The sequence below is a fragment of the Eikenella corrodens genome (assembly GCF_900187105.1).
GTDB classification, from domain to species: domain Bacteria; phylum Pseudomonadota; class Gammaproteobacteria; order Burkholderiales; family Neisseriaceae; genus Eikenella; species Eikenella corrodens.
This window is the reverse complement of sequence record NZ_LT906482.1, coordinates 1,349,745-1,574,239: the sequence shown is the minus strand read 5'-3', so window position 1 is coordinate 1,574,239 and position 224,495 is coordinate 1,349,745. Positions and strand designations below refer to the sequence as shown.

Sequence of the window (224,495 nt, the reverse complement as noted above, 5' to 3'; positions counted from 1 at the left end):
TCTGCAACACCACGCCCCAAAACGGCGCATGTTGTTTGCGATGGTCGGTATCGGAAACGGCATAGTGGTTGGCGCCTTCCAGCCGTTCGTGCAGCTCGGTGGTGGCCTTATACAGCAGGAACAGGCCGCCCACAAACATGATGATGTCTTTACCGGCCACTTCCAGCCGCCCCAGGGCAAACAGCGGGGTGGTAAGCTGCATGATACGGCCCATAAAGGCGAGCATGAGCAGCCGGATGAGCACGGCCAAAGTCAGGCCGGTGATGCGGGCGCGGTCGCGCTGGGCAGGGCGCACTTTGCCGGCCAAAATGGCCACGAACACCAAGTTGTCGATGCCGAGCACAACTTCGAGAATAATCAGCGTAGCGAAGCCCAGCCAGGTTACCGGGTCGGCCAGCCAAGAGAAATCCATGAATTCGAATCCTTGATTGCAAGTAATAACAACAATCAAAGGCTACCTGAAAACGCTATGAGCAGCTTTCAGGTAGCCTTTAAATACATGCCGTGCACACACTTATCCGCCGAGGCAGGCTCGGGCTCTGGAGAGGCGGGGGAATCAGTGTGCATATCGGCTTGGGAAGAATAATGAGGCGGTAAGTTTAGCAGATTGCAGCGGCTTGCTGAAGAATTATGGCTTCAGTCACGCACAAAACGGTATGGCTGCTACACCACCGGCCGCTGGCGGTAAAACAGCAGCCCAGGCAGCGCCAACCCGAAGGCCAGTGCGCCGATAACGAAGCCGGATTTCACAAAATAATCCACCGCCTGCCCCAAAAGCTGCTCGGAGAAGCCCTTATGGTTCATTTGCACCAGCGCAATCATCGCTTTATAAACATACACGCCCGGAATCATCGGAATGATGGCGGCCACGGTAAACACTTTCGGGTGCGCCCGGTAGCGTTGCGACAAATACACGCCGATAAAGCCCACCAGCGAAGCCGCACACAGCGTGGCCAGGCCTTGCGACAGGCCGAACTGCATCATGAGCGTGCGCGAACCATGTCCCAACGCGCCCAGATAAGCGCAGTATTTCAACGCATTGCGCGGCACATTAAACAAAATCGCAAAGCCCACGGCGGGGATGGCGGCAAAAAACATATCATCTAGCAAATTCAGCAGCATGGTTTAATCCCAAGCGGAAACATTCAACAGGCTCAAGGCCAACACGATGCCCAAACAGGTGCTGAAGGTGAGCAGCGTGGCCACTGCCCAACGGCTCATGCCCATGTTCACATGGCCTTTGAGCATATCGGCCAGCGAGTTAATCAGCGGTACCCCCGGCACCAAGAGCAACACGCTGGCTGCCGTAGCGATTTCCGGGTGTGCGCCCCAGCCGAACTTCAGCGCCGTGCCCGACACCATCGAAGCCACAAACGCGGTTACCGCAAACACCACCGCCGGATTGTAGTGCCGTGCCGACAGCGACTGGCGCACCCACATGCCGCAGGCCGAAGCGATAAACGTGATGAAGCAAATCAGCGGGTCGCCGCCCGAAAGGTGGGCAAAGCTCGCGCAAGAGAGCCCCACCATAAACACCACAAAATAGCGGTTGTATTTTTCCGGCTTCACAGCATCCAACCGCTCGCGCACTTCCTGCACGCTATACAGCCCGTCTTCCGCATCCAGCACGATATGCTGCACCGCCGTGATCACCGACATATTGATCCCCTTGTCGAAATTCTTGCGCGTGGTGGTGATGCACTGGTTGCCGCGGCGCGTGGTGATTACAATCGCATTCGGCGTGAGCGCACACTCCACGCTGTCCATACCCAGCGCACGACCCAGCCGCACGGCGATTTGGTCGATCAGCGTGCTTTCCGCGCCATATTGCAACAGCAACAGCGCGGCATGGATACACAGGCGGGTAATTTCCTGCTGCTGTGCGTAATCATCGGAAACGAAGGGTGGGGAGATGGGGGGGGGAGTCGTCATCTGAATAAACCGGTTGGCGAAAACGGAAGGAGACGGCTTGCGGAAAACGGCTGGAAATGCTGCGGGCAGCAAGCCATTTGCTTGGATTGATGATGAATGCAAATTATACCGCAAGCCCCGTTGGGCAGCCACTGATCGCCGAAGGCCACATCTCCTGCTGCCTCGGATTAGCTTGCTAAAAACCACCTCGATTAAACATGCAATATAGCCGGCAAAAAGGCTACCTGAAATCCTTCACTTCGCAGAAACGCTGCGGTGTTGTGTTTTCAGGTAGCCTTTCATTGTGCCGGATTCAGCCTACTCACTATCTGCTGCGGCTAGATGTTCTCCATAGCTGCAAGATAGCCTGTTTCTGCTCGGGTGGAATAGCTGTATCCTGCACCAACACCGTCTCCCTTCCCTGCAAATCTCGGATGGTGATGCGGTATTGTTGGTGCGTGGTGCCTGCTTGATAGAGCCACGGCGCCTGTTGCGGTGTCAGTTTGCGGGCGGCGGTTTGGCCGATCCAATCGAAAGTGCCGTCGCCGTTGTTGTAGAGGTAGGAGCGTGTGCCGTCGGCATGCCGCTGCCAGGCTTTGGTAGCGGTTGTGGGGTGGCGGCTATCATCAAACACCACCCCGAGTTCGCCGCCGCGGGTACGCTCGATTTTTACCGAAGCCACGCGCGGCGCATTCTTCAGGCGGATGCCGAAACCATAGCGGTAACTTGAATTGGCGGCGCTCCTGCCCACTTCGGCCTGCACCCCGCCCGCCGCTTCCATTTTGTAATCTGCCGTCTGCTGCCCACGCGGCATACCGCCCACAGTCGAACACGCGCCCAGCAGAGCTGCGGCGACAAAAGGCAATAAATATTTGGCTGCTTTCATTTAAACCTCCTCCTGTCGATAAGTATGGCCATTCTATCAGCAAGCACCGATTTCCACGATATAATCCCCTCCCCAACCACCCTGCCCCCACACCGCCATGAACGACCACCAACTGCTGCGCTACAGCCGCCACATCCTGCTCGACGAAATCGGCACCGAAGGCCAGCAAAAGCTGCTGGATGCCTGCGTGTTGGTGCTCGGCTGCGGCGGGCTGGGCAGCGCCGCCCTGCCCTATCTGGCCGCTGCCGGCGTGGGGCGGCTGATTATTGCCGACCACGACCGCATCGACGAAACCAACCTCCAGCGCCAAACCGCCTACCGCGAAGCCGACATCGGCCGCCTCAAAACCGAAGCCATGGCAGGCTACCTGAAACAGCTCAACCCCGCCTGCCAAATCGAAACCCACGGCAAACTGGATGAAGCCGCCCTGCTGCGCCTGCTGCCCCAATGCCAGGCCACGCTCGATTGCAGCGACAACTTCTCCGCCCGCCAAGCCCTCAACGCCGCCGCCTGCGCCACCCGCACCCCGCTGGTTTCCGGCGCCGCCACCCGCTTCGACGGCCAAATCGCCACCTACCGCCCCGACCTGCCCGGCCAGCCCTGCTATGCCTGCCTGTTCGACCGCGAACAAGACAACGACGGCGCCTGCGCCCTGTTCGGCGTATTCGCCCCGCTGGTGGGCATCATCGGCACCACCCAAGCCGCCGAAGCCCTGAAAATCCTGCTCGGCCTGCCTGCCGAAAACGGCGTTTTGCGCTGCTACAACGCACTCAGCGGCCAATGGCAGCATTTCGCCATCCCCAAAAACCCCGCCTGCAAAGTGTGCGGCGGGCATAAAAAGGCTGAAGAGGCTACCTGAAAACATCCGTAGCGGGTTAGCCGCGAGCATCGTATACAAATAACCGGAAACGTTACATTGCGGCTTTCAACCCAACCCAAGCTAGACACCAAAAAGGCTACCTGAAACATTTTTCAGGTAGCCTTTACCGATTACAGATTACTGATAACTCACTGTAGGCCGAATACCGGAATCCAACACCAGCCAGCCATTGGCAACAGCAAACGCCGCCGATCTTCCATATTTCAGTTTCAGGTAGCCTCATTCTCATCCAAAGGCTACCTGAAACCGCCAACCGCATCACTCCTCTTCCTTATCCAAGCCCAATTCGCGGGCATACACGGCGGCGCGTACGCGGTTGTCGATGTTGAGTTTGCGGAAGATATTCTGCATATGCGCCTTCACCGTGTTTTCGGATAAAAACATCCGCCGGGCAATCATTTTGTTGCTGATGCCGCCGGCCACATAGCGCAACACATCACGCTCGCGCTGGGTGAGGGAATCGAGGATGGCAGAATGTTCTGGCGGAATGCTCTGGCCGGCGTTGTTCATTTCGGGCGACACAGTTTGCTGCCCGGCCACGGCTTGGCGGATGGCTTCCACCAGGAAATCGGTGTCGGCATTTTTCAAAATATAGCCGCGCGCGCCCAGCTCGAGGCATTTTTTCAAGTTGTCGGCATCTTCGGAAATGGTGAGCATCAACACCGGCAGCCCGGGCTGGAAATCCAGCATTTGAGCCAGGGCTTCGGGGCCGTTCATCACCGGCATTTCCACGTCGAGCAGCACCAAATCGGGGCGGTGGAAGCGGGCAAGCTTCACGCCCTCGAGGCCGTCGGTGGCTTCGGCAACGATTTCAAAACCGTATTCCTGCGCGAGCAGAAAACTGAGCCCGCGCCTGAACAGGGGGTGGTCGTCTACCAGGAGGATGCGGATGTTGGATTCAGTCATGGGGCTACCTGAAAATAGTGGGTATAGTGGATTACTAGCTGAAATTGCCGGGAATATGCAGGCGCACTTCGGTGCCGCTGCCGGGCCGGGAGCGGATGCTGATTTCCGCCCCGATTTTTTCCGCGCGCTCGTGCATCACGCTCAGGCCGATATGTTGGCCGGGCTCGGCTTCGGCGCGGCTTTCCGGGTCGAAGCCCTGCCCGTCGTCGCGCACGATTATGGTGAAGCCGTCGCCGTTTTCCAGCAGCACTTCGGCCTGCTGCGCGTCGGCGTGTTTGCGGATGTTGGACAGGGCTTCCTGCAAAATAAACAGCGCCTGCGTTTGCTGCTCGCTGTTGAGCAGGCAGTCGCCGCCGCTAATGTGCAGCACCACGGGAATGCCAGCTTGCTTGCGGCTGCGCTCGATTACGCTGCGCACGGTTTCGGCGAAGTTGCCGTATTGCGGTTTGGCGCGGAAATGGTCGAGCAGTTCGCGCACGTCTTCGTAGCAATATTGGATGCCGTCGCGAATCATCTCGATATTGTCGCGCACGGATTTGTCATCCGGCAGCAGTTTGTTTTTACTGAGCATCTGAAAGCGCATATTGATGAACGACAGCGACTGCGCCAGGCTGTCGTGCAGGCTGCGGGCAATGCGGCTGCGCTCTTCGAGTACGGCGTTTTGCTGTTTGAGCAGGGTCATGGCGGCGTTTTCGCGAGCGATGCCCAGCTGGGTGCACAATAAGCGCATCAGACCGGTGTTTTGCGCGGAAAGCAGCGGTACGGTCGGCTTAGACAGCGCCAGCCAGCCTTGGAACCCGCCCAAGGCATAAATGGGCACCAGCGCCACCAAAGCGCCCTCTTCGCCCTGCATCCACACCATATTGCCGGCTTCGCTTTCCTGTTCGGCAGTATGGGTGTGCGGCAGGCGTTCGGCCAAACCCTCCAGCAGGCCGATGTCGCAGGCGGTGGTAAAGCCTTTTTCCGCCAGCCAGAAAATGCCGCCGCCCCCGCTGTGGGAAAGGCGCAGCATCCGCTCCAGAAAGGCTTGTTCCACTTCGCTGCCGAAGCTTTGCTTGTGCAGGTAGGAGGTAACGTAATACAGCATTTCCCACTCGCTTTTCTGGCGCGAGAGGGCGGCGGTTTTTTCGGCTACTTTGTCTTCCAGGTGGGCATACATTTCCTGCAGGTTGTCGGCCATGCGGTTGAAGCCGTCGGCCACGGCTTCGAATTCGTCGCCGGAATTCGAACCGGCGATGCGCGTGCCCAAGCGGCCGTGGGTGATTTGGTTCATGGCTTGGTACAGCGTGCCGAGCGGGCGCAACACCACTTGCCGCAACAGGCGGAAACTGACGGCGGCGGAAAGCAGGATCAGCAGCATCAGCCCGATACGCCCGCTTCGCAGCCAGCCGATGCTGCGGGTGTTTTGCTCTTCCAGCAGCCGGGCATAGGTGTCGATGCCGGTGTGCAGGCGTTCGGCCTGCTCCAGTAGGGCGGCAGTATCCGGTTTCGCGGCAGTTTGCAAGAAGGCTTCGGTATCGCGGCGCACCTGTTCGAGCTGGTGTGAGGCCGGCTCGTCCCACCAGGTGCAGCACACGGCATGCTGGCGGCTGTTCAGCCCTTTGAGCGTGTCTGCCACCTGCTGCACGGGCAGCGGCGCGCCGGGATTTTGAACGGCAGCCATGGTAAGGCGGTGAACTTGGTCGTTCAGCCGTCCTGTCTGGCGGATAGCGCCCGCCCGCTCTTCCAGCCGCCAGGTGGCCACCACCGTCATCGACACAAACAGCAGCAAACCGCCCGCCCATAGCAAAATCGCTGTGAGTAGCCGTGCCGACAGGCTGCGCCGCAATGCATTCTGCGGCGGCAGGCTACCTGAAAACAGCGGCGTTTCGCTGGAAACGATATGTTTGTGCATAGCGGGCAATCGGATGAATCAATATTGAGCGGTATTATAGTCGCTTTCCGAAAGAGGCTACCTGAAAACAGCGCGCCAAAACCGTTTCGCTATATTTCGCTATATAATGCCGCTTTCCTTTTTCCGCACCGTCATGAACTACGCCGCCCAGCTGGCCGCCCTCGCGGCCGCCCAAACCGAAACCATCGCCCGCCACCGTTTAGACAACGGCGAAACCGTGTGGCTGCGCAAAGCCGCCCCGCGCCAAGCCGCCTGGCGTTACAGCCTGCTCAACGGCCTAGCCAAAGTGTGCCGCTTGGGCGTGCTCACCCCGGTGCCCAATCCCGGCGGCGAGGCCGGCATCGCCATTGAAGCCGACCGCCTGCGCGAGCTGGCCGAAGCCGGTATTACCGCGCCCAAGTTATTGGCCGTGCAGGACAATGCCCTATTGATGAGCCATGTGGGCGAGCAAACCCTGCTCATCGCCATCGAAAAGCAAACCGAAGCCGGCAGCCTCGAAGGCTGGCTGCAAGGTCTGCATGCCATCGAAGTCGTACACCGGCAAAACCAATTCCTCAGCCAAGCCTTCGCCCGCAATATGGTGCTGACCGAAACCGGCGGCATCGGCTTTATCGACTTCGAAGACAACCCCGCCACCGTGCTCAGCCTGCAGCAGTGCCAAGGCCGCGACTGGCTGTGCTACCTGCAATCCACCGCCGACATCCTCCTGCGCGGCGGACTGCTCGATCAGGCAGCCGAACATTGCAAAGCCTGCCTGCAAAGGCAAAATCCCGCTATAATCCGCACCTTGCGCCGCAGCGTGCGCCCCATTTTGTGGATGCGCAGTATCCAATCCGAACGCTGGGGCTGCGACACCCTGCGCCTGGCCGCCCTGGCCGATTTGTTTTACCGCATGGGCGAAATCTAAAGCAGATTTTCAGGTAGCCTTTAATCGGCAATAAGAAGGCTACCTGAAAGCCGCACTATTTTTCAGGTAGCCTTAAAGCTTACGTTTCACACCCCAACCATCATGCAAACATCCCGCCTCCCCCTTATCGCCGCCGCCCTGTTGGTTTCCGCCCACAGCGCCGCCCAAACCCAAGCCCCCGCCGGCGCCCTGGCCTGCACCCAAATCAGCGACCCTGCCGCCCGCCTCGCCTGCTACGACCGCAGCATGGGCACACAACTGCCGCCCACCCAACCCTTATCTACCCCCGCCAACAGCAAGGCTGCCATCGATATCCAACAAAGCATCGAGCAAAGCCAGGCCGAGAGCACGCCCAAAGTGGTGCTCACCGAAGCCCCTGCCGCCCCCACCCAGCCGCAAGCCTTCAGCCCGCTCAGCCTCGCCTACGATTTAGACGTCAACCACGAATCCGGCATCTTCAGCGTGCGTGCGCATCTCCCCATCTACCTTCTGCCCGGCTGGTACAACAGCTCACCCAACCGCAACCCCTCCTCTCCCGAGCACACTTCCGCCATCCCCGAGCAGCAGCGCCAAAACCATGTGGAAACCAAAATGCAGGTTTCCTTCAAAACCAAGCTGCTGCAAGACCTGTTCGGCACCAATGCCGACCTTTGGTTCGGCTACACCCAAGTTTCACACTGGCAAGTATATAAAGGCTCCATGTCCTCTCCCTTCCGCAACACCGACTACGAGCCCGAAATCTTCCTCACCCAGCCGGTGAAAACCGACCTGCCCGGCGGCGGTAGCCTGCGGATGCTCGGCATCGGCGCCGCACACCAATCCAACGGCCAAAGCGACCCCCTCTCCCGCTCTTGGAACCGCATCTATGCCATGGCCGGCATGGAATGGGGCAAACTTACCGTGGTACCGCGCCTGTGGTGGCGTATCCCCGAAAAAAACAGCGACGACGACAACTCCGACATCAACCGCTACATGGGCTACGGCGATCTGCAAATGTACTACCGCTTCAACGACCGCCAAAGCCTCGGTGCCCTCGCCCGCTACAACCCCGCCAGCGGCAAAGGCGGGCTGCAGCTAAACTACACCTTCCCCATCGCCGGCCGGCTCAAAGGCTATGTACAGGCCTTCCACGGCTACGGCGAAAGCCTGCTCGACTACAACCACAAACACAACAGCATCGGCTTGGGCGTACTGCTAAACAATTGGGACGGTTTCTGAACTGCACACTAGTTTTTCAGGTAGCCTTTTTATTCAAACAGGCTACCTGAAAATTTAATGAATGATTTAGCGCATAAACCGCCATAAAATACCGACACCCCCTCTCAAATCCGTACCTAGTCTGAATTCCGAGCAAATCAGTATATTTAATTTTCGCTGTAGTTTCATGCCGCTAGCATTTTACATTCACACTTGCTTACAATCAGGAAAAAGCAGGTTAAATCATAGTATTAGCCTTGCCTATTAGGCGGCCCTATAATTCGTTCCGTTGAGTGGTCATGGATGACTGCTTAACAAGTTTCTCCTCTATTTCTCCTTTGTAGATTTGGCGCATATTAGATATGCGCCGCTTTTTTTGCCCGCGTTTGCCGCATAAATATTCCCACTGCTTGGCACATTCAAATCTGAATCAGCCAAACAAATCATTATAGTGGATTAAATTTAAACCAGTACAAGGCGGCGAGCCGCAGACAGTACACATAGTACGGCAAGGCGAGCCAACGCTGTACTGGTTTAAATTTAATTCACTATATTTCAAATAAGCACTAGCCAGCCACATACTGGCACCATAGCCCAGCGCCCAAAATCCCTCTATACTGCCGCCCGTTTTCCACTCGGAGCAGCCCATGTCCGCCACCGTGTTTTATCTCTTTCTCGGTTTCACCGCCTTTTCCACCCTGCTGCAACTGCTGCTCTCTTTGCGCCAGAGCCGCGCCGTGCTGCTGCACCGAGACCGCGTGCCGCGCGATTTTAAAGCTGTGGTTTCGCTGGAAGAACACCAGAAAGCCGCCGACTACGCGCTGGCCAAACAGCGGTTTTCGCGTTGGCATATTCTGTATGAAACCTTGCTGCTGCTGATGTTTACCCTCGGCGGCGGGCTGAACCTGCTGGCAGAGACGGCCAACCGCCTTGCCGCCTCGCCGTTAACCCAAGGCGTACTGTTGGTAGTGCTGTTTTCGCTGGCCAGCAGCCTGCTGTCCCTACCCTTCGCGCTCTACCGCAGCTTCCGGCTGGAAGCCGCTTTCGGCTTCAACAACATGACCTTAGGCACTTTTTTTGCCGACCAAATCAAAGGCCTGCTGCTGGGCGCAGCCATCGGCATTCCGCTGTTGTATGCGGTGATTTATCTGATGGGCGCGGCCGGAAATGCGTGGTGGCTGTGGGTGTGGCTGTTGTGGCTCGGTTTCTCGCTGCTGATGCTGTGGGCGTTTCCCAAATGGATTGCCCCGCTGTTCAACCGCTTCGAACCGCTGGCCGATGAAAACTTGCAACAGCGCATCACCAATCTGCTCACGCGCACCGGTTTTGCCAGCAACGGCATTTTCGTGATGGATGGCAGCAAACGCAGCGGCCACGCCAATGCCTATTTCACCGGCCTCGGCCAAAACAAACGCATCGTGTTTTTCGACACCCTGCTCAAAGGCATGCAGCCGCAGGAGGTTGAAGCCGTGTTGGCGCACGAACTGGGGCATTTCAAACACCGCCATATCGTGAAGCAAATCGCCGTGCGTTTCCTGCTCGCACTCTTGGTGCTGTTTGCGCTCGGGCAAATCATCCACTTTGCCGCCGTGTATCACAGTTTGGGCGTGGCCTATCCCAGCCACGCCATGGCGCTGCTGTTGATGATGCTGGTGCTTCCCGTGCTCTCCTTCCCCTTCGCCCCGTTGGGCAGCTTTTCCTCACGCCGCAACGAATTTGAAGCCGACCGTTTCGCCGCCGCGCACACCCATGCCGAAGACCTGATTTCCGCGCTGATCAAACTCTACCGCAGCAATGCCGCCAGCCTGGTAAATGATCGCTGGTATGCCCGCTGGTACGACAGCCATCCCAACGCCCGCGAACGCATCGCTGCCCTGCGGCAGGGCGGGCAGACTGGCTGAAAGCCTAGGCTGCCATAACAAAATAAAGGCTACCTGAAAACGCTGCCTTCACTCAGCAAAAGTTTCAGGTAGCCTTGCCGTATCGGCCTATCAACCCAGGCAACCAGCTGCCTATGCAAACACCCTATCCGTTTTTAATAATTCAGCATCATCTCCGCACCATTCAAACCGGATTACTGCAAACAAAGGCTACCTGATAATCAGGTAGCCTTTGTCATTCCCATCTCACAAGCGTACAATTCACATATTTTTACAGAAGTGCACGAAATCAAACATGATTGCTTGGATGGAAGCCCGCCGCGCCGGTTTGCTTGGCCGCGCCCATTGGGCGAACAATATTGTGGCAGGCATTATTGTGGGCGTGGTAGCGCTGCCGCTTTCCATGGCCTTTGCCATCGCCACCGGCGTGAAACCCGAACAGGGGATTTATACCGCCATCGTGGCCAGCGTGATTGTGGCCGTGGCCGGCGGCTCACGCGTGCAGATTGCCGGCCCCACCGGCGCATTTATCGCCATTCTCTCCGGCATCACCGCTAAATTCGGCTTCGACGGCCTGCAAATTGCCACCCTCCTTGCCGGCATCATACTGTTGTTTATGGGCTTATTCCGCTTCGGCGGCATGATCCGCTTTATCTCCATGCCGGTGATTATGGGTTTTACTGCCGGCATCGGCGTGGTGATTTTTGTGGGGCAGTGGGCGGCATTTTTCGGCCTGCCCAAAGCGGGCGGTGAGCATTTCCACCAACAGCTGTGGTCGCTGCTGCAAAGTCTGCCTCATCTCCACCCCACCACCACCGCACTGGGGCTGTTTTCGCTTGCGCTGCTGTTGTTGATGCCCAAAGTGCCGCTGCTGCGCCGCCTGCCTTCGCCAATGTGGGTGCTGCTGTGCGCCACCGTGCTGCAAAGCCTGTTCCACTTTGAAGGCGTGGCCACCGTCGGCTCGGCCTACGGCGCCATTCCGCGCGCCCTGCCACATTTTTCCCTGCCCAATTTTGCAACAGCCGAAACTGCCAAACTGATTCTGCCTGCCTTCACCATCGCCATGCTCGGCGCGATTGAATCGCTGCTCTCCGCCGTGGTGGCCGACGGCATGGCCGGCACGCACCACAGCGCCAATCAGGAACTGGTAGGCCAAGGGCTGGCCAACATCATCACGCCGTTTTTCGGTGGGTTCGCCGCCACCGGCGCCATCGCCCGCACCGCCACCAACATCCGCCAGGGCGGTAACAGCCCGCTGGCCGGCATCATCCACGCCCTCACTTTGGCACTGATTCTGCTCGTGGCCGCGCCGCTGGCCGCCGATATTCCCTTGGCCGCGCTGGCTGCCATCCTGTTTCAGGTAGCCTGGAACATGAGCGAGCCCAAACGCTGCCTGCACATCCTGCGCCGCGCCCAGCGTGCTGCCTATATTCTGTTTTTCATCACCTTTTCCCTCACCATTTTGGTAGATTTGGTGGTGGCGGTGAACATCGGCGTGATTTTGTCCACCCTGCACTTTATCGGCCAGATGGCCAAAGCGGTGGAAGTGCGCAAGGAAGAACACAGCCGCGATGCCGCCGCCCTGCCGGATAACGTGCTGATGTTTATCGTGAACGGCCCCTTCTTCTTCGGCGCGATGGAAAAATTCGAAACTACGCTGGCCGATATCAACACCCAGCCGCGCGCCGTGGTGTTGCGGATGCGCTGGGTGCCCTATATCGACATCACCGGCATCCTCACCCTAGAACGCGTTATCAGCGGCCTGCAAAAACGCGGTATCCGCGTTATCGTTACCGGCGCCAATGAGCAAGTACGCGCCAGCCTGGAGCGCAGCGGCATCGTTACCCTGCTCGGCAAAGGCAACTTCATCCGCGAATTTGACGACGCTGCCGCCATGCTGCGTGCGGGAAGTAAGGCTGGAGCGGCAAGTTGATGGAATACCAAACAAGCTAGCTGAAAAGCAAAAATTGCTGCTACATTTTCAGCTAGCCTGCCGCACCCCTGTAAGGCTACCTGAAAATAAAGCAACTCCATCATGTTAGCGGCAAAGTCTCAAACCAAATTTGTTCAAATAAAGGCTACCTGAAACTCAAACCCAGTTTTCAGGTAGCCTACCCTTTAGCATCCTCCCATTTTCCTCCTGCCTCACACCCTCGCTAAAAAGGCTACCTGCAACCCGTTTTACCACATAAATTCCTCAGCCAAATACTGCCTGCGCCATCAAGTTATGATACACTTGCGCCTTTCGTTTACGGCCGGTGCGGAAAAACACGCCGGCCAAGTGCAAACTTTTCCGAGCAGGCATCCGCCTATCGGCTTGATTAACACCAAAACAAGGTCTTACGAATGAGCGTAACTATTGAAAAACTGGAAGGTCTCGAACGCAGCCTGCAACTGGAACTGCCCTGGGCAGACATCGAAGCAGCCGTACAAAAACGCCTGCAAGCCACTCAAAAACGTGCCCGTGTAGACGGCTTCCGCCCCGGCAAAGCCCCGCTGCGCATGATTGAATCCATGTATGGCGCGGGCATCCGCGATGAGGTTTTAAACGACAGCCTGCGTCACAAATTCGGCGAAATCGTGGATTCCGAAGACATCCGCCTCGCCGGCCTGCTCGCTTTTGATGCCGTTGAAGCGCAAGACGACGAAAAAGTATTCAAAGTAAACGCCCGTTTCGAAGTGTTCCCCGAAATCACCGTGGGCAGCCTGGCCGACCAGGAAATCGAAAAAGTGGTATGCGAAGTGGGCGAAGCGGAAGTGGAAAAAACCATCGACATCCTGCGTCGTCAGCGTACCCGCTTCAACCGCGTGGAGCGCGAAGCCAAAGACGGCGACCGCGTAATCATCGACTTTGCCGGCACCATCGACGGCATCCCCTTCGAAGGAGGCTCCGCACAAAACTACCCCTTCATTCTCGGCCAAGGCCAGATGCTGCCCGAATTTGAATCCGGCATCCAAGGCATGAAAGAAGGCGAAACCAAAGACGTGAGCGTAAGCTTCCCTGCCGACTACCACGGCAAAGAAGTGGCCGGCAAAACCGCCGTATTTGCCATCACCCTGCGCAACGTAGCCGAAGCTGTGCTGCCGGAAGTGGACGAACAATTCGCCAAAGCTTTGGGCATCCAAGACGGCGACGTAGCCAAAATGCGCGAAGAAGTGAAGAAAAACATCGAACGCGAAGTAAACCGCCGCATAGAAGCGCAAACCAAAGACAACGTAATGAAAGCCCTGCTGGACGTTACCCCCATCGAGTTGCCGAAAACCTTGGTGCGCGAAGAAACTGCCCGTATGGTTGCAAATGCCCGCCAAAACCTGGTGAACCAAGGTATGAAGCCGGAAGATGTAGATTTGGCCGACAGCCTGTTTACCGAACAAGCCGAACGCCGCGTGGCACTGGGCTTGATTTTGGCCGAATTGGTAGGCAAGCACAACCTGCAGCCGACCGACGACCAAGTTAAAGCCGTGGTGCAAACCTTCTCCGAAAGCTACGAAGATCCGCAGGAAGTAATGGATTGGTACTTCGCCGACCGCAGCCGCTTGGAAGGCCCGATTTCTATGGCCGTAGAAGCCAATGTGGTGGATTATGTGTTGGGTCAGGCCAAGGTAAACGAGAAAAAACTGAGCTTCGACGAAGTGATGGGCCAGCAGTAATTCAGGCTACCTGAAACTCGTTGCAAACAAAGCACCAAGGCCGTATCCGCCGAGGTGCTTTTTGCCCAAATTATCCCTTATAAACGCGAGGAAACCCATGAATCCCACAATCGAAAACAACTATCTGGTACCCACCGTTATCGAACAGAGCGGCCGGGGCGAGCGCGCCTTCGATATTTACTCCCGCCTGCTCAAAGAGCGGATTATCTTCCTGGTGGGTCCGGTAAACGACCAAACTGCCAACCTGGTGGTGGCACAGCTGCTGTTTTTGGAAAGCGAAAACCCCGATAAAGATATTTTCCTCTACATCAACAGCCCCGGCGGCTCAGTTTCTGCCGGCATGTCGATCTACGACACCATGAACTTCATCAAGCCCGACGTATCCACCCTGTGCCTCGGCCAAGCCGCCAGCATGGGTGCATTCCTGCTTTCCGCCGGTGCCGAAGGCAAACGCTTCGCCCTGCCCAACAGTCGTGTGATGATTCACCAGCCGCTCATCAGCGGCGGCTTGGGTGGTCAGGCTTCCGACATCGAAATCCATGCCAAAGAGCTGCTCAAACTGAAAGTCAAACTCAACCAGCTCTTGGCCGAACATTGCGGCCGCACGCTGGACGAACTCGAACGCGACACCGACCGCGACAACTTCATGTCGGCCGAAGAAGCCCAAGCCTACGGCCTCATCGACCAAGTATTGTCCAGCCGCAGCGACATCAAATAAAGTTCCGGCTCAATCCATCCTCAAGCCAAATTGACTTTCCGCTACAAGGCATTAAGCCGCAAGCAATACAGAAGTACGAGTTGGCTTGCTATAAAAGGCTACCTGAAAACAAACTGAGTGAACTTTCAGGTAGCCTTTTTGCCGCCCGCATACAGCGCATTCATTGTGGCAATACAAACTCATGCCATAGCAGTTTGCCGACAATTTCACTATAATCAGTAAGCACCCACAACGTGCCGGTATCACTCCCACCCCTCCGCGGGAAACCCATCTCAACAGGAGTTCTGCCATGATTTCCATCCGCCAGCAAAACTACGGCCTCAACGTTGCCCTCTACAACGAATTCACCCTTGAAGACTTCAAAACCCTCGAAGCCGCCATCCTCGAGTGCCTCAAACGCGTGCACCGCCCCGACATCCTCCTAGACCTATCCCTGTTGCGCGACTACACCATCGACATGGCTGCCGAACAACTGCGCTTCCTCAACAACCACGACAACGACTTCGGCCGCATCGCCATCGTTACCAACGACCTCTGGATACGCCTCTCCACCCATATTTCCAGCCTACTCACTCGCCAGCATCCCAAATATTTCAACGATGCCGCCGAAGCCCAGAAATGGCTACTTGCCGACGGCAGCCGCTAACACCATGAGCCAGCCACAAACCCCGCTGCGCGCCCTCCTGCTGCACGGCATCCATATGCACGCCTGGGTGATGCTCCCGCTTGCCTGGCAACTGCGCCGCCATAATATCCACAGCCGCTGCTTCGGCTACTACAGCATCGCCCAAACCCTGCCCCAACACAGCCGCCGTCTCGCCGAAGCCGTCCGCCGCCACTACCAACAACACCAAGAACCGCTGCACTTCATCTGCCACAGCCTCGGCGGCCTCGTGTTACGCCGTTTCGCCGCCGACTACCCCGAACTGGTACGCGGCCGCAGCGTTACTCTCGCCACCCCGCATCTCGGCAGCGAAACCGCCAACCGGCTGCACCGTTACGCCCCTGCACTTATCGGTGGTGCCTACCAGAACGGCCTAGACGGCAATCTCCCGCCCTGGCCGCCCCAGCTCGAACTCGGCTGCATCGCCGGCAACCACCATCTAGGCGTCGGCCAAATCGTCGGCTTGCAAGGCGAAGGCGACGGCACCGTCCTCCTCTCCGAAACCCGCCCCGCCAACTGCCGCGACTACCTCGTCCTCCCCGTCAACCACTCCGCCATGCTCACCGACCCCGCCGTTGCCCGGCAAACTGCCCACTTCCTGCGCCACGGCCGGTTTGAACATAGTGCCGAGGAACACAACAATACTTGAACCACCACCAGCCACACCACACAACCTAATCAGGCTACCTGAAAAACCAAAACCCGCTGTTCTCTTATCCAGAACAACGGGTTTCTACTTTTCAGGTAGCCTTTTCAGCCAACCACTAGCACAAGGTTATTGTGCTTTCCAACGAGCTTGTGATTCGCGGATAACGGCTTTGGCTTCTTCAATGTCGCCCCAGTGGCCAACTTTGGTGCTGCCGGGTTTTTTCAGGTCTTTGTAGTGGTTGAAGTGGAATTCGATTTGCTTGATCAGCTGCGGCGGCAAATCGGCCAAGGTCTTGATGGCATTGCCGTTGTGGCGGTCGTCGGCAGGCACTACCACTACTTTGTCGTCCACTTCGCCGTCATCTACAAATTTCATCACACCAATCACTCTAGCTTCCATGTAGATGCCGGTGGGCAGCGGCAGATCGGTAATAATCAGGGCGTCGAGTTCGTCGCCGTCTTCATCGAGGGTTTGCGGGATGAAGCCGTAGTTGGTGGGTTTAGCGAAAATCTGCGGCTCGATACGGTCGAGTTTCATTGCGCCGATTTTGCGGTCCCATTCGATTTTCTGGTTGGAACCTTGCGGAATTTCCACCACTACATTGATGATGCCGCCGTCTACATCGCCGGCGTCGAGAATTTTATTGAAGTCTGCCATGTTTTTTCCTTCTGTGCTTGAACGGTTTGAAAGGTCTGATTATAGCGGCCATCGCTGGCATAATCTATATATAGCCGTTCTAAACGGGCAATAATCCCACCTTAGCCTGCTTCGCTGTAACACATGCACCATTCAGGCAAAGGCTACCTGAAAGCAAAACTTCAACGAATCAAAATGTAGCGCGAGTTTCTGCGCCGCTCAAATTTTTCAGGTAGCCTTTGGGCTGGGTATAAACTTCATTGCCGAATGCTTTGCCGCCTACTGATTGCCGCCATTCAAATGCCTTTTGCGTCGTAGGTTTGCCCGATTTAACCGCCGCAATGCTGGCATAAGAAGGAGTGCTGCTTTACAATTCGCTCATTCGGCCTGCAAGCAGCTACTACAAAGGATTTCACGATGGCAAAAAAATATTTCGGCACGGACGGTGTGCGCGGCGAAGTGGGCAAATTTCCGATTACGCCCGATTTCGTATTGAAGCTGGCCTATGCCGCCGGCCAAGTGCTGACCCAGCACGACGATGAAATCAAACCCACCGTGCTCATCGGCAAAGACACCCGCATCTCCGGCTATATGCTGGAAACCGCGCTGGTAGCCGGTTTCACCGCTGCCGGCGTGAATGTTATCCAAACCGGCCCGCTGCCCACCCCCGGCGTGGCCTATCTGACCCGCGCGCTGCGCCTCTCTGCCGGCGTGATGATTTCCGCCTCCCACAACCACTATGCCGATAACGGCATCAAATTCTTCACTGAAGACGGCATGAAGCTGTCTGATGAAATCGAGCAGGAAATCGAGCAGCAGCTGGAGCAGGAAATGCACACCGTTTCCTCCGACCACCTCGGCCGTGCCAAACGTGTGAGCGGTGCAGACGACCGCTACATCGAATTTTGCAAATCCACCTTCCCTGCCAATATGGATTTACGCGGGCTGAAGCTGGTGGTGGACACCGCCAACGGCGCCGGTTATCACGTGGCGCCCAAAGTGTTCCACGAGCTGGGGGCAGACGTGATCGAAATCGGCAATCAACCCAACGGTTTTAATATCAACCATAAATGCGGCGCCACCTACACCAAAACCCTGCAAGCCGCCGTGCTGCAAAACGAAGCCGACTACGGCATTGCGCTCGATGGCGACGGCGACCGCCTGATGATGGTGGACAAACAAGGCAAAGTGTACGACGGCGATTCGCTGATTTATGTGATTGCCCGCGCCCGCCATAAAGCCGGTTCGCTGGTTGGCGGCGTAGTCGGCACGGTGATGACCAATATGGCGATGGAGTTGGCCTTGGCGCAGCTCAAGATCGAATTCTGCCGCGCCAAAGTGGGCGACCGCTATGTGCTGGAACAGCTGCACCAACACGGCTGGCAGCTGGGCGGCGAAGCCAGCGGCCACATTCTCTGCCTCGACAAACACAACACCGGCGACGGTACCATTGCCGCACTGCAAGTGCTGGCCGCGCTGCAAACGCTGGATCAGGATTTGGCCGCCGCTGTAGATTGGCTACCCTTCCCGCAAACCATGATTAACGTGCGCATCAGCAAAGGGCAGGATTGGCAAACTGCCTCCGCCGCCGAGCTGCAGGCCGTGGAAGCCGAATTGGCCGGGCACGGCCGCGTGGTATTGCGCGCCTCCGGCACCGAGCCCGTGGTGCGCGTGATGGTGGAAGCACGCGACACCAAGCTTGCGCAACGCTGCGCCGAACGCATTGCCGACAGCATCCGTCAAAAATAACAGCAACTCACAGGAACACCCACAACCATGCTGGACATTCTAGAAGCCCTGTTCACCCAATACGGCTATGCCGCCGTATTCGTGGTGTTGGTTGCCTGCGGTTTCGGCATTCCCATTCCCGAAGACATCACCCTGATTGCCGGCGGCGTGATTTCCGGCCTCGGCCACAGCAACGCGCACATCATGGTGGTGGTGGGCATGATCGGCGTGCTCACCGGCGACGGCATGATGTTCCTGCTCGGCCACTTCTACGGCGACCGCATCCTCAAAGCCCGCTTCGTCAAACGCCTGATGCCGCCGCAACGTTACCTGCAAGTGCAGGAAAAGTTTGACAAACACGGCAGCTGGGTATTATTCGTGGCCCGTTTCCTGCCCGGCCTGCGCACCCCCATTTTCATCACCGCCGGGATGAGCGGCCGAATCTCGTTTTGGCGCTGGCTGATTATGGACGGCCTCGCCTCCCTGATTTCCGTGCCCGCCTGGGTGTATCTCGGCCACTACGGCGCCGCGAACAAAGACTGGCTGCTCATGAAAGCCCACCAGTTCCAGCACATCCTTTATGTGCTTATCGGCATCGGCGCACTGGTGCTGTTCTCCTTCTGGCAGCGCAAACGCCGCCGCAGCCAATTTTTCCACGCCAAACTGCAGGAAATGCGCCAAAAACGGCAGGCCGAACGCAGCAAACAGCAAAATCAATCTGCCGAATAAGGCTGCACCGCAATCTTGTTTTCAGGTAGCCTTTTATTCATAGAGGCTACCTGAAAACATATAAACCATTAGACTTCTGCCCGCCACCAGCCTACCCCTCAAGGCTACCTGAAACATGAAACTCACCCGCCGCCAACTGCTCGGCAGTGCCGCCGCCCTCACCGCCGCAGCCGCCGCCTCCCGCCTAGGCCATCAATACCTCCACCGCCTGCCTCCCGTGCGCATTCACCGCATCGGCCTGCCTTTCGGCCACGAGCTGCGCAACGGCCAAGTTTCCCTTACTCCCCAATCCGAACACCGCTGCCACACCCTCATCCTCGGCAGCGGCGCTGCCGCCCTCTCCGCCGCCTGGCACCTGGCCAAACACGGCCAACGCAACTTTCTTCTCGCCGAAGGCATCGAGCGCAATGGCAACAATGCCGCCTATGTTTCAGGTAGCCTCTCCGCCCCCTCCGGCGCACACTATTTAGCCCTGCCCTCACAGGAAAGCGTGTATGTGCGCCAACTCTTATCCGACCTCGGCATCCTGCTCGACGGCATCGACCGGCCCGAGCCCCTGTATCGCGAAACCGATTTGGTTTATGCCCCCGCCGAGCGCCTGTATTACCAAAACCGCTGGCAAGATTCCCTGCTGCCGCAAGAAGATGCCGACAGCCGCCGCTTCCACGCCCTCATCGAAACCCTGCGCCGCGCCCACGGCCGCGACGGGCGCAAAATCTTCGCCATCCCCATTGCCCATTCCTCCGCCGACGAAGAATGGCGCCGCCTCGACCAAACCACCTTCGCCGCCTGGCTCGAAAAAGAAAACTACCGCTCCCCCAGCCTGCTCTGGTATCTCGACTACTGCTGCCGCGACGACTACGGCCAAGGCATCGCCCAAGTATCCGCCTTCGCCGGCCTGCACTACTTCGCCGCCCGCGGCCACACCAACGAAGCCGTGCTCACCTGGCCCGAAGGCCTCGCCCACCTTTCCGAAGCCATCCGCCGCCATATCCGCCTGCAAAATATCGACAGGCTACCTGAAACCACCGAACTCACCTTTGCCCAGCCCACCGCCATCAACGCCTCCGCCCTGCAAATTAGCGAAACCGATGAAGACGTCGCCGTTATCCTGCGCCACAACCAAAGCGGCCACACCGCCCTCATCCGCGCCCAAAACGTTATCTGCGCCATGCCTCTGATGATGGCCGCCCGCATCATCGCCCAGCCCCAACACTACGGCTTCTCGCTCAACCTGCCTGCCTACGCCCCCTGGCTGGTGAGCAATTTCGTGCTCAACGGCTTCCCCCGCGAAGCACAGCGCAGCGAATTGGCGTGGGACAACGTAGTGCACGGCACGCAAGGCCTCGGCTACGTTGTATCCACCAACCAGCTCATCCGCACCGCCAAACCCGAACACACCATCTTTACAGCCTACACCGCCCTCAACCACGACAGCCCGCAAAACATCCGCCGCTGGCTGCTTAAAGCGGGCGAAGAAGAGCTGCTCGCCCACGCCGCCCAAGACCTCATCCAAGCCTACGGCCCAAGCTTCTGGCACCAGGTCGCCTCCGTAGACATCAGCATCCGCGGCCACGGCATGAGCTCCCCCGCCCCCGGCTACCTCACCCAACCAACCCTACTCCAACTGCGCCAGCACCACTCCCGCCTCACCTTCGCCCACAGCGACCTGAGCAGCTACTCCGTGATGGAGGAAGCCGTTTACTGGGGCGTGGAAGCCGCTAAGAAAATCCTGCATCCCTCAGCCCGAACATAACCAAAGGCTAACTGAACCCCGTTTGACGGTTTCAGCTAGCCTTTTCGATATGCTCACAAACAGATATAACAACTGCCCCTACAACATTTCAGGTAGCCTGTAACGCGAGAGGCTACCTGAAACATAAGATGGTGAAACTAAACGGCAGTATTGCCCTATCAGCGTTTGATTGAATGCTTGAAGCAGGCTTGCATAGAAAAGGCTACCTGAAAACAAAACTGAAGTTTTCAGGTAGCCTTCTTTTTTACGGCCAATCTACCCACGCGCCTGCCGGATAAAGTCTGCCATCAAGTCGCGGCTCTTGATGCCGGGTGCCTGCTCCACCCCGCTGGACACATCCACCCAAGCCGCACCGGTTTGCCGCACGGCAGCGGCTACATTGCCCGGGTTCAGCCCGCCCGACAAAATCCACGGCAGCGGCATGGTTGCGGGCAACAAGCGCCAATCGAACACCTGCCCCGTGCCGCCGTATTGGCCTTCAATATGCGCATCCAGCAACAGGGCGGCGGCATCGGCATAGCGCTCGGCCGCCTCGGCAATATCCTGCGCCGACTGCACCCGCACGGCTTTCCAATAGGGCTTGCCAAACTGGCGGCAAAATTCGGGCGCTTCGTCGCCGTGGAACTGCAAAACATCAATCGGCACTGCGCCCAGAATCCGGCGAATCTGCTCGGCCGATTCGTTCACAAACAGCGCCACTTTAGCCACCTCCGGCGGCAGTGTGGCAACAATTTCAGCGGCCTGCGCAGCATCTACGCAACGTTTGCTTTTGGCATAAAACACCAAGCCGACCGCATCCGCACCCAATTCGGCAGCGGCCTGCGCGTCTCGCGGCCGGGTGAGGCCGCAGATTTTGATTTTAGGCATCGGATTTCCTTTCAGCTATAGGTGGGCAATATTTTTCAGGTAGCCTCTTATCAGGAATCAACTCAATAATTTTATTGAGACTTATATTTTTCAGGTAGCCTTGGCATTTTGCAGCACCGCCAGCAATTTGGCCTCATCCAAATGCCAATGGCAGATTTCCTCGCCTTCATGCAGCAACACCGGAACAAGCTCGTTATACCGCGCTTCCAGCTCCGGATCTTCATCTACATCAAATATCTGCAGTTCAAAACCATACTCTGCCTGATACGGCTGCAGGGCGGCACGCATCTGGTGGCACAGGCTGCAATACTCACGAAACATTAAAGTTAAAACCATCTGATTCTCCTCACCAATCGGGAAACAGCCAAGCGGGCGGCGGCGGCGTGGTCACGCCGAATTGCGATGGGTAGTCGATGCCGGTGAGATACAACCCGTCTGGCATAAAAGTGGGCGGTGCGAGCTTGCGGCTGCGGGCGGCCAGCAGCCCGGCAAAACCGTCCACACTCAACTTACCGCAGCCCACATACACCAGTGCGCCCATCAGGTTGCGCACCATGTGGTGCAAAAACGCGTTGCCGTGAAAATCCACCGCCATCAATTCCGGCGTACCGCACAAAGCCACACGATACAAGGTTTTCACCGGCGATTTGGCCTGGCATTCCGCGGCGCGGAAGCTGGAAAAATCGTGCTCGCCCACCAAGAGCGCGGCAGCTTGGCGCATGGCGGCCATATCCAAGGCATAATGCGTCCACCCGGCACGCCCCACCAGCAGCGGCGAACGCACCGGCGCCGACTGCAACAGATAACGATAACGCCGCCCGCAAGCATCAAAACGGGCATGAAACTCCGGCGCCACATCCTGCACCCGCCACACGGCCACGCCCTCGGGCAATAGCGCGTTCACGCCGCGCACCCAGGCCTGATCCGGCCGCCGCGCGGCAGAATCGAAATGCACCACCTGCGCGGTGGCGTGCACGCCGGTATCGGTGCGCCCGGCCGTTACCACGCTGATGCGTTCCTGCGCCAATTCGCTCAAAGCAGCTTCCAAGGCACTTTGCACGGTGGCAATGCCGTCTGCCTGCTTCTGCCAGCCGAAAAAACGGCTGCCGTCATAACTGACGAATAAGGCACGGCGTTTGATGGGAGATGGATTCATGTTTTTTCAAATTAATTGGTTTTATAGTGGCTTAAAACCTAAGAATGAGCCAAGGTAGCGAGCCGCAGATCGTAACGATAGTGCAGCAAAGCAAGCCAAGGCAGCAGCATTCTTAATTGTAGTTCACTATAGCTTCGTTGCAGCCATGTTTTCAGGTAACCTGCATATTGGGAAAGGCTACCTGAAAATCAGATACCGGTATAACTGGGCTAGTCAGCATGCTTACGCCAGCGGAGTGTTTGTGTACGGCAGTTTTACGCCTGCCATCTGACTGATCACTGTGAGCCGAAGCCAGCCTACTCTTTTCAGGTAGCCACGATATTGCTTGAGAAGGCTACCTGAAAACGGAAATAACGTTGGCAAACAACTGCCCGTATAGAAAAACCCGGGCGGAACTGCCCGGGTTGCTGTGGCTAGTTGGATTACTGGCCGATGTCGTTCAACAATTGCTGTGCCTCAGCCTGAATGCTGCTGCCTTCTGATTCGTTAATCAGTTCCATCAGGGTCTGACGGGCAGTGTTAGCATCGTCGATTTCCAGATACATTTTAGCCAGTTCCAATTTGGCTTCCAGCGCCTCTTTCGGCAGCGGACCAGCGCTAACCGGCTCAGTATAGGCCGAAGCAGGCTGGCTAACTTCCACCGGCGCGGCTTGAGCCGGGGCAGCCGGTGTGCTGTCAAAGTCCAAATCAAAATCCATCACATTGGATGCGGCAGCAGTGGCAGCGGCTTCTTCAGCTACGCTGCTTACGCTTTCAGTCTCCAAGCTCGGAGCTTCGAAGGCAATGGTGTTGTCCATTTCCGGCACTGCCGGCTGGGCAGGCTCGGCCACTTCAACGGCAGCCGGGGCTTCTGCTTGGAAGGTTTGGGCAACCGGAGTTTCATCCAATACCCAATCTAACTCTTCCGGAGCAACCGGCGCGGCCTGAGGCTCAAGCGCGGGCTGGGCAGGGGCTTGAGCCGGAGCAGCCGGCTCTTCAACAGCAAAGTCCAGCCATTCGTCATCCGAAGCAACAGGTTCGGCAGCAGCAGGAGCAGCCGGGGCAACTGGTGCGGCGGCGGGCTGTTCGGATTCTTCCAACCAGCTCCAATCATCGGCTGCAGCCTGCTGGGCGGCAGCTTCCGTGCTGGGAGTGCTGCCCAGCTGCTGCTGTTCGTCCAAGTGGCTCAAATCCAAGCCCAAATCCTGTTCGCTCACCGCTGCAGGTTGTGCTGCGGCAGGAGCAGCCGGCTGGCTAACCGGTGCAGCGGCAGCGGGAGCAGCCGGAGTGGCGGAAAGGCTATCGGAATGGTCGGTTACGCTTTCAAAATAGAGACCATCATCGTCGTCATCCGCATGATCATCACCACGGGCGGGAGCAGCGGTCTTACGGCGGCGGTTCATCAAGAGATAAGCCAAACCACCCAAGGCCAGCAGGCCACCACCACCGTAGAGGGCCATCTGAGTGATGTCCATGCCCTCTTCTTCCATCGGCGGAGTTTCTACCACTGGCGGGGCAACCTCAACCGGAGGTGTTTCTACCACCGGCTCAGACACCATCATATCGGAAGCCTGCTCCGGCAAGCTGGCACCCATATCGGGCAGCGCGGCAGAAGCCGGCGTTTCAGGAGCCACGTCGCTAACCATAGGCGGAACGGCAGGCTGCTCTTGAGGCGGCTGCTGAACCGGTGGTTGGGCTGGCTGTTGTGGCTGAGGTTGCACCTGATCAACAGGCGGTGCGGGGGGAGCAGGAGGCGTAACCAGCGGGGTCGGTTGGGTTTCCACTGTTGGCTGTTGGCGTGCCGGAACTGTATCGGCTGCCGGGCGCTCTTCCTGTGCACGGGTGCTTACGCGGCGCGGCGGATTGTGTGCCAAGCGGCGCAGGGTATCGCCATCAGGGATGGTAAGGGTGGCGCCACGATACATTAAATCAGGGTTACCATTGCGGAAAGCACGCGGGTTGGCAGCCACCAAAGCATTGATGGTTTGACGCAAAGTCATGCCCGAGGGTTTAACACGCTGTGCAATATCCACCAGCAATTCGCCGTCTTTAATCTGATAGCTTTCTCCAGTAATCTGCACCGGTGCTTCGCGGCGATCAGTAGCGCGGCGGTGCCGTCTAGATTCAGCAGAATGGCGACGACTCGGTTCAGCCTCAACACGGCGCTCACGGCGCGAACGGGAGCTGTCGGGAGCAGACTGATAATCACGGGGATCCAACATGGCGGTATATTGGTGGTTTTGATTGCCCACACCCAGCCAGAATGTCATCACTGGCTCTTTAATCGGCGCATTAGAACGCAAGTGGATAACGGCACGGTCGCCGCTACGGCGAGATACCGTGGCTTGCAGATTAGCACCGTTGACGGTGGGCTTGGCTGAAGCCAAAGCGCGCGCTTCATCGCCTGTTACCACCACCGTGGCGGAAAACGGCTCGTTCAAGCGCGACTGAACCTGCAAACCGCCCAAAGCGGCATGAGCACCGACAGAGGCTACCAAACCCAGGGAAGCCGCGATCAGCTTCATTTTATACTGCTTACAAAACATCAAATCCCCCTTACAACCTAAAGTCATGCACAGCTAACCTTCTGAACCAACAGAAAAATACAGAGCCAAGTAAGCAAAATTTCAGCCTGAAAGCGGCAGTTGTGCAACGGATTAAAATCTCTAAACCTAGGTATCATATCGTTTATTTCCTATTTATGCCAAGCCATTTCTGCTATTTAACCCGATTTTCTATACAGGAATGAAACATTTTTAATTATTTAATAGACTCCCTGCATTTATATTCCGATGCGTTTACACTGTTGCCAACACATACTCACCATCATCAGCTTTGCGATATTTAAGTGCAGAATTTCCATATTTGCTTTAAGATAAAGGCCTAATCTCGCACTTGCAAATTGCCAGATTACAGAATGATGCAAGGTGTGAGCAGCCAGGCAAATTTGACCACAGATTATGTGGCAGCAAATGCCTTTGCCTAATTTCCAAAATTTAATTTATCAAGAGAAACCGAATTATGTTGTTCATGCTGATGGCCTCCGATGTGGCCGATTCAACTGAAGCCAGATTAGCTGCCCGCAGCGCCCATTTGGCCAGACTAGAAAAACTGGCTGAGGCCGGCCGGCTGGTTTTGGCCGGCCCCTGCCCCTTGCCCGAGGGCGAAACCGGCTTTTCAGGTAGCCTCATCGTAGCCGACTTTGCCTCTTTAGACGAAGCTGAAGAATGGGCAGGGCAAGACCCCTATGTAGAAGCCGGCGTATATGCCGAAATCCTCATTCGCCCGTTTAAGAAAGTGCTGCCTGCATGAGCGCGCAAACCATTCGCCAGCGTTTGGAAGACGCCTTTTCTCCTAGCTTGCTTGAACTAACCGATGAGAGCCATTTGCACATCGGCCATGCCGGCAACCAAGGTGGCGGACATTACCGGGTCCATATCGTCAGCACCCAATTTGCTGGCATGAACCGCGTTGTCCGCCAGCGTACCATCCAACAGGCATTGCACGATTTATATCCCTCCCAAATCCACGCACTGAGCATCCGTGCGCAAACACCGGAAGAATACGAACCGTAAAATCCTTTATAATCCGGCTATAACCATTTTGAACTTGAGGACGACAACATGAAACGAACTTCGCTCGCACTACTGCTGACCACGGCCTTAGCTGCTGCTCCGCTGGCCGCGCAAACTGTTGTAACCGTAAACAATACCCGCATCGATAGCTCCGCAATCGACCAGCAGGTGAAGATTATTAACGAACAGAGCAACGGCCAGGTAACCGACTCCCCAGAGCTGCGCGAAAACATCGCCCGCCGCCTCGTTACCCGCGAACTGATGATTCAAGAATCACGCCGCCTGCGCCTAAACGAAAGCCCCGAATTCAAACAAATCATCGAGCGTGCCCGCACCGATGCCCGCACCAGTGGCGAAGACCGCAAACCCACCTTCCGCCAAGATTGGGAAACCTTTGAAGGCAACGTAACCGCCCAAGCCCTAGTGGCGCACATCCTGCGTTCCAACCCTGTAACCGAAGCCCAAGTGCAGCAGGCTTATCAGGAAATCACCAACCGCTATCGCGGCACACAAGAAGTCAAACTCGGCGAAATCATCCTCAACAACCGCGATAACGCCCAAAAAGCCGTGGCCGACCTCCGACGCGGCCGCCGCTTTACCGATGTGGCCCGCCAATACACCATCGACACACCAAGCCGTGCCAATGGCGGCATCAGCCCCACTTTCACCCCGCTGAAAGATTTAGAAGAAGGCGCGCCTATGGTGTATAACGCCGTAAAATCACTCGGTCAGGGCAAATTCACCGAAACCCCGGTGGAAAGCAACGGCATTTTCGCCATCTTCTATATGGAAGCCAAACGCCCCGTTCGCGTGCCGCCGTTTGCCCAACTGAAACCACAAATCCAGCAAGATTTGCAAAACTTGCTGATCGAGCAGGAAATTGCCCGTCTCTATCAACAGGCTAATATCCGCTAAGCTTATTCAGCACAGCAAAGGCTACCTGAAACTTCAAGTAGCCTTTTGTTATGCCTGCTTATGGCAGCTGGAAAAAATCGGCAGCGGCATGGCAATACCGCCGTTTTATTTTCAGGTAGCCTTTCAATCCGCCCCACCCTCAAATTGCCTGCCTCATCGGCAACGCACGATACACCAGCAAAGTCAGCATCAAACACAAACACAGCGGCAGCCACAACGCGGGTGACTGGCGCGACAATTCCAGCATAAACACCAACGCAGTAATCGGCATTTTCTGTGCTACACCCAAAAATACTGTTGCCCCCACAAACGCTGCTGCACCCATATCGACCCCAGGCAGCCAAACATTCCAAACGCAGGCCGCTAAAAATGCAATCAGCCCACCCAACATCATTGAAGGCGTAATCCGCCCACCGTAAGCCCCGGCCAGCGTGGCCAACAACAGCGCCGCCCACTTCGCCGCCAGCAGGCCAAAAGCCTGCCGCCAGCCCAAAGTAGCCTGAAAACTCAACTGATTACCAGCCTTACCGTTGCCCATAATTTCTGGAAAATACCAAGCCATTAGCCCGATCAGCGCAAATGACAGCAAAGCCACCCACACCATCGCCGGTTTGCGCCGTGGAATTTCAGGTAGCCTGTCCATACTCCGTTCAAATGCCCACACACCCAGCGCCAGCAAAGGCGCAGCCGCCAGTGCCCACGCATTAAACCACTCATCCGGCAAAGGGAAATTCAGCAACGGATACTGAATCACATCGCCCAACGCCGCACGCACCACCAACACCGCCGTGCCGCAAGCCAACAGCGCCGCCAGCAGCCGCTCGCGCGACCACGATAACAACAAGGTTTCCAAAGCAAACACCGCCGCCGCCAACGGCACGTTGTACACCGCCGCCAAACCTGCACCCGAAGCACAGGCCAGCAAGATTTTACGCTCTTCCTCATCAAAACCCCGCGATGCCGCCCAGCGCTCCGCCAACGCCGCACTGATTTCACGCGGCGCCACTTCACGCCCCAGCGGTGAGCCCAAGCCCACGGTAACAATCTGCAGCAGCGCATGAATCAGCGTGGCTGCCAAAGGCATTCTCTGCCCGTTCGCCACCGCCGTTTTAATCGATACCAAAGGCGAGGCCAGCCTATGCAGCATCACCCAGCCCACCCCCACCAAGCCGCCGCACAACAGCAGCACCGTCAAGCGCCGCAGCGGCGAGCTCTCCTCCACCATCACGCGATACGACAACTCTATATTCAGTGGATACCCAAACGCCAAATGCTGTACCGTGTGCAGCAGCAACGTCAGCACAATGCCGGTAATACCGGCCGCCGCGCCGATAAGCAGCAGGGAGAAGATTAACTTGGGAGACAAGATTTTCATATGGCAGATTTTGAGAAGCGCAAACGGTAATAAACGGCTTTAGGCTACCTGAAACTTGCCGAGCTGTTTATGCAGATGGTTTTCAGGTAGCCTGTATAGCGGATTGCCAGCAAATTGGCCTGTTTTGCAGCAATGTATATACGGCTGCTCTGCTTGCAAAATCCTGCTATAAAACGGCTTCAGGCTACCTGAAAATCTCTGCATCGTTTGGCAGACGGTTTTCAGGTAGCCTGTATGAGGTATGGAAATCTTAGGCCTTATGTTGCCGCATACTCAGCGGCAGGGGTTTGGAAGATTGGATACACAAAGCCGGCGCATGCTGCAATGCACCCATAGCGGTGCGAATGATCTGCGGTGCGGTTTTGCCGATACTGAATTGCTCGGGCATATTCATCCAAATACTCATCAGCCCGCTGATCACCGACATCATGAATATCACGGCCAAATTAATATTCAAATCTTCCGGCAGCTTTTTCTGTTGCAGGCTCAGGGTCAGCACATCGGTGAGCTGGCGCTGCCACATATCCTGATAGCTGCGCATAATTTTTACTACAGAATGGTTCTGCTCAGTATATTCGCACTTCAAGTGAATGATATTGCAAAATTTCCTTATTGTTTCATCGGTTTCCAGTTTTTGAAACAGATTAATGGTAGCGACTTCAAAACTTTCCCAAATATCTGCTGATTGGTTTTCTATATCGTGCGCCAGCTCGCTCGATATTTCGGCAAATACTTGTTGAAACAACCCTTCAAACAAATCTTCTTTATTTTTGAAATGCCAATACAGCGCACCACGTGTTACACCGGCAGTTTGAGCAATTTCGTTTAGGGATGAACGGCTAACTCCTCTTGTATAGAATGTATCCAGGGCTGCCTTAAGTAGGTAGTTGCGTGTTTTCTGCGCTTCGACTTTTGTTTTTCTCATCATTATTTCCAGATCATTAACTGGTTTATTTATTAATTAATTCTGTCATGCCTAGAGCAGGCTTTCAAGCTCACTTGCAGCCTGCCCACGCAATAATGTTGCTTTTTAGCATATTAGCATTTCTCCACCTAAACGGCTATAGACAACATACAGCAATGTATGTAAGATTCTGTTTTATTCTCTGCGGCTGCTTTTGCCTTTCCGGGCCCTAAGCAGCCATAATTCATTAACTAAACATCAACTTAATCTAAGGCCATCATAATGACACTTTTCAGCATATCAGGGAAAACAAGCTTTCGGCTGAGCGCAATCGCCGTGGCTTCCGTATTGGCGCTGTCTGCCTGCAGTAAAGGCGAACAGCAGCAGCAACAAGGGGCGCCAGAACTAGTGGTAAGCGTGCTTACCGTAAAGGCAGAAGACACCACAATCAGTACTGAGCTGCCCGGCCGCTTGGAATCTTTCCGTTCTGCTGAAGTGCGCCCGCAGGTGAGCGGCATCATCAAACGCCGCCTGTTCCAAGAAGGTAGTTATGTACAGGCCGGCCAGGCGCTGTATCAACTGGACGACGCCAGCTACTCAGCTGGCCTTGCCAGCGCACGCGCCCAGCTAGCTGCCGCCGAAGCCGCTCAGGCTAAAGCCAATGCCGATTTGGCACGCTACCAACCCTTGGTGGCCGCCGATGCCATCAGCAAACAGGAATACGATGCTGCTGTGGCCGCACAACGCTCTGCCGTGGCTAATGTGAACGCTGCCCGTGCCGCCATCCGCTCGGCACAGGTAAATGTAAACCACGCCCGCATCACCGCGCCGATTTCCGGCTATATCGGCCGTTCCAACGTATCTGAAGGGGCATTGCTCACTGCAGGTGGTGCAACCGTGTTGGCCACTATTCAGCAAACTAATCCGATGTATGTGAACGTTACCCAGTCTGCGCTGGATGTGATGAAGCTGCGCCGCCAGATTGCCGAAGGCCAGATGAGCGCAGTAAACGGCGCGGTGGAAGTAACCATTATTCTGGAAGACGGCAGCGAATACCCGCAAAAAGGCCGCCTGCTGTTTACCGACCCGACCGTGAACGAAACCACCGGCCAGGTTTCCCTGCGCGTGGAAGTGCCGAACGACGACAACATCCTGCTGCCCGGCCTGTATGTGCGCGTTCGCCTGCCGCAGGCACAGGCCAACCGCGCCTACCTCATTCCGCAGCGCGCCGTTACCCGCGGTGCGAAAGATACCGTAGTTATCGTAGCGCCCGACGGCTCGATGCGCCCGCAGGAAGTAACCATTGCCGGCCAAAGCGGCAACAACTGGATTATTACCAGCGGGCTGAAAGACGGCGACAAAGTAGCCATGGACGGCACCATGATTGCCGGCATGATGGGGGCACAAAAAGTGAAAACCCAAGAATGGCAGGCTTCGCAGCCGCAGCAATCCGCTGCGCCTGCCGCTCCGGCCAAGCCGAACAGCGCTTCTGCTCCAGCCCAACCCAGCGCAGCAGCTTCCGCTCCAGCCGCCCAATCTGCTTCCCAAGCCAAATAAAGGGGCGTGTGTAAATGGCTAAATTCTTTATTGACCGACCCGTGTTCGCATGGGTTATTTCCATCTTCATTATTTTGGCGGGCGTGCTGGCCATCCAAAAACTGCCGGTATCGCAATATCCGTCTGTTGCCGCGCCTACGTTCAACCTCACCGCCACCTACCCCGGCGCTTCCGCCCAGGTGATGGAAGACAGCGTGTTGGCGGTGATCGAACGCAACATGAACGGCGTGGAAGGCTTGGATTATATGTCCACTTCCGCTAACTCTAGCGGTTCAGGCAGCGTTACCCTCACCTTCACCACCGACACCGATGAAGACGTGGCACAGCTGGAAGTGAACAACAAGCTGAACGAAGTATTGTCCAGCCTGCCCGCTACCGTGCAACAATACGGCGTGAACGTATCCAAATCCCGCTCCAACTTCCTGATGGTGGTGGCACTCTCTTCGCAAACCCAAGATTTGGAAGAAATGGCCGACTATGCCAAACGCAACATCGTGCCCGAATTGCAGCGTGTTGAAGGCGTGGGTGCAGTACGTCTGTTTGCGGCCGAGCGCGCCATGCGTATTTGGGTAGACCCGCAGAAACTGCAAAACTTCAACCTCTCTTTTGCCGACGTTTCCGCCGCCATCAGCGCACAAAACGTGCAAATTTCCGTCGGCTCGCTCGGTTCGCTGCCATCCGTGCAGGGGCAAACCATTTCCGCCACCATCACCGCCAACGGCCAGCTCAGTACACCGGAAGAGTTCGGCAACATCATCCTGCGCAGCACCACAGACGGTGCCAACGTTTATCTGCGCGATGTGGCCAAAATCGAGCTGGGTTCAGAAGACTACTCTGCCAGCACCCGACTCAACGGCAAGCCGACTGTTGGTATGGCCGTGATGCTGTCCAACAGCGGTAACGCCACTGCCACTGCCACGCTGGTAAAAGAACGTATGGCCAAATTGGAGCAGTATTTCCCCGGTGATGTTACCTGGAGCGCCCCGTACGATACGTCCACCTTTGTGGAAATCTCCATCGAACAAGTGGTGCACACCTTGGTGGAAGCCATGGTATTGGTGTTCATTGTGATGTTTGTGTTCCTGCAAAACATCCGCTACACCTTGATTCCCACCATCGTAGTGCCGATTTCGCTCTTGGGCGGTTTTGCCGGCATTTATTATTTCGGCATGTCGATCAACGTGCTGACTATGTTTGCCATGGTGCTGGTAATCGGTATTGTGGTGGACGATGCCATTGTGGTGGTGGAAAACGTGGAACGCATCATGTCGGAAGAAGGCCTGCCGCCGCGCGAAGCTACACATAAAGCCATGGGGCAGATTTCCGGCGCCGTAGTCGGCATTACCGCCGTATTGATTTCCGTGTTCGTACCGCTGGCCATGTTCAGCGGTGCCACCGGCAAAATCTACCAGCAATTCGCCATCACCATGGTGCTCTCCATCGCCTTCTCCGCTTTCCTCGCCCTGTCGCTCACGCCGGCCTTGTGCGCTTCATTGCTCAAACCGATTGAGAAAGGACACCACGAGGAAAAAACCGGCTTCTTCGGCTGGTTCAACCGCAAATTTACCGCCGGCAACAAGCGCTACGAAGGCTGGGTGGCCGTTATACTGCACCGTGCAGGCCGGATGCTGATTGTGTACTTGGCTCTGGTGGCTGCCGCCGGCCTGCTCTACACCCGTATCCCGTCTTCCTTCCTGCCGTCGGAAGACCAAGGCAACCTGATGGTCAGCATCCAGCTGCCGGCCGGTGCCACCAAAGAGCGTACTGACCAAACCCTGCTGGCCGTGGAGCAGATTGCCAAAGGCACGCCTGGCGTGAAAGATGTATTCACCGTATCCGGCTTCAGCTTTTCAGGTAGCGGCCAGAACATGGCCATGGGCTTTGTGATTTTGAAAAACTGGGACGAACGTAAAGGCCCGGGCGAAGACGCGGCCAGTATTTCTCAAAAACTGACCGGTACCTTCATGGCCAGCGGCATGATCCGCGATGGTTTCGCCATCGCCGTGAATCCGCCTCCCATCCGCGAGCTGGGTAACGGCGGCTTAGAGTTCTACCTGCAAGACCGTAACAACCACGGCCACCAAGCCTTGGTGGAAGCACGCAACAAGCTGATTGCTGAAATGCGCAAAAACCCGATGTTCGGCGACACCCGTGCCGCCGGCTTGGAAGACGCACCGCAGCTCAAGCTCACCATCGACCGTGCCGCCGCTGCCGCACAAGGCATCAGCATGGCTTCTATCCGCAGCACCTTGGGTACGGCTCTGGGCGGAGCATATGTAAACGACTTCCCCAATAACGGCCGCCTGCAAAAAGTGTATGTGCAAGCCGTGCCCCAGGCCCGTATGCAGGCCGAGCAAATTCTGGCTATGACCGTGCCTAACGGCCAAGGCGTGGCCGTACCGCTTTCCACTGTGGTTAGCGCCTCATGGGAAGCCGGCATGGAGCAGAGCACCCGCTTCAACGGCTATCCCGCCATGTCGATTAGCGGCGCGGTCAAACCCGGCTTCGCCAGCGGTGACGCTATGGCCGAGGTAGAACGCATCGTGTCGCAGATGGACGGCTACAGCGTGGAATGGGCAGGTGAATCGCGCCAACAGGCCAGCGGCTCTTCCCAGCGCACCATGCTCTACGGCTTCGTATTGCTGGCCACCTTCCTCGTGCTGGCCGCCCTGTATGAAAGCTGGTCGATTCCCGCTGCCGTGCTGCTGGTTGCTCCCTTGGGCTTCCTCGGCGTGGTGCTGGGCGTGTTCGGCCGCAACCTATTCAACGGCGTATTCCACATCCGAGAGGTGTTCTTTAACGACATCTACTTCATGGTCGGCATGATTACCGTGGTCGGCTTGAGCGCGAAAAACGCGATTCTGATTATCGAATTTGCCAAAGATCTACAAGCGCAGGGCAAGAGCGCGATGGAATCGGCCTTGGCCGCCGCTCACCTGCGCTTCCGCCCGATTCTGATGACTTCTTTCGCCTTCATCTTGGGCGTGGTACCGCTGTATATCGCCTCCGGCGCCAGCTCCGCCAGCCAACGCGCCATCGGTACCACTGTATTCTGGGGGATGTCTGTCGGCACGCTGCTGTCGGTGTTCCTGGTGCCGCTGTTCTACGTGTTGGTACGCAAGCTGTTTAAACCGTCCCAACACGAAACCGAAATGGCCGCCGCCCACACCAACATCAGCCCCGAGCAGGCCGAACTCTATGTTTCCGCCGCCGAACAAGGGCTGAGCGAAGAAGAGAAACGCGACCTGCATAACGACCAGTAAAACATTTTCAGGTAGCCTCTGCCGCATTGGAGGCTACCTGAAAACCATAAGGACAAAGCACATGAGAACAACCGTTTTAAAACCGATTGCCGGCAGCCTCGCCTTCAGCCTGCTGCTCTCCGCCTGCACCCTTGCGCCGCGCTATCAGCAGCCTGAAGTAAACGTGCCCGCCAGCTTCCGCTACGACACCGCCGCCGGCCAAAGCAGCCGTGCCGCCGACACCGGCTGGGAAGACTACTTTGCCGACCCGCGCCTCAAATCCCTGATTACCCTGGCACTGCAGAACAACCCCGACCTGCGCATGGCCGCCCTGAATGCCGAAGCTGTACGCGCCCAATACGCCATCACCCGCGCCGCCTCCCTGCCCGGCATCAACGCCAGCGGCACCGGCCAACGTGCCCGCGTGGCGCAGGATTTGAGCGCCACCGGCCGCTCCTACATTGCCGAATCCTACAGCGTCGGCCTCGGCATCGCCTCCTACGAGCTCGACCTGTTCGGCAAAGCCCGCAGCAACAACCAAGCCGCACTGCAAGGCTATTTCAGCAGCACTGCCGCCCGCGATTCCGCCCACCTCGCGCTGGTTTCTGCCGTGGCCAAAGCCTATTTCAACGAACGCTACGCTGAAGAATCCATGAAGCTCGCCCAGCGGGTGCTGCAAACCCGCGAGCAGACCTACCGGCTTAACCAAATCCAGCACAATGCCGGCGTAATTTCTGCCGTCAACCTGCGCGAAATGGAAGCCCTGATTGAATCAGCCAAAGCCGACTACGCCGCCGCCCTGCGCGCCCGCGAGCAGGCACACAACGCCCTGGCCGTGCTGATTAACCAGCCCGTGCCCAATAATCTGCCCGCCGGCCTGCCACTGAACAAGCAATTCCGCATCACCCAGCTGCCCGCCGGCCTTTCCTCCGACCTGCTGCAAAACCGCCCCGATATCCGCGCTGCCGAACACAACCTGCGCCAGGCCAATGCCAATATCGGCGCCGCCCGTGCCGCCTTTTTCCCCAGCATCAGCATCACCAGCAGCATCGGCACCGGCAGCACCGAAATGAATCGCCTGTTCGACGGCATAAACCGTACCTGGGTATTCTCCCCCACCATCAAAGTACCCATTTTCAACTGGGGCAGCCTGCGCGCCAGCCTAGACGTGGCCAAACTGCGCCAGCAATCGGCCGTGGCCGCGTATGAAAAAGCCGTGCAGTCCGCCTTCCAAGACGTATCTAACGCCCTAGTGGCGCGCGAAACCCTGCAGCAGCAATACAATGCCCGTGTGCAAACCCAAAAAGCCTACAACGACCGCCTGCGCCTGATTAACCTGCGCTACCGCCACGGCGTGTCCAGCTCGCTGGAAGTGCTCGATGCCGAACGCAGCAGCTACTCCGCCGATGCCGCCGTGCTCGCCACCCAGCTTTCCATGCTGGAAAACCTGGCCGACCTCTATAAAGCCCTCGGCGGCGGCCTCAAGCAGCACACTGAAGCCGCACCAGCCTCAGCAGCAACGCCGACCCAATCCACCGCAGAAGCCGCTTCTGCCCCTGCCACAGCCAACGGCAAATAATCTGGCTGCCCGCATTACGTTTTCAGGTATAGTGAATTAACAAAAATCAGAACAAGGCGACGAGCCGCAGACAGTACAGATAGTACGGCAAGGCGAGACAACGCTGTACTGGTTTAAATTTAATTCACTATAGCCTGCCCTGCCGACCCTTCCGTACCTATCATGGAAAGGTCGGCAGTTTTTTATCCGGATTCACGCCGCAACTGAGGCTACCTGAAAACTTGAGGCTACCTGAAACCGGCACCTTGGCCATAGCCAAAACCATGATTTTCCCTACCAAGTCGAATACAGTACAAACAGCACCAAAAGGCTGGTTCACGCGGTAGAAGGTGAAATGCGCTTTGGCTATAATCATGCCCACTTTTCAGGTAGCCCCAATCCACACCATGCCTTCTCCCACCACCCTTTCCGCCCTGCTCTTCCAAATGCAAAACCGGCTCGGTATGTATATCAACCCGCCCACGCTTCCCAGCCTGATGAACTTCATCAGCGGCTACACCATGGCCACCCGCTGCCACCATATCGACGAACCCGACATTCTTCGCCCCTTCCACGATTTCGTTGCCCAACAACTGGGCTATGCCGAATCCACCGCCGGCTTTGCCAACATGATCCTGGCCTACATCTGCGGCTTCAGCCCTACCGATATCGATTGGCCAAATTTCCTATTCCAGCCGATTTCCGCACAGCAGCACGCCCAAGCAATAGAACTGTTTTACCAGCTGCTGACAGCCCACCAACCATCCCGTTGAGCCATCTGCCAAAGGCTGTATCGGCAAAGGCTACCTGAAACCGCATGGCTAAGCGTAACAGCCTCAAACCGCCAAATCTCATCACAGCCGAATGTTCATTTTCAGGTAGCCTCAAGCCGATTCAAAACCAGGCTACCTGAAAACACCAATTAACCCTGCCCCTGCCCTTGTGAAAACCCGCCCCGCCCCTATTTGCCCGTATCATCCCCATCATCAAAAGGACAACCCGTGAATCCCCTGCTCCAACTTGGCGAAGAGCCGCGTTTCGACCAAATCCAAACTGCCCACATCCGCCCTGCCCTCGAATCCGCCCTCGCCGAAGCCCGTGCCGGCATTGCCGCCGTTAAGGCTCAAAGCGAAGCCACTTGGGGCAACACCGTGGAAAAGCTTACCGACATCACCGAGCGCGTCGGTCGTATCTGGGGCGTGGTATCGCACCTCAACTCCGTGGCCGATACCCCCGAACTGCGCGCCGTGTATAACGAGCTGATGCCGGAAATTACCGTATTCTTTACCGAAATCGGCCAAGACATCGAGCTCTACCAACGCTTCAAAACCATCAAAAGCTCCCCCGAATTTGCCGCCTTAAGCCCGGCGCAGCAAACCAAGCTCAACCACGACCTGCGCGATTTCGTGCTCAGCGGTGCCGAGCTGCCGCCCGAAAAGCAGGCCGAATTCGCCGCCCTGCAAACCGAAGGCGCCCAGCTGGCCGCCAAGTTCTCGCAAAACGTGCTCGATGCCACCGATGCCTTCGCCCTCTATTTCGACAATGCCGAGCCGCTCTCCGGGCTACCTGAAGACGCCATGGCCATGTTTGCCGCCGCCGCACAGGCCGAAGGCAAAAGCGGCTACAAAATCGGCCTGCAAATGCCGCACTACCTCGCCGTGATGCAATACGCCGACAACCGCGAACTGCGCGAAGAGGTATACCGCGCCTACGTTACCCGCGCCAGCGAGCTTTCCAACGAAGGCCGGTTCGACAACAGCCCCAACATCACCCGCCGCCTCGAAATCACCCTGCAGGAAGCCAAACTGCTGGGCTACGCCAACTTCGCCGAGCTCTCGCTGGCCACCAAAATGGCCGACTCACCCGCGCAAGTGCTGGATTTCCTACGCGATTTGGCCAAACGTGCCAAACCCTTCGCCGAGCAGGACTTTGCCGCCGTGCAGGCCTTCGCCCGCGACACCCTCGCCATCAAAAACCCGCAGCCCTGGGATTTGGCCTACACCTCCGAAAAACTGCGCCAGGCCAAATATTCGTTTAGCGAAACCGAAGTGAAAAAATACTTCCCCGTGGGCAAAGTGCTCCTTGGCCTGTTCGCCCAAATCAAACGGCTCTACGGCGTGGATTTCACTGAAAAAACCGTGCCTGTATGGCATCCCGACGTGCGCTATTTCGAGCTCTCGCAGAACGGCACGCATATCGGCGGTGTGTATATGGATTTGTATGCCCGCGAAGGCAAACGCGGCGGCGCATGGATGAACGACTATAAAGGCCGCCGCCGCCTGCCCAACGGCCAGCTGCAAAGCCCCACGGCCTATCTGGTGTGCAACTTCACCCCGCCCGCAGCCGGCAAAGAAGCCCGCCTCTCCCACGACGAAATCCTCACCCTTTTCCACGAAACCGGCCACGGCCTGCACCACCTGCTTACTCAAGTGGACGAGCTAGGCGTGAGCGGCATCAACGGCGTGGAATGGGATGCTGTGGAGCTGCCCAGTCAGTTTATGGAAAACTTCGTGTGGGAATACGATGTACTGCGCGGCATGTCCGAACACGAAGACAACGGCGCACCGCTGCCGCAGGAATTATTCGACAAAATGCTCGCCGCCAAAAACTTCCAACGCGGCATGTTCCTCGTGCGCCAGATGGAATTCGCCTTGTTCGACATGCTGATTTACAGCGAAACCGATCCCGCCCGTCTTTCCGGCTGGGCTCAAGTGTTGGACAACGTGCGCCGCGAAGTGGCTGTGGTGCAGCCGCCTGCCTACAACCGTTTCGCCAACAGCTTCGGCCACATCTTCGCCGGCGGCTACTCGGCCGGCTACTACAGCTACGCCTGGGCCGAAGTGCTCAGCGCCGATGCCTACGCCGCATTTGAAGAAAGAGGCGATGTGGCCGAATGCGGCCGCCGCTTCTGGCAGGAAATCCTCGCCGTGGGCGGCTCGCGCAGCGCCGCCGAATCCTTCCAAGCCTTCCGCGGCCGCGCCCCCAGCATCGACGCCCTACTCCGCCACAGCGGCTTTGATTTAAACGCCGCCTAAACTGCAGGATAGAGAAAAGGCTACCTGAAAATTTTAGCGTTGCAGAAACTGCGCCTCGCTTCGTTTTCAGGTAGCCTTTTTAATTTAACTCAATAAATAATCAATAATTTTCTGCAATTAAAATCTTTTACTTCTGGCACTCAATGCATCGCTTGCATATTGTCTACTTGATAACACAATAACACTTTGGCAGAAGGAATATTGGTCAACCACTCAGTCTATTCAATCTCGATTTTGTTTGCTCATACTTCCACTTGCGGTTTTGTACGAAAATGAAATCACCCGGTTAATCACAGGCAAACTATTGATTGCATGATGGTGTACTTGGGCAAACCACATACAGGTTGTTTTTTACTGATTGAAGCCATGATAAAAGCCCTCTCGGATAAATTAAAGAAGGCTTTTGCAGTATAAGCGAGATGTTGAGGAGTTTTATTTAACTGCCCAATACAACCTCTGATCTAAATCCCATGCGATTGTGGCTAAAACTGAACAAAAAACGAACTACTGGGGATGAACCACAAAGATAAATTAACAGAATAGCAAACATACTAACCTATTAATTTTATAGATAAAATTAAACCCCTACGATCTTCTAGTAAGGGTTTATTAAGAATGTGGCACGCCCAGGGGGAATCGAACCCCCGTTACCGCCGTGAAAGGGCGATGTCCTAACCGCTAGACGATGGGCGCGGATAAATTATGGCGCACCCGGAGCGATTCGAACGCCCGACCCTCTGGTTCGTAGCCAGATACTCTATCCAACTGAGCTACGGGTGCGCTGTGAAGTTTTGAATTATAGTTAGGCTTAATTTTTAAGTCAAGCTATTTCGCCGAAAATATTCTCTATTTATGCATAATATTAGCTAGCTATTTCATTCGTCAGTGAAAATAAATACGCTGAGAGCTATTTATCAACAGCTTTAAATTGTGTGGCTTCATTTTCAGATAGCCTTTCCCAGTTTGCAGGCTACCTATAACTTGGCAAATTCCAGCAAACCCGCTATAACCCAGCCTCATCACTATCTATTCCAAGCTCTGTCCATATGTCCGAAACCACCTCCCTCCAGCTAGCCAAACAGCTTATCGCCCAAGCCTCCGTTACTCCAGATGACCACGGCTGCCAAGAGATCATTGCCGAACGCCTGCGTGCTATTGGCTTTGCTATCGAACCCATGCCCTTTGGTCGTACACAAAACCTGTGGGCACGGCACGGCAACAGTACGCCTCTCGTGTGTTTTGCCGGACATACCGACGTTGTTCCGCCTGGCCCAGCTGAAGCATGGACATCTCCGCCGTTTCAGCCCACCGAACGCAACGGCAAACTCTACGGACGCGGCACAGCCGACATGAAAACCAGCATTGCCTGTTTCATTACTGCCTGCGAATGCTTTATTGCACAGCATCCACAATTTTCAGGTAGCCTCGCCCTGCTGATTACTTCAGACGAAGAGGGCGACGGCAAAGACGGTACCGTGCGCGTGATTGAAACCCTACGCCAACGCGGTGAGTATATCGACTACTGCATCGTTGGCGAGCCTACCGCCGAGCACACCCTCGGCGATACCATCAAAAACGGCCGGCGTGGCTCACTTTCAGGTAGCCTCACCATCCACGGCAAACAAGGTCACATCGCCTATCCCCACCTCGCCGCCAACCCCATCCACCTTGCCGCCCCCGCCCTGGCCGAGCTCACCGCCGAGCATTGGGACAACGGCAACGCCTACTTCCCACCCACCGGCTTCCAAATCTCCAATATCCACGCCGGCACCGGCGCTACCAACGTCATCCCCGGCGAGCTATCCGTCCAGTTCAACTTCCGTTTCTCCACAGAAACAGATGCTGAAAGCCTGCAACGCCGGGTAAAAGCCATATTAGATAAGCATCATCTGCACTACAGCCTCCAATGGCAGCTCTCCGGCCAACCCTTCATTACCGAAGCCGGCCGCCTCACCCAAGCTGCCCAAGCTGCCATTGCTGAAGAGTGCGGCATCCAAGCTGTGCTCTCCACCAGCGGCGGCACATCGGACGGCCGCTTTATTAAAGCCATTGCCAACGAACTTATCGAGCTCGGCCCAGTGAATGAGAGCATCCACCAAATCGACGAGCACATCGAGCTTGCCGCTATCCCCCGGCTTTCTGCCATTTACGAAAATATCTTGCACCGATTGCTACTCGATTAAACCTGTTGGATATTGCAGCCCAAATGCCACAACATTTCAGGTAGCCTACTGTCCATAGGCTACCTGAGAATTTATTGGCTAATACATGCCATCCTACTAACGGCTAGCCTAGCCATATCAATAGCTCAAAGCAAATGGAACAAATATGCCTGCAGATATTACAACTGCATCACCATGATCCTTAATAGCCCTACCCTCCTTCAAGCTGGAAACTTAAAAATAGCAATACTCCAGCATCGCCACATAACAACAAAAAGGCTACCTGAAAACTTTCAGGTAGCCTTTTAATCATGCCCAAACGCTTACAGGGAAATGCGGCGGAAGTCTTTGAGCAGGTTGGCCAAGAACACGGTGAATCGCATGCCGGCTGCGCCGTCGATCACGCGGTGGTCGAACGACAGGGAGAGCGGGCACATCAGGCGGGCTTCGAAATCGGAGCCGTTCCATACCGGTTTCATCTGTGATTTGCACACGCCCAAGATGGCTACTTCGGGGGCATTCACAATCGGGGTGAAGCCAGTGCCGCCGATGCCGCCCAAGCTGGAAATGGTGAAGCAGGCGCCCTGCATTTCCTGCGGTTTGAGCTTGCCTTCGCGGGCTTTTTTGCTCAATTCGCCCAGCTCGATACTGATTTCTTTAAGGCCTTTTTTGTCCACATCTTTAATCACAGGCACCACCAAGCCGTTGGGGGTGTCGGCGGCAAAGCCGATGTGGAAGTATTTTTTCAACACCAGGTTGTCGCCGTCGAGCGAGGAGTTGAACTCGGGGAAGGCTTTGAGCGCGGCCACGCTGGCTTTGATGATGAAGGCCAGGGGCGAGAGTTTCACGCCTTCGCGCTCCCACTCTTTGTTGAGCTGTTTGCGGAAGCTTTCCAGCTCGGTCATGTCGGCTTCGTCGTGTACGGTAACGTGCGGAATCATTACCCAGTTGCGCGACAGGTTTTGACCGGAAATCTTCTTGATGCGGCTGAGCTCTTTCACTTCGACTTCGCCGAATTTGGCGAAATCCACTTTCGGCCACGGCAGCAAATCCAAGCCGCCGCCCAAAGAAGCACCGGCAGCTGCAGGCTTGCCTGCACCGCCCTGCATGGCGGCTTTAACGAAGGCTTTGATATCGTCTTTGGTGATGCGGCCTTTGTTGCCGCTGCCTTTCACCAGGCTCAAATCCACACCCAGTTCGCGCGCCAGTTTGCGGGCGGAGGGGCCGGCGTGGGCTTTGGCGAAACCGGCTTCGTTCACGGGTGCGCTGCCATAGGCGGCAGTGGCCGGAGCGGCAGGTGCAGCGGGGGCGGGGGCCGGGGCGGCAGCAGGCGCGGGTGCGGCTTTTGGCGCTTCGGCTGCAGCGGGCGCGGCAGCGGCAGGTGCACCAGAGGCGGCCACATCGATGATGATGTTGCCTTCAGACACTTTGTCACCCACTTTGATGTGTACGGCGGTAACGGTGCCGGCAGCGGTGCTGGGCACGTCCATGGTGGCTTTGTCGGTTTCCAGAGTGATCAGGGTATCGTCCACCGCCACGGTATCGCCCACTTTCACTTCCACGGCAATCACATCCACATCGGTGTGGCCTCCGATATCGGGCACGGCTACCTGAACATTGGCGGCAGCAGCCGGAGCAACGGCGGGCGCAGCAGGTGCGGGAGCGGCTTCGGCTTTGGGCGCCGCAGCCGGAGCGGCAGCGGCGCCAGCACCGGCGGCTTCCACCAGCACAATCACATCGCCTTCAGACACCTTGTCGCCCACTTTTACCTTCACTTCTTTCACCACGCCAGCGGCATCGGCCGGTACGTCCATGGTGGCTTTATCGGTTTCCAGGGTAATCAGGGTGTCGTCCAGCGCGATGGTGTCGCCGGCTTTGACTTCCACAGCAATAATATCTACATTTTCGTGTCCGCCGATATCGGGGACTTTGATTTCTACAATACTCATGAGAGTTCCTTTGGTATTCGGTTGGATATGGTCTGAACAGATTCAGACACCGTTAACTTAACGCCTTCTTCGGCAGCTTACCGCGTCTTGCAATTCCACCGGCTTCAACTCGCCTTGGGTGCCGACTTCATACACGGCCACGGCACAGCGCCGCCCGGACAGGCCGATCACTTCGTAATCGTGCCCGGCTTGGGGCACGAATGAAGCCATGCGGGTGTTGCACGAGCCTTCGTGTTGGATGACGGTTTCGGTAGCGCCTTCCATCGCATTCCGCAAGCCGATATAGGCAGCCTGTACGTTCACAGCTTTGCCGGCCGGCACGGCATACTCGCGGAAAAATGCCCGCGAGAGGATACCGTTCATTTGTCCGATGTTTTTGCTGTGTTCGGTTTCGGCTATGCCCAAACTGCGGCTTCTGGCCGTACCGGCAAACGAGCCGAACGCATCGCCCAAACTGCCGCCCACGTTCACTTTATGGCCGCGGCGGGCTCGCCGATCTTCGGCTTCGCAGTCGATGCCGCTCACCATAATGGTGGGTTTTTGGTTTTGGCCGTAAAGGCGCACGCGTGCTTGGGTGCTGCTGTCGTAGCTGGTGCTTTCTTCCTGCACCACCGGCGCATTGGAAGCGCAAGCAGCCAGCAAGGCGACGGAGCATACAACGAATAAGGGTTTCATATTTTTCCTTTTCTGTTTTTCAGGTAGCCTCTACCGCGGGGGCAAGGCTACCTGAAAACTTCAGGCCGGGATTAGCGTTTCCAGCTGGGTGCAACTTCGGTTTGAACGCCGTATTTCTCGATGGCTTTCTGCACCACGTCTTTGCCCACTTTGCCTTGTTTGGCCAAAGCGTCCAGCGCAGCCACGGCCACATGATAGCGGTCTACTTCGAAGAAGCTGCGCAGGTTGGCGCGGCTGTCGGAGCGGCCGAAACCGTCGGTACCGAGCACTACATAATCGCCGTTTTCTTTGGGGATGTAGGCGCGGATGCGATCGGCAAAGCTGCGGATGTAGTCAGTAGCAGCGACAACCGGGCCGGCATGGCCTTGCAGCTGCTGGCTCACGAAGGGCAGTTTCTGCTCGGCAGCCGGATGCAGGCGGTTCCAACGGTCAGTTTCGATGGCTTCGCGGTGCAGCAGGTTGAACGAGGGGCAAGACCAGATGTCGGCTTCCACACCGAAATCGTTTTTCAGCAAATCGGCAGCGTGGATCACTTCCTGCAGGATGGTGCCGGAGCCCATCAGCTGAACGCGTTTGTCGCCTTTGCCGCCTTCGCGGAACAGATACATACCTTTGAGGATTTCCTGCTCGATGCCTTTGCGTTGCGGCATGGCGGGGTGGGCGTAGTTTTCGTTCATCAGGGTGATGTAGAAGAATACGTCTTCGTTATCCACGTACATGCGTTGCAGACCGTTGTGTACGATTACGGCCACTTCGTATTGGAAGGTCGGGTCGTAGCTGACGCAGTTCGGAATCAGGTCGGCTTGCAGCTGGCTGTGGCCGTCTTCGTGTTGCAGGCCTTCGCCATTGAGAGTGGTGCGGCCTGCGGTGCCGCCCAAGAGGAAGCCGCGTGCGTGCATGTCGCCGGCAGCCCAAGCCAAATCGCCGATGCGTTGGAAACCGAACATGGAGTAGTAGATGTAGAACGGAATCATGGCGTAACGGTTGTTGGCATAGCTGGTGGAAGCAGCAATCCAGTCGGCCATAGCACCCGGCTCGTTGATGCCTTCCTGCAGAATTTGGCCATCCACGCTCTCTTTGTAGAACATCAGCTGGTCTTTATCCTGCGGGGTGTACTGCTGACCTTTCGGGTTCCAAATGCCGTATTGGCGGAACATACCTTCCATACCGAAGGTGCGGCTCTCATCGGGCACAATCGGCACGATGCGGCGGCCGATTTGCTTGTCTTTCAGCAAGGCAGCCAAGATACGTACAAAAGCCATGGTGGTGGAGAATTCGCGATCGCCGCTGGATTGCAGCTGGGCGTCGAAGGTTTCCAGAGCCGGAATCGGCAAGGCTTCGTTGTTCGGATTACGTGCCGGCAAGTAACCGCCCAAGGCGTTGCGACGTTCACGCAGATATTGCATTTCCGGGCTGTCTTCAGCAAAGCGGAAGTAGGGCAAGTCGCCACTGTCGATTTGCTCGTCGGTTACCTGAATACCGAAGCGGTCGCGGAACTGTTTGAGCGATTTCACGTCCATTTTCTTGGCTTGGTGGGCAACGTTTTGACCTTCGCCGGATGCACCCATGCCGTAGCCTTTGATGGTTTTGGCCAAAATCACAGTGGGGCGGCCGCCGGCGTTGTTCACGGCTTCGTGGTAAGCGGCGTAAACTTTGTACGGGTCGTGGCCGCCACGGTTCAAGGCCCAGATTTCGTCGTCAGACATATCGGCCACGAGGGCTTTCAATTCGGGCGTGTTGAAGAAGTGTTCGCGAACGTATGCACCGTCTTTGGACTTGAAGGTTTGGTAGTCGCCGTCCAGGCATTCTTCCATGCGCTGTTTCAGGGCGTGGTTGGTGTCGCGTGCCAAGAGGCCGTCCCAACGGCGACCCCAAATCACTTTCAACACATTCCAGCCTGCGCCGCGGAAGTTGCCTTCCAATTCTTGGATGATTTTGCCGTTGCCGCGCACCGGGCCGTCCAAACGCTGCAGGTTGCAGTTAATAACGAAAATCAGGTTGTCCAAGCCTTCGCGGGCGGCCAAAGCGATAGCACCTTGGCTTTCCGGCTCGTCCATCTCGCCGTCGCCGCAGAAGCACCATACTTTGCGGCCCTTGGTTTTGGCCAGGCCTCGAGACTCCAAGTATTTCAGGAAGCGGGCTTGGTAAATCGCCATCAACGGGCCCAAGCCCATGGATACAGTGGGGAACTGCCAGAAATCAGGCATCAGGTGCGGGTGCGGATAAGACGGCAGGCCGTTACCGCCCACTTCTTGGCGGAAGTTGTTCAGCTGATCTTCGCTCAGGCGGCCTTCCACGAAGGCGCGGGAATAAATGCCGGGAGCAGAGTGGCCTTGAACATAAATCAAATCGCCTTCTTCACCGGCAGCTTCGTCTTTGGCACGCCAGAAGTGGTTGAAGCCCACGTCATACAAAGTAGCGGAAGACTGGAAGGAAGCGATGTGGCCGCCCAATTCCAAATCTTTTTTGCCGGCACGCAGCACCATGGCGGCAGCATTCCAGCGGATGGCGGCGCGGATGCGGTGTTCCAGCTCTTGATTGCCGGGTGATTTCTGCTCCTTGCCGACCGGGATGGTGTTCAGATACGCGGTGGTGGCGCTAAACGGCAGGTGCACGCCGCGACGGCGGGTGTAGCGCACCAAGTTTTCCAACAGAAAATGCGCCCGCTCCGAGCCTTCGTTTTCTAGCACGGAACTGAGCGCATCCAACCACTCCTGGGTTTCAATCGGGTCGATATCATGTTTTTCGGCAGACATAAATCCTTATCCTCTTTACTTGGGTTAATCAAAGAGCTTCGCTTTTTCGTTTGGCAACACAGCAAAAATCGGCCATAAAAGCATATGCTTAAACAGCCGAACCGGGAAACTGTTGTTTTCCGAAAATTTCCACCGCGCCGACAATGCTGCAACACTCTGTATTTCCGTGGAATATTAACAGTCTTGCGCCTGATTGGCAACGTTTTTATTCAGACTTTTAAAGCCTTTATTCTTCAAGGCACAAACCCTGTTCCAGCACCCCGCTGCCTAAAAAATCATCCGAAAACAACCTGGGATAGCTTATCCATAAAACAACAAAACAGAAACGCCTACCCCGTGCGCCGTTTGCGCAATAAAATGATCACCGCCCCATCGTTCGCACCATGCGGCTCGGCATAAGCCAGCACTTCCGGATGTGCCATCAGCCAGCGGCGCACCAAGCTTTTCAACACCGGCACAAAGCCGTGCGAACCCAGCCCGCTGCCGTGCACTATTTCCGCGCACACCCCACGGCGCAACACTTCCTCAATAAACTCGCTCAACTCCCGCTGCGCCTCCTCACGCGTGCAACCGTGCAAATCCAAATGCCCAACGCACGGCCAATGCCCGGCCACCAGGCGGCGGATATCATCCTGCCCGCGGCCATTTTTGCAAAACGAACGTGGCGGCTCGTGCTCGCTGTCGGCACTCACGTAGAAATACTCCTCCTCATCCCATTCCATCTCATCAAACCGCCGTTTCAAAGGCTTATTGTCTTTCGGCGCAGCCACCCGATTACTGTTTTTCAGCGGCGTAACCTTGCCCACCGCCGCCGCAAAATCCGGCTCGTCCCGACGCTGCCGCTTAGCCTGCGCCGCAGCCTCTTCCTGCCGCCGCTTCGCCTCCTTGCCCAATTGCTGCAACAGCTTTTGCGTATCCTGTTTATCCATTATCCGGCTCCATATCTAATTTCATCTTTTTATCCGGCTATTTTATAACCGAAGCAGCACAAGCGAATACCTCCACACGATTTTCAGGTAGCCTGATTGCAAATAGGCTACCTGAAAGCCAGTTTCGCCACACCCTCCCCGCAGCCGCCCGCATACTTGCGGTATAATCCGGCACAACCATTTCCCTGCCACCCCAAGAGGAGCTTCACCATGCAGCACACTTGCGATATCGTCGTTATCGGCGCCGGCCCGGCCGGTCTCAGCTTCGCCGCCGCAGCCGCCCCCAGCGGCCTGAACATCCTGCTCATCGAACAAAGCAGCCAGGAAACCCTGGCCAACCCGCCCTACGACGGCCGCGAAATCGCCCTCACCCACCCCTCGCGCGGCATCATGGAAAAACTCGGCCTGTGGCAACATATCCCCGCCGAAGGCATCTACCCGCTCAAAGCCGCCAAAGTGATCAACGGCAGTTCCCCCTACACCCTCAACTTCCCCCCGCCCACCGACGGCAAAGGCCAGCTCGGCTTCCTCGTATCCAACCACGATATCCGCCGCGCTGCCTACCAAGCCGCCAGCCAGCATGAAAACGTCCATTTCCTCACCGGCCATAAAGTGCAGGAAGCCGTAAACGGTGAAGAGGGCGTGAGCATCCTGCTCGACAACGGCGACACCGTATCCGCCCGCCTACTCATCGCCGCTGACAGCCGCTTCTCGCAAACCCGCCGCCAGGCCGGCATTTCCGCCGACATGCACGACTTCGGCCGCACCGTGCTCGTGGCCCGTTTCTCACACACCACCTCCAACGAAAACACCGCTTACGAATGCTTCAGCTACGGCCGCACCATCGCCCTGCTGCCGCTGGGCGAACACATGACCAACTGCGTCATCACCATCGACAACCGCCGCCTGCATGAAATCACCGAACTCAGCCCCGAAGCGCTGGCCGCCGACCTTGAGCAACACCTGCAAGGCCAGCTCGGCAAGATGACCCCCGCCGGCAGCATCCACACATATCCCTTGGTTGGCGTACATGCCCGCCGCTTCTCCGCCCGCCGCACCGCCCTCATCGGCGACGCCGCCGTGGGTATGCACCCCGTTACCGCCCACGGCTTCAACCTCGGCCTCGCCAGCGCCGACATCCTGGCCGGCCTCATCGTGCAGGCTGCCGCTTCCGGCCAAGACATCGCCGATACCAAGCTTTTGGAAAAATACGAAGCCAAACACATCCTGCACACCCGCGCGCTGTATCACGGCACGAACTTCGTGGTGAAACTCTTCACCAACGAAACCCCGCCCGCCAAATTGCTGCGCAATACCGTACTGCGCCTGAGCAACCACCTGCCGCCGGTGAAAAAACTGATTACCAAACAGCTCACCGGTTAGGTTGCAGCCGCTTCAGCGCCGCGAACGTATTTTCAGGTAGCCTGTTCCCGCAACAGGCTACCTGAAAACATATGCGGCACTACCCTATTCTTAACCCCTATCCAAGTTGCTGCAAAACCACGTTTCTCCCATTTTTTGCTGCACCCTCTTGCCAAATGCGCACAACATCGGCATAATTCGCCGCTTCTTGCCGGTGTAGCTCAGTTGGTAGAGCACCTGACTTGTAATCAGGGGGTCGCGAGTTCGATTCCTGCCGCCGGCACCAAAATCCTAATCGCAAATCAGCTAGTTATGCTGGTTTGCGATTTTTCTTGTCTGTATGCTCTCTGGCACTTTGGACAAACTTTGGACTAACTCAATTTCAGGTAGCCTGCTTTACTTACCACTATGCGCACACCCTTCAAGCTCAATGCCTCCCTGTGGGAGCTGCCATCTGCCCACGCCGGCGATATATCCAGCCAATATATCGACACTGCCCTACGGCAACATCCGTGCATCCACTTATCAGACTACGCCATGGCGCCGAATGCGGATATGTGGGCAATCACGTTTCAAGGCAACGACTTCATCGTAGCCAACGACTTGGCCGACGGCTTGAGCATCCGCTTTTCCGATTTGGCACAAACCGATTGGGCAGAAGAGCTGCTGGCCATCATTGAACCCTCAAAGGCTACCTGAAACACCACAGCCAAACAAAACAGGCACAACCGCAAAGTTGTGCCTGTTTGCTTATCCGCCACTCCGATTAACGGGCAGGAGAACAATCTTTATACAGCATCTGGCCGTTGGGCGCGCTCACGATGATGTCTTGGCTGCGGTAGTTGGCCGAATCCATGGCATTGGTGGTCAGGCGGTAGCCGTTGGCGCTGAATACGGTGTCCACATTGTCGGAAGCCGACAGGTTGTACGGCAGGCGCAGATTGCGGTTATTCACGCGCAGTTCGGCGCTGGTGGGCACACCGGCAGAGTTGAAGTGGTAATTCACATTCAAGCGGCGGCCTTGCTGGCACACATAGGCCACGCTGCCGCTACGGGCTGCAGCGGGCGGAGCTTGGCGGGCCGGCTCGTTTTGGCGCGGATTACAGTCTTTATACAGGAATTCGCTACGCGGCGAGAGGATGCTGATGCCTTCTTCGCTACGGTAGTTGCGGGCGGTAAGCACCGGGCCGGTCAGGTTGTAGCCGGCACGGTCTTTAAACGCAGTGCCCGTGCTGTCGGAGCGGCGCGCATCGAAAGCCATATTGCGGTTGCTGCCGTTGAGGCGCGCGCGGGCAGACACCGGTTTGCCGCGGCTGTTGAACTGATAGCTCACATCCACCTGTTTGCCTTGTTGGCAGACATAAGACACGGTGCCGCCGGCAGCGAATGCCGGGGCAGCGATGCCCACAGCCAAAGCAGCTAATGCTGTTGATTGCCAAAATTTCATTTTCAAACTCCCTTCATGTTGGAATGTAGTTGGAATGTAATTGGCGTTCTCTAGGCGGATTGGCCTTTTGCACGGCCAAAACCCAATGCAGAACAACGAGTGCATTGTAACAGACCGTTTTCTTAAGCTACGGTTAGCCCTAGGTTAAAGTTTGTAGCGGCTGTATGGGCAAATCATGTTTCAGGCAGCCTGAAATCAAAGCAAAGGCTACCTGAAAACAGCCTTATCCAGCCGCCATTTTATTTTCAGGTAGCCTCAACAAAACAGGCGCGGTTCGGCACACCGCGCCTGTTGCTTTATCCAAGCTCAATCCACGTTCACCATCACCAGCTGCATCCGGCAAGCACTCACGGCGCTCAGCGCATGGCGTTCGTTCGGGGCGAGATACACCACATCGCCTGCATGCAGAATTTCGTGGCGTGCGCCGATGGAAAAATCCATCTCGCCTTCCAGCAGGGTAACCACCACGGCCTTGGTGGAGGTGTGCTCGGTTAGCACTTGGCCGGCATCCAGCGTAAAAGCCACCACGCGCAGCAAGTCGTTGTTCAGCACGGTGCGCGAAGTGGTGGCCTGCTCGCTCACGGGCAGCGCCTGGTTCAGGCCGAGTTTGAATAGGGATTCGGATACAGGGGTTACAGCAGTTGCAGACATCAGATTGCTCCTTATTTGTTAACAGGTGGGAGAAAAATCCGGCCGGCAGGGTTTGATTGGATATTTTATTATTGTTTGAAATGGTTAGCCGCCTAATGCAGGCTAGCTGGCGGCAAACTTAATAAGTTGAAACCATCATAACATATTTTCAGGTAGCCTTCCCGCTGCCCGGTAGGCTACCTGAAACCCCCCAAATAGTTTACACTTCGTCATTGATATCCATTCCCGCCCGCATGACGAAAGGCCTAGCTTCATGAAACTGTTTTCGCTCATCATCAAACTGCTGCTTTTGGCGGTTTTTATCGTTTTAGCCGCATTCAACACCCATCTCGTCAGCTTCAGCTACCTGCCCGGCAGCGAAATCAGCCTGCCGCTGATTCTGCTGCTCTTGGCGTTTTTCGTTATCGGCGCAGTGTTCGGCGTGTTTTCCATGTTTGGCCGCCTGCTCTCCTTGCGTCATGAAAACAACCGCCTGCGCAACGAAGTGCGCAAAAACGCCCGGATCGCGCAGGAGCAGCTGCAAACACCCGCGCCCGCCGATGCCGCCCAGCCTGTGCCCGACACCGCCCCGGTGAAGGAATAGGCGTATGGACGGCAATATTTGGTGGTGGCTCACCCCGATTATCCTGCTGCCCGTCTTCTTTGCCATGGGCTGGTTTGCCGCCCGGGTAGACATGAAAGCCGTGCTTAAGCAGGCCAAATCCGTGCCCACCGCGTTTTACGCCAGCCTAGATGCCTTGGTAGACCGCAACCTCGGCAGCGCCGCCCGCCACCTGGCCGACATGACCGACCTGCTGCCCGCCGGCGACAACACCTACGAGCTGCACCTCACCCTAGGCAAACTCTACCGCCAGCGCGGCGAAAACGATAAAGCCATCCGCCTGCACCAAGCCCTGCTCGAGGCGCCAGAAACCGTGGGCGAAAAGCGCAACCAAGTGCTGTTTGAGCTTGGGCAAGACTACCAAAGCGCCGGCCTGGTAGACCGCGCCGAGCAGATTTTCCTCGGCCTGCAACAAGGCAATATGGCCGCCCAAGCCCGCCAAGTGCTGCTGAATATCTACCAGCAAGACCGCGATTGGGCCAAAGCCATCGACACCGCCCAGCTGCTCAGCCACGACGAACAAACCTACCGCTTCGAAATCGCCCAATTCCACTGCGAGCTGGCACAAGCCGCCCTGTTTAAATCCGACTTCGAGCAAGCCCGTACCAATATTGCCAAAGCATTGGACGCCAACCGCAAATGTGCCCGCGCCAACATGATTCTCGGCGATTTGGAGCAAAAGCTGGGCAACTACCCCGCCGCCGTGGCCGCCTACACCGCCATCGAAAAACAAAACCATGCTTACTTGAGCATGGTGGGCGAAAAACTGTATGACGCATACGATGCCCAAGGCGAAGCCGCCGCCGGCCTCGCCGTACTCACAGGCTACCTGAAAACCTTCCCCCAGCTTGATTTAATCAATGTGGTATACGAAAAATCGCTGCTGCTCTACGGCGAAGAAAAAGCGGCCGAAACCGCCGTTGAACTCGTGCGCCAAAAGCCCGACCTCGGCGGCGTATACCGCCTGCTCGGCCTGCGCCTGAACAACCTCGACCCCGCCTGGAAGAGCGATGCCGACATGATGCGCGGCGTAATCGGGCGCACCCTGCAGAAAAACGTGATGTACCGCTGCCGCCACTGCCACTTCAAATCGCAAGTGTTCTTCTGGCACTGCCCCGCCTGCAACAAATGGGAGACCTTTACACCCAACAAAATTGAAGTTTAGCTTCACCGAAATTTAGTTTCACCGTAGTACCGTAGTTTAGTTCCATCGTAGTTTAGTTCTAAAGGAGAAATAAAATGTCCAATAATATGATGACCATCAACCAAATGTACCGCATGCTCCACGTGTGGACACACCGCATCCGCCACAGCGACCGTTTTATCGAACGTTACAGCGGTGCCCAACGCGCCCTACTCGCCTACCTCAGCCTCGACCTTCTGATGGAAGACGACGGCTTCGTGCTGCTGATTGCCGATGGCCGGGGCGAACATGCCCTCTCCCACGAAACCGCTGAATACCTGCGCCAATGGGGCGTTTGCGATACTCCCAACATCATCGACCGCGCCCGTGCCCTTTACCAACAGCACGGTGCCGCCATCCAAGCCGCCGCCCAAAATGGCAGCAGCATTGAAGAGTTGCGCGCGCAATTCCCCCAGTTCGACGAGCTCGATGCCGACTACTGCCTGGTATCGGAAGACGACTTCTGCACCGTCTGCCCCTATATCCGCCGCCACCCAGTAGAATTCGCCGAGCTCACTGCCGCAGCTGGAGAAAGCGGCAGCCCCATGCCCCCGCTTGATGCTTAATTTTAAAGGCTACCTGAAACCTATTTCTTAGCAACACGGCTTTCAGGTAGCCTTTTTCTATTTCAACCCCATCCGCTCCTATTTCTATGAATCCCCTTATCCTCGACTCCGCTCCGCCCGCCCGCCGCACCCCCGTTATCGTCGCCCTCGACTTTGCCAACGAAGCCGACACCCTCGCCTTCGTGCGCCGCTTAAGCCCCGATTTGTGCCGCCTCAAAATCGGTAAAGAGCTGTTTACCGCCACCGGCCGGCGTCTGGCCGAAGCCCTAATCAACCAAGGCTTCCAACTCTTCCTCGACCTCAAATACCACGACATCCCCAACACCGTGGCCGCCGCCTGCCGCGTGGCCGCCGACATGGGCGTGTGGATGGTGGATATGCACACCGCCGGCGGCCGCCGCATGATGGAAGCCGCCGCCGAAGCCGTGGCCAACCACCGCCAACGCCCCCTGCTCATCGGCGTAACTGTGCTCACCAGCATGGAACAGGCCGACCTCAACGAACTCGGCCTCAATGCCCCCATTGCCGATTGGGCATCCCGCTGGGCCGCCCTGGCGCAGCAATCCGGCCTCGACGGCGTGGTCTGCTCCCCGCACGAAGCCGCCACCCTGCGCCGGCAGCGCGGCAGCGAATTTGTGCTGGTTACGCCCGGCATCCGCCCCAACCCAGGCGGCAACCAAGACGACCAGCGCCGCATCATGACCCCCACCCAAGCCCTCGAGGCCGGCAGCAGCTATCTCGTGATGGGCCGACCCATCACCCAAGCGCCCGACCCCGCCGCCGTGCTGGCCGAAATCAACCGCCTGGCCAACCCTGCCGACTAAACAGCTAATCGCAATCAGGCTACCTGAAAGCAGAGGCTACCTAAAAATGAAGCCCAAAGAAGCCGGGATTTAACAAACCCGCTTCGTTCGTTTGAACTGCGTTGAAGCTTCGTTTTCAGGTAGCCTTTATAGTGGATTAAAATAAGAATGGGACAAGGCGGCGAGCCGCAGACAGTATGAGCAATACGGCAAGGCGAGCCAACGCCGTAGCATTCTTATTTTAATCCACTATATTCATTTTGCCGCCAACCATCCCCTTTCCGGCCACTTACCGCCAACTGACAAGCCCGCCGTTTTCTTGTACAATCCGCCCCTTATTTCGTCAAAATCCGTAAACAATTCTGCAACTGAGCTAAGATTTCTATGAGCAGCGAAACCGGCCTTATTCAACTGTTTTCCCAACATTTTCCGATTATCTACGAATATCGCCAAATGTTCTTCTTCGGCGTGCTGGCCACCATCGGCATCGCCGCTGCCGCCACCTTTTTCGGCATGATTCTGGGTTTGTGCAATGCCCTGATCCGCGTGATTCGAATCGAAAAAGGCAACATTGTTACCAAAGGCCTGTTGTGGCTGCTGCAACAATGCTCGCGCCTCTACGTTACTCTATTCCGCGGCACACCGATGCTGGTGCAGATTTTCATTTGGCACAACGTGTGGTCTCCCCTTTTGGTGCACCAGCAAAACGGCCTCTTGATCAGCGGCGATTTGGCTGTTTACCTGCGCCAAAACTATGCCCCGTTGGTGGCTGGTGTCTTGGCACTCTCCTTCAACTCCGGCGCCTACATCACCGAAGTGTTCCGCTCCGGCATCAAATCCATCGACCGCGGCCAAATGGAAGCTGCCCGCTCGCTCGGTTTGAGCTACGGCCAAGCCATGCGCTACATCATCCTTCCGCAAACCCTGCGCCGCATGCTCGGCCCATTGGGCAACGAGTTCATCACCCTGCTTAAAGACAGCTCGCTTTTGGCCACCATCGCCGTAGCCGAGCTCACCTATGTCGCCAAGAGCGCGGCCGGCCGCTATTATGTGTATGAAGAGCCATATTACTTCATCGCCTTGGTTTACCTGATGCTTACCATGGCACTGGCCTGGTTCTTCGCCCGCCTGGAGAAAAAATACAATACCGACGGCAACCGCTAGCCACCTGTTTCCAGCAAACAAAAGGCTACCTGATTGTTCAGGTAGCCTTTTTATCAATCCGCAACGCTTACTCTGCAGATATAGTGGATTAAATTTAAATCAGGACAAGGAGGCGAGCCGCAGACAGTACAAATAGTACGGCAAGGCGAGCCAACGCTGTACTGGTTTAAATTTAATTCACTATAAAAACCGATCTACTCCATTTTCGCACCATACCAACTTCTGCTCCTGAGCAGCGGCCAGCAGGCGGTCGTTTTCCGGCAGGGCGGCGCGTTCGGCTTCGGGGTGGTAGAGGTGATAGGCCACGGCGGCGAATTTCAGGTTGGCACGTTGGCCGCCGTTGTTGAAAAAGCGGGCGACAAATTCGCTGTCTTCGCGCCCCCAGCCGACAAAATCGCTGTTGAAGCCATTGATTTTCAGCGCATCTTCGCGGAAGAAAGCCATATTGCAGCCGCGGATGCCGTGAAAATCATCGCGGGTTTCGCGGCGCAGGATGCGCTGGGAAAACCACGGCAGGCGGCAGGCGGAGAAGCGTTTTTCAAAACGTTTTTCCAAGCCCTTTTCATACCATTTGAGCACGCGGTAGCTTGAAGGGTTGGCCAGCAGCTCGTTGGTTTTCTCCGGCGTGAGGATCACGCGGCTGCCCTGCACAAACAGGCCTTTTTTCGCAGCGTGTTTGTGGTCGGCGATAAATTCGGGATGCAGCACCATATCGCCGTCGATAATCACGATATAGTCGCTGCCCGCCTGCGCCAAGGCGCGGTTGCGCGATTCAGCCAGGCGGAAGCCGTCGTCGGGCTGCCAGGCGTGCAACAGCGGCACCGGGAACTGCGCCCGATAGCGTTCGACCACGGCACGGGTATCGTCGCGCGAGCCGTCGTCGGCCACAATCACTTCCTGCGGCAGCACGCGCTGCGCCAGCACCGAGCGCAACACGGCTTCCAGTGCGTCGGGGCGGTTATAGGTGGTGATGATGAGCGACACGGTAAGCCGCTGGTTGGCCTCGTGCAGCTTGATGTATTTGTAGTAGGCGCCGCTGGCGTTGGCAAAGGCAATCGTCCAGCCGTCGCCGCCGTCGAACATGCCGCGTTTCAAAATATAGTTTTTGAAAAACGCTGCCGCGCCGTGCCCCACCGCGCTGATCACGGAAGCTCGCCGTTTGAATTGCTGCTGTGCGGCAAACAAATCGGTGTAGTGCTGCATTTTGCTGATGAGGGCGGCGGCGCCGTCGAACGAGTAATGCAGGAGCGGATGTTTTTCAGGTAGCCTCACCACGCTGCTGCCGGCCGGTTCGATTAGGGATTCATGCACTTGGTTGTCGTTGAAGCGCACGGTTTGGCGGTGGTAGAGGCGTTTCACCCAATCCGGATACCAGCCGCAGCTTTTGATGGGGCGGCCGCGATAGTGGTTCAGGCGCGGCAGGGCGTAGATTTTGCCGCTGTCGCCCCAATCCAGCGCGCGGATTGCTTCCACTTGCTCGGGCGGCAGGATTTCGTCACTGTCGATATTGAGCACCCAATCGTTGCGCGCCAAACCGGCGGCCAGGTTTTTCATCGGGCCGAAGCCGATAAATTCGTGATGGTGCACGGCCACATTGGGGAAGCGGCGGGCAATGTCGAGCGTGCGGTCGGTGGAGCCGTTGTCGAGCACGATGATTTCGTCAAATGCGGCCAGTGCGGTCAGGCAGGCTTCCAAGTGCCGCTCGGCGTTTTTCACCAGCATGGTGATGCTCACGGGGATGGGGGTCATAAGGCCTCTTCTATTGAATACGATTGGATGGCAAAGGCTACCTGAAAGCGAAGCCTTAACGCCGTTAAAACAAACGAAGTGAGTTTCTGCGAAGCTAAAACGAGCAAATCGGGTTTCGCCAAAAACAAGGCGTTCAAAAGCAGCCGAGCCAAGGTTTCAGGTAGCCTCTACCGCCGTTTGCGGGCAGGCGCAGGCGTTTGGCCGGCGGCATACACCACAAATACGGTCGGCTGCTTGTTCAGGTCGGGCAGTTGCGGCTGTTTGCGCCATTCACCCGCCGTCATGCTGATGATGCGCTGTTCCGGCAGGGTGAGGTTGCTGGCGGCGCACAGCAGGGTATCGGCTTGCAGCGTGGCCACGGCATCGGCCAGCAGGGCGTTGTTGCGATACGGGGTTTCGATAAAGATTTGGCTTTCGTTGCGGTGCTGCGAATCCTGCTCGATGGTTTTCAGGTAGCCTACCCGCCCGGCAGAATCGGCAGGCAGATAGCCGCGGAAGGCAAATTGCTGGCCGTTGGCACCGGAGGCCATCAGGGCCAGCATCAGGCTGGACGGCCCCACCAGCGGCCACACGGCAAATCCGGCGCGATGCGCCAGCGCCACCAGCGCCGCGCCGGGGTCGGCCACCGCAGGGCAGCCGGCTTCGCTGAGCAAACCCATGCTGCGGCCTTGGCGCAGCGGTTGCAGCAAATCGGGCAATTCGGCGGGCTCGGTGTGCTTGTTTAACGTGCGCAGGCTCAGCTCTTGCAGTGGGGCGTTCAAGCCGAAATGGCGCAGGCAGGCGCGGGCGGTTTTCTCGCCTTCAACCACGAAATCGGTGAGCCCGGCCAGCAGTTTTTGCTCGTGCGGCAGCAGGCAGGGGGTATCCGGGCTGCCTAGCGGGGTGGGGATAAGGAATAAAGTGGGTTGCATGGTTTTGTTGCTGGCTCAAGAAAGGCTACCTGAAAGCGAGGCTGCAATAAATTGGCGAAACTCACTGCGTTCGTTTTAACTGTGTTGAAGCTTCGTTTTCAGGTAGCCTGTACCATATCAAAGCGTTTCACGATAGGCCGCCAAATCGGCGGCGGTTTTGGTGGGGATAAATTGGGTGATTTGGTATTCGGCCAGTTTGGCTTGGTAAAACGGGTCTTCGGCAATCACGGCCTCGGCCTGCGCCCGGCTATCGGCACGCATGATAATCACGCCGCCGGTGCGCGGTTCTTTGCGGCCGGAAAGCAAAAACGTGCCGGCGGCATAGTGGCGGTCGAGATAGTCGATGTGGGCGGGCAAATAAGCCTCAATCTCGGATAATGGTTTGATATAGTTTAGGGAAACGATATACATAACTGCCTCCTTGAGTCGTTAAAATATTTTAATGAGGCTACCTGAAATTTCAGGTAGCCTCAAGCTCACAAAACTGCCACCCCTTCGGCCTGCAAAAAATCAATCAGCCGGAAAATCGGCAGGCCGATGAGGGCATTGGGATCGCTGCTGTCGATGCGTTCAATCAGCACCCCGCCCAAACCTTCGCTTTTCGCGCCGCCGGCGCAATAAACTGCATCCGGTTCGCGCTCCAGATAACGGGCGATTTGCTGCGCGGTAAGCGGGCGCATCTTTACCGCGGTGGTATCCACATGGCGGTGCAGGCTACCTGAAAACGTATTGAGCACACACAATGCGCTGTAAAAATGCAACTCTTGGCCAGCGGTTTCAGCCAGCATTTGTTGTGCTTTCGCCACGTCCATCGGCTTGCCCAACTGCCGCCCGTTGCAGCAGGCCACTTGGTCGGCTCCAATAATCAAATGCCGCGGGAAATGCACAGCCAGTGCGCGGGCTTTGGCCTCGGCCAAACGTTGGGCAGTTTGGCAGGGCGTCTCACCAAGCAACGGCGTTTCATCGCAATCAGGTGCGGCGGTGTCAAATTGCAGGCCGAGCTTGGCCAGCTGCTGCCGTCGGAACAGCGAAGAAGAAGCAAGGACAATCGGCGGAGTTGTGTTCATAAACCGTATTAAAATATTGACGTTTCAGGCGGCTGATTATATCATGACACGTTTATGTCAGACCCTATTTTGATTGATCCGAAAGCGCTGGCCGAACAGGCGCAGCATCTGGCCGGCCAAATCCGGCTGAGCGAGATGGATGAGCGCGTGAGCCGGCACGAGTTTTTGGCCGAACGGCAAACTCAGGTGTCTTTTGCCTTACAGGGCGGCTGCGACAAACGGCAGCGCCTGTATTTGGACTTGTCGGTTTCAGCGCAATTGTCGCTGGTTTGCCAACGCTGCATGCAGCCGCTGCCCTTTGCTTTAAACGAACAGGCGCATATCGTTTTGTTCGATAGCGAAGAAGCGCTGGATGAAGCCATGGTGGCCGAAGAAGAGCTCGAAGGCATGCTGCCGGAGGCACAGTTGGATGTCGGCACGCTGGTAGAAGAGCAGATTTTGATGGCGCTGCCGTATGCCCCCTGCCACGAAAGCTGCCATTCTGATAAGCTCGATGCTGTCAATCAAGATCGCCCCAATCCGTTTGCTGCTTTGGCGGCGTTGAAAAGTGGTCGTTAATTATTTTATTCAGGTTTATCCTCAGGAGTTTGCAACATGGCTGTTCAACAAAACAAAAAATCCCCCTCCCGCCGCGGCATGCACCGCGCCCACGACGCGCTGACCGCCCCCGCTCTGTCTGTAGACAGCGCCACCGGTGAAGTACACCGCCCGCACCACATTTCTGCCAACGGCATGTACCGTGGCCGTAAAGTGGTGAAGGCCAAAGACGAGTAAATCAGCCATAGGCCGATTCCAAGCCAGCAGATTGCCCTTAGCAATTACTGGCTTTTTTGCATTGCAAACATAGGGCAGCAAAGCAAGCTGAGTTTTCGGGCAGCCTGAAACGGTTCCAGCCTTGCCGATTAGTTGCCCTCCATTCAGCAGCTGTTTACAATCTGCCGTTACGCAGACGCCTCAACAACGACAACCCCTGCTGCGCCGACCCAACAAAGGATTGAAAATGTCGGAAAAAATTTGGTATACCTACGACGAAATTCATCAGGCCATCCGCCAATTGGCACAAAAAATCCAAGCATCCGGCACCCGCTACGATGCGATGATCGCCATCGGCGGCGGCGGTTTTATCCCCGCACGGATACTGCGCAGCTTCCTCAATATTCCAATCTACGCCATCACCACCGCCTATTACTGCAACGACCAGGGCCACACCACTCGTGATTCCGTGCAGAAAGTCCAATGGCTCGACCCCATGCCGGAAAGCCTGAAAGGCAAACACGTTTTGGTGGTGGACGAAGTGGACGACAGCCGCGTTACCCTGCAATTCTGCCTCGAGCAGCTGCAACAAGAAGACTTTGCCTCGATGGGGGTGGCTGTATTGCACGAAAAAATCAAAGCAAAAAAAGGCATCCTCCCGCCCGATATCGCCTATTTCAGCGGCCTGGTTACGCCCGATTGGTGGATCAACTACCCCTGGGATGCCGACGACATCACCGAACACAACGCACTAGCCGCTCAAAAACCGCAACTGCCCTAAGGGCTACCTGAAACCATCCGTCCGCCGCTATTCCATTCTATTTTTCAGGTAGCCTCATGGCACGGCAACGGAACACAACAGAAGCACAGAATCCAATGATTACTTTAGCCATAGACGCCATGGGCGGCGATGCCGGCCTTACGGTTACCATTCCGGCAGCCTTGGCCTTCCTGCAAGAAAAAACCGATGTCAAACTCATTCTGGTAGGCGATGAAGAAGCCGTCCGCAGTGCGCTGGGCGAACACGCCTCACACGAGCGGCTGCAAATCATACATGCCAGCCAAGTGGTGGGCATGGACGAAGCCCCGCAGTCGGCCTTGAAAAACAAAAAAGACTCCTCCATGCGTGTGGCCATCAGCCAGGTGAAAGAAGGTGTTGCACAGGCCGCTGTATCTGCCGGCAACACCGGCGCACTAATGGCCACCGCCCGCTTCGTGCTCAAAACCCTGCCCGGTATCGACCGGCCGGCGATTGCCAAATTCATGCCCTCCAAAGGCGGCGGTCTCGCCCTGATGCTGGATTTGGGCGCCAACGTGGATTGCTCCGCCGCCCAGCTGCTGCAATTTGCCGTAATGGGTGGAGAGCTGTTCGGCGCCATGTATCCGCGTAACAGCCAACCGCGCATCGGCCTGCTGAATGTCGGCACTGAAGACATCAAAGGCGGTAGCGTAATTAAAGAAGCACACCACCTGTTGCAACAAAGCCCGCTGAATTTTGTTGGTAATGTGGAAGGCAACGCTGTATTCAGTGGCGAAGTTGACGTTGTGGTGGCCGACGGCTTTACCGGCAATGCCGTACTAAAAGCCATTGAAGGAGCGGTTAAATTCATCGGCGGTATTATCCGCGAAGAGTTCAGCCGTAACTGGCTGAACAAACTTGCCGCCCTGCTGGCACTGCCCACCCTGCGCGGCTTCAAAAACCGCCTCGACCCGCGCAAGTTTAACGGCGCCATCTTCCTCGGCCTGCGCGGCATCGTGATCAAAAGCCACGGCGGCGCAGACGTAGAAGCCTTCAAATATGCCCTGCTCGAGGCCTACCACGAAGTCGAGTCCGACTCCATGGCCAAAATCGAACAAGGCATCGCCACCCAAATGGCACGCCTGACTGCCGCAGCAGAACAAACTCAAACCGTAACCAACCCCGCAGAATAAGCCCACGACCATCCCACAACCGAAAGGACGGCACAGCATGAATTGGCAACAACCCTGGATTATTGGCAACTGGAAAATGAACGGCCGCCGCAGCTCAACAGCGGCATTCGCCCAAGCTTGGGCGGCACAAAGGCTACCTGAAAACGTCTGCACCGGTATTGCCGCCCCCCTGCCCTATCTGCTCGACTTAAAACAAGCTGCGCCCGCTCTGCCCGTCGGCGCACAAGATGTCAGCCGATTCGATAAAGACGGTGCGTTTACCGGAGAAACCTCTGCTGCCATGCTGGCCGACCTTGGTGCACAATTCGTTCTACTCGGCCACTCTGAACGCCGCCAATATTTCGGCGAAAACAACGAGACCCTCTCTGCCAAATTAGACAATGCCTTAGCCGCCGGCCTCACCCCGATTCTGTGCGTGGGTGAAACCCTAGCCCAACGCCAAGCTGCGCAGGAGCAAGCTGTAGTGGCCGAACAACTCTCCGTATTGCGCGGCAAAGCCATGCCCCATATTGCCATTGCCTACGAGCCAGTATGGGCTATCGGTACCGGTCAAGTGGCCTCAGCCGAACAAATTGCCGCTATGCACGCTTTTATTTACGCAGAGCTCTTGTCTTTCGCCAACAAGAGTGCTAATATCCGCGCTCTTTACGGCGGCAGTGTCAATGCACAAAATGCACAAACCATCCTGAACCTGCCAAATGTAGACGGTGCCTTAGTCGGCGGCGCATCCTTGCAGACCGACAGTTTTGCCGCAATCGTTCAAGCCGCAGCAAAACAATAGATAGCGAAACAAACATGGAAGCTTTCAAAACCCTTATTATGATTATCGGTGGCTTTGCCTCGATTGCTGTCATTGGCCTGGTACTGATGCAGCAGGGCAAGGGTGCTGATGCCGGTGCCGCTTTTGGCACTGGTAGTGCGCAAGGCGTATTCGGTTCTGCCGGCAGCGCCAACTTCCTCAGCCGCAGCACCGCTATTGCCGCTACTGTATTTTTCTGCTGCTGCTTGGCACTCAGCATTATTTCATCCAAGCAGGGCAGCGGTAACAAACTGGGTTTGGATGCACCTGCTGCAGCACAGCATCACGCTCCGGCTGCTTCGCAACCCGCAACAGCCAGCCAACCGGTTATTCCGGAGTAAAAACAAATTCTGATTTTTCAGCCGACATGGTGGAATTGGTAGACACGCTATCTTGAGGGGGTAGTGACCGTAGGTCGTATGAGTTCAAGTCTCATTGTCGGCACCATCAAATAGAAACAGCCCAATTTTTTGGGCTGTTTTTTTACGTCTAACGCCATCCAATGCAATTAGCTAAATTCAATACAGACAAGGCTTTCAGGCTGATTCAGCCCATCCTTTCCCCTTCCCTATTCAGCTAATCTCGTCTAATGCCGTCTAATTGAATTGCCCCCTTTTATGGGGGTATGATTGGGGGTATCCAGAAAATACCCTCAAAAATATACCCCCAGAATGCCCCTGAACGACCGCCAAATCAAGAACGCGAAACCTACCGGCACAGGAAAGAAAGCCAAGCTGTTTGACGGCGGCGGCATGTATCTGGAAGTTACCCCGGCAGGCGGCAAAATCTTCCACCTGAAATACCGTATCGACGGCAAAGAAAAAACGCTGACTATCAGCAAGTATCCTGCCGTTTCCCTCTCCGAAGCACGGCAGGCTGCCGAAAACGCCCGCCGTCTGCTGTCAGACGGGCAAGACCCCGCCGCCGCCAAGCAACAGGAAAAACAAGAGCGAAAAGCTGCCGCCCTAAATACCTTTGAAGCCCTTGCCCGCCGTTGGCATACCGACAACCTGCACCGCTGGCAGCCCGTTCACGCCGAACGTATCCTTACCGATATGCAAAAAGACGTGTTTCCCCACATTGGGCAAAGCCAAGCGTGAGCTGCTGGAAAGCGGGCTGATAGCCGTATCAAGACAGGGCGGCAAGAACCAATGCACCTTAACGCCTCCGATATCCAGAGTTTGACGGTGAAGAGCTAACACCCATCCAACTTCAAAGAACAATTTAATCCTGTTATTAAAGACAATTAAAGGCTACCTGAAAGTTTTCAGGTAGCCTTTTCACTATCATCTCATATTACGATAGCTACATTCAGCTCACTGATTGTGCAAATGTCTCAATCCGTGCTGCCAGTTTCTCGGCGCTCAATCCCAAGTCATCTAGCAGGATGGCCGGATCGCCATGGCCGGTAACGATGTCTTCAATGCCCAACAGCAACACAGGCAAGTGGCAATCTTGTTTGGCCAGCACTTCCAACACCGCGCTGCCGGCTCCGCCTTGCACGGCGTTTTCTTCAATACACACCAGTCGCTGGTGGGTGGCGGCCAAATCGGCAATCAATTCTTCGTCCAGCGGTTTCACAAAGCGCATATCGGCCACGGTTAAGTCCAGCTGTTCCGCTGCCCGCAACGCGGGTTGCACCATACTACCGAAGGCCAACACGGCAGTTTCCCTGCCCTGCCGCCGCACCACGCCTTTGCCTACCGGCACGGTATCCAAGCCGCTGCTGATTACCGCGCTGCCGCTGGCACCGCGCGGGTAGCGCACGGCAGTGGGGCAATCCAACGCGTAGCAAGTGGAAAGCAGCAGGCGGCATTCTTCGCCACTGCTGGGGGCAGCCAGCACCATATTCGGGATACAGCGCAGGAAGCTCAAATCGTAGGCACCAGCATGAGTAGGGCCGTCGGCGCCAACGATACCGGCGCGGTCGATGGCGAACAATACTGGCAGGTTTTGCAATGCCACGTCGTGCACCAGTTGGTCGTAGGCGCGCTGCAGGAAGGTGGAGTAAATCGCCACCACGGGTTTTATGTTGCCACAGGCCAGGCCGGCAGCAAAAGTAACAGCATGCTGCTCGGCAATACCGACATCGAAATAGCGTTCGGGAAAGCGTCGCTCAAACTCCACCAATCCGCTGCCTTCACGCATGGCAGGGGTAATGGCGACTAATTTGCCATCTGTAGCGGCTTGGTCGCATACCCATTGGCCGAAAATTTGGGTGTAGCTCAACGGGGCAGCGCCGCCGCTTACCGGGCCTTGGTCGGGATTAAATTTGCCCACGGCGTGAAAACCGACCGGATCGTTTTCAGCCAGTTTGTAGCCCTGCCCTTTTTGCGTGAGCACATGCAAAAGCTGCGGGCCTTTGCGCTGTTTCATCTCTTTGAGCACAGCCACCAGTTGCCGCACGTCGTGGCCGTCCACCGGACCGGTGTAGGTGAAGCCGAAGTTATCGAACAGGGAATCGGGGCGGATGCGCGAGCCGTCGAGCACGCTTTTCAGCCGCTGCTCCACTTTCTGCGCGATGTGCAGCGCACCGGGCAGTTTGTCGAGCACTTTTTCGGATTTGTGTTTGATGCTGCGCAGCGTATCGCGCCAGTCTTTGCCCTGGCTGCCGGCAAGGTATTTGGGGAAAGCACCCACATTGGGGGAAATCGACATTTCGTTGTCGTTGAGGATAACCAGCAAATCGGTGTCCATATCGCCGGCATTGTTCAGCGCTTCAAAAGCTTGGCCGGCAGTCATGGCTCCATCGCCGATAACGGCCACGCTGCGGTTGAGGCTACCTGAAAGTTTATCGGCCACCGCCATGCCTAATGCCGCACCGATGGAGGTGGAAGAATGACCAACGCCGAAATCATCGTATTCCGATTCGCTGCGCTTGGGGAAACCGGCCAAGCCGCCGTATTGGCGCATGGTGTGCATACGATTGCGGCGCCCGGTGAGCACTTTGTGCGGATAACTTTGGTGGCCTACGTCCCAAATTAAGTGGTCGTTAGGCGTGTCGTACACATAATGCAATGCCACAGCCAGCTCCACCGCGCCCAGATTACTGGCGAAATGGCCGCCGGTCTGGCTGATGCTCTCCAGCAGGAAGGTGCGCAGTTCGGCGGCCAGCTGCGGCAGCTGGTCTTCGCGCAAACGGCGCAAATCCTGCGGATAGTCGATGGTATCGAGAAGCGGCGTGGTAGTCATGGTGTGGCGGTTCCCTATTGATTGGGATAAATAAAGACGGATTATATAGCCATTCTGCCCGGCACGGCAGGCAAATTGGCATCAATACGCCAATCCTTGCTATGATGGCACTTTCCCACCCGGCCCTCCGTCATGACCGACACTGCCCAAATCATCACCAGCTACGGCCGCCGCTTTATCGTGCGCACTGCCGACGGCCACTCCTTCGAGGCCACTACCCGCAAAAAACGGGTGGACTTCGCCTGCGGCGACCAAGTACACATCACGCCGCTGAATGCCGAGCAGGCGGTGATTGAAGATTTCCTGCCGCGCCGCAGCCTGCTCTATCGGCAAGATGCTTGGAAAACCAAGCTGATTGCCGCCAATGTGAGCCAACTGCTGATTGTACTGGCTGCCGTGCCCACGCCCAGTGAGCTGCTGTTACAACGTGCCCTGCTGGCAGCAGAAGCGGCCGATATCGGTGCTGTGATTGTGTTGAACAAAACCGATTTGCCGGAAACGGAACAATGGCGCAGCAAACTGGCATTTTACGAAAGCTTGGGCTATCCCGTGTTGCCTGTCAGCGCCATGCAAGATGCTGACACCCTGCTGCCGGTGTTGAATGGCCACACCAGCATCCTGTTGGGCCAAAGCGGCATGGGCAAATCCACTCTGATTAACGCCCTGCTCGGCCAAAGCATTGCCCGCACCAACGAAATCTCCAGCGCCCTCGATTCCGGCAAGCACACCACCACCCACGCCCAGCTCTACGACCTAAACGAAACCACCCGCATCATCGATTCCCCCGGTCTGCAGGAATTCGGCCTGCACCATCTTCAGGTAGCCTCCCTGCCCCACTACTTCCCCGATATGCGCGGCTTCATCGGCCAATGCCGGTTCCACAACTGCAGCCACCGCCAAGAGCCCGGCTGCGCCATCAAAGCTGCTGTCGAAGCCGGCCATATCCGTGCAGACCGCTTGCAGCTTCTGCAACAGCTGACTGATGAACTATCCATGAAGAAATGGTAGCCCTCTAAGGCCGCTTACCGACACGACTGCATTTACATAGCTCTGCATATCTTTACCCTCCCGAACCTTGCGCAATCAGAATAGATAATTTACCATTTTTACAAAAGCAATCTATCAGATAACATTAATGATTTATCTGTTTGCACTAAAAAATAACAGCTTTAAAGAGAGTAAATTATGCCAAAAAAGATCACCAACTATGTTGTAACCATTGCTGATGCCATCAACAGCAACCAAAACCGTCAAGTTGTGTTACAGCTGCCGCGCGAGGAAGTGCGCTATCTGAACCAGGCCGAATTTAAAAAATTCGTGGCCGACAAATGTCAAGTGAGCGCATTTAAAATTCACTCTATCGAGCGTTTTTACAAATAAGCTCTTGCTGAAATGGTTTCGGCTATTCTTCCATACATAGCAAAACCGCTCCGGCGTGATACCGGAGCGGTTTTTATATGAGGTGGCGAGCCGGAGCCCCGGCACTGCTGAATTCAGGGTGGGCTGCTTGCTTCCGCACCTGACCCCTTGTCCCAAACCTGCATGCGGGGAGACCCGCCATAAGAAGTGCGGATTATACGGAGCCAAATGCGTTTTGCCAAGACGGCACTATTTTCAGGTAGCCTCAACTGGCATAGCTGACGAGTGCAAACTCAGCTGCCACAGTCTTTCAGGTAGCCTGCGCTATCACGAAGATAAAACCTACCTGCTTACCCAACACTCATAAAAAGGCTACCTGAAAGCCTAATCCAGCTTTCAGGTAGCCTTTTTATAAATCAACAGCTCAATTACTGTCGGAACCCTTCCAACACCTTAACGCGGAATATCGGAAACTCATCCAATTCATCCAACACGAACAGCTGGGCATCATGTTCTTTTTCAAACCCTTTTTCAAATTTTTCCAACAGTGTGGTGCGGGCGTTGCTAACATCGTATTTCTTGGTGATTTTCAAGCGTGCTGCCCATTGGCGGCGTGCCGGATCTTCAATAATCATCATCAGGCAGTGCAGCTCAAAGTCACCTTTATCGTCGTTACCGGAAAATTTGTCTGAAAAATTGCGCAACATACTACCTTCTCTCCCTTTACATTAAAAAATGTATAAAAAATCTAATTTGATTATAAATATATAAAAATTTTAATTTGATTATACGTTTTGCCCGCAGGCGATGCTATTGCCTGCGGGCAGATACTTTTGACTTAAATCAAACAAATGGCGAATTAGGTATGTTGTAAACAATTTCTCCAACAATAAATACAACAGACTGAATTATAAGAACAAATCTATCATTCAACCCACACGATAAAACGCCAGGCTACCCATTAAGTTTGGCAGACAGGATACACGCCGGCCGCCGGCCATCACCGCGCGTTCCAGCACGCGGATGCGGTTTTTCGCGCACAGGCGGTCGAAATCGCTGAGGGTACACCAATGAATATTCGGCGTGTCGTACCAATCATAGGGCATACGCTCGCTCACCGGCATATGCCCGCCGAAGGCTACCTGAAAACGGTTGCGCCAATAGCCGAAGTTGGGGAAGGTAACAATCGCTTCCTTGGCCACGCGGGTGAGGTCGCGCAGGATGGTTTCCACGTTTTGCATGGCCTGGATGGTTTGGCTGAGCACAATCACATCGAAGCTGCCGTCGCCGAACGCCTGCAAACCCTGCTCCAAATCGGCCTGAATCACGTTCACGCCGCGGGCGATGGCAGCAATTACGCTGTCGGTATCAATTTCCACACCGTAGCCTTTGCAGTTTTTGTGTTTTACCAGAGCGTGCAGCAATTCGCCGTCGCCACAGCCCAAATCCAGCACGCGACTGCCAGCGGGAATCCAGTCGTAAATCAGTTGCAGGTCGTCACGCAGATTCATGCGCCAACTCCTTGTGGATATTATCTATATAGGCTTTCACGGCTTTCAAATACGGCTCGTCTTCCATCAGGAAGGCATCGTGGCCGTGGGAAGATTCGATTTCGATGTATTGCACGTCTTTTTCCGCGCTAATCAGGGCTTTCACCAATTCATGCGAACGTTCCGGCGCAAAACGCCAGTCGCTGCTGAAGCTGGCCACGAAGAATTTGGCCTGCACGCCTGCGAGCGCAGTGTGCAGGTTGTGGCCGAAATCGGCGGCGGGATCAAAATAATCCAGCGCCTTGGTCATGAGCAGGTAGGTGTTGGCATCGAAGCGGTCGGCAAATTTGTCGCCCTGGTAGCGCAGATAGCTTTCCACTTCAAATTCAATACCGTATCCGTATTGCAGCTCGCCACTCCTCATTTGACGGCCGAACTTCTTGCCCAGCCCGTCTTCAGCCAGATAAGTGATGTGCCCCATCATGCGGGCAATCTTCAGGCCGCGCCGGGGAACGGCTTGGCGGCTGGCGTAGTGGCCTTCGTGGAAGTCGGGATCGGTGAGGATAGCCTGGCGGGCTACGTCGTTAAATGCGATATTTTGAGTGGACAATTTGGGCGCGGACGCAATCACCAACGCGTGGCGCACGCGCTCGGGGAAGTCGATTGTCCATTGCAAGGCCTGCATGCCGCCTAGGCTGCCGCCCATCACCGCCGCCCATTGTTTGATACCGAAATGGTCGGCCAGCATGGCTTGCGAGCGTACCCAATCTTTTACGGTCACCATCGGGAAATCGGAACCGTAGGGCTTGCCGGTGGCTGGATTGGTGCTCAACGGGCCGCTGCTGCCGGCGCAGCCGCCCAAATTGTTGAGCCCGACCACGAAAAAGCGGTTGGTATCCACCGGTTTATTGGGGCCGACCATGTTGTCCCACCAACCGGGGTGTTTGTCGTCCGGATGATGGCGGCCGGCCACGTGGTGCGTGCCGGACAGGGCGTGGCAAATCAGGATGGCGTTGGACTTATCGGTATTGAGTGTGCCGTAGGTTTCAGTAATCAAATCAAAACGGGGCAGCGTGTCGCCGTTTTGCAGGGCAAAGGGCTGTTCGAATGCAATGGTTTGCGGGGTAACGATGCCCACAGAAGCGGGTGGGTTCATAAATGGAAATTGGCGTGATTAATTTGTGTGGATTATAGCGGATGAGGCGGGGAAATTCATGGTGGGCAACGGAAAAGGCTACCTGAAACTGCTTTTGGGCTGCTCTACCGATTTTTCAGGTAGCCTCTTGTCCCAAACCAAACAGGCTACCTGAACCTATTTCAGGTAGCCTGTTGCATCATTCAAATCAAGCTATAGCAGACTACATTTAAACCGGTATCGCGTTGGCTCGCCTGACTGTACGCGCGTACTGCCTGTGGCTCGCCGCCTTATCCCGATTTAAATTTCATCAGCCATATTACTTCGCCACCACTTGGTTCAGCTCGCCTTTGGCATAACGGGTAGCCATTTTTTCCAGCGAAATCGGTTTGATTTTGCTGGCCATGCCTTCGCAGCCGAAGGCCTGATAGCGGGCCAGGCAGATGCCTTTCATGGCTTCGATGGTTTTGGCCAGGTATTTGCGCGGGTCGAATTCGGCTGGGTTTTCGGCTAAGAATTTGCGGATTGCCCCTGTGCTGGCCAAGCGCAGGTCGGTGTCGATGTTCACTTTGCGCACGCCGTGTTTGATGCCTTCCACGATTTCTTCCACCGGCACGCCGTAGGTTTCGCCGATGCCGCCGCCGTGTTCGTTGATCACTTTCAGCCATTCCTGCGGCACCGAGCTGGAGCCGTGCATCACGATATGCGTGTTCGGCAGGGCGGCATGGATTTCTTTGATACGGTCGATGCGCAATACGTCGCCTGTGGGCGGACGGGTGAATTTGTATGCACCGTGGCTGGTGCCCACGGCAATCGCCAGCGCATCCACGCCGGTGTCGTTCACGAAGCGCACGGCATCTTCCACACTGGTGAGCATTTGGTCGTGGCTCAATTTGCCCACTGCGCCCACGCCGTCTTCTTCGCCCGCTTCGCCGGTTTCCAAGTTGCCCAATACGCCGATTTCGCCTTCAACCGACACACCGCATGCATGGGAGAAGTTCACCACGGTGCGGGTAACGTCCACGTTGTATTCGTAAGAAGACGGGGTTTTGCCGTCGGCCAGGAGCGAACCGTCCATCATCACGGAGGAGAAGCCCAGCTGGATAGAGCGCTGACACACATCGGGCGAGGCGCCGTGGTCTTGGTGCATCACCACGGGAATATGCGGAAACTCTTCCACTGCCGCCAAAATCAGGTGGCGCAAGAAGGGGGCGCCGGCATATTTGCGCGCGCCGGCGGAAGCCTGCACGATAACGGGCGCGTTCACTTGGTCGGCCGCTTCCATAATGGCGCGCATCTGCTCCAAGTTGTTCACATTAAAAGCGGGCAGGCCGTAGCCGTGTTCGGCGGCATGGTCTAAAAGCTGGCGCATGGATACCAGAGCCATAGCAATCTCCTGAATGATAATTGGTTGTGAAAATCAGTGGGATTATAGCAGCAAACCGCCCCGATGGCGGGAGTGTGAGCTGCACCAATTCAAATTGGGCATGGCAGCAGGTCGCAGCGGCAAGTATGGCACGGCGGCAAAGCAGTAGAATACTCATTTGCAGCAGCTATATAATTCGGTTTTTTATTTTTCAGGTAGCCTCATGCCGCCCTCCCAGCCCGTTTGGCTGTTCGACCTAGACGACACCCTGCACTGCGCCGATGCGGGCATTTTCCGCCTCATCAACCGCCGCATGACCGAATTCATGGCACGCGAACTGAGCCTGAGCCTGCCCGAAGCTTCCGATTTGCGCGAGCACTATTGGCAACTCTACGGCGCCACACTCGGTGGTTTGCAGCAGCACCATCCGCAGGTTTGCCCCGCCGAATTCCTGCGCCAAAGTCATCATCTGCCCGAACTCATCACCGCCTTGCAGCCGATGCCGCACACCGATACCGCGCTCGCCGCCCTACCCGGTCGCAAAGCCGTGTTTTCCAACGGCCCTGCGTTTTATGTGCGCGCCCTGATCGAAGCCATGCGGCTGGGCAGCCATTTTGAAGCCCTGTTCGGCGTGGACGACCTTGCCCTGCACTACAAGCCGCAGCCGCAAGCCTTCCATCTGGTGTGCGCCGCGCTGGCCGTGCCGCCGCAGCAATGCGTGCTGGTGGACGACAGCCCCGCCAATCTGCAAGCGGCCAAAGCTTTGGGCATGCGCACGGTGTGGTTCGGCAGCCGTGCCCAGCCACAGCCCTGTGCCGACCATATCGCCCGCGATATGTTCGAGCTGCAGGCTATGACTGGAAAAATCATGTAAAATCTGTATCTTGCATTCCAATACTGGATTTCAGGTAGCCTCTTGGCCATAATCGAATAACAAGAAAGAACACCCCATGCAACACACCGATTCCGCCAACACCCAACACGAATATTTCGCCAACCGCCCCGGCTTCCCCGCCAAAACCATCGTGGCCACGCTCTTTATCGGCGCCTTCTTCGGCTACCTGAACGACACCCTGCTCAACGTGGCGCTCACGCCCATCATGCGCGATTTCCACATCGATAAAACCACCGCCCAATGGCTCACCACCGGTTTTCTCCTGGTGATGGGCGTATTCACGCCGATTACCGCCGGCGTCATCCAATGGTTTGAAACCCGCAGAATGGTACTCATCACCCAAGCCACCTTCCTCGCCGGCTCGCTGATTTGCGCCCTCGCGCCCAATTTCGGCGTGCTGCTGGCCGGGCGCATGGTGCAGGCCATCTCCGCCGCCTTCTTCGTGCCACTGCTGTTTAACGGCATCCTCAACATCTTCCCGCCCAACCGGCACGGCACGGCCATGGGCGTAATCACCATGATGTTCACCGCCGCCCCCGCGCTCGGCCCCACTCTCTCCGGCATCATCATCAACCACACCCACTGGCGTGTGATCAAGCCGCACAGCAAAAGCAGCGATTAGAATTTATGCCCAACCAAGCAAAAGGCTACCTGAAAACTCACAAAACTCGTTTCAGGTAGCCTCTTGCTTATTACATCATCACTCCGATGCACATCCTTCGCCACGGCACGGCGGGCACGACGGCCGCTCGTGGTAGCTGGCAGCCAAAGCCAGGAGAGCGGTTTCCACAGCCGCCGCATCTGCCTGCGCGGGGATTTGCGCCACAAAATAATTCACCGAACGGCTGCCCGGCAGATAAGCCACCAGCTCCTGCCCGCCGTTGCTGTAAACGGTAAACCGCCACAACTCGCCGCTCACCCCGTCGCGGGCACGGATACGGCGCAGCATGGCCGGCTGTATGCGCTCATTCGATTGGGCATATTGTGCCACCACATCATTCACCTGCCCGCGCACGGCCGCAGTAAAACTCTCGCTCGGCTTGCGGCCGATGCTGCCCGCGTAAATCATCACTCGCGCCGCACGCAGCCTGCCGTCTTGCGGCAGAAATACCATCGGCACGCCCTTATCGGCCAGCAGCCGGTTATCCTGCGTCCAGCCTGCTGGCACGTGGAAACCATAACAATGGTTTGCCCCATAGGCATAGCCCGTGTCCCATGCCGGAGCAGCATATGCCCCGCTCATCGCCGCACAAGCGGCCAACACCAAACCCAAACATTTCATGATTTTCTCTTTTTTTCCAATTAATTAACCGGCAAACTGCCACCCTGATACTGTATACCATTCCACCACCTACGTATCCAGCAAACTAAATAATTTTTCAGGTAGCCTGTTTCACACTTGTTTCTCTTTTAAAGAACACATCCCGACACGCCGCATACAACACCAGCATCAGCATTAAGCCAACCATATTGTTCACCAGCGACGCCACCCGAATCATCCACACGGGCGGTACCGCATCAATCGTCCCTAGCATTGTCAATTTGGGCTGAGCTAACACCACAGCCACACCCACTACCAGCCGCACAGCCAAGCCCAATAATGTTGCCAACGCCACAGCCAGCACCACACCGCCCACATTGCGCCCCATCCCGCGCCAACCTGCTGCCCAAGCCCGCACCGCGCCCATCCTGCGGCACACGACCAACATCGGCGCTACGCCGTTCGGCAGCAGATAGGCCAACATAAAAAATAGCCATTTCCAAGAATTTATCAAAGACACAAGCCCCAACAGCATCGATGATGGCGACTGAAACGCCATCTGCATAGCATAGTCCTCCAGTCTTGCCCCCACCCGAAGCAGCAGTTGTTCAAACACCACATTCAACAAACCCAGCAGCACCAATGCTCCTGCACACCGCACCAACACCACCAAACTGGCACGCCAATCAATACGAGCTTGCTGCTCCACCCGTTCTGCCGCATAAACCACCCCCGCCGTGGCAAACACGGCGGCAAAATCTCGCACGGCAGGGAAAAAAGGAATAACTGAAGGCATAAATGCCTGCATCGCTGCCGCCAAAATATACGACAGTATCGTCCAAACCAACACCAGCCCAAACCACCAACCAGCCCGCTGCCGAAACAAAGCCCAAGCCGCCCCAAACCAAGCAAATGCCCGCCTCGACGGTAACGAGTTGGCCACAGCCAAATATTGTCCGCCCACCGGGTGTGCAGCTTCTTCCGCCATACTCAACGGCGGCGCATAGCGGTTGTCTTGCCGTTCATGCATATTCTTTTCCCTTTGTCTTGATACAAATTTAAAATCGCACGAATTGTAGTATAGAAAGCCACCTAACAACGTAAGATTCAACCTAATGAAAATCCATCTTTCCTTTTTCAGGTAGCCCTACAGCCAGCCCCGGCTGTTCGCGTTATAATTGGCACCCAAAGCAACACCTGTCTCACAACAGAAAAAGGATAAAGCCATGCGCCCCGTCGTTCTACTGCTCGCCCTCATCGCCCTTTCCGCCTGCACTTGGGAAACCTACCAAGACCAACAAGGCAAAACCGGCCTGCGCCAGCGTTACGCCCCGGGCACGCCCGTGGTATACCAAGACGGCACTTTCGCCCGCGACCAACGCTACAACGAATACCGCCCCGTGCCCGTGCCTGTTACCCGCGAACAACACCAACACAGCGTGCCGCGCACCACCTGGAGCGGCGACAGCGTGCCCGAAGCGCCAAGCAGCCATTAATATCGGCAGTTTGAATCCTCTTTTTTCAGGTAGCCCCAAGCAGGCTACCTGAAAACCATCATTTCAACGAAATCGTTTCCAGAAAGCTCCCTCATGCACCAGCCCCTCCATATCGTTATCCTCGCCGCCGGCAAAGGCACGCGCATGTATTCCGCCCTTCCCAAAGTGCTGCACCGCATCGGCGGCCAAACCATGCTCGAGCGCGTTATCGATACCGCACAAAGCCTCAGCCCGCAAAGCATCAACGTGGTGATCGGCCACGGCAAAGAGCAGGTGCGCGAACAAGTGCAGCGCGAAGGCATCCGCTGGGTGGAGCAAACCGAACAGCTCGGCACCGGCCACGCCGTACAAACCGCCCTGCCGCACCTTGGCAACACCGGCCGCACCCTCGTGCTCTACGGCGACGTGCCGCTGATTAACCGCGCCACGCTAGAAGAGCTGCTGCAAGCCGCCGGCAACGAAATCGGCCTACTCACCGACATCCCGCCCAACCCCTTCGGGTTGGGTCGCATCATCCGCGAGGCCAACGGCCAAGTGGCCGCCATTGTGGAAGAAAAAGACGCTACGCCCGAGCAAAAAGCCATCCGCGAAACCAACACCGGCATTTTCGTTCTGCCCAACGCACACCTTGCCAGCTGGCTAGGCAGCCTCTCCAGCAACAATGCCCAAGGCGAATACTACCTCACCGACGTCATCGCCCTTGCCCGCGCCGACGGCGTAGCCGTGCATCCCGTTCAGGTAGCCTCCTCCTTCCTTGCTGCCGGCGTAAACAATAAAATCCAACTCGCCGAACTCGAGCGCATCTTCCAACGCGAACAGGCGCAAAGCCTGCTCCAAGCCGGCCTCACCCTGCGCGATCCAGCCCGCTTCGACCTGCGCGGCAGCCTTCAGCACGGCCAAGATGTGGTGATTGATGTGAACGTGGTGCTAGAAGGCGACAACCAATTCGGCAACAACGTATCCATCGGCGCCAACTGCGTGATTAAAAACGCGGCAATCGGCGACAACACGGTTATCGAGCCCTTCTCGCACCTCGAAAACTGCCGCATCGGCAACAGCGCCCGCATCGGCCCCTTCGCCCGCCTGCGCCCCAATGCCGACTTGGCCGACGAAGTGCACATCGGCAACTTCGTGGAAGTGAAAAACAGCACCATCGGCCGCGGCAGCAAAGCCAACCACCTCACCTACCTCGGCGACGCGCAAATCGGCAGCCGCAGCAACATCGGCGCCGGCACCATCACTTGCAACTACGACGGCGTGCACAAACACCAAACCGTTATCGGCGACGAAGTGCGCATTGGCTCCGGCAATATGCTGGTTGCCCCGCTCACTATCGGCCACCGCGCCACCACCGGCGCCGGCAGCACGCTCACCCGCAACTGCCCCGAAGGCGAACTCACCCTCACCCGCGCCCGCCAAACCACTATCCCGGGCTGGATACGGCCTGAGAAGGAGAAAAAATAAGCCGGAGCTTAAAATTTCTGCGGCATGAGGCTACCTGAAAAATATGGTCAATATAACTAAACCATTTTGAGTTTTCAGGTAGCCTTTCCGTTTATCAATCAGGCTACCTGAAATCTGTTTGGTAATGGTTAAACAAAAACTGGGACTGCTTTCACTTATCTTGCTGTCCTGCTATTAGCTATTTCATACCCCGCAAAAAACCAGCCCCGCCATCCGAAACGGCGGGGCTGTGCTGTGATTCCGGTTTACATATGCTGCGTGAAGGTACGGGTAATCACATCGCGCTGCTGCTCGGGCGTGAGGGAGTTGAAGCGCACGGCATAGCCGGATACGCGGATGGTGAGCTGCGGATATTTATCGGGATTAGCAGCTGCGTCTTCCAGCATTTCGCGGCTCATCACATTCACGTTCAGGTGCTGACCACCTTCCACTTTCGGACGCACGTAGCTGTCTACAGCCACTTCTTGGTAGCTCACATCGCCCAAATCGCTCAGGGCAACGATTTGGTCGGCAGCGAAATGCTCGTCCTTGCTGCACAGGCAACGTGCCTGCTGGGTTTCGTCGTCCAACAGCCAGAAAGAGTGCACCAAGGCGGGGTGTTGGGCCGATTGGGTAATTTGAATACCTTTAATCATAATGATTCATCTCCAAGAGTTGTGTTGTAAGGCTATGGTTTTAAAATAATTCCGCATTGCCGGGCAATACGGCGCGAAAACGGTTAAACGCAGCAGCGGCCGAAGCGCAGTTTTTGGTTGAGCAGGGCGTGGTAGCACAGCTGTTTCACCACCAGCACGGAGGTGTTGTCTTCCAAGGCCACCAGGGCATGGGTTTCCTGCGGTTCAAGCCGCGCCAGGGTCATCGGCTGCAAATCAATCTGCCCTTGCTCGGTTTTCAGGCACACCGAGCCGGAGAGCACGGTAATGGTAATGATGGCCTCGGCTGAATAAGGTGGAACTTCGTTGCCTTTTTGCAGATTGAGCTGCACGATTTGCTGATCGGCATCCTCTGCAATCACGCCGCCTACGGGTTGGTGTGGGTCTAGTTGATAGCCTCGCATGGTATTTCTCCTAAAAATTCGGATGCTGCCAACGCTAGGATGAAGCTTCAACAGACCGTTGGAATACGGCAACCGTTCAGTTTTAAATCAATCTCAGCAGAAAATGCATCAGCAGCCAAGCTGAAGCGGCTCAGGGAAAATTAATGATGCAAACAGTATTCCCAAGCTGCTGCTCTATTCTGCTATTGACCGCTATTTTACAGATTTTACTGATCTTTCTCAATTTTTAGTTGACCTCAAATTAGCATAGCTGGCTGCATTTGATTAAAAAAACCACACAAAATAAAAGGCTACCTAAAAATCAGGCTATTTTGTTTTCAGGTAGCCTATAAACTTCAGCATGTAAAATTAGCTCCACACACTAACATGTCTCTTTTTAAACTCACGCAAAAAGGCTACCTGAAATTTTCAGGTAGCCTTTTCAATACTTGCCAAGCGTTATTTGAGCAGTCGGCGCTTGGCGTCGGCCGTTTGATTGTCCAGCCACGCGGCAACGACTTGGCCGCTATAGAATTCCTGTTTCCAAATCGGCACTTCGGCTTTCACCGTATCGATAATATAGCGGCAGCCGGCGAAGGCCATGTCGCGGTGGCCGGCGGTTACGCCCACCCACACCGCCATATCGCCCACTTCCAACCGGCCGTAGCGGTGCACGCACACAGCGGCTTCCAGGCCGAAGCGGCGTTTGGCCTCCTCAATCACGGCCTGCCCCTGCCGGCGCGCCAGCTCTTCATACACGCTGTACACCAAATAATCCACGCGTTGCCCGTCGTTTTGGCGGCGCACCCAGCCTTCAAAGCTGAGGAAGGCGCCGCATTGCTCGTTGTTTAAAAGCTGTTGGCGCAAGGCCTGGCTGTCTATCGCTTGTTCGGTTAAATCAAACATTTCAACCTCCTGCTACCGGCGGGATAAAGGCCACGATGTCGTTGGCGGCAAGCGGCTGCAGCCAGTCGGCAAACGCATGGTTTACCGCCGCCCGCACGCGTTCCTGCGGCAGGGTGAAGCGGTATTGTTGCGAGAGTTGCTCGTATAAGGCTGCTGCGGTGCAGTCCTCGGCGACGTGGATTTTTTCCTGCTCTTTACCCGCCTGTTCGCGCAGGGCGGCGAAATACAGCACGGTGATTTCAACGGTTGAACTCATGTTTGCCTCCGGATTTGTGTATTAGGCGGATGTCTTGGATTTGGATGTCGTGGCTCAGGGCTTTGGTCATGTCGTACACCGTGAGCGCAGCCACGGATACGGCGGTGAGCGCTTCCATTTCCACGCCGGTTTTATGGCTCACGGCCACTTCGGCGCGAATATTCAGACCGTGTGCGGCATCGTCATATTCCAGCTCCAGCTTGCAGCGCTCCAGCATCATCGGATGGCACAGCGGAATCAGGCTGGCGGTATTTTTCGCCGCCATGATGCCGGCCAAGCGCGCCACTTCGGTAATCGCGCCCTTAGCAGTTTGCCCGTTGGCCGCCTGGATTTGGGCATACACTTCCGGCGGGAACACCACCCGCCCGGCAGCCACGGCCACACGGCGGGTGACGGCTTTGTCGCCCACGTCCACCATGCTGCTGCGGCTGTGTTGATCTAAATGTGTCAGCAAAATTTTATCCTTGCGCTATATCTTATTTACGCATACTAATGCATACGCATCATTTATTACATATTCAAGATCTTTGTCCCTGTCACAATAAGAATATATTTTGGGAGTCATAAAATCATTGCCATAAATTGAAGCAAGATGCTCTTCCGTATTATCAGGGATATAAAATTTTTCCCCTTTAAAACAGCATTCTTTCAAGTTAAAATTAGCCATCTCAATACAATTTACAATTAACCTCCCTCCCCAGCCTTCATTACCAGTATCAAAATGGTAACTATATTTCTTATTACCTACTTTTCTAAATACAAAAAAATCGATATTTACTAGATCTTTATAAGAAATAGTATATTCAGATATAAAATTATCTAAATCTTTATCTGACCTTGATCTAATTATAAAATACTTTACTAAATTAAACCCATTATTTGCAAGGTGATTGATAAATTTATTAACATATATAGAATCTTCTATTCCAAAATCAATGTCATTATCGTGAGCAATAACATCTCCATCCCTATAGCAACCTAATAACGTACCAAACTCCAACCAAACTTTTATAGGCCCATTAAATGATTGAATCGCACTAGATAATTTCTGGAAAATAAGTTGCGAATTTTCTAAAAATATTTTTTGTTTAATTGCTTCTCTTCTCTTACCTATTTCCTTACGCTTTTCTTTCCTATTTTTAGAGCTAAATGGGTGGCATAAAGATATAAAAAACGTACTTTCAAAGAATTTTTTCATTTACTATCTCACATATTAGAAATAAATTCATAATGCATGATATTGTCCATTTCATATGCTTCAGAGATACTTAATTCTCTAACTCTTATTTCCATTGAATCAAGTAATGACATTGGAATATTATCCCAATACAGCCTACTATTTTTTAAAATATCCAAATTGTTATATTTTTCCAGCTCAGCTAATATTTTCTTGGAATCATCCTGATTCCAAAATGAAACACCAAGCAAGCTAGGTAGATGTCTTGAAGAAATAATAATATCAGTTACTATACCATTTTCATTTATAACAGGATTCCACTCAAGCTCATTAGACTCTGGCCTTATGATAGTATAATAAGTACTAAATACGGGTTTATCCAAAAATATATTTTTAAATAGGACCACATCAGAATCAATTACGTATGAATCACTAAGATACTTAGAGGCCAAGTAAAAAGAGTATATATTATTATATTCTCTATATTTATTATTCTTTATCAGCTTACACCCATACTTATAAGTTAGATATTCAAACTGACTAGAAAGGTAGCCTGTTACAATATAAATTTCATCAATACCCGACTCTTTGAGGTATAAAATAGTTCTTTCAATATTAGGAATATCTTTAACCTCAATAAGAGCTTTATGTTTACTCTTTGTAATCTCTCTAAGCCTACTCCCGAGCCCAGCTGCTAGAATAATTGCATTCACAAGGACACCTTTCTAGATGACAGAGTAATATATGTGCCAATAAATATACCTAAACAACATAAAGCAGTTATTAAATTAATATTTATATCCAAAAATAAACAACTCATAATAACTGTCCATATTGTATATGTAATATTCATAGTTATAGCTCGAATCGGCCCAATCGAACCAATTGACTTATAATAATAAAAATAAGACAAAAATCCAGAGGCAAGTATAAATAATATTATAGAAGAATTTCTAGCCGTTAACAGATGTAGCAATGAATAAATTTCTACTTTATTAAATAAAATAATAACAAAATACCCACTTATAGCTCCCAAGACTCTTATCGCATATACAAATTCTGATGAAATAAACTTCATAGCATATGACGATAAAACCACTTCAAGACTCCAACCAATAGAACAAATACATACGAATATAAAATAGAAATAATCTAAATCTTTATGCTGATAAGATGGGAGAATAAGCATTATAGATGAGATAATTAAGATAAAAAAACCAATTACCCCAAAAGAATTTAATTTATCTTTTAGAAAAATACATGCCAATACAGACGCAATTGCTGGATAGCTACTAGATAATAATGCTGTATATTCAATACCAATATATTGAATGCTCATTAAATAAGTATACATACCGAGCGCACCGCCCAGCACCCCAGAAACGAAGGGGAAAATAGTATACTTAATTTTTAACTTAGGTAGTTTTCTAGATTTAAAAAAAAATATAACTGATAAATTTAAGAAAGAGAAAACTTCAGATAACAGCAAAATATATAGCACTACTCCTATTGCATTAAAATTTGGGTAATTTATATATAAATAACTGTATAAAACCCCAGAAAGTGCCCAAAAAAACCCTGATATTCCTCCAAAAAAATATCCCATTTTATAACTTTATTTCCTCCATAATTCTTATGGAACGTTCTAGTCGATATTTGGCATAATCTCCAAAATATTCATTATGCTCTTCCTTGATTAGCGTCCACACAAACCAAAGCAGATCCTGAGAAAACTGATAACTTCTTATTTTATTTAAAATATCTTCCCTATAAGTAGGAAAAACATCCCCATAGTAATGTTCTAAAAAGTAGCAGCTTTCTTCGGCATCTAGCTCAGCTTCAAGCAAAAAAGCCGCAATATCAAATACCGGACTATTCATACCGGAATATTCCCAGTCAATTAAAAATATTTTATTCTCTTTTAATAATATATTCTCAAGAACCAAGTCGTTATGACATGGAGATACCTTATTTTCATGGGAAAAATATTTATCATTTAATTTATAGAAAAAATTTATCAACTCAGCAATTAGTGAATGATAATTTAAAAATCTACTCTTATCTTTTAGTAGGGAGACGTAATAGTTAAACTCTGACAGCACACTGAACCGATTAACAAACTTAACATCTTTATTGTGCAAATTCAAAAAAGTTTTTGATATCTCTCTAACTACCAAATCATTTAAAATATCTGCTTTTCTCAACACCCTACTTCCATGCAGATATTCTGTTAATTTAACACCTGTTTTGGAATTAAAATATAAAGTATCTACATTAACTCCAATATCAGATGCTAACTTGGAGTTATATTCCTCATAACTCCTATTTATCAGCAATGAATTGATTTTATTCGGAATTCTTAGAACATATTGGGAATTATCAACCGTCACCAAATAGTTTTGATTTGTCATTCCTCCTATAGAAGAGAAAATTATGTGATATTCGATTAAAGTACTGATTAGATCCTGAGGCGCTTTTTCAGACAGTAGTGCAATAAATTGATTAACTTTCATAATATTAATCACTCATATTTATGCAGCAGGGCTTCATTTCTGGCAAGAATATTTTGGTTTATATCCATTATTCTAATATAACCTGCTTTCCATGACCAAACAGCCGCTCCGCCTGCTCTACCGCCCGCTCAAACTCCGGCGGCGTGTTGAAATTGCACAACGGCAGCCATGCATCGGGCAGCGGCGCAACCGCAAACGGCACGGTTTGCAGCCAGGCGGTTACGCGGCGCTGCCCGCTTTCCACGTATTGACGCAGCGGGGCGGCCAGGGCGGCAGACCAATGCGCCAATAGCGGATAATCCTGCCCGCCGCCGCTCAGCGCAGCCACACCCTGCTGCCAAGCCACGCTGTTTCGCGCCTGTTGCAAACAGCCTGCCACTTGCTCAGGCAGCAGCAGGGTATCGCAGGAGAGTACATAAATGCCGGCATGGCCTTGTTCGGCCACCAGTTCGAGTGCGGGCAGAATGGCGGATAAGGCGCCCTGCCGTTCGGGCAGGGCATCGGGCAAGTATCGCGCGAGGGGGAGATGGGGGAAACGCTGTCCGGCCGAAGCAATCCACAGCGGCCGGGTTGCCGCCGCGGCCAGGCGCTCAATCAACGGCACGCCACGAAACGGCAACAGCGGCTTGGGACTGCCCATCCGCCGGCTGAATCCGCCGCATAAAATCAGCAGCGGCTCGGTAGCAATCTCCATGAGGCCGGATTTACTCACTTGCCCCAAGCGTTGAACACGCGGGTGAAGCCACAGCTGTTGATGCGCGGATCGAGCTGCGGGGCGATGACTTTTTCCCAAGCGGTACGGCAGGCGCCGGTAGAGCCGGGCAGGCAGAAAATGAGCGTGCGGTTGGCAATGCCGGCCACGGCACGCGATTGGATGGTGGACATGCCGATTTCCTGCAGAGACACGGCGCGGAACACTTCGCCGAAGCCGGGGATGGTTTTGTCGAACAGGATTTCCACCGCATCGGGGGTAATGTCGCGCTCGAACATGCCGGTGCCGCCGGTAATCAACACAATGTCGGTTTGCGGCTCGGCAATGGCGGCGGAAACGATGGCGCGGATATCGTAGCGCTCGTCGCGGCACCAATCACGCGCGTACAACACGTGGCCTGCGGCCTGCAGGGCTTCGGCCAGATAGTTGCCGCTGCCGTCTTCGGCGGGGCTGCGGGTGTCGGTTACGGTGAGCAGGTGGATGCGGAAGGGGCGGAATTCGGGTGCGGAGCGGTGCATTTAGCCTCCGGTCATGGAAAGGTTGGTGATGAGGCCGACTTTTTTATCGTGCAGATAGTGGTGTTCGGGTTTTTCGGCAATGGTTTGATGCAGATAACGGCGCAAGCCTTCGGCATCGCCTTCGCGCAGATGGGGGCGTAGGTCGTAGGCAATACCGCCGAACAGGCACAGGTGCATTTTGCCTTGGGCGGTAACGCGCAGGCGGTTGCAGCTTTTGCAGAAATCTTCGCTGTAGGGGGCGATGAAGCCGATGCTGCCGGAGAAATCGCGGTGGAAATATTCCCGTGCGGGGCCGGCGTGCGGCTGGCGCGGCAACAGCTGCCAGCCTTGCGCCTGCAGGCCGCGTTCGATTTCGGCGGCGGAGAGGTGCTGGCTGTTGAAGAAGCTGCCGTTGTCGCCGGTTTGCATCAATTCGATGAAGCGCAAGGTTACGGGGCGCTCGCGCACGAAATCGAGCGCGTCGGCCAGCGTGCGCTCGGCGTAGCGGCGCAGCAGCAGGGTGTTGACTTTGACGTTGCAGAAGCCTTCGGCCAGGATGTTGTCGAGCGCGCGCAGGATGTTGGTGCATTCGCGCTTGCCGGTGATTTCGAAGAATACGTCCGGGTCGAAGCTGTCGATACTGATGTTAATTTTGTCCAGTCCGGCAGCGCGGTAGGCTGGGAAGAGCTGCGCCAGTCGGAAAGCGTTGGTGGTAAGTGCCACGTTTTCAATCAGCGGGTTGGCTTTGCACATGGCGATGATGTCGGCCAAATCGCGGCGCAGGGTGGGCTCGCCGCCGGTGAGGCGGATTTTGCGCGTACCAGCGGCAGCGAACACGTTTACCAGAGTTTCGATTTCTGGCAGGGTAAGTTCGTCGGGCTTGCCTTTGCCTTGGTAGCCGTCGGGCAGGCAGTAGGTGCAGCGGTAGTTGCACAGGTCGGTAACCGACAGCCGCAGGTAGCTCAGGCGGCGGTTGTAGGGGTCGGTGAGTGTGTGGGGCGGGGTCATAATGGGTTTCCGTCTGGTGTGTGCCGGTTGCTCTATATTCTATTTACTTATGGGACACAGGCTACCTGAAACTTAGCTGGCGTGGCTTTTCAGGTAGCCTTTCCAGCTTTACAAAAATGCTTCGGTAAAAGGTTGCACCGTCACTTCCGCACCAGCGGGCAGCGAGCCGCTTTCGGCAGGGAGAATCAGGTAGGCATTGGCGCGGCTCACCTGATAAATACGGTGCGAATCCTGGCTGCCGCAGGGTGCGGCCAGCCAAGTGCCGTCTTCCTGACGGCTTATGATACCACGCTGAATATCGGTGCGGCTGTGGTTTTTCTTCACCGGCTCGGCCAGTTTGGCCGTAAAGCGCACGGGCTGAGGGATTTCGGCCGCGCCGCACAGCTGCCACAGGGCGGATTTGAGGAAAATATCAAAGCCTACAAAACCAGACACCGGGTTGCCCGGCAGGCCGAAACACCAAGTAGTCATGATTTGGCCGAACACGAAGGGTTTGCCCGGCTTGAGGGCAACCTTGTAGTGATGAATGCTGCCCACGCGCTCCACGGCTTCGCGCATGAAGTCATAATCGCCCACGGATACGCCGCCAGTGGTAATCAGCACATCGGCTTGGTGGATAACTTTATTCAGCATTTTCAACACGTCTTCCAACCGGTCGGCCACTTGGCCAAAGTCGATCACTTCCACCGGCAGGGGTGCGAGTCGCGCCATCAACATATAACGGTTACTGTCATAAATGCGGTCGGTACGGTTGTCGGCCGTGCCCGGTTCGAGCAGTTCGTCGCCGCTAGAAAGTACGGCCACACGCAATTTGCGGCGCACTTCGATTTGGGCATAGCCCAAGGCGGCCAGCAGCATGATATCGGCCTGGCGCAGAATCCGCCCTACCTGCAACACAGTATCGCCTGCCGCAATTTCTTCGCCACGGCGGCGGATATTGCCGCCCTCAGCCGCGTCTTTTTCCAAACGGATCACACCGTCTTGCAACTGCACGTTTTCTTGAATCACCACGCTGGAGCAAGCTGCCGGCACCACTGCACCGGTCATGATGCGCACGCAACCATCGGCAGGCAGGCTACCTGAAAACGGCTGCCCGGCCACCGATTCGCCCACTACTTTCCATTCACTACCTGCCGCCGCGGCCACGGGCAGGGCGTAGCCATCCATGGCAGAAATATCTGCGGGCGGAATATTCACCGCCGCCGCCACATCCTGCGCCAGCACACGCCCCACTGCCGACACCAGCGGTACGGTTTCGGTTTCCAACGGCTTTTGCACGGCGGCGATTTTGGCGTGAATCAGCGCTTGCAGTTCGTGAACAGGGGTAAGGGCCATGGATAGATTCCTTATTATCAAAAATATAAAGAGATGAGTGTGTGCTGCTCCTCCTGCCAGTTGGCGAACTGCAACCAATTATGGGTTACAGCAAAACAAACCAACGCAGGCAGGCAGAAACTGATGCTTTAGCTATTAAGTGGTTAAAAGGCTACCTGAAAGCCTGTTTTGCATTTTCAGGTAGCCTGCCGTTTTAGCACTTGGCTTCGGCATTCTTACGGGCGTAGTACCACCAGTTCAACCCGGCACAGATAATGTAGAACAGGATAAAGCCGATCAAGGCTCCGTTCACACTGCCCCAAAGAGAGAGCGCAGTACCGAAGCTTTTCGGAATCAGGAAACCACCATAGCCGGCAAATGCGGCGGTGAACCCGATAACAGCGGCGGCTTCGCGGTTAGCATTTTGTACGCATTGTTCTTGGGTGATTTGGCCGGCATCGGCAAATTTCTGATGGAAACCCAAGAAAATCAGCGGCACTTGTACGAAAGTGGAAGCATTGCCGATGCCGCTGAGTGCAAACAGCACCATAAAGCAGGCAAAGAAGGCAGGGAAGTTGCCCTGGCCGTTCGTCGGCAAGAACATCAATACGCCGAGCACGCCGATAATCATGCCCACGAACACCACCTGCGTGGTGCGCGCGCCGCCACCGAGTTTTTTACACACCCATCCGCCAGCAGAACGGGTGAGCGCACCTACCAAGGGGCCGAGGAAGGCGAATTTGGCGGGATTAATCTCCGGGAACAGCAGCTTGATCAAGAATGGGAAACCGGCAGAGAATCCGAGGAAGGAGCCGAACGTACCCAAATAAAGGATACACATAATCCAGTTGTGCTTGCGTGAGAAAATCACAGACTGCTCTTTGAAGCTGGATTTGGCGCTGGCCAAATCGTTCATGCCAAACCAAGCCGCCAAAGTGGCCAAGATAATGAACGGCACCCACACAAAACCGGCGTTTTGCAGCCAAATTTGCACAGTTTCGTTGTTTTTCATCATGGTTTGCGGTTCGCCGCCCAACGCGCCGAACAGGCCGGCGGTAATGGCCAACGGCACGATGAACTGCACGGCAGATACGCCGAGATTACCCAAACCGGCATTCAGGCCGAGCGCACTACCTTTTTCCGCTTTGGGGAAAAAGAAGCTGATGTTGGCCATACTGGAAGAGAAGTTGCCGCCGCCGAAACCGCACAACAGGGCAAGAATCACCATGGTGCTGTAGCTGGTAGTCGGGTCTTGCACGGCAAAGCCGATGCCGATAGCGGGCAACAGCAGGCTGGCGGTGGTAATCGCAGTCCATTTACGGCCGCCGAAAATCGGCACCATAAAGGAATAGAACACGCGCAAGGTAGAGCCAGATAAGGCGGGCAATGCAGCCAGCCAGAACAGTTGGTCTTTACTGAAATTGAAGCCGACATTGGGCAGATTAAGGATGGTTACGCTCCATACCTGCCACATAACAAACGCCAAAAACAGCGCAGGGATGGAAATCCACAAATTGCGCCGCGCGATTTTACGGCCGGTGCTTTGCCAGAATTCGGGATCTTCCGGCCGCCAGTCTTGAATTAAGTGAGACATATCATTTTCCTAAATGTGGTAAGTGTTCAGCTTTTGCGAGCACGTTTTTAACGTGGAGGCTACCTGAAAAACCGCTGCGCAGTTTTCAGGTAGCCTTGAAGCGGATTACTGTTCGCGTTTGGCTTTGAAAGAGAAGTGCATCCAAATCAACGATACACACACTGTGCCGTAGAGCAGCATGAAGGTGGTGGATCGAATACCGGTGAGGTCGAGCAACATACCGAACATAATCGGCAGGAGGAAGCCGCCCAAACCACCAGCCAGGCCAACGATGCCGGATACCGTACCGATGTCGTTCGGGTAGTCGTCGGCCACAAATTTGAACACAGAGGCTTTACCCACCGCCATGGCGATACCGGCGGCAAACATCAAAACAGTAAACAACACCACATTCAGGCCGATGTGCAGGCTTTGCGGACCGTGCGTGGTGGCAATCACGAGGTCGGTTTGCGGGTAGGACAAGATAAAGAAGCATACCCACAATACCCACATCACACCCCAGGTAACCTTATAGGCACCGTATTTATCTGATAACCAGCCACCTACTGCGCGCAACACGCCGCCAGGCAGAGAGAAGCAGGCAGCCAACATACCGGCGGTAGCGATACTCAGGCCATATTCATTAATGTAGTATTTAGTCATCCACAGAGCCAATGCCACATAGCCGCCGAACACCACGGAATAATACTGGCTGTAACGCAGCACGCCGGGGTCTTTCAGCATGGCCAGCTGGTCGGCAAGCGAGGCTTTGGGCGCGGTGTTGGGGTTATGCGGGGTGGGGTAGGTGGTGAACCAGAACAATACGGCGGTAGCGGCCATGATGACGGCGTACACTTTTGGCACGATGACCCAGGCAGCCGCACCGGCACCGGCCGCAGCCGAATATTTAATCAGCGCAGGGGCAACGAATTTGTTGATGGCGCTACCGGCATTGCCCGCGCCGAAAATGCCCATGGCCAAGCCCTGCTGGTGTTTCGGAAACCAGCGTGCCACATAGGGGGTACCCACGGAGAAGGAGCCGCCGGCCAAGCCCATCATCAGGCCGATGGCGATGAAGTGCCAGTAGTGGGTGGCGTAGCTCATCAGAAAGATGGCGGGCACGGAAAGCAGCATCAATACAAACATTACAATACGGCCGCCGAATTTGTCGGTCCAGATGCCCAGCGGTACGCGGATGAGCGAGCCGGAGAGTACCGGCACGGCCATCAGGATGCCGGTTTGTGTTTCGTTCAGGCCGAGCTGCTCCTGCACTTTCACGCCAACAATCGCCAGCATCATCCAAATCATGAAGCAGACTGTGAAGGCAAACGTGCTGAAAATAAGCACGGAGTAGCGTTTGTAATTTTCTGATTTCATTTTTTGTTTTCTCTATACTAAGGGGAAATTTCGCGGTTTGCACGCCCTGATAAGGAAGAGGCTACCTGAAAACCGCCGGTTGAAGCATGCGAAGCCAAACCATTTATTTTTCAAAATAAAAAATCACGTTGGGAAAATAAGGGTTTCAGCTGTTGCGAATTGTAAAACAACGGTTTGGATTAAATAAGCCCTGTTGTATCTAGGTCTTCTAATCCGAAAGTATTAGAGCAGTAACCATTTTCACTAAGCCGATAGTTAAGCTTCATGGATTAAACGCGTATAATGAACGATTACACTTTTTGATTTCCCCGCCCATCTCCATGAATTTCTTCAAAAGCCTGTCTGTTCGGCTCAAGCTGCTGACCCTGCTGTGGCTGGTGATTGCCGTGGCCTCCATCAGCTATACCCTGCTGCTTTCCTGGCGGCTGGAGGGCAGCGCCGCCGCCATCAACGACATCGGCAGCTTGCGCTTGAGGAGTTTCCGCATCGCCCTTTTGATTCGCGAAAATGCCGGAGCGGAAGAAATCGAACAGCGGCTGCAGCAATACGACAGCATCCTCGACAACGTGCGCCACGGCGACCGCTCCCGCCCGCTTTTTTTGCCGCCCGATAAAGTGGTGTGGCAGCGTTTCAACGAATTAGACCAACAATGGCGGCAAAATATCCGCCCGGCTTTTCAGGTAGCCTACCAACAAAATCGTCCGGTTACCGATAAACAACTGCAACCCTTCCTCAGCCGTTTGGATAATTTGGTTTCTGCCGTTGAGCAAACCAACACGCGCTATATTTCTTGGCTGCGCTTGTTTCAAAGCTGCCTTTTGGTGTTGGTGGTGATGAGTTCTGCCTTTATGGTGTTTTTGCTGTATTGGTGGATTATTAAACCTTTACAGCATCTGCAACAAGGCGTGGCTGCTATTCACGATGGGCAGTTCGGCATTCAAATCCCCATTGATCACTCCGCCGAGTTCGCCCGTGTAGACAACGGTTTCAACCAGATGAGCAGCAGCCTGCACCAACTCTATTCCCACCTAGAAGAAGAAGTACTGGAAAAAACACGCGACCTGGCCAGCAAACACCACACCCTAGAAACCCTGTATTTCTTTTCGCGCTTTCTCAGTCAAACCCAAACCACCACTGAGGCTGCCGAAGTATTCCTGCAGAAAATGCTGGAAATGGTGGCCGCTGATGCCGGCAGCATCCGCTTAATCGATTTCAAACGGCAGCGCATGGATTTGGTGAGCCAAATCAACCTGCCAGACAGCCTGCAAACTGCCGAAGCCTGCCAGCGCTTCGACGACTGCTTGTGCGGCCACGCCGTGGTACACGACGACTGGCAACCCATCCAATTCGTGCGTGAACCCGACAGCCACGCCTTCGACACCGACAACAGCGAATGCAGCCGCATGGGCTTCCAGCAGCTGCGCATTTTCAAAATCCAATATAAAGCGCAAGATTTCGGCATGGTTACGCTCTATTTCAAACAGAAAGAGCCCGTGGCCATGGCCGATACCGAACTGTGGGAAGCCCTGTGCAGCCAGTTCGGCGTGGTGGTGAGCAACCTGCGCCTGATTGATGAGAGCCGCCAGCTGGCTGTATTGCAGGAGCGCAACCTCATCGCCCAAGGCCTGCACGACAGCATCGCCCAAGCCCTCACCTTCCTCAACCTGCAAGTGCAGATGTTGGAAAGTGCCCTGCAAAACCATGAACAAGAGCAAATCAACGAAAACCTGCACTATATTAAAGACGGCATCCAAGAGTGTTATGACGACGTGCGCGAACTGCTCATCAACTTCCGCACCAAAATCAACAACAAAGACTTCACCGAAGTGGTGCAGACCCTAACCGACCGCTTCCAGCGCCAAACCCAAATCGGCGTACACCTGCATTGGCACGGCAACGGCCCCCAACTCAACAGCGAGCAGCAGCTGCAAGTCGTGTTTATATTGCAGGAAAGCCTCTCCAATATCCGCAAACACTCCCAAGCCACCCAAGTGGATATCCGCTTCAACAACCGGCAGGATTTTGTGATGGAAATTGAAGATAACGGGCGCGGCTTCAATATCGAACGGCTCAAAGAACAGCATTCCGGCAACCATGTTGGGCTGAACATCATGCACGAACGCGCCCAACGCATCCGCGCCCAGCTTTCCCTACACTCAAAACCTGGCAGCACCCGGGTAACCCTGAATCTGCCTTACGAAGAAAGAAGACAGGTATGACTGAAAAAATCCGCATCGTACTCATCGACGACCACACATTATTCCGCAGCGGCATCAAAGCCCTGCTTGCCCGACAGGAAAACTACGAAGTAGTAGGTGAAGCCGCCGACGGCCTCAGCGGCGTGAAGCTGGTGAGCCAGCTTGCGCCCGACGTAGTGCTGCTCGACCTTGACATGCCCGTGATGAACGGGCGCGAAGCGCTGGCCCAAATCCTCAGCAGCCGCCCCGAGCAGAAAGTGGTGATGCTCACCGTATCGGAAGATGGCGAAAACTTAGTGGAATGTATGCGTCTGGGCGCGTGCGGCTTCCTCTTGAAAAACATCAATGCCAACTTCCTTATCGATGCCATCGGCAAAGCCGCCAACGGCGACAACGTCTTCTCCCCCGAAATGATGGCCTGCATGGTGCAATCCCTCATCCGCCCTGCCCAACCTGCCACCGAAAGCGCCCTCGACACCCTCACTTCGCGCGAACTCGAAGTGCTGCGCTACCTCGCCGTGGGATACAGCAACAAAATCATCGCCAAGCGCATGGATTTGGCCGAGTCCACCGTGAAAGTGCACGTGCAAAACATCCTGCGCAAGCTCGAACTCGGCAGCCGCGTGCAAGCCGCGGTGTATGCCGTGCAGCACAATCTGCCCTTGCCCGAAGAAGAGGAACCCGCTGATTGAGGCTACCTGAAAACATCATCCCCGTGATCCAAATCTCTTCCCCCAATTTTCAGGTAGCCTGACCCTGCCCTACTCCGGCAAAAGGCTACCTGAAAGTCATCTTCCTCAATCTAGCCCATCACCCTCTCCCTCCAACCGGATATTTTTTCCGGTCTGCCCTTGAATTCGACGCCTCCAACTCCATTTCTTTCGCCGCATAAGCAGCGTGCCGCGCCCTGCCCGGCACATTTCTGTTTACCCTCAATTGGGTAGCAACAAATCATCAAGTTCAATTTTGGAGAGAAGATTTATGAAAATTCGTCCGTTGCACGACCGTGTAGTTATCAAACGCCTGGAAGCCGAAGAAAAAACCGCTTCCGGTATTGTTTTGCCCGGCTCTGCTGCTGAAAAGCCCGATATGGGCGAAGTGGTAGCCGTGGGCGCTGGCAAGCTCACCAAAGGTGGCGAGCGCCGTAAGCTGGATGTGAAGGTGGGCGACCGCGTGATTTTCGGCAAATACAGCGGTCAAACCGTAAAAGCCGACGGCGAAGAACTGCTGGTGATGCGCGAAGAAGACATCTTCGGCATCGTGGAATAAACCGCGCTGATTCAAGAACAGAAATTACTGATTTTTTAATTACTGATTTTTTATTTTAGGAGTCATACACATGGCAGCAAAAGATGTACAGTTTGGCAATGAAGTCCGCCAGAAGATGGTAAACGGCGTAAACGTTTTGTCCAACGCCGTGAAAGTAACCCTCGGCCCGAAAGGCCGCAATGTGGTGCTCGACCGTTCTTTCGGCGGCCCGCACATCACCAAAGACGGCGTGACCGTGGCCAAAGAAATCGAACTGAAAGACAAGTTTGAAAACATGGGCGCGCAGATGGTGAAAGAAGTTGCCTCCAAAACCAACGACGTAGCCGGCGACGGTACCACCACCGCTACTGTGTTGGCACAAGCCATCGTGGCCGAAGGCATGAAATACGTTACCGCAGGCATGAACCCGACCGACCTGAAACGCGGTATCGACAAAGCCGTTTCCGCTCTGGTAAAAGAGTTGCAGAATATTGCCAAGCCCGTGCCGGAGAAATCTAAGGAAATCGCCCAAGTGGCCTCTATTTCTGCTAACTCCGACGAATCCATCGGCAACATCATCGCTCAAGCTATGAACGAAGTGGGCAAAGAAGGCGTGATCACCGTAGAAGACGGCAAATCGCTGGAAAACGAAGTGGAAGTCGTGAAAGGTATGCAGTTCGACCGCGGCTACCTCTCCCCCTATTTCGTCAACAACCCAGAAAAACAACTGGCCGAACTAGACAGCCCGTTTGTTCTGCTGTTTGACAAAAAAATCAGCAATATCCGCGATCTGCTGCCCGTGTTGGAGCAAGTAGCCAAAACCAGCCGCCCGCTGTTGATTATTGCTGAAGACGTGGAAGGCGAAGCCTTGGCCACGCTGGTAGTGAACAATATTCGCGGCATCCTGAAAACTGTGGCCGTGAAAGCTCCTGGCTTCGGCGACCGCCGCAAAGCCATGTTGCAAGACATCGCCATCCTCACCGGCGGCACTGTAATCGCCGAAGAAGTGGGCTTGTCTTTGGAAAAAGCCACACTGGAAGATTTGGGCCAGGCCAAACGCATCGAAGTGGGCAAAGAAAACACCACCATCATCGATGGTTTGGGCGACAAATCCGCCGTAGAAGCCCGCGTGGCCGAAATCCGCACCCAGATTGAAACTGCCACCAGCGAGTACGATAAGGAAAAACTGCAAGAGCGCGTGGCCAAACTGGCCGGCGGTGTGGCTGTAATCAAAGTGGGCGCAGCCACCGAAGTGGAAATGAAAGAGAAGAAAGACCGTGTGGATGACGCGCTGCACGCCACCCGTGCCGCTGTAGAAGAAGGCGTGGTAGCCGGCGGCGGCGTAGCCCTACTGCGTGCCCGCTCTGCCCTGAGCAAAGTAGAAACTGCCAATGCCGACCAAGAAGCCGGCGTGCAAATCGTATTGCGTGCGGTGGAGTCTCCGCTGCGCCAAATCGTGGCCAACGCCGGCGGCGAGCCAAGCGTGGTGGTGAACAAAGTGCTGGAAGGCAACGGCAACTTCGGCTACAACGCCGGCAACGACAGCTACGGCGACATGCTGGAAATGGGCGTAATCGATCCGGCCAAAGTTACCCGCTTCGCGCTGCAAAACGCCGCTTCCATCGCCGGCCTGATGCTGACTACCGAATGCATGGTAGCCGACATTCCGGAAGACAAACCCGCCGTTCCCGACATGGGCGGAATGGGAGGCATGGGCGGAATGGGCATGATGTAATCATCCCAACACCATGCAAAAGCACCCTCACTAGAGGGTGCTTTTTCTTGCCTGCCGTTTACCGTTTAAAGGCTACCTGAAATTTTAGTTTTGTAGAAACTTTACAGCGTTTTCAGGTAGCCCCTTTCCGTCACCACTCACATCTCAACCATAAAAATTCACATATATAACAACAAATAACAATCAAAAATAGCAATTCATCACGCCAAATCTAATCCAGTATCAAACTTTGGCACGCTTTATGCTTATCCACTATCGAGTTCCTTTTTCTACCTATCTAAACTATCCCAACAATTATTAGGACACTAAATACAATGGCTACAGCAGTGAGAAAATTATCCCGTAACAACGAATCCCGCAGCAAACGCAGCGGCAGTAGCGGCGGCGGCGCATCGCGCGCAATCGGCCTGCTGCTGGCTCTGATTCTGGTGGGCGGTGGTGTTTATGCCTATATGAACCCGGAAATCATCGAGCAAGCCAAAGCCATGGTCGGCTTGGCCGAACCGGCTGATGAAGGCAACATGGGTGGTAGTGGTGCGGCCGCCCAACAGGCTCCCGCCGCCCCCACCATCACCGATCCGAAAGCCGTTGAGGCACTGAACATGGCGAAGGTATGGGTGGAAACCCGCTTGGCCAAAGGCACTCGCCTGAATGAAATCAACGAAGCAATCGACGTGCCCGCCAGCCAGAAGGAATTCTGGCAGAGCATTACCCTCAGCCAAGGAGCGATTACCGCTATTCCGGCCGGCAGCACTGCCGAGCGTGCGGTTCTGCTGCTGCCGATGCAATCGCAAGGCCAGCTGATTTGGGCTTGTGCCGGTGATATCCCACAGGCTATCGAAAGCATCTGCGCCCAGTAAAAGTTACTCTCTAGCTGTTCTTTTAGGCTGCTTGATTTTTCAGGTAGCCTGCTTTTTTCCTACATGCTTTGTATGGCTAAAGCTTAGTAGATTAAACTTAAATCAGAACCAAGCAACGAGCCGAAAAAAGCATGCGGCATGCAGCAAACACCACACTGGTTTAAATCGAATCCACTACCCTTCTCCATACCAAGCAAAAGGCTACCTGAAACATTTTCAGGTAGCCTTTTGCATATCAGTTGCTTCAAATCTGCCCAACTTCACTCACGCAGCTCTTTGGGCAGCACAAACACAATACTCTCCTCTTCCCCCTCTCCTTCCCGCACCGTCTCGAAGCCCCAGCCGTGCACGGTGTCCACCACCTCTTGCACCAGCACCTCCGGCGCGGAGGCTCCGGCCGTAATCCCTACTCGTTCTTTGCCGGCAAACCATTCCTTTTTCAGGTAGCCTGCATTGTCCACCATATAAGCATCCACGCCATGTTGTGCGGCCACTTCGCGCAAACGGTTGCTATTAGAAGAATTGGGCGAGCCCACCACCACCACCACATCACTGGCTGCCGCCAGCTGCTTCACCGCCTCTTGGCGGTTGGTGGTGGCATAGCAAATATCTTCCTTGTGCGGGCTGCGGATATTGGGGAAACGCGCCCGCAGCGCATCGATGATTCCTTTGGTTTCATCAATCGACAGCGTGGTTTGGCTCACGTGCGCCAACTTATCTGGATTGCGTACTTCCAAATCAGCCACATCCGCCACTGTTTCCACCAACAGCATGCTGCCTGGCGGCAGCTGCCCCATAGTACCCTCCACTTCCGGGTGACCGGCATGGCCGATCATGATGATTTGGTAGCCGTGCTCATCCAAACGCGCCACTTCGCGGTGCACCTTGGTAACCAGCGGGCAAGTGGCATCAAACACGCGAAAACCGCGCTCCGCCGCTTCCTCCTGCACCGCCTTGGATACGCCGTGCGCCGAATAAATCAGCGTGGCGCCGGGCGGCACATCTGCCAATTCTTCGATAAAAACAGCTCCTTTGGCGCGCAAATTGTCCACCACGAATTTATTGTGCACCACTTCGTGCCGCACATAAATCGGCGCGCCAAACAGCTCCAATGCCCGTTCCACAATATTGATGGCACGGTCCACCCCCGCGCAAAAGCCGCGCGGATTGGCCAGCATAATGGTTTTCGCCATGTTTTTTCCTCTGAGTGTGGTTGGTCTAGCTATCACTGAAGCTGACACTTTCAGGTAGCCTGATTACGCTTGCCCTGACGGAAACCGTCAATTACGAACAATGCTGCGCCAACGCAGATAAAACTGTCGGCCACATTAAACGCCGGATAGTAGTGATTATTCCAATAAAACAACAAGAAATCGATTACATGGCCGTAGTTGATGCGATCGATAACATTACCGATGGCACCACCGATAATCATCGCTGCCGCCACATCGCCCAAGCGGCCAAACTTCCCCGAACGGATGCCCAATGCCAAATACAGCGTCACCACCGCCGCCAAGCCGGCAAACAGGTATTTCTGCCAGCCAGAAGCACCGGCCAAGAAACTAAACGCCGCACCCGGGTTGTACACATGCGTCAAATCGAAAAAACCCTCGATCACTGGTTCGCGCCAGTTATACACAATATGATCCAACACCCACAGCTTGCTCCACTGATCCAACACCACTACCAAAGCAGCCAGCAAAGCATACGGCCACAGCCGGAACCACGAAACTTCTTTCATATTCATCATTACCCAACAGATAAAAAAAGTGGCCGCATTTTACTATAAAGCGCCAGTAGGCAGCGAAACTTATGGGCCAAGCCCGGCCGTGCAAACCAATGCACCACCATCAGGCTACCTGAAACCACTATTGCAACATAATTGCCCAACCTTCTCTTTTATTAAATAAAAAACCTATTGCCAGGCTAATTGGTTTCCATTACCATACAACAATAATACTGATTATCAATAGAACAACTATTTTCAAGGGGGCACACCCATGTTTGTTTGCGTTTGTAATGCCATTTCCGACCGCCAAATCAAAGAAACGGTTGCCGCCGGAGCCACCAGCCTTACCGACCTGCAAAACGCCTTGGGCGTGGCCACCTGCTGCGGATGTTGCGCCGACTTGGCCGTTTCCTACCTAGGCAACCACAGCGAAAACCATCAGGCAGCTGTCGGCAAAAACAACCTGCAATAGCCGCGTTGTCGTCGCCACCCACCTAACCCTACGCACATTGACACTGCTGCCGCATTACGGCAGCATTTTGCTTTTCAGGTAACCTCAACAAATACACATCATGGACTTATTCAACACCCGCTCCGTTACCTTCGAGCAACCCACCGCCATGTTGCGCGCCTGCCATGGCAAAGTAAAACGCTTCTGCAGCCAGCTGCACGCCCTGCCCGACTATCTGCAACAGCACGGCTACAACACCGTAGCTGAGCAAGCCGTTACCCAAATCCGTCACTATTTCAACGTAGCCGCCCCACTACACCACCAAGACGAAGAAGAAGATTTCTTTCCCCTGCTGCTGCAATACGCCCCCGAAGCCAAGGCGCTGATCCAAGAGTTGGAAAGCGAACACCAATCCCTGCACAGCAGCTGGGATTTACTCAACCAACACCTGGCCTCCCTCGCCGACGGCACACCGCTTAATCTCGAGCTCATCTCCCGCTTCACTGCCGGCTACGACTTCCACATTCCGCGCGAAGAGCAGCTGTTCGACCTAGGCGACCAAAAAATTCCCGAAGCCGAACTACGCATCATCGGCAAACGCATGGCCGCCAGGCGGCAAGGGTAAAGGCTGAATACTATTCGACAATAAAATTAAAAGGCTACCTGAAAATCGGCTTCGCAGACATGCGCAAAGCCTACTTTCAGGTAGCCTTTCTGGTATTCAAAGCGGCTTCTGCATACCTCTTTGGTTTGCATCGCTCACTCTTTACAGAAAGCTTTATCGCTATACTGTGACAGTACAAGCAAAAGGCTACCTGAAAGTCTAGCTTCGCAGAAACTCGCGAGCTCGTTTTAACTGCGTTGAAGCTTACGCTTTCAGGTAGCCTTTATTGAAAGAACCAATCAAACTTAGCCGCCACAAACGCCGCAGCAGCCGCTTTCGGTGGTTTCGCCGTTGTTGTTATCGGCATTGTTGAGCACCTTCAGCTCGATATCGTCCTGCACCTGCGGTGCAGTGTTTTCGGCAGTTTCAGGTTGGAGGTTTTCGTTTTGGCTCATTGCTTTTCCTTTCATCGGACGTGTGGGTGGGGAAATATACACCGTAATTTCAAGGCTGTTTGTCAGCAGCCGCCTCTTGCTGCTCCGCTTCCTCTGCAGTCTGCGTGTTCAACGGAGTGGCAATTTGATCTTGTTCGGCTGCTTCATCTGCCAAAGCAGGAACAGGTTCGCCAACAGGCCGATCGGTTTCGCCAGCATCCGTTGCCTCAGTATTGCCCGCATCAGCACCATTTTCGCCACGCACATTGTGGCTGTAGTCTTTCGGCGGGCTGGGCTGCTTGCCTTCCATGATCTCCAGTACTTGATCGCGATCGATGGTTTCCCATTCCATCAAGGCTTTGCACATGGTTTCCATCTTATCGCGGTTTTCATCCAAAATTTTGTAGGCCACCGCATATTGTTCATCCAAAATGCGACGGATTTCGGCATCCACATCCTGCTGGGTTTTCTCGGAAATATGCTGCGAGCGGGTAATGCTGCGGCCAAGGAACACTTCGCCTTCGTTTTCGGCATACACCATCACACCCATTTTTTCGCTCATACCATAGCGCGTTACCATCTCGCGCGCTATCTGCGTGGCACGCTCGAAATCGTTGGACGCGCCGGTGGAAATGCGGCCGACAAAAATATCTTCGGCAATGCGTCCACCAAACAGGATGGCCAGCTGGCTGAGCATTTGATCTTTATACATCGAAATACGGTCGCGCTCCGGCAGCTGCCAGGTCAAGCCCAGCGCACGGCCACGCGGCATGATGGTTACTTTATGCACCGGATCGGTAAACGGCAGGCTCTCGGCCACGATGGCATGACCGGCTTCGTGATAAGCGGTGGCACGTTTTTCGTCTTCGTGCATCACCATGCTGCGCCGCTCGGGGCCCATATAGATTTTATCTTTAGCATCTTCAAAGTCGCTCTGATCAACTTTGATTTTATTGCGACGACCGGCAAACAGTGCAGCCTCATTCACCAAGTTGGCCAAATCCGCGCCGGAAAAACCGGGTGTGCCGCGCGCCAGCGATACCAAATCTACTGAAGCATCCAGCGGCACTCGCTTGGCGTGCACTTTCAAAATCTGCTCGCGGCCGCGGATATCGGGCAGCGGCACCACCACTTGGCGGTCGAAACGGCCGGGGCGCTGCAAGGCCGGGTCGAGCACGTCTGGGCGGTTGGTGGCAGCAATCACGATCACTGTTTGATTGCTTTCAAACCCATCCATCTCCACCAGCAGCTGGTTCAAAGTTTGTTCGCGTTCATCGTTGCCGCCGCCCAAACCGGCACCGCGCTGGCGGCCCACGGCATCGATTTCGTCGATAAAGATGATGCAGGGCGCATTTTTCTTAGCCTGCTCAAACATATCGCGCACACGGGAAGCACCCACGCCCACGAACATTTCTACAAAGTCCGAGCCGGAGATGCTGAAAAACGGCACGCCCGCTTCGCCGGCAATCGCCTTGGCCAGCAAGGTTTTGCCCGTACCCGGGCTGCCGGCCAGCAAAATCCCGCGCGGCACACGGCCACCCAAACTCTGATAGCGGTTCGGCGCTTGGAGGTAATCCACGATTTCCTGCACCTCTTCTTTCGCCTCGTCGCAACCGGCCACATCGGCAAAGGTTACGCGGTTGGCATCTTTATCCAGCAGCCGGGCACGGCTTTTGCCGAAAGAAAACGCCCCGCCTTTGCCCCCGCCGCCGTTTTGCATACGCAAAAAGTAAAACCAAGCGCCAATCAGCAGCAGCACCGGCAAGAGGCTGGTGAAGAAAATACTGCTCCACTGGCCGGGCTTTTCTTCGGGAACATATCGGAAATCAACGTTCTTGTCCTGCAGCATCGTCAGGAGTTTGTCGTCCATCGGCGCATTGGTATAGAACTTGGATTTGTCGGTGCGCTCGCCTTTAATCACATAACCGCTCAGCAGCGTGCCTTCAATATCCACCTTGGTCACTTCGCCTTTGTTTACCTGCTGGATAAACTGCGAATAGTTGATCAGCTGTTTGTCTTCCCTCTTGCCCAGCAACGTTTGGGCCGAGGCAAGCAGCACCCCGGCCAGAAACAGCCAAACCAAAATCGTCCTCATGGTGTTACGCACGGTAACAAGCTCCTAACTATAATAAAATGCCACAAATAAAAAACAGATGATAACCAGCACCTTGCTGATTACCGCTTATTCCTGCCCAGCAGATATACCTCGCTGGAACGGCTGCGCGAGGCCTTAGGCTTGCGCACCTGCACTTGGGCAAACACCCCGCGCATAGCCTGCATATACTCCTGAAAACCCGCGCCCTGAAACACTTTCACCAGCATATTGCCGCCGGTTTTCAGATGCTCGGCGGCAAAATCCAGCGCCAGTTCACACAAAACATAGCTGCGCGCCTGATCGGTTACCGCATTGCCTGACATATTGGGTGCAATATCACAAATTACAAGGTCTAGCGCGCGGCCTTCGAGCAGGTTTTCCAACTCCTCCAGCACCTCGTTTTCGCGGAAATCGCCTTGGATAAACGATACACCCGCAATCGGCTCCATCGGCAAAATATCCAAGGCAAACACCCTGCCCTGCGCCCCCGCCAGCTTAACCGCCACCTGCGACCAACTGCCCGGCGCGCTGCCCAAATCAGCCAGCACCGTGCCGTTTTTAATCAACTTGTCTTTTTCGTTGATTTCCAGCAATTTGTATGCCGCCCGGGCACGGTAGCCGTCTTTTTGCGCCTGATGCACATAGGGGTCGTTCACGTGCTCGTTCAGCCAACTTTTGGAGGATTTGGAACGGGTTGCCATCATCAATCCCAATCAAAGAAACGGCCGCATTGTAGCCGATAAGGCTACCTGAGAACCACAATCGGGGTTTCAGGTAGCCTTCTGATGCGCTAATCCAAGGGCTCAAACATTAAAGCTTTCGCCGCAGCCGCATTCGTTTTTCACGTTCGGGTTGGCGAACTTAAAGCCTTCCTGCAAGCCTTCTTTGGTGAAGTCCAGTTCGGTGCCGTCGAGATACACATGACTTTTCGGATCAACCAATACTTTCACGCCATGCCCTTCAAATACCAAATCATCAGGCAGGATTTCGTCGGCAAATTCCAGCGTGTAGGCCATGCCGGAGCAGCCGCTGGTTTTCACGCCGATGCGGATACCTTCGCCTTTGCCGCGCTTGGTGAGGAAGCTGCGGATATGATCGGCAGCGTTGGGGGTGAGTGTAATCATGGGGTGTCCTTTGTTTTCGGTTCTTGAAGAGGCTACCTGAAAAACAGTATCAGGGTTTCAGGTAGCCTTTTGCCGGTTTACCGCCCAAGCAATGGCAGTAGCTACGGAAGCTTTGGCCTGCGGGCTGTTTTTCCAGCAGGTGCTGCCGGTGAGCGCCGCGCCCTGTTGCAGCATATCGTCCACGTCGGCAGCGGCGAGCTTGGCCACGTCGTCCAAGCCCATTTGCTGCAAGCGTTGCAGCACGGTCTTGCCGATGCCTTTTTCGGCAAGCAGGGATTGGGTTTCTTCTTGACTAAACATGGGTTTGTTCGGTATTGGTGTCGGCAGGTTCTTTAGGGCAGGCTACCTGGAAACCGTCAGGCGGCGAAGCGGTCATACACGGTATTTCCGGCGCAGGCGCGTTGCCGGGAAATTCGGTTGCGCTGAAACCATCGGTTTCAGGTAGCCTATTTCAGCTGGCTGTCCTTGCTGCCGCGCCGGTTGTAGGCGGATCGGAATTGCTGTTGTTTGTCGGCCTCTTCTTGGCAGGCGATGCACAACTGCACGCCGGGCAGGGCGCGGCGGCGGGCTTCGGGAATCGGTTCGCCGCATTCGGCGCATTCGCGGGCGCTTTCGCCGGAGGGCAGGTTTTGCCGGGCGGCGGCGAGCGCGTCGTCCAAATTGGCATCGATTTGCGCTTGTTCCGCGCCGTCGGGCGCCCAGCCGCCGGCCATGTTACGCGCCTTTTTTCTTTTTGTAGTCCGCCACGGCGGCTTTCACCGCGTCTTCCGCCAAAATCGAGCAGTGGATTTTCACGGGCGGCAGTTCCAATTCTTCGGCAATTTCGCTGTTTTTAATCGCCAGCGCATCGTCTAGGCTTTTGCCTTTCACCCATTCGGTAATCAGGCTGGACGAGGCAATGGCGGAGCCGCAGCCGTAGGTTTTGAATTTGGCATCTTCGATGATGCCTTCATCGTTCACTTTGATTTGCAGGCGCATTACGTCGCCACAGGCGGGCGCGCCCACCATGCCAGTGCCGACATTGCTGTCGTCTTTATCAAGCGTGCCGACGTTGCGGGGATTTTCGTAGTGATCAATAACTTTATCGCTGTATGCCATGATGTGTTTCCTTAATTAAAATTTATGATGGTTTGTGATGGGGTTGAGGCTACCTGAAAACGGAGTTTCTGCGAAGCGTAAACGGGTCGGCTAAATTTTGCACGCACCGCCTTCACAGCCGTCATCGTTGTTTTCGGGGTCGGTACCGCCTTCTACGGTGATGCCATCGAAGTCTTCAAGCAAGTTATCGAGATCGTCGAGATCGAGCTCTTGGCCGTTCATTGGTAGTATCCTCATTGTTGGTTGATTCATTATTTGCTTCTGTCTGTGGTTTAGAACGTGTGATACTTTTAATAACTTGTTCCTGATTAGCTTTAAACTGTTCTAAACATTCATCAAATTGCTGTTCGGCAGTTTGACGAACCAAAGCATCATCATCTTTCCGCCAATCTTCCAAAGAATGGCCGCCAGTTTCTTTGGTGCAAGAGAATCTAGGTTGTATTGACCCACCCCAAATGCCAGAAGACATAATTAAATATATTTCATTATGCAGCAAATAGTTACCACCACCACTTAGCTTTTCATACACCAAATAAAAACGGCCGGGCTGAACATAAATATTATTATGTGTATGCACCTCTTCCTGAACAGGCATCTCGGCGAGCCATGTACGAATTTTTGGGGATAGATAGCTGAAAGCTGGATTAGGAAACTCCGGTTCTGCCACGCTGCCGCGCAAATCATGTTTAGAAAAGCCTCTTGTCGAACCGCCGACAAAGGTTCGTGCGATCGCAGTGAGTGTTGTCAAAGCGGTTGCGCCGACAGTATCCGACCTTTGGATAACCACCAATTTGGGTTCGCTAGTCGAACCATATCCAAAGCTACTATCTCTAGGATCACGAGGATGGTACAGCCTGTCGATTACCTTGATTTCTTGACCTTTTAAGGTGACGGTATGAGTGGCAACTTCAGTATAGTCCCTTCGGTACTCCTCCTCCCTCTTTGCCTGTGCCTCTTCGGGCGACAGCGGCTTGCTCGGCAACAGGGCGCAAGCGGAAAGAGTGAGTGCCGCAAATAGAACGATAAGGTTTGTTTTATTCATTTTAATCAGTAGATATGTAAAACGTTTTGATTTCAATCGGAACGATGTTTTCAGGTAGCCTCAGACCTTAATGTTCCGCCCACTCTACCGTACTCAAATCAATCCCTTCCTTAAACATTTCCCACAGCGGAGAAAGCTCGCGCAGTTTACCGATTTTGGATTTAATCAGTTCTGCGGCAAACTGCACTTCTTCTTCGGTGGTCATGCGGCCGAAGGTGATGCGCAGGGATGAGTGTGCCAGTTCGTCGTTGCGGCCGAGCGCGCGCAGGACGTAGCTGGGTTCGAGTGAAGCGGAGGTACAGGCAGAGCCGCTGGATACGGCAAGTTCTTTCACCGCCATAATCAGGCTTTCGCCTTCGACGAAGTTGAAGCTGACGTTCAGGTTGTTCGGGGCGCGGTGCTCGAGGTCGCCGTTGATATAGACTTCTTCGATGCCTTCGATGCCTTTGAGGAAGATGTCGCGCAGTTTGCGGTAGTGTGCCATATCTTGCTCGAGTTCTTCTTTGGCGATGCGGAAGGCTTCGCCCATGCCGACGATTTGGTGGGTCGGCAGGGTGCCGCTGCGGAAGCCGCGTTCGTGGCCGCCACCGTGCATTTGGGCTTCGAGGCGGACGCGGGGTTTGCGGCGGACGTACAGTGCGCCGATGCCTTTGGGGCCGTACACTTTGTGGCCGGACATGGAGAGCAGGTCGATTTTGGCGGCTTCGACATCAACAGGCACTTTGCCGCAGGCTTGGGCACCATCAACGTGGAAAATGATTTTGCGTTCGCGGCAGATTTCACCGATGGCGGGAATGTCTTGCACCACACCGATTTCGTTGTTCACCCACATCACGGAAATCAGGATGGTGTCAGGTCGGATGGCGGCTTTGAGTTCTTCTAAATCAATCAGGCCGTTTTCTTGTACGCCGAGGTAGGTGACTTCGAAACCTTGGCGTTCGAGTTCACGCATGGTGTCGAGCACGGCTTTGTGTTCGGTTTTGACGGTGATGAGGTGTTTGCCTTTGGATTGGTAGAAGTGCGCCGCGCCTTTGATGGCGAGGTTGTCGGACTCGGTCGCGCCGCTGGTGAAGACGATTTCTTTGGGATCGGCGTTAATCAGGGCGGCGATGTCGGCGCGGGCTTTTTCGACGGCTTCTTCCGCCGTCCAGCCGAATGCGTGGCTGTTGGAGGCGGGGTTGCCGAAGGTTTCGATTAAGTAGGGAATCATTTTTTCGGCCACGCGTTGGTCAACGGGGGTGGTGGCGGCGTAGTCGAGGTAGATGGGGGTTTGTTTGGTCATGATTTTCTCTGTTCGGTATGTGGTTGTGTAATTAATTCATAGCCTAAACACATTTTCAAAGCGGCAAGCCAGCACCGCAGCAAGAAAAATGCGCCTTAGCTATAGCGGATATGGGTAAGGCTGATGGGGGTATCATGATGGTGGTGGTGACCATCCCTTTTATTAAGCACGTCTTGCAGGGAAACGCTGTTCAGGTAGCCTTGGATGGTTTGGTTGAGGCTTTCCCACAAATCATGCGTGAGGCAGGGCGCGCCTTTATGGCAGTTGGTTTGGCCACCGCAGCGGGTGGCATCCAGCTTGTCTTCGGCGGCATAGATAATTTCGGCAATATTGATGCTGCCAGGCTGGCGGCTAAGCAAATAGCCGCCGCCGGGCCCGCGCACGCTTTCTACCAGCCCGGCACGGCGCAGTTTGCCGAAAAGCTGCTCGAGGTAGGATAGGGAAATATTCTGCCGACCGCTGATGGCGTTGAGGCTGACGGGGTTTTCACGCCCATACAGCGCCAAATCAAGCATGGCGGTTACGGCAAAACGACCTTTGGTGGTTAATCGCATAGGGCTATGGTCTTGTTGCATCAGGGGGATGCGGATTTTCCAATACCCAAGTGATTTAGTCAAGTATAGATACTGTCCGGCATGAAAACAGGCTACCTGAAAACGACGTTTCGGCGCAGCTGAAGCAGAGTTTCTGCGAAGCTAAAACCAATCTAACCGTTTTTCAGGTAGCCTTTGCATCCGGCACAGGGCTTATTGTGCTTTCGCCTGCCAAGTGTCGCGCAAACCTACTGTCTTGTTAAACACGGGTTTGCCTTTCGCGTGGTCTTTGCGGTCGGTAACGAAATAGCCCAGCCGTTCGAACTGCCAGCGGCTCTCCGCAGACAAATCGTTGGCGGCGGCTTCAACGTAGGCGGTGATTTCTTTAGCCGATTCGGGATTAAGGAAATCGGTAAACGGCAGGTATGCGCCGTCCTCGCCGCGCACGGCATCTGGGCGCTCCACGGTAAACAGGCGGTCGTACAGGCGCACGGTGGCGGGCACGGCGTGTTCGGCGGAGAGCCAGTGGATAACGCCTTTCACTTTGCGGCCTTCGGGATTTTTGCCCAAGGTGTCGTAATCCAGGCTACATTTGAGTTCGACGATGTTGCCGCTGGCGTCTTTCACCACTTCGTCGCACTTCATCACATAGCTGTGGCGCAGGCGCACTTCGCCGCCGGGCGTGAGGCGTTTCCAGCCTTTGGGCGGGGTTTCGCTGAAATCGTCGGCTTCGATATAGAGCGTGGACGAAATCGGCAGTTCGCGGCTGCCCATGTCTTCGCGGTTCGGGTGATACGGCGCGGTGCGGCTTTCGGCTTGGGCTGCATCGTAGTTGGTAAGCGTTACCTTGAGCGGATTCAGCACGGCCATCATGCGCGGGGCGGAGTTTTCCAGCTCTTCCCGAATTGCGCCTTCCAACACGCTCATGTCCACAATGTTTTCAGATTTGGAAATACCGGCGCGTTTGGCAAACAGGCGCAGTCCTTCGGGCGTATAGCCGCGGCGGCGCATACCGGAAATGGTGGGCATACGCGGATCGTCCCAGCCGGCAACGTGGCCGTCGGCAACCAATTGGTTCAGCTTGCGTTTAGAGGTGATGGAATACAACAGCTCCAAACGGGAAAACTCGTATTGGCGCGGGCGGGTGGGGTGTGGCGCGGGGATGTTGTCCAACACCCAGTCGTAGAGCGGGCGGTGGTCTTCAAATTCGAGCGTACACAAGGAATGCGTGATGCCTTCGATGGCATCGGAAATGCAATGCGTGTAGTCGTACATCGGGTAGATGCACCATTTGTCGCCGGTGTTGTGGTGATGGGCGCGGCGGATGCGGTAGATGACGGGGTCGCGCATATTGATGTTGCCTGATGCCATGTCGATTTTCAGGCGCAGGGTTTTGCTGCCGTCGGGAAACTCGCCGTTTTTCATGCGTGTGAACAGGTCGAGGTTTTCTTCGACGCTACGGTCGCGGTAAGGACTGTTTTTACCCGCTTCGGTCAGCGTGCCGCGGTATTCGCGCATTTGTTCCGGCGTTAAATCATCCACATAGGCTTTGCCGTCTTTGATCAGGCCGACGGCGTAGTCATAAAGCTGGTCGAAATAATTGGAAGCGAAACGCGGTTCGCCCGCCCAATGAAAACCGAGCCACTCGACATCTTCTTTGATGGCGTTGACGTATTCGTCGTTTTCTTTTTCGGGGTTGGTATCGTCGAAACGCAGGTTGCACAAGCCGTCGTAAATATAGGCCAAACCGAAATTCAGGCAGATGGATTTGGCGTGGCCGATGTGCAGGTAGCCGTTGGGTTCGGGCGGGAAACGGGTTTGGATGGCGCCGTGTTTGCCGCTTTTGAGGTCTTCTTCGATGATGGTGCGGATGAAGTGGTTGTCGGCGAATTGGTCTTTATTGAGCATGGTTTGGGCTACCTGAAAATAATGATGGTCGGGCGGATTTTACCTGAAAGCGCGGGCGGCTGTCAGATACGGCGCTAGCTAAAATTTTTCAGGTAGCCTTTGATAACGCAGAGGCTACCTGAAAAACGCGCACCAAAACTAATCGGCCAGCGAAAAATTCGGATGTGCCAGCAGTTCGGCTTTTTTGGCGGCGAAGCCTGCAGCATCGATAGCACGGGTGGCGTGCTCGAGCAGGCGCACGCGGAAGCCTTCGGCGAGCGCGTCAGCAATGCTGAAATACACGCAGAAATCGGCAGCCAGCCCCGCCACATCAATATCGGTTATGCCGTGGGCGCGCAAATAGGCGGCAAGCTGGGTGCTGCGACGGCGGCCGTTGTCGTAAAACGCGCTGTAGCTGTCGGTGTGCTTGTCCATGCCCTTGCGAAACACGGCGGCGATGGGCGTGGTGTCGAGCTCGGGATGAAACGCCGCGCCGCTGCTGCCGGCAATACAGTGGTCCGGCCACAGCACTTGCTCCAAACCGTGCAGATTGATGACGTCGAACGGCTTTTTACCGGCATGGGCGGAGGCGAAGCTCTCGTGTCCGGCGGGATGCCAGTCTTGAGAGGCCACCACCAGCGGATAGCCGCCGATAATCCGGTTTACCGGCTCGATAATGGCATCGCCTTCGGCCACAGGCAGGCGGCCGCTTGGCATGAAGTCGTTTTGGATATCGACAAGAAGAAGGGCTCGCATGGTTTTCTCCTAAGTTAAATAACTTTCAGGTAGCCTTCTTGCAAACAGGCTACCTGAAAATCCGGCAAGCTACACGCCGCGCAGCAGTTCGTTTACGCTGGTTTTGGCGCGGGTTTGCGCGTCCACTTTCTTCACGATCACGGCGCAGTAGAGGCTGTGCGTGCCGTCTTTGGCGGGCAGGCTGCCCGATACCACCACCGAGCCGGCGGGCACGCGGCCGTAGTGGATTTCGCCGGTTTCGCGGTCGTAAATTTTGGTGGATTGGCCGATATACACGCCCATGGAAATCACGCTGCCTTCTTCCACAATCACACCTTCCACGATTTCGGAACGCGCGCCGATGAAGCAGTTGTCTTCAATAATGGTGGGCGCAGCCTGCAACGGCTCGAGCACGCCGCCGATGCCTACGCCGCCGCTCAGGTGTACGTTTTTGCCGATTTGCGCACAAGAGCCCACGGTGGCCCAAGTGTCCACCATCGTGCCTTCGTCCACATAGGCGCCGATATTCACATAAGAGGGCATCAGCACCACGTTTTTGCCGATGAAGCTGCCGCGGCGCGCCACGGCGCCGGGCACGGCGCGGAAACCGGCTACCTGAAACTGCTGCGGAATCCAATCGGCGAACTTGGTGGGCACTTTGTCGAAATATTTGCTCACGCCGTCGCTGGACACTTCGTTATCGGCAATGCGGAAGGAAAGCAACACAGCTTTTTTCGCCCACTCGTTCACTTTCCACTGCCCCACGCCCTGCCGCTCGGCCACGCGCAGGCTGCCGGAATCAAGCTGATAAAGCGTATCGAGCACGGCTTCCTTCACTTCGGCGGAAACGCTGTGCGGGGTAATTTCGGCGCGCTGTTCAAACGCGGTTTCGATGATGTTTTGTAGAGACATGGTTTCTCCTTGTGGGTGAGGGGTGATACGGTGGATTCATTTTATAGTGAATTAAATTTAAACCAGTACAGCGTTGGCTCGCCTTACCGTACTATTTGTACTATCTGCGGCTCGCCGCCTTGTCCTGATTTAAATTTAATCCACTATATTTTTACTACGGCATGACAGCCCGGCATGAAAGCAGGTTTATCCGCCATAGAGTAAGCGGGAGGCTACCTGAAACTTTCAGGTAGCCTGTAATCTAAAACAGCCGATATTGTGCCATGTAACGCGCGTCTTGCGAACAGATTTCAGTGTTCACCCCTCCTTGCCGAACCATGCGCCTTGCTGTTGGAGCAGGCGCTGGCCGATGGGCTCGGCAAGTGTTTGCGCGGTCAGCCGGTTTAATTCAGCCTGAAAATCGTCAAACGTCATCAGCTCCGAACCAAAACGCGCCAGATGCGGCGTGTCTTGCTGGCAGTCGATCAAGGCGATGCCGCAGCGCTGCAAAAACGGTACGGCGTGGGCAAAGGCGATTTTCGAGGCATCGTTCTGCCAGGCAAACATCGATTCGCCGAAAAACACTCGACCAATCTGCACACCATAAAGCCCGCCGGCCAAAAGCAGATGATCGTTTTCATCGGGATACCAGCATTCAAACGAATGCGCATGGCCGATGCGGTGCAGCTCGTTGTAGGCTACCTGAAAAGCCGGTGCGATCCAGCTGCCGCCCTGATGCGGCCTGGGCGTGGCAGCGCAGGCGGAAATCACGGCGGGGAAGTTTTGGTTGACCGTTACCGCGTAATGCCGATTGCGCATGGTCTTGGCCAGCGAGCGGCCGATGTGCAGCCGCTGGGGCTGCAGCACCGTGCGTGGGGCGGTGGCAAACCAAAAAAACAGGCCATCTTCCTCAAACCACGGGAAGATGCCCTGTTGATAGGCTGCCAAAAGTCGCTGCGCGGTCAAATCCCGGCTCACTACCACCAAGCCGTCGTATTCGGCAATGGCCTGATGCGGGTCGGGGAACTGCAAACAGCCTTCCGGCAGCAAAGGAATATTTTGAGCCATAAAGGCCACCTTTCGGAGCCGTGAGGCTACCTGAAAATGCTGCCTGCTTATAAATGGTGTTTCTGCTGACAATCACCGCACACGCCATACAGATACAGCGCGTGATCCACAATGCGGTAGCCGTTTTCTTCGGCGATTTTGCCTTGCAGGCTTTCGATGGTGGGGTTGTGAAACTCGGTCACTTTGCCGCATTTCACGCACACGATGTGGTCGTGGTGGTCGCCCTTGTTCAGCTCGTACACCGCCTTACCGCTCTCGAAATGGTGGCGCAACAAAATATCGGCCTGTTCGAACTGGGTTAGAACGCGGTAAATGGTGGCCACGCCGATTTCAATGCCTTCTTCCAAGAGGATGCGGTACACGTCTTCCGCGCTCAGATGCTCTTCGGCGTGGGTTTCAAACAAATCCAAAATCTTCAGGCGCGGGCCGGTTACTTTCAGGCCGCTGCCTTTGAGTTGTGCAATATTGTTTTCCATGATGTATGATGTTCTGTCGCTCAAATTTGTCAGCAACCGTTATAATACGCATTTTTAAGGCACTTGCCCACCTTTAAATTACTCAGCCGGGGCGGTGCGCGATTTATCTTGAAAGGCATGTTTGTGAATAAATCCGTTTATTTGACCTTGGCCGCCTGCATCGGTTTGGCCGCGTGCAGCACCGAACGCCTCGCCCGCTTCCCCTCCTACAAGCTTACTATCGTGCAAGGCAACGAACTCGACTTGCAGGCCGTAGCCTCGCTGCACCAAGGCTTGAGCAAGGAGCAGGTGCAGCACATTCTGGGCACGCCGCTGCTGCGCGATCCGCTGCACGGCAACCGCTGGGACTACGTTTTTGAAGTGAGCCGCGGCGGCAAAGTTCGCGAACGCAAAAACCTCACCCTGTATTTCGATGCGAACGACTCCCTGGTTAAAGCCGAAGGCGATGTGTTGGACGAATTGCGCAAGCAACAACAGCAGCAAGCTGCGCCTGCCGGCCAAGCCGCACAATAATCCCGCTTGAGGAATATCATGTCTGCCACCATTAAAGTTGCCCTGGCCGGCGTGAACGGCCGCATGGGCAAAGTGCTGGTTGAAGCCGTAGCCGCCAATCCGCACACCGTGCTTACCGGCGCGCTGGAACACGCAGGCTCCGAAGCCTTGGGCTTGGATGCCGGCCATGCTTCCGGCTTGAAAACCGGCGTAGCCATCAGCAGCGACATCGATGCCGTGCTCGCCAACTGCGACGTGCTCATCGATTTCACTCGCCCCAATGTTTCAGGTAGCCTTTTGCCCCGCTGCGCCGAACGCGGCATCAAAATGGTTATCGGCACCACCGGTTTCGATGAAGCGGGCAAAGCCGCCATCGCTGCTGCTGCCGAACGCACCGGCATCGTGTTTGCCGCCAACTTCAGCATCGGTGTAAACCTCACCTTCCACATCCTCGACACCGTAACCCGCGTGCTGAATGAAGGCTACGACATCGAAATCATCGAAGCGCACCACCGTCACAAAGTGGACGCCCCCAGCGGCACTGCGCTGCGCATGGGCGAAGTGATTGCCCACGCCCTCGGCCGCAACCTGGCCGACTGCGCCGTGTATGGCCGCGAAGGACACACCGGCGCGCGCAGCCCGCAAACCATCGGCTTTGCCACCGTGCGCGGCGGCGATATCGTGGGCGAACACACCGCCCTGTTTGCCGGCGAAGGCGAGCGCGTGGAAATCACCCACAAAGCCTCCAGCCGCATGACCTTCGCCGCCGGCGCCGTACGTGCTGCCGTGTGGCTGCAACAGCAACGCACCGGCCTATACGATATGCAAGACGTATTGGGCTTAAACAACCGTTAAACCCCCACTCACGCCACCCGAAAAGGAAAGCACATGACCCGTATGGTAAATTGCATCAAGCTGGGCAAAGAAGCGCCCGGCCTCAAATTCCCGCCCCTGCCCAACGATTTGGGCAAGCGCATTTTTGAAAACGTATCACAGGAAGCATGGGATGCCTGGACGCGCCACCAAACCATGCTCATCAACGAAAACCGCCTCAGCCTGGCCGACCCGCGCGCCCGCCAGTATCTGTCGCAGCAGATGGAAAACTACTTCTTCGGCGACGGCGAAGCCGACATGGTGCAAGGCTACGTTCCGCCTGCCAAATAACCCCACCCGACAAAGACTACCTGAAAAAGGCTACCTGAAAATCCCCGCCGTGATTTTCAGGTAGCCTCAATCCGTTTCCCAAACCAAGCGCCGAAGCATGATTCCCAGCGAATTCATCGACGAGCTGCTGGCCAAAACTGATATTGTCGACATCATCGACGAGAGCGTGCCGCTGAAGAAAGGCGGCGCCAACTACATGGCCTGCTGCCCGTTCCACAAAGAAAAAACCCCGTCGTTCTCCGTCAGCCCGAGCAAACAGTTCTATCACTGCTTCGGCTGCGGCGCACACGGCACGGCCATCGGTTTCGTCATGGAATACCAAGGGCTTGGCTTCACCGAAGCCGTGCAGTATCTGGCCGACCGCGCCGGCATGGTGGTGCCGCAGCAAAAAGGCCGGCAGGAAAGCCCCGAAGCGCGCGCGCGCCGCAAACAGCGCCAGCAAACCTTGGAAGAAACCACCGCCCAAGCCGCCGCTTTCTACACCCGCGAGCTGGCCGCCAACGAAACGGCAAAAGGCTACCTGAAAAAACGCGGCCTCTCCGATGAAGTTGCCGCCCACTACGGCCTGGGCTATGCGCCCGACAGCTGGCGGCCGCTGGCGCAAAGTTTCGCCCCCTACCCTTCCGAAGCGCTGGTCAACAGCGGCATGGTGATTGAAAAAGACGGCAGCCACTACGACCGCTTCCGCCACCGCATCATGTTCCCCATCCGCAACAGCAGCGGGCAGGTTATCGGCTTCGGCGGCCGCGTGTTGGACGATTCCAAACCCAAATACCTCAATTCGCCCGACACCCCGCTGTTCGATAAAGGCAAAAACCTCTACGGCCTCTACGAAGCCCGTGCCGCCGTGAAAGAAGCCGGCCGCATCCTGGTGGTGGAAGGCTATATGGACGTAGTTGCGCTGGCGCAGTTCGGCATCGGCTACTGCGTGGCCGCACTGGGCACCTCCACCACCGCCGAGCACGTTAAAATCCTGATGCGCCAAACCGACAGCATCTATTTCTGCTTCGACGGCGACGCAGCCGGCCGCAAAGCCGCCTGGCGTGCATTGGAAAACGCCCTGCCCCAGCTGAAAGACGGCAAGTCGCTGCATTTTCTCTTCCTGCCCGAAGGCCACGACCCAGACAGCTATGTGCGCGAGCACGGCCGCGAACGTTTTGAGGATATGCTACTGCACCAAAGCAAGCCGCTTTCCGCCTATTTTTGGGACGCGCTCACCGCCAAGCTTGATTTACGCAGCCAAGAAGGCAAGGCCGAATTGGTGAAAACCGCCACCCCGCTGCTCACCCAGATTACCGCCCCCGCCCTCGCCTTCCTGCTCAAGCAGGAACTGAGCAACTTAGTGGGCATCGACCCGGCCAACCTGGCGCACCTGATGGGGCAGGAAGTCCCCAAGCGCCACGTTGCCCAGCAACGCTACACCCTGCCGCGCCAAACCTTCCGCCAGCCGCAAATGCTGAGCTTGGCGCAACAACAAATCCGCCGCCTATTGATAAATCCGCAATGGGCTACATATATCGACCTGCCCGACCATCTGGAACTGGATGCCGACCTTGTCTGCCTGAGCGTCATGGCCGCTCATGTGCGCCGCAGCCGTTCGCCGCTATCCAGCGCCGGATTGATGGAAGCCATGCGCAACACCCCCTATTACGGCAATATCAGCCGCATCATGCAGTCCGGCACGGACAGCGCCCACTTTGAGGGGGATGGCGAATCCGACGCACTGAATTTCCAATCGGGTATGCAAAAATTGATGAACGCCTTGAAAACCCAGCAAGTTGAAGCGTTGAAACGCAAACGCATCGAACACGGCTTGAGCGATGACGAAACCAAACTGCTGCTGGAGCTTTTAAGGCGTCCTCCCGCCAACGGCAACGGCACCACCTAGGGCAATGCCGATTACACCGACCGACCTGTGAACAACGAGAGAAACATGTCCGAACAGAACAACCCCGCCACCGAAGAACAAGACGAAAGCAACCGCCCGCTCACCCCGGAGGAGCAAAGGGCACGGCTCAGACAGCTGATTCTGCAAGGTAAAGAACGAGGCTACATTACCTACGCCGAAATCAACGATGCCCTGCCCGACGATATGTCGGATGCCGAGCAGATCGACAATATCGTCAATATGATTTCCGGCCTGGGCATTCAGGTAACCGAAGAAACACCCGACAGTGAAACCCTGCTGATGGCCGACAATACGGCCAATATGACCGACGACGACGCCGTTGCCGAAGCCGAAGCCGCCCTCTCCAGCGCCGACTCCGAATTCGGCCGCACCACCGATCCGGTGCGCATGTATATGCGCGAAATGGGGCAGGTGGATTTGCTCACGCGCGAAGACGAAATCGTTATCGCCAAAAAAATCGAAACCGCCCTGCGCAACATGATTCAGGCCATCTCCGCCTGCCCCGGATCGGTTGCCGAAATCCTCGAACTGATTGAAAAGGTGCGCAACGACGAAATCCGCGTGGACGAAGTGGTGGAAGACATCATCGACCCGCACGAAGAGCTGCTCGACGAATTGGGCATTGGCGTGGACAAAGCCGAAGAATCCGCTCCAGAGGCTGATTTAGAGGAAAGCGAAGACGAAGATGCCGACGAAGAAGACGCCGACGAAGAGGATGCCGGCGCCATCTCTGCTGCCAACCTCGAAGAACTCAAGCAAAAAGTGCTGGCCCACTTCGAAGACATCCAAGCCACCTATAAGAAAATGGTTGCCGCGCTGCAAAAACACCACAGCCAGCACAAAACCTACCTGAACCTGCGCAACTACATCGCCGACCAGCTGCTCAACGTGCGCTTTACCACCCGCCAGATTGAAACCTTGAGCAACAATCTGCGCACCCGCGTAGACAGTATCCGCCGCCTGGAGCGCGAAATCCGCGACATCTGCCTCAACCGTGTGCACATGGATCGGGACTACTTCATCAACAACTTCCTGCCCAATATCACCGATTTAAACTGGGTGGAGGCTGAAATCGGTAAAAACCGCGTGTGGAGCGAAGCCCTGAGCCGCTTCCAATATGCCATTATCGAAAAGCAGAATATCCTTATCGAACAAGAGCAGCACGCGCAGATTTCCATTGCCGAGCTGAAAGAAATCAGCAAAAACATGGTGGCGAACGAAAAAGAAACCGCCGCCGCCAAGCGAGAAATGATTCAGGCCAACTTGCGCCTGGTGATTTCCATCGCCAAAAAATACACCAACCGCGGCCTGCAATTCCTCGATTTGATTCAGGAAGGCAATATCGGCCTGATGAAAGCGGTGGATAAATTCGAATATCGGCGCGGCTACAAATTCTCCACCTACGCCACCTGGTGGATACGCCAAGCCATCACCCGTTCGATTGCCGACCAGGCACGCACCATCCGCATCCCAGTGCACATGATTGAAACCATCAACAAAATGAACCGCATCTCACGCCAGTATCTACAGGAAACTGGCGAAGACCCGGATGCCGCCAAACTGGCCGAATTGATGGAAATGCCGGAAGATAAAATCCGCAAAATCATGAAGATTGCCAAAGAGCCGATTTCCATGGAAACCCCCATCGGCGACGATGATGACAGCCACTTGGGCGACTTCATCGAAGACGTAAACAACATCGCTCCGGCCGATGCTGCCATGTATTCCAGCCTGCGCGAAGCCACCAAAGACGTTTTGGAAAGCCTCACCCCGCGTGAAGCCAAAGTTTTGCGCATGCGTTTCGGCATCGATATGAACACCGACCATACGCTGGAAGAAGTGGGCAAACAGTTCGACGTAACCCGCGAGCGTATCCGCCAAATCGAAGCCAAAGCCCTGCGCAAACTGCGCCACCCCACCCGCAGCGACCGCTTACGCAGCTTCCTAGATAGCGAGGAAAACAAACAGTAATCCTTGCTAGGCCGGCGGCTTGTCGGTACAATGCCGCCCTTTCTAGCCGGGTCTGTAGCTCAGGGGTTAGAGCAGAGGACTCATAATCCTTTGGTCGCTGGTTCGAGACCAGCCAGACCCACCAAGAATAGGCTCACAGGCTGCACTCCGTTGCAGCCTGTTTTCTATCAGAGGCTCTTCTGCTGCCAAAAATAATGCTGGTAAAATCCACAAAAATCCTGTATAGTTCGCGCTCTTGAACCGGAAGCGTGGCAGAGTGGTTTAATGCAGCGGTCTTGAAAACCGTCGTGGGGTTAGACCCACCGTGAGTTCGAATCTCACCGCTTCCGCCAAATTGAAAACCTTCGTTGCAAAACGAAGGTTTTTTGTTTGGGCTGTTCCATTGGCTGATAAAAGGCTACCTGAAAATTTCGCTTCGTTCCGTTTTCAAGTAGCCCTATTCTTTTTCAGGTAGCCTTTCCTGGCTTACCCATCCAGCCCTTGCTGCACCATCTCGGCAGCGCGCAATACGGCGCGGGCTTTGTTTTGGGTTTCCTGCCATTCGGCTTCTTCATCGGAGTCGGCCACAATGCCTCCGCCGCTTTGCACGTAGAGCGTGCCGTTTTTAATCACCGCGGTACGGATGGCGATGGCCAAGTCCATGTCGTTGTTGAAACTCCAGTTGCCCACCGCGCCGCCGTAGATGCAGCGTTTGGCCGGCTCAAGCTCTTCAATGATTTCCAGCGCGCGCACTTTGGGTGCGCCGGAGAGTGTGCCGGCGGGGAAGGTGGCGGCGAGGATGTCCATATTACCGATGCCGGGTTTGAGCTCGCCTTCCACATTGGACACGATGTGCATCACATGCGAATAGCGTTCAATCACCATTTTATCGGTTACCTTCACGCTGCCGGTTTGGCTGATTCGACCCACGTCGTTACGGCCCAAGTCGATGAGCATAACGTGTTCGGCGATTTCTTTGGCATCGGCCAGCAGGCTCTCGGCTTGAGCGACATCTTCTTCCGGCGTTTTGCCGCGCAGGCGGGTGCCGGCGATGGGGCGCACGGTGATTTGGTTACGCTCGCGCCGCACGAGGATTTCGGGCGAAGAGCCGACGATGTGGAAATCGCCGAAATCGTAGTAAAACAGATAGGGCGAAGGATTGAGCGTGCGCAGGGCGCGGTAGAGGCTGAGCGGCTTGTCGGCAAAGGGCAGGCTCATGCGCTGGCTGGGCACCACCTGCATACAGTCGCCGTCTAAAATATATTGGCGGATGCGGCGCACGTATTCTTTATAGCGCGCTTCGCCGGTTTCGTGCTGCGGTGTGGTTTGTGCGCTGCCGAGCGAGAGCGGCAGGGCAACGCTTTGGCGCAGCTGTTCGCGCAAGGCTTCGAGCCGCTCGCGGGCTTTCAGGTAGCCTGCTTCGTCGGCGGCCGGGTCGGCATACACGATGAGGTGGATTTTGCCGCTGAGGTTGTCCACCACGGCTAGCTCTTCAGAAAGCATGAGCAAAATATCGGGCGTGCCGATTGGGTCGGCTTTCGCAGGCTGTTTCAGGCGGTGGGCAAGCTGCTCGAAATGGTAGATGGTTTCATAGCCGAAATAGCCCACCAAACCGCCGATGAAGCGCGGCAGGCCGGGGATTTCGGGCACTTTATAACGGGAGTGGAACTGCTCGATGAAAGGCAGCGGATTGCCTTCGTATTGCTCGACGATTTGGCCTTTGTGGTACACCTCCACCCGCCGGCCGCTGGCTTTCAAATAGGTGCGGCTCGGCAGGCCGATAAAGGAATAGCGGCCGAAACGTTCGCCGCCCACCACGGATTCGAGCAGGTAGCTGAAGGGGCGGTTGGCGAGCTTAAGGTAGATAGAAAGCGGGGTATCCAAATCGGCCAGCAGCTCTTGCACCAGCGGAATATGGTTGTAGCCGGCGGCGGCTTGTTCGCGGAATTGTTGCAGGGTGATCATGGTGTGGGTTTAAAACGGTTGGGATTAGGGCTACCTGAAAAATTAAGGCTACCTGAAAACGGAGCGAAGCGAAGTTTCTGCAAAGCTAAAACGGAGCGACGCAAAGTTTTCAGGTAGCCTTTACAGCCGGCCTACTCTTCCGGCTGTTCACCGTCGGTGTCGTCGCGTTGGCCTTCGGTAATCTCAATATTGATGCCGACTTCCTTGCGGATTTGCGCTTCAATTTCGGCGGCCACTTCCGGATTTTCTTTCAGCCACACACGCACGTTGTCTTTGCCTTGGCCGATTTTATCGCCGTTGTAGCTATACCACGCGCCGGATTTTTTGATGATGCCGACTTTGTCGCCCCAGTCGATCAGCTCGCCTTCGCGGCTTACGCCTTCGCCGTAGAGGATGTCGAACTCGGCTTGACGGAATGGCGGCGCCACTTTGTTTTTAATCACCTTCACGCGGGTTTCGTTACCCAGGATGTCATCGCCTTTTTTAATCGGCGTCCCTTTACGGATATCGAGGCGCACGGAAGCGTAGAACTTGAGCGCGTTGCCGCCGGTGGTGGTTTCCGGGCTGCCGAACATCACGCCGATCTTCATGCGGATTTGGTTGATGAACACCACCAAAGTGTTGGTTTTCTTAATGTGGCCGGTGAGCTTGCGCAAGGCTTGGCTCATCAGGCGGGCTTGCAGGCCCACGTGGCTGTCGCCCATTTCGCCTTCGATTTCTGCTTTCGGCACCAGCGCGGCCACGGAGTCGATCACCACCATGTCCACACCGCCGGAGCGCACCAGCATATCGCAGATTTCCAGCGCCTGCTCGCCCGTGTCCGGCTGCGACACCATCAGCTCTTCCACCTTCACGCCCAGCTTGCGCGCGTAAATCGGGTCGAACGCGTTTTCCGCATCGATAAAGGCACACACGCCGCCGTTTTTCTGGCACTGCGCGATGGTTTCCAAGCACAGTGTGGTTTTGCCGGAAGATTCCGGGCCGAAGATTTCCACAATGCGCCCTCGCGGCAAACCGCCCACGCCCAGCGCCAAATCCACGCCCAAAGAGCCGGTGGAAATCACTTCCAAGTTTTCGTCCTGATGGCTGCCGTCCATCTTCATGATGGCGCCTTTGCCGAAATTCTTTTCAATCTGCGCCAGCGCGGCGGCCAGAGCCTTTTTCTTATCGTCTTCAGGAGTAGACGCTTTATCTGCCTTGTTTTTTGCTTCTGCCATAATCAATCCCTGTTTCTGAAGTGTGAATAAATCTGGCGGATTATCGCATAAAGCACCGCCGCTGTGTTTGCCGGAAAGCGGTTGAAATTTGAGCACCCTGCCCGATGCTGGCAATATATAGTGAATTCACAAAAACCGGTACAGCGTTGGCCTGCCTTGCTGTACTATTGTACTATCTGCGGCTCGCCGCCTTGTCCCGATTTAAATTTAAATCCACTAGAGCGCCATTTAATCCATACATTGCAGATACCCAACATGACTCAATCCGATGCCCAACACGAACAACACCCGCGCAGCATCAAATCTTTCGTTTTGCGCCAAGGCCACATGACCCCCGCCCAACAGCGCGCCATCGATGAAAACTGGCCGCGCTTCGGCCTGGATTTTCAACATGCGCCTGTTGATTTAAACGCCGCCTTCGGCCGGGAAGCCCCCAAAATCCTCGAAATCGGCTTCGGCATGGGCACCGCCACCGCCGAAATCGCCAAAAGGCTACCTGAAAAAGACTTTCTCGCCATCGACGTGCACGGCCCCGGCGTGGGCAATTTGTGCAAACTCATGGCCGAACAGGATATTACCAATATCCGCGTGATGCGCCACGATGCCGTGGAAGTGGTGGAAACCATGCTGCCCGATGCCTGCCTAAGCGGCATCCACATCTTCTTCCCCGACCCCTGGCACAAAAAACGCCATCACAAACGCCGCCTGATTCAAGCCCCCTTCGTGGCCAAACTGCTGCCCAAACTCAAAAGCGGCGGCTACATCCACCTCGCCACCGACTGGGAAGAATACGCCGTGCAGATGCTCGAAGTGCTGAGCAGCTTCCCCGAGCTGCAAAACACCGCCGAAGCCTACGCCCCCACCCCGGCCTACCGCCCCGAAACCAAATTTGAAGCCCGCGGCAAACGGCTCGGGCATGGCGTGTGGGATTTGGTGTTTGAAAAACGCTGACGGCAATTTTCAGGTAGCCTTTGCCTACCATTCTTTGCCCGCATACCAACATCTCCCTATCCGATTCAACACAGGCTACCTGAAAGCGCAGCTTCAATAAAACCCGCTTTAGGTAGCCTCTTGCCAAGCCCGCCCATCTTCTCCCGCCATGCCCTTCACCCTTGCCCACCCCGTTGCCGTGCTGCCCTTTGCCCGCTGCCGCCGCGTTCACTTCCCGGCCATGGTTATCGGCAGCCTCGCGCCGGATTTCGTGTATTTCCTGCACGGTCGCGCCGTGCCGGGCGGGCATAGTTTGGCCAATCTGCTGTGGCCGAACCTGCCACTGTGTTTCACCCTCTACGCGCTCTATCTTGCCTTGTGGCACCACACCTTGCGCGACTTCCTACCCGACTGCCTCAACGCAGCCTACAGGCTACCTGAAAGCACCATCGCCGCCGCCACGCACAAACGCCGCCAAACGGCGGTCGTACTGTTTACCTTTGTTTTCAGTGCCCTGTTCGGCATGATTACCCATCTGTTTTTAGATGCCTTCACCCACCCGACCGGCTGGTTTGTGCAACATTTTGCCCCGCTGCAACAGCCGGTATTCGCCCTGCTGGCCTATAAATGGCTGCAATATGGCGGCGGCGTGTTCGGCTTGGGCGGCTGCCTGCTGTTTACACTCCGCGCCGCCCGCCGCCGACCGCACCGCTCGGCCAAAACCGCACGGCAGAAAAGTCTTTTTTGGGCAATCTGCTCCCTGCTGACGCTCTGCGGCTGGGCACTCTGGCAAACCGCCGCGCCTATCCCGTTGACTCACGCAGCCACCCAAATCATCCGCCTCATCGACTGCGGCGTACTCGGATTCTCACTGTTCTGCGCAGTACAGCGCTTAGCTTTCAGCTAGCCTCAATCTCTTCCCGCCGTTTAGCCAAGCCAACACAAAAGGCTACCTGAAAAGTACAAAGCAGAAACTTGCCTTGCATTTTTCAGGTAGCCTTATTTCAACTTGCGGTGTCGTGCTGCTTATGCCGCCTCATTCTTGCTCAAAGTGAAGCCTGTGAAGCCGAACACGAGGGTAAGCAGCAGGCTGAGGTAGCAGAAGAAGGCGTAGGGCAGATAATCGATTACGGGCACGCCCAGGGCGTGGTGGATAAACACGCCGCACACGCTCCAGGGCACGAGCGGGTTGGTTACCGTGCCCGCATCTTCCACGGTGCGGGCGATGTTGCGCGGGTGTAGGCCGAGCCGCTCGTAGATGGGCTTGAAGGTGTTTCCGGCCAGGAGCAGGCTGAGGTATTGCTCGCCAATGAGTACGTTTACACCCAGCGAAGTGGCGGCCACGGTGAAGGTGGCGCGGCCGGCGTTAACCAGCATATGGCCGATGCCAGAGAGCAGCGCGGGCAGGATGCCCAGGGCGTTGAGCAGGCCGCCGAGGCTGAGGGCGAGGATAACGATGGTTTGGGTGAAAAACATGCTGCCGATGCCGCCGCGCGAAATCAGCTTGGCCACATTGCCCAAATCGGTGCCTTCTGGCGGCGCGTAGCCGTTGAAGAAGTAGCCGCCGAGCTGTTCTATGCTGGGGCTGCTGTGCAGATAGGTGAGCACGAGGGAAACGGCGATGGTGATGATGATGGTGTAAATCGCGTTCACGCGGCGCATGGCCAAAACGATCAGCACGGCAAAGGGCAACAGGGTGTAGCCGTGCACTAAGCCGCTGGCCTGCAGCTGGGTTTGGAAGGCGGCCACGCTGCTTAAATCGGCGGCAGCGGTGTGGCCGGAGAGCAGCCAAAGCAACAGCGCGGTAAGCAGCCAGGCGGGGATGGTGGTGTACATCATATTGCGGATGTGGTCGAACAAATCGATGCCCACAATGGAGGCGGCAATGCTGGTGGTGTCGGAAATGGGCGACATTTTGTCGCCGAAAAACGCGCCGGACACCACCGCCCCGGCCACCACAGCCGGATTAGCACCCAACGCGCTGCCCATGCCAATAAAGGCCACACCCAGGGTGGCACAGGTGGTGAGGCTGCTGCCGATGGCCACGCCCACCATCGAAGTGAGCACGAAGGCGGAAAGATAAAAAAACTGCGGCGAAATCAGCTCGAAGCCGTAATACATCAGCGTGGGAATCGCGCCGGATACCATCAGCGCCGACACCAGCAAACCAATGAAAAAGAAGAGATAAATCGCGCCGATGCCGGAGAGCACGCCGCGCGCCATGCTCAGCTGCATACGGCCGAAATCCAACCCTTTGGCTTTGCCGAAACAGAGCAGCCCGCACAGCACCAAAATTACCGACAAATGTGGCACCCAGCCGAAATGAATCATGGTGATGCTCATCACGGCCACCACCAGCGCGGCCATCACCGCCGCCTCGCGCGGCTGCATTTCCAATAAGGCTTCTTTGGTTTCGTTCACTTCCGTCTCCTCCCGCTTCAACTTGGCAGTTTGTGCCACAAATTTTGTAAAGAGACTGCCAAACTACCATTTCCCGCCCGGCAAGGCAATCCCGGCATCAGCAATACCTATTTTAAAAGGGCACAGATTCGCCTGATTTGTGTTTCAGGCTACCTGAAAGCAGTTTAGAATCATATTAGAAATGAAGTTTATGCAATAAAATTGCAAAATATTAGGCATTATAAAAAATAAATGTCTCACCTCTATTCCCGGTAGCACTTGCAACAAACACATGCTATTCAGCTAAAATACGCCCCAACCGAAAGGCTACCTGAAAAATGCCGCCTTTAGCTGTTTAAACTTCCGTTGCAGTTCATGCTTTCAGGTAGCCTCAAATATTCTATAAATCATCATATTAAACAGGACCCGAACCATGCCAGACTACCGCTCCAAAACCTCCACCCACGGCCGCAATATGGCGGGCGCACGCGCATTGTGGCGCGCCACCGGCGTGATGGAAACCGACTTCGGCAAGCCCATCATCGCCGTTGCCAACTCGTTCACCCAATTCGTTCCCGGCCATGTCCACCTGCACAACATGGGTCAGCTGGTTGCCCGCGAAATCGAAAAAGCCGGTGCCATCGCCAAAGAATTCAACACCATCGCCATCGACGACGGCATCGCCATGGGGCACAGCGGCATGTTGTACTCCCTGCCCAGCCGCGATTTGATTGCCGACTCCATCGAATACATGGTCAACGCCCACTGCGCCGACGCGCTGGTATGCATTTCCAACTGCGACAAAATCACCCCGGGCATGCTGATTGCCGCCATGCGATTGAACATCCCGACCATCTTCGTCTCCGGCGGACCGATGGAAGCGGGCAAGGTCATCGGCGTGGCCAACATCCAACCCGAACGCCGCTTGGACTTGATTGACGCCATGATTGAATCGGCGGACGACAATGTCAGCAACCAACAGGTCGAAGAAGTCGAACAAAACGCCTGCCCGACCTGCGGCTCCTGCTCGGGCATGTTCACCGCCAACTCCATGAACTGCCTGACCGAAGCGCTCGGCCTGTCCCTGCCCGGCAACGGTTCCTACCTCGCCACCCACGCCGGCCGCAAAGAATTGTTCCTCGAAGCGGGCCGTATGATTGTCGAAATCACCAAACGCTATTACGAGCAAGACGACGAAACCGTGTTGCCGCGCAGCATCGCCACCAAAAAAGCGTTTGAAAACGCCATGACCATGGATATCGCCATGGGCGGTTCCACCAACACCATCCTGCACTTGCTCGCCGTCGCCAACGAAGCAGGCGTGGATTTCAAAATGGCCGACATCGACCGCCTGAGCCGCGTCGTTCCCTGCATCTGCAAAACCGCGCCCAACAACCACGATTACTACATGGAAGACGTGCACCGCGCCGGCGGTATCTTCGCCATCCTGAAAGAACTGGACAAAGCGGGCAAACTGCACACTGACGTGTACACCATCCACGCGCCGACGCTGAAAGACGCGATTGAACAATGGGACGTGACCAATCCCGAAAACACTCACGCTATCGAACGCTTCAAAGCCGCGCCCGGCGGCGTACGCACCACCCAAGCGTTCTCGCAAAACCGCATGTGGAAAACCCTCGACCTCGACCGCGAAAAAGGCTGCATCCGCAACGTCGAACACGCCTACTCGCAAGATGGCGGTTTGGCGGTCTTGTTCGGCAACATCGCCGAACGCGGCTGCGTGGTGAAAACCGCAGGCGTGGACGAGAGCATCCTCAAATTCACCGGCCGCGCCCGCGTGTTTGAAAGCCAGGAAGCCGCAGTAGAAGGCATTTTGGGCAACCAAATCGTCGCCGGCGACATCGTCATCATCCGCTACGAAGGCCCCAAAGGCGGCCCGGGTATGCAGGAAATGCTGTATCCGACAAGCTACCTGAAATCCAAAGGCCTCGGCAAAGCCTGCGCCCTCTTAACAGACGGACGCTTCTCCGGCGGCACATCAGGCCTCTCCATCGGCCACGCTTCACCCGAAGCGGCGGAAGGCGGCGCCATCGGCTTGGTGCACGAAGGCGATACGATTGAAATCGACATCCCCAACCGCAGCATCAATCTGAAAGTGTCCGACGAAGAACTCGCCGCCCGCCGTGCCGAAATGGAAGCGTGCGGCAGCAAAGCGTGGAAACCGGAAAACCGCGACCGCTACGTCTCCGCAGCCCTGCGTGCCTACGGTGCCATGGCGACTTCCGCCGACAAAGGCGCGGTGCGGGATGTGAGCCAAGTGGAACGCTGATTGGTTTTCAAGCCTTGAACCATTTTCAGGTAGCCTGTATTGCTTGCAGGCTACCTGAAACTTTAAGGGGCTGTCCTAGATAACCAGGAATATTCAAAATTGATTAAAATATTCCTATGAGAAAAAGTCGCCTCAGTCAGCCCGTTCAAAATAAACTGATCGAATTGTTCGTTGCAGGAGCAACCGCCCGTACTGCCGCCGAATTGGCCGGGGTCAATAAAAACACCGCTGCCTACTACTTTCACCGTTTACGCTTGCTTATCTTTAATCGTTGCGAACACTTGGAAATGTTTGATGGCGAAGTAGAAGCAGATGAAAGCTATTTTGGCGGCTGCCGCAAAGGCAAACGCGGTCGCGGAGCAGCCGGAAAAGTGGTGGTATTCGGACTGTTGAAGCGTAACGGTAAGGTTTACACCGTTACCGTAGCCAATACGCAGTCGGCTACCCTGCTGCCGATTATCCGGGAGAAGGTAAGACCGGACAGCGTGGTTTATACTGATTGCCACAGTGCCTACAATGTATTGGATGTTAGCGAGTTTAACCACTTGCGCATCAATCACCGCACCTGTTTTGCAGACAGGCAAAACCACATCAACGGGATTGAGAACTTCTGGAGTCAGGCCAAACGTCATTTGCGTAAATTCAACGGCATTCCGAAAAAGCATTTCGAGCTGTATTTGAAAGAGTGCGAATGGCGATTTAACAACAATGAAATAAAATCTCAAATTGCCATGTTAAAACAAATGGTAAAAGATAGTCTAACCTAGTTATCTAGGACAGCCCCAACTTTAATTACCCACCCAAATAGATATAAGATACAATATAAATGCCTTGATTTTTAGCTGGTTAGTTAACTAAAGGAGGAGCATCATGAGACATTCTGTATGGCGTTTACCATCCATTGCAGCAGTTGTATTGGCAATCTTCTCTTTGTCGGCAGCCGCGCAAACCTGTGTGGTACCGAATCCGGATATGCAATCGGGCGATAAAGTGAATCTGCGTGCCCAGCCCACCACACAAAGCCGGATACTGGCGCAATTGGCCGATGACGAAGAGAAACTGGATTTTTTGGGCAAACAAGGGAACTGGTTTCACGTTCGGCGTTTATATGGCGGCCGCCATGTGGAGGGATATATCCATAAAAGCCAGGGCCATCTGCTGCATAGCTATATTGTGAGCAGCCGCGACGGCTATGCCAATGTACGCACAGAACGGCAAGACCAAGACAATGCTGGGACAAGGATACAAACTGGTCAACTGCGCACGGGCACGCGGGTATGGGTGCTCCCAGAGTGGAATGAAGGCGACTGGTTATATATTGCCAAACCGATGGATGGTTTCATCCACAAAAGCCAGCTGCGGCAGGAAACATCGGGACGCTGCCAATAGCCGTTTGGTTTTCACTTTGTTGCAACACAAACTTTCAGGTAGCCTGTATTACTATGCAGGCTACCTGAAATCGTTAAGCTTCAATGCAGTGAAAAACTTGATACAATACGCCCGATGGGAAAGCCAGCTATACAGGCTTCTCCATCATCTTGCTTCATCCTACTGCCTGCTTTCAGGCAGCCAATTATTAATCCTTATCCATTCACACACATCATGACACACACCTCTCCTGCCGTTTGGCGGCAAAAAATCGGTGCCGTTGTTTTGCACCAAACCACCCAGCTGGCCATTCTCCTCATCATCGTTTTAAACGCCATCATCCTCGGCCTGCAAACCTCGCCCGCCATAATGGCACGTTGCGGCGCGCTGCTGCATTGGCTGGATATGGCCGCGCTGATTATTTTTATTGTGGAATTGGCGGCGAAATTCATTGCTTTGGGGCGGCGGTTTTTCCGCGACGGCTGGAATATTTTCGATTTCCTCGTGGTGGCCGTGGCGCTGTTGCCCAATGCGGGCGCGCTTTCGGTGTTGCGCTCGCTGCGCGTGTTGCGCGTGCTGCGGCTGATCAACCGTATGCCGCAGTTGCGCCGTATTGCCGATGCCATTTTGCAGGCCGTGCCGGGTATCGGTGCGATTGCGGGGCTGATGGGCATTCTGTTTTACGTGGGCGCGGTGATGGCCACCACGCTCTTCGGCGAACGCTTCCCCGAATGGTTCGGCAGCCTGGGCAAATCGCTGTATACGCTGTTTCAAGTGATGACGCTGGAGAGCTGGTCGATGGGCATTGTGCGCCCTGTGATGGAAGCCTATCCAAACGCCTGGCTGTTTTTCGTACCGTTTATTTTGGTGTCTGCCTTTGTGATGCTGAACTTATTCGTGGCCGTGATTGTAGATACCATGTCGAACCTGCATTCTACCGACCCAGATACGGAACACCAGCCCGAAACGCCGCAAGATAGCCAAATATTGGTGAGCAGCGCCGAGCTGGCGCGCCTGCATCAAGAAATGGCTGAAATCAAAGCATTGTTGCGCGAACAGCAGGCAAAATAATTCAGGTAGCCTGTTTGGCCGCAGAGGCTACCTGAAACGCACGATCCCGCTTTTCAGCTAGCCTGCCGGCCCATGCCTGCTTTCGCCCTACCCTATTGAGCAATCTGCCATGACCGCCGCCCTCCACCTACGCATCTGCCTCGATTTTATTGAAACCGCTTTGCTCAATAGCGGCAGCAGATGGGATACAAGCGAACTCTACGAAGCCCACCAACGCGCTTGGGGCTATCTCCGCTGCCCCCAAAGCGAATGGACGCAAACCCATACCACTCCGCACTACCCGCCCGGCAGCGATTTGCCCACCCTGCTGGCCGCACGCAATTTCCTCGCGCCTTATGCTGCGGATTACACCCAAGCAACGCACGAATCAGCCTTTGCCCATGCCTTGGCACAATATGATGCCAACCTGCCGGAAGCATTTGCCCAATACCGCCAAATGCGCTTAAACGACATCGGCGCAATCCGGCCGATTACGTCCGAACAGCTGGCCGAATTGCAGGCATCCCCAGGGTTTGAAACCATTTTGGTAGAAGATTGGGCCGATGAAGCAGAGCTGTTCGAGCGCGTGCCGGTGCAGGAAATCGTCTTGCAATCGCTGGGCTTTTTAGAGGAATACGTCCGCCCCTACAGCCGAAGCCACCAAATGTTGTTCGATTATCCCGCTGCTATCCGCGCCTTTTTCCAAGGCCGGCTTTCCTCTGCCGGGCTGGCAGAAAAATGCAGGCAGCATTGGCAACATCAAAAAAACCAATTCAACGGCATCCCCCATCTGCGCCGCCAAGAAGCGGCCATGGGCTTTTTCCTGTGGGAAGCCGCATGGAACGAAGAGTTGGCCAGCCAAGAAGGCGTGCAAGACCCGCCGTTGTTCTATTTTCTCGACAATCTCACCCAAATCAACGCAGGCCTGGCCCTGCAATGGCGGGATTATGTTGCACCCTTATTGAGAGCCGCATAAACGCAGCCTGTGTATATCTAAAGTTTCAGGTAGCCTGTATCGCCACGCAGGCTACCTGAAACTTTATCTGGCACAGCAATTTAGATATGATGGCGGCAGGTGAATCCGTAACGAATCTCCTCCAATCAACCCCACTCAGGAGCAAGCCCATGCTTTCATCACTGCATACCCGAACTGCCGCCTTCGCCGCCGTACTGTTGGCGCTATCCGCCACTGCCGCCGCCCATGTTGCCCCCGATAGCTGCGGCCTGCCCGACAGTACGACACCCGCCAGCTATCTGGCCACCAACCACAACAGCGAAAAAGTCAATATCCGCGCCCAGCCCAACACCCGCGCCGCCATCCTTGCCGTTTGCGACAATCAAAGCGAAGCCGCCATCCTCGGCAAAAGTGGCTCGTGGTACCGCGTGCGGCTGGCCTTGCGGCCAAACCAGCCGGCAGAACGGCGCATCATCAACGGCTATGTGCACCAAAGCCAGGTTAGCCTGCGCCATGTTTATACCGTGCACAGCGCCGACGGCTCGGCCAACCTGCGCCTGAATGCCAACAGCCGTGCCGAAATACAGCAACGCATCCCCAACGGCACCACCGTGGCCGAACACCCCGCCAAGCGCCGAGGCGACTGGCACTATGTGAGCGTGCACGGCAGCGATAGCGATAACTATGGCTATGTGCACAAAAGCCAACTGCGGCCGAAAGCCGGGCGTTAAGCAGTAAAATATTTCAGGTAGCCTGCCATACCTAAGTAGGCTACCTGAAACGTTATCCGGCACACTAATTTGGCTATGATTGCGCCAAACTAATCGCCTGGCTACTCACCAAACTCTCCAATCATCATGCCAACCCTGCATATCCGCACCCCCAATCCCACGCTCTATATCGCCTTCTTGGCGCTCGGTTTATTGAGCGCCATCAAATCTGGAGTCATTTCGCCGGAAGCAGGCATTTGGACATTACGCATGCCGAAAAATTATGATGAAATCCTACCCCACTGCCCGCCAAAATTGCAGAATATCATTGAGTGTTTCGATGAGTTAGACTTACTCTCCCGGCTCGATGCCGTTGCATATGCCCAAACCATCGACCGCCTGCTGCACGATTTGCAGCAAATCGTAGCAGAACATTCCGAACCGTACGATGCCCATTTAAACGTAAGCGGCTAGTTTCATCGTGAGCTGAAACCCTACCACTCTGCTTCCACCATCATAAAAGGCTACCTGAAAACCAGAAAATCAGTTTTCAGGTAGCCTTTACTATGCCGTTTCAAGCACTACTGCTTCATCGCATTCACCAGCGCGTTCACGTTGTAGCGGAACATTTGCTCATAAGTAGCAGCGGGAGCGCCGCGGCTCAGGGCGTCGGAATAGAGCTTGCCGTTTACACGGATACCGGTTTCGCGCGAAATGCGTTCCACCATGCGCGAATCTTTGATGTTTTCGCTAAACGCGGCACGGATGCCCTGGCTGCGGATTTGGCGGATTAGGGCGGAAACCTGGCGGGCGGAAGGCTCGGCTTCGGTGCTCACGCCTTGCGGGGCGATGAATTCGACGCGGTAGCGTTTACCCATGTAGTTGAAGGCATCATGCCCGGTGAGCACTTTGCGCCGTGCCTGCGGCACGCTGTTGAATTGGGTTTGCGCCCATTGGTGCATGGCGTCGAGGCGGGCTTGGTAGCCGCTGAGGCGCTGCTGATAATAAGCGCGGCCTTGCGGATCGACTTTAATCAGCGCGTCGGCCACGTTTTGGGCGTAGGTTTTCATCAGAACGGGGTCGTTCCACACGTGCGGGTCGAATTCGCCGTGATGGTGGTGGCCATGGTCATGACCGTGGCCGTGGTGGTCATGACCGTGATCATGATCGTGGTCGTGATCATCGTCGTCGTGGTCTTCGGCCTTCATCGGCTGGATGTTTTTGGTGGCCTCGGCAAACGGCACGCCGCTTTGGCGGATGCCGCGCATCACCGCAGCCTGCTCAAAACCCAAGCCGTTCACCAATACGAGCTTGGCATTGCGGATGCGCTGCATATCGCGGCTGGTGAGGTTGTAGGCATGCGCGTCTTGGTCGGGGCCGACCAGGTTGCTCACGTTCACGCGCTCGCCACCCACCTGCTTGGCCACGTCACCCAAAATGCTGAAGCTCGACACCACTTCCAGCGGCGCGGCATACAGGCTGCCGGAAAACAGCGCGGCAATCAGGCCGAGTTTCCAATGCTTCAATTTCATCTTTTACTCCTTATGTTTGGTTGTCATATGAGCCTTCCGGCTCGTCCGTGAGGCTACCTGAAAACAATTTTAGCTTTATGGAAGCTTAAGCTTTCGGGTAGCCTTTAAACCTATTAGCCTCTCTTGGCTGGCCCAGCCAATCAAGCCCGCAAATGCCTGCCGCGCCACCATTTCGGCAGCATCCCGCCCTCGCGCCCGACAAACAGCGACACGGCATACACGCCGCCCAGGCACAAAATAATCGCCGGGCCGGAGGGGATATCCACATGGTAGGAAAACAGCAGGCCGCAGAAGCTGCAGGCGAGTGCAATCAGCACTGCGAGCGCAATCAGCCCGCCCATGCTGCGCGACCACAGCCGTGCGGTAATCGCCGGCAGCATCATCACGCCCACCGACATCAGCGTGCCGATGGCCTGAAAACCGGCCACCAGATTCAGCACCACCAACATTAAAAACAACACATGCCACAGCCCGCCGCGCCCGTTTACCGCGCGCAGAAACAGCGGGTCGATGCTCTCCAGCATCAGCGGGCGGTAGATCAGCGCCAGCGTCAACACCGACACCGCGCTCACGCACAACACCAAAATCAGCGACGGCGTATCCACCGCCAGCACCGAACCAAACAAGAGGTGCAGCAAATCCACATTGCTGCCGTAGCTGCTCACCAGCACCACGCCCAAGGCCAGGCTGGCCAGATAAAACGCGGCAAAATTCGCGTCTTCCTTTAAGTTGGTGTGGCGGCTCACCAAACCGGCGAGCAGCGCCATCGCCAGCCCGGCGGCAAAACCACCCAGGCTCATGGCGGGCAGGCTGAGCGAACCGGCGGCAATATAGCCCGCCGCCGCGCCGGGCAGCACCGCATGGCCGAGCGCGTCGCCCACCAGGCTCATGCGCCGCATCACCAAAAACACGCCCACCGGCGCCGCGCCCACGGCCAAAAACAGCACGGAGGCAAGGGCATAGCGCATAAAATCGTCGGCAAAGGGTTCGATCAGGAGCTGGGAGATGGTCATGGCGTGTGCTTATTCGGTTAGTAGATTAGGTTTTATTGTTTGGTTTCTGGGGAACTCATGCTTTCAGGTAGCCTGTTTGGCAGACGGATGGCCGTTGGCAATGATTACGCCTTCGCCTACGGCGGTGCCGCCTTCCATAATCCAAAATTCCGTGCCGGGGCGCAGGGCGGAATAATCCACGCTGCCGGGGTAGAGGTAATCCAGCCCGGCTTGCAGCGGCTCGTCGAATCGGGTGTGCTCGAACGCGGCAAACACGATACCGAGCATGTCGCAGCTGCCTTTGGGCGCGAAGTGCGGGCGGTAGCCTTCGGCGGGGAAGTGCGTGCGGCTGCGGATGCGCTGCGGGAACGCTCCGGCGGAGAAATCTTCGCTGCGGTTTCGGAAGAAAACAACGGTGGCGGCAAACATAGAGTTCAGGCTACCTGAAAACTCAAGCGGCGCACCATTCGCGCGGTTCGGTGCGGTGCATGGCTTCGGCGGCCTGTTTCAGGTAGCCTTCGGTGAGCACGTCGGCAGTGGCGCCGCTGGCGATTTTTTCGCGGGCAATCAGGAAGGTGTGGGGAAAATAGGCGCGCACCTGCTCATAATCGTGCAACACGGCAATCACGGCACGGCCTTCGTTTTGGTGGCATTGGCGCAATACTTCCAACAATTCATACGTGGTGCGCGCGTCCACGGCGTTGAAGGGCTCGTCCAGCAGCAAGAATTTGGCATCTTGCACCAGCATGCGGGCAAACAGCACGCGCTGGAATTGGCCGTTGGAAAGCTGGCCGATGCTCCGGCGGGCAAAATCGGCCATGCCAACGCGCTCGAGCGCGGCGTGTACCCGTTCGCGTTGTTCGGGTTTGGTGCTGCCGAAAAAGCCGATTTCATACCACAAACCCATGGCGGCCAGCTCATATACGGAAATGGGCTGGCTGCGGTCGATATCGGACTGCTGGGGCAGATAGGCGATATCGCGGCGGGCGAGGCCTTGCCATTGCACGCTGCCGGTGCTGGTTTTCAACAGCCCCATGATGGCTTTGAGCAGGGTGGATTTGCCCGCGCCGTTGGGGCCGAACACCGCCCACATGCTGCCGGGCGCGAATTCGCCGCAAATGTGGTGCACGGCGGGGTGGCGGCGGTAGCTCACGGTGAGGTTGTCGAACACGATGCTCATAGTGCGGCGCCCGTCCAAGCAAACACGCCCAGCATCAGGGCGATGAGCGATACGGCCAAAAGCAAACGGCTGCCTGCGCCGCGAAGTAACCAAGAGTGCATAGTGTGTGCTGAATGTTATGTTGTAACGGGCGGCATGATACTCTATAACATGTGCTTTTTCCATAGCCGGAAGGCTACCTGAAAAGCAGGCAGAAAATGTCGCTGCGTTAATTTAGTGCAGACAAAGTGCCAATTTGTTGGCAATATTGAAAAATACTTGCCGCACAGCACAGCTGCCCAAACCGCGCCGCCGCGCCGTTTCCCTAGCACAAGGTATGAAGGAGCCAAGCGTTTGGCTATAATGATCAGATTGCTTGCGCCTACTTACCCTTCCCTTCCCGCCCACCAAGGAATAACAATGAAGAAACTGCTCCTGCTCGCTATTTGCGCCGGCCTGCTCGCTGCCTGTGGCGGCCAAGCCCAAAGCGAGGCTTCCTCCCCCAAAGGCGATAACGCCAACCTGCTCAACCTCTACAACTGGGCGGATTATGTCGATCCTGCCACCCTCACCGCCTTCACCGAGAAAACCGGCATCACCATCCGCTCCGCCTACTACGACAACAACGAAACCCTCGAAGCCAAGATGCTCAGCGGCAGCAGCGGCTACGATTTGGTGGTGCCCTCCATTTCCAACGTAGGCCGCCAAATCCAAGCCGGCGCCTATCAGCCCATCGACAAAAGCCAAATTCCCAACTACAGCAATCTCGACCCGCACCTGCTCAAGCTGATGGAGCAGGTGGACCCCGGCAACAAATACGCCGTGCCCTATTTCTGGGGCATCAACACGCTGGCCATCAATACCCAAATGGTGCAAAAAGCCCTGGATGGTAAACCCATGCCCGAAAACGTGTGGGATTTGGTGTTCAATCCCGAATACACCGCCAAACTCAAATCCTGCGGCATTTCCTATTTCGACAGCCCGCTCGAGCAATACCCCCTGGCGCTCAACTATTTGGGCAAAGACCCCAACAGCACCAAGCCTGAAGACCTGCAAGCGGCCACCGATATGATGCGTGCCGTGCGCAAAGACATCCGCATCTTCACCGCCTCCACATACATCAACGACCTCGCCGCCGGCAACCTGTGCGTGGCCGTTGGCTACGGCGGCGATTTGAACATCGCCCGCAACCGGGCCATCGAAGCCGGCAACGGCATCGACATCCAAGTGCTCGTGCCCAAAAACGGCCTGGCGGTGTGGATCGACTCCCTGATGATTCCCAAAGATGCGCACCACCCCGCCAACGCCCTCAAATACATCAACTACACCCTCGATCCCAAAGTAGCCGCCGCCAACGGCAGTTTCGTTACCTATGCCCCCGCCAGCCAGCCGGCCCGCGCGCTGATGCCCGAGGCATACCGCAACAACGAATCCATCTTCCCCAGCGAAGAAGCCATGGCCAACAGCTTCGTCATCCTGCCCAAAGACCCACACACCAGCCGCCTGATGACCCAGCTCTATCAAAGGCTGATGGCGATTAAATAACGGCAATGCCAGCAAACCACAAAAGGCTACCTGAAAATTTCAGGTAGCCTTTTAGTCAATTTGGCTGCGATGCCCGAGCAAACTGTATTACGCTCAACTTTCAGGTAGCCTGCAAGGGATGGCTTGCAACCACAATATTAAGGAAGAGAGCTCACTCCCCTACCATTTACCGTTCCAGTATGCCACATCAAGGCTACCTGAAAGCAGTAATCCCAACGAAATCAAAACAACCGGCTTGAGTGCTTAGGCAATTAACCTTTCAGGTAGCCTTTCCCAAAGCAAAACGCCCGAGCCAAAGCCCGGGCGCGTATATTCCCATCAAACCGTTCAGCCGAAGAACATCTTGGAGAACATCAGGCCGAAGGCCAAGCTGAAGCCCATACTCAACAAGCCGGGCAGCATAAAGCTGTGGTTGAAAATAAACTTGCCGATTTTCGTCGTGCCCGTGCTATCGAAATCGATGGCGGCAATAATCGGGCCGTAGTTCGGAATGAAGAAATAGCCGTTCACCGCCACGAATGTGCCGATGATAATCGGCGCGGGTACTCCCAGCGAAATGGCCACTGGGAACAGCGTCGCCACGGTGGCGCCCTGGCTGTTCACCAACACGGAAAGCACAAACAGCGCAAAGGCAAACGCCCACGGCGCGCTCTGCACCAGGCCGGACACCGCCTGCTGCACTTCGTCCAAATGCCCGTGCATCAGCGTATCGCCCAGCCAGGCCACGCCAAACACAGCAATCACGGCGCGCATACCGGCATGGAACACCGAGCCCTGCGTAATCGCATTGCCATCCGGTTTGCAGGTAACAATAATCAGTGCTGCAGCGGAAAGCATCACAATTTCAATGGTGTGCGCCATACCCATCGGTTTATCGTTAAACACCGGGCGCAGCGAAGGCATCGCGCCGAGCAGCACCACCAAAATAGCGGCAAACAGGAAAATTCCCACCGAAATCTTAGCCTTGCCGCTCACTTGTGCATCGGCAGCCACGGTTTCCGTGTCATACAGCTTGCTGTAGGCCGGGTCTTTCAAGCGGCGTTGATATTCCGGATCGTCTTTCAGCTCTTTGCCCATCCGGTTCACCAGCACGCAGGCAATACCGATGCCGATGATGGTGGAAGGCACGCTCACTTTGAGCACATCTGCCATCGTAATATGCTGCGGCTCGAGGTAGCTCACGCAAGCCACCACCGCCGCCGCAATCGGGCTGGCCACAATGGCAAACTGCGAAGCAATCACCGCCATGGTTAGCGGGCGTTCCGGGCGGATGCCGTTTTTGCGGCTCACCTCCGCAATCACCGGCAGCACGGAATAGGCCACATGCCCCGTGCCGGCCAAAACGGTGAAGGTATAGGTAACCATCGGCGCGATAAAGGTGATGTATTTCGGGTTTTTGTGCAGCACGCGGGTGGCGATTTTAATCATATAGTCCAAACCGCCGGCCGCCTGCATGGCAGCCGCTGCCGACACTACTGCCATAATCATCAGCATCACATCAATCGGCGGGCTGGTGGGCTCCAAACCGAAACCGAACGACAATATTGCCAAACCGATACCGCCGAACACACCCAAACCGATACCGCCCACCTGGGCGCCGGCTAAGATGCACAACAGCACCACGGCAAACTGAATAAAAAACTGCGCATGTTGAGCAAAGAAGCTCATTATGGTCTCCAAAGTAAACTTATGTATGCAAAAAGGAGCGCTGAGTTTACCAAAATTTATCCCGCAAATAAAACGGATTTTATTTTCAGGTAGCCTTTATTCAACACAACAAACTGTATATAAAAATAAATTTTCAATTTATCATAACCAATTCTATCCTGCATATCCTGCCCGGCAAAGCCATCCCCGCTGCATTCCGCACACCCAATCGCAAACATTTCTTAACAAACAAGCCAACAAAAATCCCATGCTGTGAAAGCATGGGAAAGAAATTGGAGCGGGTAACGGGAATCGAACCCGCATAGTCGGCTTGGGAAGCCGGTGCCTTACCATTAGACGATACCCGCAAAACAGGAGTGCGCGCAGTATAGAGGATTTCCCGGCAAACCGCCAGCCCGCGCTAATCGCGGAACACCGGCTCGCCCGGCAGCCCATCGCCTGCGCCTCGCCGCCCGCCATGCAGGCCGGATAATCCCATCCAACCGCACACCCTGCCGATAGCCGCACCACCCACCAATAGCGGCATATTAAAAGGGCGCCATGCCTCACCACGCCCTATCACACAAAGTTTCAGGTAGCCTTCCGGCTTACCGCCATATCACTTACAGGCTACCTGAAAAATCTTCGCCCTGCACTGAAGCTTACACTTTCAGGTAGCCTTTATTCTGCCAGCCAGGCCGCCAAGCTGGTTAAGCCGTCCAGCATGGCCAGGTGCGGGGCAGTTTGCAGTTGGGCGGGGGTGTGGGCGCCGGTGGTGAGTGCGATGGCTGGGCTTTGGGCGTTGTGCGCCATGTGCAAATCGTGGGTGGTGTCGCCGATTACCAGGGCTTCGGCCGGGTGCACGCCCAATTCGTCGCAGATGGAGAGCACCATTTCCGGCTGGGGCTTGGAAGCGCATTCGTCGACGGTGCGGGTGGCGAGGAAAAAGTTGCGCGTGTCGGTTTCATCCAGGGCGGCATCGAGCCCGCGCCGGCCTTTGCCGGTGGCCACGGCGAGCCAGTAGTGCTGTTGCAGCCGCTGCAGGGTATTGCCCGCGTCGGGGAATAAAACGGTTTGCTCGCGGCGGTGGTGGAATTCGTGCTGATAGGCGCGGATGGCGGCTTCGGTTTGCTGTTGGTCCAGCTGCGGGCACAGACGGCGCAGGGCTTCGCGCAGGCTCAGGCCGATGGTGGCGCGGATGTCGGCCTCGGCGGGCGGCGGCCAGCCGAAGCGGCAAAAAGAGTTTTGCACGCCCTGCACGATTTGGGCGGTGGAATCGGCTAAGGTGCCGTCCCAGTCGAAAATCAATACGCGATACGGTTTCATGGCATTCCTTGATGTGTTGGGGGTTTGGGCTACCTGAATTTTCAGGTAGCCTCATTTGAAGCTGCGCCCTGCGCCGTGCAGCAAGGCGTTAATCATGATTTCATCGGCTTCCGCCTCGGCTTGGCGGCACGCCGTTTCCTGCCGGATGATTTCCTCCAAATCGGCACGGCCGCTCTCGACAGGCTGGGTGATCACCTGCTTGGGGCGCTCCAAAGAAAAGCCTTCCGGCAGGATTACTTTGAATTTGGGCTGCTTATCGTTTTGCTGCATATCTTTCCTTTTTGGCTAAATGGCAAACAGGCTACCTGAAAAACAGAGCCGGAATCGTGAGCTTGCTTTTTCAGGTAGCCTCTTACTCCTGCCGCAAGCCCTCCAGCATCTGACGCAGCTCTTCCGGCAGCGGCGCGGTGAGCACCAGCGTTTCGCCGCTTGCCGGGTGTTCGAGCTCCAAGCGGTGGGCGTGCAGGAACATGCGTTTGAGGCCGAGCTTTTTCAGGCGGCGGTTGGCGGTGTAGTCGCCGTAGCGTTCGTCGCCGGCAATCGGGCAGTTTTGCGACTGCATGTGCACGCGGATTTGATGGGTGCGGCCGGTGCGCAGCGTGGCTTCCATCAGGCTCAGGGCGGAAAGCCCCACCGCGTGCAGCGGCGCGCCGCCGAAGCTTTCCAGCACGCGGAACAGCGTGTGCGCGCTCTGCCCTTCTTCGCTCACGCGCACCATTTTCTCGCCTGCCGCGCCGGTGTATTTGAACAGCGGCAGCTTCACCTGCCGCACGCCCTGCGGCCACGCGCCCATGCCCAGCGCCAAATATACTTTTTTCGGCTTATCGTTGCGCCAGGCTTCGTGCAGTTTCACCAATGCGCTGCGCTTTTTGGCCACCACCAATAATCCGCTGGTATCTTTGTCCAACCGGTGTACCAATTCCAAATAACGCGCCTGCGGCCGGGCGCGGCGCAGCTGTTCGATCACGCCGAAGCTCACGCCGCTACCGCCGTGCACGGCCACGCCGGAAGGTTTGTCCACTACCAAAAGGTGCTCGTCTTCAAACACAATGTCAAATTCGCGCGGCGGCACGGCAGCCTCGGCCTGCTCGGCTTTCTGCGCCAGCCGGATCGGCGGAATCCGCACTTCGTCGCCCGCGGCCAAACGGCTGTCGGCAGCGGCGCGTTTTTTGTTCACGCGCACTTCGCCGCCCCGGATGATGCGGTGGATATGGCTCTTGGGCACGCCTTTGAGCAGGCGGATGAGAAAGTTATCCAAACGCTGCCCGGCGGCCGCTTCGTCTACGCTCAAATAATTGACTGAATTTTTGCTAATTGCTGGCATTTTCTCTATAATCCTCTCCCTGCCGACACCGTGCCCAGGCTACCTGAAAGCCAAGCTTCAACAAAGCGAAAAACAAAGGGGGCCGCCGGGTTGGCAAGTTGATTGTTTACTGTTTATTTTATCGTAAAAAGACAATTCCGAACGGCTTTCCTCTGCCTGTCGCGCATTTTGGCGGGCAGATTGAAATAGTAATTGAGTTTACGGCTCCGACAGCCCAAACGGCCTAAGACGCGACCAGCGCGCCGCCGCACCCGCTGCCGGGCTTAAAGAAGACCACAACATCGAATTAATAACGGATTAAGTTTAAACCAGAGCCAAGCGGCGAGCCGCAATCCAAGCAGTACGGCAAAACAAGCCAACACAGCTTTGCTTTAAAATCAATCCGCTATACCTCGCCGCAAGCGGCCGCCATCCGGCCTGCCGCGGCTTTCCAAATTAGCCGCCCGTCCGGCGACCAGCGCGGCAGCGATGCCCGCCCCGTTCTTTCACTACCTTCTTTACCGTTTTCTGCCCGCGTCCGAAGCCGGCTGCCCAACCGCCACGGCGGTTTGCCGCACACCGCGCTTCAGGACCGCACCACACACGGCTGCCGATTTTAATTTAGTTGAAACTTTGTTTTCAGGTAGCCTTCCCCAGCGGCAGCAAAGCGGCCAAACTAATTACACGCTTCGGAATTGCAAACCAAACAAAAGGTTAGCAACATCATGAAACGTATGTTATTTAACGCCACCCAGGCCGAAGAGCTGCGTGTGGCGATTGTAGACGGGCAAAACCTGCTCGATCTCGACATTGAAACGCTGGGCAAAGAACAGCGCAAAGGCAATATCTACAAAGGCATCATCACCCGCATCGAGCCCTCGCTCGAGGCTTGCTTCGTGGACTACGGCACCGACCGCCACGGCTTCCTCCCCTTCAAAGAAGTTTCCCGCGCCTACTTCCAAGACTACGACGGCGGCCGCGCCCGCATCCAAGACGTATTGCAAGAAGGTATGCAGGTCATCGTGCAGGTGGAAAAAGATGAACGCGGTAACAAAGGTGCCGCGCTCACCACCTTCATCAGCCTGGCCGGCCGCTATCTCGTGCTCATGCCGAACAATCCGCGCGGCGGCGGCATTTCCCGCCGTATCGAAGGCGAAGAGCGCCAAGAGCTTAAAGCCGCCATGAGCCAGCTCGACGTGCCGCACGGCATGAGCCTGATCGCCCGCACCGCCGGCATCGGCCGCAGTGTGGAAGAGCTGCAATGGGATTTCAACTATCTGTTGCAACTGTGGCGCGCCATCGAAGAAGCCGGCAACGCCCATCAAGACCCTTATCTCCTATTTATGGAGAGCTCCCTGCTCATCCGTGCCATCCGCGACCACTACCGCTCCGACATCGGCGAAATCCTCATCGACAACCGCGAAGTGTTCGACCAAGTGCAGGAGTTCATGAGCTATGTGATGCCGCACAACGTGGGCAAGCTCAAATACTACGACGACCACATCCCACTCTTCTCCCGCTTCCAAATCGAGCACCAAATCGAAAGCGCCTTCTCGCGCTCCGTGAGCCTGCCCTCCGGCGGCGCCATCGTAATCGACCACACCGAAGCCCTGGTTTCCGTAGACGTAAACTCCGCCCGCTCCACCCGCGGTGCCGACATCGAAGAAACCGCCTTCCAAACCAATATGGAAGCCGCCGAAGAAGTGGCCCGCCAAATGCGCCTGCGCGACTTGGGCGGCCTGATCGTGATCGACTTCATCGACATGGAAAACCCCAAGCATCAGCGCGATGTGGAAAACACCCTGCGCGACGCGCTGCGGAAAGACCGCGCCCGCGTGCAGATGGGCAAACTTTCCCGCTTCGGCCTGCTTGAGCTTTCCCGCCAGCGCCTGCGCCCCTCCCTGGGCGAAAGCAGCCACGTGGCCTGCCCGCGCTGCGCCGGCACCGGCGTGATCCGCGGCATCGAATCCACCGCCCTGCACGTGTTGCGCATCATCCAAGAAGAAGCGATGAAGGACAACACCGAAGAAGTGCACGCCCAAGTGCCGGTGGACGTGGCCACCTTCTTGCTCAACGAAAAACGCGCCGAGCTGTTCGGCCTGGAGGAGCGGCTGGACGTGTCCATCCTGATGATTCCCAACACCCATCTGGAAAATCCGCACTACAATATCACCCGCGTGCGCCCCGACGATGTGGACGACGATGCCGAACCCAGCTACAAACAAGTCGAAATCCCCGAAGAAGACGACAGCCAAACCTTGGAAATCGGCCGCCAAGCCAAACCGGTGAAACCTGAGCCCGCCGTAAAAGGCATCAAACACAGCAGCCCCGCCCCCGTGGTGCAGCAGCCTGCCGAGCCCGGCCTGCTGGCCGGTATCGGCGCCTGGTTTGCCAAACTGTTCGGCGGCGGCGAAACCAAACCTGCCGAAGCCCCTGCAGCCAATAACGGGCGCAACGGCGGCAATCGCGGCAAAGCCCCGCAAAACCGCAACCGCCGCAACCGCAGCCAGCAGCGCGGCCAAAACGGCAACAGCCGCCCGCCGCGCCAGCAAAATGCCGACGATGCCGAAACTTTGGACAACCGCACACCGCAACAGCTGGCAGAGAAATCCGCTGCCGAACAGCAGCCCAATCCGCGCCAACGCCGCCGCCAACGCAAAGACAGCGACGTTCAGGTAGCCTCGGCTGAAAACAATAAGCTGCAGGCCGCCAGCCAAGCGGCTGACATCCCCGAACGCATTGCTGACGACGCCGGCAGCCCTGCAGAAAACCAAGAGCGTGGCAGCGAACGCGGCGATCGCGAGCGCAACAATGAGCGCGGCGAACGCAACGAACGCCGCTCCGGCCGCGACCGCCGCCAAGACAACGGCCAGCGCAACGGCAAAGGCCGAGGTCGCCAGCGCAACATCCCCTCTGCACAGAAAATCATCCAATATCTGGATATTCCGCTGCAAGCCGAGCTGGTGAAATCTGCCGCCGACGTGGTCTTGGGTCTGCACACCGAAGCGCCCGCCACCATGCCGCAGCCCAATGAGGCCGACATCAACAAACCGCTGGTCATCACCATCCCCGAAGTGGCCGATGAAGCCGATGCACCCACCTTCGTGTTTGCCGAAGAAAACACCGCCGAAGCTGCTGAAACCGTAAACCAGACTGCTGTTGCAAGCCCGGTTGCGGAAACAACGCGGGAAGAAGCCGTTGTGGTGGAAACCGTGGCCGTAGAAGCCTCATCCGTCGAAACCCAAGCCGCTCCGGAAGCTGCATCTGCCGATGATTCCATTGCTGCCGCAGCCCAAGCCGTAGAAACGGCAACGACAGCCGTGGCGCAACCTGTTCCGCAACAAACCGCAGCCGAACCCGCGGCCGCCGACCTAGGTGGTCTGGTATTAGTGCAAACCGATCCCGCCGCGCTCTCCGCCGTTCAGCCCGAGCCTGAACAGCCCAAAGGCCTGCGCCGCGCCGATGTTGCCCCCGCCGCCCCGACTGCCGTGCCCGAGCCGCAGCAACTGCAGCAAGTGGAAACCCACCGCAGCTGATGTAGGTTTTCAGGTAGCCTGCAGCGGCCAATAGCAAACCACCCCGAATGATTATTCGGGGTGGTTTTTGATGGTCAATTTCCAGGCTAGCCGGATCTGTATAACTATTCCAAAGAGAGACGAAGCAAGGCAGCAACCCTCAGAATACGGGCACGATAACAAGCTGAACCCACCACATTCCTATTGCTCACGACCAACAGCATTGGAATTCCGTTATTCCATGCTTTCAGCTAGCCTTTCCCAGCTTGCCGGGCTGCTTAAAATCCGTCTGCCCATTTAAGGCGAGCAGTGCTAAGGTTTCGCCGTTCTCTCCTACGAACTCAACCTCATACTTATCTTGCCCGTATATATCCACAATCACGCCGCGTGCGCCGGCAGGTAGGCACCGTTGCAGGTATTAACAATGATGCCGTGGCTGGTCTGGCCACCCAGCGGCACTACGATGCAGTCACTGCCTGCGGGCGGGTGCCCCGTGAAGCCGAACTGCTCGGCATGTTCTAGCGCCTGCACCGTCTCGCCGTCCAGCCCCTCAATCTGCGCGCGTTGCACGCCGGCGGCGGCATCGGTGCGGGCGATTTTGCCCCTGAATGCCTGCCGGATACCGCCCAGCATCCGCTTGATGCGGCCGTCCACTTGTTTAGCGTCCATTTATCATCCTTAAATAACCTGTAATTCCCGTGCCTGACGGCCTTTTCGTCCGCCGCTGCGGTGTTTGCGGCTGCCCCTGCGGCGGCCTTTGCCGCCTTGGCCTTTGTTGTTTTTCGGCGGTTTGGCCTCGGGTATCCATGCCTTGTCCTCTTTAAGGGTGAGGATGGTTTGCGTAGGCTTGCCGCGCCCGCCCACAAATTTGCGCGCCATCAGGAAATAGATACCGTCCAGCCCGTCCGGCTCGCTCAACAGTTGCAGGCGCTGGCCTGGCTGCCACAGTACGCCGTCGTCGTTGCGGTGGCCTTGCACGGTGGCGGTGATGGTGAGGCCGTCCAATTTGCTGTCGCCCAGCCGCTTCTTGGCCTTGCGCTCGGCGGCGGCTTGGTTATCCACATCCGCCTCCACGATAATCAGCGGGCGGTGCACCTTGACCGTGTCGTCTTTAACCGTGGCGCGCAGGTTGTGCTTGCCGCTGTGGCTCTGCCCCAGCACGGTAATCTCGCTGAAACGCTGCGAAAAATCGCGCTCCACCTGCAACTGCTCCACGTTGTTGCCCTGCCCGGATACGCGCACAATCAAATCGGCCACCGGCTTGGCGGTGTAGTCGGGCCCGCCGATCACCAGCGTGCCGTCCGGCTCCAGCCACGGCCACAGCCCGTTGGCCTCGGCATACTGCGCCAAGGCATCCCAAGCGCGGCTGCCCGGCTCGATTTGCACTTTGTTGGTGCGCGCGGTTTGCGCCGCATCGATGCGGATTTTGCTGATGCCCAAGGGTTTGACGATGGTGTCGATAATCTGCTTTAAATCCATATCCTGCGCGTTAAAAATCGGGCAGGAGCAATCCAACAGGATGCCGGCATCGTCGCGGCCGGAAATGGTGAGCGTTTTCTGACCTTTGGCGGTGGTGGTGCTCACGCGGTCGATGCGCCCGCTCAATACGGTATCCTCGCCCACCCGCACTTCCACCGTGTCGCCCGGCTGCACCGCATCCGGTTTGGCGTCCACCGGCCGCCCGAGGGTTACCTGAAAATCATCGGCCGGGGTAAGGAGGTCGCTGTCGATGTCGTAGTCTGTCCACTGGCTGTGGGTTTTGCCTGCGATGAGCAGGCTTACGGTGTTATTGGGCGTAGGCATTTAATACGGTTCCGCGGGCGATAAAGTTGGGATGCATGATGCCGGGATTGAGGCGCAGCAGCTCGGCTTGGCGGCTGTGGTCGCCATACCAGCGGAAAGCCAGCAAGTGCAGGCTGCTGTCGGTCGGTACCACCTTTTGCACCAAGGGCGGGCGCAGGTTAATCAAGGCTTGTGCCTGTTTTTGCAGGGTATGCGCCAACGTGCGCACGCTGTCGGCCAATTCGGCGCTGCCCTCCAAATAGGGCTGCTGCGGCAACAGGCGGCGCTGTTCCAGCTGGCGGTAGAGCTGCTCGGGGTCGGGCGGGTTGTCCTGATACAGCGAGAGCAGCAAGGCGGCCAACTGTTCGGCCTGCTCGGCAGAAGCAGCCAGCATCATCACCGCCAAGCGGTTGGCGGCCAACGCGCTGTTGAGCTGGGCGCGCACATCGGCCAGCAGGCGGCTGATTTCCGCCGGCGTGAGTTCGGGCTCGTCTTGTTCGGCGGCGAAAATATCCGCCAGCTCTTTGGCCAGCGCGGTGCTGCCCACAATGGCAATCGCTGCCGTGAGCGCGGCCACATCCGGCAAGGCGGCCTGCGAGCGGGCGGGCGTGGCGCCGTTATCCAAGCCCTGCCGGTATTGCCACGGCACGGCGGCGGCCGTTTTGGTACCGCCGGCCAAATCGCGCCAGCCGGACAGGCTGCTTTCCGCCGTGCGGTGCATCCCGGCCAGCGCGCCAAACACGCCTTTGAGCTCGGTGAGCAGCACGCGCGGGCTGTTGAGCAGGTTCAGGCTACCTGAAAATACCCCGTTCACTTGGCCGTACAGCCGCCCGACTACATTGAGTACAGCGGCGTGAAAATTGTTCCAGCGGTGCTGCTGGGTGCGGATTTTGCCCAAGGCCTTTTCCAGCACGGCAAAACCTTGGAAGGCGGCCAAGTCGGCCACCCAATCCGCCTCGTCGGCCAAAGCCAGCGCCAGCTCGCGCCCGAAAAACGGCGCGGCGGCCACGCTCTGCTTGAAGCTGATATTGATTTCGGCATAATCCGGGCTGTCCTCGCTGTGCCGCACCTCGAAATCGGCCACCACCGTGTCCGGCACGCTGCCGTAAATCGGGTGCACCAGCTCGCCGCTGCCGTGTTCGCGCAGCACTTTGAGCAGGCGTTGCAGCCGCGCCTCGTAGTCGTCACCATACAAAACGGCGGTGAGGTTAAATTCCAGCGCCTCGCAGCCCGTGTCCTCAATATCCGAGCCGTCCACAAAAGGGTAGCTGTGTTCGGCCAGCGCGTGCACGCCGCGCAGGGTGTCGCCGGTGGCCTCGAAGGCCACGCCTTTGTAACTGGCATCAAGCAGGGTATCTTGCCAACTCATCTGTTAATTCCTTCTGTTATCGCGCTCGGCGGCTTGCGATACGGCGGCGGTGATATTGCCGCCCGACACCGATACGGTTACCGGCACCGGCTGCCGCGCCGCTGCCGCCAACTGACCCGCCGCCGTGCCCATTAGGCGCGAAGCCTCCAAAAACTGGGCGGCGGCCTGCTGGTTGTCGGATACCGCTTGGGCGTACTGTTCGCCGCTGTTTTCCATGCGCTGGGCAGCCTCTTGCAGCTGCTCGGCGCTCATGCGCAGCTCGGGACTGTCCAGCGGGGTATGCCCCTGCCCGCGTAGGTAGTCCTGATAAGCCTGCGCCGCATCCGGGCTTTGGCCGATGCGGCTTTTGAGCCACTCGCCCTTACTGTCTCCGCGAAAGCTGGGCAGATATTTATCCAACCAACGCCCGAAGCCCTGTAAACCCTCGGACCATTCGCCGTACTTATCACGGCGACCGGCCAGATAGGTAGCGCCGCCGAAGCCAATCAGCGGCAGCGAGGCCATCGCCAGCGAGCCGGTAGCGAGGCCGCCGGCCGTTCCGCCTGCTGCGCCCCCGCCACCGGCAGCACTGCCTCCGCCGAAGCCTAAAAGGCTGCCGCCGGGCATAAAACTAAAAACACCTCTGGCGGCGGCGGCCGCTGCTGCCATCCAGCCAGCACCGGTGGCCACCTGGGCTTGATCGGGGTTTTGTTTCGCCCAACGGCCGAGTGCATCCATGCCACTACCCACTTTATCGCTTACGCCCTTAAATGCACCATATTCAGCATCGGAGTAGGCCGCTTCGCGCTCGCGCTGCTTTTGCAGATAGGCGGCAATCTTGCGTTCGATTTCCTGCACATTGCCCGGGTATTTGCCGTGCAGGTATTGGTTCACCACGGGCGAGGTGACGCCCACGGCACGCGCCACCGCCGATTGCGAGAGGCCGTTATCGCTGATATAGTCTTGTAAATCCTGTCTGATGCTCATCTTTAAAATCCTTTTAAAAAGGGGTTTCAGGGTTTTAGCTGCGCAGAAACTCCGCTGCGCTGCGTTTTCAGGTAGCCTGTTGCCGCAGGCTGCCTGTTTTACTTCGCTTGCTGCCGCTCCCATTCGTCGCGGTCGCTTTCAAACATAAAAATCTGAGGTTTTTTCGCCGGCACGGGCTCGTAGTTCCCATTGCCAACCAGTAATCCGAAGTCGGGCTGGTGCTCGATGGCCGGGCGGGTTTCTTCTTTCGCCAGCCGGATGGTGTTTTCCGCGCGTTTGATGCGGCCTTTGGCACGTCTTTCCGCCAGCTGGTCGCGTACCGTAATCGGCATGGCCGCGCGTTTGTTGCCGTCCACCTTGGCTTTGCACACAAAGCTGCCGTCCATCTTGTACACATACACCCACTCGGCATCGTCGTAGTCGTAAGCCACCCGCACGTCTTCGCCGTGCAGCTCGGCTAAGTCGGTCGAAAAATACACATTGCCAAACAGCTCAATCTGCCCGCGTGCCACCTTGCGCACTTCCTGCGGCCTAAACAGTACGTCCAGCTCCGCTTCGGCCAGCAGGTCGGGGGCGAGGTTTTCCTGCTGCATCCGCAGGTCGCGGTATTGCAGCGGGGTGTAGTGCACGCCCTCGGCGTTTCTCGGCAGCTCGCTGTGCGGCCGGTTGTTGTAATCGGCGATGCACTGCATCACATCCGCCATAAACTGCTGCCAGCTCGGCAGCTTGGCCTTGTAGCGCTGCTGCTCGGGTGTCAATTCCTTGCCCTGCCGCCATGCGTTAAATGCGCTGTCCATCTTGCGGTACTGCACCTTGGCTTTAAAGCTGTGGCCGTCGCCGATCCACACATCATTTGGCCGTAAAGCCTGCCAGTCGCGCCGGATATAGGGCAGCAGCGATTTGTAGGCCGCACCCGTCATCCGCCCGCGCTGCTGCATAATCTGCGGCAGCTTTTTCCACACCCGCCGCACCGTATCCAAGCTCGGCAGCTCGTAGGCCGGTTGGGTAGCCAGCCAGCCTTTGGCAAATTCCTGATAGCTGTGCGCCAGCTTCGGGGCGCTCGGGCGGCAGTGGTGCGCCATAAAGTCGGCCAGCCAGGCAATCTGCACCACCGGCGTCTCTGTTTTGGTCGGGCGCGGTGCCAAAGCGGCCAACCGCGCATTGGGCGAGCCGGCGGCGCGGTAGGCCGCCACCCAGCCTTTCAGCGTGCGTACACTAATGCCGCGTTGGTTGTTTGCGCGGGCATTGGCCACCGGCACCAAATAAGCCAGCGATTCCGATAACTGCCCACTTTCCACCTGCCGCACCACAAACTGCACCGCATCCGTAATCCCAAAGCCGGTTACCTCATGCAGCCGCAATACCTCCGCCGCCAGAGCCATCCGCGCATGGGCGCAGTCGCGCTGCTTGTCGTTCAAACCCATCGCATAGTCGTCAATCGGCAGCCCCAGCTGCTCCATCCGCCGCACCGCCACCGGCCGCTTGGCCTTGGCCACGCTCGGCAGCACCGCCGGCTGTGATTGAGCCAGCAACTGCTCTGCCTGCCGCTCCCGTACCGCCGCTTGGATTTCTTCAGGTAGCCCGGCCACTTGGTATTCCACACCGCCGCCGCGTTGCGCACGTCTGCGGTTCGGCCAATATTCGCGCTTAGCTTTATCGGAGATACCTTTAGGGGTTTTAGGTAGCGAGGGGATGCTGAGCTGCGCTAATTCAGCCGCACTTAAATATTCACTCATGGCTTTCATCCCCAAAATCCAATTCCGGATTGCCGGCCTTTTTCACGTTCTCACGCTGATAGGCCAGCAAAGCCAACACATTGGTTAAAGCTGCAATGGTCTCGTTTATACCGCTGCCGTCTTCGTGCCATTTAGCCAACAGTGCCAAAGCCTCGGCTGTTTGGCTCTGTACTTGTGCCATATCTGCCGCTTTACCCTTACGCCCGCGCGGGATTTCAATCACCACCCGGTCTCCATGCAGTACGCTTAGGTATTCGCTAATAAAACGGCTGCCTGTTAGCGCCTCAAACTGGGCTATCCGATTGAGTGGCAAAGTGTTATCCAACAGCCAGCGGTAATAGGTTTTAAGCTCCACCCCCATCAGGTCGGCCATCACTTTAGATGGACGGTGCTGTTCTTTAGCATGCCGTTTGGCCAGCTCAATCGCATGGTCTAGAGAGGTGGCTTTCGCCTGTCGTCTGATGGTTCTCATGGTAAAAATTCATCAATCGAGAATTTAAATTCGTGATTTTTTAGCCTGTTATCCGTACAATACATTTACGCATTACACGTACGGCGCAATACAGGCTGGAAATTTCGTGCCGCATACCGTTGTGGCCAAATTTGTTCTGGCTTCATGCCCAGCGCATCAGCAATGACCCGTTCGCTTTTGGGATAAGGTTTGATTAAGGCACCATAAAGAGTGGTTGGATGCACGTTGGCTTGTGCTGCTAGTGCGCGAATCGACCAACCCCGTTTTTTCAGCGCAGCAATGATGTCTGCACGGTGCCAATCCAAAAGCTCCGGTGTTGCTTTTTGAGCTGTATTTTTTTTCATCTTGAATACCTATTTTTTGTCAGTTGGGGAATTGACTAGATGTAGGTATTATAGCGTTAAACTTAAAATTAGCAAGTAAAATTTATATCGTTAAACTTAAAATTTATGAGATTTTATTAGGTTTGGCTATAAATATATGATTTAAAGAATAAAATATTCTAAGATTAACGTTATAGTTATTTATAGGTTGAGGTTAGTCTTCGTATGGAAAACTTTAACGTTGAGTTTGCGAAGCGCATGGAGATAGTCGTAAAGAGGCTTGGTAGCGTCTCCGAACTGGCAAGAAGAGTGGATGTTGCCTACCCAACGGCCACAAAATGGGTTAAAGAGGGTGCAGAGCCCAGTACCACTAACCTGATCAAAATCGCTGACGCCTCTCAAGTGAACCTGTTATGGCTGGCCACAGGGCAAGGTGCTCCCTATTTAGAAGGAGAGCAAAGTATTTCTGACGAATTAGAGCAGGAAGGGCAGCGAATACTGCAAGAGCAGTTGAAGAAGACTGATCAGATAGTAAAAAGTCTGCAAGAAGCTAGACGTATAAGCCGGATAGGCAGCACTCAGCCATTAGATGTAAATGGGAATGCTGTAGATATTGATGAATTTGTCTTCATCCCGTTCTATGATGTATCTGTATCTGCTGGGCAAGGTGCTTGGGTGGATAACGACCGGCCAAAATCCTGCCTCGCCTTCCGCCGCGATTGGCTAGAGAGCTACATTACATCTGATTTTTCCACGCTGACAGTGGTCATGGTTAAAGGCGACAGCATGGTTGGTGTGCTAAATGATAAAGATGCCATCTTGGTCGATCACAGCCAAACCGAGGCCTCTGATGGTCTGTATGCCTTGCGCATCGGTAACGAGATTTTTGTCAAACGCGTTCAACGCCTGCCTGATTCTTTGCTGATCACCAGTGCCAATCAGGAATATCAGCCGTTCACGGTACCACTGGAAAATGGGGATGCCGCCAGCAGTAATGTATCTATTATTGGCAAAGTGGTTTGGCTTGGCCGTGCTCTTTAAATGCCCGCCTCCTGATAAAACCATAATTGCTTAAATTCTGCTTTAAAAGCGTTTAATCCCCACTTATTCCGGTGCAAAAGATAACGCATTTTTTATCAAACTAAAGCAAAAGCTGGTGCAAGTTTTTTCTTGCCCCAGCTTCGCTCAAATCCGCACCTGATAAAGTTTTTCGCCGTTTTTGCCTCCGGCCATCCCAGTGCAAAAATAACCACCTCCCCACACATCAAAGTATTGCGCCAGGCGTGCCTGGGTGTAGTGCTGGCGCATCAGGCCTTTGATGCCGAGCAGCCAGCCGCGGTCGGCATCGGGCTGGAGCCACAAGCGCAAGGGCTGTTCTTTTTCCAGCGGGGTGGTTTCATCGTTTGGATTGAGCAGCAGCAAATCGGCCTCGCCGCGCTGTAAGGCTACCTGAAAATCGGCCAGGCGGCTTTCATCGGCCAGCTGCACTTTCAGATTCTCGTTTTGCAGGGCTTGCAGAAACTGTTGGTTGAGCCGGCTGTCGGGTTTGCCGAGCAGCACGATTTGCGCGTCGGGATTGAGGTTTTCCCGGCTACTGCTCAAGGCGGCCGACATAATCAGCATAAACAGAATCGGCATCACAAACAGCACGGCCACGCCGTGCAGGTCGCGGCTGAGTAGCTTGAGTTCTTTGGCAATGGCGGCGGCTAACATGAGGCCGGCCTTATGGGATGGGATGCTTGCATGGGTTTGATCATATTCATTTTATGGTTTTCAGGTAGCCTGTTTGGCCAAGAAGTCCAAATAAAAGCTTTCCAGCGAGGCAAAACCGAAACGGCAGGCTTCGGCGGCATAGCCTTTATCTTGCAGTGCGGCCAGCAGCTCGGCGGGCGCATCGGTATCGAAATGCAGCGTGCCGGCGGCGGCGCGGCGGCCTTGCAACGCGGCCAGTTCGGCATCGGGCAGCGGCGGCATGGTGCGCAAAGCCAAGCCGGATTGCCCGCCTTGGCGCAACACCTCATGCAGGCCGCCGTGATACACCAGCCGTCCGCCGTGCAGCAGCGCAATATCGCGGCACAACAGCTCGATTTCCTGCAAATAATGCGAGGTGTACACCACCGTGATGCCCTGCTGCGTGAGCGCGGCCACGCTGTCCAAAATAAAGCGGCGCGATTCGGGGTCGATGCCCACGGTGATTTCGTCCAAAAAAATCAGCTTGGGTCGGTTGATGAGGCCGATGGCGAAGTTTAAGCGCCGCTTCAGGCCGCCGGAGAGGTGTTTGGCCAACTTGGCGCGGTGTGCAGCCAGGCCGGTCTGCTCCAGCAAGGTTTTCAGGTAGCCTTCGTCGCGCACGGCATACAGTGCGGCGAAAAAGCGCATATTGTCCCACACCGAAAGCAGGGGATAAAAGGCAAAATCCTGCGGCACCAGCGAAATACGCTGCCGCTCTTTGGCCGGCAGCCTGCCCAGCGGCACGCCGTCAAACAAAATCTGCCCGCCCTGCACCGGCAACAGCCCGGCCAAAAGCGACATTAGCGTGGTTTTGCCCGCGCCGTTGGGACCGAGCAGGCCCAGCGCTGCCCCTTCGACTATCGGCAGGCTCACGCTATTGAGCGCGTTTTCCTGCGCCTGCGGGTATCGATAGGTAATTTCCTGTATTTCAATCATAAATTGCTAAATTTTAAGCCAAAGCAACGGCAACCGGCCGTTGTGTTCGGCTACCTGAAAAATAAATCGGAATAATAGCCCAAATTCGCTTGAAACTGCCGCCCAAAGTTTCTACAATCGGTTCTCCTTCTCAACTCGACCTCAAAGGATACTGATATGAGTACAATGAAAGCTGCAAGATGGTACGGCCGCCGCGACATCCGCGTGGAAGACGTAGCCGTTCCCGAAATCACACGCCCGTCACAAGTGAAAATCGCTGTGAAATACACCGGCATCTGCGGCAGCGACCTGCACGAATACCTCGGCGGCCCTATCTTTATCCCGGTAGAGAAAGAGCATCCCTATTCCGGCCGCAAAGCCCCGCTCACGCTCGGCCACGAATTTGCCGGTGAAATTGTGGAAGTGGGCGCTGGCGTGACCAACGTGAAAGTGGGCGACCGCGTAACCGTTGAGCCGATTTTGGCCAAAGACGGCCTCAAAGGCAAATACAACCTCGACAAAAACCTAGGCTTCGTCGGCCTGGCTGCCGACGGCGGCTTCACCAGCTACTGCGTGGTAGACGGCGAATTGTGCCACAAATTGCCCGACAGCATCGACTACGAACAAGGCGCGCTCACCGAACCTGCCGCCGTGGCCCTGTATGCCGTGCGCCAGAGCAAACTGAAAGCCGGCGACACCGCTGCCGTATTCGGCTGCGGCCCCATCGGCCTGCTCACCATCGAAGCCCTGCGCGCTGCCGGTGCCACCACCATCTACGCCATCGAGCTTTCTCCTGAGCGTCAGGAAAAAGCCCGCGAGCTGGGCGCCGTAGTGATCGACCCCTCCAAAGTAAACGTAGTAGAACACATCAAAGCCGAAACCGACGGTGGTGTGAACGTATCGTTTGAAGTAACCGGCGTGGCTCCCGTGTTGAAACAAGCCATCGAAGCCGTGGAAAACGACGGCGAATGCGTGATCGTGAGCATTTGGGAAAATGAAGCCTCCATCCACCCGAACGAAATCGTGATCAAGGAAAAAACCGTGAAAGGCATCATCGCCTACCGCGATATTTTCCCCGCCGTGCTGCAACTGATGGAACAAGGCTACTTCCCGAAAGACAAGCTGGTTACCAAACGCATCAAGCTGCAAGACATCGTGAGCGAAGGCTTTGAAGCCTTGGTGAAAGAGAAGAGCCAAGTGAAGATTTTGGTGTCTCCGAACTAAGCGCACGGTTGGCTTAAACCGAACAGCCGCCCGCAGGGAAACTTGCGGGCGGTTTTGTGTGGGAGGCTACCTGAAAAACGGCTTTCAGGTAGCCTTGCGGCATAGCAGAAAACGTGTATAAATCACATCCATCGCTTGCCGCTCCTGATTAATAGTGCAACAATGCGGCCTGCAAAAAACAGCACAGGCAAACGTCTGCCGGCCGCCTTGTTGATTTGGCCGTTTTACGCTGATTGATCAACCTATTACCAAGAAAGAAGCCCTATGCCGAACTTCCTCCTCGTGCCCATCGGCACCAAAACTGGCCTCACCAGCATCTCGCTCGGCCTGCTGCGCGCCCTGCAACGTAGCGGTCGCCGTCCGGTGTACTACAAACCGGTATCGCACAAACCCACTCCCGCCGGCGACACCGAAGCCGCCATCGTGTTTGCTAACAAACTGTTCCACCTCAACCCGCCGCGCCCGCAGCCGCTCTCTAAAGTAGAAGAGTTGGTGGGCGCTGGTCGTGATGACGATTTAATCGAGCTGATGGTATCCGACTTCGACCAGGTTACCGCCGCCGAACACGACGTGGCCATTATTGAAGGCGTGGTGCCCGACAGCGAACGCGGCTTTCTCTCCAACAAAAATGCGCAAATCGCCGCCGCGCTCAACGCCAACGTGATCCTGGTGGCCGCCGCCGGCAACCACAGCGCCGAACAAGTGGCCGACCAAATCAACTTGGCCGCGCAGGAATATGCCAACAGCCATACCGATGTGGCCGGTTTCATCATCAACCGCTACCACGGCAACGACAGCAAAGCCTTCGCTGCCGAAGTGGCTGCCAAAGTGCGCAGCGGCATCCCCTGCATGGGCGTGCTGCCTTTCGCGCCAGAACAATCGCTGCGCCGCATGGCCGACATTGCGGGCTACCTGAACGCCCAAGTGATTGCCGGACAAGAGTATTTGGGCAACCGCACCAAAGAAATCGTGGTGGCCGCACAAAACGCTGCCCACATGCACCACCGCATCACTTCCGGCGCACTGGTGATTACCCCCGGCGACCGTGAAGACATCCTGATGGCTGCTTCGCTGAAAATCCTCAGCGGCGTGCCGGTGGCCGGCCTGCTGCTCACCTGCGGCACCGCGCCTTCGCCTGCCGTACAGGGCATTATCAGCCCCGCGCTGAGCCAAAACGTGCCGGTACTGCTCACCGAACACGACACGTTCGCCACCGCCTACGCACTGGCTCACCAAGACCAAACCATCCCCGCCGACGACACCGAACGCATGGAAACCATGGTGGAATTCGTGGCTGAACATGTTGATGTGGAAGAACTCTGCCGCCACATCGGCCAGCCGCGCCAGCTGCTGATGTCGCCGCCTGCCTTCCGTTTCCGCATGATGGAGCAGGCGCGCGCCGCTAACCGCCGCATCGTTCTGCCAGAAGGCGACGAGCCGCGCACCGTGGAAGCTGCTGCCATCTGCCAAAGCAAAGGTATCGCCCGCTGCGTGCTCCTGGCCAAACCGGAAGCTGTGCGCGAAGTGGCCGCCAACCGCGGCATCACCCTGCCTGAAGGCTTGGAAATCATCGACCCCGACACCATCCGCGAGCAATACGTTGCCCCGATGGTAGAGCTGCGCAAAAACAAAGGCCTCACCCCCGGCTTGGCACGTCAGGCGCTGGAAGACAGCGTCGTGCTTGGCACCATGATGCTGCAGCAAGACGACGTGGACGGCCTGGTATCCGGCGCGGTACACACCACCGCCAACACCATCCGCCCCGCCCTGCAGCTGATTAAAACCGCCCCCGGCGCCAGCCTGGTATCCAGCGTATTCTTCATGCTGATGCCCGAGCAGGTGTTCGTGTATGGCGACTGCGCCGTGAACCCCGAGCCCACCGCCGAAGAGCTGGCCGACATCGCCATCCAATCGGCCGAATCCGCCAAAGCCTTCGGCATCGATCCCAAAGTAGCCATGATTTCCTACTCCACCGGCACCTCCGGCAGCGGCGCCGATGTGGAAAAAGTGAAAGAAGCCACCCGCTTGGCGCAGGAAAAACGCCCCGATCTGCTCATCGACGGCCCGCTGCAATACGACGCCGCCAGCGTGCCCAGCGTAGGCCGCCAGAAAGCGCCCGACAGCAAAGTAGCCGGCCAAGCCAACGTGTTCGTCTTCCCCGACCTGAACACTGGCAACACCACCTACAAAGCCGTACAGCGCAGCGCTAACGTATTGAGTATCGGCCCCATGCTGCAAGGCCTGCGCAAACCGGTAAACGACCTCTCGCGCGGCGCATTGGTGGACGACATCGTCTACACCATCGCCCTTACCGCCATCCAGGCCGTGCAGATGGGCAAATAACTGCCCTGTTGCTTGATGTATAAGACTAAAGGCTACCTGAAAAGTTTCAGGTAGCCTTTTCTGTATCTGTAATCATCACATCATTAGTGAGATATAAACCATGAGAAAAATATTTTGCCTTCTCTCTCTCCTTGCCGCCTCCACCGCCTATGCCGAGAGCACCGAACTCAATCAATGTACCTATACCATAATAGACTTTGCCAGAATCTCCCTATTTACTGACTATTGCAGCGATAACGAATTCAATAGCAACATTCCCCAGCCAAATCTCAACCGTCATCTGCAAGAAGCTTTGCGCTGCTCCAAATTGATTCAAGAGCACTATCCTGACAAAGCCCAAGAAATAGAAACCATGGCAAACTTAGTGACTTGGTGCCATGTTTCAGCCATTAATCGTTTCCAAAACGATCCGCAACAGATGCAGGTCTATTGCAAGCTGCAAAACCGTCTTGTCCGCGAACTGTTACACAAGTACTGACTTACCGGACCAATACAAACTAAACCAGCGTATGGGGTTGCCAAACCAAACAAAAACATTCAATTACCTAAAACGCTGGGTCATAACCCAACCTATATCTTGGTGCAAAAAAGGCTACCTGAAACTTCAGGTAGCCTTTTGCAAACCAATACAACTATTAGAAGCGCACGCCGCCCCGGATACCGAAGCTGTGACGGCTGGTTTTTGGCACTTCTATATTCTCGTCTTCGTGGGTAAAGCTGGTAGCTTTATCCCGCGCGTAACGATAGTAGGGACCGAAGGTGAGGCTGGTGCTTTCTCCCAACTGTTTGTTCACATCCACGCCTAGGCCGAGGCTGTAGTTGTTTTGCTTGTATCTGCCGTCGCTGGCAAACTCAATCTGTGTATATTTCTCTTCTACACGACGGTGCAGGCTGACTTGGGCTTCGGTCCACGGAGTAATGCTCCAGCCGCTACCCAGTTGCTGCTCGTACTCCACCTGAGCTTTCAGATACAGGTTGTTGGCACTGATATCAACTGCATCACCATCAAGGTCGGTTTGATGACTATGCAAATCCATTTTGCCATGACTGTAGCCCAAACCGCCGCCCACGCGCAGACCACCGTTTTTGAAGCCGGAGGGAGAGAACAAATAGCCGGCATACACATCTACATTATTGGTTTTGGCACCATTAATAACTTTCTCGCCATTAGCTTTCGCATCGGAATCAAGATACCGATAACCCAATTCGGCACGGATGGCGTGCTGTTGTGCCAGCGGGATATCGGCGCGGCCTTGCAGGGTAACGCCGTCGCCGGAGTATTTAAGCTGATCAATTTTGGCATTTTCGTGTGCGTAGCCGGCGGTTACGGTGTAGCGGCCGTCATTGATGGGGTGCAACGGCACGCCCTCGTCTGCGGGGGCAGCCTGCACAACAGCGGACAAGGCCAACACGGCCAAGGCAATCAGGGTTTTTTGCATAATTTTCTCCGGTGTGGATGGAAAGAATACCGTGGCGGCGGTTTGCCGTATCCAACGGTGAGATATTACTGACAAAATCGGTTTAATGCTTTGAGAAAGCAATATTTTCGAGTGCATGATAAATCTTGGTCGAATTGAGCTTCAACTCTGAATGGACAAATAGTCGTCTGCTCGCTGCACGTTAGGTTCATCTTTAACCCCGCATGGCAAGATAGAATATTGAAATTTAGCAAAATTAGCACATTATTCTTTTCAGGCAGCCTGTGTTGGATAAAGGCTACCTGAAAGTTTCAGGTAACCTCTCCGTCATCAATCTCCATATCCGTTCGGATTACCGCTTTGCCAGCGCCAAGAGTCGCGCATCATGTCGTTCAGGCTGCGCGCGGCATGCCAGTCCAATTCGGCAGCGGCACGGGCTGGGTCGGCATAGCATTCGGCAATGTCGCCCGCGCGGCGGGGTTTGATGGCATAGGGGATTTTTTGGCCCGAAGCGGCTTCGAAGGCGCGGATGATGTCCAGCACGGACGAGCCTTTGCCGGTGCCGAGGTTGTAGATGTGCACGCCTGCTTCGCGGCTTTTTTTATCGAGGGCGGCCACGTGGCCGAGCGCCAGATCGACAACGTGGATATAGTCGCGCACGCCGGTGCCGTCGGGGGTGGGGTAGTCGTCGCCGAACACGGAAAGCTCGGCCAGTTTGCCTGCTGCCACTTGGCAAACGTAGGGCAACAGATTGTTCGGAATGCCGTTGGGCTGCTCGCCGATGCGGCCGCTGGGGTGCGCGCCGATGGGGTTGAAATAGCGCAGCAGAATCACGCTCCATTCGGGGTCGGCGGTGTGGAGGTCGGCCATCATACGTTCCATCATCTGCTTGGATGCGCCATAGGGATTGGTGGCTTCGCCGAGAGGGGCGGTTTCGGTAATCGGCACGGTATCCGGGTCGCCGTACACGGTGGCGGAGGAGCTGAACACGATGCTTTTCACGCCCGCGCGCTGCATTTCTTCCAGCAGGATGAGGCTACCTGAAACGTTGTTGCTGTAATACTCCAGCGGTTTTTTCACGCTCTCGCCCACGGCTTTGAGCGCAGCGAAGTGGATTACGGATTGGATGGGGTGTTCGGCAAAAATGCGGCGCAATAATTCGCGGTCGCGGATGTCGCCCTGATAAAAGGCGGGGGTGTGCCCGGTGATTTCTGTAATGCGGCCGATAACTTGAGGCGAGGCGTTGCAGAGGTTATCGATAATCACGGGGGAATGCCCGGCTTGGATGAGTTCGACCACGGTGTGTGAGCCGATAAAACCGGCACCGCCGGTAACGAGGATGGTGGACATGGAGTTTCTTTCTAGCTTTTGATGACAAAATATCGAGTTATATTTTAGCTTCGCAGAAGTTGGCTGCACTTATTTTCAGGTAGCCTTACATTATTGGCACATCAATCCTTACAACATCCCAATCCCCGACACTTCCCGCGCCAGTCTAGCGGCAGCGTTGTCGGTCATGCCACCGACAAAATCGAGGATTTTCATGTAGGCGGTGTAAAGCGTGTCTTGTTCGTTCAATGGGTCGTCGCGCAGCAGCTCCAAGGCCAGCGATTGGCGGGTGCTGACGTGTGCTTTGGTGATGTAGGCAAAGGCAGCGGGTACGAGCAGGTTGAGAATCGAGCCGATACAGGGGAAGGCGGCGATTTCGGTAATCAGCTTGCTCTGATGGCGGAACACGCGGGTGCGTGCCAGCTCTTTGGCCCGTTCCAGCGAATCGCGTACTTCGGGCGTGCACACGCTGAGCAGGTCTTTGCCTTGGAAGCTGCCGGCGAGCAGGTCGGCATGGTGCAGCATAAAGGTTTGCGCCATATCGTCGATGGCGCGGCCGATGGCCATGCCGCGCAGCATGGCGCAACGCTGGCGGGCGGATTGCTCCGGCCAGAGTTTGTCGATGTGCACCATGCCCTGCAATACGTTTTCCACTTCGCGGTCGTCCAACAAGCCGAGCTCCACCGCATCTTCCAAATCCAGGAGCGCATAGCAGATGTCGTCTGCCGCCTCCATCAGGTAGGACAGGGGGTGGCGGCTCCAATGGTGTGCGGCGATTTCAGGTAGCCCCAATTCGGCGGCCACGCATTCGATAAATGGCAGCTCGGTTTGATAAATATTGAATTTTTTCAAACCCTGCGGCGCGGAGGTGGTCCACGGGTATTTGAGCAGCGCGCCGATGGAGGCGGCGGTGAGGCGCATGCCGCCGCGGTGCTGATACATTTCAAGATTGGCCAAAATGCGCAGGCTGTGGGCATTGCCTTCGTAGGTTTGCACGTCGCGCCGTTCGGCTTCGGCCAGGTGTTTCAGGTAGCCTGCGTGCTCGGGATTGCGGAACCAATCGCGCAATGCCTCTTCGCCGGTGTGGCCGAAAGGCGGGTTGCCCATATCGTGCGCCAGGCAGGCCACCTGCACCACAGCGCCGATATCGGATGGCGTATTCTCCGGCGGCAAGAAACCGCCCTTGGCCAGCATCACGCCCACGCGGTTGCCCAGGCTGCGCCCCACGCTGGCCACTTCCACGCTGTGGGTAAGGCGGTTGTGGGTGTGGTCGTGTTCGGCGAAGGGATGTACCTGTGTTTTGCGCCCCAACCGCCGGAACGAGCCGGAAAACACCACGCGGTCGTAATCGATGTGAAAATCGGTGCGCAGCGCATCCGCGCCTTCCTGGCTGGAGGGGGTAACGGTGGCTACCAGTTGGCCGTTCTCGGGCTTGAAGCGCTTGGTGCTGAGCAATTGCTGCCAGTTCATGTTTGTCCTTTGGTTTGGCTGGATAAATTGAGGCTACCTGAAAACTAAGCCTGCAGTTTTCAGGTAGCCTCTTTGCGCTTTAGCGGGTTACCGGTTTGTAACGGATACGTTTCGGTTTCGCGCCTTCTTCACCCAAACGGCGTTTCTTGTCGGCTTCGTATTCCTGATAGTTGCCGTCGAAGAACACCCATTTCGAATCGCCTTCGCAAGCCAAGATATGCGTGGCGATGCGGTCGAGGAACCAGCGGTCGTGCGAAATCACCATCACGCTGCCGGCAAATTCCAGCAATGCTTCTTCCAGCGCGCGCAGGGTTTCCACATCGAGGTCGTTGGACGGTTCGTCCAGCAGCAACACATTGCCGCCGCTCAACAAGGTTTTTGCCAAGTGCAGCCTGCCGCGTTCGCCGCCGGAAAGCTGCCCCGCGATTTTGCTTTGGTCGCTGCCTTTGAAGTTGAAGCGTCCCAAATACTGGCGGGCGGGGATTTCAAACTGTCCGACCTGCAAAATATCGCGGCCTTCGGCGATGTTGTCGAACACGGTTTTGTCGTTTTGCAAACCTTCGCGGCTTTGGTCGATCAGGCTCATTTTCACGGTTTGCCCGATTTTCACTTCGCCCGAATCGGGCTGCTCCTTGCCAGAAATCATTTTAAACAGCGTCGATTTACCCGCACCGTTCGGGCCGATGATGCCGACAATCGCACCCGCAGGCACTTTGAAGCTCAAATCGTCAATCAGCACTTTATCGCCAAACGATTTGGAAACGTTCACAAATTCAATCACTTCATTACCCAAACGCTCGGCGACGGGAATGAAGATTTCCTGCGTTTCATTGCGTTTTTGGTATTCGTAGTTGCTCATTTCTTCAAAACGAGCCAAACGCGCTTTAGACTTGGCTTGGCGGCCTTTGGCATTTTGGCGCACCCATTCCAATTCCTGCTTCATCGCCTTCACGCGCGCGGCTTCGGATTTCGCCTCGTTTTCCAAGCGTTTTTCTTTCTGCTCCAGCCAAGACGAGTAATTGCCTTTCCACGGAATGCCGTGGCCGCGGTCGAGTTCCAAAATCCATTCGGCGGCGTTGTCGAGGAAGTAGCGATCGTGTGTTACCGCAACGACTGTACCGGGGAAGCGAACCAGAAATTGCTCCAGCCACTCCACCGATTCCGCATCCAAGTGGTTGGTCGGCTCGTCCAGCAGCAGCATATCGGGTTTGCTCAACAAGAGTTTGCACAAGGCAACGCGACGTTTTTCACCGCCGGACAGATTACCGATTTTGGCATCCCATTCCGGCAGGCGCAGCGCATCGGCAGCGATTTCCAATTCGTGCTCCGCACCGCCGCCCGTGGACGAACCCGCCGCGATAATCGCTTCCAAACGGCCCTGCTCTTCCGCCAGCGCGTCAAAATCCGCATCAGGATTGGCGTACTCGGCATACACTTCTTCCAAACGTTTCTGCGCCGCAGCCACTTCGCCCAAACCGCTTTCCACTTCCTCGCGCACGGTTTTTTCGGGGTCGAGCTCCGGCTCTTGCGGCAGATAGCCGATTTTAATGCCGCTCATCGGCACGGCTTCGCCTTCAAACTCTTTGTCCACGCCCGCCATAATCCGAAGCACGGTGGATTTGCCTGCGCCGTTCAAACCGAGCAGGCCGATTTTCGCGCCGGGGAAGAAAGAAAGGGAAATATCTTTAATGATGGTTTTCTGCGGAGGCACCACCTTGCTCACGCGCAGCATGGAATAGACGTATTGCGACATAACAACTCCTCGAAAATAGGGGAAAACAGGCAAATGGGTAAATGCCGCCGATTCTAACCGAAAAAAGCATTTCAGGCAGCCGAAAGGCTACCTGAAAATACAGGAAGACAGCGTTTCTGAGAAAAAGAAACTTTTCAGGTAGCCTCTATCCCTCTCTTGAGGCTACCTGAAAACTGACATCATCTAACCGGCAGCAAAAAACGGCGTTTGCAGACCGGTTTGTACGCAGCCCTTTCAGCCCACCCGCTCTTGCCTTACAATGCCGCCCGTTCTTTCTATTTGCGGTTTCCCCATGCTTGCCAGCCTGATTGATTTCGTTCTGCATATCGACCAACACCTCATCGAGCTCACCCAAACCTACGGCCTGTGGATTTATGCCATTCTGTTCCTCATCGTGTTTTGCGAAACCGGGCTGGTGGTTACGCCCTTTCTGCCGGGCGATTCGCTCTTGTTCGCGGCCGGCGCGGTGGCGGCGCTGGGCGGGATGAATGTACATATAGCGGCCGCGCTGCTCTTGGCGGCGGCAGTGATTGGTGATGCGGTAAACTTCGCCATCGGCAAGTATTTCGGCGAAAAGCTGTTTGCCAAACCGGATTCGCGCGTGTTCAAACGCGAGTATCTGGATAAAACTCATGCTTTCTACGAAAAATACGGCGGCAAAACGATTATTCTGGCGCGATTCGTGCCGATTGTGCGCACTTTTGCGCCCTTTGTGGCGGGCATGGGCAATATGCATTACGGCCGCTTTATCCGCTACAATATCATCGGTGCGCTGATGTGGGTGGGGCTGCTCACTTATGCGGGCTACTTCTTCGGCGAGCTGCCGGTGGTGAAAAATAATTTCGGGCTGGTGGTGATCGGCATTATTGTGGTGTCCGTGCTGCCGATGGCGGTGGAAATCGCCAAGGCTAAGTGGGGGAAGAAGGCTTAGTGTGCTGCTCCTGCTTCGTTTTCAGGTAGCCTCTTGCTATAGCGGATTAACATGGCGGCGAACCCACGCCGTAGCAGTCTTATTTTCATTCACTCTATTGTTAAACGGCTGATCTCTTTACAGGTAGCCTTCACGTTTTCCTATGATTTATCCTTGGCATGAATCCGCTTGGCGGCAGTTGGCTGCCCAATGGGGCAACCGCCCCAACGCTTGGTTGCTTACAGGCCGGCGCGATACCGGCAAAACCGCGTTTGCCCGCCATCTAGCACAGGCGCTGCTGTGCGAACAGCCGCAGGCCGAACACCAGCCTTGCGGCAGCTGCCCTTCGTGCCACCTGTTCGCCCAAGGCAGCCATCCGGACTACTACGAACTCGCGCCCGAGCTGCCCGCCGAAGGCGAAAGCGCGCGCAAGCTGCTGCAAATCAAAATCGACGCCGTGCGCGCCGTGCTATCGCCGCTGCTGCAAAGCTCCGTGCGCGGCGGGCTGCGTGTGGTGCTGGTGCAGCCAGCGGAAACCATGAATACCCAAGCCGCCAACGCGCTGTTGAAAATGCTGGAAGAACCGCCCGCATCGGTGGTGTTCCTTTTGGTAACCCACAACAAAGACCGCCTGCTGCCCACCATTAAAAGCCGCTGCCGCCCCTTCCTGCTGCCCGCCCCGAGTGCCGAAGAAGCCTTAGGCTACCTGAAAACGCAAAACACCCCTCAAGCCGAAGTCCTGCTTGCCTTCCACAGCGGCGCCCCGCTGTTTGCAGCCGAGCCGGAGCAAGACACGATGCGCGAAGAGCTGTGTCAACTGCTGGCCAAACCGCGCCTGTTGGCCATGCTGGATTACGCCGCCGCTTTCGACAAGCAAAAATGGCCGCTGGCCGTGTTTCTCGACTGGCTGCACAAATGGCTGGCCGACACCGCGCTCGCCCAACAAAACCTGCCCCCGATCTACTATCCGCAACACCAAGCCGCCATTTTTCAGGTAGCCTCCCGCACCCGGGGGACAACCTTATTCCAACTGGTACGCACCCTAAACCACCTCAGCCCTTACGGCCGGCATACCTTAAGTGTTAGAATGCAGATTGAAAATTTGCTAACCAACTACCTTGCTTTCTGGCAAAACAAACCGCTTTAAGAAAGGGGCTGTACTAGATTAGCAGATATGTTACCCTCGAAATATGAAGATAACACACTGCAAATTAAGGAAAAAAGTACAGAAAGAACTGCTCCGTTTTTTTTGTGCTGGAAGTTACCGCCCGTTCTGCCGCCGATATTTTGGGTATCCATCCCAATTCGGCAGTCCTGTTCTACCGCAAAATCCGTATGGTCATCAGCCATCATTTGGCCTTGGCTGCCGATGAGGTTTTCGAGGGCCCCGTCGAATTGGACGAAAGCTATTTCGGCGGACGTCGCAAGGGCAAGCGTGGTCGCGGTGCGGCAGGAAAAGTGGTTGTCTTTGGCATTCTGAAACGCAACGGACGGGTCTATACCGTTGTCGTAGATAATGCCAAATCCGATACTTTGATGCCTGTTATCAAACAGAAAATCATGCCGGACAGCATTGTTTACACGGATAGTCTGAGCAGCTATGACAAGTTGGACATGAGCGGTTTTATCCATTACCGCATCAACCATTCCAAGGAATTTGCCGACCGTCAGAACCACATCAACGGCATTGAGAATTTTTGGAATCAGGCGAAACGTGTCTTGCGCAAATACAACGGAATCGATCGCAAATCTTTCCCGCTGTTCTTGAAAGAATGCGAATTTCGATTTAACTTCGGCACACCGTCCCGGCAGCTTAAAATCCTGCGGGATTGGTGTGGAATTTAGGGCTAATCTAGTACAGCCCCTTAAGAAAACAAGCCGTTATTTATTTTGTATAAACGTTACTTACTTAAAACAAGGAAATACCCATGAGCACACCCGCCGACAGCGCCCCCGGCCGCATGATGAGCGTCAGCCTCAAAGACAAACCCATCGCCTACTACAGCTACATGCCGTTTCTGGAGCATGGCGGCATTTTTGTGCCCACCAACGACGAATTCAAAATGGGCGAAGAAGTGCTGTTGGTATTGGAACTGTTTGACAATCCAGAAAAATTCTTCCTGCGCACCCGCGTAGTGTGGATCAACCTCAGCCGTACCACCAACGGCCAGCCGCAAGGCGTAGGCCTCGCTTTCGGCGACGACGAAACCGGCATCAAATGTAAAAACTACATCGAAGACCAACTGCCCGGCCTGGTGCACACCGACCGCGCCACCTACACCATGTAGCCATGCTGATCGATTCGCACTGCCACCTCAACTTCCCCGACCTCGCCCAAAGGCTACCTGAAGTCCTCGCCAACATGGCCGAGGCCGGCGTGGATAAAGCCATCGCCATCAGCGTGAGCCGGCAGAGCTTCGAAGAAGTGCACGCCATCGCCCAAAATCACCCCACCATCTACGCCACAGTCGGCATCCACCCCGACGACCCGGAAGCCGAAGAATTCAGCCTGGAAGAACTGCTGGAACGCGCCGCCCGGCCCAAAGTGGTGGCCATCGGCGAAACCGGCCTGGATTATCATTGGTGCAAAGGCGATTTGGCCTGGCAGCACCAACGCTTCGCCCTGCATATCGAAGCCGCCAACCGCAGCGGCTTGCCGCTTGTCGTCCATACCCGCGATGCCGCCGCCGATACCATGCGCCTGCTGCGCGAACACCAAGCCCACGCCGGCGTTATCCACTGCTTCACCGAAGACGTGCACGCCGCCAAACTGGCCTTGGATTTAGGTTTCTATATCTCTTTCTCTGGTATCGTCACCTTCAAAAACGCCACCGCCATCCAAGAAGCCGCCCGCTACGTGCCGCTCGACAGGCTACTGGTGGAAACCGACGCTCCCTATCTCGCGCCCGTGCCCAAACGCGGTAAACCCAACGAACCGGCATACGTCCGCCACACCGCCGCCTTCGTCGCCCAACTGCGCGGCGACAGCTTGGAAAACATCGCCCAAGCCACCACCGCCAACTGCCTGCGGCTGTTCAATAAAATCTGCACGGCGGCTTGAGGTCTGTTGGGTACACACAGCTTCTGCTAAGAATCTGTCCCTTTCGTACGTTAAAAGGCTATCTGAAAATTTTCAGGTAGCCTTTTAACATTGCAGAGAGCAGGCCAAGCATTTATACCAAACCAGCTGCCACTTAATGCCAATTTCTTCCATTCGGCCAAAGCATAAAAACAGATTGCTCACGTTTGGCTGATGCCTCATCTTCCCTTATGCAGCCTCTCACGCCCGCATAGATTCAAACAATCGGAAATAATCGGGAAAGGTTTTGTTCACGCATTGCGGGTCGTTGATATACACCGGCACGCCGAGCAGGGAAACCAGCGAGAAGCACATAGCCATGCGGTGGTCGTCGTAGGTGTCGATGCGGGCGTTGGCGGCCAGGCGGGGCGGCGGGGTGATGTGGATGGCTTCGGCTTCCTCTTCCACCCGTGCACCGAGTTTGCGCAGTTCGGCGGCCATGGCGGTGATGCGGTCGGTTTCTTTCACGCGCCACGAGCCGATATTGCGCAGGCTGCAACGCGCGCCGGCAGCAAGGGCCACCACGGCCAAGGTCATTGCCGCATCGGGGATGTGGTTGGCATCCAAATCGAAGGGGCGGATGCGCTGGCCGGGGCGGCGGGCTACCTGAATATAATTTTCGCCCCACTCCACGGCGGCGCCGATTTTTTCCAGCTCGGCGGCAAACGCGGTGTCGCCCTGGATGCTGTGCCGCCCGATGCCGTACACGCGCACGGGAGTGGCGGCGAGCAAACCGGCGGCAAGGAAATAGGATGCGCCGGAGGCATCGCCTTCCACATGAAGGGTAGCCGGGGCGTGGTAACGGGCTGTTTCAGGTAGCCTGAACAGCCGATGGCTGTCGTGGGCTACCTGAACGCCGAATTGCGCCATCAGTTTGAGCGTGATGTCGATATAGGGTTGGGAAATCAGCTCGCCCTGCACTTCGATTTCGTGCGCCTGCCCGGTGAGCGGCAAGGCCATCAAAAGGGCGGTGAGGAATTGGCTGGACACATTGCCGCGCACGGTGATAAGCCTCTGGCCGCCGGCCTGCCGCTCACCGATGTGCAGCGGCGGATAGCCTTCCCGGCCTTCGTAGCGGATAGTTGCCCCGACTTGGCGCAGGGCATCGACCAAATCGCCGATGGGGCGTTCGTGCATCCGCGCCACGCCGTGCAGATGGTAATCGCCGCCAAGCAGGGCCAGAGCGGCGGTGAGCGGGCGGAAGGCGGTGCCGGCGTTGCCGAGGAACAAATCGGCCTGCCGCTGCGGGAAACGGCCGCCGCAGCCGTGCACGGTGTAGCTGCCGCCGCCATGATGTTCGATGCGGACGCCGAGGCTTTGCAGCGCAGCAAGCATATGGCGGGTGTCGTCGGCATCGAGCAGGTTTTCAATGCGGCAGGCGTTGTCGGACAGGGCGGCCAACAGCAGGGTGCGGTTGCTGATGCTTTTGGAGCCGGGCAGCGTGATGGCGGCGGGGCGCAGGTGGGCGGCGGGGAGGTAGAGGGAATCGGTCATGATGGGATGGGCTTGGGATAGGGGGGAGGCTGGCTGAAAACAGGCAGCGGGTTTTATAGTGGGATGGCTGCTTTCAGGTAGCCTTTGTGTTTTCGGGCTACCTGAAATTTTGGCGGGTTTATAGTGAATTAAAATAAGAATGCTACAGCGTTGGCTCACCTTGCCGTATTGCTCATACTGTCTGCGGCTCGCCGCCTTGTCCTATTCTTATTTTAATCCACTATATTTTTCAGGTAGCCTCTTTCTTGACCTACAGGCTACCTGAAACAAGCGCCCTACTCTGCTGCCGCCATTTCCAGCATTTCGGCGGCATGGCGGCGGGTGGTGTCGGTGAGGGTTTCGCCGCCGAGCATGCGGGCGATTTCTTCGATGCGCGCACTGCCTTCGAGCTCGCGAATGGTGCTCACGGTTTGGCCGCCGCCGCTGTGTTTGCTTACCTGCCAATGCTGTGCGCCACAGGCGGCCACTTGTGGCAGGTGGGTAACGGCGAGCACTTGGTGCTGCCGCCCCAACGTGCGCAGGGCGCGGCCGACGGTTTCGGCCACGCCGCCGCCGATGCCGCTGTCTACTTCGTCAAAAATCAGGGTGGGAATCTGCGTGTATTGGCTGGCGGTGACCTGCAGGGCCAGGCTGATGCGGGCCAGTTCGCCGCCGGAAGCGACTTTGTTCAACGGCCGCAAGGGGCTGCCTTGATTGGCGGCTACCTGAAACTGCACCTGCTCCAGCCCGTATGCCTGCGCTTCGCACGGAATGAGCTCGATGTGAAAACGTGCGCCGCGCATGGAAAGCTGCTGCATATGCTCAGTGGTTTCTTCGGCCAGTTTGGCGGCGGCCTGCTGCCTTTGGGCGGATAGCTCGCGCGCGGGCTGCAAATAGGCGGCTTCGGCCAGGCGCACCTGTTCGCGCAGGGCTTCGATGTCGGCGGCGGCTTCGGAATCGGCCAAATCCTGCTGCAGCTGTGCCAGGCGGGCAGGCAGCTCTTCGGGCTCGATGCGGTGGCGGCGGGCGGCAGACATCAGTTCGGCCATGCGCTCTTCCTGCGCGGCCAATTCGGCGGGGTTGATTTCGGCACGGGCGGCCACGCTGTGCATGTGGCTGCTGATTTCGCCCAACTCGGCTTCGATACTATCCAGCATTGCCAGGCTTTCGGCAAAACGCGGTTCGATGCCGGAGAGACTTTCCAGCTGGCGTCGGCAGCGCCCGGCCAGGCTGTGCAGGCCGTTGTCGCCGTCGATGTGGGCGGCCACTTCTTCGGCAGCCTGCAACAATTCGGCAGCGTGCGCCAAGCTGTCGTAGCTTTGCGAAAGCTGCGCCCATTCCCCTTCCACCGGGGCGAGTTTTTCCATTTCGCCCACCTGCCAGGCCAGCCGTTCGCGCTCTTCGGCCAAACGTTCGCCCTCGGCCTCGGCCATAGCCAAATTCTCCTGCGCCTGCCGCCATTGCCGATAAGCGGCTTGCACTTGCTCGGCCAATGGTTTGCTGCCGGCAAAAGCATCCAGCAGATCGCGCTGCACGGCTTCGCTGTTGAGCGAGTGGTGCGCGCTTTGGCCGTGGATGTCCACCAGGCGGCTGCCGATTTGGCGCAGTTGGGCCAGGGTGGCGGCCTGATTATTGATGAAGCTGCGGCTGCGGCCTTTGCTGTCGATGGTGCGGCGGATGGAAAGCTCGACCTCGTCTGCGCCGAGCAGGCCTTGTTCGCAGAGTTCGGCGCGCAATGCGGGCAAGCCGCTCAAATCAAACAGGGCGGAAAGCTGCGCTTCAGGGCAGCCGTGGCGGATTTGGCTGTAGTCGGCCTTGTCGCCGAGCAGCAGGCTGAGCGCATCGAGCGTGATGGATTTGCCGGCACCGGTTTCGCCGGTGAGCACGGTAAAACCGGGCTGGAAATCCAGATGGAGTTGCTCAACAATCACAAAATCGCGCAAAGAGAGGGCAAGCAGCATGGTGTTCTCGAAAGGAAGGAGTGAAGCGGATTATATAACAGGCTACCTGAAAACCGAGAGGCTACCTGAAAACGGTTTTTCAGGTAGCCTTTTGCTGTGTATCTTGGGATTACAGCAGTGCGTCTACAAACTCGCGGGCGTTAAACGGGCGCAAGTCGTCGATGCCCTCGCCCACGCCGATAAAGCGCACCGGCACGGGGCGGCGGCTGGCCAGCGCAGCCAGCACGCCGCCTTTGGCCGTGCCGTCGAGCTTGGTGACGATGAGGCCGGTGAGCCCCAGAGCGTCATCGAAGGCAATCACTTGGTTCACAGCATTCTGGCCGATATTGGCATCCAGCACCACCACGATTTCATGCGGCGCGTCGGGCATGGATTTTTGCAACACGCGCTTCACTTTTTTGATTTCTTCCATCAAATGGGTTTGCGTGGGCAGGCGACCGGCGGTGTCGGCCAGCACGATGTCAATACCGCGCGCTTTGGCGGCTTCCACGGCATCGAAACAGACGGCGGCAGAATCGCCGGAAGCTTGGGAAATCACGGTAACGCCGTTGCGCTCGCCCCATTCGGCCAGTTGCTCGCGGGCAGCGGCGCGGAAAGTATCGCCGGCGGCCAGCAGCACGCTTTTGCCCTGAGCTTGGAAATATTTGGCTAACTTGCCGATAGAAGTGGTTTTGCCCGCGCCGTTGATGCCGGCGAGCATAATCACAAACGGCCGTTTGTCTGCGGGCAAGGCCAGCGGTTGTTCCAGCGGTTTAATCAGCTCGTAGATGGCTTCTTTCAATGCGCCGCGCAGTTCTTCGCCGTCTTTCAGGCCGCGCAGGCTCACGCGTTGGCGCACTTCTTCCATCAGATGCTCGGTGGCTTCGATGCCCATATCGCTGGTGAGCAGCACGGTTTCCAGCTCTTCATACAGGTCTTCGTCTATCTTGCCACCGCCAAACACGCCGGCCAGCGATTTGGCCATCTGCTGGCGCGATTTGCTCAAGCCTTGCTTGAGGCGGGCAGCCCAGCCAAGCAAGGTTGGCTGCTCTGAAACTGGCTCGACAGCGGCTTTATGGATGTCGGTACTTGATGGAGCAACTGATTCTGCCGCTGTCTGCTCACTGAATGCTGGCTCGTTGCCTGCCTGAGCATCAGAGTCGTGTTCATCAATCGAAGCAGCTGCTTCAGCTGTAACAACAGATGTTTCGCCCGCTACTTGCTCTACTACTTCTACAGTCGGCACGGCATCAGTGATTTTATCTGCTTGTGTTTCAACAAGAGATTGTTCAGCCAAAACTTCCGGTTGTGCGGGCAATACTTCAGCATCTGCTTCTTCTATGCTTGCGAGCTCGTGTGCCGATATTTCGGTAGCTAAATCAGTCAACTCCAACTCAGTCACAGCAATTTCAGCAGCAGGCGTTTGGGCAGTAGCTTGCTCTGCTGTTTCTGATGTAGATTGCATCGCAACCTCTTCGGTTTGCACTGCTTCTTCAACCGCCTGTACCAACTCGGCTTCCTGTTGCGGGGATGTGGGTTGCGCTTTGCGCTTTCTAAAAAATCCAAAAACCATCTGGTTGGTTATACTCCATAAACAAACCGGTTTACTAACCGGCAATCGAACAAAGGCTACCTGAAACAGATTGGCTGTATTTTCAGGTAGCCTGGCGTACGGCACTCAGTGCGTATTGGAGAGGCGTTTAGCTGCTTTCCAAATCCACAATGCTACGAGCTGCACGGCGGGCATCGAGCAGAATTAGGCCCAATTTGGCGCTTTCGCGTGCGGTTACTACCAGTACGGTGTCTTCACCGGCCTGAATCAGCAGGATATAGCCATCAGTGCCTTTCACAATCACCTGCTCCAATTCGCCGCACAGCAGCTCTTTGGTAGTACGGTTACCCAAGGCCAGCAGAGCAGCAGACATCGCGCCCACGCGATCCGGGTCGATATTGCCCTGGAGCATGGAGGCAATCGGCAAACCGTCACTAGAAATAACGGCGGAAGCGGTAATATCAACAGACGAACTGTTCAAATCGCTCAATACGGAAGAAACTAATTGTTGTTGCATATCGTGTTTTCCCAATAGTTTAATTAGAATGTTTCAATTTGGTTCGCAGAATCAACGATTTGATACAGCGCCCGCACCAAAGATACAAATTCATCTTTATGCAACTGCGGCACGCCGCCGGTCACTAGGATAAATTTCAAATCACCGATATACAGCGGGAAAAAGGTCAGCTCGCTCTGGCCGGACGGATCGCAAATGCCCACCGCGTTGTGGTAGATGTTCAGGTTATTCTTAATCAGAAGACTGTGCTGTTCATACAAACGCACGGCTTCACTGGCCAGCACAGCGATTTCTTCGGCAGCTTCGTGGTTGAAACCGGAACTGGAGAAATAGAAACCGTCTTGATCCACCAACAATGCTTTTTGCACATCAGAAAGATGCATCAGGATATTGGGCAGGCCGGTACCGCTGAGTAAGTCGGTTTTCTTGTCCGGCTCGTCTTCGCCATACAAAAATTCCAAACGCTGCATGCGATACAACAAGTTGAGTGCGGCATCAATATCGTTGGTTTGCGCCCAGCGCAATACATTTTCCCGGCTAACGGTTTCCTGCTCACCAGCTTGTAGAATACCGCCCAGTAGAGTACGGCTAGCGCTTTGGCCTTTATTGGAAACCGCATAATATGCGCCGGCAGGAGTTACTCGTGGGTATAGATTAGGCTGCAAAAGTAGTGTCGAATCCATTTTTATACCTCTAAACCAGGATCAATTGAATACAGCATAGCTGTAACCAGCTGTTTCACATCGTTTTCGTTACGAGCATCAATTTCAAATACTGGCACGTTCATGCCGTATTGCAACAGATATTTCTGGTATACCTCGATACCCGGCGTGGCTTTCAAATCCATCTTGGTTACACCAACAACCACAGGGGCGGTTTTGAGCAAATCGCTGAATGAATCCAAGAAGAACTTCAGATCTTTCAAAGGATTGGAACGGGTATTATCCAGCAGCAACACCAAGCCCATACTGCCTTGGCTCAGAATATCCCACATGAAATCAAAGCGTTCCTGCCCAGGCGTACCGTACAAATGCACTTTGGTTTTTTCATCCAAGTGAATCACGCCGTAGTCCATGGCCACGGTGGTGTGGCTTTTCATGGAGGTCGTCATATCAGATGCACGGGCATCGGTCTTGATCGGCGGGTCGTCCGACAGTGCAGCAATAGCGGTAGTTTTCCCCACGCCGACCGGGCCTGTAAAAATAATCTTATTCTCTGCCATGTTATATTCCTTTATCGGCCAATAATTTTATTCATCAAACGTTGCAGCAGTCCGCGTTGTTTCGGTACTTCTTCATCGCCACTATCTTCATGCGCTCTGGCATGAACTCTCTCCGGACGCTGTATAGTTTGCGTTTGGGCGGCAGCCCTAGCTTGCCCTGCTCCAGTAGTTTGAGGCTCAGCTTGTCCAGCTGATTCCACAATCAGATGGTCGGTAACATAGACTGCAGTAAGATAATCAGCCAAATCTTTGTTATCGATAAGCATCAGCTTGTGCAGGATAGTCAGGCTACCTGAAGCCTTGGTTAAGAAGGCAGATAGGCGCATTGATTCGGCAAGCGGTGCCAAACGGGTCAGGTTTGGCCAGTTGCGAACTTTGAATACTGTATTTTTGTTGATGACTTTGGGGAAACGGCCATTACCTGTCCAAATAGCCAGCTGCCACAAGCAAGCACTGATGGAGAGTTTTGCCTTAGCCTTCAAATGTTCTTCTGTGATTACTCGTGTCTGCAAATCAACAAACTTTTGCTCACACAAAGATTGGAGTGTTTCAGAATCGGTTGCCAGCAACACTTTCTGAACAGAAGGGAACACCAACAGCACAGGCTTACCATTGTGCATTACTGCCACATCGTTATCCTGCTTGGCTGCCTTGCGCACTTCGCCCAACAAGCCGCCGTCTTCATCAAAATGTTCGATGGTAATATTGGCTGAATGAGATTGTGTGGCTGCCGGTTCAGTCTCTTGTGTTGCCTGTCTAGAAACAGGAGCCGCTGAGCTGCCACTACTACTAGCCACCCAAATACCATTACCCTGTTGCAAGTTCTTCAAGTTCAAAAACAGAGTATCGAACTTAATTGGTTTGGCCAAATAAGGAGCGGTTACCGGAGGCGGAGAACTGGAGAAATACACCACTTTCGCATCTGGAAACTGGTTTTTCGCATCTTTCCAAATCTCTACATCGGTATCGGCATCGGCCAATACCATATCCGGCTGAATGCCCTGCTCCACCGTAACCAGTTCATAATTGGTGATGCCGTGCATTTTGAATGCCATGCGGAACATCGCATATTGGCGCTCATCCATGCCCAACAGCATAATGTGAACCGTCTTCACTTGGGGGATTGCGTTATTAGTCATTTATTATGTCCGAACAGAACCGTAGTTGATTTTTTGTAGCAACTGGCTCATTGCCAATACTACCTCCTCTGGCGGATGCTGGATATTGGCACGTATCTTATGCAATACCTGCTCCAAGCGCTCCCACTCTTCCGCACGTTCGCAAATATCGAACAGCGTGATATACAGCTGCGATTCGCTGGGGTATTCCAAAATCGATTCTTCCAGCAAATTCATTGCTTCATCCAACTGACCGTACATCAATAACGATTCGACATCACGCAACACTTTTTCTGCCGGCGTCTGTTTTACGCTGACATCATCAGTACGTGTTCTAATAAGGGGTTTGCGGTGCGCTTTTTGGGTACTGGTGCCTCGATCTAAGAAACCGTTGGCAATCCCGATTTCGCGCAATTGAGCCTCATTCGGATTAGCTTCCAACTGAGTAAAGATAGGGTGTTCACCCAAGTTGAGACCCCAGCCCAGCATCCTTTCCTTCACTTGGCGGCCATACTGGCCTAATGTGTAGTAGAGCTGCCAAAGATGTTGGGCAAATCGGTCGATATTTTGATTTTTATAATCCAAACTCAGCGCATCAATAATCAATGCAGCCGGTTTATTGGCCTGGCGGATAGCCTTATTGGCATAGCTGACTGCCGCATCATAGGCCAATCTATCCTTCATCAGGCGATAGCCTGACTCAGGCTCCATAAAGCCCATCAGAGCGGCTTTTTCTTCATCGTGCACAAGAATAGCACCAGCATATTTGGAGTTGGTCACCAACTCCTTGCGAGTCTTGACTGACGCCAAATCTGCCACCTTCTGCTCGTTCTCGGCTTCTGCAACTGCACGGCGGCTTTTCTGCTTGGTCTGCTTGCTTTGTGCCGGAGCATCCAATCCGTTGCGTTCGCCGATTTCGGCAGAGGTTTGCTGCACACCCCAGCCCAGCACTTCTTCAGCCAACACGCGTAGATTAAGGTTGTTTTTATCGACAGCCAAACCTTGTTTGATATAGTCCTCAGTTTGTGCTTTGGTGAGTAGGTTGCCGAACTGGCGCAAAGTTTCAGCCAACTCGTCCGGCTTTTTAGCATCTAGCCACAATTGCACCAACTCATTAACCAAAGTGCTGCGCATACCGTCGCTCACTGCTGCCGAGCCGGAAGTTAGATATTGAGACAGCGATTCGGCTGCTTTTTCATGGTAACCGAATTGCTTATAGACTTTATATTCCGTGAGTGCATCAACTTCCTGCGCCACATTGACTGCTGCTGCTTCCGCCTCCACATCAGGCACAGCTTCCCAACCCCAGTCTTCACTCACCTCAATTTCTTCAGGCTCAGATGGCGAAACTGCTGCAGCCTGGCGAACAGCTGCCGGCGCTGACTTTTTGCTGCCTGATCGGGCAGCAGCGCGTTTACCTCTGCCTTTTTTCTCTTCATCAACAGCGGCTTTTGCCTGTTGTTTTTGGCGGCGCTGCACAAAAATCAAGCCTGCCAAAACCACCAATAGCGGAACTAGAATCGTCAGATCCATTTATCCCACCCTCCCTAAACATAATTGAATGAAAATATTCATCCTACTTCTCTTAACATCTTTCCAAACACAAATGTCGGAAATTTAGACTAAAGTATATATTAATTTACACGTTCTATTCAAACGGATTAATGAAACTCTCCGCTAAAAAGAAAGAGATTACACACTAACAGCGTATCTTTTCTCTGCCCAGCAGGTAATAATTGATGGGCAATTTCACGGCAACACCCCGTTAGGCAACAGCAGCCAAACATAGCCTGTCTGCTTCATGCGGCCGGCCACTCTACCCGCCTCATCGCCATAACCCCAAAAAAAGTCCACACGCACTGCGCCGTTGATAGCACTGCCAGTGTCTTGCGCCATAATCAGGCGGTTGAGCGCATGGCCGGTTTCAGGATGCGCAGTGGCCAGAAACAGTGGCGCGCCCAAAGTGATGAAGCGTTTATCAACCGCGCCGGAATAACCACCGCTCAGCGGCACACCCAACGAACCAATCGGCCCGTCATTGCCATCCGGCAGTTGGCGGAAAAATACATAACTGGGGTTTTGACCCAACACCTCAGCCAGTTTATCCGGATGTGCACGCAACCAATCACGGATTTTCGGCATACTGGTTTGCGCTAACGGCAAATAACCTTTATTGGCCATATAGCGGCCGATAGAAATATAGGGATGGTCGTTTTTATCGGCAAACCCAAGGCGGATATAGCGCCCGTCCGGCGTACGGATTCGGCCGGAACCTTGGATATGCAGGAAAAACAATTCAACCGGATCATCGGCATAAGCCAACACCGGCGCACTGCCGTTTACCGCGCCGGCATTGATTTGCGCACGGGTGTAATACGGCACAAAGCGGCTACCTGAAACCCGTCCTTTCAAAGACCGGCTCTTCTCGCGCCCCGGGAAATCAGCCAGATTGGCCGTGTATTCACCATTAGCGGCAATTTGGCCACTGTTGCGGCCGGTGAGTTGGATACGCACCGTTCCTGATTGCGGTGCACCAGCCAACGGCACAGTAACCAAATCAGCGGGTAAGCCATAAATTGGGAAGCGCGCCTGCGACGTTTGCCGTGCGCTGCCGTGCAACACCGGCTCGTAGTAGCCGGTTATCGTGCCGCCCAACTGCCCATTGTGGCTCACTTCCCACGGCGTGAAATATTGCTCGAAAAACTGCCTAGCCGCTGCAGACTGACTGCCCACCCTGTCGGCCTGGGCGCACACATTCTGCCATTGCAGCTTGTTTTTCAAAGCAGTACAACTTTTGCGAAACGCATTCAAGCTAGCCGCAAAATCCTGCTGCGGCCACTGGGGCAACGCCGCAAACGACACCGCCTTATACCCTGCCGGGCTACCTGAAACCCGGTGCTGATAGCCTTCTGTATAACGCTGCCCGGGCGGCAAAGCCGGCATAGCACCGACACCGCCGCCAGAAGGCTTGGACCGGCTATGAAAAAAACAGCCGCCCAGCAGCAATGCCAACAGCAGCAGCCAGCCGTTACGAGAAGAAAGAAATTTTCCTGCCATTTCAGTTTTCATTCCATGAAGTTGAATTTATACCACTGAAAGAAATCGATAAATAATATATAAACATTGCCGCCCGTCCCGCGCCGTTTCCGATGCTTTCTAGCCAACTCCTGCCCGTTTACGGCGGCCGCAGGCGCAAACTGGCAGAATTTAACCACCCACCCCAGCCGCCGGGCAAATCATTTTACAAGTACAAACATTTCGTCCACTGCCGCATCGGCTACAATATCGTTTTTCGCCTTTCCATTTTTCAGGTAGCCTTTCATGAGCCGCAAAAGCGCCGTATCCCCCATGATGCAGCAGTATTTCGAGATCAAAGCCCAGCACACCGACAAACTGCTGTTCTACCGCATGGGCGACTTCTACGAGCTCTTCTTCACCGATGCCGAAGAAGCCGCCCGCCTGCTCGACATCACGCTCACCACCCGCGGTCAGATCAACGGCGAGCCCATCAAAATGGCCGGTGTGCCGCATCATGCGGCCGAGCAATACTTAGCCAAATTGGTCAAACTCGGCCGCAGCGTGGCCATTTGCGAGCAAGTGGGCGAAGTAGGCGCCAATAAAGGCCCCGTAGCGCGCGAAGTAGTGCGCATCATTACCCCCGGCACGCTCACCGATGCCGCCCTGTTGGAAGACAAAGAAACCAACCGCATCGCCGCCGTGGCTTGGAACGGCAAGTCCAAGCAGCCGGTCGGCCTCGCCTGGGCCTCCCTGCAAAGCGGCGAATTCAAAGCCAAAATCATCGCCCCGGCCCAACTGTCCGACGAACTCGCCCGCCTGCAGGCCGCCGAAGTATTGCTGCCCGACCAAGCCGCCGCCAAACTGAGGCTACCTGAAAACTGCAACCCCACCCGCCTGCACGACTGGCAATTCGCCCCCGACAGCGCCCACACTCTGCTCACCGACTACTTCGGCTGCCAAGACCTGCTCGGCTTCGGCCTCCAATTCGGCGAACACGATCCCGCCATCGGCGCCGCCGGCGCCCTGCTCAACTACATCCGCCACACCCAATCCCGCCTGCCGCGCCACCTCGACAACCTCAGCCTCGAAACCGAACAACAATATATCGGCATGGATGCCGCCACCCGCCGCAACCTCGAAATCACCGCCACCCTGTCCGGCAAAAAAGAGCCCACCCTCTTTTCCACCCTCGACCGCTGCGCCGGCAACATGGGCAGCCGCCTGCTCGCCCAATGGCTGCACAACCCGCTGCGCAACCGAGAACACATCCGCGCCCGTCAAGAAGCCGTATCCGCCCTGCAAAACGATTATTCCGCCCTGCAAGGCTACCTGAAAACCATCGCCGACATCGAACGCATCGCCGCCCGCATCGCCGTAGGCTCCGCCCGCCCGCGCGACCTCTCCGGCCTGCGCGACAGCTTATTCACACTTACCCAACTCAGGCTACCTGAAAGCAGCCTACTCAATACCCTGGCCGACATCTTCCCGCAAGGCGCAGGCATTGCCGAGAAGCTGCAACAGGCTATCCTGCCCGAGCCCGCCGTATGGCTGCGCGACGGCGGCGTGATCAACCACGGCTTTTCCGCCGAGCTCGACGAACTGCGCCGCATCCAAAACCACGGCAGCGACTTCCTGCTCGAACTCGAAGCGCGCGAACGCGAGCGTACCGGCCTCTCCACCCTCAAAGTCGAATACAACCGCGTGCACGGCTTCTACATCGAGCTTTCCAAAATCCAAGCCGCCGAAGCCCCCGCCGACTACCAACGCCGCCAAACCCTGAAAAACGCCGAACGCTTCATCACCCCCGAGCTCAAAACCTTCGAAGACAAAGTGCTCAATGCCCAAGAGCGCGCCCTCACACTTGAAAAACGCCTCTACGACAGCCTGCTGCAAGAGCTCCAGCAACAACTGCCCTTGCTGCAACGTACCGCCAAAGCTGCTGCCGCGCTGGACGTACTCTGCTGTTTTGCCCACTTTGCTGCCGAACACGATTACCACGCCCCCCAGTTCACCGATTATCCCGGCATCGAAATCGACAACGGCCGCCATCCCGTGGTTGAAGGCCAAGTGCCGCACTTCACACCCAACCACACCCGCCTCGACCACAAACACCGCCTCATGCTGCTCACCGGCCCCAATATGGGCGGCAAATCCACCTATATGCGCCAAGTCGCCCACATCGTTTTGCTCGCCCACACCGGCAGCTTCGTGCCCGCCGAAGCCGCCCGCATCGGCCAAATCGACCAAATTTTCACCCGCATCGGCGCCTCCGACGACCTCGCCGCCAACCGCTCTACCTTCATGGTGGAAATGAGCGAAACCGCCTACATCCTGCGCCATGCCACCGAACAATCACTAGTGCTCATGGACGAAGTCGGTCGCGGCACCTCCACCTTCGACGGCCTCGCCCTCGCCCAGGCCGTGGCCGAACATTTAATCCAAAAAAACCAATCTTTCAGCCTGTTTGCCACTCACTATTTCGAGCTCACCCGCCTGCCCGAGCAGCATAGCGCCGCCGTCAATATGCACCTCTCCGCCTTAGAAGAAGGGCAAGACATCGTCTTCCTGCACCACATCGAGCCCGGCCCGGCCGAAAAAAGCTACGGCATCGCCGTAGCCAAACTCGCCGGCCTGCCCGCCCCCGCCCTCAAAGCCGCGCAGAAACACCTCGAACAGCTCGAAGCCCAAGCCGCCGCCCACCGCCCGCAGATGGATATGTTCAGCCTGCCAGAAGATGCAGTACCCGAACACAACCCCGCCGAGCCCGCCCCGCCTGCCGCCCACCCCCTGCTGCAAGAGCTCGCTGCGCTGCATCCCGACGAACTCACCCCGCGCCAAGCCCTCGAGCTGCTGTACCAACTGCAAAAACAGGCTGCCGCCGCGCAAGAGGCTACCTGAAAGCTTCAACAACATTCAAACGTAACGCCGCACAATTTCTGCGGAGCTAAAAGCAGAACCTCGATGTAGGTAAAATGCAAACTACAACGTAGTTAGAAACAGCCTTACCATTTTTCAGGTAGCCTCAAACTGCGAAAGGCTACCTGAAACTGCCTGTATCGGTTTCAGGTAGCCTGAACACTATGCGCTGCCAAGAACGTAATAATTTGTACATTTCCAGTAAAACTGCGACAATACAACCGTTTTCGAACACGAAAGCCCTCAGTGTCAATTTAACAATCGTAAGGACTTTAACTATGAAACAACGCTTACTCGCTTTAGCCCTCATTTCCGTATTGGCAGCCTGCGGCGGCCAAACCAACAGCTCTGCTCCGGCTCAATCCGCCGCAGCCAGCGGCGCACAACCCGCTGCTACCGCACCTGCTCTTGATTCTGTATTGGCCGAACCCAAAGTAGGCGACCTCTACGCCGCAAAACTCAGCTCATTCTCCGATCAAGGTTTCGGTCAAAACGGCAAAGAGCAATCCGTGGCCTACGGCCTGATGAAAGTGGTGGAAGTGCAGTCCAACCACATCATCGTAATCACCGAAGATGCCGCCTGGGAAGTGCCTGAAGGCGCCAAACAAGACCTGAACGGCGACCTCTCCAACATCACTTGGGACGAATCCGAGCGCATCCAAATCAAACGCGACGAACTGCCCCAGATGGTTGCCGACGGCCGCATCGTAGAAACCCGCCGCCTCGACAAATAATCTGCGCTGCATGCTATACAAAGGCTACCTGAAAACTTTCAGGTAGCCTTTTCCATTGCCCAACCCATTACAGCCTAGTTAATTCACTTTCAATACAAACTAATGCACTGCAACAGTGTGCGCAATGCAGCATGGCGAAGCCAAACCTCACGAAAGTGAAGATAATTTGCGGTAGCGATATAATCCTTATCGCTTCCCGCCACACATCAGCGGCGGCCTCATTCCAACAAGCAAAAGGCATCCCCATGACTTCCCATCTCAGCAAAATCACCTGCATCGCCGACCTCCAGCGCATCGCCCGGCGCAGAGTGCCCAAAATGTTCTACGACTACGCCGACACCGGCTCGTGGACCGAATCCACCTACCGCGCCAACGAAGCCGACTTTCAATCCATCCTGTTCCGCCAGCGCGTGCTGGTGGATATGGAAAACCGCAGCCTCGAGAGCAAAATGATCGGGCAAACCGTGAAAATGCCGCTCGCCCTCGCCCCCGTCGGCCTCACCGGCATGCAGCATGCCGACGGCGAAATCCTCGCCGCCCGCGCCGCCGCCAAATTCGGCGTGCCCTACATCCTCTCCACCATGAGCATCTGCTCCATCGAAGACGTGGCCGCCAACAGCCCCGATCCCTTCTGGTTTCAGCTTTATGTGATGCGCGACCGCGAATTCATGCGCGACCTCATCCGCCGCGCCAAAGCCGCCCAATGCTCCGCCCTCGTGCTCACCGCCGATTTGCAGGTGCTCGGCCAGCGCCACAAAGACATCAAAAACGGCCTCTCCACCCCGCCCAAGCCCACCCTGATGAACCTGCTCAACCTCGCCACCAAGCCCGAATGGGGCTTGGGCATGCTCAACACCCAACGGCGCGGCTTCGGCAACATCGAAGGCCACGTTAAAGGCGTGAGCGACATGAGCTCCCTCTCCGCCTGGACGGCCGAGCAGTTCGACCCCGGCCTGAGCTGGGACGACGTGGCCCGCATCAAAGACGAATGGGGCGGCAAACTCATCATCAAAGGCATCATGGATCCGGAAGACGCCGAAGCCGCCGTGAAAAGTGGCGCGGATGCCATCGTAGTGTCCAACCACGGCGGCCGCCAGCTCGACGGCGCCCCCTCCTCCATCCGTGCCCTGCCCCGTATCGTTTCCGCCGTCGGAAACGATATCGAAGTGTGGATGGACGGCGGCATCCGCAGCGGCCAAGACATCCTACGCGCTTGGGCATTGGGCGCGCGCGGCGTGCTCATCGGCCGCACCTACATCTACGGGCTGGGCGCCTACGGCGAAGCAGGCGTCACCCGTGCGCTGGAAATCCTCTACAACGAAATGGACATCACCATGGCCTTCACCGGCCACCGCAATATCCAAACCGTTACCCGCGATATTTTGGTGGAAGGCACATACTAACGCCCCTTGCCCTGTACTATAATTCAGGCTACCTGAAAAACAGCGCAGCTTTCAATTTCCGTTGAAGCCCCCGTTTTCAGGTAGCCTTCTTAATCAATCTTTTTATAGGAAAACCCAAATGCGTACCCAACCCCTACTGCTCGCCCTTCTCATCGCCACCCCCTTCGCCGCTGCCGGCAATCTCGAATGCAACCCCCAGCCGGTTCAACAAGGCGTACCCACCGTATACCGCTGCACCTATCACAACGGCACCCTCGCCCAAGCCTACGCCGCCATGCGCGCCAACCAAAACGAAAACCACATCCTGCAGCTCGACCATCCCCATCTGCCGCGCACCCTGCCCACACGCACCTTCACCCGCAACAGCCAAGCCCACTTCGACTATGACGGCGACGGCCAAAACGAGGCCTACCCGATCAAACTCGTCATCAACCGCCCCGGCCCGAACCGTGTGCTGGTCAGATTCTTCCAGGACAGCCCTGCCACCCCCTACACCCGCGCCACTCTTTTTGAGCGTAAAGGCCGAAACGTAGAAATCACCATTTCTGAATTCGCCTCCTAAGGCGTGTACACGGTATCATTTTCAGGTAGCCTACACCAAACCCGCAAGGACATCCCCGCATGACCATCCAACAACGTTTCCAGCAAGCCAACGGCATCCTGGAAAAAGCCGACCTCCTGTTCGACGAAGCCACCTGCCGCGCCGCCCTGGAGCGTATGGCTGAAGAGATTACCGCCGATCTGGCCGGCCAATATCCCCTGCTCCTGCCCGTGATGGGCGGTGCCGTCGTATTTACCGGCCAGCTCCTGCCCCTTTTGCGTTTCCCGCTCGATTTCGACTACGTACATGTTTCCCGCTACGGCAGCGAACTAAGCGGCAGCGTGCAGCTCAACTGGCTGCGCGCCCCGCAAAACAGCGTGGAAGGCCGCCACGTTTTGGTACTCGACGACATCCTGGACGAAGGCCACACCATGGCCGCCATCCACAAACAAGTGATGGAAATGGGCGCCGCCTCCTGCCGCACCGCCGTGTTCGCCAACAAAGACATCAACCGCCCCAAACCGATCACTGCCGATTATGTGGGCATCCACGTGCCCAACCGCTACGTGTTCGGCTACGGCATGGACGCCAGCGGCATGTGGCGCAACCTCGGCGCCATCTACGCCCTGGCTGATAAATAACGAAGCCTAAGTTGGAGGCTACCTGAAAGCGGCGGTATCGTACTGCCAACTATCCATCCCTTTCGCGACAACAACAAAAGGCTACCTGATTGTTCAGGTAGCCTTTTCCGTCTGCACCAATATCACTCAATATTCTGTACTTGCTCGCGCATCTGCTCGATGAGCACTTTCAGCTCCACCGAGGCCTGGGTGCATTCGGCGGCAATGGATTTGCTGCCCAGCGTGTTGGCTTCGCGGTTGAGTTCCTGCATTAGGAAATCCAGGCGCTTGCCGATGCTGCCTTTGGGCCGGCTGCTCACGATGCGGCGCACTTCGGCGATGTGGGTGCGCAGGCGGCTGAATTCTTCGTCCACGTCTGCCTTCTGCATAAACAGGGCAAACTCTTGCTGCAGGCGGTCGTTTTCCACGTCGCCCACCGCTTCGCGCAGCCGCTGGCGCACTTTGTCCATATGCTGTTGCAGCAGCTGTGGGAAAGCGGCGGCCAATGCGTCCAGAATCTGTTCCATCTGTTGCAAACGCTGCAGTAGGTGTTGCTGCAACTGCTCGCCCTCGCGGCTGCGGGCCTGGTTGAAGGCGACCAGCACTTCGTTGATAAGCTGCAACACGGCTTCGTCCAAATCGCCGATTTCTTCCGCCGGAGCAGCCAGCACGCCGGGGAAAGCGAGGATGTCGGCCACGCCCAAGCGTTGAATATCGGGGTGTTTCTTACAGATTTTGTTGTTGATTTTAGCCAGCCGGGCAACCAATTTTTTGTTCAGTCGCAATTCTTGCTCGCCACCGGCCTGCTCGCCGTGGCGCAGCTGGATGCGGCATTCGATTTTGCCGCGTGCGGCGTGGGCGGATACGGCTTCGCGCAATGCGCCTTCGAGGTGGCGCAGGTCTTCGGGCATTTTGAATTGGATGTCGAGATAGCGGTGATTGACCGCGCGCAGTTCGATATACAGGCGTTTTCTGCCATGCTCGGCACTGCCGTTGGCAAAACCGGTCATGCTTTTGATCATAATTTTCTCCTTTAAATACAGTGGATAAATTGTTCGCCTTGCTTTCAGGTAGCCTTTAAGCCCCTTTATTTGCCCTTGGCAAAACTGCCCAATACGCCGGCGCATACAATCACCAACATACCGATGATTTCGTGCCAACTGGTGCTATCGCCCAGCCAGAAAATGCCCAGCAGGGTGGAAAATACCACAGTGAGGTAGGACAGCGAAGCCACCGTGAGCTTGCGCCCCACTTGGTAGGCGCGGGTCATCGCCAGCTGGCCGAGTGTGCCGGCAGCACCCAAGCCGAACAGGTAGGGCAGCGATTGGACGGTGGGCAGCTGCCAGCCGTTGATGCAGGCCAATATGCCCGACATGGCCGTGGCCACGCAGCAGAAGTAAAACACCACGCGCCAGCTGGGTTCGCCCAGCTGCGAGAGTTCGCGCACCTGCAAATATGCCCAGCCGGAACACACGCCGGAAATCAGGCCGATGAGGCCGGCAAGCTGCTGCTCGGCGGCAATGGTGGGCTGGAGCAGGATGATGATGCCGCCGAAGCCCATCAAAAGCGCGGCCAACATCAGCGGGGCAATTCTTTCCTTAAGGAAAATGAAGGAAAGCAAGGCCAAAAACAGCGAAGAAGTGTAATTGAGCGTGATGGCAGTGGCCAGCGGCAGGCGGGTGAGCGCGAAGAACGAAAGCAGGAGCGCCACCGAGCCGGTGATGCTGCGATTGAGGTGCGATTTCAGATAGGGTGTGCGGAAGGGCTTGTGGCGCCACCATTCAGGCAGCCCGATCGCCACCAGGCCAAACAGCATGCGCCAAAACACCAGCTCGTTAAAACTGAAGCCGAAACGGCTGCCGGCGGCTTTGGCAAACGCGCCCATCAGGGCAAACAGGGCGGCGGAAACCACCATCCAGCCTGAGCCCAGGCGGTCGGCGGCAATGGCGGAAGTGTTCACAAAGGATTCAATCTGGTTGCGGAAATATTTTCAGGTAGCCTCTACTGATCAAGAAAGGCTACCTGAAAAACAAACCGGGCTATCGCACCGGCAAAATCTGGCAGGCATTCAGCAGCAAAACGGCAGCGGAAACCAACAGCCAAGGCAAGCAGGTTTTCAATGATGCTTTCATAACTTCTCCTTCAAAACGGATGGGAAAAAATTCAGCGTGATTATTTTCAGGTAGCCTGTCCGGCGGATGAGGCTACCTGAAAAGGATGCGGACACATTATTCGGCCGCTGCACTCCCTGCTGCCGCCTCGGAAGCGGGCAAAACGCGGTAATACACTTCGCCCGGCCCCACATAGCCCAAATCGGTGCGGGCGATTTCGGCGATGGCATCTTTCCCGGTGCGCAGATTTTCCACTTCGGCTGTCAAAGCCTGATTACGCAGCACCAGGCTTTGGTTGGCCTGCCGCTGGCGCTCAGCTTCAGCCTCCAGCCGCCACATATCGCGCCAGCCGCCTTTGGCTAGCCACAGATCATGTTGCAACCACACCAGCGCCACGGCCAATACCACGGTTACCCATTTCATGTTTCAGGTAGCCTTTAGCGAGCCAAATGGTAAAACGCAGCCTGGCCGGGATAATAAGCGGCTTCGCCCAGCTCTTCTTCAATGCGCAGCAGCTGGTTGTATTTGGCCATGCGGTCGGAGCGGGAAAGCGAACCGGTTTTAATCTGCATGCAGTTGGTGGCCACAGCCAAATCGGCAATGGTGCTGTCTTCGGTTTCGCCGGAGCGGTGGCTCATCACGCTGGCGTAGCGGTTGCGTTTAGCCAGCTCCACGGCTTTCAGGGTTTCGCTCAGGGTGCCGATTTGGTTCACTTTCACCAGCAGGGCGTTGGCAATGCCTTCTTTAATGCCTTCGGCCAGGATTTTCGGGTTGGTAACAAACAAGTCGTCGCCCACCAGCTGCACTTTGCCGCCAAGCTTATTCGTGAGCAGCTTCCAGCCTTCGCGGTCGTTTTCGTCCATGCCGTCTTCGATCGAAACAATCGGATAGCGATTGGCCAAATCGGCCAGATAATCGGCAAATTCGGCGCTGGTCAGCGCTTTGCCTTCGGCGGAGAGGTGGTATTTGCCTTCTTTATAAAACTCGCTGGAAGCGCAATCAAGTGCGAGCAGCACGTCTTTGCCCGCTTCGTAGCCAGCAGCTTTCACGGCTTCCAAAATCAAATCCAAAGCTTCGGCGTGGCTGCCCAAATTGGGGGCAAAGCCGCCTTCATCGCCCACAGTGGTGGGGAAGCCTTTATCGTGGCAGATTTTTTTCAAGTGGTGGAACACTTCCGCACCACAGCGCAAGGCCTCGCGGAAGCTGACCGCGCCTACCGGCATAATCATGAATTCCTGAATATCCAGGCTGTTGTTGGCGTGTTCTCCGCCGTTGATCACGTTCATCATCGGCACCGGCATCGCCATCGGCCCAGCGCCGCCCAAATAGCGGTAGAGCGGCAGGCCGGCATCTTCGGCGGCAGCGCGTGCCACAGCCATAGATACGGCCAAAGTGGCATTGGCGCCGAGGCGGCCTTTGTTGTCCGTGCCGTCTAATTCCACCAGCACTTTGTCGATATAGCTCTGCTCGGAAGCATCAATGCCGATAATGGCTTGGGCAATTTCGTTGTTCACATGTTCTACGGCTTTGAGCACACCTTTGCCCAAATAGCGTGCGGCATCGCCGTCGCGCAGCTCCAGCGCTTCTTTCTGGCCGGTGGAAGCGCCGCTGGGCACGGCCGCGCGCCCCATCACGCCGCTTTCCAGCAACACATCGCATTCTACGGTGGGATTGCCGCGTGAATCGAGAATCTCGCGGGCGAAAATATCAATAATGGCGCTCATGCACTCTGCTCCAAAAGTTAGTTGGCTGAAGAAACGGCGGCTCACCCGCCAAAATAGCAAGATTATACCCGAAACCGGCGAGCTTGAAACACAGCCCGGCAAACAGCCGCTCTTGACAAAACCCATATTTGGGCATTAAATACGCCATCATTATTTACGCCGATTTGATACAGCTTGCGGGCGTTAAAACAGCTAAAGCGTACTATTTATAACACGCACCTCTGTTTTAAGCCCATTGTTGATCCAGTGGGCTTTAAATCTTTGCAGCCGCAGAGTGAGGCGGCCATACAACAACATCATGATTATTCTGGATTCCGTTTGTAAAAGCTATCATCACGGCAAAAGCAACCAATTCATGGCCGTGCATCCCTTAAGCCTGAGCATCGACCAAGGTGAGGTGTTCGGGTTGATGGGCTATTCCGGCGCGGGCAAATCCACCCTGCTGCGCCTGATCAACCTGCTGGAACTCCCCGACAGCGGCAAAGTGCTGGTAGACGGCCAAGACCTCACCGCCATGAGCCCCGCCCAGCTGCGCACCGCCCGCCAAAACATCGGCATGGTGTTTCAGCAGTTCAACCTGCTCGCCAACCGCACCGTGGCCGGCAACGTAGCCTTCCCGCTGGAAATTGCCGGCTGGAGCAAAAGCAAAATCAACGAACGCGTGCGCGAATGTTTGCAGATTGTCGGCCTGTCCGACCGCGCGCAGCACTACCCCGCCCAACTTTCCGGCGGGCAGAAACAGCGCGTGGGCATTGCCCGTGCGCTTGCGCCCAACCCCCACGTGATTCTGGCCGACGAACCCACCTCCGCGCTCGACCCAGCCACCACCCGCAGCGTGCTCGACTGTTTGCAAGACATCAACTGCCGTTTCAACGTAACCATCGTGATTGTTACCCACGAAATGAGCGTCATCCGCCGCCTGTGCCGCCGCACCGCCCTGCTGCATCAAGGGCACTTACTGGAAGTGGCCGACGTGCGCGACAAGCAGATTCTGGCGCACACCGACATCGGGCGCGAATTGGTACAGGAGGATTGAAATGGGGCAGCAATACGATATTTGGGAAAATCTGATGCGCCTGCGGCCGGAGTTTTACAAGGCCTTCGGCGAAACCGCCATCATGCTTGGCATTTCCGGCATTGTCAGCATCATCATCGGTGGCCTGCTCGGAGTATGGCTCTACACCACCGGTAAAAATCAGATTTTTGCCAACCGCCGCGTGAACCATATTTTAGGCTTCACCATCGACTTTATCCGCGCCTTCCCCTTCGTCATCCTCATGATTGTGATGATGAAACCCACCCGCATGATCATGGGTACCACATTCGGCCCGGTGGCCGCCTCTATTTCGCTCAGCGTGGCCGCCATGTTTTATTTTGCGCGGCTGGTGGAACAAAATTTGGCCGAAGTGCCTAAAGGTGTGGTGGAAGCCGCGCTGGCCATGGGTGCCAAACCCATGACCATCATCACCAAAGTTTTGCTCAACGAAGCCCGTGCCGGCCTCGTACGCAGCATTGCCATCCTGATTATTGCCACGCTGGGCACCAGTGCCGCTGCCGGCTTAATCGGCGGCGGCGGCGTGGGTGACCTTGGCATCCGTTACGGCCATCAGCGCTATATGGCTGATGTGTTGTGGACAGTAGTAGCCCTACTCTCGGCCTTAGTGGTCTGCATCCAAACGCTCGGCAACCATTTAGCCGCCCGTTTAGACAAACGCTAATCCGTTTTTTCTCAACCTGTTTATCCATTGTATAAGGAGACACTCAATGAAAGCATTATGGAAACTCACCTGCGCCGCCGTGCTGGGCATGACCCTGGCCGCCTGCGGCGGACAAGACAGCGGCAGCGGTGCACAAGCATCTGCCGCATCTGCCGGCAGCCAGCCAGCCGCCGAAGCCAAGCGGGAAATCCGCTTCGGCACCACCCCGGGCGACTTTGCCGACATGATTAAAGACCAAATCCAGCCCATGCTGGAAAAACAGGGCTACACTGTTACCCTTACCGAGTTCCCCGATTACGTTACCCCCAACCAGGCACTGGCCGAGGGTGCGATCGACATCAACATTTTCCAGCACAAACCTTATCTGGACTCCTTCAAGGCCGAACACAACCTCGACCTGACCGAAGTATTCCAAGTGCCGACTGCTCCTTTGGGCATCTACCCGGGCAAGCTCACCGCACTGGATCAGGTGAAAAACGGCAGCTCCGTTTCCATCCCCAACGATCCGTCCAACCTCGCCCGCGCTTTGGTAATGCTTGACAACCTGGGCTGGATTAAACTGAAAGAGGGTATCGACCCGCTGCGCGCCGCCCGCACCGATATTGCTGAAAACACCAAAAATATCGAATTCGTGGAAATGGAAGCCGCTAACCTGCCGCGTAGCCGCCAAGACGTAGACTTCGCCATCGTAAACGGCAACTACGCTATGTCTTCCGGTATGAAACTGGCCGAAGCCCTGTTCCAAGAGCCCAGCTTCGCCTACATCAACTGGTCTGCCGTGCGCACTGCCGATAAAGACGCACAATGGGTACAAGACGTAACCGCCGCCTACAATTCCCAAGAATTCAAAGACTACGCGCACAAACGCTTCGTCGGCTACAAATATCCTGCCGTATGGGGTGAAGGTGCAGCCGCCGCTTCAGCCGCTTCTGCAGCAGCCGCCTCTGGCGCATCTACCGCCAAATAAGCAACGCGGATAAAACCACAGCCGTTTCAGGTAGCCTGAAGCGGCTGTTTTTAATTGAGAAAAAGGCTATCTGAAAAATACCCTTATATCTGGGAACACGCAATAAACTGATTTTATGTATCTTGCTCCTTCCTAACGCGTTGCTCCTCCTTACTGCCCGAGCCCTGCCCACAGCCTCACCCGATTTTGCCAACTGCATAAAATTTTCCAAGCAAACCAATCTGTTGCCCTTTTGTTTACATCTGTTATGATTTTTGGTACTTTACTGCCATTGTTCATGCAGATACACACCACACATTTAGATTTCAAATTCCCCCTTTCCGCCATCCGTCCGCTTGTTCGGGCGGCTGGCATTCGCCGGCCGTGCCGCAAAGGCATACGGCCGCATTCCCACCCGAAAAGGAGATCTACCATGACCGATGTGAAAAAAGTAGCCGTAGTTACCGGTTCCGCCGCAGGTTTGGGCAAAGCAATCGCCACCCGTTTGGCCAAAGACGGCTTCCGCGTGGTGCTGCACGACATCAACGCCGACAACCTGAACAAGGTTAAAGCGGAATTCGATGCCGCCGGGTTTGAAAATATCGCCGTAAAGGGCAATTCCGCCAGCCGGGAAGACCAGTTCCGCCTGGTGGCCGAAGCAGTCAAGGCCTTCGGGCGGGTGGACGTGTTTGTCAACAACGCGGGCGTAGAATCGGTCGGCACATTCTTGAGCCTGAACGAAAATGAAATCGACCGGGTGTTGGGCATCAACATCAAGGGCGTGATTTTCGGCACGCAGGCCGCCGCCGAACAAATGAAAAAACAGCAGGGCGTGGGCAAAATCATCAACGCATGCAGCATCGCCGGCCACGAATCCTACGAAATGCTGAGCCTGTATTGCGCCACCAAGCACGCGGTACGCTCGTTCACCCATTCCACCTCAAAAGAACTCGCCCCCTACAACATCCGCGTGAACGCCTATTGCCCGGGCGTGGCCGACACCCCCATGTGGGAGCGCATCGACGCCGCATTCGTAGAACACAAGGGCTACCAGCCGAAACAGGCGTGGAACGAATTTACCAAAGGCATCCTCGCCGGCCGGCCGCAACAACCGGAAGACGTGGCCAACCTGGTATCCTTCCTGGCTTCGGAAGACGCCGACTACATCACCGGCCAAACCATCCTCACCGACGGCGGCATGGTATTCCGTTAAACAACAGGCAAACGGCCGGCGGCAGCCGGCTGTTTTTATGGCCGCCCGCATTTTGCATCCGCTAAATTCGGTTAAACCCGCACCCTGCCGCCCAAACTTTGCTACACTGCGCCCCTTTTCACACAAACACAAGGAAAAATCATGGCTTTAATGGATAATCTGATGAACGCGGCCAGCCAGATGCTGGGCGGCAAAGACGGCGGCCAAGGCTCGCTCACCGATATGGCGATGGATTTGGTGAAACAGCACGGCGGCGTGGGCAACCTGATCAGCCAGCTGCAACAAGGCGGCTTGGGTGATGCCATCAGCAGCTGGGTTTCCAACCAGTCCGGCAATATGCCCGTGTCCGGCAGCCAATTGCAACAGGCACTGGGCAGCGACACCGTCAACCAGCTGGCGCAGAAATTCGGCGTGGATGCCAACCAGGCAAGCGAGATGCTGGCCAAAATCCTGCCCAACCTGGTAGACCACGCCACCCCCAACGGCAGCACGCAAGACGCAGACGGCTTCGGCCTGGACGATGTGGCTTCCATGCTGCTGAAAAACTTTATGAAATAAACCAAAAGCCGTCTGAATGTTCAGACGGCTTTTTTATTTGTGAGGCTACCTGAAAGCACAGCTTAGGCGAAGTTTAAACGGCGAGATGGCTGAAGCAATGCACTGCATATCGTGTTCGCTCTCTTAGCAGAGTGGAAAATACTTTGGCTATAGCGGATTAAAATCAGAATGGGCAAGGCGGCGAGCCGCAGACAGTACAACCAGTACGGCAAGGCAACGCCGTAGCATTCTGGTTTTAATCCACTATATCTTTTCAGGTAGCCTCTACCCTGCCTCGCTCCATCACTACGCCCACCGATGCCACGCCGGGCAGGATGCCGGGTTTCACCGCCTTAATCCGCACGCTCTCGCAAGAAGGGAAATGCTTGAGCAGCAGCTGCGCCACATAGCCTGCCAGCGCTTCCAGCAGGAAAAACTGTTGGCCGGCCAAGGCCGCCGTTACCAGCTCCGCTGCCTCGGCGTAGCTGATCGTATCGGCCACGTTGTCGCTCTTTTCCGCCGCACCCAAATCGGCGCGGATGTCGATATCCAGCAGCACGGTTTGCGGCTGGCGGCGCTCCCAGTCGAAAACACCGATTAGGGTTTGGGCTTTTAGGCCGTGCAGAAAAACGGTATCCATGCTGTGCTTGTCCTCGTGATAGAATCCGGCTCGTTTGTTTGAATGTGAAAAAATCTTATGGCTGACATCTTGTCTGTGTGGGGCTTGGCCGCTGTGGTCGCCGCCTACTTAATCGGCTCGCTCTCGTTTGCCGTTATCGTATCCAAATTCTACGGGCTGGACGACCCGCGCAGCTACGGCTCGGGCAACCCGGGCGCCACCAATGTTTTGCGCAGCGGCCGCAAAAAAGCCGCCGCGCTCACGCTCTTGGGCGACGCGCTCAAAGGCCTGGTGGCCGTGCTGCTCGCACGATGGCTGCAATCGTATTTTGGCCTGGCCGACGAAGTGGTGGCTGCCGTGGCCGTGGCGGTCTTGGCGGGGCATATGTGGCCGCTGTTTTTCGGCTTCAAGGGCGGCAAGGGCGTGGCCACCGCACTGGGCGTGCTGCTGGCTTTGTCGTGGCCAGTGGCGCTGATTTGCGCGGCGGTGTGGCTAATGATGGCCTTCGGGCTGAAAATTTCTTCACTGGCCGCACTCACCGCCACCGTAATCAGCCCGCTGGCCGCCATGTTTCTGGTGCAACAGCCTTCCTGGCAGGCCGCCATTGCCGTGATTGCCGCGCTGGTGCTGCTGCGTCACCGCAGCAATATCCAAAACCTGCTCAGCGGCAAGGAAAGCAAAATCGGCTCAGGCAAATAGCAGCGTTGGCTGCCCGATAGAGGCTACCTGAAAATTTTAGCTTCGCAGAAACTTCGCTGCGCTGCACTTTCAGGTAGCCTTTATTAATACCAAAAACTCCATATCCAACAATTCAATCTGAAACCCAATTAAAACTCTTGAAAAACTAGATATAGGCTTTCTAGTATCAAAGGTTGAGCTGTGCTTTTCTCTGCTGACACAGCCGAACGGAGCGCAGTTTTTCGGGGAATAAGGGCTTGCATGTTCGAAGCGGCGAAGCCGCAAGTTGCGAGCCCGCCCGAAAAACCGCGCGGAGTGAGGGAAGTTTGGCAAAGCCAAACCTGTGTCCGCAGTCGCCTTTCTTTTGCTTCCTTTTCTTTGGCGAAGCAAAGAAAAGGAAGTGCCCCGCGCCGGCAGGAGGCGCAAGGGTAAACAAAACATACACGGAGCAGGCTTCCTGAAAACTAAAACGAGTTTAGCCTACTTTCAGCCTCGTATAAGTTTCTCTTTCAGGATGTTTCTCCTCACCCCGCATCTTTCAACAACAAAGCTGCAGCCTGCCGACCGCTTTGCACGGCGGCTTCCAGCGTGGCGGGGTAGCGCGGGTGGAGGTAGTCGCCAGCGAGGTAGATATGCTGATGGCGCAGCCAGGCAGTGGGGATGGCAGGGTTGTCGGTGCGGCTGGCGGTGGTGGCGCGTTTTTCGGTGATCACTTGGGCGGCAGTGGGGCGCGGCAAGTGCGGGCAAATGCGCCGCAAATCGTGCTGCACGCGCCTGACCCACTCTTCGCGGCTGAGTTTGCCGTATTGGTCGGACAGGGAAATCACAGCGGACACTTCGCCGCGCCCGAAGCCGAGCGCATCGCGGTCGATAAACCATTGCGCCGTGCCTTCGGCCAGGCCGGTAATCGGCGCGGGCAGCTCGGGCGAAACGGGATAACGCAAATACACGGTGGTGATGGCGTGATATGCCAAAGCATCCAGCGCAGTGGCAACCTCAGGCGGGGCGGCCTCTGGCAGCAGTGACGGCACATGATAGGGCGCAACGGCCAACACGGCGGCATCAAAGGCTTCGCCGTTCACCAACAGGCTACCTGAAAGCGTTTGTTCAATCTGCGGCACACGCGTTTCCAGCCGGATTTGTGCGCCGTATTTTTGCAGGCGCCGGCACACCGGCTCGGCAAACAGCTGCCCCAAATCCTGCTTGGGCAGCAAGAAATCGCTGGCTGCGCGCTCCGCCCACACGCCGTCGCGCAGCACATTTTGCAGGCGTTGCAGCGAAGCCTGATCCAAAGCGGTGTTCATTGCGCCCCACACCAAAGGCTGCCAAAACTGCTGCTGCAAACGGTGCGATACTTGCTGCTGCCGTAGCCAAGCAGCCACGGGAACATCTTCCGCCAAGCGCAGGCTTTGTAAGGCACGCATCTGGCGCAGCAGCGCCGTTTTCTCGCCCCAACCGATACCGCGTGCGCCCAACACGCCGAAAAGCAAATGCAGCGGCGCACTCAGGCGACGGGCGGCAAATTGCAGGCCGTCGGCCAAATGCCATTGCAGCGGCAGACGCAAAAATGCTTCTTCTTCGCGCACGCCGCAGCGCGCCAGCACATCCAGCACCTGCCGATACGCGCCCACCAAAATATGCTGGCCGTTGTCGGCATGGGCAAAACCGCTGCCGCCGCCCAACGCGCGGGCGCGGCCACCGCACTGCCGCCCGGCCTCAAACAGGGTGATTTGCGCCCGGCCGCACAGCGCTTCCGCCGCCGAAAGCCCCGCCCAACCGCCGCCGATAACCGCCACACGCGGCGCGGCGCTCATGGCTTAAACCCCAAGAGCCAGGTTTTCAGGGCAATCCGCGCTTTGCGCGGCTTCGGAATCGCCAGCTTGTAGCGCAGCACATTGGCCGCGCCGTCGCGCTCGATTTCGTTTAAGAGCGCGTAGTAGATGGCGGCCATCACCAGCCCTGCCTTCTGGCCGCGCCGCTCGGCAGCAGGCAGCAGAGCCACGGCTTCGCTGTAGGTTTGGCGGGCACGGGCTACCTGAAAAGCCATCAGCTCGGCAAACTCTTGGCTGTTTCGGCGTTGCAGCAAGTCGGCGGCGGGCACGTTGAAGCGCTGCAAATCTTCCACCGGCAGGTAAATCCGCCCGGCCACCGCGTCTTCGCCCACATCGCGGATGATGTTGGTGAGTTGCAGGGCCAAGCCCATTTTGTCGGCATAATCCAGCACGGCGGCATCTTGGAAACCGAGGATGCGGGCAATCAGCCGCCCCACCACCCCGGCCACGCGCTGGCAGTATTGCTGCAAGGTGGCGAAATCGGCATAACGCGCCGGGGTCAAATCCATTTCCACGCCGTCAATCACGGCGGCCAATTCGTTTTCAGGTAGCCCGTAGGCCGGCGCCACTTCGCGCATGGCCTGATTGACCGGATGCTCCGGCAAGGCCGCGCCGTGAAACACCTTGGCCGCATCCTGCCGCCACCAGGCCAGCGTTTGCGCCGCCACGGCCGGGTCAGCACAGTCGTCCGCCACGTCATCGAGCTCGCGGCAATAGGCATACAGCACCGTCATGGCACGGCGTTTTTCCGGCAGCAGAAAGCGGAAACCGGCCAGAAAACTGGAGCCGCTCTCTTCGGCTTTTTGGTGGCAGTAGTCGTATGGGGTCATGATTTTTGAATTTTGATAATGGTGGTCGGGGCGGCTTCGCGGAAATAGGTTTCCGGCACGCGCAGGTAAAGATAGAGGATGACGGCGCTGAAGCAGAGCATATCTAGCCATGGAATGAAGAAAGGCCTGTTATCGAAAATCGTAGAGCCGAAAATGTCCCTCTCCACCCAAACGATTAACTGGTTGCCGACCAGCCACCCAAAATGCAGCAGGCCTCCACACAAAAATACCACACGCGCCCATTTATGGCGATACCACAATCCCGCTGCACATAACAATATCCCAAACGACACCGCAAACGGTTCAATACTCCCGAGGATGAAATGGATGAATACGATTCTCGGGCTGATTCTGTACACTTCAAGCATCTCCCATTCAAACCTCTCCCAACTACCGGCCAACTTGCCCATCGCAATAATCATCAGCAGCGGCCAAGCAATGCCGTACGCCAGCAGCAGCGGGCACAGGATGGTCAAACCCAAAGGGCGTGGCGAGGGAGTTGGAGAAGCAGTATCCATCTATCAGATTCCTTGGTTATCGGGGAAATCATCCGGTTGCCTAAACAGTCCAAGTACTATTTTCCATTTTGCCGTAGCTGATATTTTTCAGGTAGCCTCAAGAGGGCGGAGAGGCTACCTGAAAATCCTCATCAGCCCGTAATCAAACAGCATATTCAGCCCGCAATATACGCATCATCCGGCTCGCCGTCCTTCCCGCCTTCCACCAGAATCACGTGTCCGAAAAACAAATCGCCATCGTCGTAGTAGGCAGTGAACCCTTCCTTCTGCAACGCGAGCTCGGACAATTCGATACAACGCGCAAACGCTTCAGCATCCAGACTTTCCGGCGGCACGACTGGCTCGTCGGTTTCCTCCTGCCAGTTTACCGCGTCTTCCAGCAGCTGTTCGGCGGCAAAACGGCGCCAGCAGCGGTCGAATTCAGCAGCTTGGCTGTGCAGGCGGCGCAATAGGGCGAGGGCTTGATTGGCGCTTTCTTCATGGCCGGCATCGACATCAAGCAAAATATGCACTTCCTGCCCCAACCAATCGGCATGGCCTTCAAAGCTGGCGAAATCGCGGTTGAGGGTAAATTGGCCGATGCCCGGCTCGTTCAACACCACCGGCGTCAGATAATGCTCCAGCTCGGCCTGCAAGGCGGGCGAATCCGGGTTTTCTGCCAAGATTTCCAACAGCATAAAGCAAGGCATGGAAAAGTCTCTGTCTTCACGCTGCGGCCGCACGCGCAGGCGGTAGATGCAGTTGGGGCGCAGGGAAAAGCGGTAGTGTTCGGGGACGGTGCTTTCTACCAGCCATTCGAGCCGCACGGTTTGTCGGTGGCATTGGCCGTCGGCATCGATATAGGCGGCACAATGGCGGCTGGCCGTCCACAACACATCGCGCCCGCCCTTGCCCGCACCACCGCCGCTACTGCTATCAGTAAGCACCAGGATTTCCTGCTCCTGCGACTGATAGAGCTGATCGAAGGTTTGCTGCTCTTGGCAGATACGTTTTTTGTTACTCATCACTTGGTCTCCTGAGGCAAAGGCTACCTGAAAATGGGGTTTCAACGAAGTGGGGCGATGTCTTAACCTAGCTAAGGCTGCTTTGCGGCGCGATATGGCGGACTAACAAAATTGGCACAAGGCGGCAAGCCACAAGTAATACAGACATCCGGCCAGGCAAGCCAGCGCTGTAGCGATTTTTGTTAGTTCCCGATAACAGGCGTATTATCTAGTTTTCAGGTAGCTTTTTCACATTTGAGGTTACCTGAAACCGCCCTACCCCGCCAAACCAAAGAAGCCGGCCTCAAAGCCGGCTTCCGCCATTTATTATTCCCGTAGCGAATCCACACGGATGCTGTGTTCCATCTGGCCGGCAGGGGCTGTGCTGCTGCCTTTTGGGCGATCGGAAAGGCGTTTCAGGTAGCCTTCGTCGATGTCGCCGGTGGCGTAGCAGCCGTTGAAGCAGGAGCTGTCGAAGCCTTCGATGGCGGGGTTGAGCGCGCGCACCACGTTTTCCAAGTCGTCCAAATCTTGGAACACCACACCGTCGGCAGAAATTTCGGCGGCAATTTGCTCGGCGCTGCGGCCGTTGGCAATCAATTCGGCGCGGGTGGGCATGTCGATGCCGTACACATTGGGGTAGCGCACTTCAGGGGCGGCGGAGGCAAAATACACTTTCCGCGCCCCGGCGGCGCGCACCATTTCCACAATCTCGCGGCTAGTGGTGCCGCGCACGATGGAGTCGTCCACCAGCAGGATGGATTTGCCGGCAAATTCGCTGTCGATGGGGTTGAGCTTCTGGCGCACGGATTTTTTTCGCGTGGCTTGGCCGGGCATGATGAAGGTGCGGCCGATGTAACGGTTTTTGATGAGGCCTTCGCGGTAGGGTTTACCCAGGTGCATGGCCAGCTGCAAGGCGCTTGGGCGGCTGGTATCTGGGATGGGCATCACCACGTCGATTTCGTCTGCCGGCAGGCTGCGTTTCACTTTTTCTGCCAAGGTTACGCCCATATCAAGCCTGGCTTGGTACACCGATACGCCGTTCATCACGGAATCGGGGCGGGCAAAATACACATATTCAAACAGGCAGGGCAAAAGGCGCGGCGCTTCGGCGCATTGGCGGCTGTGGAACTCGCCGTTAAAGCCGATAAATACGGCTTCGCCCGGTGCGATATCACGCACCAATTCGTAGCCCAAACCGGGGAAAACGATGGATTCGGAAGACACCATATAAGCGGTGCGCCCCGCTTCGTCGGTAGATTTGCCCAACACCAACGGGCGGATACCGTGCGGATCGCGGAAGGCGAGCATACCGTAGCCGGCAATCAGCGCCACCACCCCGTATGCGCCGCGCACTTGGCGGTTGAGCGCAGCCACGGCATCAAACACATCGTCCACTTCCAGCTTGCTGCGGCTGCCAATCACGTGCTGCAACTCGCTGGCCAACACATTGAGCAGCACTTCGGAATCAGAGCCGGTATTGATATGGCGCAGGTAGCGGCGGCATAAATTGGCCTCAAGCTCTTCGGGGTTGGTGAGGTTGCCGTTGTGCGCCAGCACGATGCCGAAGGGCGAATTCACATAAAATGGCTGCGCCTCAGCACTGCTGCCCGCGTTGCCGGCGGTGGGATAGCGCACATGGGCGATGCCGGCATTGCCCACCAGGTTGCGCATATCGCGCGTGCGGAACACATCGCGCACCATGCCGGTATCTTTATGCATATGGAGCATCTCGCCCTCGGCGGTTACGATGCCCGCCGCATCCTGTCCGCGGTGCTGCAACACCTGCAATCCGTCATACAGTAACTGATTCACCGGCTCAAAAGCCACCATGCCCAATACGCCACACATAAATTCACTCCCCCGGCGCTTGCCGGTAGTCGACACGATCCGCCATAAACGGCGGCAGATACGGCACGGCCAGTTGGGCCAAGCCCTCAAAAACAAATGCGGTTTGCGAATGCTGCCATTCCTCGCTCTTCGGCAAATCGGTAAACGCGCAAACCAGCACCGCCAGCGTTACCGCCAGCACCCCCTTTACCGCGCCAAACACACCGCCAAGCAGGCGGTTTGCCCCGCCCAACCCGGCCGCGCCGGCAGAAGAAGTGAGCAAGGTTTGCAGCAGCCGGAACAGCAGCCGCGCCAGCAGGAACACGCCGATAAACGCGGCCACCACCGCCAGCGCATGCGGCTTGAGGCTACCTGAAAGCCAGTCGCCCACTGATGGAGCAAGCAGCTTGGCCGCCAGCAGCGAGCCCAGCCAAGAAACCAAGCCCACCAATTCGGCCACCACGCCGCGAAACAGCGAAATCAGGGTAAACGCCGCGATCACCAGCAGCGCAAGATAGTCAAACAAAGTCATCAGCGCTCCAGCAGGATGCCGTCCAGCCCCTGCGATTTAATTTTGCCCATTGCCTGTCCGGCGGCCTGGCGGTTGGGATATGAGCCGGTGCGCACGCGGTAGAGCGCGTTGCCGCCTTTGTTGGCCGGCGGCGCCACATAGGCGCTCACGCCCGCATCGGCCAGCCGTTTTTGCACGGCGCGTGCCTGCTCTTCGGTGGTGTAAGCACCCACCTGAATCACCATGCGCCGCTCCGTCTGCGCCGCTTGATTATCGGCAGCTTTGCCATTACCGGCCACATGGTTGGCAGCGCGGTTGTTCAAAATATCTTCCGGCGAGAGGCGGTTGCCGTTTGGCTTACGTTCCTGCCGACGTTCAGCTGGGCGGCGGCGCTCGGCTGGTTTCTGTTCGGTCGGCTTCGGTTCAGCCGGTTTGCTTTCGGCACGGCGCTCATTCGGCTGCACGGCCGGCGTTTGCGGTTTCACGCCCTCGGCGCGGCGCGGGGTTTCCGGCACGGCAGGTTTGGCCTGCGGCTGGGCTGCCGGTTTATTGTTTTCCGCCGGTTGCGCGCGCGGCTCGGCAGGCACCGGCTTGGCTTCTACACGCGGCTGCAGCGCAGGCTTGCTTTCCGCCCGCACCGGCGGCGCAGCCGGGCGGCTCGGTGGTGGATTGGCCGCGTTGCCGGAGTTGGCCAGAGGATTGGGCAATACCGTGGTGCGCGCCTCCACCGGCTTGGCCGGTTGCACGGGCTGCGGCGCAGGCGGAGCAGGTTCCACAACCACTGCTTCCGGCTCAACAGACGGCGCAGATACCGGCTGCGGCTGCATTTCCACCGCAGTGTCGGCATCAGTCGGCACTTCGGCCACCGGCTCGGGCAGCGGCTGGGTTTCCACCACCATGGAAGCCGCAGTTTCGCTGCCGCCGCTCACGGTGATTTCGCCCGGCGCAGCAGTATTTTGACTGCTGCCCATCACTTTGGCCAGCAGCAGCGCCACCACCGTAGTGAGCAGCAGCGCGCCCACCAAGCGGCGGCGGTTTTTGCGCTTAATCTGCTCGTATTCTTCCAGATGGCGCCAATTCGGGTTGGATTGGGGTGGCATAATTCCTTATTCCTGTTGCGGTGCGCCCATCACTTCGGCCACCGTATGAAACGAACCAAATACCACGATTCTATCATTTTCCCCCGCCTCCGATAAGGCGGCACGATAGGCCTCGCCCACGCTGGCAAACAGGCGAACATTGGCCGCTCCCGCCGCTTCCAGATGCTGCTGCAAGGCTTCCGCCGAAAGGCCGCGCGGCAGCGGCAGCGGGGCAACCAGCCATTCGTCGAACTGGTCTTGCAGCAGGGAAACCACAGTGTCGATATCTTTATCGGCCAACATGCTGAACACCGCCAGCCGTTTTTCGGCAAACGGCAGCGCCATCAGGCTGCGACGCAAAGCACGGGCGGCGTGCGGATTATGGCCGACATCCAATATGGTAAGCGGGCGGCCGGGCAACACCTGGAAACGGCCGGGGTGGCTCACCAGCAACAACCCGCGTTTGATGGCGCCGATATCCACCGGCAGCCGTGCATTTAAGCATTCGAGCACGGCCAGCGCGCAGGCGGCATTGCCCAGCTGGTAGCCGCCGCGCAGGGCGGGAAAAGGCAGCGCGTTGCGGTTGCGGCTACCTGAAAACAGGCGGCTGTGCTCAGGATGAAAGTGAAACGACCATTGCTGCTGCTCCAGCTTGCTGAAGCCGAAATCGCGCCCGGCCAGCAGGAGGTCGGCGCCGATGGCTTCGGCGTGGCGGCGCAACGATTCGGGTGGCGGGTTTTGGGCGCAGACAGCAGGTTTGCCCGCGCGGAATACGCCCGCCTTTTCAAAGGCCACCTGCTCCACTGTGTCGCCTAAAAAGGCTTGGTGATCCAAATCCACCGACGTTACCACCGATACGTCGCCGTCAAAAATATTCACTGCGTCCAACCGGCCGCCGAGCCCGACTTCCAGAATCATCACATCGGTTTCAGCGCGCCGGAAAATATCCACGGCGGCCAAGGTGTTGAACTCGAAATAAGTGAGTGCGGTATCGCCGCGTGCGGCTTCGATGCGCTCGAAAGAGGCGGCAATGGTTTCATCGGCAGCAGGTTGGCCGTTCACGCAGATGCGCTCGTTGTAGCGCAGAATGTGCGGGCTGGTGAGCATGCCGGTTTTGAAGCCGGCGGCGCGGTAGATGCTTTCCAAAAAGGCGCACACCGAGCCTTTGCCGTTGGTGCCGGCCACCACGATTACGGGGCATTGCGGCTGCAAACCCATCCGCTCTTTCACCGCGAGCACGCGCCCCAAGCCCAAATCAATGCTGCCGTGGCTGTGGGCGGTGCCGCCGGTGTAGGCGGTTTCAAGGTGGGTGAGCCATTGGGAGAGTGTTTTCATTTGTTCAACCTTGTTTGAGGGCTACCTGAAAATGCCAAACGGGTTTTCAGGTAGCCTGTATGCCGGTATGGGCGGCTTGGCGAAGGCTAGCTGAAAATAACAGTATCGGTCGGCATTACCGTGCCAAGCGCTTGCTGACCCGGATTTTGAACGGTGCTTTCAGGTAACCTGCTTTAACTGACGAAGGCTACCTGAAAACGGTTAAACCTTTTCAGGTAGCCTTTTGCCGCCGCATTATACCGCAGCAAAATTCAGCCCGGCACACTCTCCAGCGCGGCGGCAATCAGTGCGCCCGTGGCGGCATCGATTTGCGCGGCGGCAGTTTCGGCCGCATCCAAACCGCGCTCCGCCACAAGCGGCAACACGCGGCGGTACAGCACCTGCACGCGGCCGTTTTGCTCGTACACCAACACTTTCAGCGGCAGCTCGGCAGCCAGCAGCAAATCGGCCTGCATCAGCGGCGTACCTTTGGCCGGGTGGCCGACAATCAGCAGGCTGGCAGGCGCCAGCGGCAGGCCGTGCTCGGCGGCCAGCGCGGAATGTGGGATTTCGGCAAACAGGGTAATCTGCTTGGCGGCAAAAGCCTGTTTCAACACGGCCAGCGTTTCGGCAAAACCGAAACGGCTGGGCAGGATAAGGTAGTTGGGATTGGTCATAGGGTTGAATCCTGTGTGCAATAAAAAACCAATAAAGTATGCCGCGTTGGCACGGCCGTTTTTTAGCGGGAATCCTGCCGATCCACCGGCTTGCTCCATTTCTTCCGCGCCTGCCCCCACCTCGCCCACACGCGCAGGCGGCGCAGGCCTTCGGCATCGGCGGAATCCGGCCACACGGCTTGGTAAATCTGCCGGCCGCCGTCGGTTTGCTAGTGCAAGAGTTGCAACCACGGCAACACCACGCCGCCGCGCAAGGTGGCCGCCACGGCAATTTGCTGCGACTGCAAAAACAGCACGGCCTCGCCGCCGCTGCCCACTGTGAGGCCGCCGATTGGCAACGGCCGGCGCAGGGCATACCAAGCGGCGGAAGCGGTGAACGCGAGGCCGATCAGGCGCAGCCAATCAGCGAAATACAGCAGCCAGATAACGGCCAGCCACGCCCATGCAGCCAACTGCAGCACACGCTGCAACCGCGAAGGCCGGAAGGCTACCTGAAAAGGCTGCACGGCAGCTACATCATGTTGTCCACCACAGGGCTGACGCGGATATCGTCGTCATCCGTGTCCAACACCATGTCGTGGAATTCGAGATCGAAAAAGCGGGTGAATAGCTCGGGCGTGAGCTCCGGCCATTGCTCCTGCGGCACTTCCCACGAAGCAATCTCGCCGCTGAGCACCTCGCGCCAGCGTTCGCCAAACAGGCCGGCGCTCTCTTCGGGCGTATCGGCCTGCGCCAACAGATACACGCTGCAATTGCTGCGAATTTGGGCAAGGGTGAGGTCGGGCAGGTCGTCGCCGGTGCTTTTGAGCCAGGCGAGGAAAGCTTCGGTGGGCTTCACCACCACAGCGCTGCGGTCTACAAAATACATGGTATTTCCTCGGGTTGGTTTTCTCGGTTTCAGGTAGCCCTGAAACAGATACTACAGGCTACCTGAAAGCGTACAGTTCAAAATTATCAAACGCTTAATATGAACAATCGGCTTTTCAGGCAGCCTGCCGGGCAAGATGCGGGCTACCTGAAACAGGTTTTCCGACATGTCGGATTTCTGAGAAACCGGAACGCCGGCATCCGCTACAGCGGATAATCGTAATCCACCACCAGCGGGGCGTGATCGGAGAATTTCTCCTGCTTATAAACATGGGCGGAGCGGGCGCGCTCGGCCAGGGCGGGCGTGGCCATTTGGTAGTCGATGCGCCAGCCCACGTCTTTGGCATACGCCTGGCCGCGCTGGCTCCACCAGGTGTAGCCGGGCATTTCGGGATAGAGCGTGCGCCAAATATCCACCCAGCCCAGTTCGACAATCACTTTGCCGATCCACTCGCGCTCCTCGGGCAGGAAGCCGGAGTTTTTCAAGTTGCCTTTCCAGTTTTTCAAGTCGATATTTTGGTGCGCGATATTCCAATCGCCGCAGATCACGATATCGCGGCCTTGGGTTTTCAGCTCGCGCAGCATCGGGTAGAAGGCTGCTAAGAAACGGAACTTCAGCTGCTGGCGCTCTTCCGAACTGCTGCCGGAAGGCAGGTAGAGCGAAATCACCGACAAATTGCCGAAATCGACCTGCACGAAGCGGCCTTCGGCATCGAATTCGGCAATACCCATGCCGGTTTGCACGCGATCCGGCTCGCGTTTGCTATACAGCGCCACGCCGGAATAGCCGCGTTTCTCGGCGCAGTGCCAAACGCCGTGCATACCGTGCGGGGCTCTCATGCTGTCGTCCAAATCGGCTTCTTGAGCCTTGAGCTCCTGAATGCAGACGATATCGGCGCCGCTTGCTGCTAGGTATTCATAGAAGCCTTTTTTATAGGCAGAACGGATGCCGTTTACATTGGCAGAAATAATGCGCATGGGTTTTCCAAATAAGATTATTGTTTGATTATACAGGGAAGAAGGCTGCCTGAAATGTTCAGGTAGCCTGTTTAGCCAGCGTTTGACGCCACACCAAATAATCACGTAACGGCGGCATGGGCGGGTTAATGCAATGCGGGCAAATGCCGGTTACATCTTCATCATCAAACTCTTGGTGGAAGGCATCCGGATCGAAACGGGACTGCTGCATAACAGCCTGCACCAACGCCTGCTGCTGCACCACATCAAATTCATAACCACTCAAAATTTCAGCCAGCAGATCGGTTTCTGCTGGGCTGAAAGAGGCAATATTGTTTTGAATCATGCGTGCGTAATCGGCATTCTGAATTTTTTGTTGTAATAAAAGAGTAATGCTCATCAAAATTTGAATTCTAATTAAAGAAAAAACTAATGCAATAATTCGCATTCTTGGTCGATATTATTACCGCCGGAAAACACTTCTTTATTATCGCAACGGCTACGGCTGCTTTGGCAAATCCGTACCGTTTGATCTTGGTTAATCAATAAAACCCGTGGCTCTTTACTCACATCAAAAGCCACGGCTTTAATTGTATATTTATCTCCCAGCACCCCGCGCGCATTGCCTTGGAATTTAATACAGAAATGCTGCGTTTGGCTAACCGCCAACGCCGGCCAAGTGGTGGAAGTGGCTTTAAACGTGCGGTTTCGCGCATAAAAACGCTCCATTGCCCGGCTATTTTCCAATAAAGCAGCATTGGCCTCTTCCAAACGGGATTTACGCACAAACGATTGGTATGAAGGATACGCAATGGCCGCCAAAATCGCCACTATGGCAATAATGATCATCAGCTCCATCAGTGTGAAGCCGCGCCTAGTGGAAACAAATAAGCCGTTCATGCTGCCACTCCTTAGGGAAGTAACTGAGTAGACAGTATAAACGGCTTCAAGATAGAAGTGAACCTATTTTAGATACTAGAATTGTTCACAATTATCCATACCAACCTTATCACAACGGCTGAAAGAACCAGCGGTACTACTATAATACAACCCTTTTGATTCATTAGGGTTTTTATTATTTGGCTTAGCTATAATCTCATAGTTATCCGCCCCAGGGCTGCTTGCTGCAAATGCGATATCAAAAAAATCTGTGCTTGCCGGGGCAGGTGCACCCTTAAAAGTTCTATTCTTGGTATAGAATCGCTCCATATCACGAGCTGTCGCCATGATACTAGCTTTTGCCTGCTCCATCCTAGTCTTACGTATGAACACGTCATATGAAGGATAAGCAATACTAGCTAACACAGCAATAATCACTATTGCCACCAATAATTCAATTAATGTAAACCCCCTTGCATCTAACTTTTCCATATACACCCCATTAATCATTTCAAACTATAGATATTTATTATTATTAATAATAACAATCTGTTAAATAAACAATGAAATTACTATTCCACTAAATAAATTCAATCCGGCTGACTCCGAGCCCGATAAATCTCTTCTTTCATTTGGCGTATCGCTTCCGGCAAGCCCAAAAACACGGCTTGCGCAATGAGCGCATGACCGATATTCAGCTCGCGAATCGGCAAAATCCGTGCTACCGGCGCTACGTTGTGAATCGTCAAACCATGCCCGGCATTGACCACCAAACCCAATTCCGAAGCAAAATATGCCGCTTCTTCCAAGCGCAACAATTCGTTTTGTCGAACGGTATGCGAAGTTGCATCGGCATACGCGCCAGTATGCAACTCTATGGCTTGTGCTCCAACATCACGAGCAGCCTTGATTTGCTGCTCATCCGCATCGATAAACAACGAAACGCGGATGCCGGCAGTATTTAATCGCTGCGTAAACTCCGCTACTGTCTGCTGTTGCGCCAGCACATCCAAGCCGCCTTCGGTGGTTACCTCCTGCCGTTTTTCCGGCACGATGCACACATCTTCCGGCTGCACCTGTAAGGCGTTATCCAACATTTCTGTCGTCAGCGCCATTTCCAAATTCATGCGGGTGCGGATTGCCTGTTTGATGGCGAACACATCTGCATCTTTGATATGGCGGCGATCTTCGCGCAAATGCAAAGTAATTAAATCCGCGCCGTGAGTTTCGGCAACCAAAGCCGCCTCCAACGGACTAGGATAGCGCGTACCGCGCGCATTACGCAAAGTGGCAACGTGGTCGATATTAACGCCCAACAGCATCTTCTTTCCTTTCGGGTATCGAATTTTGCAATTTAGCTTCATGACTCACGCCGCAAAGGTAACTAAGCAACCGGCGTGCCATCTGCACGAAGCCGTTCTAAGGTATTGCCAACACCACACAATTACACAAGTCATCGCTCTCAAATGCCGTAATCTCGCCCGCCTCCAATCCGGGAACGGGGAACAGGCGTACAGTGAGCGGTTTGTTCAGGCGGAAGGCCATGGTGCCGGTGTCGCACATGATGTCGGCAATTTTCTCCGCCGGAGTGCTACCGGCAATCGGCACGGTATCCAAACCAATACCGCATACGCTACTATAAGTGAGCAGGGAGCGGATATCGAATTGTTGCTTGCGGGTGGCCTCGGCCAAGCCTTCGTCTTCGGTTACCGCCAGCATCAGGCCGGAAAAACCCACGGCCTGCACCCGCTCCAGCGACTTGAACACACGGGTAAGCAGTGCGGATACTTCCACCGTACCGGCTGTGCCGAAATACGACACGCGCATCAGCCGATACAGCTCCACCATTGAAGTACAATTCTTTGACGGCGCAGCCGAAGTATCCATGCCAGCATAAGCCCAACCTGCATCCAGAGGCGTGTCGGCCACACATTGCTGCACACGGTCGATGTGGTATTGCAGCGCCTCGCGCATGGCCGAATAGGCTACCTGAAAATATTTGGCATGCTCTGCCGGCTGATTATTTAATCCACGTAAGGCGGCGGCCAGCAAATCCGGCGTTTCCAAGCCCAACACAATACAGTTGCCCTGCTCTGCGCGGTGGTAGCCGGCGGGGAAATACGGAATCAGCGGCCGGCAATTGAAGTTTACCGTGAAATTGAAATTGCCTTCGCCGCGCGGCGTAATGCGGCCGATTTCCTGAATAGTCGCCACGCACAACTCAATGGTTTGCCTGTCTAAAAAACCATTCTCATCCATGCCCACATTCACACAGGCATTGCACAAATCGCCGTAATCGCGAATCAACTCCGGCAGCAGGGCGATTTCGTGCGCACCTACCGCCTCGCCAACAGCAAAACGGATACGCATCACCTTTCCGTGATTCAATTCCTGCAAAATCTGCTGGATACGGGCCAAACCCTGCTTGGCGGTTTGCGCGTTTTCGGTATCCAAATATTCGCCGAATGGGTTTGACACCAGCCGTACCGACTGCACGGTATAGCCCGCCCGGGCAAACGACTCGGCCAAACGGTCGCATTGGCGCTTGGCTTCCTCCAACACACCAGCCCATAAATTACTATTTTTATTCAAACTGATAAATGCAGTAATCGTCCGCACGCGGCAAAGTTCGGTGTTGTGCAAATCCACTTCGTTTTTCCTCAAAACATGATGTGACTGGAGGATAAAGGCTACCTGAAAGCCTGTATCTGCTGCAACACCTGCCGCGATTTAATCCCTTCCGGCAGGCGGAAATCCAGCAGCAGGCGGGTAATCCGGCGTGCCTGCTGCAAAGCGGAGGTATCGGTAAATTCGCCGTTTTGCAGCTGAATCAACACATCGCCATCTACCGCCACGCCAGGCTGCACTTCTGCCGGCGTCAGGCTATGCCGTTGCTCCAACGGCAATACCGCATGTTCCGGCTGTAGCCAGTATTGCCGATCGGCTTCCACCGGGCAGCCCGCGCTGTCTTTCTGCAAATCCGGTGCATAGCCTGCTAACGTGAGCAATGTCCACTCAAACCGGCGCAGCACGGCGGCATGATTCGGCTCGGTGCACAAAGTGCGCATCACCTGCCGCAAAGCCTCATACAACGCAGGCTGCGGGTCTTCCCTGGCAGTGAGTTTCTGCACCAATTCATTCACATACAGCCCGCTCAGCAGCGCCCTACCCTGCGGCTGCGGCCAGCCGCCCAGCCATTCGGCGCGATGTAACGTTTTCAGCTCTTCCTTGCCATACCAGGCTACCTGAACCGGCACAAACGGCACCAACACGCCGCGTAATTCGCTCTGCCGTTTGCGCGCGCTGCGCGCCACCACTGCCACCCGCCCATAATCGCGGCTAAACAGCTCCGCCAGCAGGCTGGTTTCGCGCCACGGCGTGGCCGACAACAAAAACGCCGGTTGGGAATCAATGCGGTTGGGCTGCTTCATAACTCGTTAAAGAACAATGGGAAAGCGGCTATTTATTTTTCAGGTAGCCTTTAATTGGCAGCATACCATCAGCCAGGCCGGCGGCGGCTATCCGGCAGCGGCAAATCCGCCCATTTCATCACTGAGGCCACTTCCGCCGCGTTCAGCTCATAAAACTGCCCACGCTTCAATCGGTTGGGCAAACCAATCGGCCCAAACCCAGTGCGCACCAGGCGGCTTACAGTAAGGCCAAAATGCTCGAAAATGCGGCGCACTTCGCGGTTGCGCCCCTCTTTGAGCACCACATTATACCATTTGTTCACGCCTTCCCCGCCCTGGCTGTGGATGCGTTCCACCCGCGCCAGGCCGTCTTCCAGCATCACGCCCTCGCTGGTGAGCAGGCGCATCTCATCCATGCCCAACTCGCCCAACACGCGCACCGCATACTCGCGCTCCACTTCGAAGCTCGGGTGGGCAAAACGGTTGGCCAGCTCGCCGGAAGTGGTGAGAATCAGCAGGCCGCTGGTATTGATGTCCAAACGGCCGATGGCCACCCAACGGCTGCTCGCCGCCTGCGGCAAGCGGTCGAAAATGCTCACGCGCCCCTGCGGGTCGTCACGCGATACAATCTCGCCTTCCTGCTTATAATATAAAATGATACGCGGCAATCGATCCGGCCATTTCAGCTTGATCACGCTGCCTTTCACCAACACCTGGTCTTCCGGCTGCACCTTATCGCCCAGCTGCGCCACCTTGCCGTTCACCGTTACCCAACCGTTTTGAATCCACTCCTCCATCTCGCGGCGCGAACCCACGCCCGAAGCGGCCAGTGCCTTTTGCAGGCGCACCGGCTCGATGCCGCTCAAATCGGAACGCTGTTCCTGCAAACGGCGCACTTGGCTCTGCACTTTTTGGTTGGCCGGGCGCACTGCCAGCTTTTTTGCTCGCGCCACGCGGGTTTTCGGCGCTTTCTCCGCTTCCGGCCGCTGCTGGCGCTTAGGGCTACCTGAAACTTTTTCATCGGCGCGGCGCGGATTACGTTTATTAGAATCGCGTTGGTTTTTCATATGGTTACACTCCTAACTCGTGATATTCATCAACGGTTCTTCTGCGGCAACAAGCGGCAGGGTTGGGGGAAAGAATGGAATAGGCTACCTGAAAACGAAGCCTCAATGAAGTAAAACAATAGGGCTGCTGCAAAGCGAACATCAGCAACACCATCTGTTTTTCAGGTAGCCCAAACGGTATCGCCGTTCAAAATAGAAACCAGTCCATCCCGTGAAAATGAGGTGTTTTAGCCACGGTTTACGTTTACGGCACAATGTGCCGTAGATTGGCTGTTTTGCAATCTGCTCGAAAAGCTGCGTTTTTGGGTTTGGCTTTAGGCGTCTCCCCGACACAGCGTTCATCTACAGGGAAGCGTTCTCGCTACACCCAAACAAGCCAATTATCTTACTGTAAGCCGGGCAAACAAGCCAATCGCTCGAGCAAGCTAAGGGCTACCTGAAAACAATACGGCAATTTCGTGCCGCTTCCCAATTTTCAGGTAGCCTTTATTATTGACAGCCAGCTGCTACCAAACCGGCCATAGCTCAAACACTTATTTTCCCCTGCTGTGTCGCTTCGCCCAACAGGGGAAAAATGGTTCAACCATATCAGGCGCGGCGGCCTTGGGCGGCTGGTTTGCGGGCTTTGCCGCGCGGATTGCCGGCGGGGCGGCCGAAGGGTTTGCCGCTACCGTTGGGCTTGCGGCCGCCTTTTTGTTTCCAACCGCCGCCTTTGGCTTTGCGCGGGGCTTTGCTGCGCTTGCGAGTGGGCTCCATGCCTTCGATGGTGAACTCGGGCAGCTTGCGGCCGAGGTATTTTTCGATTTTGTGCACCGCCACGTATTCGTTCACTTCGGCAAAAGTAAGGGCAAGGCCGTGGCGGCCGGCGCGGCCGGTGCGGCCGATGCGGTGCACGTAGTCTTCGGCCTGTTTGGGCAGGTCGTAGTTGATCACGTGGGTGATGCTGGGCACATCGATGCCGCGCGCGGCCACATCGGTGGCCACCAGCACTTTGATGCGCCCTTTGCGCAAATCCATCAGCGTGCGGTTGCGCCAGTTTTGCGGCATGTCGCCGTGCAGGCAGTTGGCGGCGAAGCCTTTTTCATAAAGTTCGTCGGCCAGCTGTTCGCTCATGGCTTTGGTACTGGTGAAGATGATGCACTGGTCGATATTGGCATCGCGCAAAATATGGTCGAGCAGGCGGTTTTTATGGTTTTTGTCGTCGCAGTAAAAGAGCTGCTCGTCGATTTTGCCTTGGTTGTCTTCGCGCTCGATTTCAATCACTTCGGGATTTTTAGTGAGCCGGCGGGCGAGCTTGCCCACGGCGCCGTCCCAAGTGGCGGAAAAGAGCAGGGTTTGGCGGCTTTCGGGCGTAGCGGCCACGATGGTTTCGATGTCGTCGATAAAGCCCATATCCAGCATGCGGTCGGCTTCGTCGAGCACCAGCACTTCAAGGCGGTCGAAATCGATGCGGCCGCTGCGCATGTGGTCCATCAGGCGGCCGGGCGTGGCCACTACCAAATCAATCGGCTTGGCCAGCGCTTTGATTTGAAAACCGAAAGACGAGCCGCCCACCAGGGTGACGGTGCGCAGCCATTTCATGTTTTGGGCGTAGATTTTGGCGTTTTTTTCCACCTGCGCAGCCAGCTCGCGCGTGGGCGTGAGCACGAGGATGCGCGGGCCTTTGCCGGATTTGTCGCTGCGGCGGGTGATGCGCTGCAGGCTGGGCAGCAGGAAAGCGGCGGTTTTGCCGGAGCCGGTTTGCGCCGAAGCCATGATGTCGCGGCCATCGATGGCGGCAGGCAGAGCTTGGACTTGAATGGGGGTGGGCTCGATGTAACCGGCAGAACGCAGGGCGGCGAGCAAGTTTTTATCGTGCAGCAGGTCGCTGAATTGGATGGTCATGTGTTTCCAAAAAGGACAACAATACTTTCCGCCCGCACAAAACGGGCAGCCGCGAAGCAAAAGGATGCGCTAACAGAAAGAGGCGGGGTCAGTTCGCTTTCAACACTAGGGCGGGCCGCAAACGGTACAGGCAGTACGGCAAAACGGGCTCATGCAGCAAAGAAAACGAGGGCAACCGCTGGAGGTTACGCAAAAGATTGTCGCAAGCAAAGCGCTTGGAGTGGCATCGGCGACAACCTGCGAAGCAGAGAAGGATTGCACGCAAAATGCGGCAAACAGACGCAGCTGTAAAACTGCGGGGGCTGAAGACGATGGCTTCGAACAAAAAAGAGGCGGCATCTTAGGCGTTTGCTTGGAATCGGTCAAGCAAAATCTTTGGATTTACACCTATCTACCGAAAAGGCTACCTGAAAGCCACAGTTGCCCGTTTGGAGCGACGGGGCAATTAACCGTAAAATAGCCGTATTCCTTTTCCACTTTTCAGGTAGCCTCACATGAGCGAAATCACCGCCTTTGCCAACCGGCTGGGTAAAAACGCCAAACACCTCATCAAATGGGTGCGCCGGCAAAACATCGAAGCCTGGCGGCTCTACGACCGCGACATCCCGCAATACCCCTTCGCCATCGACATCTACGGCAACCACATCCACCTGCAGGAATACGACACCGGCTGGATCATGCAGCATGCCGAATACGAAGCCTGGCTGGCCGAAGTGGTGGAAGCCGTGCAATTCATCACCGGCTTTCCCGCCGAACACATCCACCTCAAACAGCGCAGCCGCCAGCGCGGCAGCAGCCAATACGAAAAAACCGGCCGCAGCGGCGAAGATTTTATCGTGCACGAAAACGGCCGCGCCTTCTGGGTAAACCTCGACAAATACCTCGACACCGGCCTCTTCCTCGACCACCGCAACACCCGCGCCCTCGTAGGCAGCGAAGCCCAAGGCAAACGCTTCCTCAACCTCTTCTCCTACACCGGCAGCTTCAGCGTATATGCCGCCACCGGCGGCGCCGTTAGCAGCGAAACCGTCGATTTGTCCAACACCTATCTCGATTGGGCGCGGCGCAACTTCGAGCTTAACCGCATCAACCCCGAGCAGCACCGCATCATCCGCGCCGACGTCTTCCAATACCTGCAAACCGCCGCCGCCGAAGGCAAACGCTTCGACCTCATCGTGATGGACCCGCCCAGCTTTTCCAACAGCAAAAAGATGCTCGACATCCTCGACATCCAGCGCGACCACCCCCGCCTCATCCGCGAAGCCATGCAGCTGCTCGAACCAGGTGGAACGCTTTATTTCTCCAACAACCTACGCAGCTTCGAGCTCGAACCCGCCGTGGCCGAACGCCATGCCGTGGCCGAAATCAGCCGCCAATCCGTGCCCGAAGACTTCCGCAACCGCAAAATCCACCGCTGCTGGACAATCAAACACCGCTAAAGCAAAGGCTACCTGAAAACATCCAAACCGTTTTCAGGTAGCCTTTTCATTTCCATTAAAGCCAAATGCTTCATCCATCATTTGTCTACACCATTTTCAGGTAGCCTCTTTTCACGCATTCAAGGCCAGCTGCAAAATAAAAAACAGAATCCAATAGCAAGCCCCTTGGCAACGAACCAGACAAACTAAAGGCTACCTGAAACGCGGCACGGCCATGGTTTCAAGTAGCCTTTCATCTATTCGCAACAGCTGCGGCATCCGGCCCAAACTACAGCGGCTCAATCTCTACCGTTTCGCCCGCCGCCGCGCCCAGCACTTCGTTCAGCATGGCGAAAAAGCCGCTGCCGTCGCGGGTAGAGCGCCATTCGCCCTCGCGCAGGGCGAAGTGGTAACCGCCGCTTTTGGCGGCAATCCACAGCTCTTGGTTCGGCGTGTGGCGGTTTACGATAATCTGCGTGCCGTTGTCGGCCTCGATGGTGAGCACATTGCCGTTGTGTTCGCAATCGAAATCGGCGCCGCACTGGTCGAGCTGGTCTTCGATGTGGGCAAACAACTGGTCGGAATAGCGCAAAAATTCGGTTTCGTTCATGATGGTTTGTGCACGGCGGCTTTTTTGTTTAAGATGCGCCATCTTGCCACAGCCGCCTGTTTCAGGCAATTTCGAGTTGATGATGATGCGAACCCTGCTCCCCGCCCTTGCCGCCGCCCTGCTTTTAAGCGCCTGCGGCTATAAAGGCGACCTCTACCTGCCCAAAGAAAGCGACCGCGCCCGCTTCGCCCCCGTGCAAACCGGCCTGCAATTCAGCCCCATCGCGCCGATGCCCGATGTGCAGCCGCAGCCGCTGCCTGCCGACAAATAACAGCAAAATGCTTCGGCCATACTTTTTCAGGTAGCCTCTTTCCAGCCGGAGGCTACCTGAAAATATATAGTGGATTAACAAAAATCAGGACAAGGCGGCGAGCCGCAGACAGTACAGATAGTACGGCAAGGCGAGCCAACGCTGTACTGGTTTTTGTTAATTCCCTATAACTACGGCGCTATTGCCTATCCCGCCGCTCCAGCCCGGTTTCACTTCTTCGGCGGCAGGATGCTGCCGGTTTCGGCGGCGCGTTCTTTCCAGATGGGCAGCCACTGGGCTACGCGATCTCGACGTTCCTCGTTAATGGGGCGAACCGTTGGGAAATCACCATTAATAAAATGTTCTACATATTCAAAATCTAATACAACTGCCCGTGCAATACAATCACCCAGCCCTTCGTAACTATACATACTACATGGCTCAGGAAATTCGCCATAGATAGGGTAGTTAGTCAAGAATTCTTTTTCATCCGGATTGCTAAAATAACGTTCGACCAAATCCAAACCGCGTTCGAAAAAATCACGGATATAGGCTTCAGCATCAGGTAAAGTATGCACCAATTTCTGATAAATCATGGCATGATTGTGTGCATCAGGGCTAAGAATAGCCATTCCAGTAGTCCATTTTGGCATATGTATACCCTGAAAACTCTCTCTAACAACCTTAGCAACAGATTTATTAAAAACAAGTACATATGGCATGGCTGATAGATGCAGCACCCAACCCGGATCAATCCAAATCTCTGAATGTTTCAACGTTTTATTTTTAAAAACACTCGCCTTATATTCCCAGCCGGGATACTCCCCCGCCAAGCGAACGCAAAATTCTTTCACATCTGATTTGTTCAACATACTTTCCCTTTCCGTTTTATCCCGTTTGTCTGACCGCGTATTTCCCGCTGTGCCGATGCCTGCGCTTTTCAGGTAGCCTTCCCTTGCTCCCGCCGATACGCCTCCTGCAAGGGTTTAATCCGCGCCAACCTATCGGCGGCGATGGCTTCGGCGATGCGTTGCGGTTGCTCGGCGTGGGCGGCGGCGATGGCGGCGGTGTCGGTTTGTTGCGCGGCGGCGAGCAGGGCGAGCCAGTGTTCGCGCTGCGGGTAGGCGGCGTGTTCGAAGCCGAGGCGGCCTTGCGCGTCGGCGCGGCATACGTTGAGCATGGCGGAGAAGCGTTCGGGGCGGCGGTAGGCATCGGTTTGCTGCAAAATTTTGGCGGCGGTTTGCGGGCGCAATTCGGCCGCCTTATGCAGCCGCCCGTGCCAGCGGCACACTTGCACGGCCAAGTCGGCGCAGGCTTTGGGCACTTTCCAGCGCTGATTAACCGCCTGCACCAGCGGTACGCCGGCTTCCTCGTGGCCGTGGTGTGCGGGCAGGATTTCGGGCGCGGTGGCGGCTTTGCCTAAATCGTGCAGCAGCGCGGCGTAGCGTTCGGGCAGGCTCAGGCCGGCATCGGCGGCGCTTTGAAGGGTGAGCAGGGTGTGGATGCCGCAGTCGATTTCGGGGTGGTAGTCTGCGCGCTGCGGCACGCCGAACAGGGCTTCCACTTCGGGCAGCAGCACGGCGAGCGCGCCGCATTGGCGCAGCACTTCAATCATGCGCACCGGCCGCGCCTCCATCAGCCCTCGCGCAAACTCCTGCCACACGCGCTCGGCCACCAGCGCATCGGCTTCGCCGTTTTGCACCATATCCGCCATCAGGCGCAGGGTTTCGGGGGCTACCTGAAAACCGTAGCGGGCGGCAAACCGCGCGGTGCGCAAAATCCGCACCGGGTCTTCGGCGAAGGCGGGGGAAACGTGGCGCAATATGCCCGCGGCCAAATCAGCCTGCCCGCCGAAGGGGTCGATAATCTGCCCGGCCGCATCCTGCGCCATAGCATTGATGGTGAGGTCGCGCCGTTGCAGGTCTTGCTCCAGGGTAACGTCCGGCTCGGCGTGGAAAGTGAAGCCGGCATAGCCGCGCCCGGTTTTGCGCTCGGTGCGCGCCAGGGCGTATTCTTCATGCGTTTCGGGATGCAGGAACACTGGAAAATCCTTGCCCACCGGCTGATAGCCCGCCGCGAGCATGGCCGGCGCATCGGCGCCCACCACCACCCAATCGCGGTCTTTCACTTCCCGCCCCAACAAGGCATCGCGCACCGCGCCGCCCACCAGATAAATCTCCATCTGCCCTTTTCCTGTTTGCAGTTCGTCCAAACCGAATCATGCCCGATTTGCCCCGTTTTGCCAAAACCGCCGACTCAGGCTACCTGAAAACATATCCACCTATATCAAGCCAGCCACCTGATTTTGCTGCTACAATCTGCTTCAATCTTTCCCCGCCTTGGAGATCGCCATGAAACCAGCCCTACTGCTCCTGCTCGCCATTCTGCCCCTAACCGCCCACGCCCGCAGTCTAACGGTAGATGCAACTAACCTGCCTCCCGGCTGGCAGGCCGAAGTGCAAAGCGACAGCTGCGACAGAGATGGCTTGATTTGCATGGGCCCAGCCCAAATCACCCTGCGCCACGGCAGCTTCTCGCAAAGCTTCCGCAGCGAACAACTCTCTTTCCACAACAATGGATTGTGGCCAAGTGATGTGCAAATGGGCGACTTCAACTTCGATGGTAAACCCGACCTGGCCATCCGCAACGGCAATGGCGGTTCCTACGGCAGCCCCAGCTACGATATCTATGTGCAAACCCAATCCGGCCGCTTCGTTAAAAGCCGCGAGCTCACCGAGCTCGCCTCCGCCTACATGGGCCTGTTCCGAATAGACCCTGCCCGCCGCACCCTGAGCACCGAATCCCGCGACGGCTGCTGCTTCCATATCGAAGAAACCTGGCAGATTATCCCCGGCCGTGCGCCACGTAAAATCGCCATCACCACACGGGACAGCCGGCAAGGCAACGGCGCCTACACCGAAGTCATCACCAGACGGCTGGTGAACGGCCGCTGGCGGCAAAGCGTGCGCCGCGAACGCTAATACCCAGCCGCCCTCCGTAAAAAAGGCTACCTGAATATTCAGGTAGCCTCTCGTTTATCCCAACATCAGCCAGCCATACAGCTTAAACACCAGCCAGCCCAAAAACGCACCGGCGGGCAAATCCATCAGATAATGCTGCTTGGTAAACATACAGGAAAGCGCAATCAACACCGGAAAGGCAAACGCCACCGCGCCCATGCTCGGGTAGGCATACATGGCCGTGAGCATCGCCACCGAAACGTGCATACTCGGGAAGCAGTTGGTGGATTGGTCGAACTTCTGCACAAACAGCAAAAACTTCTCCGAAGCCGTTTTGCCCGTGTTCACACTGCGCCAGTGCGGCGGCGTGGACACCGGCCACAGCCAGAAAAACATCATTTGCACAAACAGCAAAATCAAAAAGCTAAACGCCGTCATCACAAACTGGCGCGAATCCGTCATCAGCCAGTTTAAATACAAAATTGCCGGATAATACAAAAAGCTATACACCCACGACCACCAAGCCACAAACGGAATCTTCTCATCCAACGGCGAATGCAGCACCTGCGCCGGCCGCAGCGGGTGGCGCTGGGTGAAAAAATAAAACTGATACGCCCCCACAATCAAAATCCCGCTCAACACCAAATTCACTACATAATCCACAGCAGTCATCTGCCGCTCCCTTATCGTGTAAAATGTTGTGAAGGCTAGCAACCGACCATCTTTTTGTCAATTTATTAACATCGCCACCATGCTTAAAATCACGCCTATTCCCGCCCTTGCCGACAACTACATCTGGCTGCTCCAACAAGGCAACGAAGCCGTCTGCATCGACCCCGGCGACGCCGCCCCCGTAATAGGCTACCTGAAAGCCCACGGCCTGGCGCTGCGCCAAATCTGGATTACCCACCACCACGCCGACCACACCGCCGGCCTGCCCGAGCTCATCCGCCAGTTCCCCGACTGCCGCGTTTACGCCAACCACGACATTCCCCACGCCACCCACACCGTAGGCGAAGGCAGCCACTGGACGCTCTGGCAAAACCAAGTGGAAGTTTGGCACACCCCCGGCCACACCCAAACCCACCTCAGCTACTTGCTGCAAGCGGACGGGCAAGCCCGGCTCTTCTGCGGCGACACCCTCTTTTCCGCCGGCTGCGGCCGCATCTTCGACGGCCCCCCCGCCCAACTCTTCGCCTCCCTGCAACGCATCAACAGGCTACCTGAAAACACCCTGCTCTACCCCGCCCACGAATACACCGCCGCCAACCTGCGTTTCGCCGCACACATCGAGCCGCACAACCCCGAAATCGCCCGCAGCCTGGCCGCCGCCGTGCACACGCCTACCCTGCCCGTATCCCTCGCCCACGAGCGGCAAATCAACCCCTTCCTGCGCACCGCCGATTTTCAGGTAGCCTCCCGCACCGCCGAACTCAGCAACCAAAGCCTGCACAGCGAAGAACAAGTCTTCACCGCCCTGCGTGAATTGAAAAACCATTTTTAAAACCTGCGGCAGCTTGGTTGCGGAGATAAAAAGGCTACCTGAAATTTTTCAGGTAGCCTTTATTATTGGATACGCCGATTGCGGTTAGTCCAAATATTTCAATTTGCCGCGGAAATCGTTCAGCGTTTCATAGCCTTTTTCAGCCATGATGGCTTTCAACTCTTCGGTGATGCGGGTGAAGGCGGGCACGCCTTCTTTATGCAGGGTGGTGCCCACTTGCACCATGCTGGCACCGCACAGGATGTGTTCGAAAGCATCGCGGCCGGTGAGCACGCCGCCGGTGCCGATGATTTGAATGGAAGGGTTGAGCCGCTGGTAGAAGGCGTGCACATTGGCCAGCGCCGTGGGTTTGATGTATTCGCCGCCGATGCCGCCGAAGCCGTTTTTGGGGCGGATGATCACGGTTTCGTCTTCCACATACAGGCCGTTGCCGATTGAATTAACGCAGTTCACAAATTTGAGCGGGAATTTGTTGAAGATGGCGGCGGCTTGGTCGAAGTGGACGATATCGAAATAGGGCGGCAGCTTGATGCCCAGCGGTTTGCTGAAATAGGCAAAGGCATCGCCGAGGATTTTTTCCGTGGTTTCAAAATCGTAGGCAATCTGCGGCTTGCCCGGCACATTGGGACAGGAAAGGTTGAGCTCGGTGAGGCCACTAAAGCCGCTCTCCTCCACTTTGCGCAGGAGGGAGTGGGTTTCGCTGGGCGACATGCCCACCAGGGAGAGGAAGAAGGTGCGGTTCGGCTCGCGGTTTTGCAGGTCGAGCAGGTAGTCGAGGTAGTAATCGATGCCGTGGTTGGGCAGGCCCATGGAGTTGATGCTGCCCAGCGGCACGTTGCGGTAGCGCGGCTCTGGGTTGCCGGCGCGCGGCTCGAGGGTGGCGGTTTTGGTAACAAAGCTGCCGGCGGCGGAGTTTTTCACTTCTTCCAATTCGGCAATGCTCATGCAAGCCACGCCGGCGGCGTTCATGAGGCAGTTGTCAAACGAGAAACCGGCAATCTGGGTTTGGGTGCTGGGCATGGGAGCTCCTTGATTGATGGTTGAACGGCGGCATTGTACACCGAACAGGAACATGCCGCTTGCGACAGAGCAAATGAACGCAGCGGACCACCCTACAGATTTTCAGGTAGCCTGCAACGACACAGGCTACCTGAAACATATTCAACAAAAGGCTACCTGAAAACCGAGCAACAGTTTTCAGGTAGCCTTTTTATACAAGGGGCTTAGGAAGCAAAATTTATGGGGCTGTACTAGATTAGCCCTAAATTCCACACCACTCCCGCAAGATTTTAAGCTGCCGGGATGGTGTGCCGAAGTTAAATCGAAATTCGCATTCTTTCAAGAACAGCGGGAAAGATTTGCGATCGATTCCGTTGTACTTGCGTAAGACGCGTTTTGCCTGATTCCAAAAGTTCTCAATACCGTTAATATGCCGCGTACCACGGACAAACTCATTGTCACCATGATGTACCCTGAAATGTTTGGCAAAACCCATGTCAACCAATCCCTGATAACCGCGCCAACCGTCGGTATTGATGACACTCTCGATACCGACACGACCTCTAATGACCTTTTGCAGCGTTGCCTTGGAGGCATCGGGAACAATCTCGGTATAAACCTTGTCCCCACGTTTCAAAATGCCGAAAACGATAGTTTTCCCACCCGCACCGCGCCCGCGTTTGCCTCTGATGCGTTTGGCACCAAAATAGGATTCGTCCAATTCTACAATGCCGTATAAAGGTGCCTGCCTCCCGCATTCGTCAGCCAAACGCCGGCGCAATTTCAGGTACAGGTTATTGACACTTCTGATGCTGACACCCGTCAGTTTTGCGGTATCGGAGGCAGTCAAATCCAAAGCAAACAGCCGCAGGAGCTGGCGAAATTTGGGCTCGGTAATTTTACTGAACTTTTGGTACTTGTTTTTTAAATTCATTTCAGAAGCTTATCACTATATTGAGTGATTTTGCTTCCTAAGCCCCTATACAATTAAGATAATGCGGCCTTATTGCAGCTGCTGCCCGGTCATGGCTTCGATTTCCATGCCGAACAGGGCTTGCACGTCGGTGTCGTCGAACACGTATTTTTCGCCGCAGAAGTCGCAGTCGATGGCGATGCTGCCTTGTTCGGCCACGATATTGCCCACTTCCTGCCCACCCAGAAGCAGCAGCATATCGCTCACTTTGCCGCGCGAGCAGGTGCAGGCGAATTCGATTTGTTCGGGCTCGAACACGCGCGGCGGGGTTTCGTGGAATAGGCGGTAGAGCAGGTGTTGGGCGTCGAGCTCGATCAATTCCTGCGGGGTAACGGTGTCGGCTAGGGTGGTGTAGTGCGTCCAGGCGTCGGCGTCGATTTGCTGTTCGGGCAGCCTTTGCAGCAGCAGGCCGCCGGCGGCGTGTTCGGAGGCGGCGAGACTGATGTGGGTGTCGAGCTGCTCGGAGCGGCGCATATAGGCGCTGAGCATTTCGGCGATGTTGCTGCCTTCGAGCGGTACGATGCCTTGCCAGGGTTCGCCTTCGTTGGGCTGGAGGGTGATGCCGAATACGGCGTTTTCGCCGAGCAGCTCAATCAGGCTGCGGCCGTCGTCTAAGTTGGCTTGTTCGTTCCAACGGGCGGTGGCGCGGCAGCTGTAGTTGGAGTCAGTTTCGGCCACGAGCATTTTGAGGTCGCCCTGCCCTTGGATTTGCAATATGAGCTTGCCGGGCAGCTTGAGGTTGCTGGAAAGCAGGACGCCGGCGGCCAGCAGCTCGCCCAGTGCGCTGCGGATGGCGGCGGGGTAGGGTTTGCGCTGTACGATGTGCTGCCACACGCTTTGCAGCTGCACATGCAGGCCGCGCACGGGCTGGTCGTCAAAAATAAAGCGGGTGCGCAGATTGGCGGATTGGGTGGTCATGATACTGTCCTTGTTGTTATCTTGTATTGGGCTGCTATATGGTTTCCAAGAGCGGATATTCAAGTTTCAGGTAGCCTGAAATCGGTTAAAATACCCGCCAACCCGTTATCAGGAAAAGCTCATGACCATCATCGTTACCGGCGCCGCCGGCTTTATCGGCAGCAACATCGTGCACGCGCTCAACCGGCGCGGCATCACCGACATCATCGCGGTGGACAACCTCAGCCGCGCCGACAAATTCCGCAATCTGGTGCAGGCCGATATTGCGCACTATCTGGACAAACACGAATTCATCCGCCAAGTGCGCGCCCACCAAATCAACGGCGGCGACATCGAAGCCATCTTCCACCAAGGCGCCTGCTCCGACACCATGAACCACGACGGCGTGTACATGATGGACAACAACTACCAATACACGCTCGACCTGCTCGACTGGTGCCAAGACGACCGTATCCGCCTGATCCACGCCTCCTCCGCTGCCGTATATGGCAAAGGCCAAACCTTCCGCGAACAGCGCGAATTGGAAGCCCCGCTCAATGTGTACGGCTATTCCAAATTCCTGTTCGACCAAGTATTGCGCCGCCGCATGGCGCGGCTGCACAATCAAGTGGTTGCCCTGCGCTATTTCAACGTATACGGCCGCCGCGAGCAGCACAAAGGCCGCATGGCCTCCGTGGCCTACCACCACTTCCACGAATACCGCGAGCACGGCCGCGTCACCCTGTTCGGCAGTTACGACGGCTACCCCGCCGGCGCGCAAAGCCGCGACTTCATCTGCGTGGAAGACGTAGTCAAAGTAAACCTCTTCTTCTACGACCATCCCGAAGTATCCGGCATTTTCAACTGCGGCACCGGCCGCAGCCAGCCCTTCAACGACCTGGCCGCCGCCACCGTCAACGCCTGCCGCGCCCGCGAAGGCAAGCCCGAACTGCCGCTGGAAGAACTGGTGGCACAAGGTTTGATTGTGTATAGCGACTTCCCCGACGCGCTCAAAGGCAAATACCAAAGCTTCACCCAAGCCGACATCAGTGCCCTGCGCGCCGCTGGCTATACCGAAGAATTCGACGACGTGGCCACCGGTGTGCGCCGCTATGTGGATTGGTTGGCCGATCAGGATTAAGCGCCACACCGTAGCATTCTGATTTCAATCTACTATACTTAGTTGCAATTTATGTTTTCAGGTAGCCTTCCAACATGGAGGCTACCTGAAAACATAGCAGCACAAAGTTGCTGCCCAGCCCAAACCTTTCCGCCCTAATTTCCCCCTAATTCACGCCTGCTATACTGCCACCATCCCCCTCCCACCCCAAGCCAAACCGCCATGCGCATCCTCCTCATCGAAGACGACACCATGATTGCCGACGCCGTAGCCGGCAGCCTCAAAGACAGCGGCTACGCCGTAGATTGGATCAATAACGGCCGCACCGCCGTTACCGCCTTCGGCAGCCAAAGCTACGACCTCATCCTGCTCGACCTCGGCCTGCCCGGCCAAGACGGCCTCGACGTATTGCAGCAGCTGCGCGGCAGCGGCAACACCACCCCCGTGCTCATTCTCACCGCCCGCGACGACCTACACAGCCGCCTCTCCGGCCTCGACGGTGGCGCCGACGACTACCTCATCAAACCCTTCGACATGGCCGAATTGCAAGCCCGCATCCGCGCCGTCCTGCGCCGCCAACACCAACGCGCCAACCCCCTGCTTGGCAACGGCTCCCTCACCCTCAACCCCGCCGCCCACCAAGTGGAAATCGTCGGCCAGAGCGAACCCGTTGCATTGAGCAACAAAGAATTCGCCATCCTCGAAGCCCTGCTCCAACGCCCCGGCACCATCCTTTCGCGCAGCAGCCTCGAAGACAAAATCTACGGCTGGGGCGAAGAAGTGGAAAGCAACGCCATCGACTACCTTATCCACGCCCTGCGCAAAAAAATCGGCAAAGAACACATTAAAAACATCCGCGGCGTCGGCTGGATGGTGCCTAAAGGATAAAACGCCAACCAGACCACCCCGCTACTGCTTCGGTTAGCATTGCCTCGCCACTAAATCCAAGCTGCAGCCCACACCCAACCGACACCCCATGAACCTCCCCATCCCCATCCCCTTCCGCCACTCCATCCAGCTTCGCCTGGCCGCCGCGCTCAGTGCCGCCCTGCTGCTCGCCGCACTCCTGGCCGGCGGCTTTGCCTTTTACGACAGCTACCGCAGCACCAACAAACTGCAAGACGATCTCCTGCGCCAAATCGCCGCCCACATCGACCCCAGCAGTCTACCTGAAAACACCAAAAGCCAGCGCGACGCCCACATCCGCATCCAAACCCCCGCCGGCGACCGTGCTAGAGCCCACGATGACGATGACGACGATGATGACGACCACATCACCCTTCCCACGAACCTGCCCGAAGGCCTGCACACCTTCCAAGAGCCCGATAGTAATGACACCTACCGAGCCTACATCCGCCACACCCCCCAGGGGCCCGTTGCCGTGCTCCAAGAAAACGACTTCCGCGAAGGCATGGCCGAACATGCCGCCTGGAACAGCGCCATGCCGCTCATCCTGCTCGCCCCCCTCAGCATCCTGCTCACCATCTTCATCGTTCGCCGCACCATGCAGCCCGTGCACCGCCTTTCCCAAAGCCTCGAAGCGCGCCGCAGCAGCGACCTCGCCCCGCTGAGCACCGAAAATATCCCCAATGAAATCCGCGGTTTCATCCAAGCCATCAACCGCCTGCTTGAGCGCACCCATCAAGCCATGCAACAGCAACAGCGCTTCATCGCCGATGCCGCCCACGAACTGCGCAGCCCCATGACCGCCCTCTCCCTGCAAGCCGAACGCCTGGCCGCCAACAGCCTGCCCGAACCCGCTGCCGGTCAGCTCGCCAGCCTCCTGCAAGGCATCCACCGCAACCGCCGCCTGCTCGAGCAACTCCTCTCACTCTCCCGCGCCCAAGCCCCCGAAGCCCAGCGCCCCCGAGAGCGCCTGTCCAGCCAAGACCTCTTCCGCAGCGTAATCGAAGACCTCCTGCCCCTGGCCGAAGCCAAAGAGCAAGACCTCGGCGTATCCAGCCCCGCCAACCCCGTCTTCCACGCCAACGAAGCCGACCTCTACACCCTGGTCAAAACCCTGGCCGACAACGCCATCCGCTACACTCCGCCCGGCAGCCAAATCGACTTGAGTGCCGAAGAAACACCCAGCCATATCATCTTCCGCATCGAAGACAACGGCCCCGGCATCCCACCCGCCGAACGCAGCCGCGTGTTCGACCCCTTCTACCGCATCCTCGGCAGCGGCCAGGAAGGCACCGGCCTCGGCCTCTCCATCGCCCGCACCATCGCCGAACGCCACGGCGGCCGCATCGAACTGGCCCAAAGCCCCCACCACCCCAGCGGCCTGCTCGTGAGCGTGTATCTGAGCAAACAGTATTTGTAGCGTTTTTCAGGTAGCCTCGTTCATTAAAAGCTACCTGAAAACAGTGATTGCCGGATTTTCGCAGAGTAGGCGTTTATGCCCACGCAGTTTTTAACTTCGTTGAAACGGTGCTTTCAGGTAGCCTGAACGAGAGTATGTGGGCATAACTACCCACCCGATGCTGGCTGTAATTCGGTTTAGCCAAAAATACAAGGCCGTCTGAAAAACTCAGACGGCCTTGTAATTCTTGGCATCAATTATGTAGAGACTGAACCGGCTAAGACAGCACTCCTGCCGTGCCATAAGCCAACACTTCAACCGTACCTACCACACCGCCTTGTTGCGGTTGATAGATATTATCCAAAGAGGCTGTTTCCAATTTGAAGTTCAACACGGCATTTGCCCCTTTCGCTGCAGCCTGTTCTTTTAGGCGCAGTACGGCTTCGCGCCGTGCACGGTCGAGCAAGGTTTCGTAGCTGCGGATATTGCCGCCGAAAAAATTGCGGAACGCTGCCAGCATGCGGCGGAAATAATCGCTGGAAACCACAACTCCCGCATAAACCAATTCCCCACCGCTGAAATCCTGCGGCGGTTTTTTAACGGCAATGACCATGATATGCCGCAGCGCAGCTTCCCGCGCCTCTATATCGGCATAATGCTTCCGCTCAATATGGCGGCCGGTGAAATAGGTGATCAGCAGCAGCCAAATCGGCCATAGGTACACCAGCAGCAGGATGACGGAGAACCCATCGTTGTCGTTCGACATCGCAGCCCCCTATTCCAAAACCACAGCTGTACCGTAGGCAAAGATTTCGGCAGCCCCTGCCGCTACGGATGCAGTGGAAAAACGCACATTTACTACGGCATTGGCACCGGCCTGACGCGCTTGTTCGACCATGCGAGCAATCGCCTCATCACGGGCTTCGTTTAAAAGTTCGGTGTAGCCCTTCAGTTCACCGCCAACCAAGTTTTTCAAGCCCGCCATAAAATCCCGGCCAACATGTTTGGCGCGCACGGTTGAACCCTGAACCAATCCCAAATGGCGGACGATGGTGCGGCCGGGAACGGTTTCAATATTGCTCAGTAACATCATATTTTTCCCTTTCATTACATTGAAATTTTATACAGGCTGCCTTGGCATAAACCTGCGGCCGCTCCGTTATGGACAACGGCTGCCCATCATATCATTTCCGCCAACGCCCAAACAATTCAGCCACCATCCTTGCTTCTTCTGAGCAGGCTTCTCCGTTGGGCTGGGCAACTGCTTCCCCACACGGATCATCAATACCTCCTATCTGCACCCCAACGTATTTTTCAGGTAGCCTCTGCCTCCCCCGCAAAGCTCTCTTGCAAGATCCGTAACACGGCAGCGGTGCGGGCGGCTTGAACGCGGTGGGGCGTTACGGCATAGATGGTAACGGCGGGCAGCTGCCAATCGGGCAGGAGGATTTGCAGCCGGCCTTGGGCAACGGCATCGCGGGTTTCACCGGCAATAATCAGGGCAAGGCCGAGACCGGCTTCGCACAGGTGGCGCACGGCGGCGAGCTGGTTGCAAACGGTGCCGCGATCGATGTTGAGCAGATAACGTTCATTGCCGCGCGCAAGCTCAATGTGCGGCGGCAGGTGGTACACCCAAGGGTGGGCAGTGAAATCGGCAGGATGGGTAATGGCGGGGGCGGTTTTCAGGTAGCCCGGAGCAGCGCAAATTTGCCAAGGCCATTCGGCCAGCCGGCGGGCAACCAGGTCGGGCTCGTCCAAGGCATGACCGCCGCCGCGCAGGGCGATATCGATACTGCCTTCGCGCAGTTCGGCGATGGCTTCGCCAAAGTGTAATTCAAGGCTGAGGGC

At 56.0% G+C, this 224,495-nt stretch carries 226 protein-coding genes, 7 tRNA genes, 1 other RNA gene and 4 pseudogenes (2 of these 238 cut by a window edge); 100 read left to right on the top strand and 138 right to left on the bottom strand.

Annotation, left to right across the window (positions count from 1 at the left end):
* The 4 genes from CKV94_RS07955 to CKV94_RS07940 all read right to left on the bottom strand — a co-directional run.
* On the bottom strand, nt 1–412 hold the 5' portion of the coding sequence (locus tag CKV94_RS07955) for a TerC family protein (protein WP_003824348.1). It extends 1,160 nt beyond the left edge of the window; the window shows 412 of its 1,572 coding nt (coding positions 1–412); its start codon is at nt 410–412; the stop codon falls past the left edge of the window.
* Between the two features lie 251 nt (nt 413–663).
* The gene (locus CKV94_RS07950) at nt 664–1,122 is read right to left on the bottom strand and encodes a threonine/serine exporter family protein (RefSeq protein WP_003824346.1); all 459 of its coding nucleotides are present in this window, start codon (nt 1,120–1,122) and stop codon (nt 664–666) included.
* 3 nt (nt 1,123–1,125) lie between these two features.
* Nucleotides 1,126–1,932, bottom strand: coding sequence for a threonine/serine exporter family protein (locus tag CKV94_RS07945; RefSeq protein WP_003824345.1), 807 nt, complete (start codon nt 1,930–1,932; stop codon nt 1,126–1,128).
* 304 nt (nt 1,933–2,236) lie between these two features.
* Nucleotides 2,237–2,797: a hypothetical protein gene (locus CKV94_RS07940; RefSeq protein ID WP_003824344.1), complete on the bottom strand. Its 561-nt coding sequence runs from the start codon at nt 2,795–2,797 to the stop codon at nt 2,237–2,239.
* Nucleotides 2,798–2,894: 97 nt separating this feature from the next.
* On the opposite strand from CKV94_RS07940, the gene CKV94_RS07935 reads away from it, so the two are divergent.
* The gene (locus CKV94_RS07935; protein ID WP_003824343.1) at nt 2,895–3,656 is read left to right on the top strand and encodes a HesA/MoeB/ThiF family protein; all 762 of its coding nucleotides are present in this window, start codon (nt 2,895–2,897) and stop codon (nt 3,654–3,656) included.
* 279 nt (nt 3,657–3,935) lie between these two features.
* On the opposite strand, the gene CKV94_RS07930 is transcribed toward CKV94_RS07935, so the two are convergent.
* Nucleotides 3,936–4,583 (bottom strand): response regulator, encoded by a 648-nt coding sequence (locus CKV94_RS07930; RefSeq protein WP_003824341.1) that lies wholly within the window; start codon nt 4,581–4,583, stop codon nt 3,936–3,938.
* 34 nt (nt 4,584–4,617) lie between these two features.
* Nucleotides 4,618–6,477 (bottom strand): histidine kinase, encoded by a 1,860-nt coding sequence (locus CKV94_RS07925; RefSeq protein ID WP_003824339.1) that lies wholly within the window; start codon nt 6,475–6,477, stop codon nt 4,618–4,620.
* 106 nt (nt 6,478–6,583) lie between these two features.
* On the opposite strand from CKV94_RS07925, the gene CKV94_RS07920 reads away from it, so the two are divergent.
* The 9 genes and pseudogenes from CKV94_RS07920 (at nt 6,584) to CKV94_RS07880 (ending at nt 16,143) form a co-directional block, all read left to right on the top strand.
* Nucleotides 6,584–7,384: a BUD32 family EKC/KEOPS complex subunit gene (locus tag CKV94_RS07920; RefSeq protein WP_003824338.1), complete on the top strand. Its 801-nt coding sequence runs from the start codon at nt 6,584–6,586 to the stop codon at nt 7,382–7,384.
* Nucleotides 7,385–7,486: 102 nt separating this feature from the next.
* Nucleotides 7,487–8,602, top strand: a complete 1,116-nt coding sequence (locus tag CKV94_RS07915; protein WP_003824337.1) for a phospholipase A — start codon at nt 7,487–7,489, stop codon at nt 8,600–8,602.
* A 426-nt stretch (nt 8,603–9,028) separates the two neighbouring features.
* Nucleotides 9,029–9,135, top strand: a pseudogene (locus CKV94_RS11605) (IS5/IS1182 family transposase); the annotation flags it as partial.
* Between the two features lie 93 nt (nt 9,136–9,228).
* Nucleotides 9,229–10,482: a M48 family metallopeptidase gene (locus CKV94_RS07905; protein WP_003824333.1), complete on the top strand. Its 1,254-nt coding sequence runs from the start codon at nt 9,229–9,231 to the stop codon at nt 10,480–10,482.
* A gap of 274 nt (nt 10,483–10,756) precedes the next feature.
* The gene (locus CKV94_RS07900) at nt 10,757–12,394 is read left to right on the top strand and encodes a SulP family inorganic anion transporter (RefSeq protein ID WP_003824329.1); all 1,638 of its coding nucleotides are present in this window, start codon (nt 10,757–10,759) and stop codon (nt 12,392–12,394) included.
* A 413-nt stretch (nt 12,395–12,807) separates the two neighbouring features.
* Nucleotides 12,808–14,112, top strand: a complete 1,305-nt coding sequence (gene tig, locus CKV94_RS07895) for a trigger factor (protein WP_003824328.1) — start codon at nt 12,808–12,810, stop codon at nt 14,110–14,112.
* A 97-nt stretch (nt 14,113–14,209) separates the two neighbouring features.
* The gene (clpP, locus tag CKV94_RS07890) at nt 14,210–14,830 is read left to right on the top strand and encodes an ATP-dependent Clp endopeptidase proteolytic subunit ClpP (RefSeq protein WP_003824327.1); all 621 of its coding nucleotides are present in this window, start codon (nt 14,210–14,212) and stop codon (nt 14,828–14,830) included.
* Nucleotides 14,831–15,119: 289 nt separating this feature from the next.
* A complete protein-coding gene (locus tag CKV94_RS07885; protein WP_003824325.1) occupies nt 15,120–15,476 on the top strand; it encodes a SpoIIAA family protein in 357 nt (118 codons plus the stop codon).
* A 4-nt stretch (nt 15,477–15,480) separates the two neighbouring features.
* Nucleotides 15,481–16,143: an alpha/beta hydrolase gene (locus CKV94_RS07880; RefSeq protein ID WP_003824324.1), complete on the top strand. Its 663-nt coding sequence runs from the start codon at nt 15,481–15,483 to the stop codon at nt 16,141–16,143.
* 126 nt (nt 16,144–16,269) lie between these two features.
* Here the strand turns inward: CKV94_RS07880 and CKV94_RS07875 are convergent, their stop codons facing one another.
* A complete protein-coding gene (locus CKV94_RS07875; protein ID WP_003824323.1) occupies nt 16,270–16,800 on the bottom strand; it encodes an inorganic diphosphatase in 531 nt (176 codons plus the stop codon).
* Nucleotides 16,801–17,196: 396 nt separating this feature from the next.
* Between CKV94_RS07875 and glmM the strand changes: the two genes are divergently transcribed.
* From glmM to CKV94_RS07860, 3 genes are all read left to right on the top strand, one after another.
* Nucleotides 17,197–18,528 (top strand): phosphoglucosamine mutase, encoded by a 1,332-nt coding sequence (gene glmM / locus CKV94_RS07870; RefSeq protein WP_003824322.1) that lies wholly within the window; start codon nt 17,197–17,199, stop codon nt 18,526–18,528.
* 27 nt (nt 18,529–18,555) lie between these two features.
* Complete coding sequence (locus CKV94_RS07865; protein ID WP_003824320.1) at nt 18,556–19,236, top strand: DedA family protein; 681 nt, start codon at nt 18,556–18,558, stop codon at nt 19,234–19,236.
* A 115-nt stretch (nt 19,237–19,351) separates the two neighbouring features.
* A complete protein-coding gene (locus CKV94_RS07860) occupies nt 19,352–20,992 on the top strand; it encodes an FAD-dependent oxidoreductase (RefSeq protein ID WP_035580818.1) in 1,641 nt (546 codons plus the stop codon).
* 255 nt (nt 20,993–21,247) lie between these two features.
* Here the strand turns inward: CKV94_RS07860 and CKV94_RS07855 are convergent, their stop codons facing one another.
* The 4 genes from CKV94_RS07855 to CKV94_RS07840 form a co-directional block, all read right to left on the bottom strand.
* Nucleotides 21,248–21,859 (bottom strand): phosphoribosylanthranilate isomerase, encoded by a 612-nt coding sequence (locus tag CKV94_RS07855; protein ID WP_003824312.1) that lies wholly within the window; start codon nt 21,857–21,859, stop codon nt 21,248–21,250.
* A gap of 90 nt (nt 21,860–21,949) precedes the next feature.
* Nucleotides 21,950–22,195 carry a glutaredoxin family protein gene (locus tag CKV94_RS07850; RefSeq protein ID WP_003824311.1) on the bottom strand — a complete coding sequence of 82 codons (246 nt, stop codon included), beginning with the start codon at nt 22,193–22,195 and terminating at the stop codon, nt 21,950–21,952.
* 10 nt (nt 22,196–22,205) lie between these two features.
* Nucleotides 22,206–23,015, bottom strand: a complete 810-nt coding sequence (gene truA / locus CKV94_RS07845) for a tRNA pseudouridine(38-40) synthase TruA (RefSeq protein ID WP_003824310.1) — start codon at nt 23,013–23,015, stop codon at nt 22,206–22,208.
* 422 nt (nt 23,016–23,437) lie between these two features.
* Nucleotides 23,438–25,519 (bottom strand): FimV/HubP family polar landmark protein, encoded by a 2,082-nt coding sequence (locus CKV94_RS07840; protein ID WP_035580814.1) that lies wholly within the window; start codon nt 25,517–25,519, stop codon nt 23,438–23,440.
* A gap of 493 nt (nt 25,520–26,012) precedes the next feature.
* Between CKV94_RS07840 and CKV94_RS07835 the strand changes: the two genes are divergently transcribed.
* The 3 genes from CKV94_RS07835 to CKV94_RS07825 are packed head-to-tail and all read left to right on the top strand — an operon-like array spanning nt 26,013 to nt 27,484.
* Nucleotides 26,013–26,306, top strand: coding sequence for a YciI family protein (locus tag CKV94_RS07835; protein ID WP_179209346.1), 294 nt, complete (start codon nt 26,013–26,015; stop codon nt 26,304–26,306).
* Entirely contained in the window at nt 26,303–26,569 is a 267-nt protein-coding gene (locus CKV94_RS07830; RefSeq protein WP_003824303.1) for a BolA family protein, read from the top strand. The genes CKV94_RS07835 and CKV94_RS07830 overlap by 4 nt, the downstream gene beginning before the upstream one ends.
* Before the next feature lie 48 nt (nt 26,570–26,617).
* Nucleotides 26,618–27,484: a peptidyl-prolyl cis-trans isomerase gene (locus CKV94_RS07825; RefSeq protein ID WP_003824302.1), complete on the top strand. Its 867-nt coding sequence runs from the start codon at nt 26,618–26,620 to the stop codon at nt 27,482–27,484.
* Nucleotides 27,485–27,623: 139 nt separating this feature from the next.
* On the opposite strand, the gene CKV94_RS07820 is transcribed toward CKV94_RS07825, so the two are convergent.
* The gene (locus tag CKV94_RS07820; RefSeq protein WP_003824300.1) at nt 27,624–28,859 is read right to left on the bottom strand and encodes a chloride channel protein; all 1,236 of its coding nucleotides are present in this window, start codon (nt 28,857–28,859) and stop codon (nt 27,624–27,626) included.
* A gap of 250 nt (nt 28,860–29,109) precedes the next feature.
* Complete coding sequence (gene mtrR / locus CKV94_RS07815) at nt 29,110–29,784, bottom strand: multidrug efflux system transcriptional repressor MtrR (RefSeq protein WP_050754451.1); 675 nt, start codon at nt 29,782–29,784, stop codon at nt 29,110–29,112.
* Between the two features lie 261 nt (nt 29,785–30,045).
* On the opposite strand from mtrR, the gene CKV94_RS07810 reads away from it, so the two are divergent.
* The 3 genes from CKV94_RS07810 (at nt 30,046) to CKV94_RS07800 (ending at nt 36,141) form a co-directional block, all read left to right on the top strand.
* Nucleotides 30,046–31,320, top strand: a complete 1,275-nt coding sequence (locus CKV94_RS07810; protein ID WP_003824296.1) for an efflux RND transporter periplasmic adaptor subunit — start codon at nt 30,046–30,048, stop codon at nt 31,318–31,320.
* Nucleotides 31,321–31,334: 14 nt separating this feature from the next.
* Nucleotides 31,335–34,583, top strand: coding sequence for an efflux RND transporter permease subunit (locus CKV94_RS07805; RefSeq protein ID WP_003824295.1), 3,249 nt, complete (start codon nt 31,335–31,337; stop codon nt 34,581–34,583).
* A 61-nt stretch (nt 34,584–34,644) separates the two neighbouring features.
* Nucleotides 34,645–36,141, top strand: a complete 1,497-nt coding sequence (locus CKV94_RS07800; protein WP_003824294.1) for an efflux transporter outer membrane subunit — start codon at nt 34,645–34,647, stop codon at nt 36,139–36,141.
* A 160-nt stretch (nt 36,142–36,301) separates the two neighbouring features.
* Here CKV94_RS07800 and CKV94_RS07795 read toward each other — a convergent pair whose 3' ends face one another.
* The gene (locus CKV94_RS07795) at nt 36,302–36,496 is read right to left on the bottom strand and encodes a hypothetical protein (protein WP_003824293.1); all 195 of its coding nucleotides are present in this window, start codon (nt 36,494–36,496) and stop codon (nt 36,302–36,304) included.
* On the opposite strand from CKV94_RS07795, the gene CKV94_RS07790 reads away from it, so the two are divergent.
* Together CKV94_RS07790 and CKV94_RS07785 are read left to right on the top strand one after the other, a co-directional pair.
* Nucleotides 36,495–36,893 carry a hypothetical protein gene (locus CKV94_RS07790; RefSeq protein WP_003824292.1) on the top strand — a complete coding sequence of 133 codons (399 nt, stop codon included), beginning with the start codon at nt 36,495–36,497 and terminating at the stop codon, nt 36,891–36,893. The genes CKV94_RS07795 and CKV94_RS07790 overlap by 2 nt on opposite strands.
* A 228-nt stretch (nt 36,894–37,121) precedes the next feature.
* Complete coding sequence (locus CKV94_RS07785) at nt 37,122–39,155, top strand: M3 family metallopeptidase (RefSeq protein ID WP_003824290.1); 2,034 nt, start codon at nt 37,122–37,124, stop codon at nt 39,153–39,155.
* A gap of 618 nt (nt 39,156–39,773) precedes the next feature.
* Here the strand turns inward: CKV94_RS07785 and CKV94_RS07780 are convergent.
* Together CKV94_RS07780 and CKV94_RS07775 are read right to left on the bottom strand one after the other, a co-directional pair.
* Nucleotides 39,774–39,848, bottom strand: a tRNA-Glu gene (locus CKV94_RS07780).
* Between the two features lie 10 nt (nt 39,849–39,858).
* A tRNA-Arg gene (locus CKV94_RS07775) sits at nt 39,859–39,935 on the bottom strand.
* Nucleotides 39,936–40,201: 266 nt separating this feature from the next.
* Between CKV94_RS07775 and dapE the strand changes: the two genes are divergently transcribed.
* Entirely contained in the window at nt 40,202–41,338 is a 1,137-nt protein-coding gene (dapE, locus tag CKV94_RS07770; protein ID WP_003824287.1) for a succinyl-diaminopimelate desuccinylase, read from the top strand.
* A 302-nt stretch (nt 41,339–41,640) separates the two neighbouring features.
* Here dapE and aceF read toward each other — a convergent pair whose 3' ends face one another.
* From aceF to CKV94_RS07750, 4 genes are all read right to left on the bottom strand, one after another.
* Nucleotides 41,641–43,266, bottom strand: coding sequence for a dihydrolipoyllysine-residue acetyltransferase (aceF, locus tag CKV94_RS07765; protein WP_095114609.1), 1,626 nt, complete (start codon nt 43,264–43,266; stop codon nt 41,641–41,643).
* A 57-nt stretch (nt 43,267–43,323) separates the two neighbouring features.
* Nucleotides 43,324–43,941 carry a hypothetical protein gene (locus CKV94_RS07760; RefSeq protein ID WP_003824284.1) on the bottom strand — a complete coding sequence of 206 codons (618 nt, stop codon included), beginning with the start codon at nt 43,939–43,941 and terminating at the stop codon, nt 43,324–43,326.
* Nucleotides 43,942–44,012: 71 nt separating this feature from the next.
* Nucleotides 44,013–46,697: a pyruvate dehydrogenase (acetyl-transferring), homodimeric type gene (gene aceE / locus CKV94_RS07755; RefSeq protein ID WP_003824283.1), complete on the bottom strand. Its 2,685-nt coding sequence runs from the start codon at nt 46,695–46,697 to the stop codon at nt 44,013–44,015.
* Nucleotides 46,698–47,026: 329 nt separating this feature from the next.
* Nucleotides 47,027–47,626: a Smr/MutS family protein gene (locus CKV94_RS07750; protein WP_003824280.1), complete on the bottom strand. Its 600-nt coding sequence runs from the start codon at nt 47,624–47,626 to the stop codon at nt 47,027–47,029.
* A gap of 210 nt (nt 47,627–47,836) precedes the next feature.
* On the opposite strand from CKV94_RS07750, the gene ubiM reads away from it, so the two are divergent.
* The 3 genes from ubiM (at nt 47,837) to CKV94_RS07735 (ending at nt 49,687) form a co-directional block, all read left to right on the top strand.
* A complete protein-coding gene (ubiM, locus tag CKV94_RS07745) occupies nt 47,837–49,009 on the top strand; it encodes a 5-demethoxyubiquinol-8 5-hydroxylase UbiM (RefSeq protein WP_035580807.1) in 1,173 nt (390 codons plus the stop codon).
* A 189-nt stretch (nt 49,010–49,198) separates the two neighbouring features.
* A tRNA-Thr gene (locus CKV94_RS07740) sits at nt 49,199–49,274 on the top strand.
* Between the two features lie 122 nt (nt 49,275–49,396).
* Nucleotides 49,397–49,687, top strand: a complete 291-nt coding sequence (locus CKV94_RS07735; RefSeq protein WP_003824277.1) for a hypothetical protein — start codon at nt 49,397–49,399, stop codon at nt 49,685–49,687.
* Between the two features lie 67 nt (nt 49,688–49,754).
* Here CKV94_RS07735 and CKV94_RS07730 read toward each other — a convergent pair whose 3' ends face one another.
* Both CKV94_RS07730 and CKV94_RS07725 read right to left on the bottom strand, forming a co-directional pair.
* Entirely contained in the window at nt 49,755–50,435 is a 681-nt protein-coding gene (locus CKV94_RS07730; protein ID WP_003824276.1) for an ACP-like domain-containing protein, read from the bottom strand.
* 306 nt (nt 50,436–50,741) lie between these two features.
* A complete protein-coding gene (locus CKV94_RS07725; protein ID WP_003824275.1) occupies nt 50,742–51,086 on the bottom strand; it encodes a cupin domain-containing protein in 345 nt (114 codons plus the stop codon).
* 253 nt (nt 51,087–51,339) lie between these two features.
* Here CKV94_RS07725 and CKV94_RS07720 point away from each other — a divergent pair, with 253 nt between their 5' ends.
* The 6 genes and pseudogenes from CKV94_RS07720 to CKV94_RS11385 all read left to right on the top strand — a co-directional run.
* A complete protein-coding gene (locus CKV94_RS07720) occupies nt 51,340–51,669 on the top strand; it encodes a LapA family protein (protein ID WP_003824272.1) in 330 nt (109 codons plus the stop codon).
* A gap of 4 nt (nt 51,670–51,673) precedes the next feature.
* Nucleotides 51,674–52,852, top strand: a complete 1,179-nt coding sequence (gene lapB / locus CKV94_RS07715; RefSeq protein WP_003824271.1) for a lipopolysaccharide assembly protein LapB — start codon at nt 51,674–51,676, stop codon at nt 52,850–52,852.
* Between the two features lie 74 nt (nt 52,853–52,926).
* Complete coding sequence (locus tag CKV94_RS07710; RefSeq protein WP_003824270.1) at nt 52,927–53,436, top strand: DMP19 family protein; 510 nt, start codon at nt 52,927–52,929, stop codon at nt 53,434–53,436.
* A gap of 86 nt (nt 53,437–53,522) precedes the next feature.
* Nucleotides 53,523–54,260 (top strand): orotidine-5'-phosphate decarboxylase, encoded by a 738-nt coding sequence (gene pyrF, locus CKV94_RS07705; RefSeq protein WP_003824269.1) that lies wholly within the window; start codon nt 53,523–53,525, stop codon nt 54,258–54,260.
* Nucleotides 54,261–54,623: 363 nt separating this feature from the next.
* On the top strand, nt 54,624–55,403 hold the full coding sequence (locus CKV94_RS07700; protein WP_003824267.1) for an amino acid ABC transporter permease: 780 nt from the start codon (nt 54,624–54,626) through the stop codon (nt 55,401–55,403).
* 76 nt (nt 55,404–55,479) lie between these two features.
* A pseudogene (locus tag CKV94_RS11385) lies at nt 55,480–55,586 on the top strand (IS5/IS1182 family transposase); the annotation flags it as partial.
* Here CKV94_RS11385 and CKV94_RS07690 read toward each other — a convergent pair.
* The 4 genes from CKV94_RS07690 to CKV94_RS07675 form a co-directional block, all read right to left on the bottom strand.
* Complete coding sequence (locus tag CKV94_RS07690) at nt 55,584–57,152, bottom strand: glycosyltransferase family 2 protein (protein ID WP_003824266.1); 1,569 nt, start codon at nt 57,150–57,152, stop codon at nt 55,584–55,586. The pseudogene CKV94_RS11385 and the gene CKV94_RS07690 sit on opposite strands and share 3 nt — an antisense overlap.
* Nucleotides 57,153–57,319: 167 nt before the next feature.
* Entirely contained in the window at nt 57,320–58,063 is a 744-nt protein-coding gene (locus tag CKV94_RS07685) for an SAM-dependent methyltransferase (protein ID WP_003824262.1), read from the bottom strand.
* Between the two features lie 117 nt (nt 58,064–58,180).
* Nucleotides 58,181–58,474, bottom strand: coding sequence for a YciI family protein (locus CKV94_RS07680; protein WP_003824261.1), 294 nt, complete (start codon nt 58,472–58,474; stop codon nt 58,181–58,183).
* 65 nt (nt 58,475–58,539) lie between these two features.
* On the bottom strand, nt 58,540–59,130 hold the full coding sequence (locus CKV94_RS07675; RefSeq protein ID WP_003824260.1) for a Maf family protein: 591 nt from the start codon (nt 59,128–59,130) through the stop codon (nt 58,540–58,542).
* Between the two features lie 54 nt (nt 59,131–59,184).
* Here CKV94_RS07675 and CKV94_RS07670 point away from each other — a divergent pair, with 54 nt between their 5' ends.
* The 8 genes from CKV94_RS07670 (at nt 59,185) to CKV94_RS07635 (ending at nt 63,714) form a co-directional block, all read left to right on the top strand.
* Nucleotides 59,185–59,688 (top strand): YceD family protein, encoded by a 504-nt coding sequence (locus CKV94_RS07670; protein WP_003824259.1) that lies wholly within the window; start codon nt 59,185–59,187, stop codon nt 59,686–59,688.
* A gap of 36 nt (nt 59,689–59,724) precedes the next feature.
* Nucleotides 59,725–59,904, top strand: coding sequence for a 50S ribosomal protein L32 (gene rpmF / locus CKV94_RS07665; protein WP_003824258.1), 180 nt, complete (start codon nt 59,725–59,727; stop codon nt 59,902–59,904).
* 226 nt (nt 59,905–60,130) lie between these two features.
* Entirely contained in the window at nt 60,131–60,664 is a 534-nt protein-coding gene (locus CKV94_RS07660; protein WP_003824257.1) for a phosphoribosyltransferase, read from the top strand.
* Nucleotides 60,665–60,759: 95 nt separating this feature from the next.
* Nucleotides 60,760–61,815, top strand: a complete 1,056-nt coding sequence (plsX, locus tag CKV94_RS07655; RefSeq protein WP_003824256.1) for a phosphate acyltransferase PlsX — start codon at nt 60,760–60,762, stop codon at nt 61,813–61,815.
* Between the two features lie 37 nt (nt 61,816–61,852).
* The gene (tpiA, locus tag CKV94_RS07650; protein WP_003824254.1) at nt 61,853–62,596 is read left to right on the top strand and encodes a triose-phosphate isomerase; all 744 of its coding nucleotides are present in this window, start codon (nt 61,853–61,855) and stop codon (nt 62,594–62,596) included.
* Between the two features lie 14 nt (nt 62,597–62,610).
* Nucleotides 62,611–62,955, top strand: a complete 345-nt coding sequence (secG, locus tag CKV94_RS07645; RefSeq protein WP_003824253.1) for a preprotein translocase subunit SecG — start codon at nt 62,611–62,613, stop codon at nt 62,953–62,955.
* 20 nt (nt 62,956–62,975) lie between these two features.
* Nucleotides 62,976–63,061 (top strand) — tRNA-Leu (locus tag CKV94_RS07640).
* Nucleotides 63,062–63,285: 224 nt separating this feature from the next.
* Entirely contained in the window at nt 63,286–63,714 is a 429-nt protein-coding gene (locus tag CKV94_RS07635) for a tyrosine-type recombinase/integrase (protein ID WP_003824252.1), read from the top strand.
* A gap of 211 nt (nt 63,715–63,925) precedes the next feature.
* On the opposite strand, the gene dxs is transcribed toward CKV94_RS07635, so the two are convergent.
* Nucleotides 63,926–65,806 (bottom strand): 1-deoxy-D-xylulose-5-phosphate synthase, encoded by a 1,881-nt coding sequence (gene dxs, locus CKV94_RS07630; protein WP_003824251.1) that lies wholly within the window; start codon nt 65,804–65,806, stop codon nt 63,926–63,928.
* 132 nt (nt 65,807–65,938) lie between these two features.
* Here dxs and rsgA point away from each other — a divergent pair, with 132 nt between their 5' ends.
* Both rsgA and CKV94_RS07620 read left to right on the top strand, forming a co-directional pair.
* Nucleotides 65,939–66,814, top strand: coding sequence for a ribosome small subunit-dependent GTPase A (rsgA, locus tag CKV94_RS07625; protein WP_003824250.1), 876 nt, complete (start codon nt 65,939–65,941; stop codon nt 66,812–66,814).
* A gap of 177 nt (nt 66,815–66,991) precedes the next feature.
* Nucleotides 66,992–67,186 (top strand): hypothetical protein, encoded by a 195-nt coding sequence (locus tag CKV94_RS07620; protein WP_003824249.1) that lies wholly within the window; start codon nt 66,992–66,994, stop codon nt 67,184–67,186.
* A gap of 81 nt (nt 67,187–67,267) precedes the next feature.
* On the opposite strand, the gene ffs is transcribed toward CKV94_RS07620, so the two are convergent.
* The 4 genes from ffs to metX form a co-directional block, all read right to left on the bottom strand.
* Nucleotides 67,268–67,365, bottom strand: an RNA gene (ffs, locus tag CKV94_RS07615) — signal recognition particle sRNA small type.
* Nucleotides 67,366–67,593: 228 nt separating this feature from the next.
* Nucleotides 67,594–67,872, bottom strand: a complete 279-nt coding sequence (locus CKV94_RS07610; protein ID WP_003824246.1) for a hypothetical protein — start codon at nt 67,870–67,872, stop codon at nt 67,594–67,596.
* 222 nt (nt 67,873–68,094) lie between these two features.
* The gene (metW, locus tag CKV94_RS07605; protein ID WP_003824245.1) at nt 68,095–68,676 is read right to left on the bottom strand and encodes a methionine biosynthesis protein MetW; all 582 of its coding nucleotides are present in this window, start codon (nt 68,674–68,676) and stop codon (nt 68,095–68,097) included.
* Nucleotides 68,663–69,811, bottom strand: a complete 1,149-nt coding sequence (metX, locus tag CKV94_RS07600) for a homoserine O-succinyltransferase MetX (RefSeq protein ID WP_035580802.1) — start codon at nt 69,809–69,811, stop codon at nt 68,663–68,665. Before metX ends, metW begins: the two co-directional genes overlap by 14 nt.
* Before the next feature lie 25 nt (nt 69,812–69,836).
* On the opposite strand from metX, the gene CKV94_RS11545 reads away from it, so the two are divergent.
* A complete protein-coding gene (locus CKV94_RS11545) occupies nt 69,837–69,965 on the top strand; it encodes a hypothetical protein (RefSeq protein WP_003824242.1) in 129 nt (42 codons plus the stop codon).
* A 144-nt stretch (nt 69,966–70,109) separates the two neighbouring features.
* Here the strand turns inward: CKV94_RS11545 and fba are convergent, their stop codons facing one another.
* Nucleotides 70,110–71,177, bottom strand: coding sequence for a class II fructose-bisphosphate aldolase (fba, locus tag CKV94_RS07595; RefSeq protein ID WP_003824241.1), 1,068 nt, complete (start codon nt 71,175–71,177; stop codon nt 70,110–70,112).
* Between the two features lie 202 nt (nt 71,178–71,379).
* Between fba and CKV94_RS07590 the strand changes: the two genes are divergently transcribed.
* Together CKV94_RS07590 and CKV94_RS07585 are read left to right on the top strand one after the other, a co-directional pair.
* Entirely contained in the window at nt 71,380–72,030 is a 651-nt protein-coding gene (locus CKV94_RS07590) for a pyrimidine 5'-nucleotidase (RefSeq protein WP_003824236.1), read from the top strand.
* A 76-nt stretch (nt 72,031–72,106) separates the two neighbouring features.
* Nucleotides 72,107–72,646: pseudogene (locus CKV94_RS07585) on the top strand (MFS transporter); the annotation flags it as partial.
* Nucleotides 72,647–72,751: 105 nt separating this feature from the next.
* Here the strand turns inward: CKV94_RS07585 and CKV94_RS07580 are convergent.
* Complete coding sequence (locus tag CKV94_RS07580; protein ID WP_003824234.1) at nt 72,752–73,333, bottom strand: hypothetical protein; 582 nt, start codon at nt 73,331–73,333, stop codon at nt 72,752–72,754.
* A gap of 97 nt (nt 73,334–73,430) precedes the next feature.
* Entirely contained in the window at nt 73,431–74,342 is a 912-nt protein-coding gene (locus CKV94_RS07575; RefSeq protein ID WP_003824233.1) for a hypothetical protein, read from the bottom strand.
* A gap of 196 nt (nt 74,343–74,538) precedes the next feature.
* Here CKV94_RS07575 and CKV94_RS07570 point away from each other — a divergent pair, with 196 nt between their 5' ends.
* Both CKV94_RS07570 and glmU read left to right on the top strand, forming a co-directional pair.
* Nucleotides 74,539–74,808, top strand: coding sequence for a hypothetical protein (locus CKV94_RS07570; RefSeq protein WP_003824232.1), 270 nt, complete (start codon nt 74,539–74,541; stop codon nt 74,806–74,808).
* A 93-nt stretch (nt 74,809–74,901) separates the two neighbouring features.
* Nucleotides 74,902–76,272, top strand: coding sequence for a bifunctional UDP-N-acetylglucosamine diphosphorylase/glucosamine-1-phosphate N-acetyltransferase GlmU (glmU, locus tag CKV94_RS07565; protein ID WP_003824231.1), 1,371 nt, complete (start codon nt 74,902–74,904; stop codon nt 76,270–76,272).
* Between the two features lie 245 nt (nt 76,273–76,517).
* Here the strand turns inward: glmU and grcA are convergent, their stop codons facing one another.
* The 15 genes from grcA to CKV94_RS07490 all read right to left on the bottom strand — a co-directional run bounded on the left by grcA (nt 76,518) and on the right by CKV94_RS07490 (nt 88,641).
* Nucleotides 76,518–76,907, bottom strand: a complete 390-nt coding sequence (gene grcA / locus CKV94_RS07560; RefSeq protein WP_003824230.1) for an autonomous glycyl radical cofactor GrcA — start codon at nt 76,905–76,907, stop codon at nt 76,518–76,520.
* 83 nt (nt 76,908–76,990) lie between these two features.
* The gene (locus CKV94_RS07555) at nt 76,991–77,329 is read right to left on the bottom strand and encodes a cupin domain-containing protein (RefSeq protein ID WP_003824229.1); all 339 of its coding nucleotides are present in this window, start codon (nt 77,327–77,329) and stop codon (nt 76,991–76,993) included.
* Nucleotides 77,330–77,767: 438 nt separating this feature from the next.
* Nucleotides 77,768–78,214, bottom strand: coding sequence for a molybdenum cofactor biosynthesis protein MoaE (locus CKV94_RS07550; protein WP_003824227.1), 447 nt, complete (start codon nt 78,212–78,214; stop codon nt 77,768–77,770).
* Nucleotide 78,215: 1 nt separating this feature from the next.
* Entirely contained in the window at nt 78,216–78,470 is a 255-nt protein-coding gene (gene moaD, locus CKV94_RS07545) for a molybdopterin converting factor subunit 1 (RefSeq protein ID WP_003824226.1), read from the bottom strand.
* Nucleotides 78,454–78,927, bottom strand: coding sequence for a cyclic pyranopterin monophosphate synthase MoaC (gene moaC, locus CKV94_RS07540; protein ID WP_035573466.1), 474 nt, complete (start codon nt 78,925–78,927; stop codon nt 78,454–78,456). The genes moaD and moaC overlap by 17 nt, the downstream gene beginning before the upstream one ends.
* A gap of 12 nt (nt 78,928–78,939) precedes the next feature.
* On the bottom strand, nt 78,940–79,668 hold the full coding sequence (locus tag CKV94_RS07535) for a LicD family protein (protein ID WP_003824224.1): 729 nt from the start codon (nt 79,666–79,668) through the stop codon (nt 78,940–78,942).
* 8 nt (nt 79,669–79,676) lie between these two features.
* Nucleotides 79,677–80,360, bottom strand: a complete 684-nt coding sequence (locus CKV94_RS07530) for an NTP transferase domain-containing protein (RefSeq protein ID WP_003824223.1) — start codon at nt 80,358–80,360, stop codon at nt 79,677–79,679.
* Nucleotides 80,357–81,253 carry a DMT family transporter gene (locus CKV94_RS07525; RefSeq protein ID WP_003824222.1) on the bottom strand — a complete coding sequence of 299 codons (897 nt, stop codon included), beginning with the start codon at nt 81,251–81,253 and terminating at the stop codon, nt 80,357–80,359. The genes CKV94_RS07530 and CKV94_RS07525 overlap by 4 nt, the downstream gene beginning before the upstream one ends.
* A 1-nt stretch (nt 81,254) precedes the next feature.
* Entirely contained in the window at nt 81,255–82,160 is a 906-nt protein-coding gene (locus CKV94_RS07520) for a choline kinase family protein (protein WP_003824221.1), read from the bottom strand.
* Between the two features lie 67 nt (nt 82,161–82,227).
* Complete coding sequence (gene mobA / locus CKV94_RS07515) at nt 82,228–82,872, bottom strand: molybdenum cofactor guanylyltransferase (RefSeq protein ID WP_231934007.1); 645 nt, start codon at nt 82,870–82,872, stop codon at nt 82,228–82,230.
* On the bottom strand, nt 82,869–83,390 hold the full coding sequence (gene moaB, locus CKV94_RS07510) for a molybdenum cofactor biosynthesis protein B (RefSeq protein WP_023887191.1): 522 nt from the start codon (nt 83,388–83,390) through the stop codon (nt 82,869–82,871). Before moaB ends, mobA begins: the two co-directional genes overlap by 4 nt.
* Nucleotides 83,391–84,377 (bottom strand): GTP 3',8-cyclase MoaA, encoded by a 987-nt coding sequence (gene moaA, locus CKV94_RS07505; RefSeq protein WP_003824217.1) that lies wholly within the window; start codon nt 84,375–84,377, stop codon nt 83,391–83,393.
* 108 nt (nt 84,378–84,485) lie between these two features.
* Entirely contained in the window at nt 84,486–85,712 is a 1,227-nt protein-coding gene (locus CKV94_RS07500; RefSeq protein WP_003824216.1) for a molybdopterin molybdotransferase MoeA, read from the bottom strand.
* Nucleotides 85,713–85,905: 193 nt separating this feature from the next.
* Nucleotides 85,906–87,285, bottom strand: coding sequence for a NarK family nitrate/nitrite MFS transporter (locus CKV94_RS07495; RefSeq protein ID WP_003824215.1), 1,380 nt, complete (start codon nt 87,283–87,285; stop codon nt 85,906–85,908).
* Between the two features lie 105 nt (nt 87,286–87,390).
* Nucleotides 87,391–88,641, bottom strand: a complete 1,251-nt coding sequence (locus CKV94_RS07490; protein WP_003824214.1) for an MFS transporter — start codon at nt 88,639–88,641, stop codon at nt 87,391–87,393.
* A gap of 320 nt (nt 88,642–88,961) precedes the next feature.
* On the opposite strand from CKV94_RS07490, the gene CKV94_RS07485 reads away from it, so the two are divergent.
* The 5 genes from CKV94_RS07485 to CKV94_RS07465 all read left to right on the top strand — a co-directional run bounded on the left by CKV94_RS07485 (nt 88,962) and on the right by CKV94_RS07465 (nt 94,682).
* The gene (locus CKV94_RS07485) at nt 88,962–90,860 is read left to right on the top strand and encodes a type IV pili methyl-accepting chemotaxis transducer N-terminal domain-containing protein (RefSeq protein ID WP_003824212.1); all 1,899 of its coding nucleotides are present in this window, start codon (nt 88,962–88,964) and stop codon (nt 90,858–90,860) included.
* The gene (locus tag CKV94_RS07480; protein ID WP_003824211.1) at nt 90,857–91,531 is read left to right on the top strand and encodes a response regulator; all 675 of its coding nucleotides are present in this window, start codon (nt 90,857–90,859) and stop codon (nt 91,529–91,531) included. Before CKV94_RS07485 ends, CKV94_RS07480 begins: the two co-directional genes overlap by 4 nt.
* A gap of 289 nt (nt 91,532–91,820) precedes the next feature.
* Nucleotides 91,821–92,108, top strand: coding sequence for a co-chaperone GroES (gene groES / locus CKV94_RS07475; protein ID WP_003824210.1), 288 nt, complete (start codon nt 91,821–91,823; stop codon nt 92,106–92,108).
* Between the two features lie 70 nt (nt 92,109–92,178).
* Nucleotides 92,179–93,822 carry a chaperonin GroEL gene (gene groL / locus CKV94_RS07470; RefSeq protein WP_003824209.1) on the top strand — a complete coding sequence of 548 codons (1,644 nt, stop codon included), beginning with the start codon at nt 92,179–92,181 and terminating at the stop codon, nt 93,820–93,822.
* A gap of 326 nt (nt 93,823–94,148) precedes the next feature.
* Complete coding sequence (locus CKV94_RS07465) at nt 94,149–94,682, top strand: hypothetical protein (RefSeq protein ID WP_155114517.1); 534 nt, start codon at nt 94,149–94,151, stop codon at nt 94,680–94,682.
* Between the two features lie 260 nt (nt 94,683–94,942).
* On the opposite strand, the gene ispH is transcribed toward CKV94_RS07465, so the two are convergent.
* Nucleotides 94,943–95,875 (bottom strand): 4-hydroxy-3-methylbut-2-enyl diphosphate reductase, encoded by a 933-nt coding sequence (gene ispH / locus CKV94_RS07460; RefSeq protein WP_003824205.1) that lies wholly within the window; start codon nt 95,873–95,875, stop codon nt 94,943–94,945.
* 50 nt (nt 95,876–95,925) lie between these two features.
* Entirely contained in the window at nt 95,926–96,432 is a 507-nt protein-coding gene (gene lspA / locus CKV94_RS07455; protein ID WP_003824204.1) for a signal peptidase II, read from the bottom strand.
* Nucleotides 96,433–96,682: 250 nt separating this feature from the next.
* Here lspA and CKV94_RS07450 point away from each other — a divergent pair, with 250 nt between their 5' ends.
* Nucleotides 96,683–96,883, top strand: coding sequence for a (2Fe-2S)-binding protein (locus CKV94_RS07450; RefSeq protein WP_003824202.1), 201 nt, complete (start codon nt 96,683–96,685; stop codon nt 96,881–96,883).
* Nucleotides 96,884–96,983: 100 nt separating this feature from the next.
* On the top strand, nt 96,984–97,487 hold the full coding sequence (locus CKV94_RS07445) for a hemerythrin domain-containing protein (protein ID WP_003824201.1): 504 nt from the start codon (nt 96,984–96,986) through the stop codon (nt 97,485–97,487).
* Nucleotides 97,488–97,771: 284 nt separating this feature from the next.
* On the opposite strand, the gene CKV94_RS11305 is transcribed toward CKV94_RS07445, so the two are convergent.
* From CKV94_RS11305 to fur, 16 genes are all read right to left on the bottom strand, one after another.
* Nucleotides 97,772–97,921: a hypothetical protein gene (locus CKV94_RS11305; RefSeq protein ID WP_167740503.1), complete on the bottom strand. Its 150-nt coding sequence runs from the start codon at nt 97,919–97,921 to the stop codon at nt 97,772–97,774.
* 49 nt (nt 97,922–97,970) lie between these two features.
* Nucleotides 97,971–99,995: an ATP-dependent zinc metalloprotease FtsH gene (gene ftsH / locus CKV94_RS07440; protein ID WP_003824198.1), complete on the bottom strand. Its 2,025-nt coding sequence runs from the start codon at nt 99,993–99,995 to the stop codon at nt 97,971–97,973.
* A gap of 80 nt (nt 99,996–100,075) precedes the next feature.
* On the bottom strand, nt 100,076–100,696 hold the full coding sequence (locus CKV94_RS07435) for an RlmE family RNA methyltransferase (protein WP_035581032.1): 621 nt from the start codon (nt 100,694–100,696) through the stop codon (nt 100,076–100,078).
* A 102-nt stretch (nt 100,697–100,798) separates the two neighbouring features.
* Nucleotides 100,799–101,119 carry an iron-sulfur cluster assembly protein IscA gene (gene iscA / locus CKV94_RS07430; protein ID WP_003824196.1) on the bottom strand — a complete coding sequence of 107 codons (321 nt, stop codon included), beginning with the start codon at nt 101,117–101,119 and terminating at the stop codon, nt 100,799–100,801.
* A 57-nt stretch (nt 101,120–101,176) separates the two neighbouring features.
* Nucleotides 101,177–101,419 carry a hypothetical protein gene (locus CKV94_RS07425; RefSeq protein WP_003824195.1) on the bottom strand — a complete coding sequence of 81 codons (243 nt, stop codon included), beginning with the start codon at nt 101,417–101,419 and terminating at the stop codon, nt 101,177–101,179.
* 146 nt (nt 101,420–101,565) lie between these two features.
* Nucleotides 101,566–101,832 (bottom strand): DksA/TraR family C4-type zinc finger protein, encoded by a 267-nt coding sequence (locus CKV94_RS07420; protein WP_003824194.1) that lies wholly within the window; start codon nt 101,830–101,832, stop codon nt 101,566–101,568.
* Between the two features lies 1 nt (nt 101,833).
* Nucleotides 101,834–102,217 carry a Fe-S cluster assembly scaffold IscU gene (iscU, locus tag CKV94_RS07415; protein WP_003824193.1) on the bottom strand — a complete coding sequence of 128 codons (384 nt, stop codon included), beginning with the start codon at nt 102,215–102,217 and terminating at the stop codon, nt 101,834–101,836.
* A 90-nt stretch (nt 102,218–102,307) separates the two neighbouring features.
* Nucleotides 102,308–102,439, bottom strand: a complete 132-nt coding sequence (locus tag CKV94_RS11540; protein WP_003824192.1) for a hypothetical protein — start codon at nt 102,437–102,439, stop codon at nt 102,308–102,310.
* The gene (locus CKV94_RS07410; RefSeq protein WP_003824190.1) at nt 102,402–103,295 is read right to left on the bottom strand and encodes a hypothetical protein; all 894 of its coding nucleotides are present in this window, start codon (nt 103,293–103,295) and stop codon (nt 102,402–102,404) included. The genes CKV94_RS11540 and CKV94_RS07410 overlap by 38 nt, the downstream gene beginning before the upstream one ends.
* Nucleotides 103,296–103,326: 31 nt before the next feature.
* Complete coding sequence (locus tag CKV94_RS07405) at nt 103,327–104,541, bottom strand: IscS subfamily cysteine desulfurase (protein ID WP_003824189.1); 1,215 nt, start codon at nt 104,539–104,541, stop codon at nt 103,327–103,329.
* Nucleotides 104,542–104,636: 95 nt separating this feature from the next.
* Nucleotides 104,637–105,095 carry a Fe-S cluster assembly transcription factor gene (locus CKV94_RS07400; protein WP_035581028.1) on the bottom strand — a complete coding sequence of 153 codons (459 nt, stop codon included), beginning with the start codon at nt 105,093–105,095 and terminating at the stop codon, nt 104,637–104,639.
* A gap of 192 nt (nt 105,096–105,287) precedes the next feature.
* Complete coding sequence (locus tag CKV94_RS07395; protein ID WP_003824187.1) at nt 105,288–106,982, bottom strand: glutamine--tRNA ligase/YqeY domain fusion protein; 1,695 nt, start codon at nt 106,980–106,982, stop codon at nt 105,288–105,290.
* Nucleotides 106,983–107,120: 138 nt separating this feature from the next.
* Entirely contained in the window at nt 107,121–107,717 is a 597-nt protein-coding gene (pncA, locus tag CKV94_RS07390; protein WP_003824185.1) for a bifunctional nicotinamidase/pyrazinamidase, read from the bottom strand.
* A gap of 69 nt (nt 107,718–107,786) precedes the next feature.
* Nucleotides 107,787–108,608 (bottom strand): 2,3,4,5-tetrahydropyridine-2,6-dicarboxylate N-succinyltransferase, encoded by an 822-nt coding sequence (gene dapD, locus CKV94_RS07385; RefSeq protein ID WP_003824184.1) that lies wholly within the window; start codon nt 108,606–108,608, stop codon nt 107,787–107,789.
* A gap of 297 nt (nt 108,609–108,905) precedes the next feature.
* Complete coding sequence (gene aat, locus CKV94_RS07380; protein ID WP_003824182.1) at nt 108,906–109,655, bottom strand: leucyl/phenylalanyl-tRNA--protein transferase; 750 nt, start codon at nt 109,653–109,655, stop codon at nt 108,906–108,908.
* Nucleotides 109,656–109,702: 47 nt separating this feature from the next.
* Nucleotides 109,703–110,131: a ferric iron uptake transcriptional regulator gene (fur, locus tag CKV94_RS07375; RefSeq protein WP_003824181.1), complete on the bottom strand. Its 429-nt coding sequence runs from the start codon at nt 110,129–110,131 to the stop codon at nt 109,703–109,705.
* Between the two features lie 123 nt (nt 110,132–110,254).
* Here fur and CKV94_RS07370 point away from each other — a divergent pair, with 123 nt between their 5' ends.
* From CKV94_RS07370 to CKV94_RS07340, 7 genes are all read left to right on the top strand, one after another.
* Entirely contained in the window at nt 110,255–110,644 is a 390-nt protein-coding gene (locus tag CKV94_RS07370) for an outer membrane protein assembly factor BamE (protein ID WP_035581026.1), read from the top strand.
* 18 nt (nt 110,645–110,662) lie between these two features.
* Entirely contained in the window at nt 110,663–111,478 is an 816-nt protein-coding gene (dapB, locus tag CKV94_RS07365; protein WP_035580791.1) for a 4-hydroxy-tetrahydrodipicolinate reductase, read from the top strand.
* A gap of 33 nt (nt 111,479–111,511) precedes the next feature.
* Nucleotides 111,512–111,787, top strand: a complete 276-nt coding sequence (locus CKV94_RS07360) for an oxidative damage protection protein (RefSeq protein ID WP_003824175.1) — start codon at nt 111,512–111,514, stop codon at nt 111,785–111,787.
* Nucleotides 111,788–111,884: 97 nt separating this feature from the next.
* On the top strand, nt 111,885–113,675 hold the full coding sequence (dnaG, locus tag CKV94_RS07355; RefSeq protein WP_003824174.1) for a DNA primase: 1,791 nt from the start codon (nt 111,885–111,887) through the stop codon (nt 113,673–113,675).
* A gap of 45 nt (nt 113,676–113,720) precedes the next feature.
* Nucleotides 113,721–115,667 (top strand): RNA polymerase sigma factor RpoD, encoded by a 1,947-nt coding sequence (rpoD, locus tag CKV94_RS07350; protein ID WP_003824173.1) that lies wholly within the window; start codon nt 113,721–113,723, stop codon nt 115,665–115,667.
* Between the two features lie 48 nt (nt 115,668–115,715).
* Nucleotides 115,716–115,791 (top strand) — tRNA-Ile (locus tag CKV94_RS07345).
* A 118-nt stretch (nt 115,792–115,909) separates the two neighbouring features.
* Nucleotides 115,910–115,999: transfer RNA gene (locus CKV94_RS07340), tRNA-Ser, on the top strand.
* 133 nt (nt 116,000–116,132) lie between these two features.
* Here CKV94_RS07340 and trpE read toward each other — a convergent pair.
* Together trpE and recA are read right to left on the bottom strand one after the other, a co-directional pair.
* Entirely contained in the window at nt 116,133–117,611 is a 1,479-nt protein-coding gene (gene trpE / locus CKV94_RS07335; protein ID WP_003824172.1) for an anthranilate synthase component I, read from the bottom strand.
* A 131-nt stretch (nt 117,612–117,742) separates the two neighbouring features.
* On the bottom strand, nt 117,743–118,828 hold the full coding sequence (recA, locus tag CKV94_RS07330) for a recombinase RecA (protein ID WP_003824171.1): 1,086 nt from the start codon (nt 118,826–118,828) through the stop codon (nt 117,743–117,745).
* A 255-nt stretch (nt 118,829–119,083) separates the two neighbouring features.
* Between recA and trmB the strand changes: the two genes are divergently transcribed.
* Nucleotides 119,084–119,779: a tRNA (guanosine(46)-N7)-methyltransferase TrmB gene (gene trmB, locus CKV94_RS07325; protein ID WP_003824169.1), complete on the top strand. Its 696-nt coding sequence runs from the start codon at nt 119,084–119,086 to the stop codon at nt 119,777–119,779.
* Nucleotides 119,780–119,927: 148 nt separating this feature from the next.
* Nucleotides 119,928–120,665, top strand: a complete 738-nt coding sequence (locus CKV94_RS07320; RefSeq protein ID WP_003824167.1) for a DUF4184 family protein — start codon at nt 119,928–119,930, stop codon at nt 120,663–120,665.
* Nucleotides 120,666–120,784: 119 nt separating this feature from the next.
* On the opposite strand, the gene CKV94_RS07315 is transcribed toward CKV94_RS07320, so the two are convergent.
* On the bottom strand, nt 120,785–122,149 hold the full coding sequence (locus CKV94_RS07315) for a Na+/H+ antiporter NhaC family protein (RefSeq protein WP_035581020.1): 1,365 nt from the start codon (nt 122,147–122,149) through the stop codon (nt 120,785–120,787).
* A 442-nt stretch (nt 122,150–122,591) separates the two neighbouring features.
* Here CKV94_RS07315 and ilvD point away from each other — a divergent pair, with 442 nt between their 5' ends.
* From ilvD to CKV94_RS07280, 7 genes are all read left to right on the top strand, one after another.
* Nucleotides 122,592–124,451, top strand: coding sequence for a dihydroxy-acid dehydratase (gene ilvD / locus CKV94_RS07310; protein ID WP_035580788.1), 1,860 nt, complete (start codon nt 122,592–122,594; stop codon nt 124,449–124,451).
* A 116-nt stretch (nt 124,452–124,567) separates the two neighbouring features.
* The gene (locus tag CKV94_RS07305) at nt 124,568–125,218 is read left to right on the top strand and encodes an IS1595-like element ISEco1 family transposase (protein WP_095114608.1); all 651 of its coding nucleotides are present in this window, start codon (nt 124,568–124,570) and stop codon (nt 125,216–125,218) included.
* A 103-nt stretch (nt 125,219–125,321) separates the two neighbouring features.
* A complete protein-coding gene (locus CKV94_RS07300; protein WP_080543251.1) occupies nt 125,322–125,840 on the top strand; it encodes an SH3 domain-containing protein in 519 nt (172 codons plus the stop codon).
* Between the two features lie 213 nt (nt 125,841–126,053).
* Nucleotides 126,054–126,890, top strand: coding sequence for an ion transporter (locus CKV94_RS07295; protein ID WP_003824161.1), 837 nt, complete (start codon nt 126,054–126,056; stop codon nt 126,888–126,890).
* A 109-nt stretch (nt 126,891–126,999) separates the two neighbouring features.
* Nucleotides 127,000–127,845, top strand: a complete 846-nt coding sequence (locus CKV94_RS07290) for a hypothetical protein (RefSeq protein ID WP_003824157.1) — start codon at nt 127,000–127,002, stop codon at nt 127,843–127,845.
* A gap of 149 nt (nt 127,846–127,994) precedes the next feature.
* Nucleotides 127,995–128,555 carry an SH3 domain-containing protein gene (locus tag CKV94_RS07285; RefSeq protein ID WP_003824155.1) on the top strand — a complete coding sequence of 187 codons (561 nt, stop codon included), beginning with the start codon at nt 127,995–127,997 and terminating at the stop codon, nt 128,553–128,555.
* Between the two features lie 126 nt (nt 128,556–128,681).
* Nucleotides 128,682–129,008, top strand: coding sequence for a hypothetical protein (locus CKV94_RS07280; protein ID WP_003824154.1), 327 nt, complete (start codon nt 128,682–128,684; stop codon nt 129,006–129,008).
* Nucleotides 129,009–129,115: 107 nt separating this feature from the next.
* Here CKV94_RS07280 and CKV94_RS07275 read toward each other — a convergent pair whose 3' ends face one another.
* The 4 genes from CKV94_RS07275 to CKV94_RS07260 all read right to left on the bottom strand — a co-directional run bounded on the left by CKV94_RS07275 (nt 129,116) and on the right by CKV94_RS07260 (nt 132,238).
* Nucleotides 129,116–130,060 (bottom strand): metal ABC transporter solute-binding protein, Zn/Mn family, encoded by a 945-nt coding sequence (locus tag CKV94_RS07275; protein ID WP_035581012.1) that lies wholly within the window; start codon nt 130,058–130,060, stop codon nt 129,116–129,118.
* Nucleotides 130,061–130,206: 146 nt separating this feature from the next.
* The gene (locus CKV94_RS07270; protein WP_003824152.1) at nt 130,207–131,079 is read right to left on the bottom strand and encodes a metal ABC transporter permease; all 873 of its coding nucleotides are present in this window, start codon (nt 131,077–131,079) and stop codon (nt 130,207–130,209) included.
* Nucleotides 131,080–131,142: 63 nt separating this feature from the next.
* Nucleotides 131,143–131,487, bottom strand: a complete 345-nt coding sequence (locus tag CKV94_RS07265; RefSeq protein WP_003824151.1) for a hypothetical protein — start codon at nt 131,485–131,487, stop codon at nt 131,143–131,145.
* Nucleotides 131,488–131,509: 22 nt separating this feature from the next.
* On the bottom strand, nt 131,510–132,238 hold the full coding sequence (locus tag CKV94_RS07260) for a metal ABC transporter ATP-binding protein (RefSeq protein WP_003824149.1): 729 nt from the start codon (nt 132,236–132,238) through the stop codon (nt 131,510–131,512).
* A gap of 399 nt (nt 132,239–132,637) precedes the next feature.
* Between CKV94_RS07260 and CKV94_RS07255 the strand changes: the two genes are divergently transcribed.
* A complete protein-coding gene (locus CKV94_RS07255; RefSeq protein ID WP_003824147.1) occupies nt 132,638–133,762 on the top strand; it encodes a polyamine ABC transporter substrate-binding protein in 1,125 nt (374 codons plus the stop codon).
* Nucleotides 133,763–134,089: 327 nt separating this feature from the next.
* Here CKV94_RS07255 and CKV94_RS07250 read toward each other — a convergent pair whose 3' ends face one another.
* On the bottom strand, nt 134,090–135,430 hold the full coding sequence (locus CKV94_RS07250) for an anaerobic C4-dicarboxylate transporter (protein ID WP_003824145.1): 1,341 nt from the start codon (nt 135,428–135,430) through the stop codon (nt 134,090–134,092).
* A 25-nt stretch (nt 135,431–135,455) separates the two neighbouring features.
* Here CKV94_RS07250 and CKV94_RS11190 point away from each other — a divergent pair, with 25 nt between their 5' ends.
* Nucleotides 135,456–135,686, top strand: coding sequence for a hypothetical protein (locus CKV94_RS11190; RefSeq protein WP_155114516.1), 231 nt, complete (start codon nt 135,456–135,458; stop codon nt 135,684–135,686).
* A 17-nt stretch (nt 135,687–135,703) separates the two neighbouring features.
* Here CKV94_RS11190 and CKV94_RS07245 read toward each other — a convergent pair.
* From CKV94_RS07245 to CKV94_RS07230, 5 genes are all read right to left on the bottom strand, one after another.
* Nucleotides 135,704–135,777 (bottom strand) — tRNA-Gly (locus tag CKV94_RS07245).
* Between the two features lie 53 nt (nt 135,778–135,830).
* Complete coding sequence (locus tag CKV94_RS11535) at nt 135,831–135,956, bottom strand: hypothetical protein (protein ID WP_263283767.1); 126 nt, start codon at nt 135,954–135,956, stop codon at nt 135,831–135,833.
* A gap of 134 nt (nt 135,957–136,090) precedes the next feature.
* On the bottom strand, nt 136,091–136,735 hold the full coding sequence (locus tag CKV94_RS07240) for an HAD-IA family hydrolase (protein WP_003824142.1): 645 nt from the start codon (nt 136,733–136,735) through the stop codon (nt 136,091–136,093).
* Nucleotides 136,736–136,786: 51 nt separating this feature from the next.
* A complete protein-coding gene (locus tag CKV94_RS07235; protein WP_023887245.1) occupies nt 136,787–137,005 on the bottom strand; it encodes a hypothetical protein in 219 nt (72 codons plus the stop codon).
* 82 nt (nt 137,006–137,087) lie between these two features.
* Complete coding sequence (locus CKV94_RS07230; protein WP_003824139.1) at nt 137,088–138,059, bottom strand: RluA family pseudouridine synthase; 972 nt, start codon at nt 138,057–138,059, stop codon at nt 137,088–137,090.
* Nucleotides 138,060–138,763: 704 nt separating this feature from the next.
* On the opposite strand from CKV94_RS07230, the gene CKV94_RS07225 reads away from it, so the two are divergent.
* Nucleotides 138,764–141,574, top strand: a complete 2,811-nt coding sequence (locus CKV94_RS07225) for an Rne/Rng family ribonuclease (RefSeq protein WP_035581004.1) — start codon at nt 138,764–138,766, stop codon at nt 141,572–141,574.
* Nucleotides 141,575–141,800: 226 nt separating this feature from the next.
* On the opposite strand, the gene CKV94_RS11600 is transcribed toward CKV94_RS07225, so the two are convergent.
* The 8 genes from CKV94_RS11600 to CKV94_RS07185 form a co-directional block, all read right to left on the bottom strand.
* Entirely contained in the window at nt 141,801–141,929 is a 129-nt protein-coding gene (locus CKV94_RS11600) for a DUF4926 domain-containing protein (RefSeq protein WP_408607582.1), read from the bottom strand.
* 2 nt (nt 141,930–141,931) lie between these two features.
* A complete protein-coding gene (locus CKV94_RS07215) occupies nt 141,932–142,222 on the bottom strand; it encodes a phage baseplate assembly protein V (protein WP_003824131.1) in 291 nt (96 codons plus the stop codon).
* A gap of 9 nt (nt 142,223–142,231) precedes the next feature.
* The gene (locus CKV94_RS07210) at nt 142,232–143,356 is read right to left on the bottom strand and encodes a phage baseplate assembly protein (protein ID WP_003824129.1); all 1,125 of its coding nucleotides are present in this window, start codon (nt 143,354–143,356) and stop codon (nt 142,232–142,234) included.
* Nucleotides 143,340–144,704 carry a DNA circularization protein gene (locus CKV94_RS07205; RefSeq protein WP_003824128.1) on the bottom strand — a complete coding sequence of 455 codons (1,365 nt, stop codon included), beginning with the start codon at nt 144,702–144,704 and terminating at the stop codon, nt 143,340–143,342. Before CKV94_RS07205 ends, CKV94_RS07210 begins: the two co-directional genes overlap by 17 nt.
* Before the next feature lie 3 nt (nt 144,705–144,707).
* Entirely contained in the window at nt 144,708–145,670 is a 963-nt protein-coding gene (locus CKV94_RS11495; RefSeq protein ID WP_050754450.1) for a hypothetical protein, read from the bottom strand.
* 98 nt (nt 145,671–145,768) lie between these two features.
* Entirely contained in the window at nt 145,769–147,406 is a 1,638-nt protein-coding gene (locus CKV94_RS07195) for a Mu transposase C-terminal domain-containing protein (protein WP_080543260.1), read from the bottom strand.
* Nucleotides 147,399–147,878, bottom strand: a complete 480-nt coding sequence (locus CKV94_RS07190; protein ID WP_003824125.1) for a hypothetical protein — start codon at nt 147,876–147,878, stop codon at nt 147,399–147,401. Before CKV94_RS07190 ends, CKV94_RS07195 begins: the two co-directional genes overlap by 8 nt.
* 65 nt (nt 147,879–147,943) lie before the next feature.
* Nucleotides 147,944–148,222, bottom strand: coding sequence for a helix-turn-helix domain-containing protein (locus tag CKV94_RS07185; RefSeq protein ID WP_003824124.1), 279 nt, complete (start codon nt 148,220–148,222; stop codon nt 147,944–147,946).
* A 204-nt stretch (nt 148,223–148,426) separates the two neighbouring features.
* On the opposite strand from CKV94_RS07185, the gene CKV94_RS07180 reads away from it, so the two are divergent.
* Nucleotides 148,427–149,242 (top strand): S24 family peptidase, encoded by an 816-nt coding sequence (locus CKV94_RS07180; RefSeq protein WP_003824123.1) that lies wholly within the window; start codon nt 148,427–148,429, stop codon nt 149,240–149,242.
* A 144-nt stretch (nt 149,243–149,386) separates the two neighbouring features.
* Here the strand turns inward: CKV94_RS07180 and CKV94_RS07175 are convergent, their stop codons facing one another.
* On the bottom strand, nt 149,387–149,914 hold the full coding sequence (locus CKV94_RS07175) for an ABC transporter permease (RefSeq protein ID WP_003824121.1): 528 nt from the start codon (nt 149,912–149,914) through the stop codon (nt 149,387–149,389).
* 60 nt (nt 149,915–149,974) lie between these two features.
* A complete protein-coding gene (locus CKV94_RS07170) occupies nt 149,975–150,868 on the bottom strand; it encodes an ABC transporter ATP-binding protein (RefSeq protein WP_003824120.1) in 894 nt (297 codons plus the stop codon).
* A gap of 156 nt (nt 150,869–151,024) precedes the next feature.
* Here CKV94_RS07170 and CKV94_RS07165 point away from each other — a divergent pair, with 156 nt between their 5' ends.
* The 3 genes from CKV94_RS07165 (at nt 151,025) to CKV94_RS07155 (ending at nt 154,892) form a co-directional block, all read left to right on the top strand.
* Nucleotides 151,025–152,071 (top strand): 2,3-butanediol dehydrogenase, encoded by a 1,047-nt coding sequence (locus CKV94_RS07165; protein WP_023887256.1) that lies wholly within the window; start codon nt 151,025–151,027, stop codon nt 152,069–152,071.
* Nucleotides 152,072–152,335: 264 nt separating this feature from the next.
* On the top strand, nt 152,336–154,414 hold the full coding sequence (gene pta, locus CKV94_RS07160; protein ID WP_003824118.1) for a phosphate acetyltransferase: 2,079 nt from the start codon (nt 152,336–152,338) through the stop codon (nt 154,412–154,414).
* Nucleotides 154,415–154,514: 100 nt separating this feature from the next.
* Nucleotides 154,515–154,892, top strand: coding sequence for a hypothetical protein (locus CKV94_RS07155; RefSeq protein WP_003824117.1), 378 nt, complete (start codon nt 154,515–154,517; stop codon nt 154,890–154,892).
* 157 nt (nt 154,893–155,049) lie between these two features.
* Here the strand turns inward: CKV94_RS07155 and CKV94_RS07150 are convergent, their stop codons facing one another.
* The 4 genes from CKV94_RS07150 to ettA all read right to left on the bottom strand — a co-directional run bounded on the left by CKV94_RS07150 (nt 155,050) and on the right by ettA (nt 160,384).
* A complete protein-coding gene (locus tag CKV94_RS07150; protein WP_003824116.1) occupies nt 155,050–155,853 on the bottom strand; it encodes an outer membrane beta-barrel protein in 804 nt (267 codons plus the stop codon).
* A gap of 309 nt (nt 155,854–156,162) precedes the next feature.
* Entirely contained in the window at nt 156,163–157,182 is a 1,020-nt protein-coding gene (galE, locus tag CKV94_RS07145) for a UDP-glucose 4-epimerase GalE (protein WP_003824115.1), read from the bottom strand.
* Between the two features lie 108 nt (nt 157,183–157,290).
* Nucleotides 157,291–158,631, bottom strand: coding sequence for a deoxyguanosinetriphosphate triphosphohydrolase (locus CKV94_RS07140; protein WP_003824114.1), 1,341 nt, complete (start codon nt 158,629–158,631; stop codon nt 157,291–157,293).
* Between the two features lie 79 nt (nt 158,632–158,710).
* Nucleotides 158,711–160,384, bottom strand: coding sequence for an energy-dependent translational throttle protein EttA (gene ettA, locus CKV94_RS07135; protein ID WP_003824112.1), 1,674 nt, complete (start codon nt 160,382–160,384; stop codon nt 158,711–158,713).
* 292 nt (nt 160,385–160,676) lie between these two features.
* Here ettA and CKV94_RS07130 point away from each other — a divergent pair, with 292 nt between their 5' ends.
* The 5 genes and pseudogenes from CKV94_RS07130 to CKV94_RS07110 all read left to right on the top strand — a co-directional run bounded on the left by CKV94_RS07130 (nt 160,677) and on the right by CKV94_RS07110 (nt 164,355).
* Complete coding sequence (locus CKV94_RS07130) at nt 160,677–161,315, top strand: DedA family protein (protein ID WP_003824111.1); 639 nt, start codon at nt 160,677–160,679, stop codon at nt 161,313–161,315.
* Nucleotides 161,316–161,457: 142 nt separating this feature from the next.
* A complete protein-coding gene (gene holB / locus CKV94_RS07125; RefSeq protein WP_003824110.1) occupies nt 161,458–162,441 on the top strand; it encodes a DNA polymerase III subunit delta' in 984 nt (327 codons plus the stop codon).
* Nucleotides 162,442–162,484: 43 nt separating this feature from the next.
* Nucleotides 162,485–163,139 (top strand): annotated as a pseudogene (locus tag CKV94_RS07120) (IS1595 family transposase).
* An 83-nt stretch (nt 163,140–163,222) separates the two neighbouring features.
* On the top strand, nt 163,223–163,582 hold the full coding sequence (locus CKV94_RS07115) for a PilZ domain-containing protein (protein ID WP_003824098.1): 360 nt from the start codon (nt 163,223–163,225) through the stop codon (nt 163,580–163,582).
* Nucleotides 163,583–163,584: 2 nt separating this feature from the next.
* A complete protein-coding gene (locus tag CKV94_RS07110) occupies nt 163,585–164,355 on the top strand; it encodes a TatD family hydrolase (protein ID WP_003824096.1) in 771 nt (256 codons plus the stop codon).
* Nucleotides 164,356–164,574: 219 nt separating this feature from the next.
* Here the strand turns inward: CKV94_RS07110 and aroA are convergent, their stop codons facing one another.
* The 9 genes from aroA to mltA all read right to left on the bottom strand — a co-directional run bounded on the left by aroA (nt 164,575) and on the right by mltA (nt 175,252).
* The gene (gene aroA, locus CKV94_RS07105; RefSeq protein WP_035580777.1) at nt 164,575–165,867 is read right to left on the bottom strand and encodes a 3-phosphoshikimate 1-carboxyvinyltransferase; all 1,293 of its coding nucleotides are present in this window, start codon (nt 165,865–165,867) and stop codon (nt 164,575–164,577) included.
* A gap of 275 nt (nt 165,868–166,142) precedes the next feature.
* The gene (gene recN, locus CKV94_RS07100) at nt 166,143–167,807 is read right to left on the bottom strand and encodes a DNA repair protein RecN (RefSeq protein WP_035580774.1); all 1,665 of its coding nucleotides are present in this window, start codon (nt 167,805–167,807) and stop codon (nt 166,143–166,145) included.
* A 109-nt stretch (nt 167,808–167,916) separates the two neighbouring features.
* Entirely contained in the window at nt 167,917–169,359 is a 1,443-nt protein-coding gene (ftsY, locus tag CKV94_RS07095; RefSeq protein WP_003824089.1) for a signal recognition particle-docking protein FtsY, read from the bottom strand.
* Between the two features lie 127 nt (nt 169,360–169,486).
* Nucleotides 169,487–169,855 carry a roadblock/LC7 domain-containing protein gene (locus tag CKV94_RS07090; RefSeq protein WP_003824088.1) on the bottom strand — a complete coding sequence of 123 codons (369 nt, stop codon included), beginning with the start codon at nt 169,853–169,855 and terminating at the stop codon, nt 169,487–169,489.
* 23 nt (nt 169,856–169,878) lie between these two features.
* Nucleotides 169,879–170,538, bottom strand: coding sequence for a roadblock/LC7 domain-containing protein (locus CKV94_RS07085; protein WP_003824087.1), 660 nt, complete (start codon nt 170,536–170,538; stop codon nt 169,879–169,881).
* Between the two features lie 2 nt (nt 170,539–170,540).
* Nucleotides 170,541–171,077 carry a GTP-binding protein gene (locus CKV94_RS07080; protein ID WP_003824085.1) on the bottom strand — a complete coding sequence of 179 codons (537 nt, stop codon included), beginning with the start codon at nt 171,075–171,077 and terminating at the stop codon, nt 170,541–170,543.
* Nucleotides 171,078–171,088: 11 nt separating this feature from the next.
* Nucleotides 171,089–172,216, bottom strand: coding sequence for a hypothetical protein (locus CKV94_RS07075; protein ID WP_003824083.1), 1,128 nt, complete (start codon nt 172,214–172,216; stop codon nt 171,089–171,091).
* A gap of 3 nt (nt 172,217–172,219) precedes the next feature.
* On the bottom strand, nt 172,220–173,728 hold the full coding sequence (locus CKV94_RS07070; protein WP_003824082.1) for a hypothetical protein: 1,509 nt from the start codon (nt 173,726–173,728) through the stop codon (nt 172,220–172,222).
* Between the two features lie 216 nt (nt 173,729–173,944).
* The gene (gene mltA / locus CKV94_RS07065; RefSeq protein ID WP_035580771.1) at nt 173,945–175,252 is read right to left on the bottom strand and encodes a murein transglycosylase A; all 1,308 of its coding nucleotides are present in this window, start codon (nt 175,250–175,252) and stop codon (nt 173,945–173,947) included.
* 264 nt (nt 175,253–175,516) lie between these two features.
* Here mltA and mutS point away from each other — a divergent pair, with 264 nt between their 5' ends.
* The 5 genes from mutS (at nt 175,517) to CKV94_RS07040 (ending at nt 181,448) form a co-directional block, all read left to right on the top strand.
* Nucleotides 175,517–178,111 carry a DNA mismatch repair protein MutS gene (gene mutS, locus CKV94_RS07060; protein ID WP_035580768.1) on the top strand — a complete coding sequence of 865 codons (2,595 nt, stop codon included), beginning with the start codon at nt 175,517–175,519 and terminating at the stop codon, nt 178,109–178,111.
* A 296-nt stretch (nt 178,112–178,407) separates the two neighbouring features.
* Entirely contained in the window at nt 178,408–178,863 is a 456-nt protein-coding gene (locus tag CKV94_RS07055; protein WP_003824078.1) for a hypothetical protein, read from the top strand.
* Between the two features lie 245 nt (nt 178,864–179,108).
* Nucleotides 179,109–180,266: an alpha-hydroxy acid oxidase gene (locus CKV94_RS07050; RefSeq protein WP_035580765.1), complete on the top strand. Its 1,158-nt coding sequence runs from the start codon at nt 179,109–179,111 to the stop codon at nt 180,264–180,266.
* A gap of 118 nt (nt 180,267–180,384) precedes the next feature.
* Nucleotides 180,385–180,828: a hypothetical protein gene (locus CKV94_RS07045; protein WP_003824075.1), complete on the top strand. Its 444-nt coding sequence runs from the start codon at nt 180,385–180,387 to the stop codon at nt 180,826–180,828.
* A gap of 59 nt (nt 180,829–180,887) precedes the next feature.
* Nucleotides 180,888–181,448: a hypoxanthine-guanine phosphoribosyltransferase gene (locus CKV94_RS07040; protein ID WP_003824073.1), complete on the top strand. Its 561-nt coding sequence runs from the start codon at nt 180,888–180,890 to the stop codon at nt 181,446–181,448.
* A 122-nt stretch (nt 181,449–181,570) separates the two neighbouring features.
* On the opposite strand, the gene CKV94_RS07035 is transcribed toward CKV94_RS07040, so the two are convergent.
* The 4 genes from CKV94_RS07035 to eno all read right to left on the bottom strand — a co-directional run bounded on the left by CKV94_RS07035 (nt 181,571) and on the right by eno (nt 185,262).
* Nucleotides 181,571–182,449, bottom strand: a complete 879-nt coding sequence (locus CKV94_RS07035) for a YicC/YloC family endoribonuclease (protein WP_141744229.1) — start codon at nt 182,447–182,449, stop codon at nt 181,571–181,573.
* 65 nt (nt 182,450–182,514) lie between these two features.
* On the bottom strand, nt 182,515–183,342 hold the full coding sequence (locus CKV94_RS07030) for a DMT family transporter (RefSeq protein ID WP_003824071.1): 828 nt from the start codon (nt 183,340–183,342) through the stop codon (nt 182,515–182,517).
* Nucleotides 183,343–183,655: 313 nt separating this feature from the next.
* Nucleotides 183,656–183,961: a cell division protein FtsB gene (gene ftsB / locus CKV94_RS07025; RefSeq protein ID WP_003824069.1), complete on the bottom strand. Its 306-nt coding sequence runs from the start codon at nt 183,959–183,961 to the stop codon at nt 183,656–183,658.
* Between the two features lie 14 nt (nt 183,962–183,975).
* Nucleotides 183,976–185,262, bottom strand: a complete 1,287-nt coding sequence (gene eno / locus CKV94_RS07020; protein ID WP_003824068.1) for a phosphopyruvate hydratase — start codon at nt 185,260–185,262, stop codon at nt 183,976–183,978.
* A 298-nt stretch (nt 185,263–185,560) separates the two neighbouring features.
* Here eno and CKV94_RS07015 point away from each other — a divergent pair, with 298 nt between their 5' ends.
* From CKV94_RS07015 to CKV94_RS06990, 5 genes are all read left to right on the top strand, one after another.
* Nucleotides 185,561–186,298: a methionine ABC transporter ATP-binding protein gene (locus tag CKV94_RS07015; RefSeq protein ID WP_003824064.1), complete on the top strand. Its 738-nt coding sequence runs from the start codon at nt 185,561–185,563 to the stop codon at nt 186,296–186,298.
* Nucleotide 186,299: 1 nt separating this feature from the next.
* Nucleotides 186,300–186,980, top strand: coding sequence for a methionine ABC transporter permease (locus tag CKV94_RS07010; RefSeq protein ID WP_003824063.1), 681 nt, complete (start codon nt 186,300–186,302; stop codon nt 186,978–186,980).
* A gap of 46 nt (nt 186,981–187,026) precedes the next feature.
* Nucleotides 187,027–187,947 (top strand): MetQ/NlpA family ABC transporter substrate-binding protein, encoded by a 921-nt coding sequence (locus CKV94_RS07005; RefSeq protein ID WP_003824062.1) that lies wholly within the window; start codon nt 187,027–187,029, stop codon nt 187,945–187,947.
* Between the two features lie 412 nt (nt 187,948–188,359).
* Nucleotides 188,360–189,139 carry an acetoin reductase gene (locus tag CKV94_RS06995; RefSeq protein WP_003824060.1) on the top strand — a complete coding sequence of 260 codons (780 nt, stop codon included), beginning with the start codon at nt 188,360–188,362 and terminating at the stop codon, nt 189,137–189,139.
* 141 nt (nt 189,140–189,280) lie between these two features.
* Entirely contained in the window at nt 189,281–189,697 is a 417-nt protein-coding gene (locus CKV94_RS06990) for a YidB family protein (protein ID WP_003824059.1), read from the top strand.
* Between the two features lie 253 nt (nt 189,698–189,950).
* Here CKV94_RS06990 and CKV94_RS06985 read toward each other — a convergent pair whose 3' ends face one another.
* Nucleotides 189,951–190,316 (bottom strand): dihydroneopterin aldolase, encoded by a 366-nt coding sequence (locus tag CKV94_RS06985; protein ID WP_003824056.1) that lies wholly within the window; start codon nt 190,314–190,316, stop codon nt 189,951–189,953.
* Nucleotides 190,317–190,373: 57 nt separating this feature from the next.
* Between CKV94_RS06985 and plsY the strand changes: the two genes are divergently transcribed.
* Complete coding sequence (plsY, locus tag CKV94_RS06980; RefSeq protein WP_003824055.1) at nt 190,374–190,994, top strand: glycerol-3-phosphate 1-O-acyltransferase PlsY; 621 nt, start codon at nt 190,374–190,376, stop codon at nt 190,992–190,994.
* Between the two features lie 503 nt (nt 190,995–191,497).
* Here the strand turns inward: plsY and hpnE are convergent.
* From hpnE to CKV94_RS06880, 20 genes are all read right to left on the bottom strand, one after another.
* Nucleotides 191,498–192,787: a hydroxysqualene dehydroxylase HpnE gene (gene hpnE, locus CKV94_RS06975; RefSeq protein ID WP_003824053.1), complete on the bottom strand. Its 1,290-nt coding sequence runs from the start codon at nt 192,785–192,787 to the stop codon at nt 191,498–191,500.
* Nucleotides 192,784–193,635: a presqualene diphosphate synthase HpnD gene (gene hpnD, locus CKV94_RS06970; RefSeq protein WP_003824052.1), complete on the bottom strand. Its 852-nt coding sequence runs from the start codon at nt 193,633–193,635 to the stop codon at nt 192,784–192,786. The genes hpnE and hpnD overlap by 4 nt, the downstream gene beginning before the upstream one ends.
* Nucleotides 193,632–194,153 (bottom strand): hypothetical protein, encoded by a 522-nt coding sequence (locus tag CKV94_RS06965; RefSeq protein WP_035580750.1) that lies wholly within the window; start codon nt 194,151–194,153, stop codon nt 193,632–193,634. The genes hpnD and CKV94_RS06965 overlap by 4 nt, the downstream gene beginning before the upstream one ends.
* A gap of 155 nt (nt 194,154–194,308) precedes the next feature.
* The gene (locus CKV94_RS06960) at nt 194,309–195,157 is read right to left on the bottom strand and encodes a DUF2262 domain-containing protein (RefSeq protein ID WP_050754449.1); all 849 of its coding nucleotides are present in this window, start codon (nt 195,155–195,157) and stop codon (nt 194,309–194,311) included.
* Between the two features lie 306 nt (nt 195,158–195,463).
* Nucleotides 195,464–196,987 carry an amidophosphoribosyltransferase gene (gene purF / locus CKV94_RS06955; RefSeq protein ID WP_035580747.1) on the bottom strand — a complete coding sequence of 508 codons (1,524 nt, stop codon included), beginning with the start codon at nt 196,985–196,987 and terminating at the stop codon, nt 195,464–195,466.
* Between the two features lie 4 nt (nt 196,988–196,991).
* On the bottom strand, nt 196,992–197,498 hold the full coding sequence (locus CKV94_RS06950) for a CvpA family protein (protein WP_003824045.1): 507 nt from the start codon (nt 197,496–197,498) through the stop codon (nt 196,992–196,994).
* The gene (locus CKV94_RS06945) at nt 197,498–198,577 is read right to left on the bottom strand and encodes an SPOR domain-containing protein (RefSeq protein WP_003824044.1); all 1,080 of its coding nucleotides are present in this window, start codon (nt 198,575–198,577) and stop codon (nt 197,498–197,500) included. Before CKV94_RS06945 ends, CKV94_RS06950 begins: the two co-directional genes overlap by 1 nt.
* A gap of 6 nt (nt 198,578–198,583) precedes the next feature.
* Nucleotides 198,584–199,891 carry a bifunctional tetrahydrofolate synthase/dihydrofolate synthase gene (gene folC, locus CKV94_RS06940; protein WP_003824043.1) on the bottom strand — a complete coding sequence of 436 codons (1,308 nt, stop codon included), beginning with the start codon at nt 199,889–199,891 and terminating at the stop codon, nt 198,584–198,586.
* Nucleotides 199,892–200,142: 251 nt separating this feature from the next.
* The gene (locus tag CKV94_RS06935; RefSeq protein WP_050754448.1) at nt 200,143–200,547 is read right to left on the bottom strand and encodes a DUF302 domain-containing protein; all 405 of its coding nucleotides are present in this window, start codon (nt 200,545–200,547) and stop codon (nt 200,143–200,145) included.
* A gap of 209 nt (nt 200,548–200,756) precedes the next feature.
* Nucleotides 200,757–201,053, bottom strand: a complete 297-nt coding sequence (locus CKV94_RS06930; protein ID WP_003824039.1) for a hypothetical protein — start codon at nt 201,051–201,053, stop codon at nt 200,757–200,759.
* A gap of 5 nt (nt 201,054–201,058) precedes the next feature.
* Entirely contained in the window at nt 201,059–201,415 is a 357-nt protein-coding gene (locus CKV94_RS06925) for a hypothetical protein (RefSeq protein WP_003824038.1), read from the bottom strand.
* 203 nt (nt 201,416–201,618) lie between these two features.
* Nucleotides 201,619–202,392, bottom strand: coding sequence for an exodeoxyribonuclease III (locus CKV94_RS06920; RefSeq protein WP_003824037.1), 774 nt, complete (start codon nt 202,390–202,392; stop codon nt 201,619–201,621).
* A 58-nt stretch (nt 202,393–202,450) separates the two neighbouring features.
* Nucleotides 202,451–202,771: a hypothetical protein gene (locus CKV94_RS06915; protein WP_003824036.1), complete on the bottom strand. Its 321-nt coding sequence runs from the start codon at nt 202,769–202,771 to the stop codon at nt 202,451–202,453.
* Nucleotides 202,772–202,800: 29 nt separating this feature from the next.
* The gene (locus CKV94_RS06910) at nt 202,801–203,271 is read right to left on the bottom strand and encodes a type IV pilin protein (protein ID WP_003824035.1); all 471 of its coding nucleotides are present in this window, start codon (nt 203,269–203,271) and stop codon (nt 202,801–202,803) included.
* Between the two features lie 75 nt (nt 203,272–203,346).
* Nucleotides 203,347–203,742 (bottom strand): type IV pilin protein, encoded by a 396-nt coding sequence (locus tag CKV94_RS06905; RefSeq protein WP_035580976.1) that lies wholly within the window; start codon nt 203,740–203,742, stop codon nt 203,347–203,349.
* A gap of 98 nt (nt 203,743–203,840) precedes the next feature.
* Nucleotides 203,841–204,572 (bottom strand): pyridoxine 5'-phosphate synthase, encoded by a 732-nt coding sequence (pdxJ, locus tag CKV94_RS06900; protein ID WP_035580741.1) that lies wholly within the window; start codon nt 204,570–204,572, stop codon nt 203,841–203,843.
* Nucleotides 204,573–204,669: 97 nt separating this feature from the next.
* Entirely contained in the window at nt 204,670–205,899 is a 1,230-nt protein-coding gene (locus CKV94_RS06895; RefSeq protein WP_035580738.1) for a DUF711 family protein, read from the bottom strand.
* A 41-nt stretch (nt 205,900–205,940) separates the two neighbouring features.
* Complete coding sequence (gene recO, locus CKV94_RS06890) at nt 205,941–206,681, bottom strand: DNA repair protein RecO (protein ID WP_003824030.1); 741 nt, start codon at nt 206,679–206,681, stop codon at nt 205,941–205,943.
* A 68-nt stretch (nt 206,682–206,749) separates the two neighbouring features.
* Nucleotides 206,750–207,727 (bottom strand): pseudouridine synthase, encoded by a 978-nt coding sequence (locus CKV94_RS06885; protein WP_003824028.1) that lies wholly within the window; start codon nt 207,725–207,727, stop codon nt 206,750–206,752.
* 588 nt (nt 207,728–208,315) lie between these two features.
* Nucleotides 208,316–209,611 (bottom strand): DEAD/DEAH box helicase, encoded by a 1,296-nt coding sequence (locus tag CKV94_RS06880; RefSeq protein ID WP_003824024.1) that lies wholly within the window; start codon nt 209,609–209,611, stop codon nt 208,316–208,318.
* Between the two features lie 151 nt (nt 209,612–209,762).
* On the opposite strand from CKV94_RS06880, the gene CKV94_RS06875 reads away from it, so the two are divergent.
* Nucleotides 209,763–210,071 carry a hypothetical protein gene (locus CKV94_RS06875; protein ID WP_003824023.1) on the top strand — a complete coding sequence of 103 codons (309 nt, stop codon included), beginning with the start codon at nt 209,763–209,765 and terminating at the stop codon, nt 210,069–210,071.
* Nucleotides 210,072–210,105: 34 nt separating this feature from the next.
* Nucleotides 210,106–211,050, top strand: coding sequence for a class I SAM-dependent methyltransferase (locus tag CKV94_RS06870; protein WP_003824022.1), 945 nt, complete (start codon nt 210,106–210,108; stop codon nt 211,048–211,050).
* 268 nt (nt 211,051–211,318) lie between these two features.
* Here CKV94_RS06870 and cyaY read toward each other — a convergent pair whose 3' ends face one another.
* Nucleotides 211,319–211,642 carry an iron donor protein CyaY gene (cyaY, locus tag CKV94_RS06865; RefSeq protein ID WP_035580968.1) on the bottom strand — a complete coding sequence of 108 codons (324 nt, stop codon included), beginning with the start codon at nt 211,640–211,642 and terminating at the stop codon, nt 211,319–211,321.
* Between the two features lie 76 nt (nt 211,643–211,718).
* Between cyaY and lptM the strand changes: the two genes are divergently transcribed.
* Entirely contained in the window at nt 211,719–211,910 is a 192-nt protein-coding gene (gene lptM / locus CKV94_RS06860; protein ID WP_003824020.1) for an LPS translocon maturation chaperone LptM, read from the top strand.
* 209 nt (nt 211,911–212,119) lie between these two features.
* Here the strand turns inward: lptM and CKV94_RS06855 are convergent, their stop codons facing one another.
* Both CKV94_RS06855 and CKV94_RS06850 read right to left on the bottom strand, forming a co-directional pair.
* On the bottom strand, nt 212,120–212,761 hold the full coding sequence (locus tag CKV94_RS06855; protein ID WP_003824019.1) for a hypothetical protein: 642 nt from the start codon (nt 212,759–212,761) through the stop codon (nt 212,120–212,122).
* Nucleotides 212,762–212,829: 68 nt separating this feature from the next.
* On the bottom strand, nt 212,830–214,071 hold the full coding sequence (locus tag CKV94_RS06850; RefSeq protein WP_003824018.1) for a multifunctional CCA addition/repair protein: 1,242 nt from the start codon (nt 214,069–214,071) through the stop codon (nt 212,830–212,832).
* 169 nt (nt 214,072–214,240) lie between these two features.
* Here CKV94_RS06850 and CKV94_RS06845 point away from each other — a divergent pair, with 169 nt between their 5' ends.
* Nucleotides 214,241–214,870 carry an FG-GAP and VCBS repeat-containing protein gene (locus tag CKV94_RS06845; RefSeq protein WP_003824015.1) on the top strand — a complete coding sequence of 210 codons (630 nt, stop codon included), beginning with the start codon at nt 214,241–214,243 and terminating at the stop codon, nt 214,868–214,870.
* Nucleotides 214,871–214,924: 54 nt separating this feature from the next.
* Here CKV94_RS06845 and CKV94_RS06840 read toward each other — a convergent pair whose 3' ends face one another.
* Nucleotides 214,925–215,521, bottom strand: a complete 597-nt coding sequence (locus CKV94_RS06840; protein ID WP_003824014.1) for a phosphatase PAP2 family protein — start codon at nt 215,519–215,521, stop codon at nt 214,925–214,927.
* Between the two features lie 79 nt (nt 215,522–215,600).
* Here CKV94_RS06840 and gloB point away from each other — a divergent pair, with 79 nt between their 5' ends.
* Nucleotides 215,601–216,353, top strand: coding sequence for a hydroxyacylglutathione hydrolase (gloB, locus tag CKV94_RS06835; protein WP_003824013.1), 753 nt, complete (start codon nt 215,601–215,603; stop codon nt 216,351–216,353).
* A gap of 84 nt (nt 216,354–216,437) precedes the next feature.
* Here gloB and CKV94_RS06830 read toward each other — a convergent pair whose 3' ends face one another.
* The 3 genes from CKV94_RS06830 to hslO all read right to left on the bottom strand — a co-directional run bounded on the left by CKV94_RS06830 (nt 216,438) and on the right by hslO (nt 219,243).
* A complete protein-coding gene (locus CKV94_RS06830) occupies nt 216,438–217,373 on the bottom strand; it encodes a dihydroorotate oxidase (protein ID WP_003824012.1) in 936 nt (311 codons plus the stop codon).
* A gap of 241 nt (nt 217,374–217,614) precedes the next feature.
* Nucleotides 217,615–218,286, bottom strand: coding sequence for an IS1595 family transposase (locus CKV94_RS06825; protein ID WP_064103266.1), 672 nt, complete (start codon nt 218,284–218,286; stop codon nt 217,615–217,617).
* A 69-nt stretch (nt 218,287–218,355) separates the two neighbouring features.
* The gene (gene hslO / locus CKV94_RS06820; protein ID WP_003824010.1) at nt 218,356–219,243 is read right to left on the bottom strand and encodes an Hsp33 family molecular chaperone HslO; all 888 of its coding nucleotides are present in this window, start codon (nt 219,241–219,243) and stop codon (nt 218,356–218,358) included.
* Between the two features lie 121 nt (nt 219,244–219,364).
* Between hslO and rfaD the strand changes: the two genes are divergently transcribed.
* The 3 genes from rfaD (at nt 219,365) to CKV94_RS06805 (ending at nt 222,668) form a co-directional block, all read left to right on the top strand.
* Nucleotides 219,365–220,363 carry an ADP-glyceromanno-heptose 6-epimerase gene (gene rfaD, locus CKV94_RS06815; RefSeq protein WP_003824009.1) on the top strand — a complete coding sequence of 333 codons (999 nt, stop codon included), beginning with the start codon at nt 219,365–219,367 and terminating at the stop codon, nt 220,361–220,363.
* Between the two features lie 201 nt (nt 220,364–220,564).
* Nucleotides 220,565–221,230 carry a response regulator gene (locus CKV94_RS06810; RefSeq protein ID WP_003824008.1) on the top strand — a complete coding sequence of 222 codons (666 nt, stop codon included), beginning with the start codon at nt 220,565–220,567 and terminating at the stop codon, nt 221,228–221,230.
* 88 nt (nt 221,231–221,318) lie between these two features.
* Nucleotides 221,319–222,668, top strand: a complete 1,350-nt coding sequence (locus tag CKV94_RS06805; RefSeq protein ID WP_003824006.1) for an ATP-binding protein — start codon at nt 221,319–221,321, stop codon at nt 222,666–222,668.
* A gap of 256 nt (nt 222,669–222,924) precedes the next feature.
* On the opposite strand, the gene CKV94_RS06800 is transcribed toward CKV94_RS06805, so the two are convergent.
* The 3 genes from CKV94_RS06800 to CKV94_RS06790 form a co-directional block, all read right to left on the bottom strand.
* Entirely contained in the window at nt 222,925–223,413 is a 489-nt protein-coding gene (locus CKV94_RS06800; RefSeq protein WP_003824005.1) for a YbjQ family protein, read from the bottom strand.
* Between the two features lie 9 nt (nt 223,414–223,422).
* Entirely contained in the window at nt 223,423–223,740 is a 318-nt protein-coding gene (locus tag CKV94_RS06795) for a YbjQ family protein (RefSeq protein ID WP_223417311.1), read from the bottom strand.
* Nucleotides 223,741–223,961: 221 nt separating this feature from the next.
* Nucleotides 223,962–224,495: the 3' portion of a LysR family transcriptional regulator gene (locus tag CKV94_RS06790; protein ID WP_003824002.1), read on the bottom strand. 360 nt of this gene lie beyond the right edge of the window; 534 of the gene's 894 nt are visible here — the last part of the coding sequence; its start codon lies beyond the right edge, outside the window; its stop codon occupies nt 223,962–223,964.

What these genes read in the sequence shown, in the direction of transcription:
- CKV94_RS07950 (WP_003824346.1), bottom strand. Translation starts at nt 1,122, where the DNA reads ATGCTGCTGAATTTGCTAGATGATATGTTTTTTGCCGCCATCCCCGCC.
- CKV94_RS07945 (WP_003824345.1), bottom strand. Translation starts at nt 1,932, where the DNA reads ATGACGACTCCCCCCCCCATCTCCCCACCCTTCGTTTCCGATGATTAC.
- CKV94_RS07940 (WP_003824344.1), bottom strand. Translation starts at nt 2,797, where the DNA reads ATGAAAGCAGCCAAATATTTATTGCCTTTTGTCGCCGCAGCTCTGCTG.
- CKV94_RS07935 (WP_003824343.1), top strand. Translation starts at nt 2,895, where the DNA reads ATGAACGACCACCAACTGCTGCGCTACAGCCGCCACATCCTGCTCGAC.
- CKV94_RS07930 (WP_003824341.1), bottom strand. Translation starts at nt 4,583, where the DNA reads ATGACTGAATCCAACATCCGCATCCTCCTGGTAGACGACCACCCCCTG.
- CKV94_RS07925 (WP_003824339.1), bottom strand. Translation starts at nt 6,477, where the DNA reads ATGCACAAACATATCGTTTCCAGCGAAACGCCGCTGTTTTCAGGTAGC.
- CKV94_RS07920 (WP_003824338.1), top strand. Translation starts at nt 6,584, where the DNA reads ATGCCGCTTTCCTTTTTCCGCACCGTCATGAACTACGCCGCCCAGCTG.
- CKV94_RS07915 (WP_003824337.1), top strand. Translation starts at nt 7,487, where the DNA reads ATGCAAACATCCCGCCTCCCCCTTATCGCCGCCGCCCTGTTGGTTTCC.
- CKV94_RS07905 (WP_003824333.1), top strand. Translation starts at nt 9,229, where the DNA reads ATGTCCGCCACCGTGTTTTATCTCTTTCTCGGTTTCACCGCCTTTTCC.
- CKV94_RS07900 (WP_003824329.1), top strand. Translation starts at nt 10,757, where the DNA reads ATGATTGCTTGGATGGAAGCCCGCCGCGCCGGTTTGCTTGGCCGCGCC.
- tig (WP_003824328.1), top strand. Translation starts at nt 12,808, where the DNA reads ATGAGCGTAACTATTGAAAAACTGGAAGGTCTCGAACGCAGCCTGCAA.
- clpP (WP_003824327.1), top strand. Translation starts at nt 14,210, where the DNA reads ATGAATCCCACAATCGAAAACAACTATCTGGTACCCACCGTTATCGAA.
- CKV94_RS07885 (WP_003824325.1), top strand. Translation starts at nt 15,120, where the DNA reads ATGATTTCCATCCGCCAGCAAAACTACGGCCTCAACGTTGCCCTCTAC.
- CKV94_RS07880 (WP_003824324.1), top strand. Translation starts at nt 15,481, where the DNA reads ATGAGCCAGCCACAAACCCCGCTGCGCGCCCTCCTGCTGCACGGCATC.
- CKV94_RS07875 (WP_003824323.1), bottom strand. Translation starts at nt 16,800, where the DNA reads ATGGCAGACTTCAATAAAATTCTCGACGCCGGCGATGTAGACGGCGGC.
- glmM (WP_003824322.1), top strand. Translation starts at nt 17,197, where the DNA reads ATGGCAAAAAAATATTTCGGCACGGACGGTGTGCGCGGCGAAGTGGGC.
- CKV94_RS07865 (WP_003824320.1), top strand. Translation starts at nt 18,556, where the DNA reads ATGCTGGACATTCTAGAAGCCCTGTTCACCCAATACGGCTATGCCGCC.
- CKV94_RS07860 (WP_035580818.1), top strand. Translation starts at nt 19,352, where the DNA reads ATGAAACTCACCCGCCGCCAACTGCTCGGCAGTGCCGCCGCCCTCACC.
- CKV94_RS07855 (WP_003824312.1), bottom strand. Translation starts at nt 21,859, where the DNA reads ATGCCTAAAATCAAAATCTGCGGCCTCACCCGGCCGCGAGACGCGCAG.
- CKV94_RS07850 (WP_003824311.1), bottom strand. Translation starts at nt 22,195, where the DNA reads ATGGTTTTAACTTTAATGTTTCGTGAGTATTGCAGCCTGTGCCACCAG.
- truA (WP_003824310.1), bottom strand. Translation starts at nt 23,015, where the DNA reads ATGAATCCATCTCCCATCAAACGCCGTGCCTTATTCGTCAGTTATGAC.
- CKV94_RS07840 (WP_035580814.1), bottom strand. Translation starts at nt 25,519, where the DNA reads ATGAAGCTGATCGCGGCTTCCCTGGGTTTGGTAGCCTCTGTCGGTGCT.
- CKV94_RS07830 (WP_003824303.1), top strand. Translation starts at nt 26,303, where the DNA reads ATGAGCGCGCAAACCATTCGCCAGCGTTTGGAAGACGCCTTTTCTCCT.
- CKV94_RS07825 (WP_003824302.1), top strand. Translation starts at nt 26,618, where the DNA reads ATGAAACGAACTTCGCTCGCACTACTGCTGACCACGGCCTTAGCTGCT.
- CKV94_RS07820 (WP_003824300.1), bottom strand. Translation starts at nt 28,859, where the DNA reads ATGAAAATCTTGTCTCCCAAGTTAATCTTCTCCCTGCTGCTTATCGGC.
- mtrR (WP_050754451.1), bottom strand. Translation starts at nt 29,784, where the DNA reads ATGAGAAAAACAAAAGTCGAAGCGCAGAAAACACGCAACTACCTACTT.
- CKV94_RS07810 (WP_003824296.1), top strand. Translation starts at nt 30,046, where the DNA reads ATGACACTTTTCAGCATATCAGGGAAAACAAGCTTTCGGCTGAGCGCA.
- CKV94_RS07805 (WP_003824295.1), top strand. Translation starts at nt 31,335, where the DNA reads ATGGCTAAATTCTTTATTGACCGACCCGTGTTCGCATGGGTTATTTCC.
- CKV94_RS07800 (WP_003824294.1), top strand. Translation starts at nt 34,645, where the DNA reads ATGAGAACAACCGTTTTAAAACCGATTGCCGGCAGCCTCGCCTTCAGC.
- CKV94_RS07790 (WP_003824292.1), top strand. Translation starts at nt 36,495, where the DNA reads ATGCCCACTTTTCAGGTAGCCCCAATCCACACCATGCCTTCTCCCACC.
- CKV94_RS07795 (WP_003824293.1), bottom strand. Translation starts at nt 36,496, where the DNA reads ATGATTATAGCCAAAGCGCATTTCACCTTCTACCGCGTGAACCAGCCT.
- dapE (WP_003824287.1), top strand. Translation starts at nt 40,202, where the DNA reads ATGTCCGAAACCACCTCCCTCCAGCTAGCCAAACAGCTTATCGCCCAA.
- aceF (WP_095114609.1), bottom strand. Translation starts at nt 43,266, where the DNA reads ATGAGTATTGTAGAAATCAAAGTCCCCGATATCGGCGGACACGAAAAT.
- CKV94_RS07760 (WP_003824284.1), bottom strand. Translation starts at nt 43,941, where the DNA reads ATGAAACCCTTATTCGTTGTATGCTCCGTCGCCTTGCTGGCTGCTTGC.
- aceE (WP_003824283.1), bottom strand. Translation starts at nt 46,697, where the DNA reads ATGTCTGCCGAAAAACATGATATCGACCCGATTGAAACCCAGGAGTGG.
- CKV94_RS07750 (WP_003824280.1), bottom strand. Translation starts at nt 47,626, where the DNA reads ATGGATAAACAGGATACGCAAAAGCTGTTGCAGCAATTGGGCAAGGAG.
- ubiM (WP_035580807.1), top strand. Translation starts at nt 47,837, where the DNA reads ATGCAGCACACTTGCGATATCGTCGTTATCGGCGCCGGCCCGGCCGGT.
- CKV94_RS07735 (WP_003824277.1), top strand. Translation starts at nt 49,397, where the DNA reads ATGCGCACACCCTTCAAGCTCAATGCCTCCCTGTGGGAGCTGCCATCT.
- CKV94_RS07730 (WP_003824276.1), bottom strand. Translation starts at nt 50,435, where the DNA reads ATGAAATTTTGGCAATCAACAGCATTAGCTGCTTTGGCTGTGGGCATC.
- CKV94_RS07725 (WP_003824275.1), bottom strand. Translation starts at nt 51,086, where the DNA reads ATGTCTGCAACTGCTGTAACCCCTGTATCCGAATCCCTATTCAAACTC.
- CKV94_RS07720 (WP_003824272.1), top strand. Translation starts at nt 51,340, where the DNA reads ATGAAACTGTTTTCGCTCATCATCAAACTGCTGCTTTTGGCGGTTTTT.
- lapB (WP_003824271.1), top strand. Translation starts at nt 51,674, where the DNA reads ATGGACGGCAATATTTGGTGGTGGCTCACCCCGATTATCCTGCTGCCC.
- CKV94_RS07710 (WP_003824270.1), top strand. Translation starts at nt 52,927, where the DNA reads ATGTCCAATAATATGATGACCATCAACCAAATGTACCGCATGCTCCAC.
- pyrF (WP_003824269.1), top strand. Translation starts at nt 53,523, where the DNA reads ATGAATCCCCTTATCCTCGACTCCGCTCCGCCCGCCCGCCGCACCCCC.
- CKV94_RS07700 (WP_003824267.1), top strand. Translation starts at nt 54,624, where the DNA reads ATGAGCAGCGAAACCGGCCTTATTCAACTGTTTTCCCAACATTTTCCG.
- CKV94_RS07690 (WP_003824266.1), bottom strand. Translation starts at nt 57,152, where the DNA reads ATGACCCCCATCCCCGTGAGCATCACCATGCTGGTGAAAAACGCCGAG.
- CKV94_RS07685 (WP_003824262.1), bottom strand. Translation starts at nt 58,063, where the DNA reads ATGCAACCCACTTTATTCCTTATCCCCACCCCGCTAGGCAGCCCGGAT.
- CKV94_RS07680 (WP_003824261.1), bottom strand. Translation starts at nt 58,474, where the DNA reads ATGTATATCGTTTCCCTAAACTATATCAAACCATTATCCGAGATTGAG.
- CKV94_RS07675 (WP_003824260.1), bottom strand. Translation starts at nt 59,130, where the DNA reads ATGAACACAACTCCGCCGATTGTCCTTGCTTCTTCTTCGCTGTTCCGA.
- CKV94_RS07670 (WP_003824259.1), top strand. Translation starts at nt 59,185, where the DNA reads ATGTCAGACCCTATTTTGATTGATCCGAAAGCGCTGGCCGAACAGGCG.
- rpmF (WP_003824258.1), top strand. Translation starts at nt 59,725, where the DNA reads ATGGCTGTTCAACAAAACAAAAAATCCCCCTCCCGCCGCGGCATGCAC.
- CKV94_RS07660 (WP_003824257.1), top strand. Translation starts at nt 60,131, where the DNA reads ATGTCGGAAAAAATTTGGTATACCTACGACGAAATTCATCAGGCCATC.
- plsX (WP_003824256.1), top strand. Translation starts at nt 60,760, where the DNA reads ATGATTACTTTAGCCATAGACGCCATGGGCGGCGATGCCGGCCTTACG.
- tpiA (WP_003824254.1), top strand. Translation starts at nt 61,853, where the DNA reads ATGAATTGGCAACAACCCTGGATTATTGGCAACTGGAAAATGAACGGC.
- secG (WP_003824253.1), top strand. Translation starts at nt 62,611, where the DNA reads ATGGAAGCTTTCAAAACCCTTATTATGATTATCGGTGGCTTTGCCTCG.
- CKV94_RS07635 (WP_003824252.1), top strand. Translation starts at nt 63,286, where the DNA reads ATGCCCCTGAACGACCGCCAAATCAAGAACGCGAAACCTACCGGCACA.
- dxs (WP_003824251.1), bottom strand. Translation starts at nt 65,806, where the DNA reads ATGACTACCACGCCGCTTCTCGATACCATCGACTATCCGCAGGATTTG.
- rsgA (WP_003824250.1), top strand. Translation starts at nt 65,939, where the DNA reads ATGACCGACACTGCCCAAATCATCACCAGCTACGGCCGCCGCTTTATC.
- CKV94_RS07620 (WP_003824249.1), top strand. Translation starts at nt 66,992, where the DNA reads ATGCCAAAAAAGATCACCAACTATGTTGTAACCATTGCTGATGCCATC.
- CKV94_RS07610 (WP_003824246.1), bottom strand. Translation starts at nt 67,872, where the DNA reads ATGTTGCGCAATTTTTCAGACAAATTTTCCGGTAACGACGATAAAGGT.
- metW (WP_003824245.1), bottom strand. Translation starts at nt 68,676, where the DNA reads ATGAATCTGCGTGACGACCTGCAACTGATTTACGACTGGATTCCCGCT.
- metX (WP_035580802.1), bottom strand. Translation starts at nt 69,811, where the DNA reads ATGAACCCACCCGCTTCTGTGGGCATCGTTACCCCGCAAACCATTGCA.
- fba (WP_003824241.1), bottom strand. Translation starts at nt 71,177, where the DNA reads ATGGCTCTGGTATCCATGCGCCAGCTTTTAGACCATGCCGCCGAACAC.
- CKV94_RS07590 (WP_003824236.1), top strand. Translation starts at nt 71,380, where the DNA reads ATGCCGCCCTCCCAGCCCGTTTGGCTGTTCGACCTAGACGACACCCTG.
- CKV94_RS07580 (WP_003824234.1), bottom strand. Translation starts at nt 73,333, where the DNA reads ATGAAATGTTTGGGTTTGGTGTTGGCCGCTTGTGCGGCGATGAGCGGG.
- CKV94_RS07575 (WP_003824233.1), bottom strand. Translation starts at nt 74,342, where the DNA reads ATGCATGAACGGCAAGACAACCGCTATGCGCCGCCGTTGAGTATGGCG.
- CKV94_RS07570 (WP_003824232.1), top strand. Translation starts at nt 74,539, where the DNA reads ATGCGCCCCGTCGTTCTACTGCTCGCCCTCATCGCCCTTTCCGCCTGC.
- glmU (WP_003824231.1), top strand. Translation starts at nt 74,902, where the DNA reads ATGCACCAGCCCCTCCATATCGTTATCCTCGCCGCCGGCAAAGGCACG.
- grcA (WP_003824230.1), bottom strand. Translation starts at nt 76,907, where the DNA reads ATGATTAAAGGTATTCAAATTACCCAATCGGCCCAACACCCCGCCTTG.
- CKV94_RS07555 (WP_003824229.1), bottom strand. Translation starts at nt 77,329, where the DNA reads ATGCGAGGCTATCAACTAGACCCACACCAACCCGTAGGCGGCGTGATT.
- CKV94_RS07550 (WP_003824227.1), bottom strand. Translation starts at nt 78,214, where the DNA reads ATGTTTGATTTAACCGAACAAGCGATAGACAGCCAGGCCTTGCGCCAA.
- moaD (WP_003824226.1), bottom strand. Translation starts at nt 78,470, where the DNA reads ATGAGTTCAACCGTTGAAATCACCGTGCTGTATTTCGCCGCCCTGCGC.
- CKV94_RS07535 (WP_003824224.1), bottom strand. Translation starts at nt 79,668, where the DNA reads ATGAAAAAATTCTTTGAAAGTACGTTTTTTATATCTTTATGCCACCCA.
- CKV94_RS07525 (WP_003824222.1), bottom strand. Translation starts at nt 81,253, where the DNA reads ATGGGATATTTTTTTGGAGGAATATCAGGGTTTTTTTGGGCACTTTCT.
- CKV94_RS07520 (WP_003824221.1), bottom strand. Translation starts at nt 82,160, where the DNA reads ATGAAAGTTAATCAATTTATTGCACTACTGTCTGAAAAAGCGCCTCAG.
- moaB (WP_023887191.1), bottom strand. Translation starts at nt 83,390, where the DNA reads ATGCACCGCTCCGCACCCGAATTCCGCCCCTTCCGCATCCACCTGCTC.
- moaA (WP_003824217.1), bottom strand. Translation starts at nt 84,377, where the DNA reads ATGACCCCGCCCCACACACTCACCGACCCCTACAACCGCCGCCTGAGC.
- CKV94_RS07500 (WP_003824216.1), bottom strand. Translation starts at nt 85,712, where the DNA reads ATGGCCCTTACCCCTGTTCACGAACTGCAAGCGCTGATTCACGCCAAA.
- CKV94_RS07495 (WP_003824215.1), bottom strand. Translation starts at nt 87,285, where the DNA reads ATGTCTCACTTAATTCAAGACTGGCGGCCGGAAGATCCCGAATTCTGG.
- CKV94_RS07490 (WP_003824214.1), bottom strand. Translation starts at nt 88,641, where the DNA reads ATGAAATCAGAAAATTACAAACGCTACTCCGTGCTTATTTTCAGCACG.
- CKV94_RS07485 (WP_003824212.1), top strand. Translation starts at nt 88,962, where the DNA reads ATGAATTTCTTCAAAAGCCTGTCTGTTCGGCTCAAGCTGCTGACCCTG.
- CKV94_RS07480 (WP_003824211.1), top strand. Translation starts at nt 90,857, where the DNA reads ATGACTGAAAAAATCCGCATCGTACTCATCGACGACCACACATTATTC.
- groES (WP_003824210.1), top strand. Translation starts at nt 91,821, where the DNA reads ATGAAAATTCGTCCGTTGCACGACCGTGTAGTTATCAAACGCCTGGAA.
- groL (WP_003824209.1), top strand. Translation starts at nt 92,179, where the DNA reads ATGGCAGCAAAAGATGTACAGTTTGGCAATGAAGTCCGCCAGAAGATG.
- ispH (WP_003824205.1), bottom strand. Translation starts at nt 95,875, where the DNA reads ATGGCGAAAACCATTATGCTGGCCAATCCGCGCGGCTTTTGCGCGGGG.
- lspA (WP_003824204.1), bottom strand. Translation starts at nt 96,432, where the DNA reads ATGATGAATATGAAAGAAGTTTCGTGGTTCCGGCTGTGGCCGTATGCT.
- CKV94_RS07450 (WP_003824202.1), top strand. Translation starts at nt 96,683, where the DNA reads ATGTTTGTTTGCGTTTGTAATGCCATTTCCGACCGCCAAATCAAAGAA.
- CKV94_RS07445 (WP_003824201.1), top strand. Translation starts at nt 96,984, where the DNA reads ATGGACTTATTCAACACCCGCTCCGTTACCTTCGAGCAACCCACCGCC.
- CKV94_RS11305 (WP_167740503.1), bottom strand. Translation starts at nt 97,921, where the DNA reads ATGAGCCAAAACGAAAACCTCCAACCTGAAACTGCCGAAAACACTGCA.
- ftsH (WP_003824198.1), bottom strand. Translation starts at nt 99,995, where the DNA reads ATGAGGACGATTTTGGTTTGGCTGTTTCTGGCCGGGGTGCTGCTTGCC.
- CKV94_RS07435 (WP_035581032.1), bottom strand. Translation starts at nt 100,696, where the DNA reads ATGGCAACCCGTTCCAAATCCTCCAAAAGTTGGCTGAACGAGCACGTG.
- iscA (WP_003824196.1), bottom strand. Translation starts at nt 101,119, where the DNA reads ATGATTACACTCACCCCCAACGCTGCCGATCATATCCGCAGCTTCCTC.
- CKV94_RS07425 (WP_003824195.1), bottom strand. Translation starts at nt 101,419, where the DNA reads ATGTTTAGTCAAGAAGAAACCCAATCCCTGCTTGCCGAAAAAGGCATC.
- CKV94_RS07420 (WP_003824194.1), bottom strand. Translation starts at nt 101,832, where the DNA reads ATGGCCGGCGGCTGGGCGCCCGACGGCGCGGAACAAGCGCAAATCGAT.
- iscU (WP_003824193.1), bottom strand. Translation starts at nt 102,217, where the DNA reads ATGGCATACAGCGATAAAGTTATTGATCACTACGAAAATCCCCGCAAC.
- CKV94_RS11540 (WP_003824192.1), bottom strand. Translation starts at nt 102,439, where the DNA reads ATGAACGGCCAAGAGCTCGATCTCGACGATCTCGATAACTTGCTTGAA.
- CKV94_RS07405 (WP_003824189.1), bottom strand. Translation starts at nt 104,541, where the DNA reads ATGACCAAACAAACCCCCATCTACCTCGACTACGCCGCCACCACCCCC.
- CKV94_RS07400 (WP_035581028.1), bottom strand. Translation starts at nt 105,095, where the DNA reads ATGCGATTAACCACCAAAGGTCGTTTTGCCGTAACCGCCATGCTTGAT.
- CKV94_RS07395 (WP_003824187.1), bottom strand. Translation starts at nt 106,982, where the DNA reads ATGCTCAATAAAGACCAATTCGCCGACAACCACTTCATCCGCACCATC.
- pncA (WP_003824185.1), bottom strand. Translation starts at nt 107,717, where the DNA reads ATGCGAGCCCTTCTTCTTGTCGATATCCAAAACGACTTCATGCCAAGC.
- dapD (WP_003824184.1), bottom strand. Translation starts at nt 108,608, where the DNA reads ATGTCTCTACAAAACATCATCGAAACCGCGTTTGAACAGCGCGCCGAA.
- aat (WP_003824182.1), bottom strand. Translation starts at nt 109,655, where the DNA reads ATGGCTCAAAATATTCCTTTGCTGCCGGAAGGCTGTTTGCAGTTCCCC.
- fur (WP_003824181.1), bottom strand. Translation starts at nt 110,131, where the DNA reads ATGGAAAACAATATTGCACAACTCAAAGGCAGCGGCCTGAAAGTAACC.
- dapB (WP_035580791.1), top strand. Translation starts at nt 110,663, where the DNA reads ATGTCTGCCACCATTAAAGTTGCCCTGGCCGGCGTGAACGGCCGCATG.
- CKV94_RS07360 (WP_003824175.1), top strand. Translation starts at nt 111,512, where the DNA reads ATGACCCGTATGGTAAATTGCATCAAGCTGGGCAAAGAAGCGCCCGGC.
- dnaG (WP_003824174.1), top strand. Translation starts at nt 111,885, where the DNA reads ATGATTCCCAGCGAATTCATCGACGAGCTGCTGGCCAAAACTGATATT.
- rpoD (WP_003824173.1), top strand. Translation starts at nt 113,721, where the DNA reads ATGTCCGAACAGAACAACCCCGCCACCGAAGAACAAGACGAAAGCAAC.
- trpE (WP_003824172.1), bottom strand. Translation starts at nt 117,611, where the DNA reads ATGATCACCCTGCAACAATTCCGCGAACAAGCCGCCGCCGGCTACAAC.
- recA (WP_003824171.1), bottom strand. Translation starts at nt 118,828, where the DNA reads ATGGCAGAAGCAAAAAACAAGGCAGATAAAGCGTCTACTCCTGAAGAC.
- trmB (WP_003824169.1), top strand. Translation starts at nt 119,084, where the DNA reads ATGACTCAATCCGATGCCCAACACGAACAACACCCGCGCAGCATCAAA.
- CKV94_RS07320 (WP_003824167.1), top strand. Translation starts at nt 119,928, where the DNA reads ATGCCCTTCACCCTTGCCCACCCCGTTGCCGTGCTGCCCTTTGCCCGC.
- CKV94_RS07315 (WP_035581020.1), bottom strand. Translation starts at nt 122,149, where the DNA reads ATGCAGCCGCGCGAGGCGGCGGTGATGGCCGCGCTGGTGGTGGCCGTG.
- ilvD (WP_035580788.1), top strand. Translation starts at nt 122,592, where the DNA reads ATGCCAGACTACCGCTCCAAAACCTCCACCCACGGCCGCAATATGGCG.
- CKV94_RS07305 (WP_095114608.1), top strand. Translation starts at nt 124,568, where the DNA reads ATGAGAAAAAGTCGCCTCAGTCAGCCCGTTCAAAATAAACTGATCGAA.
- CKV94_RS07300 (WP_080543251.1), top strand. Translation starts at nt 125,322, where the DNA reads ATGAGACATTCTGTATGGCGTTTACCATCCATTGCAGCAGTTGTATTG.
- CKV94_RS07295 (WP_003824161.1), top strand. Translation starts at nt 126,054, where the DNA reads ATGACACACACCTCTCCTGCCGTTTGGCGGCAAAAAATCGGTGCCGTT.
- CKV94_RS07290 (WP_003824157.1), top strand. Translation starts at nt 127,000, where the DNA reads ATGACCGCCGCCCTCCACCTACGCATCTGCCTCGATTTTATTGAAACC.
- CKV94_RS07285 (WP_003824155.1), top strand. Translation starts at nt 127,995, where the DNA reads ATGCTTTCATCACTGCATACCCGAACTGCCGCCTTCGCCGCCGTACTG.
- CKV94_RS07280 (WP_003824154.1), top strand. Translation starts at nt 128,682, where the DNA reads ATGCCAACCCTGCATATCCGCACCCCCAATCCCACGCTCTATATCGCC.
- CKV94_RS07270 (WP_003824152.1), bottom strand. Translation starts at nt 131,079, where the DNA reads ATGACCATCTCCCAGCTCCTGATCGAACCCTTTGCCGACGATTTTATG.
- CKV94_RS07265 (WP_003824151.1), bottom strand. Translation starts at nt 131,487, where the DNA reads ATGTTTGCCGCCACCGTTGTTTTCTTCCGAAACCGCAGCGAAGATTTC.
- CKV94_RS07260 (WP_003824149.1), bottom strand. Translation starts at nt 132,238, where the DNA reads ATGAGCATCGTGTTCGACAACCTCACCGTGAGCTACCGCCGCCACCCC.
- CKV94_RS07255 (WP_003824147.1), top strand. Translation starts at nt 132,638, where the DNA reads ATGAAGAAACTGCTCCTGCTCGCTATTTGCGCCGGCCTGCTCGCTGCC.
- CKV94_RS07250 (WP_003824145.1), bottom strand. Translation starts at nt 135,430, where the DNA reads ATGAGCTTCTTTGCTCAACATGCGCAGTTTTTTATTCAGTTTGCCGTG.
- CKV94_RS11190 (WP_155114516.1), top strand. Translation starts at nt 135,456, where the DNA reads ATGCAAAAAGGAGCGCTGAGTTTACCAAAATTTATCCCGCAAATAAAA.
- CKV94_RS11535 (WP_263283767.1), bottom strand. Translation starts at nt 135,956, where the DNA reads ATGCCGCTATTGGTGGGTGGTGCGGCTATCGGCAGGGTGTGCGGTTGG.
- CKV94_RS07240 (WP_003824142.1), bottom strand. Translation starts at nt 136,735, where the DNA reads ATGAAACCGTATCGCGTATTGATTTTCGACTGGGACGGCACCTTAGCC.
- CKV94_RS07235 (WP_023887245.1), bottom strand. Translation starts at nt 137,005, where the DNA reads ATGCAGCAAAACGATAAGCAGCCCAAATTCAAAGTAATCCTGCCGGAA.
- CKV94_RS07230 (WP_003824139.1), bottom strand. Translation starts at nt 138,059, where the DNA reads ATGCCAGCAATTAGCAAAAATTCAGTCAATTATTTGAGCGTAGACGAA.
- CKV94_RS07225 (WP_035581004.1), top strand. Translation starts at nt 138,764, where the DNA reads ATGAAACGTATGTTATTTAACGCCACCCAGGCCGAAGAGCTGCGTGTG.
- CKV94_RS07215 (WP_003824131.1), bottom strand. Translation starts at nt 142,222, where the DNA reads ATGGACGCTAAACAAGTGGACGGCCGCATCAAGCGGATGCTGGGCGGT.
- CKV94_RS07210 (WP_003824129.1), bottom strand. Translation starts at nt 143,356, where the DNA reads ATGCCTACGCCCAATAACACCGTAAGCCTGCTCATCGCAGGCAAAACC.
- CKV94_RS07205 (WP_003824128.1), bottom strand. Translation starts at nt 144,704, where the DNA reads ATGAGTTGGCAAGATACCCTGCTTGATGCCAGTTACAAAGGCGTGGCC.
- CKV94_RS11495 (WP_050754450.1), bottom strand. Translation starts at nt 145,670, where the DNA reads ATGAGCATCAGACAGGATTTACAAGACTATATCAGCGATAACGGCCTC.
- CKV94_RS07195 (WP_080543260.1), bottom strand. Translation starts at nt 147,406, where the DNA reads ATGAGTGAATATTTAAGTGCGGCTGAATTAGCGCAGCTCAGCATCCCC.
- CKV94_RS07190 (WP_003824125.1), bottom strand. Translation starts at nt 147,878, where the DNA reads ATGAGAACCATCAGACGACAGGCGAAAGCCACCTCTCTAGACCATGCG.
- CKV94_RS07185 (WP_003824124.1), bottom strand. Translation starts at nt 148,222, where the DNA reads ATGAAAAAAAATACAGCTCAAAAAGCAACACCGGAGCTTTTGGATTGG.
- CKV94_RS07180 (WP_003824123.1), top strand. Translation starts at nt 148,427, where the DNA reads ATGGAAAACTTTAACGTTGAGTTTGCGAAGCGCATGGAGATAGTCGTA.
- CKV94_RS07175 (WP_003824121.1), bottom strand. Translation starts at nt 149,914, where the DNA reads ATGTTAGCCGCCGCCATTGCCAAAGAACTCAAGCTACTCAGCCGCGAC.
- CKV94_RS07170 (WP_003824120.1), bottom strand. Translation starts at nt 150,868, where the DNA reads ATGATTGAAATACAGGAAATTACCTATCGATACCCGCAGGCGCAGGAA.
- CKV94_RS07165 (WP_023887256.1), top strand. Translation starts at nt 151,025, where the DNA reads ATGAGTACAATGAAAGCTGCAAGATGGTACGGCCGCCGCGACATCCGC.
- pta (WP_003824118.1), top strand. Translation starts at nt 152,336, where the DNA reads ATGCCGAACTTCCTCCTCGTGCCCATCGGCACCAAAACTGGCCTCACC.
- CKV94_RS07155 (WP_003824117.1), top strand. Translation starts at nt 154,515, where the DNA reads ATGAGAAAAATATTTTGCCTTCTCTCTCTCCTTGCCGCCTCCACCGCC.
- CKV94_RS07150 (WP_003824116.1), bottom strand. Translation starts at nt 155,853, where the DNA reads ATGCAAAAAACCCTGATTGCCTTGGCCGTGTTGGCCTTGTCCGCTGTT.
- galE (WP_003824115.1), bottom strand. Translation starts at nt 157,182, where the DNA reads ATGTCCACCATCCTCGTTACCGGCGGTGCCGGTTTTATCGGCTCACAC.
- CKV94_RS07140 (WP_003824114.1), bottom strand. Translation starts at nt 158,631, where the DNA reads ATGAACTGGCAGCAATTGCTCAGCACCAAGCGCTTCAAGCCCGAGAAC.
- ettA (WP_003824112.1), bottom strand. Translation starts at nt 160,384, where the DNA reads ATGTCGCAATACGTCTATTCCATGCTGCGCGTGAGCAAGGTGGTGCCT.
- CKV94_RS07130 (WP_003824111.1), top strand. Translation starts at nt 160,677, where the DNA reads ATGCTTGCCAGCCTGATTGATTTCGTTCTGCATATCGACCAACACCTC.
- holB (WP_003824110.1), top strand. Translation starts at nt 161,458, where the DNA reads ATGATTTATCCTTGGCATGAATCCGCTTGGCGGCAGTTGGCTGCCCAA.
- CKV94_RS07115 (WP_003824098.1), top strand. Translation starts at nt 163,223, where the DNA reads ATGAGCACACCCGCCGACAGCGCCCCCGGCCGCATGATGAGCGTCAGC.
- CKV94_RS07110 (WP_003824096.1), top strand. Translation starts at nt 163,585, where the DNA reads ATGCTGATCGATTCGCACTGCCACCTCAACTTCCCCGACCTCGCCCAA.
- aroA (WP_035580777.1), bottom strand. Translation starts at nt 165,867, where the DNA reads ATGACCGATTCCCTCTACCTCCCCGCCGCCCACCTGCGCCCCGCCGCC.
- recN (WP_035580774.1), bottom strand. Translation starts at nt 167,807, where the DNA reads ATGCTGCTTGCCCTCTCTTTGCGCGATTTTGTGATTGTTGAGCAACTC.
- ftsY (WP_003824089.1), bottom strand. Translation starts at nt 169,359, where the DNA reads ATGGTTTTTGGATTTTTTAGAAAGCGCAAAGCGCAACCCACATCCCCG.
- CKV94_RS07090 (WP_003824088.1), bottom strand. Translation starts at nt 169,855, where the DNA reads ATGCAACAACAATTAGTTTCTTCCGTATTGAGCGATTTGAACAGTTCG.
- CKV94_RS07085 (WP_003824087.1), bottom strand. Translation starts at nt 170,538, where the DNA reads ATGGATTCGACACTACTTTTGCAGCCTAATCTATACCCACGAGTAACT.
- CKV94_RS07080 (WP_003824085.1), bottom strand. Translation starts at nt 171,077, where the DNA reads ATGGCAGAGAATAAGATTATTTTTACAGGCCCGGTCGGCGTGGGGAAA.
- CKV94_RS07075 (WP_003824083.1), bottom strand. Translation starts at nt 172,216, where the DNA reads ATGACTAATAACGCAATCCCCCAAGTGAAGACGGTTCACATTATGCTG.
- CKV94_RS07070 (WP_003824082.1), bottom strand. Translation starts at nt 173,728, where the DNA reads ATGGATCTGACGATTCTAGTTCCGCTATTGGTGGTTTTGGCAGGCTTG.
- mltA (WP_035580771.1), bottom strand. Translation starts at nt 175,252, where the DNA reads ATGGCAGGAAAATTTCTTTCTTCTCGTAACGGCTGGCTGCTGCTGTTG.
- mutS (WP_035580768.1), top strand. Translation starts at nt 175,517, where the DNA reads ATGAGCCGCAAAAGCGCCGTATCCCCCATGATGCAGCAGTATTTCGAG.
- CKV94_RS07055 (WP_003824078.1), top strand. Translation starts at nt 178,408, where the DNA reads ATGAAACAACGCTTACTCGCTTTAGCCCTCATTTCCGTATTGGCAGCC.
- CKV94_RS07050 (WP_035580765.1), top strand. Translation starts at nt 179,109, where the DNA reads ATGACTTCCCATCTCAGCAAAATCACCTGCATCGCCGACCTCCAGCGC.
- CKV94_RS07045 (WP_003824075.1), top strand. Translation starts at nt 180,385, where the DNA reads ATGCGTACCCAACCCCTACTGCTCGCCCTTCTCATCGCCACCCCCTTC.
- CKV94_RS07040 (WP_003824073.1), top strand. Translation starts at nt 180,888, where the DNA reads ATGACCATCCAACAACGTTTCCAGCAAGCCAACGGCATCCTGGAAAAA.
- CKV94_RS07035 (WP_141744229.1), bottom strand. Translation starts at nt 182,449, where the DNA reads ATGATCAAAAGCATGACCGGTTTTGCCAACGGCAGTGCCGAGCATGGC.
- CKV94_RS07030 (WP_003824071.1), bottom strand. Translation starts at nt 183,342, where the DNA reads ATGGTGGTTTCCGCCGCCCTGTTTGCCCTGATGGGCGCGTTTGCCAAA.
- ftsB (WP_003824069.1), bottom strand. Translation starts at nt 183,961, where the DNA reads ATGAAATGGGTAACCGTGGTATTGGCCGTGGCGCTGGTGTGGTTGCAA.
- eno (WP_003824068.1), bottom strand. Translation starts at nt 185,262, where the DNA reads ATGAGCGCCATTATTGATATTTTCGCCCGCGAGATTCTCGATTCACGC.
- CKV94_RS07015 (WP_003824064.1), top strand. Translation starts at nt 185,561, where the DNA reads ATGATTATTCTGGATTCCGTTTGTAAAAGCTATCATCACGGCAAAAGC.
- CKV94_RS07010 (WP_003824063.1), top strand. Translation starts at nt 186,300, where the DNA reads ATGGGGCAGCAATACGATATTTGGGAAAATCTGATGCGCCTGCGGCCG.
- CKV94_RS07005 (WP_003824062.1), top strand. Translation starts at nt 187,027, where the DNA reads ATGAAAGCATTATGGAAACTCACCTGCGCCGCCGTGCTGGGCATGACC.
- CKV94_RS06995 (WP_003824060.1), top strand. Translation starts at nt 188,360, where the DNA reads ATGACCGATGTGAAAAAAGTAGCCGTAGTTACCGGTTCCGCCGCAGGT.
- CKV94_RS06990 (WP_003824059.1), top strand. Translation starts at nt 189,281, where the DNA reads ATGGCTTTAATGGATAATCTGATGAACGCGGCCAGCCAGATGCTGGGC.
- CKV94_RS06985 (WP_003824056.1), bottom strand. Translation starts at nt 190,316, where the DNA reads ATGGATACCGTTTTTCTGCACGGCCTAAAAGCCCAAACCCTAATCGGT.
- plsY (WP_003824055.1), top strand. Translation starts at nt 190,374, where the DNA reads ATGGCTGACATCTTGTCTGTGTGGGGCTTGGCCGCTGTGGTCGCCGCC.
- hpnE (WP_003824053.1), bottom strand. Translation starts at nt 192,787, where the DNA reads ATGAGCGCCGCGCCGCGTGTGGCGGTTATCGGCGGCGGTTGGGCGGGG.
- hpnD (WP_003824052.1), bottom strand. Translation starts at nt 193,635, where the DNA reads ATGACCCCATACGACTACTGCCACCAAAAAGCCGAAGAGAGCGGCTCC.
- CKV94_RS06965 (WP_035580750.1), bottom strand. Translation starts at nt 194,153, where the DNA reads ATGGATACTGCTTCTCCAACTCCCTCGCCACGCCCTTTGGGTTTGACC.
- CKV94_RS06960 (WP_050754449.1), bottom strand. Translation starts at nt 195,157, where the DNA reads ATGAGTAACAAAAAACGTATCTGCCAAGAGCAGCAAACCTTCGATCAG.
- purF (WP_035580747.1), bottom strand. Translation starts at nt 196,987, where the DNA reads ATGTGTGGCGTATTGGGCATGGTGGCTTTTGAGCCGGTGAATCAGTTA.
- CKV94_RS06950 (WP_003824045.1), bottom strand. Translation starts at nt 197,498, where the DNA reads ATGACTTTGTTTGACTATCTTGCGCTGCTGGTGATCGCGGCGTTTACC.
- CKV94_RS06945 (WP_003824044.1), bottom strand. Translation starts at nt 198,577, where the DNA reads ATGCCACCCCAATCCAACCCGAATTGGCGCCATCTGGAAGAATACGAG.
- folC (WP_003824043.1), bottom strand. Translation starts at nt 199,891, where the DNA reads ATGAAAACACTCTCCCAATGGCTCACCCACCTTGAAACCGCCTACACC.
- CKV94_RS06935 (WP_050754448.1), bottom strand. Translation starts at nt 200,547, where the DNA reads ATGACCAATCCCAACTACCTTATCCTGCCCAGCCGTTTCGGTTTTGCC.
- CKV94_RS06925 (WP_003824038.1), bottom strand. Translation starts at nt 201,415, where the DNA reads ATGTATTTTGTAGACCGCAGCGCTGTGGTGGTGAAGCCCACCGAAGCT.
- CKV94_RS06920 (WP_003824037.1), bottom strand. Translation starts at nt 202,392, where the DNA reads ATGCGCATTATTTCTGCCAATGTAAACGGCATCCGTTCTGCCTATAAA.
- CKV94_RS06915 (WP_003824036.1), bottom strand. Translation starts at nt 202,771, where the DNA reads ATGAGCATTACTCTTTTATTACAACAAAAAATTCAGAATGCCGATTAC.
- CKV94_RS06910 (WP_003824035.1), bottom strand. Translation starts at nt 203,271, where the DNA reads ATGAACGGCTTATTTGTTTCCACTAGGCGCGGCTTCACACTGATGGAG.
- CKV94_RS06905 (WP_035580976.1), bottom strand. Translation starts at nt 203,742, where the DNA reads ATGGAAAAGTTAGATGCAAGGGGGTTTACATTAATTGAATTATTGGTG.
- pdxJ (WP_035580741.1), bottom strand. Translation starts at nt 204,572, where the DNA reads ATGCTGTTGGGCGTTAATATCGACCACGTTGCCACTTTGCGTAATGCG.
- recO (WP_003824030.1), bottom strand. Translation starts at nt 206,681, where the DNA reads ATGAAGCAGCCCAACCGCATTGATTCCCAACCGGCGTTTTTGTTGTCG.
- CKV94_RS06885 (WP_003824028.1), bottom strand. Translation starts at nt 207,727, where the DNA reads ATGAAAAACCAACGCGATTCTAATAAACGTAATCCGCGCCGCGCCGAT.
- CKV94_RS06880 (WP_003824024.1), bottom strand. Translation starts at nt 209,611, where the DNA reads ATGACCATCCAATTCAGCGACCTGCTGCACGATAAAAACTTGCTCGCC.
- CKV94_RS06875 (WP_003824023.1), top strand. Translation starts at nt 209,763, where the DNA reads ATGCAGCAAAGAAAACGAGGGCAACCGCTGGAGGTTACGCAAAAGATT.
- CKV94_RS06870 (WP_003824022.1), top strand. Translation starts at nt 210,106, where the DNA reads ATGAGCGAAATCACCGCCTTTGCCAACCGGCTGGGTAAAAACGCCAAA.
- lptM (WP_003824020.1), top strand. Translation starts at nt 211,719, where the DNA reads ATGATGATGCGAACCCTGCTCCCCGCCCTTGCCGCCGCCCTGCTTTTA.
- CKV94_RS06855 (WP_003824019.1), bottom strand. Translation starts at nt 212,761, where the DNA reads ATGTTGAACAAATCAGATGTGAAAGAATTTTGCGTTCGCTTGGCGGGG.
- CKV94_RS06850 (WP_003824018.1), bottom strand. Translation starts at nt 214,071, where the DNA reads ATGGAGATTTATCTGGTGGGCGGCGCGGTGCGCGATGCCTTGTTGGGG.
- CKV94_RS06845 (WP_003824015.1), top strand. Translation starts at nt 214,241, where the DNA reads ATGAAACCAGCCCTACTGCTCCTGCTCGCCATTCTGCCCCTAACCGCC.
- CKV94_RS06840 (WP_003824014.1), bottom strand. Translation starts at nt 215,521, where the DNA reads ATGACTGCTGTGGATTATGTAGTGAATTTGGTGTTGAGCGGGATTTTG.
- gloB (WP_003824013.1), top strand. Translation starts at nt 215,601, where the DNA reads ATGCTTAAAATCACGCCTATTCCCGCCCTTGCCGACAACTACATCTGG.
- CKV94_RS06830 (WP_003824012.1), bottom strand. Translation starts at nt 217,373, where the DNA reads ATGCCCAGCACCCAAACCCAGATTGCCGGTTTCTCGTTTGACAACTGC.
- CKV94_RS06825 (WP_064103266.1), bottom strand. Translation starts at nt 218,286, where the DNA reads ATGAATTTAAAAAACAAGTACCAAAAGTTCAGTAAAATTACCGAGCCC.
- hslO (WP_003824010.1), bottom strand. Translation starts at nt 219,243, where the DNA reads ATGACCACCCAATCCGCCAATCTGCGCACCCGCTTTATTTTTGACGAC.
- rfaD (WP_003824009.1), top strand. Translation starts at nt 219,365, where the DNA reads ATGACCATCATCGTTACCGGCGCCGCCGGCTTTATCGGCAGCAACATC.
- CKV94_RS06810 (WP_003824008.1), top strand. Translation starts at nt 220,565, where the DNA reads ATGCGCATCCTCCTCATCGAAGACGACACCATGATTGCCGACGCCGTA.
- CKV94_RS06805 (WP_003824006.1), top strand. Translation starts at nt 221,319, where the DNA reads ATGAACCTCCCCATCCCCATCCCCTTCCGCCACTCCATCCAGCTTCGC.
- CKV94_RS06800 (WP_003824005.1), bottom strand. Translation starts at nt 223,413, where the DNA reads ATGTCGAACGACAACGATGGGTTCTCCGTCATCCTGCTGCTGGTGTAC.
- CKV94_RS06795 (WP_223417311.1), bottom strand. Translation starts at nt 223,740, where the DNA reads ATGATGTTACTGAGCAATATTGAAACCGTTCCCGGCCGCACCATCGTC.